Raw genomic sequence first — 217,270 nt, forward strand, 5'->3', positions numbered from 1 at the left:
CTAATTTTAACCATGGGTAAATCGTTCGAGCACCTAGCCCAAAACTTCGAGTCACCTCCGCGGCAGATTCACCATCAAATACCCGCTGCACCGCCAACCGTCGGAGGAGGTGCTGCTCTTCTGTGCTTAGTTTTCTTGCGTCAATTTCCATGCACGGTAGTCTAACACAGCGTATTGATTATTTCCGCCTTATTAGTAAATGAGCTGGTAGATTACTGGCGCAAGGACTACGACTGGCGTAAGCACGAAAAGGAAATGAATCAATTCGAACATTTTCGCGCTGAGATCGACGGCATGCCTATCCACTTTTTGCATAAGAAAGGTAAAGGCCCGTCACCCACACCACTGCTACTGAGTCACGGCTGGCCGTGGACCTTTTGGGACTATCAAAAACTTATTGGCCCGCTGACTGACCCCGCTGCTTATGGTGGTGATGAGGCCGACGCCTTTGATGTCGTCATTCCCTCACTTCCCGGCTACGGCTTTTCTACGCCCCTGACAACTACGGGCATTAACTTTGCCAGCACCGCCGATATTTTTGTAAAACTAATGGACGGTTTGGGATATAAAAAATTCGCCGCCCACGGCCATGACTGGGGCGCAATTATTACCGCTCAACTCGGCCATAAACATGCTGACAAATTAATCGGCGCCCACTTCACCACCATGCTGCCCTTAGATACATTTGGCGGCGGCACCGTAGATGAGTCATATTTTAGTGCCAACGAAATGGGTATCGCAGAGAAGAATATGAACTTCTTTGCTGATGGTGGCGGCTACTTTGCCCTGCAATCAACCCGACCACAAACCCTAGCCAATGCCTTGAGCGACTCCCCCGTCGGCCTATGCTCTTGGATTTTAGAAAAGCGGCGCGACTGGAGCGACTGCGGTGGCGATGTAGAAAGTCGGTTCTCAAAAGACGACTTAATCACTACCGTTATGCTGTATTGGCTTACTGATAGTTTTGGCACATCTGCCAGATTCTACTATGAGGCTGCGCATCAGCCTTGGGTGCCATCCCATGATCGCCATCCGGTTGTAGAAGCGCCCTGCGGCATTGCAATTTTTCCAGAAGAAATACTATGTCAACCTGATGCGTGGATTAACCACTACTACAATCTAAAGCATCTATCGCATATGAGCAGTGGCGGGCATTTCGCCGCAATGGAAGAACCTGAAGCGCTGCTTAAAGATATTCAGCAGTTCTTTGCTAGCTTGCGCTAAACCTGAAGCGTCGGGCGCCTTGCATATGAAAGGCGTCCGACCTCGTGTTTAGCTGGGGAAACGCGCCACCATCCACTCGCAAATATCGCTAACTACCTGCCGCCTGTCGGTTGGCAGCTCGTTCAATATCTCGTGATAGAAGCCCGGATAAATTTTTAATTCTTTATCCACTGAACTCACTCTCTCAAACAATATTTCGCTCGACGCAGCCGGAACCAGTTTGTCGTCACTGCCGTGCATGATAAACATAGGCAGGCTGAGTTTTGGGAATTGTGCCGGCAATTTAGTGACTTTATTGACCAACTCCGAAATTGTTTTCAGCGGCACACGAGTCGTAAGATTTAGTGGATCTTCTGAGTAATCTTTAACCACGCTTGAATCTCGACTCACCAATTCAGGCGCAACATTAAACGACGGCAGATTAGGCGCAAAGGTGCTCACTATGCCGCAGAATAATTGTATTGGGGTATTGATCGCATCTACCGACAGCGCTGCACCAGACAATAACAATGCAGATAATTTATCCTGCTGCTGCAAGGCAAACCCAACCGCGATAGCGCCGCCCATACTATGACCGAGCAGCGCCACCGGAAGCTGATGCTCCTCGCTCACTTTATCAATCAACTGATTCAGGTCATCTATACAATACTGGTAGCGATTGATCGCACCGCGATGGCCATAGGACTGACCGTGACCGCGGTGATCTATAGCGTACACCGTATAATTCTGTGCGACCAAGGCCGTTGCCAATTCCGCGTAACGACCGCCGTGTTCGCCTAAGCCATGAGATATCACCACCACAGCAACCGGATTCTCAGCCTGCCACGATTGCCAGAATATTTTTACACCATCACTACCAAGATATTTTCCGTTAGTTTGCGCCATTATTAATCCTGCTTTTTCGAAAATTTGGAAATAATTTCATTAAATTCAGCAGTGACGCTTTCTACCAACAAACGTGGCTCTACAATCGCTGCAGGGTCTATATTTAAGGCAATGCACGCTTTATCGTCGTGGGTAATCATCGCGTACATTACTGCACAACCGGGACGCGGTGGAATCGCGTAATGCGACAAAACTTTGCATCCGGCTAAATACACCGTTTCTCTCATACCGGGAATATTGCTAGCTTGCGCATCCATTCGGCTAGTGACCAATGACATCAATGCGGCGATTACAGAATTCGGCATGGCCAACATTCCCGGCATTAATTGATTGAAAAAATCGATTGCCGGCTCTTTACGAACCTTGCTCACAAAATCGCCAACCGCTTGCAATTGTTCGTTTAAGTCGGAATACACCGGCGCGCGATAACTCACACCACTAAAGCGATTTCCGCCTTCTGGATCACCAGGCTTGCGTACACTCACCGGAAATGACAGCGGCACTGCCTCAAGCGTCATATCATAGGCTTCGTGATAACGGCGAAAACCGCCGATAATTCCCGCCAGATAAACGTCGTTAAACGAAGCACCAGCGTTCTTTGACGCGGCCTTCAACGCAGGAAAAGGAAGTTCAAATATCTCTATACGCGTTGCTAAGCCGCGCTTTCTAAACAGCGGAGAACCACCNCCACTTTGCGCTTGATTAAGCGCCATAATTGAGCGAGTGTAGTCCAAGGCCATTTTTGAAAATTCAGTTTCCCGATCGCTAATCCATTTATAGGCATGTCGGCCCATACTAGATGCAGTTGACGAAAACTGTTTAAAGTCAGTTAAGAGTCGTCCACCAACCTGCCGACGCCACAACGACTTTTGGGGCTGCCATTTCGGTATGGGACTTAATGCCTCGTCTGCACTGCGTGCCAGCAAACCTTCAAACAATTGAATCAGTCCCGCACCATCTGTCAGGCTGTGATGGATTTTCAATGCAAAGGCGCTGCGATTTTTGTCCAAGCCCTCAATAAGCACAATCTCCCACGGTGGACGACTGCGATCACAGGGCGTGGTTGAAAATGATTCAAGAAAGGTCATGAGGTCCGACTGCATGCCCGGCGCCGGTAACGACACCCTGCGCACGTGATACTGCAGGCTAAAGCTCTCGTCATCTACCCAGCTAGGCAGCTGCCCAACACCACTTATAAATACCTTTTGGCGCAGGCGTGGCACCACGCCAACCATCCACTCTATCGTCGCCATAAACCGCGACCAATCGGGCGTGCCCTCTAAAATATGCAAAGACGTTCCGGTAGAGCGGGTTTTGGGCAGCACTTCCATGCGCCACATAATGGCTTCTGAGGCGGACATGACTTTATCGCCACCCCAGTTTTTTAGTTTCGCTAAACGTTCAGCACTTACGCTAGTCTTAATATTAGATTCCGGCAAGCTAGTAGCGTGCGGTGCAGCGGCTTTTTTAGACGCCGTCTTACGGGCCGCAGCCCGCTTAGTGGCAGTCTTTATTTGTGGCTTGGTATTAATAGGTTTCTCATCACTGACGGTAATGGACGCACTTGAAACAGAACCCGCCGATTCCGGGTTAGTATTCTGCGGCATGTATCACTCCTTGAGGAGGCGCACATAATGGCGCCCCACTAAACTTTAAATTAAAAACTTCGTATCTTGAAATATTATGACGACGCTTTAATACTTTTAGTTACCGCAGGTAAAGTTGGCCAATCATCAATAGTGTCGACAAACATTTGTCGAACTTCGGCGATTCTATCGTCGAGTTCATCAGCCGCCCAGGCAGAGACATCAATCGGGTCAAGCACACAAATATCCACTGTGCCGGCGCGCATCGCCGAATCCTCACGCCACATCAACTCACCCGCATTGCGAATAACAACAGGAATAACCGGCACCCCGGCTTGACGAGCGATATGAAACGCACCCTTCTTAAATCGGCCGACCTTAGGAGTATACGAACGGGTTCCCTCTGGCGCGATGGCAACAGACAATCCGCGATTCAATCTATCTACCGCTGGCTGTAAAGCTTCTATCGCTTTTTTGGAATTACTACGATCTAAAAATGACATTTCTGCCATGCGCAAGAATGGGCCAATAATCGGCACATTTTCCGCTTCTTTTTTAACAACGCCGGTTAATTCTCTGCGAATAATATTATAAAAAATGAAAAAATCGAGCTTACTCTGGTGATTCAAAATAAATACGGCAGGACGAACTTTCCACAAATTCTGTTCATTTAAAATATTGATTTTGACACCGGCCAAGGCCAAGCCTAACTCGCTGCCGATGGTGCCAATCATATCGGCGGCACGACGGGGTTCATTATAAAAGCGATTATAGGTCATACCCGCCAGCATCGTCGCCGTCATGGCCGAATAGGCGCCAATGGTACCGGCAACGGCTTTTAGCGGCGCGCGCTTACGCGGATCAAAATTCAAAACCGGCCAACCAATGATATCCGCCTTGGTCAGTAATTTAGCTTGGGGATTCACTGCGGTAGGAAGGCCGACTGCGGATAGAAAATCTATATCTTCATCGCCATTGGCGTAGCCATAACTTTTTGTGATGGCGACTTTGTGTTTTTTACAAAACTGACGCACCGCCTCAGCTTTGTTCTTACCCCACAAGGGTTCACCCACTAACTTACCGTTCACAATACCGCGCTTCACCTCTAGCTCTGTCGCTAAAATATGCTCAATATCATATTCTGCCGCCAGTGATTCTATTTGGTAGCGGGTAGCAGACGAGGCGATCGCCACGGTATGACCAGCACGAATATGGGCTTGCACCAAGCTGTAGCCCTCATGAAACATACGCTTGGCGATGCGTTCTATAAATAATCTAGCCCACAGCTCACGAACTTCTTCTTCGCTATTGCCAGCCCACTCTGAAATCAGTTCTTTGAATAATTGGGAAAATTCAGCTTCATCAACAATATCTTTGAAAGATGCGCTTACGCCGGTAATAATTTCCTTCAGACTTATTTTACGAGTACGAATACGCTCTTTAAAATATTCTGCCGCCGAATAACCGTCGATCAAGGTTCCATCAAAATCAAAGAATGCACCCACTGACGGCCCCTGTGGCCCAGCTTGAATACGCGAAATAGCTAACTCTAATCCATTCATTTAAAACTCCGCTGTACTTATTTGGGCTAAGCCACATCAACTCATACCATATAAAGAATTATTGCAGGCCAATATTAAGGAAGCTGCAAAACTGTGATCACTACCTGCTATTGAAACTGATATTAATTACAAACCACCCAAACTTTATATTGTGCCTAACGTACATGCAGCATAGGCAGCAAAAATGCTCGATCAACAAAGAGGTTGGGTATAGCTTGTCGCCGTACGATGTTTCTTGGCGCCTGGGAAAGTAATACTCGCGCTTCAAGTGCCATTAGAGGTATGACCAAACGGGGGCATTGCATCATCACAACAGTATTCAAGCTACAGAGACCTTGATACCAACTACTGACAAACAAGTCAATAAAGTAGCGAGTAAGATAGCCGCGTAGCCGCGCAAAAAAATCTAGCAACTATGGCTAGATTCAACCCATAAAAAATTGGCGAAGATATGAAGCCAGATTCACCATCAGTCTGGTGCTAGATAGCTCATTACTAAGGAGTGGACGGTGTGCTGCACTGTACGCTTAGAATTTCCAGAATAGCGCATGTGCGCAACGGTATGAGCCATACCCATGATGACCCGCGACGCGTCACTTGCGTTTATTTCTGATGAAATGGAGTTATCTTGCCGCCCTTGCAATAGCAATTTGCGCAAACCAGATACTGCCTCTTTATAGAAGTCGAGGTACATGTCCCAAATAAAGCCCCGTGTAAAACCGGACCACTCCAACCAAATTCGAACATAATGGCTGTTTTCATCAATTAGGGTCTGAAACGCAAGTAATATATCTTCAATGCGCTCGTAGGCTGGCGATGACTTCTCTAAGCGCGTAACAATCATTTGATCAATAAAATAACGGTGGATCTCCGTTAACACGGATTGCTGCAGCATATCGATGGTAGGAAAATAGTGGAATACGGTAGGAACAGACACCCCTAGTTCCGCAGAAATATCGGCGTGGTTGGCATTCGACAAACCCCGTTCAGCAAACATATGTATGCCACACTGAAGAATCTGTTGATGCCTAAGCTCTGGAGACATACGTCGCGCTCGCGTTTTAGGCTCCGTGCTCTTAATTGGCTTAACGCCTTGTTTTTTCAAACCTTTTCCCCAAACCGTAGACCCAATACACCAAGAACCAGCACTAATGTGCACATCTATGCCGCCCTTACCCACATCAAATTTGGATCGATATAAACGCACGCCCATTTTTGAAGCACATATTATACCGTTTTTTTAAACTACCGTTTGCCCTTATACGGTCTCGCTATATCAATAGCAAAAGACCAGAAACCTAACGAACTATTACCAAGTAAATCGATAGCCTACTTAACCGCAACTTCAGGATAATACACGAGACACCTAGATAGGAGAGGCGATTATGACAAATAGTAATGGTGACTCTATACCAAACAACACCTTAGCTACCCACATGGCAATTTTAATTGGTGCCATGCTGGTACTCACACTTTTTATTCCAAACATTAATTAAACTCAATATCGCGGCAAAATCACAATAATTAGCGCCGCCAAGTACCACACACCCCGATTTCCAAGCTATTCCCACCTCCACCAAGCAACACCATTGATCTAGAACTATCATCAACTCGTAGCAGTTAACAATACAACGCTCACCAACGGGTATACGTCAGCTTAGCCGTAATACCGGGAACGGGCCTGTACCTCCTACGCCGAGACAGTCTGATGAAGCACACCCTGCACGAAAAAATTGTCGTCAACCGTCCAATTGAAGAGTGCTTTGCGTATCTAAAAGATTTTTCTAGCATTGAGCAATGGGACCCCGGCGTATATCGCGCTCGCAAGTTAACGCCCTACGGCGTTGCAGTCGGTACGGAATACGAAATCCTGTTAAAACTCCCCGCCGGTAAACAGGTGTCCATGCGCTACCGGCAAGCCGTCATCAACGAGCCAAGAGAGCTAATTCTTCACGGTGAAGGCGACAATTTTAGCGCGATCGACACTCTCAATCTTCAAGCGATCAGCCCAACCCGTACCGAAATCGATTATCGAGCCGAACTCGATTTACGATGGTTACCCGCTCCGCTCAAACCGCTGATAAAACCGATGTTAAATCGTATTGGAAAAAAGGCAATTAGCGGTTTAAAGCGAGCACTTACCATCCCCGGCACCCCCAGTAACAGGCGATTATGGCACGACATTCTCGACAAACTGGTCGTACCCGCCACACTCTCCTTTGGCAAACGTGGCTATCTTTCACTGCCGCGCAAATCACACAGCAGTAGAATGGACGGTAAAATTGTAGCGATCACAGGCCCCACTGCAGGCCTTGGTTTAGATACTGCCTGTGAATTAGCAAGATTAGGTGCAACGCTAATCCTCATTGGTAGAAGCAAACAAAAGCTAAGTAATGCCGCCAAACAAATTCAACGCTTTAGTGCGTGTAGCGAGAATACACTACACCTTGTAGAAGCTGACCTCGCCTCATTGGAGGCAACCGCTGCCGCTGCACAGCAGATTACGACTTCACTACCACCCATCGACGTCCTTATTAACAATGCCGGCGCCCTATTCGCTACCCGAGAGGAAACAAATGAAGGGTTTGAGCGAGCCTTAGCCGTCAACTTTCTTGCCCCTGTGCTACTGAGCAAACTACTCAGCCCGCACCTTAACGACAATAGCCGAGTCATAAACGTCGTATCTGGCGGCTTATACTTTCAAGGTATTAAGCTTGATGACTTGCAGTTTCGCAGTGAACCCTACGATGGCAGCAAGGCTTACGCCCGTGCAAAACGCGCCCTGCTATATATGAGCAATGAAAGCACGACCAAGACTAGCTATTTCACCATGCACCCAGGATGGGCCGCCACCCCTGGGGTAGCCAAATCATTACCGGCTTTCAATAAAAGACTCCAACATTTTATGCGAGACAGCCGCATGGGCGCAGACACGATGATTTGGCTCGCTACAGCACCAGAGCTTCAGGCATATAAAGAGCCACAACTTTGGTTTGACCGCCATCCCCATACCTTCGACGTACTACCCAACACAAAATCTAATCCAAACGAGATTCAACAACTTAAAAATTGGACGACAGCGGCCCTAGCCCAGTTTCAATAAACCTACGCCGCATTTTAGTGCAGCAATAGCACATATTATAAGTTTGGGTTTTAACGGCGAATTATAAGAGATATCTTACAAGCAAACAGGACAAATGCTGATTCACCGCCGTAAGGAAAAACCTAAACTACGCGGGGTCAAGGATGACGACGGTGCAACACGGATGTACTGCACCACCACAATGCAGAATAAAAAAGGCCTCACTTGAGGCCTTTTTTATTCACGCTACGATACTACGTTTTGTCTTATTTCTTCTCGCCACCGGCAATACTGATTAACTCAACATCAAAAATTAGCGCCGCATTAGGGCCAATCATCTGACCTGCACCGCCAGGACCGTAAGCCAACTCAGGAGGAATAAATAACTTCCACTTAGATCCCACTGGCATCATCTGCAGAGCTTCAGTCCAGCCAGGAATAACACCACCAACAGGGAAGCTAACCGTCTCACCGCGCTGATAAGAGCTGTCAAACACAGTGCCGTCAAGCAGGGTGCCGTGATAATGCACTTCTACCGTGTCATCAGCGCTAGGCTTGGCACCGTCACCTTCTGCCAATACCTGATACTGCAGGCCACTTTCAGTCGTTTTCACGCCTTCAACACTGCCATTTTTTGCAAAAAATGCCGCCGCCTCTTCTTTATTCTTGCCACCGGCTTCCTGAGCTTCTTCCTGACGAACGGCTAACTGCTTTTGCTGATACTCCTGCAGCGTGCTCATAATATCTTCTTCGCTCATTTGCAGCTCACCACCAGCTAACGCATCACGCACACCGGCACTAAATGCATTAACATCGAGAGGAAGATCGTCGCCGAATCGGGCCCCAATATTTACGCCAATACCATAACTGACCTTAGAGATTTCTGTCTTCAAATCAGGCTTAGACGCAGTTTCACTATTACAAGCCGTAAGCAGACCACTCATTACCACCGCACAAACCAGTGTCTTATTCATGTAACTACCTTATTTATGGATAAAAATTACTGCCGCGTATTCGGCATGCATACTCAGACCATAGTCTGCCACAAGCGTTCCTGCAGACACAGTATCCCAAGGTATAAATCCTATTGATTGAGGAGATAGATTCTCTGTGGCAAGTTTGTATAATGCAGATTGATGTTTTTTTGAACATTCGTAGGGTTAAATCTCATGATTGGTAATAAAAACAAGAGTAAATCGACCAAAACCCCGCTTGCAGAGCTGCAAAACCTGCAATCTGAGCTACATTCACTTAGAGAAAAGCACATTGCGGCACTGGAAAGTGAGCTCTTAGTATTTGAAAAAGAAGAAGTTTCCCAAAAATCCCGAATTGACAAAACCCGCGACCAACTAAATCACGCCAAACAGCGCCTGAAAGAACAGCACGACGCCAAACCTAGTATTCAGGCTCGAACCCAAGCCAGCATAGACAATCATCAGGCCCATTTTGATAGCTATCAGGCAGAGTTGGCCCAGCTGCGCAGCAAAATGTTTGAGCAAAAGCTGGCTATTCGCAAAGAAAAGGCCGTATTAAAGGCCATTATCGACACTGAAAAAGCGCTGAAAAAGCCCGAAAAGGCAGCATCTCCTACAAAACCGAAACAAGCCGTCGCAGTAAGTGAAAAAACAACACCCAAAATTGCTGCGGCCAAAACGAAAAAGCCAAGCCCTAGCTCGCCACCCAGCAACGCGAAAAAGCCGCCAGCGCAGCCAACAAAAACAGCCACTAAAATCAGCAACATAGATACGGACGCCAACTCCAAGCCGGAAACGCCTGACGCTCCTGTTGTAAGCACACCAACAGAAACTGAGGCAGTAAAACCCGCAGCTCAAGTCGCCAAGGAGATATATTCAAAACCTAGACGGCGGGTTCGGCGCATGAGCGACATCCCTAGCCATCCCGACAAGGCCGGCGACAGACTTGCCAGCCTATTCGATGACTTTTAGGAGATTTCGGCAAAGTTAGCTGCCATCTCAACGCATTTACCAAGAACATCACCCTGCCGCACGTCTGCGTACAATGCGGCATAGCTGAGCACAGCATCCAAATAATTGACATCGCTCTCAGCTGTCGCCGTTATAGTTGCAATGCGCTTCGCCAAAACCTCAATCTCCATGCGCTCAGCCTCAAGCTCCGCCGCTTTTAACGCATCGTAAAGACCGCCTCCCCCCTCGGTCTGCCGGCGCATCGCCCTCAATGGAAGTATATATTCCTCGCGGATGGGTGCAGCCAAGGCAATCAATTCACGACATAACAAATCCGTCCAAACCCGGCCTTGATGACTGCAAAATCCCGCCGCCAACAACATATTTACGTCCATTTGGTAATGGTCCTGCAAATACAGGCAGTGGCGTTGTATTATGGGCTCCGCATACGCTGCTAGCGCAAATTCCCACAGGGTACTTTGCGTCTTTTTAGGTGAATTCCCACCGGCACTAAATTTTTCATCCATTACTTGGTACTCACGCTATAATCGCGCCCCATCATGATTGAACTCCAGAACCTCAGTTTACAACGCGGCGGCAAAGCATTGCTCGAATCGGCCGACCTGCGCGTTAATCCCGGCGAACATATTGCCCTCGTTGGCGCCAACGGCACCGGCAAGTCCAGCCTATTCCAACTTATGTGCGGCAAGCTAGTCCCAGACAGCGGCGAGCTTTACATTCCCGCGCAATGGCAAATAGCGCAAATGCGCCAAGAAGTAGACGCCAGCGACCGCTGCGCTATCGAATATGTTATCGACGGTCACCACCGCTTTCGCGACATTGAAGCGCAAATAGCGAGCTGCGACGACGATCATCGCTTGGCCGAACTGCATGGCGAACTAGATCTAATCAACGCCTATCAAATTCGTAGCGACGCTGAGCGCCTACTCACCGGCCTCGGTTTTAAACTGCAGGAGCTTGAACGCTCGGTTAATGATTTCTCAGGTGGCTGGCGGATTCGGCTGAATCTAGCACAAGCACTGATGTGCCCATCAGATTTGATGCTGCTCGATGAGCCAACAAACCATCTTGATTTAGATGCTAGCCTTTGGTTAGAACAATGGCTGCACCGCTACGAAGGCACTTTATTTTTAATCTCTCATGATCGCGACTTTATCGATGCCTGCTGCGACCATGTAGTGCATTTAGAACGCCAAACTATGACGCGCTATCGCGGCAACTATACCGCCTTCGAACGCCAGCGCGGCGAACGTCTTGCCCAGCAACAACTTGCCTTTGAAAAACAACAAGTAGTTCGCGCCCATATGGAAGACTTTGTACGCCGCTTCCGCGCCAAGGCGACCAAAGCTAAACAAGCCCAAAGCCGATTAAAAGCACTGGAACGGATGGCCGACATTGCACCAGCGCATATCGACTCACCGTTTAATTTCCGTTTTTATGAGCCCAAGCAGTTCTCAGACCCACTGCTGTCGCTCTCCCAAGCAACACTGGGTTACAACAGCCCGATTCTGAACAAGCTCAACATCAGCATTCACCCCGGTACACGCCTTGGACTTTTAGGTGCCAACGGCGCGGGTAAATCAACGCTGATGAAAACCCTAGCAGGCACCTTGCAGCCACTTATTGGCGAACGCCAGCAGGGCGAGCATTTGCACATGGGGTATTTCCATCAGCACCAGCTAGAGTCTTTGGATTTAAGCGCCAGCCCAATACTGCAATTACAGCGCCTGCGGCCCGACGCCCGCGAGCAAGAAATTCGCAACTTTATCGGTGGCTTTAACTTTCACGGCAAACACGCAGAACAAAGCTGCGAGAACTTCTCTGGCGGCGAAAAAGCGCGACTCGCCCTCGCCATCATCGTGTGGCAGCGCCCAAATATGCTGCTATTGGATGAGCCAACCAACCATCTTGATCTAGAAATGTGTCACGCCCTAACCACTGCGCTGCAAAACTTTGAAGGCGCGGTGATTCTAGTCAGCCATGATCGCCACTTGCTGCGAAACACTGTGGACGAGTTTTTACTTGTGGATGCAGGCCAAGCTCAGCCCTTTGATGGCAGCCTAGAAGATTACCGCCACTGGTTGCTTAACCGCGATAAAAGCGCACCAATTGATAATGACACCGCTGCCAACAATGACGCGCCACTAGTCGACAAAAAGCAAGCTCGTCAGCAAGCCGCTGCCCGTCGTGCGCAGTTAGCGCCACTGACATCAAAGCTCAAAAAATTAGAACAAAGTATGCAAAAGTTTAGCGAGCAATTAGCCCGTATTGAAGAACAGCTCTCTGATGCCAGTCTGTACGAAGAGAGCAACAAAGATAAACTAAAGAAGCTACTAAGCGAACAAGCAAGCCTACGTGAGCAAAACGACGATACCGAAGAGCAGTGGCTGGCAATTCAAGAAGAGCTTGAAGCCCTAGAAACGGAGCTTTAAAAAAGATCAAGCACGGGCGGCCAAGCATAACCGCCCGTGCTCGTAGTGATTAGGCCTTTGCCTTTATTGCCTCTAAAAACGCGGCCATACCTTCCTGCATCGCTTTGTCTAACTGCTTTGAAATATCCGCCGACGCCATCATCTCATCCCACGCCCGAAGGCCCGGCACCTCAGCCACGACATCCCACTGATAAATAGCCTGCGTCGCCAACTTACACGTCACCAAACAATAGCGAAGTGCCACATCTGCCATCGTCATTGCCTCGCCAAACATATACGGCGCCGGCTTAGCCAACAGACTCAACGCCACACCGCCCTTCTCAATAGTCTCACGCACCTCGGCTTTTATTTCTGCACTGACCGCTTTACCCGCAAGCACTTCAGGAAACAATCTACGGGCCGGCAGCTCAAAATACAGCTCGGCCACCTTCATTAGCTCGCACACCTTTGCCCGCTGCCATTCGTCAGCCGGTAGCAATGGCCGCGCAGGATATGCAGCCTCAATATAATTCAGAATAACGCTGCTCTCAGCCAAGTAACCATGCTCAGTCTCTATACACGGCACCTTGCCCATTGGGCTTTTACTATTGTAGGCGGGATCCATACCGGGAAAGGTCAACACCTCGTCAAACTCGACACCCTTATATAGCAATACATGCTTGACCATATTGAAGTAATTACTAACTGCAAAACCGTATAATTTGAGCATGGCTGTTTATCCTATTCACTTTATTGTAGATCGCCGCCCAGTATACGCAGCAATTAATTGATGATGCCAGTGTCAACATAGAGCAATCGCTCTACACATAAAACACCGCCAAATCAACAAAGCTAACAATTTAGTAAGTTGCCGCCACGAGCTAAGTTGGCTACTGTTCGTGCTTGATTTTTTACCGCCCGAGAAAGTTATGGATATTGCGCTACCCGCCCACATAAACGACGTAAAAGGCTTTTTAGCAGACGATGAGGCAAAGGCGCTTTATGAACACGCACTGTCCGTTGCAGAACGCGGCGCGGTATTAGAAGTGGGGAGTTACTGCGGTAAATCGACCATCTATTTAGGGCTCGCCTGCCAGCAAAAAAACAGCGTGGTATACGCAATAGATCACCACATTGGCTCCGAAGAACATCAACTCGGCGAAATGTTTCACGACCCTGATCTTTACGATGCGGGCGAAGGGCGCTTCGACACCTTTAAGGAATTTCGCCGCAATATTCGACTCGCCGGTTTAGACGACACCGTCGTCCCCATCGTCGCCACCTCTGAGGTTAGCGCGCGACACTGGAACACACCGCTCGCCATGGTCTTCATCGATGGCGGCCATAGCCTCGATGCCGCACTTTGCGATTACCGATGCTGGGCAGGCAAAATTATGACTGGCGGCGTACTTGCTATCCACGACCTATTCCCTGCGCCAGAAGAAGGCGGCCAAGCACCGTATGCTGTTTATAAAATGGCACTGGCTTCTGGGTTATTTGAACCTATTGCGAGGGTCAATACGCTGGGGCTTTTGCGTCGGCTTTAAGCTAAACCACACAATATTTGGAGTCAGTGTAAAAACTCTAGAATTTAAGATTGTGAGACCTTTAAGAACTTAAAATATGTAGTAAGTCATTTGTTTTTGGGCCAATACTTAAGAGTTTTTACACTGACCCCAAATATCTATTGCGGGGGATCAATATGTGGGCCAAGCGTGGTGTTGACGCGAAACCAACCCGCTATGCTGTAGCGCAGTCGGCTGGCGGTAGTAACTTCATGAGGAAATCGGTCGCTCAGGAACACCACCAAAGTGCCCATCAAGGGTGATATTTTTGCAATGGGTTCAACATCGTCTTCGTACATCACCAAATGCCCACCGTCGTCGACGGCCCAATTGGGATTTAAATAAAACACGGTGGATAAAACGCGATTCGTACGCCCCTTAAAGGCATCGACATGTTTTTTATAGAATGCGCCGGGCATATAGCGAGCAAAATGACATTCATAGTCGAATAGCCCCATGAATAAACGCCGATTGAGGCCCACCCGCAGTTTTTCCATCCACGCTAAATACTGTGCCTCGACCTCATCGCCGGAGCTAAACCAGCGAATTTCGTCGTTGCGTACGAAGGGATTTAGTTGGAATTCGGCTGCTCGGCCCACGCCAGCGGGGCGAAAAACATCATCTTCAAAACTGACCATACGCGCAAATAATGCGTCGCTGATACCAAGAGGCAGCGCTGCAGGTAGAGCTATGTAACCGGTTTCCGTCAAGGCGTCGGCGATACTATCGAAAATACGTTCGCTATCTAAGTCAGATATTAGTAATTCAGCTTCCACCTAACAGCCCCTGAAAAAACTGCATATTTACCTTTAACGGCGTCGCTGTCACTAATTAATTTTTCGTTAACTGCTGCCCGCTTATTTTAGGTGCCGAAGGGCGACCAAAAGATCGGGAATAAACTGCAAGTAACTGCCGTACTGCCATAGCTGAGTGGAAATTGAGGGACGCAATTCTCGCTCCACTTGGTCGATTAAGCCGTGCAATCGGCGCCGACCCCACACACGATTCACACCAAGTTCGATAACTGGTGCGACAAGCGGTGTTGCGACTACCATCACCGCAAAACCCGCTATAACCCCGCTCACCGCAACCCAACTGGGAACACCAAACCATCCCGTCCACAGCGCGGCCCACACACTTTGCTGACTAAGGTAAAGACTGCTTGCCGCTGACATGCCGATCATCGAGGCGCTGCCAAAGGCAATTTTATCGCTCACACCACGCCCAAGTAGCCCCACACCTAAAAATAGCAGCAGGTCACGACTGCTATCGTGCTGCAAACCCATTTGCGCCACAGCAGCTTGTAGCCGCTTGGCAGCGAGTTCACTATCGTAAGGTGCCAAAGCCAAGCGCAGTCGCTCAATGTCGCCCTGTTGATAATCAGGATGTGTACGTAATTGCTGAAACAAAAGTGCCTGTAAGGTGGGCAACTCTAAAATTTCCTCAGACAGAATAGTGGCTATCGCTTGCTCCTTGCCGGTCAACTGTCTAAATACCGGCGATCCACGCCGCCCTACACGACGCAGCAAGCGCCACAACGCCCGAGGGATATTCATTAAATCGGCGGGGATATCTGTCTTATTATGCCAATGCCTTGCGGCCACCGCTGAAAAGGTCTCGAAATAGCGCTGATGCACCTCATCAACCCGCGCATGCGCTGCAGTAAAATGGGCTGCTATTGCCGACTCCAAGCCCGCCTGCCAATGCAGCTCGGCGTCACTCATTGCAGTATCACTCATATTTCTAGTCACAGCTCGCTAGGTAATATAAAGCTTGCAAAAATGGCTTGTAAGCCTATGACATTACACACAAAATGAAGGCTTAAACTCATAACACATACCGCTGCCATGTCAGAACATACCGATTACGTAAAATGGTTTCGCAACTCTGCACCCTATATTAACGCTCACCGCGGAAAAACATTTGTGATTATGTTTGGCGGCGAGGCGGTTGCGCACCCCAACTTTGCCAATATTGTGCACGATATCGCCCTTCTCAACAGCCTTGGTGTGAAACTTGTGCTGATCCACGGCGCGCGGCCACAAATTGAAGATCGGGTTAGAAGCTCCGGCATCGAGAGTCGCTACCACAATGATTTACGTATCACTGATGACATTGAACTCCGTTGCGTCACTGATGCGGCAGGATCTTTGCGCGCCCATATTGAGGCGCTACTGTCGATGGGTGTGGCTAACTCACCCATGCACGGCGCATCCATTAGGGTGTGCTCAGGTAATTATGTTACCGCTAGGCCCATCGGCGTAGTCGACGGCGTCGACCTGCGCCATACAGGAATAGTTAGAAAAATTGACGCACAGGCATTGCAGCAACAACTTAGTCAACAACACATTGTGATGCTGTCACCACTCGGTTATTCGCCAACCGGTGAAATTTTCAACCTCACCGCCGAGGATGTCGCGGTACACACCGCCGTCGCCCTAAAAGCTGACAAATTAATTTTATTTACTGCCGATGCCGGCCTACTCGACAGCGATGGCGAGTTAATACGGCAATGCGAATACCGCGATGTTGATCGTGAAATAGAGCAACAAAAAGCACTGCACAGCGACAGCATTGTGCAAGCAGTGGTCGACGCCGGAGATTTAGGCATCAATCGCTGCCATATGATTTCTTTCCAACAAGACGGCGCTCTGCTACAAGAACTCTTTAGCCGCGACGGCGCCGGCACACTCATTACCCAAGAGCACTATGAGCAATTCAGGACGGCGAATATAGATGACGTCGGCGGCTTGCTCGCCATTATCGAACCCCTCGAAGCCAAGGGAGTTTTGTTAAAACGTTCGCGGGAATTATTAGAAAACGAGATTGAGCACTTTAAAATTCTAGTTCGAGACGGCATGGTCGTCGCCTGTGCAGCACTCTACCCCTACGCCGAACAAAACAGCGGCGAAATCGCCTGCGTAGCCACTCACCCAGATTATCGCGGCGCCGATCGCGCGGAACGCTTATTAGAACTTTTGGAGAAGGAAGCGCGCAGGATAGGCTTAAACTCTGTGTTTGTGCTAACCACGCAAACCGCCCACTGGTTCCAAGAACAGGGCTATGTGGAATGCCAAATTGACGACCTGCCGCCGGCTAAAAAGCAGCTCTATAACTTTCAACGCAAATCCAAAGCGTTTATTAAGACGCTAAATTAATATGCGCATACCACGGATTTATGTTGAACAGAGCCTAACCCTCGGCCAGCAACTGACGCTAGACGAACGCGCTGCTCACTATGTAGCGCAAGTTCTTCGCATGCGCGCTGGCCGCGAACTTATTTTATTTAATGGCGACGGTAGCGCCTACCCCGCCACCATTAGCGAAGCGGGCAAAAAAGTCGTCAGCTGCAAACTAGGCGACAAGATGCTTCCGGCATCACCACCCTCGCCACTAAATATTGAGCTCGCCATTGGTATTTCTAAAGGTGACCGTTTTGATTGGGTAATTCAAAAAGCGACCGAGTTAGGTGTACGCAAAATTACGCCGCTGTTTACCCAGCGTGTAGATGTAAAGCTCAGCGGAGAACGGCAGGAGAAAAAGCAACGCCACTGGCAGCAGATCATGATCAGCGCCTGCGAGCAAAGCGGTCGCAATGATTTAGTAGACATCGGCGAAGCCTGCAATATAGACGACTGGTATGCAAACTTGGGCGAGCACTTAAAACTCGTGCTATGCCCCAGCCTGAACGAACACAGTTTTATAGAAAATAACAAAGCAGAAAATATAACTTTGTTGGTTGGCCCAGAGGGTGGACTCAGTGATGAGGAAATTGCTTACAGTATTAAACAGGGTTTTCACCCACTGCAATTAGGCCCGCGGGTATTGCGCACCGAAACGGCTCCCATAGCGGCCATCAGTATTGTGCAGTATCGCTGGGGCGATATGGACTGGTAAAAAACGTGTTACAAGACGTCTAAAATTTCTTGCTCTAGCGCGTCCCAATCGGGAATCATTAATGTCAGATCAGCTGCTCTAACTTGGCTATGAATCAGACGATGCGCCTCGGTATCCAGAGGCGTAATATCGCTTTCCCGCAGTCTAAGCATGCGCGGCACACCACTTAGAACCAGCCCGAAGAAAGGCATTTTTTGCCGATCAGTAATGCCATGCAAAATCGCCATTTGCCGCAGCGGTAAATCCTCTGGCAAAGATCCTGTCAGTAAACCTTCAAAACTAATAAGTGGAATTTCCTGCTCGCGCCACCTCATATAACCCAATAGGAATGGCGACGATACCGCTGAGCTTAGCTGCCCAGCTAATACCACTTCAGCCACCGCCGAGTTTGGCAACAACAGGTTACCCTTCACCAATGGCAATATAATATTTGCCAGTACTGTTGACGATGCTTCTACCACTGTATTCATGCATCCACCAAGCCAGACGTTACTTCGTCAATCGCCTTTAATAGTTGAATTTCTTGGTAGGGCTTACCAAGGAAATTATGTACGCCCAAACCGAAAGCCCGCTGACGATGCTTTTGGCCAGTACGGGAGCTAATCATAATAATCGGAATATCTTTCATACGCGGATTGCTGCGCACACGGCTCGCGACCTCGAACCCGTCCATACGCGGCATTTCGATATCCAGCAAAATAACATCAGGCAAACGTGCGCTATCCTGCAATTGACTTACCGCATCTACGCCATCACGTGCCAATAACACTTCCATATGCTGACGAGCTAAAAGGCGCGAGGTGACTTTTCTTACCGTCACGGAGTCGTCGACAACCATCACCAAACGACTGTTCTTTCTCGAGATTGCAGTTTGGGCTGGGGCTTGGTTTCCTGCCAAGCGACGCGCCACATCGGCACGAATACTCGCCAACATATCTAAAATAACAACAACACTACCGTCACCCAATACTGTTGCCCCAGACAATCCAGGCACCGCGGCAAATTGTGGCCCCAAGGTTTTCACTACTACCTCCCGAGAACCCAATAGCGAATCAACCTGTATCGCCGTCGGCGGTTCGGCGTTGCNAATTAACAAAACCGGACGCGACTCAAGCTGCCCCTCTAAATGGGCAACGCGGCCTGCATCTAACAAATTACCCATATAGCGTAATTTATACTGCTGCCCGGCGTACTCAAAGTCTGGGCCACCCTCTTGATAATAAACATCAAGCTCATAGGGATTTACCCGCACAATGCCTTCAATATTATTCAAAGGCACCGCAAAAATTTCGCCACCGACACTGACCATCAAGGCGCGATTGACTGACACGGTGAAGGGCAGACGAATTTCGAAACGCGAGCCCCGGCCAGCTTCCGTTTGAATTTCGATAGCGCCGCCGAGCTGCTTTATCTCACTTCTAACAACGTCCATGCCCACACCACGACCAGAGATTTGGGTGATGTTTTTAGCAGTACTAAAGCCTGCGTGGAAAATATAATCAAGCAACTGGCGTTCACTGAGCTCAGCATCAGCGGCAATCAGTTCCATTTCTTCTGCGCGTCTACGCACAGCTTGCAGGTCGATTCCGCCGCCGTCGTCACTAATCACAATAACAACGTCGCCACCCTGACGATCGAAGCGCATACTAATTTCGCCAAGAGCGGGCTTGCCCGCTGCCTCGCGCACTTCCGGCGACTCAATACCGTGGTCGATTGCGTTACGAAGCATATGCTCCAGCGCCGGTACAATCCGCTCCAACACGCGACGGTCCATCTCACCTTCGGCGTTGTAAACATTAAACTCAACCGGCTTATTTAGTTCACTACCAATTTGGCGAACGCCGCGCCGCAGCCGTGGAACCATGCGCGAGAAGTGAACCAGCTGCGAACGCATTAAGCCCTCTTGCAACTCGGTATTTACCCGTGACTGCTGAATCAATAAGGTTTCCATGTCGCGACTTTTTTCTACCAAGGTGCCGCGTAAATCAGTAAGGTCTGACGCCGACTCAAGCAAAGATCGCGACAACTGTTGCAGCTGTGAATAGCGGTCAAATTCCAATGGATCAAAACCATCAGCACCTTCGCTTTCAACCTGCTCTTGGCGGAAAATAATTTGCGCTTCGGTTTCAATATCCAAGCGCCGTACTTGTTCTTGTAAACGCTCGACGGTAATTTCCATTTCCTCCAAGGAGAAATGAATTTCACTCACCTGCTCTTCAACACGGCCCCGGGCAATAGAGGTTTCACCGGCCAAATTAATTAAGCGTTCCAACAGCGCCGACGGCACTTTAATCATTTCTTGTGGCGTGACTTTCGCCATAGACGAGACCAAAGACGTCTCGTCACTGCCCGTGTTTACGTCAGTTTGAGTGGACTTTAATTCCTGCTTGGCCGCTAACGCAACAAGGGCATTCTCATCTTTGCTATCGCTCTGATCAGGGTCAACAATAATCTCTTCTGCTACGCCACTGGCTAAGGTCGGGTCATCTATCGCCGCAACGCAATTAACTAGCTGATCTTGGAATTGTTGAACGAGCTTAAAAAAGTCTTCGCTTTGAGTGTTTTTCTGCGCAACTGCCAACGCAATAGCCGTTTCAAAATTATGGCTAAGATCGCCAACAGTATTCAGCCCCGATAGCCTGGCTCCCCCTTTTACGGTGTGTAAATAACGCTGAATATTGTCGAGGTGAACCCACTCATCCCGCGCGCCTGACCAGTGGTGAATCGACTCGTCAATACTCTCTAATAAATCTGCGGCTTCTTCTAAAAATATTTCTAGTATTTCAAGATCAATACCGTCGCCCAAAGGGGCTGACTCGGACTGATCATTAGCAACAGAGGGCGCTACAAATTGAATTGCCTCACTCGCACTCAAATCAACATTGCGAACCCGATCAAGTAGGTCGCTATTTTCAACCACCGTCTGTTCAGCAGCTAACTGATTTAAATAATCCATCAGCTGCTCTAAAGCTTCATACACTAAACCGGTAAACTGACTTGGTAGCGGATCAGTGGCGTGGCTCAACAGCACCTGCAAGGCCTGGGCAAGTTCAGCTACTGCCTCACAATTGATGTCTTCTGCACGCTGGGCAAACACGCCCATCGTCGGCGCGTACTCAACTAAGGTAAGTGCCGTAACATCACTCTGCTCGCTAAGTACGTCAAGCAAACCCTGAACACTGTCACTGTGATTCGCTAAAAATGCATCTAAGGCACCTGCGGACAACTCCCCACGCGCACCGCGATCAACGGCGAACTCAGCTTCATGAATAAGCTGCACAGACAAGGCATTGATAGACGACAATAAGGTTTTAGGTGTGTGCAAGGCAGACACTGGTGTGTCGACCAATTGCTTGACCATCATGCGCACTTGACGCACCACATCAGAAATAAGCGCCAACAAACTTTCGCCGGCCGCTACCCGCATAGAGCGCAGTTCTTTTACCAAACCCTCTAGCGGCGTAATAATATTCGCTACCGGCCACACTTCAGCCATCTTAGACGAGCCTTTAAGTGTATGTAGGGCTCGCTGTACTTCATCAGTTAGTTGCGCCGGATAGCTCTCTACACTCTCGATGTAGGCCTCAAGCACACGTAAATGCGTATCTGCTTCGCCCATAAAAATAGCAGTTAAGCCATCTTCGTCGACACCGGAACCAAGATTGGATTGTGGAATTTGTTCCTGCGCCAGGGCCCCCGCAAAAGTCATTAATCCATCGACCGACGACGCGGGCAGTTCACGGCCATCGGTTAGGGCGGCAAGCATATCAGGCAGCAGTGCGGTAACGTTTTCGACCAGCTGCAGCCTCGCGTCATCCATCACAAAATGGCTATCAACCACCTTATTCAGCACAGCCTCAACCGACCAGGCTAGTTCGCCAAGTTGCGTTGCCCCCGCCATACGGCCACTGCCCTTCAAGGTATGAAAGGCGCGGCGAACTACAGCTAAATAATCGTCGGAATCTAAGCGTTCCTGCCAAATTGGTAACGTTTCATTTAGCAGCGTCAATACCTCGTACGCCTCTTCGAGAAAGACCTCTAGGATATCGGGATCCAACGCAAGCTCTGCACCAATATTAGCCCGTGCAGCCACGTCGTCGGCCGTATTTGGCCACTGCAATATATTCGCCGCCGCCGGCAACCCCAACACGGGATAGCCCAAGCGGGCCACGCAATCTTGCGCTCCCTTTAATAGGAATTCGTCATCATACTGCTGGCCATTGCTGCTGCGCTCAAGATAATAATCCACCGAAGTTAAGGCATCGGCCAAGGCATCTAAAGCCTGCCAGTCCGGCACCAACTGCTGGGAAATAATATTCGTCGAAATATAATTTGCGCAGCTCTCTAATATCGCCGCTGGCGCAGTAAGATCAGCCGGCCTCATCAGCTCAGCTAAGTCCTGTAACTGCTGGGGTGTATCTTGCAAGTGCTTGCTCTGCCACTGCTCAGACACATAAGCAATAATCGCCTCTTGAGCGTCGAACAAAACTGAACGACTCTGGGCGATAACACTGCGTACACTAATTTCTTCCTCTGGCGCTGCATCTAAAGAAACATCTGATGGCTCTGTGGAAGTTGTTTCGAGACGCTCGGCAATACGCTGTAAGGAGTTTGCGACCGCCTGCATTTGCTGGCCCGCCAAGCCCTGTTGTACTTGTTCGATAATCGCCTTTAGCGAATAAAGCGATTCAACCCAACCCAATACCGCTAAGGCATCGGCAATACCTTCGCACCGACGTTGCAGCAAGTCATTGTCGCCAACGGCACTCGCTGCCAGCTGTAATTCGGCAATTACCGAGGGCCGCGCCAACTCGGCAAAATGTTGGCCGGCTCCGTTCTTAGATGTAGACGTGTCAAATAAAGTAGCTAAACCGTGCTTGCCACGCTCTTCATTAATATAGCGCGACGATGCTGGACTACTTGCGATGTAAAACAGAATATCTTTTAGCAGAGACACTTCCACCGAGTTTTCTGCGGCAGACTGACCATCCTTAAACAGTTTTTGCAGTTCCATTCCCAAACGGCTGAGCAAATCACGAATGGCAAAATGATGGGCAATGGATTCGTTTAACAAGCCTTCTATCAACGCCAAGGCAGATGACCACAACACCTGCTGCGCCTGCCCGCTACAGAGTTTGGCGGCACGACCCGACACTTTGCCTAGGTACACCAAATTTTGCTTATCATCATCGCCGCGCAAATAAGCCTGCAAGGCTATTTGATACATTTTTAATAGCTTGCCGGCTAGCTCGCTGAATGTCTGCACCGACACACTCGCCCCATCTACCGAGGACGTAGGCATTACATTTAATGGTGGATTAAACAAGACTGACGACGACAATAGCGCTTGACGATTTGCCGCACGGAGGTCGTTAAAGATCATAATTAACGACGCAGGTAGTTCACTCTTACTCGTGCTAACTCGCTGTAAATACGCCGGCAGTTCATCTGCACTTGTCTGCACCGCGTTAAGGACATCGCGCTGACGATCCTCAGTATATGAGTCCGCCATAACCGCAAGAACACTGTGTTCCATTTCTTCTACTAGCAGTGCGGCACCGCTAAACTCTATCATCCGCAGACTGCCCTGCACTTGATGCAAAAGCGTCGTTACTCGATATAAAGATGCATCATGAGCATTGTGCAGAAAATCATCTATCAGCGGCACACACTGACCTAGTGCGTCGGAAATTTCTCCGGCGACCCACTCAAGCGCAATATAGTCTCGGCGATCAGTCATGTTGGTTAACTCTACATTCCCTTTCCATCGTCACAGTGCCGCCGAAACTAGCAGCAACTGGGCAAGCTGAATCTTCTTGGCTAGTCGGCAACAAAGGCAATCAGAGTTGCTGCTCTGGCAGCGTGAAACCGGCTACCGAGCTACGCAAATCGTTGGTCATTTCTGCCAGCGCACCAATCGATCTAGCAGTCTCTGTTGAGCCAGCAGATGTTTGTGAGGTGATTTGCTGAATGACCTGCATCGTTGACGATATTTGCCCTGCTGACACCGCCTGATCCGCCGCTGCACTAGAGATATTTTCAATAAGCTCTGCCAGCTCCTGCGATACCGTTTCGATTTCGGTCAAAGCCGTACCCGCATCCTGTGCGAGACGCGCCCCGCGCACAACCTCGGAGGTGGTTTGCTCCATCGAGATAACGGCCTCGTTGGTATCTGACTGAATGGTTTTTACCAAGGCTTCAATCTGTTTAGTTGCACCAGATGAACGCTCTGCAAGGCGTTGAACTTCGTCCGCAACAACCGCGAAGCCTCGACCAGCATCACCCGCCATCGACGCCTGAATCGCAGCGTTTAGTGCCAGAATATTAGTTTGGTCGGCAATATCATTAATCAGCGAGACGATATCGCCGATCTCCTGCGAGGACTCACCCAAACGCTTAATACGCTTAGAGGTTTCTTGAATCTGCTCGCGAATATTGTCCATGCCTTTGATGGTGTTCTGTACCACCTCGGCACCGGTATTTGCGATGGCAACCGAGCGCTGTGCAACCGTTGCTGACTCCCGTGCATTTGATGATACCCGGTCGATGGTTTGCGCCATTTCTGATATTGCCGCCGACGCACCCGCAATCTCTTTTGCCTGACTCTCCGAGGCTTGCGCCAAGGTTAAGGCGGTAGACTGGGAGCTCTGCGCCGCAGAAGACACCTCTACCGCAGTTTCGTTAATTTGCGATACCAGTACCCGTAATTGGTCGATGGTGTAGTTGATCGAGTCGGCAATGGCGCCGGTAAAATCTTCTGTTACTGTTGCCGAGGTGGTGAGGTCACCATCTGCAAGGTCGGCCAACTCATCCAGTAAGCGTAAAATTGCTGTTTGGTTTCTTTCATTTGCGTCCGCTGTCTCGCGCAGGCGCATCCCTGTATTACGCATTGACTGCAAAGCTAAAACAGTAAGACCAAACAATATTATTCCGACAAAAATCAATGCACTGACTACCGACAACGGTCGCTTGTCAGACAGCTTTGCAATTTCTGATGATAACTTACTCGTTACCTGAGTGATTTCTGGCACCGTCTCAGCGATTAACATTGCCGCTTCAGAGGATTTCAATAACTCCGGCGACACCTCAAAAATATTCCCCATCGAACCACTTAACTGCTGGAAGGACCCAGCAATAGCAGCCAAAATGGCTTGCGCCTTGGCATTGCTTATACGCTCAACGCCAATCGCACTGTTGCCTTGCAACAAGCCATTCAATACCGTGCCAAATTCGCTGGCATCGATAGTAAATTGCTCCGCTGCCTGGGTAGCCGCATCACCGCCGCCGATCATCTTATCAACGTGGCGGCCAATACGTTCAGCCAACCAAGACTGACGTTGGGCAATAGCGACTTGCTTAGCATCTGCGCCGCTTTTTAGTAAAATTTCTACCACTCTATTATTGTTTTGCTGCAAGTCTGGCAACTGCAGATTTAAATTTTCAGCAACTTGGTACAAAAAGACAATTTTCTCACTATTACCCGTAATGGTGTCCGAGGCACTGTCTACCTGCGCCCACAGCACATTTAGGCGATCTATGTCGCTACCCAGCATTGCCGCAGGCGATGGCAGTTTTTTCGTACCATCGACCAACTGGCTACGGGCTTGTTCAAAATTGCGCTGGGCGCGCGCCAAAGCATCAAAACTCCCCTTATCGCCCAGTGCCGCCTCCCGCGAGGTGTTCGCAATCTGCTGGGCGTATAACCGCATCTCACTGGTGAGCTCTAGGTAACGCTGATCGTAGTCGGCGTCTCGCAAAATAATATAGGTGTTTAATCCAGCACCCACAAAACCCGCCAAAATAACTATAACGAGAAGACTCACAACCCGGCTGGTCCGCAGTCGTGCGAGCGCGCCTTGATTACCTGCTTTCATTTACCGAACTCCCAGTGCTGATATTTGATATTAAAACCGCCACACGAATCATTGCTGCCATTCCGTGCCAAGGCTTCATATTGTGTTTAACTCCGAGCTTATGCTGCTACGGTATAAAAATTGTTATCTTCTATTAATTGTGCAGGCCTAAATACCGCCCACTGCCGCTGCCCTTGCTGATAACTTCCCTGCACATAATTAGCAAAAGAATCGCTTTGCAAACTGCACTCCAAACGATAGGTTTCAGCATCAAAATGCTGCATACCGAACACGTCATCAACAATGAGGCCTAAATAAATATCACCTTTTTCAATAACGAGTACCCGTCTCTGGCGCTGATCCAGCCCCGCACGCACGCCAAGAAACGCCGTTAAATCAACCAGCGGTAGCAAGCGTCCCCGCACATTAGCCACGCCGCGCACCCAAGACTTCACACCAGGTAAACGAGTGACGGCAGGCTCGGTTAGCACTTCGGCTATATCGTCCATTGCAGTGACACAATATTGCTCGCCAATACGAAAACCGACGCCACTCCACGTAATCACATGATTGTCGCGGGCACTCGGCAAGACGCTAAAGCCAGCTTGGAATCTAGCAGCGAGACTGTGCAAATAATCAAATGGCAGGGTATTAGACATAAGTCATCCAAAGTCGCCGCTTCTAGCCACGACTAATTAAGTACCGCATCAATGGCCTTTAAAAGACCTTTGCTATCGATTGGCTTAGTTAAATAGCCCTTAGCACCTTGACGCTGCCCCCACAAACGATCGGTCTCTTGATCTTTTGTGGTCACAATAATGACGGGGATACCGCTAGTGTCAGGGTCGCGACTTAGTTGTCGAGTCGCCTGAAAACCATTCAGGCCTGGCATGACAATATCCATCAGCACCACATCAGGCATCTGCGTCTTCGCAATATCTAGGCCTAACTCGCCACTTTCCGCCGTTAAAACTTCGTAGCCGTTTTTACTAAGAATCTCTGAGATCTTAAAAATTTCAGTTGGGGAGTCATCAACAATAAGAACCCGTGGCATCTTCCTTCCTCATCGGTAGTACTATAGCTGCAGCGCATAACATGGCCGTAAACCGATCACAAAGACCGATTCCACCATTTATTTAACTCGGCAAAACGCAAATTAAACGTGCGCAACGTGTACGTGATTCTGAATCGCCTCAAGCAATTCACCTTTGCTAAAAGGCTTAGTCAGGTATTGATCTGACCCGACGATACGGCCCTTCGCTTTATCGAACAAGCCGTCTTTGCTAGACAACATAATCACCGGCGTAGACTTGAATTCAGTATTATTTTTAATCAAGGCGCAGGTTTGATAGCCGTCTAAGCGCGGCATCATAATGTCGACAAAAATGATATCGGGTCTAGTATCAGCAATTTTTGCCAAGGCGTCAAAGTCATCCACGGCGGTAACTACTGTGCAACCCTCTTTGGCTAACAAGGTTTCAGTAGTACGACGAATTGTTTTGCTATCGTCGATAATCATAACTTTCAGGTCGGAAAAATTAACTTCCATAAGAATGAGTAACCTTATAAGGCTTGCGTATTAATGCGCTAACAATCCAGTGTCTTATCGCACGGTGTTGGTTTTTTTACCACGTAAAGCAGGCTGACACCATCATCCAGTGGTGTCAGTAAAGCAAAATTGTGCGAATAGGCAAACTTTCATTGTTTTTACGGTATTCTATGGTCGGTAATTATTAACTCAGTAAGGCAGCTAAACAAAGCCTATTTGCAAGGTTTTAGGACACAGGTATCAAAATGACTATTCGCCTTGGCGTAGTGATGGACCCCATCGAGAACATCGCCTACAAAAAAGACTCGACCCTCGCTATGCTCTGGGCCGCGTCCGCGCGGCACTGGGACATCAGCTATATGACCCCAGCCGACCTCTATGTTAGCGAAGGACTGGCGCGCGCCTCCGCCCAAGCTCTTCAGGTGTTTAAAGATCCAGAGCATTTCTACGAGCTAGGTGACAAACAAGATATCGGCCTTGGCGAACTAGACGTCATTTTGATGCGCAAAGACCCGCCCTTCGACAATGAGTTTCTCTACGCAACCCATATTCTTGAACTGGCAGAGACCCAAGGTGCGTGGGTAGTTAACAAACCCAGCAGCCTGCGCGACTGCAATGAAAAACTCTTTGCCCTGCAATTTCCTCAGTGCGGCCCAACCCACTTAGTTAGCCGCGACCAAGCTAGGCTGCGCGCCTTTCACGCCGAACACCGCGATGTCATTATGAAACCGCTAGACGGCATGGGTGGTAGCTCAATTTTTAGGCTAAAGCCTGATGACGCCAACGTTGGCGTTATCCTCGAAACCCTGACCAACCACGGCCAAACCACGATTATGGCCCAAGTATATTTGCCAGAGATTCGCGACGGCGACAAACGTATTCTGCTGATTGACGGCGAGCCCGTACCGTATTGCTTGGCCCGCATCCCCGCCAAAGGCGAAACCCGTGGCAATCTTGCCGCCGGTGGAACGGGCCGTGCCCAGCCGCTGAGTGACGCTGACCGCCGCATTGCCGCTGAAGTTGGCCCTGTTGCCCGGGCAAAAGGCCTATTATTTGTCGGCCTAGACGTTATTGGCGACTCACTCACCGAAATCAACGTCACCAGCCCAACCTGCATCCGCGAGATCGACACCCAATTTGGCACCGATATAGCTGGCCAATTAATGGACTGCATCGCCGCCAAACTCAACGATGCGAAGCAGCTTAATTCATGACCCCTGTGGCGGCACCGTTTATAGAGAATCAAACTCCACCCGATAGGCTGGGGTTTATTATTGCGGTCGCTACCGCCATGCACCTCGCCGTCATACTCGGTATCACTTTTGCTCCGCCCGAAGCCCGCGTTAAATTACCTAGCCTAGAAATCACCTTAGCCCAGTACCAGAGTAAAACGGCACCAGAAGATGCTGATTATCTAGCTCAATTCGATCAAGTGGGGAGCGGCAGCTTAAAAGAGAAGGCCGAACTCAGCACCACCGCCGAGAGCGCTTTTCACGACAATACCCTGCGCGATGAAGAGGCCCTAAAGCTAGCCAAGTCGGTGCCTGACAATGTTGGCAGCTCCCTCCTCAGCACCACGGCCGCGTCAGCTCGCAGCACCAAGCCACAACAAACCCGCATGCTCCACCAGAAGCAACCCTGGGACGGCAGCGACGATAGCAGCCAGCTCAGCGAAAATATTTCTGCACTGGAAGCTCAGCTTGAACAGCTCAATCAAAATTATGCCCGCATGCCGCGCCCCAAATTTATCACCTCGGTCGCCACCAAAGGCTCACCCGACGCGCTGTATCTAAACCGATGGGAGAAACGAGTAGAAACCGTGGGCAACGCCAATTACCCCGAAGAAGCGCGGAAACTAGGAATAGAAGGCGAACTGCGTCTCTTACTATTGCTCATGCCCGACGGCAGAATAGATGAGGTACGTATTTTAAGCAGCTCGGGCAACCCCATATTAGATCGCGCCGCCCACAGAATTGTGCGCTTAGCGGCCCCCTACGAGGCCATTCCTAGCGACGTGTTGGATGGCAAAAATCGTCTCGGTATCGTGCGCACATGGCGTTTTGAACGCCAATCCCTCAAAACCAATCAAAGCTAAATTTGCTGTTTATCTCGGCTAACAACTTGTGTTTGCAGTAATATCACCGATACTTAGAGCCATGACCAATTCCACTTTCCCATCACTCAAGAATCACTTTTTGATCGCCCTGCCTGCGCTCAAAGACGGGATTTTTACCCGTAGCATTACTTATCTGTGCGAACACGATGAACTCGGCGCGATGGGTATCATTATTAATCACCCACTCGATATGGACGTAGATGAAATACTTGAGCAACTGGAATTAGACGGTCACATTTATAATCACCAACAGCCTGTCTATGCTGGCGGCCCCGTGCATACTGACCGAGGATTTGTATTGCACCGTCGCGACGGCAAACCCTGGGAGGCCAGCGTTGACGTCTCCGACACCGTAAGCCTCACAACCTCCTTGGACATCCTCAATGCCATTGCTCGCGACTGCGGCCCAAGCCAAAGTCTTATTGCTCTCGGCTACGCCGGCTGGGATGCTGGCCAGCTTGAAGAAGAGCTGCAAGACAATGCTTGGCTTACCGTCGCCGCCAGCGACCATGTTTTGTTTGATGTCGCGGCCGAAGACAAAGTCGATGCGGCTCTCGCCATCCTCGGCATCAATTTCTCGCAAATCGCACCAGATAGCGGTCACGCTTAAGGAAACACTCTACCCAATGAGCGACAAACTCAAAACCCTACTCAGCTTTGACTTTGGTTTGCGATGGATTGGCTGTGCGGTGGGTCAAACCCTAACCGGCACCGCCAGCCCACAGGCCTCACTACAAGCCAAAGACGGCATTCCGCGCTGGGAAGATATCGACAAGCTCATGACCGAGTGGAAACCCGATGCCGTGGTAGTAGGACTACCGCTAAATATGGACGGTAGCGTATCTGAAATGTCGCAGCGGGCCAAAAAATTTGGCAACCGTATTCACGGCCGCTTTGGGATTGCCGTGCACTTTGCCGACGAGCGCCTGAGCAGCTTTGAAGCGCGTGGTGACATCATTGACGACACCGGCTCCCGCGATTTCAAAAACCAGTCTGTAGACAGCCGCAGTGCCGCGATTATTTTAGAAAGTTGGATGCGGCAAATCTAATCACTTACCGACGATAACCACCGCGCGCTGGCGGTTTGTTGTTCGGATGATCTTCCTGCATTGTTAAGCCACCCGCCATTTTCTGCATTTGTTCAGGGTTATTATCTGCACCCAACTTAATTAGCAGACGCAAATCGTTGGCAGAATCCGCATGTGCAATGGCGTCTTCATAGGTGATCTCGCCAGCAACGTACAAATTGTATAGAGCCTGATCAAAGGTCTGCATGCCCTGCTCGGTAGACTGCCGCATTAAGTCTTTTACCGCTGCCACATCACCTTTGCGAATTAGATCTGAGGCCAGCGGCGTATTCAGTAAAATCTCTACACAAGCTCGGCGGCCCTGACCGTCGCGGGTAGGAATAAGCTGCTGGGCCACCATCGCCTTAAGATTTAACGACAAGTCCATCCACAACTGCGGATGCCGCTCAGCGGGGAAAAAATGCAAGATACGATCGAGGGCTTGGTTGGCATTGTTCGCGTGCAAGGTACACAAACACAAGTGACCAGTTTCTGCGAAAGTGATCGCCTGCTCCATCGTTTCGCGGGTACGCACTTCGCCAATCATAATGACATCCGGCGCCTGACGAAGCATATTTTTTAAGGCCACCTCAAAGGACTCGGTGTCTATACCGACCTCGCGCTGGGTAACGATACAACCACGGTGTTGATGCACAAATTCGATGGGGTCTTCTACGGTAATAATATGACCACGCGAATTCTCATTGCGATGGCCTATCATCGCCGCCAGCGAGGTCGACTTACCAGTGCCCGTCGCGCCAACAAAAATAATTAGCCCACGCTTGGTCATCGCCAACTCTTTTACCTGCTCAGGTAAGCCCAGTTGATCGGTGCTCGGAATATTCGTCTCAATACGGCGCAGCACCATACCGACCAAGTTGCGCTGATAAAAAGCACTTACCCGAAAGCGCCCGATGCCCCGTGCACTAATGGCAAAATTACACTCTTTATCCCGTACAAACTCACGGCGCTGCTGGTCGTTCATTACCCCCATCACCACTTCGCGGGCTTGCTCAGGGCTGAGCGTATTACTGCTCACGGGTAGCAGCTGGCCATTCACTTTAATAGATGGCGCAACACCCGCAGAGATAAACAAATCCGAAGCGCCTTTCTCCTGCATGATTCTTAGCAGTTTTTCAATTTCCAATGGATGGCTCCTTACGGCATTGCGGCAACACAGACAAGATCAGAAATTCTCTGGGAAACGCGCTTTTAGGCGCGCGGCGTCGCGACTGATAAGGCGCTTCTGCAGCAGATTTTTCAAACACTGATCCATCGTTTGCATTCCCACTGCGGCGCCAGATTGAATAGAGGAATACATCTGCGCCACTTTATCTTCACGAATCAAGTTACGAATAGCTGGGGTGCCAATCATAATTTCGTGAGCGGCTATTCGGCCGCCCTCCGGTTTTTTCAGCAGGGTTTGCGAAATAACGCCCTGTAATGACTCGGATAACATCGAACGCACCATCGATTTTTCTTCACCGGGGAACACGTCCACTATCCGGTCAATCGTCTTCGCCGCCGAGGTTGTATGCAAGGTGCCAAACACCAAATGCCCCGTTTCAGCAGCGGTCAAGGCCAAACGAATTGTTTCTAAATCCCGTAACTCACCCACCAAGATAATATCGGGATCTTCACGCAGAGCAGAACGCAATGCCTCGTTAAAACCGTGGGTATCGCGGTGCACTTCACGCTGATTAAGCAGGCACTTTTTTGATTCGTGAACAAATTCTATCGGGTCTTCAATGGTCAAAATATGGTCAAATTTATTGTCATTAATATAATCAATCATTGCCGCCAGCGTGGTTGATTTACCCGAACCCGTCGGGCCAGTTACCAGCACAAGCCCGCGCGGAAACATCGATATATCTTTAAATACCTGTCCCATACCAAGGTCTTCTAGCGACAAAACCTTAGAGGGAATAGTACGAAATACCGCGCCCGCACCGCGATTTTGGTTAAAGGCATTCACCCTAAAACGGGCCACACCGGGCACTTCAAACGAGAAATCGGTTTCTAAAAACTCCTCGTAATCACGGCGCTGACGGTCATTCATAATCTCATAAATCAAGCCGTGCACTTCGCGATGTTCCAGCGGTGGCAAGTTTATGCGTCGCACATCGCCATCTACCCGAATCATCGGTGGCAAGCCCGCTGACAAATGTAAATCCGAGGCATTTTGCTTGGCGCTAAAGGCCAGTAATTCTGTGATATCCATGAAAGTCCTCAAGCGGCATTAAAGCGATTTACGGCAGATCGGCCCGCTGAAAATCTGCACCACGCCAAATTACGTTCGCATTATTCGCTGTGACGTAATTCCACGTCCTAAATATCGTCAATTCAAAACTGTATAACGCGATGTGATTATCGTACAGCACAAAGTTTTTATTTTAAGACTATGCGGCACGGCATTCCGGCATCAGGCATAATCTCAAGCATGATTACATCAGCAGACATAGTAGCCAATATAGCAGCAATTCAGAGCCGAATAGATGCCGCCTGCAAACTTTATCAGCGGCGCAGCCGTCCCACGCTTATCGCTGTCACAAAAACCCGCAGCGCAGCAGAAATCACCACGGCTATTAATGCGGGCATCAGCGACATCGGCGAAAATTACCTGCAGGAAGCCCTCGACAAGCAAGCCGAGCTAAGCGTACAGCCTAAGCAGTGGCACTTTATTGGCCCTATTCAGGCAAATAAAACCCGTGCTATTGCGAGCCATTTTGACTGGGTACACAGCGTGGATCGCGCCAAAATCATCACTCGTCTCAATGATCAACGCCCGCCAGAGCTAGCACCCTTAAATATTTGCCTACAGGTGAACATCAATGATGAGACTAGCAAAGCGGGAGCGGCCAAAGATGCTATTCCCCAGCTCGCTGCATTAGTGCTCCAACAACCTCAACTCCGCCTGCGCGGACTAATGGCGATTCCCGTCAACACCGACGATATTCAGCAGCAGCGACACAATTTTGCCGCGCTACGCAGTATTTTCACCGACCTGCAGGCAAAATTCCCCAGTGCAGTACTGGACACCTTGTCGATGGGCATGTCCGCCGACATGGAAGCCGCCATCGCCGAAGGGGCAACCTTGGTGCGGATCGGCAGCGACATTTTCGGGCCAAGACCAAGCCCGTCGCGCTGATCTAGCTCGCATTGACTGCCAGTATCAAAACGGGGCTGATATACTGCCCGCGTTAATTTCCAGCCAGTGCCTCAGTTTCGAGCGCAAGTGGCATAAGTAAACGGGGAAATAGAGTGGAAGAAATGCGAATTGGCTTCATTGGCGGCGGCAATATGGCCTCCAGCATCATCGGCGGACTGGTCGCCAGCGGCATGTCTGCCAGTAAGATCTGGGCCAGCGACCCCAATGCCGACAGCTTAGCTAAACTCAAAGACGTCGCCCCAGTGAATACCGGCAGCGACAACCATGCGCTAATCGCCGAAGTGAATGTACTCATTCTGGCGGTTAAACCGCAAATTATGAAACTGGTCGCCCAAGACATCGCCGATGCGGTGCAAGCCCATCAACCTTTGATTATTAGCATCGCCGCCGGCGTCACCAGCGGCAGCTTAGCTGGCTGGCTGGGTGGCAATCCCGCCATTGTGCGCTGCATGCCCAACACCCCCGCGTTAGTTCGCAGCGGCGCAACAGGCTTATATGCCAATGCACAGGTGGATAACGTGCAACAGCAACAGGCCACCACCATATTAGAAGCTGTCGGGCTCGCACTTTGGGTTAATCAAGAAAATCAGCTCGACGCCGTTACCGCGCTCTCTGGCAGTGGCCCCGCCTACTTCTTTTTGGTCATGGAAGCCATGCAGGCCGCCGGCCGCGAGATGGGTTTAAGTGACGAGGTCGCCAATCAACTTACTCTGCAAACCGCCTTAGGTGCAGCTCAAATGGCCATTACTAGCGACGTAGATGCCGCAGAATTGCGCCGCCGCGTTACCTCGCCAAAAGGCACCACCGAACGCGCCATTAATATGTTAGAAGACGGCGGTTTACGCCAATTATTTGCAACCGCACTCAACGGCGCTCGCATCCGCGCCGAAGAGCTTGCCATCGAACTGGAAGGAGAATAAGGCGCATGACAGCTGCTGCTGAAATCACCATTATGCTGCTAAACACCATTATCAGCTTAGCCATCACTGCGTTTTTACTGCGCATGATATTGCAATTAGTACGCGCGGATTTTTACAACCCTATCTGCCAGTTTTTGGTGAAGGCCACCAACCCGCTGGTTATTCCACTACGCAAAATTATTCCCAGCATGGGCAAGATCGACACCGCTTCCTTACTGCTAGCACTGATTGCGCAAGCGGTAGGTATTGCACTGCTATTCCAACTTTATGGCGGCGGCTTTCCAAATCCCGCACAGCTATTAATTTGGTCGGTTATTGGTGTGTGCAGCGCTATATTAAATCTGTATTTCTTTGCCATTATCGGCAATATTATTATGAGCTGGGTCGCCCAGGGCGGCGCCCACCCTGCAGCACAGCTTTTGTATCAAATCACCGAGCCAGTCATGGCGCCCTTCCGCAAATTACTGCCAGCAATGGGTGGGCTTGATCTGTCGCCGATATTCGTATTTTTATGCATCAAAGTGCTAGAAGTCGTTTTGCGTCACGGCGCGGCAGCAGCAGCTTTACCTAGAGGCCTAATAATGGGACTGTAAGCTGTGACGGAGCCCTCTGACTTTTACCGCTGGCAAAATGGTAATTTAATCTTGTTCTGTCATATTCAAGCGGGGGCCAGCAGCGACGAGTTCGCCGGCCAACATGGCAACAGATTAAAAATAAGAGTGCGTGCGGCGGCAACAGACGGTAAGGCCAACGCCAATTTAATCGCGTTTATCGCCAAAGAGTTTGGCGTTAGCAAGCAGCATGTTGAGCTGACTCGCGGCAGTCAAAATAGACAAAAAACGCTTATAATTTCATCGCCAGCAAGCATTCCCAAGGCCTTGAATTTAATTAAGCAGTAAATACAGACCCTAGCTAAGGATCGATACCAACGCGTTAAGCCGCTGGCAACACCGTTATCAGCTATTAAGGAAACTGCGCCACATGACACAAGCTCCGCCCAGCACAAATACTGCGGATCAAAATAGCGTCGGCATCGTTGTGCCGCAAAAACTGCACTTCGACCAACCCTTGCAGCTGGCCTGCGGCCGCGCCTTGCCCGCACACGACATTGTTTACGAAACCTACGGCGAGCTAAACACCGACAAGTCCAATGGCATTCTAATTTGTCACGCCCTGAGCGGACACCACCACGCGGCAGGTAAGCACAGCGAAGACGACCGTAAAACCGGCTGGTGGGACAGCTGCATCGGCCCTGGCAAACCCATCGACACCAATGTCTTCTTTGTACTGAGCATTAACAATATCGGCGGCTGTCACGGCTCTACCGGCCCCACCTCGATTAATCCCGACACTGGCAAGCCCTGGGGACCTGATTTTCCGTCATTGCGCTGCCGCGACTGGGTAGAAAGCCAGCACCTGATGATGCAGCACTTTGGCATCAGCCAGTGGGCAGCAGTGATCGGTGGCAGCTTAGGGGGCATGCAAGCCATGCGCTGGGCCCTGGAATACCCCGATGCATTACGCCACTGCATTGTCATTGCCTCAGCAATGAAGTTATCTGCGCAGAATATCGCCTTTAATGAAATTGCCAGACGCGCCATTACCTCCGACGCCAATTTTTATGAAGGCCGCTACCTTGAACACCAAACCCTGCCAAAACAGGGGCTCGCACTAGCGCGTATGGTCGGCCATATTACCTACCTGTCTGAAGACGGCATGAAGCAAAAATTTGGCCGCGAACTAAAAACAGGAAACCTGTCGCTGGGCTCTGGCTCAGACACCGCAGTGGAGTTTGAAGTAGAAAGCTATTTGCGCTATCAGGGTGAAGCCTTCTCTGGCAGTTTTGACGCCAACACCTATTTACTCATGACCAAAGCGCTGGATTACTACGACCTAGCAAGGGAGTACAACGACGATCCAGCAGAAGCATTTAAACACGCCAAATGCGCGTTTATGGTTGCCTCCTTCACCACCGACTGGCGATTTGCACCCGCCCGCTCACGGGAAATTGTCGATGCCCTTGTTGCCGCGAACAAATCCGTCAGCTACACAGAAATAGAAGCCGACCACGGTCACGACGCCTTCTTAATACCAATACCGCGCTATATGGATGTCTTCCACGCTTATATGAAACGACTCAAACAGGAGCTTGGCCATGCGCTTTGACCTCACCCTGATTCAGCCGTGGATTAATGCCAACAGCCGCGTACTCGACCTTGGTTGCGGCGACGGCATGCTGCTAGAGACCTTAAGCAAAGAAAAGAATGTCTCGGGCATTGGTCTAGAAATCGACCCCGACAATATCACCCTCGCCTTGGCGCGGGGCGTCAATGTTATCGAACACGACCTCAATGTCGGCTTGGGCAATTTCCGCGACGACAGCTTCGACATGGTAGTGATGACGCTGGCACTGCAAACCCTTCGCTACCCGCATTTGGTCATCGACGAAATGCTGCGCGTTGGTCGCGAATGCATCGTCACCTTCCCCAATTTTGGCCATTGGCGTAGCCGCTGGTATTTAGGACATCGCGGCAAAATGCCGGTATCAAAATTCCTTCCTTATACATGGTACGACACACCGAATATTCACTTCTGTACCGTCAAGGATTTTGAAGCACTCTGTGACGAAAAAAATATTCGTATTTTAAACAGCAGCGTCATCGGCGCTGACAACAGCCAATCGCCATTGGCGAATCGTTTCCCCAATCTATTAGGTGTGACGGCGGTTTATCACATCAGCAAATAACTCTGCATATACCGAGCAAAACTATGAAACTAAATATTACTTTTTTAAACATTTCCGCATTGTTTTTCAGCCTCTTACTTAGCTTTAGCGCACAAGCCCAAGAAGCACCACCGGTGACCGCAACCAGCTCAAACTTTGGCAAAGACACAGTGCACTACAGTGTTGTAAACACCACCTTCCTTACCCCGCAGGTCGCGAAAAGTTACGGCATTATTCGCGGCGAAGATAAGTTCATTATTAATGTATCGGTAAGACGCCAACTCAACACCAGCAATATTGCCGTGCGTGCCAAGGTCAAAGGTAACAGCTCTGACCTTATTCACCGCACGCCCTTAGAGTTTAAAGAAATTATTGAGCAAGATGCCATTTACTATATTGCTGAGTTTGAACTCAGCAACGACGAGCGCCAAGATTTCCGTTTATCAGTCAATGTAGACAATCGCCCCAGCTACGATATTCAATTCAATAAAATGCTATACATCGACGACGAATAGGCAGAAAACTCCGTGTCCAGCTCCTCTAACAATACCGTCGTCCTCGCCAGTGGCAATCGTGGCAAGCTAACTGAGCTTGGCAACTTATTAGCCGGCATGGGCATTACACTGCGCAGTCAGGCCGAATTTGATGTAATAGAGGCCGACGAAACTGGCCTAAGCTTCATCGAAAACGCCATTCTAAAAGCCCGCAATGCCGCCCGCCAAACCGGCTTTGCTGCGCTCGCCGACGACTCCGGACTCAGCGTAGATACACTCGGCGGTGCACCCGGCATTTACTCGGCGCGCTACGCGGGCGAACACGCCCAAGATGCCGACAATAACGCCAAACTATTAGACGCATTAACAGGCGAAACCAACCGCCGCGCTCACTTTCACTGCGCCTTGGCCTTTGTTCGTCACGCTGACGATCCCGCCCCCATCGTCAGCGAAGGGTTATGGTACGGCGATATTTTGTCTGCCCCGCGCGGCAGCAATGGTTTCGGCTACGACCCACTCTTTTACATAGCCGATCTAAATCTTTGCTCAGCAGAACTCAGCAAAGAACAAAAAAACCAGCTTAGTCATCGCGCGCTGGCCTTGAGTCAATTACTACCCAGACTCCGCGCTGAATATTTGCATTCCGCTAACTGCTAGGTATGAACAAGCTAAGGCTGTCGATCATTGATACCGCGCTTAGCCTGCCAATCCGCAGTGACCTAAATTTATTAGAACAATGCTTGAGTTCCAATTTGGTTGTGGCGCGCAGCTGCCGCAACGGCAACTGCGGCCGCTGCGACAGCACACTATTAAAAGGCTGCGTACAACTGCGCAATGGCCAGTGCATTAAAGGCCCCTCAACCATTGCCCTATGTGTTAGCTATGCCCAGAGCCATTTACAGATCAGCCATCTACCATTAATAAAATCACCCTCACACTGGCGCTGCCAATGGCAAAATCCAAGTCAATTATTACTACCCGCCGGCCGACAAATTCCGCCGCACAAAGGCGACATCTGCGCCATACTTTTTGAAAATTCCGTAGAGCTAAATGAAGTTGCCGACATCACCGGACGCAATATCCACTTACTCAATACCTGCACAAACACTAATCACAGCGTTAGCCTGATCACGATTGACCGTGACCACCAAGGTCAATATGCGCTTTGGCGAGAGCATCAACATCAGCGCCAGACACTTTGGGCACACATAAACCACGCTACCGCACTTATCGCCCAAGCCGCTTATCTACAAAACACTAACGGCGCTCGCTACCATATCGAAATGCTTCAACGTTAAAATGCACCACGCCGCACTAAATGCAAAATCTGTGGTCTAAACCGCCTTGCGGTTTAAGTCACTAAGGGAACACGCTATGCTTAAATCCATATAAATAGCGCGTAACACCGAGTCATAACAACTCATTCATACAATAAGTAATGCGGCATCAACGCAATTAGCGTGCAACTGCATCGAATCTGGAGAAACAATCTCATGGTCAAACGAATATTGCAGGGTATTGTTGTCCTGCTTGTTATTGCGGTGGTCGGCGTCGTTTTTGCCCTAGAACCCATTGCGAAATTTATGATTGAGCGCGAGGGCAGCAAACAAGTTGGCGCGCGGGTTGACGTCGACAGTGTAGACATCAGTTTTTACCCCACCCACGTCGCACTCAACGGCCTAACCGTCGCCAATCCACAAGAGCCAATGCGCAATCTAATAGAAAGTGAAACTGTATCTGCTGACGTAGATGCTAAAGCGCTATTTAAGATGCAAGTCATTGCTGATCAAGTCGTACTGTCTGGCCTGCAAATGTACACCGCACGCAGCACCCCTGGCACTTTAGATGGCAGCATGCCGCCACCAAAAGAAGAAAGCGAAGGTTCAATGCCAAGTATCGCTTTGCCCGATGCAAATGCACTACTAGCTGAAGAAAAAGCCACCATTCAGGCCGAAGTCACCGACATTCAAAATGGCTTCACCACAATCGAATCGCGCTGGAAAACCAAATCTGAAAAGCTGCCAGATCAATCACAATTTGATCAGTACAAAGTCCGCTGGAAAGAACTAAAAAATAAAAATGTTATTGAGCGTATTGCCGGCGCCAAAGAATTGCGTAACGACATTAAAGCCGAGCTTCGCCAGTTTGAAAACTTAAACGAAGACCTAAAAACAGACTCTGCTGCAATCAAATCCCTAAGCTTACGCGCAGCAAATCTACCCGCAGACCAGTCTAAGCGTATGCTGTCCAAATACGGCCTAGACCAAGGCACAGAAGGTATGCTGCGCTTCTTGTTAGGCGACGAAGTAAATACTGTGGTACAACGCGGCCTCAGCCTCTACCAAGAAACAATGGGAAATATGGCGAGCGAAGAAGAAGCGCCTGCTAATGACGAACCTGCAGCAGAACTGCCGGTTAATATCTTAATCCGTAAAATCCTCATCGACGGCTACCAAGTTATTGGCGGTGAAAAACTCGCCTACTCTGGTGAAATCAATGACGTCACCGACAAACAAGACTACTGGAACAAACCCATCACGATGGCGCTACGCGGTGGCATGGAACAGAAGTCACAACTAGTCATTGACGGTATTTTTGACCAACGCAACGACACCCTTAAAAGCGTCTTCAATATGGGCTTGAAGCAATTAGCCCTGTCCGGTGTATCGCTGTCGCAAAGCCCCGACTTACCGTTGCAACTCGAGAAAGGGATTGCCGATATCGCAGCCAACTTCTCTATAGACGGTAATAACCTCAAGGGCTCGGTGGAAGGCTTAGTTGACCAAGCCAAACTATTGGTTGCCAATGTCACTAGCGACAACAAAACCGCCACCCTTCTCGCTGCTGCCTTAGAAGACGTCACTAAATTAGTCATGGATATGAGCGTAAACGGCACCGTCGACCAACCCGCCATCAAACTCAAATCAAACCTAGACAGCATACTGGGTGACGTACTTGGCGCAGAGCTCAAATCACAACTCGGCGAAGTAGAAGACAAACTTAAGGCCAAACTCAGTACAGACTACGGCCCGCAAATTGCCAGTTTCCAAGAGAAACAAGGCATGCTTAGCCAATACAAAGACCTATTAGGCGACCGCGAAGCAGCGTTGCAGGCGCTGATGAAAGAATTGATGTAGCAATCAGTTAGCAAATACGCGTGTTAAAGGAGCGCATCTCTTATTGAGGTGCGCTATTGAAAGAAGAATTCAAATCGCAGTTCAACATGTTTGTCCTTCTTTAAATGCCACGTGGTTTCGTCGTAGATACTTGGAGCTGAGCGCGCAACACACGCGTCGGGCTAGAGTGCCGAAGTGCGCTCTGTGTAAGCGAATTATTAAAGCCTGCCCAGCCAATACTGTGGGCGTCGCCGGTCGTGAGCAACCGCCAGAACCTGAAAACCACCAAGACTTTCTCGGTAAACGATTGATAGGGGAAATCTGTGAAGGGGTACTCTACGAATATCGGGCAGTAACTCAACTTGCCAAGCTTTTGGTGACTCGCCAAGCAAATTAGCTAGGGCTTCAAATTCCTCTATGAAGGCTCCACCCAATCCAGGAACTTTGGATTCATAATAGCCAACTGATTCCAGAAACTCGGCTTCCGCTGCCGGGTGAAAATAATAGTTCATTTAATGAGAGCTCTAGCCTTCCTCATTACATCCTCACCAGGCACAGGCTGAACTGTGCCATCATCAAGCTCCTCTCCTCTACGTCGGGCCTCAAGCAACCAATCAGACCTAAGCTCCTCTTCTGACGGAGACTCCATACTCAATACTAATCGCTGTATCAATTGAGCTCGCTCCTCTTTAGAAAGGTGCAGCGCCTCGTCTTCAATTTTCTGGAGATTCATAGACAAAACCTCTTGCTCACATTTCACTCAATTTTGACACAGATAGGTACCAGGTGCCACGACTCGGCGTCTTGCTTTAGCGCCGCCAGCAGGGTAGGAACGCGAGGGCAACCATCTCTGAAAGCGTTTACATCTCGTTCTAGCACCAAATAATCAGGGTATGTATTCGGCAACTTGCCTCGATAGCCTGCTCACTTCGGCCCGTTATCAAGGAGTGTAGCTATGACGATGATTTATAAACTTTAGGGGATTTAATGTAATACTGAACCCACTACCGGCGAAACAAAACTGCCCCTTTCTTTCTACTGACTATTCCCTTCCCTTGAGCCTATTCCGCTTTTGATAAAGTTCAATAAGTTAAGCAGCCCGTGAATGCATTAATGGGAAGGGCTCTAGAGTTCAAGTGCGTTGGCAACGCGAATATTTATTTCTTCAATTTTTTCAAAAAGACGGTGATTTCTTTTTCCGTTTGCTTATCACCTTTGCGTAGCGCTGATTCCAAACCGGATTGCCACACGGTTTCCGCCGCGACTTTGTCGCCCATCTTAAGATGCGCTTTACCAAGTAAATTCCATGCCGCAGAGTAGCCTGGATCTAGCTGAACACAGTGTTGCAAATGCGCTATTGCGGCATCTGACTTACTGTCATCGAGGTAAGCTTTGCCCAATCCAAAACGCAGCATTGCGCTGTCATTGCCTTTGGCGAGCATTTTTTCTAGGGCGTCGACATTCACATTTATATCCTAGAGTTGATTCTCGGCGCACTGCCGCGCGAATTTAACTATTAAATCGGTAAAAAACTTTTGTTCATCGAGACGGTCACTGCAAGACTGAACAATTAGTGCCCAGTTAGGCGTGGCTGCGGCAGCTGCGGTAGAGCTTGCCCCTGCAATTGCAGGCCTTCGTGGGTATAGCGCTCTGCCTCGCTATGATCGTTCATATTGCTAAGCAGGCGACCGAGTTCAAAACAAACCTCAGTGCTAGGGTTACGACGATAACAACGTTCAAAATAATCTTTGGCCTTGCCCCACAGTTCATTTCTTAATGAGAGGCGGCCTAGGCTTAGCAACAAGGCTGTATCTTCTGGATGCTCTTTTAGCCAAGCCTCTGCGGTGGAGAGTTGCCGTGAAGTATCTGCTCCCGCGATAAGTCCGTAGAGCAGTACCAAATTTGCAGACCAATTTTGCTTTAATGCGAGGCGCAGCGCTTTTTCTGCTGCGGCCTGATCGCCTATGGCCACCAGCGTTCGGCAATAAATTAAACTTAAGTCTGTATCGCGCTGCCATGTACGCGACAAGTGCTTCCACCATTGCTGCACGCCACTGACATCTGACTGCTGTGCAGCCTGTTCTAATTGGCCCATCAAGGCCTGACGCTCTAAGCTATCTATTTTTTCAGAAGGTAGAATATTGTGCTTACGCAAGTCTGGCAGCAATTCTAACAACGAACTCCAGTCGCGCAAACCTGAATACACTTTTTCTAGCAAACTCAATACCGAGGGATGACGTTCCGCATTACGGCGCGCACGGGTGAGTGTTGCCAATGCTTCTTCAAGACGGCCCTTATCGACTTGCATTTCGGCTTGAGTTAATGCAACCGCAATGCTGGCCTTGGCGCTGGTTTGCTCTGCTAAACCCAAGTAGTGACGACTCGCTGCAGCGTCGCCCATCGCGTGACTAGCTCGGGCTGCTAATAGGTAATTTACTAATGGCGCTTCACTGCCTTTCAAAGCATCAGTTAATAAAGTGCGCGACTTTGCCCAATTACCTTCGATAAAGGCAATCATACCTAAGGTGGTGTGGCTGCGACCGCGACTCGCTTTGCGGTCATTCCAAAAGCTACCAATTTTATCGCTCACTTTAGCGCCGCGACGCAGTCCAACAAATACAAAAATAAGTATAAACATAAACACAGCAAGAACCGCTAAACCAACCCAAATGGTCATTTCAACCGTCGTCTGTGCGTAGGCAATAAGGATATAACCAGGATCATGCTGAATCGCCGCTGCCAAGCCTGCCGCCAGCACGAGGGTTAAAAGAACCGCAATGAATATTTTCATTGGCGAACCTCTTTCTGCCAGCGATTACTTTTAATGTACTCTTTTAAGCTGCGTAGCGAACCAGAAATATCCGCTATCTCATTCTGTATCGGAAGCTCTGCCAATACCGCTATTTGCTGTAGCAATGTGTCACGATGCTCATCGAGCTGATAATAACGATTTAACCATGCCGCAGATTTTTCTAATGCACGGCGATACAAATCGGACTGATCAGCCAATAAGGCTAGCTGTGCCTGCTCGAACATGAGCTGCAAGCTCGCCCGCAGAGCCGCTTCTTGCTCGGGGGCCAATTGCGCGCGGAAGTTTTCTTCGTGGTGACGAATACGAATATAACTGCGCAATTTATCCCACGCCGCCATTAAGCCACCTTGTAAACGCTGCTGCCAATCGCTTTGTTCCTCTGTGGCCGCTACCGGCTCATAGCTCGGTGCTTTATAAATTTTTAGCTTTTCTGCCTCGGTCGCCAGTGCCTGTAGGGCTAAATAACTTCCCTCTACATCCCGCTGCGCACTGCCTTGCAAGGCACCAATTTCTTTCGCTATCTCGGCGCGCACTGGGTGCAGGGCTGCGTCATCTAAATCTCTTAAAATTTCATCTGCACTGCTAAGCAATTGCGCGGCTGAGCGCGGGTCGTGGCTGAGCTGTACACGCTGGTTTGCAAGACGTAACAAATATTCCACTTCAGCCAACAACCAATCACGACGATCTACCGTCGCCAGTGACTGCACTTTTACTTCAAGATCTTGGCTACGACGGCTCAGGGCGTCTAAGCGTGCGCTGGCGTCGCTACGCAATTGCGCTAGCGCTTCGCGCTGGGTACTGATTAGAGATTTAAATTCTGCCTGTGAAGCACTTAGGGTACGCAGCTCTGATTTAAAGTTATCGCTGGTATTTTGTTCCTGCGCGGCAAGCAATTGCTCTTGCTGGTACATCCAGCCCGCCAGCGCCAAGGCGGCAATGGCAACTAGCAATGCAAGCAAGCCCAGCAAATTGCTACTTGATTTAGGTTTTTTTTCAGGCGTTTTTTTTGCGGATTTAGCAGGCGCTGGTTCAGAGGCGCTAATCACCGCTGGGTCCTGCGTCGTCACCGTGGTTTGCTCTTTATTTTCTTCCGGTTTGTCGCCGCTCATTATGTTCTCTCGAGATCCATTTAATGATTGTTTTCAGCATAGTTTGCGAGTGCTGCTAAGCTCGCTGTGGTGCCGGCATTATCTGCCTGAATAATCTGCCGATAGCCCTGCTCGCGGGCTATATCCGCTACCCGCGCGCTCGGTAACAACACGGGGTAATTAAGCGCCTCAGCGCCCATCAATTCAGTAAAGTGGTTTAAAGTTTCGCCACTATTTAATGCCACGACATTTATACGGTGTTGTAACAGCAATGCCCGCAATTGGCCACCGCCAATATCTGGCCTACTGCGTTGGTAGCATTCGACATAATCCACCTCGGCGCCCCGTGAAGCTAGCTCCGCAGCCAAATATTCACGACCACCCACGCCGCGAACAATCAGCACTTTGCTATTTTTTAAGCACTGCAGGTCATCGCTGGCCAACAGGCTTTCGCTATTCATCGCTGGCGCGCTTTGGTGAACACGAATATCCCGCTCTGCCAATGCCGCCGCCGTAGCCGCACCAATTGCATAAACTTGAATACCCAGCGGCCATTGAGGCCAGTACTGTTCGATTTGATCTAGACCGTATTGCACCGCATTCACACTAATAAATATGAGTTGCTGGTATCGATCTAAATCCATCAGCAAGCGACGGCTCTTTTGAATCGCGGCGTCATGCTCTGGCGAGGACAGCGGCGCAATATCTAACAGCGGCTGCAAAACCACCTCTGCGCCAGCGGAGCCTAAAGCAGCGGCAAACTCCCCACTGCGATCCGCTGGCCGCGTTACCATCACCCGCAAATTACTAAGCTTTGCTGTCGCCATATACCGCCTGCAAAATAGCGCCCGCGCCCTGCGCCAATAGCGATTCAGCCACGGCAATACCTAATGCCTCGGCTTGATCGCGGGGGCCGCGCTGCTCTGCGGTGAGGATGGTTTTGCCACTTGGCTCGCCAACCAAGGCCCGCAGCCAAAGTTGTTCGGGATTCTCTGGGTCGGCAATAGCATAGCCTGCTATAGGCACCTGACAACCACCTTCAAGGCGGCGGTTCATGGCCCGCTCAGCCATAACCTGCTCTGCAGTCACCTTGTGATGCAAGGGCTTTAGTAAATCAATCACCCGCTGGTCAGCTAAGCGTGTTTCAACCCCAACTGCGCCCTGACCACAGGCGGGCAAACTAGATTCAACCGGCATTAAAGCGGCAATTCGATCTTCTAGTTTCAGTCGAATCAAACCCGCGGCAGCAAGAATAATTGCATCAAACTCACCTTCATCGAGCTTGCGTAGCCGAGTTTGCACATTACCGCGCAGGCTAGAAATTTGCAGGTCTGGGCGTTGCGAACGCAGCTGACATTCGCGCCGCAAACTTGAGGTACCAACCCGCGCTCCCTTTGGTAACTCATCGACTGAGGAGAAGTGATTACTCACAAAGGCGTCGCGGGGGTCTTCGCGATCACAAATAATCGCCAAGCCCAAACCTTCCGGAAACTCCATTGGCACGTCTTTCATGGAATGCACAGCAATGTCGGCGCGACCATCAATAAGGGCTTGTTCAAGCTCCTTAACAAATAGCGCTTTGCCACCGATTTTAGACAGGGGGGAATCTAGCAACTGATCGCCGCGGGTGGTCATTCCCAGCAGCTCAACTTCTAAACCTGGATGAGCGGCCTGCAACTCGGCCTTAATGAATTCCGCCTGCCAAAGTGCCAGCAGGCTCTCGCGGGTGGCGATGCGGATTGTATTGTCGGACATGAATATTTCCGTTGAACACCGTGGGGCCACCATGATACGCCAGCAAGAGCGCTGACAAAACCGAAAACCGGCCCCAAAAACCAATGTATTACATGCCTTTTGCCAACAGCGCCCGCACCGCCGGCAGATAACGGCGGCTAATTTGTGGCCCATCGGCAAGCCCCTGCAGCTTAACCCTATAGCCGGCAACACCGTGGCGCTCAATGCCCTGCACATAGGCCAAGGCCACCAGCGCATTGCGATGAATGCGCACAAACTGCGCCGCAAACTCCTGTTCCAACTCCCGCAGGCTATCGTCAATCAGCAGCTCACCATCAGGATGTACCGCGCTCACGTATTTATGGTCGGCATAAAAATAGCGCACCGCAGACACCGGCAATAGACTAATTCCCTGTGGGCCAGATGAGGATAATTGGCGCCGCTGAGTCGGAGGCTCAAGCTCAGCCAATGCTGCGATTTGCGCTTTGTTAAGTCGCGACAGACGCCCAAACACAGCGGCCAATTTTTCCCGTTGAATGGGCTTTAGCAGATACCCCACCGCCTGTGCATCAAACGCCGCAATCGCGTATTCATCATAGGCCGTGCAAAACACAATGGCCGGCGATGATTCCCGCTCGGCTAAAATACGCGCCAGCTCAATGCCGCTCATACCCGGCATGGCGATATCTAATAGCAATGCGTCCGGCTGGTGTTGTTCAATTTCTGCTAGAGCCGCCTCGGCGTTTGCGGCCTCAGCAATTATTTCGATACCGTCTAATTCTTGCAGCAGTCGCGCCGCGCGCTGGCGCGCTAGGGGTTCGTCATCAACAATTAATACCTTCACGCCAAGCCGCCCTGCATTTTTTGCAATGGAAATACCGCCCGCACGCGGTAGCTATCGCCCTGCAATTGACCCTTAAAATCGGCGCGATCGCCAAACAGCGCCTGCAATCTGAGCCGAATATTTTCACTGGCCATGCCGTTGCCTATTTCGATACCCGCCGAGGTGGGCACAGGGTTTTGCACTTCTATTTCTACCATGTCGCCGCTTGCCCGCGCGCTAATGGCAATAACGCCCCCCGCCGGCAATTGCTGTATACCGTGCACAATGGCGTTTTCGATTAAGGGCTGCAGTAATAGCGAGGGTACCGAGACATCATCATCAAGCTCGGCATTCTGCCAATCAATTTTGAGCCGCTCTTCCAAACGAGCGCGCTCAATACGTAAATAGCGTTCGCACAAATCACGCTCATCTGCCCAGCGCACCACACTCATACCGCTTTGCAAATTTGCCCTAAATAAGGCGGCCAAATCCTCTACCGCTTGCTCCGCCTTATCCGGCGCCACACTAATGAGGCTGCTGATGCTATTGAGGGTATTAAACAAAAAATGCGGACGAATACGGGAGTGCAGTGCATCTATGCGCGCATGCAAGCTACTCTGCTCCCGCAAGCGATACTGCAAACTTAGGTAGGCGTAGCGCATACCAATACCAAGCAATACACTCACCACCACCAAGGTCTCAGCCAGAGCCCAATAGTCGAGCAGCCAGACTTTACCGCGCAATCCGCTAGTCATTAGCCACTGCCCAAGCACAGTAACGCAGGCAACCCAAAGCAAACAAACCACAAAACTAAGCCCCGCTGTTTGTGCGCTGCTAAACGAGTCCAATAATGGTTTGAGCAAATTCAAGATTGCCGCCGCCCCCAGCAAACACCAGAGGGTAAACATGCCAGACATACCCAGCAACACCCAGTCAAAATCCCGCAAACCCGATTTCAACAGCGTGAACATAATGGCGAGCAAGGACGCGAACAAGACGATTAGCAATAGTGATTGCGGACTAGACAGATTGCCAATAAACGACACCCGCTGAGCTAGCGGTGATGATGGAGGGTTTAGCTGCGTTTTGCTTTGCCAACGCGACACGGAATCTACCTTGCAAATGTTTCGTAAAGCATAGCAGGCTGGTGCCAGAGCGCATACGGCTAGTGCGAGCCATGTCGATTTACCCCCACAATGACCGTTTTAGGCTATATGGCATAGACCGAGCTTGGCGATCAATTTGTAAGCAGTTTTTCGAGCGCATAAGCGCAGGCAGGTATTAGCAATTAGCGTAGGGCCGAATATTCCAAACAAGATAGAGGTCTGTCGGTTTTCTTCAGTCTCAACGCCGTGTTAACTGGCCCAGCGTAGCTGGGTCCGGTTGAACACTTTGTTAGGCTAATTGTGAGCAAACAAGCTAGAAGACCAAAATTATTTGCCAGCTTCTGCAATAATCTCAAAATTATGAATGTTGTTTAGAACACCGTTATCCCAACCGCCAACGACAAGATCATCCGCTTGGGCTTTGAGGGCAGCAGCAACTTTCCCGGCAAAGTGAGCTTCTCTTCCACGCTCATCGGCAAAGGTATCAAAAATACCAAAAGTGTTGCTATCTAATTTAAGTGATGTCCATAACAACGTTTTTGGTTCAGTTTGGCCGACAACAGATGCGGCTCCGATTAATAGCTGCTGTAATTCTTGCTCTTTTCCTGGTTGGGCTTTTAACAATATATAAGTTGCGCTTGTTGCATTTTCTAAGTCTGTGCTAGGTTCTTTATAGGATAAAACGCTAAAGTTAGAAATATTAGCAACAACCCCCTTATCCCAACCATGCGCTACGAGCGTATCTGCATTGGTATTTAATGCGGCTGCTGCTTTCCCTGCAAAGTGCTCTGNCCGGCCCGCTTCATTTGGAAAAAAATCAAAAATTCCGAAACTGCCATCGTTTTTTTTAAGCGCATACCAATACAATGTATTGGGTTCAGTTTGCGCGACCAGTGTTGCGCCTTCCTTTAGAAAAGCAGTTAGCTCTTTGTCTTGTCCAGACTTGGCCTCAAATGGAATATAGCTTGCTTGTTTCATGATAGTCTCCTGTTTTGGTACATTCTGAGCGTAATATAGACACATTCATTCAAATGAATATAAATACAGTTAGATAAATATTTGCTTTACGCATAGGATTGAAAGTTTTCATAAATTCGCCTTATGTTGAAATCGAGGTGCCATTGTAGGGTTTGGCGCAGCTTGACCAGTAGTGGCAAAAAAGACAGCATGCATGCAATATCTGCCATTATTTGTTTGGAGTGTATGGATGACGACAATTGTGATTCTTTCAGTGAATAACGCCTTGCCATCAGGGCTAATGGGCATGGTTGATATCTTTGCATTAAGTGGTTTGCATTTTGTGCAGAAGTCTGGAGATGGAGCACTTTCGAAGGTGGAGTGGCACCCAAACGTGATTTTGGCGAATCATGATGGGCAGCCGATAACTGACGGGCATGGGCGTATTTTTGAGGTCGACTCTGATTTTGCTTCAATTAAGCATTGCGATGCAGTGTTGGTACCGGGGCTTATTCCAAATGGTCAAGGACACCCACCCAAAACCATTACAGATATGCTTACCTGCTCATGGTTGGCTACACAATATAAAAAAGGAGCGCTCATGTGTGGCTCTTGTAGCGGTGTATTTGCACTTGGAGAGGCGGGCTTACTTAATAACCGCAAATGCACTACCACGTGGTGGTTACATGATGAATTAAAGCAACGATTCCCAAAGGCGAATGCGGTATGGGCAAGTGAATTAATTGATGATAACGGTATCATCTCTGCTGGTGGCCCACTTTCCTGGGTCACCATTGCATTGCATATAGTGAAAAAGCTTGCTGGTATTGAAACGGCGAAGGTTGTGGCTGATTTTTCTGTCGTTGATGCGATACCAAAATCTCAAAACCTGTATGTGCCGGAGGGGTATCAGGCTTCAAACAATCCATTCCTAGCAAAAGCGGAATATACCATTCGTAAAGCACACTACCAAACCATGAGCGCTGGTGATTTGGCAAAAATAATGGCTGTTTCTGAACGTACGCTAAATCGTAAATTAAAAGAGTTAACCGGAGAAACCCCCAAAGCCTTTATTGACGGGGTTAGAATAAGCCATGCTTGCACATTGTTAGCAACCACCAATACGTCCGTAAAGGAAATCGCCCTTTCTCTGGGTTATACGGACGATAGCGTATTTCGTCGTCTCTTTAAGCAGAAAATAAAAATGACACCTTCCAACTATCAACAACAAAGACGCAATAATTAAAGTTAAGATTTTAGCCTAACCAAGCTGTAGAAAAATTAAACTTTTCACGTAAAAATTCCTCACCACCAAAAATAGGACTCTTCTGCATGGGAAAATATTAGCACCGCGCTTCTGACCTACAGAACCCTAATATATCACCCAAATGACGTCAGAATAGCCCTCGGCCACGTTACCAAGCCCATTCACCTCATTGCACTCTCAATATCACCGTAGCGCCATAGCTTTTCAATATTGTGGACAATACAGTGCATCATCCACTGACAGGTAACTTTGGCCTTTCCTCTTAAACTGAGTTTGTTGGTGCCTTTGTTACTGGTGATATTTCCAAACACGGGTTCTATTGTCCACATGCGCCGGGAATAATTTTTTCGGCCCTGTTCGCTATCAATTTTCCGTTTCATTAAATCCAGATAGCTCACGTTATCTTCGCCCTCAACCGCAAAAGATACTTGCCGACCGTGCTCTTTTAAGGGTCGCTTCATACAATCACTTTGCAACGGACAAGCACGGCAGTTTTTTAAGTAGGATTTAAAACGCATATAGCGCTTATTGTTAATTTCAAAGTGGTCGCCGTGGTACATCATTTCCTGCCCATTTGGGCAGATGCAGGCCTTGGCTTCTTTATTGACGATAAAATCAGAAGCGGGGAATTTCAACGTGCCCTTGCGTTGGTCTTTCCGTGTTTTCTAGCGATGCGCCTTATGCTTTGCAACGGTTTCAGAACCGGCAATTTTAGGGTCGCGTTGACGAAAGTGGGTATCAGGAACCACAGCATTAATCCCTTCGTCAAATAAGTACTTCATATTGTCTTCGCTGGAATAGCCCGTGTCTGCTGTCAGTAAGACATTGTCATTTAAGCAGTCGTCACCAAGACTTTCACGAATTCTTTCAATCATTGGCTTTAGTAATGATTGATCTTGGCCAACACCAAACGCTTCAGTAGCGACAACTATCTGGTGTAACTCGTCGGCGACTGTCTGGCAGTTATAGCCTTGTATAGTCCCTTTTGAGGTGGTCATTTTGGTGCTGTCATTATCTGTAATATTGCTCTGCACCTCTTTTTTTCGTTTGCCCACACCTTGCCGCTTGTCATTATTCTTAAGGAACTCATCAATTTTGGCGGCATTTTTTATCAGCGTATCGGCCGTTTTAAGTTCACGGCCTTTATCACCGGAATTTTTATCTGAATCATTCGAGAGGTGGCGCTCAATAATTTTTTGCGCTGAAGCTTTAAGCTTATCCGATTTCTTTTGCAGGTCTGTGTGGGTACCGCTCCATTCTTTAGAGGCGTCAGACGGTAGCTTGCAACCATCAATCGCAAAGTGTTCCTTACCCACAAGACCGCTCTTGCAACAGATCATAAGAACTTTATGAAAAACCGCTCTCATTTCATCTGTATAGCTACTGACAAAGTCCGCTATTGTAGTGAAGTGCGGAGTCTTTCCTGCTGCGAGCGCCATAAATTTTAAATCGGTTTTACAACAGCGCTCAATGGCACGACTGGAGGTTATACCTCGGTAATAAGCATAGAAAATAACACGTAATAAAATGGCTGGTGGATAGGCTTTGCGCCCCACATTTTTATTTTTGTAGCGCTTATGAAACGCGTCAAGGTCGAGGGTATGTGTCATCAACTGGTAAAGGCAAAACTCAAACGTATTGTCGCCAAGGACTTCCAAATAATTTATATCAAGAAAGACACTTTGATTGAGATTGTCATCAAGGTAATTGGCCATAAACGAACCGATATGCGGGTGAAGCGGTTATTTTACAACATGGACTCAGTGTTGGCGCGGGCTGGAGGTATTTTTCTACAGCCTGAACGCCGTGGTTTGGGGCAGCCGTAACAGAGCGAAGCGGCGTGTAGGCTGTCCCAGCCGCGCGCTTTTTGCGTGGCGAACAACACCACCTTGTTAGGTGTGTTACTTGGGCTGAATAAAATTACCATAACACTCTGTGCATACCCAATGATGGCCGCTTACATAACCCTGATTTTTGGTGGGGTCTTCGGACTCTGAGATTGACCACCAACAAATCTGACAATGCTCATGGTCATGGCCTTTTGGAACAATTTCGCCACCTTTAGGAATAACCTCGCCTGGTATGTATTTGCGCCAATGATTTTTTTGTTTAACTGCGTCAGATGCAGTGAATTTTTGCTTAATCCATGACTGCTCTCTACACCACGAAATTTCTTCTTGAATGTCTTCAAGCTTCCATTCATCTCCATGTATCAAAACCGTTTCCATATACACCTAACAGTTTTATTATGAAGACTGGGGCCTTATATCACTTTGGCTCCCTATCTCCAGAATTGGATTTGGATTGGCGTCAGAAACCCCATTTGTATCAAGGGTTGATAGAATGTTGTGAAATTGGTCACTGATGTTAGCAAGACTCGTTCCCTCTATCACTTGTGAATTCCCTTTCTCTTGATCATATACCTGCCTTATTAAAAATCAAACAGTTAGCGCCACGCATACCGTGATAGGGAGCCCGTGGCTCCTGAAAAAAGTAAATCCGTGATTATTCGACAGTGATTCAGCCAGCTAAGATGTTTGCGGGCGGCCTGAGATGAGAAGCAGCTTGCGGGCAAATCTACACCCGCAAGTTGATATTAAACATTATTTTACGGGGAAGTCAGTCCAGCCGTCGGTCCAACTGGCGGAGACGCCAGGACGCATAGCGCCGCGATAATTCGCCGCCTCATCCCAGAACTCGCCCTGCGGCACGGCAACGGCATTATCTTTTGCTGGCGATGACGCCGCCACCCGAAAATCTGGCTGGCTCTCGCTTTGCGTCACTTTTAAGAATTGCGGGTTCACGCCTAGGCTGGCGAAGCGTGAAATATAGCTCGCCTCATCAAAGCCGCCATCGTCATCCTGGTCGGCAAGCTCCGAGGCAAAGAAGCGATTACCGTCAGCACCAATATTGGCGATCATCAACCCGCCAAAACTCAGCTTGCCTTCGTCAATACGCGCGACAGTTTCCCTGTCTTTAATGTCAATTGATTCACCAGAAAACCCAGCAATGACTACATTATTAAAATGACCGCCGGTGCCACGGCGCAATGTCATGGCGCGCTGATATTTTTCTAAGCTATTCATACTTAACAAGGTGACGTTATAGAGCGTTGGCTCAGAGACCGGCTCTACTTGATACGCGCCTTCGCGGTTATCCGCCTCAAAGGCATTATCTCCAATGCCAGCGTATTGCTGGATTTGCAAAAACTGCACGCGCCCCGTCCACCCCATATCCCAATCCAGCGAATCGTCCGCCGCGCCGGTAATTAAGATATGGCGCAGATCCACATTGCCGCCGAAAATTTCGATGCCATCATCTAAGGCGCGATGCACCTGCACATTGCGAACAATGGTTTTGCTGCCACAGCCGCCCAAGGTTAATCCGTTAAGCTCGTTATTGGCGTAAACCTCAAATCCGGCAAACTCGATGCGGACATACTCCAGCACCCCGCAATTATCCCGTGGGTCGGCGCCACCAAACATGCCCCGCGTATCGCCCGCATCTAATCCTTCTATCTGCGCATCGGCGGTATTTACCGGCGCATTCCCCAGCAATACCACTCCGCCCCAGTCGCCGGCTTGACGTTTGCCTGCCGACACAGAGCTGGTAAACACGATGGGTGCCTGCGCGGTGCCCCGCGCCATAATGCTGGCATCACGGGTGACTAATAATGCACTGCCCGAGCGCCCCTGCACTGTGGTGCCCGCTTCAATCACCAATCGCGCACCCGCTTCTACATACACAATACCGTCTAGCACCCAGACTTTATCGTTGGTCCACAGCTGCTCCCCGCGCAGCGAGCCACTCACCAATTGAGTGCCGCTCATGGCTCTGCTGATGTCTTTGCTAAATATCGCCACGCCAATGACGCCTAGCAATATGAGCACAGCAATCGCCAAAACCACATTGCGCATTGAGCGCTGAAGCGGCTTTTCTGAAGTGGATTTATAGCCGACAGTTTCTGCAATATCGGGATTAATCACCGCTGGACGGTCATGACGGCCGTGGGTTAAAGCACCACCGGTATTGATACCCAATAGACCTATGCCCAACTGGCGAATATCGGGATTAGTGCTCACCGCAGCCTGTTCAATCAGCTCCTTGCGATAGGCGGGATCATTTAACAAGGTATTAAAATGAACGTAGCGCACGCCCTTGTCGCCCTGTTTGTCGTAGATTTTTTTAAGCTGCCAAAGCATCTCGACTAGCTTCGCGCGTGGTGAGGTGACGTCGCTCATTCGGCTTCCTCGGAATCACTGGGGCATTTTTAGGAACAGCAGTATGGCCATGAAATATGACAGTGGTATTACCCGCAACACGCACACCGAAGCGGGAATACGGCGGGGACGCCAAGGCCGCTAAAACTGCTATAATGGCGCCCTTTTCGGCGGTGGGTCGCAAACACATCCACGCTAGGCCAATTAGCAATACGGGAACACAGCGAAATGAGTGATAAAGAACCGAGCATCAAACCCTGGGGCGGCCGCTTCAGCGAACCCACCGATCAGTTTGTAGAGCGCTTTACCGCCTCGGTCAGCTTTGATCAGCGCCTTTATCACCACGACATTAATGGCTCATTAGCCCACGCTGCCATGCTAGAAAAAGTCGGTGTATTAACCGCTGCAGAGCTAGCTGATATTCAGCGCGGCCTTGAAGAAATTCGCGCAGAAATCCTCGCCGGCACTTTTGAATGGTCAGTCAGCCTTGAAGACGTGCATATGAATATTGAAGCGCGTCTAACCGACAAGATTGGCATTACCGGCAAAAAACTCCACACCGGTCGCTCGCGCAATGACCAAGTCGCCACTGACATTCGCCTGTACGTGCGCGACGAATTAGCGCTTATTTGTAAAGAATTGAGCCGCTTGCAGCTTGGACTTATCAGTCTAGCCAAGCGCGAAGCCAAGACCATCATGCCCGGCTTCACCCATTTGCAAACCGCGCAGCCAGTCACCTTTGGGCATCACATGCTGGCGTGGAATGAAATGCTGGAGCGCGACTTCAGCCGCTTTCAAGACTGCGGCACTCGCCTAAACCAATGCCCGCTAGGCGCCGCTGCATTAGCTGGCACCACCTACCCTATTGACCGCCATTACAGCGCAGAGCTTTTGGGCTTTGACCGCCCAACTGAAAACTCTTTAGATTCAGTAAGTGATCGTGATTTCGCCATTGAATTTGCGGCAGCGGCTAGCCTGTTAATGACTCACTTGTCGCGCTTTAGCGAAGAGTTAGTGTTATGGACATCTGCACAATTTAAATTTATCGAACTACCCGACCGTTTCTGCACCGGCTCATCCATCATGCCGCAAAAGAAAAACCCCGATGTACCAGAATTAGTTCGCGGCAAAGTTGGTCGCGTTAACGGCCATCTTGTTAGCTTACTCACGCTGATGAAGTCTCAGCCGCTGGCGTACAACAAAGATAACCAAGAAGACAAAGAACCGATATTCGATATTATCGACACCGTGAAAGACTGCTTAAAAGCCTACGCCGACATGGTACCGGCCATTACGGTGAATGACGCCATAACCCGTGAAGCCGCTATGCGTGGTTTCTCTACCGCGACCGACTTAGCGGACTATCTGGTACGTAAAGGCCTGCCTTTCCGCGACGCTCATGAAGTGGTCGGCAAGTCAGTTGCCTACGGTCTTGCTGAAAACAAAGACTTGTCTGAAATGACACTGGAAGAACTGCGCACATTTAGCAGCGACATTGAAGCGGACGTCTTCGATGTACTCACGCTAGAAGGTTCAGTAAATGCCCGCGACCACATTGGTGGCACCGCCCCCAAACAAGTTCTTGCCGCCGCAGAGCGAGCAGAAAATCGCCTGAACAAACGCAGCTAAATTTCCTGTTACACGATGGCGAATTACACTGATTCGCCGCCACACCACCAAGGCTTAAAGCCTTGGTGGTTTGTAAACTCCAACACTGTTTACAATTAAAATCGTAAAAAGATGATTAATCTCTGATCAGCCGTTACATTAGCCTGCGTATATAACTATTTTCAGCTAGCACCTCTATAGGTGTAAAACGGAGTGCCGTCTTGATAAGCGCAAAATATAAACTGCTACTCTGCAGCGGTATTGTTACCGCACTTGCAGCCTGCAGCCCCGCCGACAATGCCACCGTCGCCGCCCGCCCGCCCACCGCCGTAAAAGTTAGCCCATTAAAATCCGAGCTTGTACAAAACCGCGTGCAGGCCTTGGGCACCTTGCTGGCCAAGGAATCCATTAATATCACTAGCAACGTCACCGAAAAAATTACTGCGCTACATTTCGACGACGGCGACAAAGTAAAAGCGGAACAATTGCTCATCACTCTGCAACAAGATGAAGAAGCGGCTCAACTTAGTTCTGCCCGCGCCGACCTTGCGGAACAAGAACGCGAGCTAGCAAGACTTAAGGGCTTGATCGCAAAACAATCTGCGGCGCAAACCGAATACGATCAACGCCAAACCGCCAAGCTCCGCGCCGAAAGTAAAATTGCAGAAATACAAGCGCTATTGGCCGAGCGCAATATCCGCGCCCCCTTCAGCGGCGTCATGGGGCTGCGTCAGCTCAGCCCCGGCGCGCTTGTTAGCCCTGGCACCAGCATTAGTACTTTGGATGACATCAGCGTTATGCGCTTAGACTTCCAACTGCCCAGCCTTGGCATTGGCGCCATTGCCACCGGCCAATCCGTTGTTGCCCGCAGCGAAGCCTTGGGGGAAGATTTCGACGCCACTATTTCTGCCATCGCCACCCGCATCAACCCTGTTGATCGCAGCATTACCGCCAGAGCCCTGATTGATAATCCAGAGGGCAAATTAAAGCCCGGCATGTTAATGCTAGTGACGCTGATTACCGATGAGCACGAGGCGGTAATGATTCCCGAATCGGCCCTGCAAAGTATTCAGCTGCGCCATTATGTGTGGATTATGAGCGGCGAAAAATTAGCGGAGCGCCGCGAAGTGAAGTTAGGTATTCGCAAACCCGGCTTTGTTGAGATTCGCAGCGGTGCCAAGGCCGGCGAGCAACTTATTTATGAAGGCTTTAGCGCATTGCAAGATGGTGCCCCCGTTGCACCGCAGGGGAGCGATTAAGTTATGCTGCTTTCTGATACGGCGATAAAGCGGCCAGTCTTTGCGACAGTTATAAGCTTACTCCTCGTTGCCTTTGGTCTACTCGCCTTTGAGCGCCTACCGCTGCGCGAATACCCCGACATCGACCCGCCTATCGTTTCCATTCGAACGGTATACGTTGGCGCATCTGCCGAGGTCGTTGAATCCCGCGTCACCCAAATTATTGAAGACCGCATCGCCGGTATTGAGGGCATCAAAACTATAGATTCAAGTAGCCGTGACGGCTTCTCCTCTATCAATATCGAATTCAAATTGTCGCGAGATATTGATGCCGCCGCCAATGACGTGCGTGACAGAGTATCTGGCGCACTGGCCGACCTACCCGAAGAAGCTGACCCGCCAGAGGTGCAAAAGACCGACGCCGACGAACAGGTGATCATGTGGCTCAACTTAACCTCTGAAAACAGCAGCATATTGGCGCTTGCTGACTACGCCCAACGTTATATTGTTGATCGCTTTGCCGTTATCGACGGCGTCGCGCGGGTACGAATTAGCGGCGGGCCAGAATACGCCATGCGTATTTGGCTAAACCGCGAGTCACTGGCGGCCCGCCAACTCACCGTGGGCGATATTGAAAATGCCCTGCGCCGCGAAAACGTCGAGCTGCCCGCCGGCACATTAAAATCGCTGGACCGCGACTTTGTCGTCAAAATTAATCGCCACTATCTCAGCCCCACCGACTTTGAAGGCTTGGTGGTAAAACGCGATGAACAGGGCTACCTAACCAGACTAAGCGATGTTGCAAGAGTTGAATTAGGCGCAGCGGAATATCGCCAGTCGTTTCAAGGCAACGGCGTTCCCATGGTCGGTATCGGCATCGTAAAACAAAGCGTGTCCAATACCCTTGCGGTGGCGGAGGCAGTTCACGCCGAGGCTGAAAAGGTACGTAAATCATTACCCGATGGCATCCAACTTCACTCCAGCTTTGACAGCTCAGTATTTATCGACCGCGCCATATCCGAGGTGTACAGCACGCTCTTTATTGCCGCTGGGTTGGTGGTGCTGGTTATATTTTTATTCTTAGGCGACTTCCGTGCCATGCTGGTTCCCGCCATTACCGTGCCGGTATCGCTCATCGCCACCTTCACCGTACTTTACGCGCTTGGTTACACGGTCAATCTACTCACACTGCTCGCCCTCGTTCTCGCCATTGGGCTCGTGGTAGACGACAGTATTGTGGTATTAGAAAACGTTCACCGCCGTTTATTGAGTGGCGAACCGCCACTCGTGGCCGCCTATCGCGGCAGCCGCCAAGTCGGCTTTGCCGTCATCGCAACGACGGCGGTCTTGGTTGCTGTGTTTATACCCATTAGCTTTTTAGATGGCGATGTTGGCCGCCTATTCGGTGAGTTTGCCGTTGCAATGGCGGTGGCGGTAATGTTCTCTAGCATTGTCGCTCTCACCCTGTCGCCGGTTATATGTTCAAAGGTACTTAACCGCGACGCCATGCACGGCGGTCTCGCCAACTTTGTGGAAGGCCTGCTCCACCGCATGGAAACCCGCTACGGCAAATTGCTGGCCGGCAGCATGAAGCACCCAATCATCGCCGCTCTTGCGCTTGCGTTAACTATCGGTTCATGCGTATTTTTCTTACAAAAAGTGCCCGCTGAATTTGCCCCAAAAGAAGATCGGGGCGTGGTATTCATGATTATTCGCGGCCCCGAAGGCGCCTCTTATAATTACGTCACCCGCCAGCTCGCTGAAATAGAAAAACGGCTGATGCCAATGGTAGACGCCGGCATTATCCACCGCCTTTTGCTGCGCGCCCCAGGCGGCCGCGGCGGCGCTGATGTCTACAATGAAGCTGTGGGTATATTAGTTCTAAAGCCTTGGGGTGAACGCCAGCCAGTCGCAGGGGTCGTCGGCGAAATACGGCAGCGTTTAGCTGGCTTCACCGGCCTAAGTGTTTTTCCTATTACTCCGCAATCGCTGGGCGGTGGTTTCACCAAACCACTGGAGTTTGTACTTGGCGGCAGTAATTATGAAGAACTTGCCCAATGGTCTGAGCAGCTGATTAAAGAAGCCAAAACCAACCCAGGCTTATTAGGCATCGACAGCGACTTTCGCCAAACCAAGCCCCAACTTGCTGTGACTATTAATCGCGACCGTGCTGCCACCCTCGGGGTGGACGCCAGTGAAATTAACCGCAGCCTAGAAACACTGTTAGGCTCGCGACGGGTCACTACATTTATGATGGCTGGCGAAGAGTATGACGTTATCGTAGAGGGCGAACCCGACTCCCAACACAGCCCCGAAGATCTGAGCAATATATACGTGCGCTCAGCCACCACGGGGAATCTTATCCCCCTTGGAAACCTCGTTAGCTTGCAAGAGCGCGGCGATGCCGCGGTGCTCAACCGCTACAATCGTGTGCGCGCCATTACCATAGACGCCAACCTCGCCAATGGTTATTCATTAGGTGAAGCTCTTGCCTATATGGAGAATATCGCGACAGAGATGTTTCCTAACGCAACCATAGACTTCAAGGGCGAGTCGCTGGATTACCGCGAGGCAGGCTACTCGGTGTATTTCACTTTCGCACTAGCGCTACTGGTGGTTTACCTTGTGCTTGCCGCGCAATTTGAAAGCTTTATTCACCCCTTTATCATTTTACTTAGCGTTCCCTTGGCCATTTCCGGTGCACTAATTGGTCTTTACCTCGCTGGACAAAGCCTGAATATTTACAGTCAAATTGCGCTGATTATGCTGGTGGGGCTTGCCGCCAAAAATGGCATTTTACTGGTGGAGTTTGCCAACCAACTGCGCGATCAAGGCTTAGCGTTCGAGGAGGCCATTTTACAGTCGGCTCGCCAACGCCTGCGCCCCATTGCCATGACGGCCATCACCACCATCATGGGCGCTGTGCCGCTGCTGCTATCATCAGGCCCAGGCAGCGAGTCGCGCTATGTTATCGGGATTGTTGTTGTATTTGGTGTTAGCTCGGCAACAATACTGACGCTGTTTGTTATACCTATGGCCTATCGTCTGCTAGCCAAAGGTAGCAAATCCCCGCACACAGTATCTCGGCAATTAGAGGCTCAACTGGCGCTGCATGAGGACAAAGAGCAAAACTAGAGGGGAATGACAATACAGTGGATATAAATGGCGGCAAACTATTCAACTCATTCGATAGTTTTGCCGCTAGTGTTGATTAGCTAAAACGAGTCTTATAAAGGCACGACAACAAATGGAATTGGCAGCGCTCCGCCTAAGGACGGCGTTAATATTGTGCCCCCACCAAGAAGAAAATCTGGCAAGCCCGCAGGGTCACTACTAAGCACACCAAGAATAGGAACAACTTCCATCACCAAGGGCAAGCCGGTACCTGTGCCAATATTAATCAGCGTTTCTGGGTTACCCAATAAAGAGGTGCCTAGGGACGTTATCGATGCCAGCTGATCCCCCCCTGGTAAACCGCCGCCTAATATGTCACCCAAAACGGGGATGCCAGCGAGGCCTGGAACTTGGGCATGCGACACAGCAGAGAAACAAAGCAGTGCGCCAGCGAAAATACCGAGCGTTTTTATTTTCATAAATTCATCCTCATCAATCAAAGTCCGCCTTTAGCAGCAGCGGAAACTATCATTATGTGAAACAACTATAGAGTAATTTCAAAGGATGACAATAAAACAATCGGCATTAGGTATCCGTGATCTAATGCTCACCAAATAAAATAAAAACCAAACCTAAAACTCACTTTTCTAAAACTACCAAGACCGCATACGACCTGCTGCTGGTGCAATTTCGGCCCCATTCAGATCAAGAACACATACGTCTTTAAACAAACGGTGCGCAGCGGTGTGTTCAGTCAAGGCATCTGCGGCCAGTAAGATAGCCGCCGCAGTCCACGTTGGGCGCTCGTCTGGCCAGAGCACGTCGTCTACAAATTGGTAGCCAGTCCAATATTCACCGCTGGCTTCTCGCCACTGGTGCAACCAGCTATAAACCATCACCGCGCGGGCATGATCGCCCGCCGCCAGTAATGCCATCGTTAACTCGCAGGACTCCGCCACCGTCACCCACGGCTGGTCAGACACACAGCGACAACCCAAGCCCTGTTCAACAAAATCATCCCAGCGCTTTTGCAAGTGCGCGCTCGCTTTTGCCGTAGGAACCACACCCGTTAATACGGGATAAAACCAGTCCATAGAATAGCGGGATTTGCTTTCCCAGGTACGATCAAAACGCTCAGGCTTATTACGTAAGGCCTCACCCAATGCGGTACGGGCGTCCCGCCAATCAACGCGTGGATCGCCGAGCACAACGGAAATATTTACCGCACACTCAAGGCTTTTATAAATTGATGAGCAACCCGTAATCAAGGCATCCGTCATCGGCTGCCCCTGTGCATTCACTGCCCAGTTTATGTCGCCGTGGCGAGACTGCTGCGCCAACACAAAACTGATTGCACGCCGAACGCAGGACCACATCTCTTGCAGGAAGACTTTGTTCTGGGTAATTAAGTAGTGATGCCAAACACCCGTCGCAATGTAAGCAACGAAATTAGTTTCACGACGTTCTCGGTTGTCCACTTCACCGGCTCGATACGCTGCCCACCAACTTCCATCTTCGAGCTGGGCGTTTTTAAGCCAGCGGTAGGCATTTTCTGCCGCGCGGTATTCGCCGCCAATACTCAAGCCCATTGCCGATTCAACATGATCCCAAGGGTCGCAGTGACCGCCGTCAAACCAAGGAATACTGCCATCAGCCTGCTGGGCCCGTAATAAAAACTCCACTGTCGGCCGAAAAAACTCTTGCGGAAATAGGCCCTTACTTAAAAATAGCCCGCTCATGCCGCCTCCGCCTTTTCAAAATACATAACAACAGACTTACCCAGCACCGGATTTAGACCTGCTTCTAAGGTTCTGGTAAACAGTGGCTTATCCATCAAATCCCATACTAAAAAGCGGTGGTACTGCTTAATTATGGGATTAGAGTCCTGATTTTTCCAAAACGCGCATTTCAACCACCAATAGGGAGAATGCAAGGCATGTGCCCAGTGACGCCGATAAAAGCGGAAGCCCAAGCCCTGAATTTGTTTCCGTAATTCGCTGGCTTTAAATATACGCAGATGCCCACCCTCGACCTTGTGATAAGCCTCACTTAAGGCCCAGCATATTTTTTCTGGCCATGCTCTAGGTACACTGGCGCAGAATAAGCCGCCAGGTTTTAACACCCGCTCTATTTCTTTTAATACCGCATGGTAGTCAGGGATATGCTCTAAGACTTCTGAACAGATGATTTTGTCGAAGGTATTGTCTGCAAAGGGCAGCTGCATGGCGTCGCCATTGGCAAGGCCAAAAGCTTTATCGTCGTGCGTATCAACACAAAAATCAGCGAATCGACTTTGCGCGGTTTGCAAATCACGCAAACACAGATCAACACCAATCGCCGTTACATCTGCCTCAACATAGGCAGAAATCACATGGCGACCTTCACCGCAGCCTAAATCTAGAATTTTATCGCCAGCATTCAGTTGGAAATGACGAAAATCAACTGTTTTCACGTTGTATCACCTGCCAGTAGTAATTCGTCATTTGTTGCGCTGCGCGTGTCCAACAGAACAATTCTTCAATACGTTTGCGCCCCGCCGTCGCCAGTTCATCACGCCATGCGGGTGATGCCAACAAGGTTTCTAACACCTCTGCAATGGCCTGACTATTACGAACCGGCACTTGAATCGCCGCGTCACCAACCACTTCCGGCAAGGCGCCACCGTCGGTGGAAATTAATGCGGTGCCGCAGGCCATAGCCTCACCCGCAGGCAAACCAAAACCTTCGTAAATAGAAGGCACCACCACCACCGAGGCTTCGTTGTAGTACTTCACCAAGTCTTCTGTACTGATGCCACTAACGGCGCGGATATGTTTGCTAAGACCTAGGTCGCGAATTAGCTGCCCACTTTCGCCATCTTCTTTGGGCGTACCGACAAGTAATAATTCAAGGTCTGGATAATTAGGCACCACTGCTGCCACAGCTTCTAATAAATAACGCATACCTTTCAGTGGCTGATCCGACGACACGGTAGCCATAATACGGTTTGGATTTTTTACGACATTGTCCAAAGGCTTAAATTCTTCGGTGTCGATACCGCAATGCACCAAGCTAATACCCGCTGGCTGAATATCAAACGCAGCGGCGATATCCATTCTGGATCGCTCAGACACTGTCACCACATGATGCAGCTCACGGGCAACCTTGCGCTGCATGATTAAAAAACTGTGCCAGCGACGAATAAATAGTCGTTCAGTCCAGCTTTTAGCCGCATTCAAGGCAATGCTCAAATCACTAGTTATCGGGTGATGAATAGTTGTGACCAGTGGAAAGCCCTGCTTTTGCAGCTTGAGCATGCCGTAACTCAGGCATTGATTGTCGTGGATAATATCGTAATGACGGCCGTTCTTTTTCAGGTATTTGAGCACTCGCCGCCCAAAACAATAGGGCTCAGAAAATGCCCCAGTTAATTTACCTGTCCACTCATAAATGTTGGTTAGGGAAGTAAGATGATGCGGGCGAATCGAACTTAAGCCCGTCTCAAATAAATTCATCCCCGGCATTTTGATCAAGTTAACCCGCGAATCAAGGTGCGGATAGGGCTGCCCTGAAATCACATCTACTTGATGACCGGCCTCTACCAAGGCCTTGCTTAAATACTTGAGGTAAATTCCCTGACCGCCGCCATAGGGCGCACTACGGTAACCTAATAAACACACTTTTAGTGCACGCCTAGGTTCTGCGTTACGCAATGGAGTAACACTAGCCTTAATTGGCTGAAGGGGGGACGGGCTCGCAATAGCTGCTGGATCTGAGGACATAAAACGGAGTCACTATTATTCGGATTACTGTTATTCGGATAACTATTATTTAAATATAGCACCGAGGGATTCTCCTCTGCTTGGAAACCCGCTGAGGTTACCAAGGTCATACCACACGCACTTTTTACAGCCGCGAAGCACAAAAAAGATGAATACCGTCTTACTAAGTAACAGGATTCTAACCACGAGGTGAGCATAAATCCACCAACGATGTCTGACCAAGCCCTGATCTAGCATTAAGACTTTGTCATGTTAAACTCGCCAAGGCCCGCAACCAGCCCAAGAGAATAAGACCCACATGCGTACACACGCCATTTTTTGCACGTTATTCAGTCTAACAATAGCGCTTACCGCCAGCTGTGCCAGCCGACCAAGCCAGCAAAAACCCGTCGGCAAATTTGAAACAACTATAAAAGCCGGAGATATTCGCCTTTTCAGCTACAGCCAACCCCTATTCCGCGAAAAAGCCCGCCCGATTACCGCTAGAAACAGACAAGAGGATGGCACTGGCAAACCACGGGAAGACAGCGAGTCGCAACTAAAACGAACCCTGCACGACCTAGAGCTAGATCCACGACTGCAAGAATACTGTCCTGCAGGACATATAGTGATAGACCAATATGCAGTATTAAATGATGTGGTGATTCGTGGAGAATGCAAATACGGCAAGGAACAAGCCATTAAATAAACGCCGCAGCAAGAACTGCTACGGCGTTTTAAAGAGGATCTTAGCTAACAGGCGTTAGCCATTCAGGAAACTCTTCACGGCGACCTTTAACTTGGTCGAAATACATATTTTGCAGCAAGTTAGTTACTGGGCCACGCGAACCTGAGCCAATTTTCCGGCCATCTAGTTCACGAATCGGCAGTACTTCAGCCGCCGTACCAGTAAAGAAGGCCTCGTCAGCCACATAAACTTCATCGCGGGTAATACGCTTCTCTTCCACTTTCAAGCCAAGCTCGTTGGCAAATTCGAAAATGGTGTTACGTGTAATACCGTCTAAGCAGCTTGTTAGCTCTGGGGTGTACAGCTTGCCATTGCGAACAATAAAGACGTTCTCGCCACTACCTTCCGCAACATAGCCTTCGTTATCTAACAGCAGGGCTTCTTCGCAGCCGCTATCCAGCGCCTCACGTAATGCCAACATCGAGTTGATGTAGTGGCCGTTAGCCTTGGCTTTACACATAGAGATATTAACGTGATGGCGCGTATAGGACGAGCAACGCACTTTAATGCCGTTGTCGCGGGCGTCAGGGCTCATATAGCTCGGCCAATCCCACGCGGCAACAATCACATGCATTTTAAGGTTGTCGGCACGCAGGCCCATACCTTCTGAGCCGTAAAAGCACATGGGGCGCAAATAGGCTTCTTCTAAGCCATTTTCGCGTACTACCGCGCGCTGTGCTTCGTTAACCTGCTCTTTGGTCACGCTCATTTCCATACGCATAATATGCGCAGACCGGAATAAACGGTCTGTATGCTCTTGCATACGGAAAATACAGGTGCCACGGTCGTTTGTTTTGTATGCGCGAACGCCTTCAAACACACCCATACCGTAGTGCAGTGTATGAGTTAAAACGTGAACCCGCGCGTCGCGCCAAGGCACCATTTCACCATCAAACCAAATCAGGCCGTCACGATCAGCCATAGACATCGTGTGTTACTCCTCAACAAATTCAGGCAAATACCATTATGGAGACAACATCAGTTGCTGCCAGAAACGGCTGACAATTTCCCGCTCTGTACCCAATGCCGTTTCGGCTATCAGCCCTTTTTGCTCTTGTAAGCTGAGGCGATGCGCCTGACTGCGGAACGCCTTGTAAGCGTCAATCAGTGTCCGGGTATCCGCTGCCGAAATCAGGCCCTGTTCGGACAGTGATTCCAGTATGCGAATATTATCAGTGTAGTAGGTAAGCGGTGGGTGCTGTTGCGACCATGCTAAAACCGCATATTGCACCATAAATTCAATATCAACGATACCTCCAGTACCTTGTTTAATATCAAATTCCGCATTTTTATTGCTGGCAGACAGCAGATGGTCACGCATTTTCTGGCGCATCGCCACGACTTCGGCCTTAAGCACCAAAATGTCGCGTGATTTACTGAGAATGCCGGCTCTTAAATCGACAAATTTTTGCGCCAAATTATCATCGCCGGCCACGGCTCGCACACGAACCAAAGCTTGATGCTCCCATGTCCACGCTTGAGTATGTTGATAGTCACTAAACGCGGTAAATGACGACACCAGCAAACCAGAATTACCCGACGGCCGCAGTCGCATATCCACTTCGTAAAGGTCGCCCAATCGGGTTGTCGCGGTGAGGATATGAATAATGCGCTGCCCAAGGCGGGTAAAAAATGTTCCCGCGTCTAGCGGCCGCTCACCGTCACTGACATTTGTTGAGGGCAGGTCATGCAAAAATACGAGGTCGAGGTCTGAGCCATATCCCAGCTCAAGCCCTCCCAGCTTGCCGTAACCCAATATAACAAAATGCCGCTGATCATCCCCCGCGGGCACTGGGCTGCCATGCTTGTCTATTAAGTTTTGCCAGGCGATATCGAGTACCGCATCTAATACCACTTCGGCAATATAGGTCAGGTAATCGCTGACCTTCATCAGCGGCAAGCTTCCGGTGACCTCAGACGCCGCAATCTTTAACACATGCGCCAGGCGAAAATAGCGCAGCGCCTCCATTTGCGCCTCAAGATCATTATTCTCGATACGCAATAAGCGTTGTCGCAACTCGCTGGCTAAACCGGCCTTTTCTGGCACAGAAAACAGGCTGTTGGCATCTAACAACTCATCTAACAGCACGGGCTGAGCGGCCAGCTGACGGGCGATCCACGGGCTGGCATCACACAGTTCAACAAGGCGCTTGCGAGCACCCGGGTTTTCAATCAGCAGTACTAAATAGGCGGTTCGGCGCAGTACCGCCTCAATCAGCGGAATTAATCTCAGTAAGGTTGCCGCCGGCGACTCGGCATCGCACAAGTCTTCTAAAATCAGCGGTAAAAAATCGTATAGCCGATCGCGACCACTGCCCTGCATACGCAACACACTGGCGCCGCTAAGCAGGGCAACCAATAATCGCGCCGCTTCGTCGGCATCGTCGAAACCGGCCTCTTCCAATGTTTGGCGCACCGAGTCTTTATCCAGCTCATCTAACATCGTTCGCCAGCGATTATTGCTGAGATGCTGGCCGTCGGGTTCCGTTTCTGGCGGCGCAATGACATTGGCAAAGTGAGTCGCAACCCCTTGCCGATGCTGCTCAAGCGCAGATAAGAAGGCAGCGACATCGTCGCCAAAGCCCATCGTAAAACTCAGCGCCACCCTCGCTGGATCGGCATCTGGCAACTGCTGGGTCTGCTCATCTCGCCATGCCTGAATCGCGTGTTCGGTATTTCGCAAAAATCGATAGGCCTCTTGTAAGTCGTCAACTACGGACTCTGGCAGATAGGCCATTTGGGCTAGCTCAGGCAAAATCGTCTGTAGCTGCAAGGCCTGCAAAGCTGGCTCTTGGCCGCCACGGATTAATTGGAAGCACTGAGCAATAAACTCAATTTCACGGATACCACCGGAACCGAGTTTAATATTGTCTTGTAGATGCCGGCGCGCCACCTCGCGCTGAATCATGGATTTCATATCTCGCAGTGATTCAATTGCTGAAAAGTCCAAATAGCGGCGATATACAAAGGGCCGCAGCTGAGTCAGCAAGCGCTCACCCTCACGGCGATCACCCGCAATACAGCGCGCCTTAATTAGCGCATAGCGCTCCCAGTCCCGCCCCTGATCTTGGTAATACTCTTCCAAGGCGTCAAAGCTAATCACCAGCGGGCCGCTTTGCCCATAAGGCCGCAGGCGCATATCTACGCGGAATACAAAGCCGTCAGCAGTGCGAGCATCTAGCGCCTTGATTAAACGCTGACCAAGACGAATAAAAAACGCCTGATTGTCGTCGCTGCGGGCTGCGCCAACGGTGTTACCGGCCTCTGGATAGGCAAAAATAAGGTCGATATCAGAGGACAGGTTTAACTCGCCGGCCCCCAATTTACCCATCGCAATCACCACCAATTGCTGGGGAGTACCATCGGCTGAGCGAGGTTCGCCGCGTTCGACAACTAGCTGCTTATGCAAAAATGCCAGCGCCACTTCGACACAAGCATCGGCAAGCGCCGACAAATCTCGCACCGTTTCCTCCATCGCAGCTAAGCGATTGAGGTCGCGCCACACAATGCGCAGCCAGTGGCGATTTCTAAAATCTCTCAGCGCCTTAGCCAAGTCGTCGGCATTGACGCACTCAGCGCAAGAAACACCCAGCTCTTCAATCCACGCCTTATCTGGTAAGCATGCACTCAAGGCATTATTTGCAAATAAGTCGGGAAGCCATGTAGGGTGTCGCTCACACAAATCTGCCAATGCGGGGCTGCCAGCAAAGGCCGTCAGTAAATACTGACGCTGATCAGACTCCGCAAACGCCGAGTACCAAGCGCGCTGATCAGCGTCACAGCGATCCAATAGTCGCTGCCAATACCGCTCTACCTCACTGGCCAGTATTGCCGGCAGTTCTGCCTCCAAAATATCTAAACTACGATGTCGGCTTGGCGCCATCATTGTCACATCCTTACTCGGTATTATTTTCGTTACAGCGTAAAACTGGGCTCAACCCGCCTGCACCGGAGGTGCCACCCTTAGCACTTCGGCAATGGTGGTTTCGCCCCGCGCCACTTTTTGCGCACCGCTTAATCTGAGGGTTCGCATACCATTTTTCATGGCCATCCGCCGCAAATTATCGAGCTCAACATCATCACCTATCGCAGCTTGAATCTGGCCCTCTACGGGTAAAATTTCATAAATACCCTGACGACCATAGAAGCCGGTATTGCGGCACTCTAAACAACCCGGTGCGTGATGAATTTGGGCCGGGGGGCTAATTTTCCACGGCGCAGTTAGCGTCGTCCATTCGGTTTCATCTAAAGCAACCGGCTCCTTGCAATGCGGACACAGGCTTCGGACTAGGCGTTGTGCCATCACGCCAAGCACCGTCGCCCGAATTAAATACGCGGGAACGCCCAGCTCTAACAGCCGAGTCACCGCTGACGGCGCGTCGTTGGTATGCAAGGTTGAAATTACCAAGTGACCGGTCAAGGCCGCTTGAATCGCCATTTCGGCGGTTTCTAAATCGCGGATCTCACCAATCATAATGATGTCGGGGTCTTGCCTTAATAAAGCGCGAACACCGCCGGCAAAATCGAGATTGATATTGTGCTGCACTTGCATTTGGTTGAAGGCATCTTCAACCATCTCAATTGGATCTTCGATGGTGCAAACATTTACTTCGCTGGTCGCGATCTGCTTCAAGCTGGAATATAAGGTGGTGGTTTTACCCGACCCCGTCGGCCCCGTTACCAGCACAATACCGTGGGGAGAACGAATCAAACCGTCCCAGCGCTGACGGTCGTCACCGCGCAAACCCAGCTCGTCAAAGCTTCGCAGCAAAACCTCAGGGTCAAATATGCGCATGACCATTTTTTCGCCAAACGCCGTAGGCAATGTCGAGAGCCGCAGTTCAATTTCGTCGCCATGGGAGTTTTTGGTCTTTAATCGGCCATCTTGAGGTCGGCGCTTTTCCGCCACATCCATCCGCCCCAGTATTTTCAACCGACTCACCACCGCCGTCAGTACCGTCGCCGGCAATTCATACACGTTATACAGCACACCGTCTATGCGAAAGCGCACATTGCCCTGCTCGCGGCGCGGTTCGATATGAATATCGCTGGCGCGTTGGTCGTAGGCATATTGCAATAACCAGTCAACGATATTAACGACGTGGCCATCATTGGCATCTAAGTCCTTGAGATTGCTGATTTCCAGCAATTGCTCCAGATTGGTATTGGCCTGCCCTCCACGCCGGCTATCGCCCGTGGCACCGCGCACCGATTTTGCCAAACTGTAAAATTCGACCGTAAATCGGTCTATCGCCTCAGGGTCAGCGAGTACACGCCGAATAGGGCGGTGCACAACCTGCTGTAAATCTTTTTCCCACGCGTCAATAAACGGCTCGCTACCAGCAATAACCACTTCTTGCTTTGACACCGCCACCGCCAAAATACGATGACGCTGGGCAAAGGCAAAGGACATCACCTCGGTAATCGCCGGTACGTCTATTTTTAATGGATCTATGCGCTGCGGAAGTTGCTCGCAACTCCCCGACAGCCATTCAAGTAAACGATCCATGGTAAGCACGCGCCCCACACGGCTGGCATCTGGCAGTTGTTCGGCGGCAAGATAATTAAGAACATGCTGGGTTTTATCACCAATACGCGGTGGATTAGGCCGCACACGCTTTGCCACAGGAGCGTCCAACAGTCCGTCTTCTACGAGTTGCCTAATAATGGATGCAGCCTCTAGCGGTCCGGTTTTATTGATATTGCTGTGCATATAAGCGTAAACCCTATGATCGATATCGCTATCATTATGGCAAGTCATCAGATCTTAACAACTGTGCGAAAGGATACTAGTGACGTTTATTCACTGGTGACCCTTGGTCGAGGCCCGTATAATTCCGGCCACTTAACGTTCGACTACAACAGGAGTTGCACCGTGCCCCTAAACTCGCTTGGTAATTTATTTGGTAAATCACCGTTTGCGCCGATTCAGGAACACATGAAGCAAGCAAAAAATTGTGCTGAAGCTTTAAAGCCTTTTATAAACGCCGCATTGGAAGGTGACTGGGATAAAGCCAGTAAAGCACATGGTGTTATTGTCGATCTTGAAAATGAGGCCGACAAACTCAAAAAGCAAGTACGCTTGCAGCTGCCAAGCAATCTATTTCTACCAGTTCCTCGCGCAGACCTCCTCGATTTAGTTAGCATGCAAGATCGCATTGCCAACTGCAGCAAAGACATTGCCGGACTGATGCTCGGGCGGCAAATGAAGATCCCCGAACAACTCACCAAAACGATGGGCGAGTACGTAGATTTGGCCATCGCCACGTCTGCCCAAGCCATGAAGGCCATTGAAGAGCTTGATGAGCTACTTGAAACCGGCTTTCGCGGTCGCGAGGTCAAACTCGTTGAAACACTAATCGAAGAGCTTGATCGCCTAGAGCACTCGGCTGACAAAGTACAAATAACTATCCGCGCTGAGCTCTATTTAATCGAAAAAGAATTACCGCCTGTTGACGTCATGTTCCTATATCAAACCATTAACTTGATTGGTGAACTGTCTGACAAATCACAAAAAGTAGGCTCACGTCTGCAAATCATCATCGCGCGTTAAAACGCGGATATTTTGCCTAGATAAGGAACTCACATGTCAATTATTGCTGAACACGGGCAACTATTGCTGATTTTAGCTTGTTTATTCGGCTTCTTCATGGCCTGGGGTGTTGGCGCAAACGACGTCGCCAATGCAATGGGAACGTCTGTTGGCGCTAAGGCGCTCACTATTAAACAGGCGATTCTGATCGCAATGCTCTTTGAATTCTGTGGTGCCTACCTCGCAGGCGGCGAAGTCACTGAAACCATTCGAAAAGGTATTATCGATCCCGCCTTTGTATCTGGAAATCCCGACCTTTTAGTGTTTGGCATGCTGTCATCCCTGCTCGCTGCTGCGGTTTGGTTGTTTGTCGCTAGCCTCATGGGCTGGCCGGTATCGACTACCCACTCTATTGTTGGCGCGCTGGTGGGCTTTGCCGCCGTTGGCATTAGCCCCGACGCCGTTGAATGGGGCAAGGTGGGCCAGATTGTGGCTAGCTGGGTAGTGTCACCGGTGCTCGCCGGCACTTTATCCTTTGGCTTATTTTTAAGTGCTCAGCGCTTAATTCTCAACGCCGCCGACCCATTTGCCTCGGCAAAAAAATACATCCCCTATTACTTGTTTTTAGTGGGCTTCATGATCTCCATGGTCACCATGACCAAAGGTTTAAAGCACGTTGGCCTCGGACTCGACTTCAATGAGTGCATCATGTACTCCTTTGTAGTCGGCATTATAGTGTCATTGATCGGCCAGCTATTTATGCGTGGCATCAAAGACACCCCGGCAGATGCGAGCACGTCTCGCTTTGCCGGTGTTGAACGCATGTTTGCCGTATTGATGGTATTCACGGCCTGCGCAATGGCCTTCGCCCACGGCTCAAACGACGTCGCCAATGCCATCGGCCCCGTCGCCGCCATCGTTAGTGTGATTCAATCTGGCGGTGAAATTGGCGCCAAATCTTCTCTACCACCATGGATTCTATTAGTGGGTGCGGGCGGTATTGTCTTTGGTTTAGCTACCTACGGTTTTAAAGTAATTGCGACCGTTGGCACCAAGATTACAGAGCTAACACCTAGCCGTGGTTTTGCAGCGGAACTGGGTGCGGCATCTACTGTTGTTATTGCATCGGCAACGGGCCTCCCCATTTCTACGACCCATACGCTGGTCGGCGCGGTATTAGGTGTCGGCTTAGCCCGCGGTATTGCGGCGCTAAATTTGAGCGTTATCCGCAATATCTTTATGTCGTGGATTATTACGCTGCCAGCCGGCGCGGGACTGGCAATATTATTCTTCTTTATTTTAAAAGCACTGTTTTAGTTCATTCGCGTTAAGCCTCTCGCAGCGCAAACAAAGCCACTGGCTTTGTTTGCGCGACTCGCTACAATGGCCCGTTACCTAACAATTAGCGCGGACTCATCGTGGCAAAATCAGCAAACACCCCCAGCATTCTGTCGATGATGACAGCACTTGTTAAACTCCCCTCCGTCAGCTCAACACTCCCCAGCTGCGATATGGGCAATATCCGCGTTATCGAGCAACTGGCCACATGGCTAGAACCGCTGGGCTTTGCTATTCACATTCAGCCCATTGCCGGCCATAAAGACAAAGCCAATTTAATCGCCACCCTCGGCAGCGGCAGTGGCGGCCTCGTACTTGCCGGCCACACAGACACGGTGCCGTTTAACGAATCCCTGTGGAATAGCGATCCCTTTACCCTCACCGAACGCGACAACAAGCTATACGGACTTGGCAGCACCGATATGAAAGGCTTCTTCGCCATTGCCATCGAAGCCTTAAAACCGTTTCTAGACCAAACTCTAAAAGCGCCCCTTATCATTCTGGCCACCGCCGACGAAGAAAGCAGCATGGACGGCGCGCGCTCATTAGTGCAATCCGATCTGTCTGGCGCTCGCTACGCCGTGGTGGGCGAGCCAACCGGCCTAAAACCCATGCGCGCCCACAAGGGCATAGTGATGAAAGGCATCACCATCAAAGGGCGCTCCGGCCATTCGTCCAACCCCCTGCTAGGCAATAATGCACTGGACGCCATGCACGAAGTCATGACCGGACTCATGCAATTACGCCAAGAGCTGGCGCAAAAATACCAACATCCCGGATTCTCAGTGCCCACTCCGACCATGAATTTTGGCTGTATTCATGGTGGCGACAATCCCAACCGTATTTGCGGCCAATGTGAGTTGCACTTTGATATTCGCACCACACCCGGCATGAACAACGACGAACTCGATGCCATGATTCAAAAAATCCTCACCCCGGTGGCCGAGCGCAGGGCTATCAACATCGGCTTACGCGCCTTAATGCCCGGCTTAGCCGCCTATGAAGAACCCGCGAATTCAGAAATTGTCACCCTCGTAGAACAACTCACCGGACAAGCAGCAGGCACCGTCGCCTTTGCAACAGAGGCCCCCTTCTTTCAACAGTTAGGCATGCAAACCATTGTGATGGGGCCGGGCTCCATAGACCAAGCACACCAACCAGACGAGTTTATGGCGCTAGATCAGATCCAGCCGACTATCGATGTTTTACAGCAGATGATTAAGCGCTTTTGTGTAAACTAAGTGTCTAGATGGTATTTATCATTGCCTAGCCAACTCAGCCATGGGCCGCTATCCGCAGCCTATAATCCGTTGGCGAACACTCGAACCAGCGCTTAAATACTCGGCAAAATCCTGCGGTATTAGCGAATCCTAATAAAAACGAAATCTCGGTAATACTGTAGGCTGTACTGCTCAGGTATTTGCTAGCTAATTCTTTGCGCGCCTTATCAAGCAATTGTTGGTAGCTGGTGTTTTGCTGCTGCAGCTTGCCCTGCAATTTACGGGAGCTCATATTTAGGCGCGAGGCCAGCCTATCAACGCTCAATTCACCATTGGGCAATTCATTTAGAATTTGACGGTAAAGTTCGTCCTCAAAAGCCGGCGACATATTTTTGATAAATGACTCGGTGATTTGATCGTGCTGCTTGGCCAGCGACTCATTCGCATACCTAACGGGGCGTTCCAAATCCGCAATGCGATACATAAGTGCCTCACGCGGCTTGCCAAACGCTATTGGACAGCGGAAGGCATTCTCATATGGCTTGCTATCTTTGGGCTGGGGCTCGCATAGCTCAACACTGATAGGGTTGAGGTCCGCATCCTCAGTGATTTCCCGCATCATACTTACCACGCCAAAGGTAAAGGCATTGATGGCGGCAAAAGGCAGCAACCTAATATCGTGAATATCGCGATCAACATTCACTTCAAAACGGCAGTTATCCCCGACAAAACTCATTTCGATGTAACCCGAGTCCGAAATAATCGCGCTGTGTCGCTGAAAGCGCTGCAAGGCATCACCGACGGTTTTGCTTACCAAAATAGCCATGCCCAAGGCATGAAAGCTGTGTGCCTTCACATAGCCACCGAGCTGAATACTGAAACTCTCGGTGCCGGTTGCCGCTATCGCCAAGGGGTATAAATGCCGGAGTTTAATATCGGGAATACGGGTATCCGGGGCTATAGCTTCTTCGTAGTCTAAATCCACCTGCTCAAATAGCGGACGCGGATCAATATTCGCATCTTTTAAACATTCGCTAAGAATACGACCCCAAGTACCGGTAGTCGTTTGTGTCCCAGGCAACCATGGCTTGCTCATTGACGGCATTGGCTCTTTATAATTTTGCGTAAAAGGATAACAAGTCTGCGCTGAATGAAAAACGTCGACATGATTTAAACTCTATTATTCTCACTCAAAAAGCTGGTTAGCGTCTTCATTTCGCACAAATACCCGCCAGCACATAATAATTTGGGGAGAGATTCAACATGCCGTTCGAAACCTTCGACTACATTATAGTCGGTGCTGGCAGTGCTGGCTGCACCTTGGCTAATCGCCTAAGCGAAAGCGGCAAATACAGTGTGTGCCTGATAGAGGCCGGCGGCAATGGCAATAGCCCCGTAGTCAAAGCACCTGCGGCCTTGGTGTTGATGATGCGTTCAAAAATCAATAACTGGGCGCTCCAAACCACCCCTCAAGCGGGTTTAAATGGCCGCCGCGGCTACCAACCCCGCGGCAAATGCCTCGGCGGTTCCAGCGCCATCAATGCCATGCTGTATGTGCGCGGCCACCGCAACGACTACGACACTTGGGCGGCGCTAGGCAATAAAGGCTGGAGCTACGACGACGTACTACCCTACTTTATTCGCTCTGAATGCAATGAAACCTTTGGTCATGATCAAGAGTTTCACGGTAATGCCGGCCCGCTAAATGTAGCCGACTTGGCCTGTCCTAGCCCGCTTAACGAGGCCTTTATTCGCTCAGCTCAAGAACAGGGTCTTCCCCATAACCCCGACTACAATGGCAAAGAGCAACACGGTTGCTTTCAATATCAGGTCACCCAAAAGAATGGCGAACGCTGGGGCGCCGCCGCTGCTTACTTGCGCCCAGCTATGAGCCGATCCAATGTTAAGGTCGTCACCAATGCGCCATTCAACAAAATCATATTCGAAGGTCAGCGTGCCGTCGGCCTGAGCTACTTTCAAGGCGAGCAAATTCAAGAAGTTCGCGCTCGGCGAGAAGTCATAATCAGTGCCGGCACCTTTGGCTCTCCACAGCTTTTGATGCTATCTGGCATTGGCCCAGCAGAAACCCTGCAAAAACACGGCATTAAAATACAAAAGCACCTCGTCGGCGTAGGCCAAAATCTGCAGGACCACATCGATTACACCACTGCCTATAAAACCAACTACAACCGTGACACCTTTGGTATTTCTATGCGCGGTTCCGCTCGTGTCGCTGTTGGTGCAGCACAGTGGGCCACTAAGCGCGAAGGCATTATCACCACACCCTACGCTGAAGCCGGTGCGTTTGTTCGCTCAGAAGAAAATCTAAGCGAGCCGGATTTACAAATGGTCTTTGTCGTCGCCGTAGTAGATGACCACGGCCGCAAAATGCATTTAGGTCATGGCTATAGCTGCCACATCGAAGTACTACGCCCCAAAAGCCGAGGCGAAGTCAGCCTAAACTCCCAACATGCCTTAGACGCACCGCGCATTGATCCACAATTTTTAAGTGACCGCGACGATCTCGAACGCCTTATAAAAGGCGCCAAATTTCAATCGAAAATATTGGAGTCTGCACACTTTGCAAAATACCAACCGAAGCTAATTTACCCCGTGGATTGGCAGGACGACGCCGCCATCGAAGCCGACATCCGCAACCGCGCCGACACCCAATATCACCCCACCAGCACCTGCAAGATGGGGCCAGACAGCGATCCAATGGCGGTAGTCGATAACACCCTAAAAGTGCGTGGTGTTGAAGGCCTGCGCGTAGTAGACGCCTCTATTATGCCCAACATCATCGGCGGCAATACCAACGCCCCCACAATAATGATTGCAGAAAAAGCAGCCGACATGATTTTGCAGTCTGCCCAATAAAATTTTAAAAAAACTATATTTCCCATACAGCCTGGAGCAAAAAAAATGAACCATCTAATAACAACAAAGCCATTCAAAAAATTAGGTCTGCTGCTAGCAATAGGCAGTGCTTACGCACCCACTAGCTACTCCCAAGTATTAGAAGAAGTGCTGGTTACCGCTCAACGCCGAGCGGAAAGCGTCCAAGATACACCGGTGGCCATTACCGGCTTAGCAGATAGCGCTTTAGATAAGCTAGGCTTTGAAAACGCCAACGATATTTCTGCACAAGTCCCCAATATGCAGGTGAGCGGGCCTTATGGTGAGGTGCAGCCGATATTTGCAATACGCGGTGTAAGCATGTCTGACTACAGCTCTAACCAAGCCAGCCCCATTGGTGTCTATGTAGACGAAGCCTATTTAGGCGCGGTGTTTACCCACGGCACCAGCTTTTTCGACGTAGAACGTCTAGAGGTATTGCGCGGCCCGCAAGGCACTTTATACGGAAAAAACACCACAGGCGGTGCTATAAATATCATTACAAAAACCCCAATTATTGGCGACCCGCTGGAAGGAAAAATTAAAGCTGGCGTTGGCAATTTCGGTATGAGTAATCTTGAGGGCGCAATTGCGAACACCTTGATTGACGAAAAGCTAGCGGGGCGATTCGCATTTAAAATTAAGGAAAATGACGGTGTTCAAGAAAACTTAGGTGCCGGCGAAGATCGCGGCATGCTCGGCTTTAGCGCTGCACGTATGTCCTTAAACTGGCAAATCACCGACGCCTTAAACGGAGTTTTCAAATTTACCCACGCCAAAAACAGAGGCAATATGAAAGTGCCTCGCGCCGAAGCTCGTACCGATATCCGAGGATTAGAGGCCGTAAAATTACCCACCAACCCCTACGACTCTAACGGTTATATCGATTACACCGGCTATGACCGCAGCGCACGTAATCTTGACTGGAATCAAGTAGAAGACAATACCGGTCATAGAAACCGCAATGACTTCGACATGGATCTATTTATCGGCACATTAAATTACGAGGCAGAAAAATACTCGCTCATATCGGTCACCTCGTTTTACGACACCCAATTAGATAAATTCACGAATGACGATGGCGGCCCGACCCGACTATTAGAAATTGATTGGTATACCGCCAGCCGCTCCTTCTCACAGGATTTCCGATTTGTATCGAACTTCGATGACAATTTCCAAATTATCGGCGGCCTATATTACGGTCTCGAAGAATTAGAAATGCATAATATTTATGAGTTATTTGGTGATCTTTTAGACCCCCGCGCAGCGATCGCCAAACCCGACTTAGCAGGACAGGCACCCTTCGTTCTTGATTTTGGCGCCGTCGATCAACGGCAAGATACCGAAAAGGAAACGCTTGCGGCCTACACCCAAATTCGCTTCGATATTTCGCCTAAATTCGGCATTGATGTTGGTCTTCGCTACACCCAAGATACCAACCGGCTGACCTACATCAACGTTTCCCGCGTTGGCCTAGATGGCACGCCACGAGGTACGTTCTTGCCCGGCAACACCACTGGCTATGACCAAGCCTTTGTGCCGGTTTTTCTCCCGCCCATTGTTAGCGGTGACCCGAGCGCAATTATCAGCTTCCTCACCAACCCGACGAGCTACCTAACCCAATTAACAGCCTACGGCTTACCCGGCTATACCGAGGGGCCATACACACTGGAAAGCGGGCCTAAGCAGAAATCTACCGAACAAGAGTGGACGGGAAAAATTGGCGCGGATTACCGCTTCAGTGATGAGTGGATGGTTTACGCCAACTACAGCAAAGGCTATCGCGCCGGCGCCTTTAACAGCGGCATTTACTATGAGGCTCGCCCCTTAGATTCGTCCTACGCGGCACCTGAGTACATCGACGCTTACGAGATCGGCTTCAAAGCAGACTTACTCGACAATAGCCTCCGCATTAATGCCGCGGCCTTTATGTATGAATACACCGACCAACAATTTATTAATGTGGTGGGAATATCTAACTTCCTAGAAAACGCAGGCGCCTCAGAAATTATTGGTGCCGAAGCTGAAATTTGGTGGCGCGCCTCTGAACGCCTCACCATCCAACTTGGTGTTGGTATATTAGAAACCGAGTACACCGACATAGAGCTACGCGATACCAGCACCTTGGCAGACCTTGATGACACGATAAAACTAGATGGCAACGAGTTGATCTCGGCACCGCCGCTTAATGTGAGCATTTCTGCAGACTATGACATTTACACTGGCGACAGCGGCTACCTCTCGCTCAACCTAAATGCCAACTATCAAGATGAGCAGTGGTTTAGCGCTTACAACGATGCAGCCGGTTACGAGCAGGGTCGTGAAGACGCCTACACCATCTACAACGCAAGACTGGGATGGTACGACAACGACGGGCGCTACCAAATCGCCCTCTGGGGTAAAAATATTACAGACGAGGAATACAAAACCTATAGCATTAATTTACAAGCTAGTTTTGGTATCGATTACTACATGATCGGCGACCCAATGATGTATGGACTCGAAGCGACATATAATTTCTAAATTTACTCGCATCCAGGCTTTGGGGCGTATTCGCCCCCTTTTTGCGTCTTTGTAGATTGAATCTATTCCGAGAACAGCAATATTTTTACACCTGAAATTAGAGCCCTCCCGCCAGCGTGCCCAAGTATTCTTTGCTTTGGCACGCCTTCCTCAAGTTACCTTTTACCCCGCAGTCATGGCAAGCCACGCTTGCTTCACTTACTATAAAGGAATTATTCACCGCACAACGATATTCGTGCTGCCTTATAATTAAAATGGTTTGTGTAAAAATGACGCAAGGAAAAATTTACTTTGTTCGCCACGGACAAACTTACGCCAATATCGACAAAGTATGGCACGGCCAAACCGACACTGAATTAACACCAGAAGGTTATGAGCAAACGCGCAAGCTAGGCGCCTATTTTAGTCACTACATCACGCCGACCATCATATACAGCAGCCCCTTACAGCGCGCCCGGATTACTGCTGAAGCAATCGGCCAAAGTTTTAATCTTGAAGTAATACAAGATCCGCGATTAATGGAGCTGGACCTTGGTGACTGGGAGGGTGAAACCTTTGAAACATTAAGCAGCACTGGAAATAACACTTTACACGAATTAGTGCACAACCCCGATTTCTGCAGCCCAAATGGCGAATCTCAGAATGTGGTAAAAGCACGTATGCTTGCGGCTATTAAGGACATAAACGAGAAACATCAAAATGAGAGCGTCGTCATTGTTTCTCACGGCGTCGCGATCAGTATTGCGCTTGCCCACTATCTCGACGACGATACAACTCAGTGGCCAAAATACAGTAAAAGTAATACTGCTTTTTCAGAACTTTGTTTAAGTAGTAAAAAATTATTACGCTTTAATCAAAGCAATCATCTTACCGTATAAACATGGCACGGTTATAACGGCGTCTTTTTAGGCGCGCTCTCATAACGGCGACGAATCGCAATCAGAAATCGACTCACCTGTCGGTCTAAAACATCGACAACAATCTGCCGCCAAATTGGAGTTTTACTACTAACTTCATTCTTGCATTGGCTATTACCACTATCTCTATTCGTTTTTTCGCGACGAGAAAAGAAAATACCAAGGCAAAGACCACCAACAAGATACTCAGGCTTAGCGATTTTATTAACTAACTCAGCGCGATATAGCTCACTTCGGCGACTGAGCATTTCCTTGTCATGAATTTGCTGCGCCTTCTTCTGCTTAATGGCATCTAATAACTGTGACTCAGCACTCGCCATGATTAATCTCCTCCCTTTGTCGCAGATCTCACACCGCCAGTATTTTTGGTCAATGCCGATGGCGTAAACTCGCCAATACATCGACGCAAAGCACGCCAACAACACCAACCCAAGGTTAAACTCGCCAAGCTAGCGAGCAACATTCCAGCGGCAAGTGATAAACCTGCCTGCATCATCACGCCGACAAGCGCAGCTAAAATGCCAAACCATCCAGCGAGTAATAACATGAACACGGCCAAACTCAGCACCAGCAATTTGCAAAACAGCAACAGCCAGCGCTGCCCATGTAACTCCGCCAGCGTTAAATACCCAGCCAAATAATCACGGTAAGAATCCAACAACGTCGCCATCGACTCGTCGCTTGGTATTGAAGACGGCTCTTTGTGACTTTCCGCCTCTTTTAACAAAGCATCAGCCAAGGCCTGCCCTTCATCACGTACTACGCTCATCGATATTCCAATTATTTACGAAATAGAAATGCGAGTACGGCGCCCAATAAAAAAGCGATGCCGATACTTTTTGTCGGATTCTCTCGCGTGTAATCCCCCACCGCAGATGTCACCGCTTCAGATCGTGACTTAGCCGATTGCGCAAGCTTGTCCGCATGCTCACGCAACTCATCGGCAAGCTGAGTTAAACGCTCTTCACTACTACCCGCAACGGCTGCAGCACGGTCAACCGCCTCATGAACCTTCTCTGCAGCTCCATCTATTTTTACATGCGCTTTATCACTCGTTGCTGTTGCATTAGCCATATTGATTCTCCATTTATTAACAGAACACTAAATAAGTGTGGTCATTGTGTGGACAATACAATCCGACCAAAGTTTTCATTCACAATAAAAACGAAATTTGAACTTATTTTTTAATCGATGTCGGAATTAACACTGCAACAAAAAAGGAAATTATTATGCTGGGATGGTCACTTGTATTTTTTCTTGTTGCCATAGCCTCTGCAGCACTTGGCTTTGGTGGCATAGCAGGCACAGCGGCGGGTATTGCTAAAATTTTATTCTTTATATTTTTAGCGCTGCTTGTTATTTCTTTATTAATGCAAATTTTGCGAGGAAGGCCTCCACGGCTGTAATCGCATTTTACGTTGCCACTAACGGCAAAACACACCTTATCACGAGGAATATTTTATGAATCAGGATATCGCAGAAGGTAAATGGAAACAGCTAAAGGGTCAAATCAAAGAGAAATGGGCTGACTTAACTGATGACGACATTGATTGTGCACAAGCTAACAACGAGCGTTTTATTGGCGTAATACAAGAGCGCTACGGCTTGGCAAAAGACGAAGCCAAAAAACAATTTGAAGAGCTTAAAAAGAAAGTTTCTTGAAATTATTTTTAAATAGATAACATTTTCATCTATCAGATTCATGGAGAAGAATATGACTATCAAAAGAACATTAGCAAGCGCTATTGTGCTTTCATCGATTAGCATCACCCCGGTCTTGGCTAATGATTGGCAAGGCAAAACAAATGATGCATGGCTCGACGGGAAAGTTGAAACAGCCTTAATGCTAAACAGCGAGCTTAATAACTTCACAATCGACACCGACGTCAAACAGTCAAAAGTGACCCTGAAGGGCACGGTAAACAGCGAGATTGAAAAAGACCTCGCTGGCCAAATTGCCGAGAATGTCGACGGCGTGAAATCTGTAGACAATAAACTTATGGTGGACAAAAACTACACCAGCAAAGCAGAAGAGACCGGCAAGAAATTTAGCCGTACGTGGTATGACTTAACTACTACTGCGGGTATTAATATGAAATACGCATCCAATGACGACATTGAAGCCACCAGTATCGATGTCGACACTAAAAATGGCATGGTGGTATTAACTGGCACGGTTAAAAGTGACACCGCCCACGACTTAGCCATAGAAATTGCCAAAGGCTTTGACCACGTAAATGACGTTGAAGATAACCTCACCGTCACTAACTAAAACTCACACCACTTAAGCCCTGCAGGCTTTAGTTTCCCCCTAAATTCTGCAGGCATAAAAAAACCGCGCAATGCGCGGTTTTTTTATGCACGCCTTAAAACCAAGAGTTACTTGATTTTAGCTTCTTTGTACATCACGTGCTTACGCACCACTGGATCGTATTTTGAGAATTCAAATTTATCCGGAGTGTTACGCTTGTTTTTAGTGGTCGTGTAGAAGTGACCAGTACCCGCACTAGAAACCAAACGGATTTTATCGCTTGCGCCTTTCTTAGCCATGACCAGTCTCCTTAGAATTTTTCGCCACGGGCAGTAAGTTCTGCTAGCACAGACTCAATACCTTTTTTGTCAATGATACGCATGCCTTTGCTAGAAACACGCAAAGTGACAAAACGCTTGTCTGCTTCAACCCAAAAACGATGGCTGTGCAGGTTTGGCAAAAAACGACGACGAGTGCGGTTTTTTGCGTGTGATACATTGTTTCCGGTTACCGGACGCTTGCCAGTAACTTGACATACTCTAGACATGATAGTCGCCTCTTCAACCTTTATCCGTAGTGACGGTGCAAAAGGTTTTATAAAATCAGGTTCAAACCGGGCCGCCGCGTGTTTCTGACAATACTCGGGTGCCCTGAGAAATTGTAGCATCCCGGACACGGCCCAAATGGAGCGCGACTTTATACCAGAACAAAGATCAGCAAGCAAGTTTTATGCAGAAATTTTCCTTATATTAATCCGCGCTCGGCCAGCGAAATCACCTCTGGACCCGCTACCACACAGTGATCTAACAAGCGCATATCCAGCAGGGCCAAGGCATCGCGGATTCGACGGGTAATCCGAATATCGGCATCACTAGGCTCAGCCACACCCGATGGGTGATTATGCGCCACAATCAGTGCCGCAGCATGTAATTCCAGTGCCCGTCGCGCTATCTCACGGGGGTAAACTGCTGCGCCATCAATCGTGCCGTAAAACAATGGCTCGTAACAGAGTAGCTGATGCTGATTGTCGAGGTACATCACCGCGAACACCTCCCGCACCTCATTCCGCAGCTGCGCCAATAAGAATTGTCGTGTCGATGCCGCACGGCTAAACACCGGACGCTGCTGAAGCGCCTCCGCCAAATAGCGACGAGACATTTCGACCACAGCCTGCAATTGCACAAACTTGGCATCTCCAAGGCCGTGAGAGGCACAAAAGCGCTCACGACTAGCCGACACCAAGGCACTGAGCCCGCCGTGCTCCTGCAGCAGCTCTCGAGCCAAATCCACCGCCGACTTCCCCCTAACGCCAGTGCGCAGAAAAATCGCCAACAATTCTGCATCTGCCAACGCCTCGGCACCGCGCTGCAATAATTTCTCTCGCGGCCGCTCGTCCTCCGGCCAATCGGTAATCGCCATAACACCCTCCTTGGTGAGCATGGATTATCAACACCGCCCGACCTCGTGGTAGTCGGCAGCGTCGATAAGCTTCATAATAACGCCATACTGATCAATAGTGACACGGTGATATGAAACAACTCGGCAACCGGCATATTCTTCTCGGCGTTACCGGCGGCATTGCGGCGTATAAAAGCGCAGAGCTGATAAGACGTTTAAAAGATCACGGCGCAGATGTAAGAGTCGTCATGACTGCTGCAGCGATGGAGTTTATTACACCACTGACACTACAAGCTCTGTCGGGCAACCCGGTTCATACCACATTGCTAGACCCTGAAGCCGAAGCCGGCATGGGCCATATTGAACTGGCGCGCTGGGCAGACCTTATTTTAGTCGCCCCCGCCAGCGCTGATTTTATGGCTAGACTTACCAACGGCCGAGGCGACGATTTACTCACCACCCTATGCCTAGCCACCGCAGCACCGATTGCCCTCGCCCCAGCGATGAACCAAGGCATGTGGCGCGACCCCGCAACCCAAGCCAATGTCGCTACCCTTACCGCTCGCAACATCGCGTTATATGGCCCAGCGGCGGGCGAACAAGCCTGTGGCGATATTGGCCCCGGCAGAATGCTAGAAGCAGAAGAACTCGCCGCACATGCGGCCAGTATTTTTAACTCCCGCGCCCTAGATGGCGTGCACCTCACCATTACCGCCGGCCCCACTCGTGAAGCCATTGATCCCGTTCGCTACATTAGCAATCATAGTTCCGGAAAAATGGGTTACGCACTTGCCGCTGCAGCCGCAGATGCCGGTGCGATAGTGACGTTAATCAGCGGACCAACCAATCTTGCCTGCCCAGAACGAGTGACTCGACTCGATGTCATTAGCGCCCAAGATATGTTCGACACCACCATGACCACCCTCGACAATTGCCAGCTTTTTATTGGTTGTGCTGCGGTAGCAGACTATCGCCCTAGCGATGTTGCGAGCCAAAAAATCAAAAAAGACAATGACAGCATGCATATTGAGTTAGTGCGTAACCCCGACATTGTCAGCACCGTGGCCAAGCACAAGCAGCGGCCAATCACCGTTGGCTTTGCCGCAGAAACCCAAGATCTTGTTCACTATGCTCGCGGCAAGTTAGAGCGTAAAAACCTCGACCTGATTATCGCCAATGACGTTTCCAATACCGCCATCGGATTTAACGCCAATGACAACGCCGTTACCGCCATATGGAAGGACGGCGACTGCCAAATTCCGCAAATGGGTAAGAGCCAGCTCGCCACCCAATTGATTAGCCTGATCGCCGAAAAATTCTTTGCCGCGAAAAACTAGACAGACCGCGCCAGCACTACCATTATGACGCTACTAGGATCGCCAAAATCAGAATAAAACCATCGCCTGCAAGGATCAGATAACTGCTGCAATGAAAAAAAAAGCGCCCACCGCCAAGACTCCCCCCCGTAACCGCGCCCCTCGATTTTCCGCTAATCAGCGCGACATCGTCATTTCAGCGCTGCTCTGTATTGGCATGGTATTCGGCGCATTTTATTGGATACAACACGTTGAAGAGCCCCGCGCACTACACCAACGAATAGACACCGTCACCTCTAATATCGCCGACCATCAACGCGGTATTGTTCGCGATGTTATCGACCAACTAGGCGACAGAGTAAGCAAACAAACCGCCAATCCAGAACTGCTCGCCGCGCTTGAGCAGGGTAATATCAGTGACGAAAGCCTATTTACACAAAGCCTGCAGCGCGCATTCCCAGAAGCACTCGACACTAAAATCATCTATATCGGCAAGCAAGGTATTGCCGATGAACGCAGCGAAACCCAGCGCCTACGCAACAACATCGAAATCGATATGCTGCGCAAAAGCATTGAGAAAAAAAGCCTTATTATTGAAGCCTATAAACACGAGAAGCAATGGCTGATCTCCTTTGTTAAAACCGTTAGCAAACACGGCGCGGTTTACGTTACCTTCAATGCTCAATACTTTGAAAAAATGCTTAAGAGCCTAGCAGGCAATGCGGTCAGCATAGAACTAATCCAAACCTACAAAGCCCGTCGTGACAGCGTTATTAAACCCTCTGCGATCAGCTATCCAGACGCCATGCAAAGCCGCCCCCTATCTGTGCCAGGCTGGACGCTACAGGTATATCCACAAGAAATTACCGTGCAAAGCCTCAGTTCAGACAGCACCCTGCTATGGCTAATCTGCGTACTTTGCGTTGCCCTCATTGCGGGTAGTCACGCCATTTTCTTTGTGCGTAGCTACCAAATCCCAGCCGCACCCAAACCAACACCCAACGTGCCAACGGCAAAAACGGCACCAACACCGAGCCTTGAACAAGCACTCGCCAAAAAGCTCGCGACGAGCCGCCAAGGCAATTTGCCAAAACGCGACAATTTCCCAGCACCAGACGGCGCGCCGCCACTACCCGAATTGCATAGCGCTGAATCCAAGCCACCTGCCAAGGCGGCAAGCCTCGCCGTGAACTGCTTTCGCGCCTACGATATTCGCGGCATTGCCGACACCGAGCTAAACGACAATACTTGCTTTGCTATCGGCCGCGCCGTGGGCAGCGAAGCGCTCAACCGCGGCCAAACAAAACTACTCCTAGGGCGAGACGGCCGCCTGAGTAGCCCGCGTATTCACGACGCTTTAATAAAAGGCCTGCTCAGCACCGGCATTGATGTCACCGATCTCGGCCTACTCGCTACGCCAATGCTTCACTATGCCTGCCAAGACCTGAACATTGGCAATGCCATCATGATCACCGGCAGCCACAATCCCGGCCACTACAACGGCATGAAAATTAGCTTGGAATTTAAATCGTTGAGCTCACGGGACATCCAAGCACTGCGCCACCGTATCGACGCCCAAGAATTTGAAACTGGAAACGGTCGCTTAGACAGCGACAGCATAGAGCAGCGCTATATCGACCGCGTCATCAGCGACGTCGTCATAGCCCAAACCCTAAAAATCGTCATTGATGCCGGCAATGGCGCAACATCAAATATTGCCCCCACGCTATTTGAAGAATTGGGCTGCGAGGTTATTCCCTTATTTTGCGAAATCGATGGCGACTTTCCTAACCACGCCCCTGACCCCACCGTCGAGAGTAATTTAAGCGCACTCAAAGCCGCCGTGGCAGAACACAGCGCAGATATTGGCATTGCCTTCGACGGCGACGGCGATCGTGTCGCCATCGTCACCGCACAGGGCCGTAGCCCCGCCGCAGACCAATTGCTAATGGTGCTCGCCACCGACATGGTCGCACGCAATCCCGGTGCAGAAATTCTCTTCGACATAAAATGCTCCCGTCTACTCTCTGAGCTAATCGTAGATGCCGGCGGCCGCCCCACTATGTGGAAATGCGGCCACTCCTTTATGAAACAAAAAATGGCCGACACCGGCGCACTCTTGGGCGGCGAGTTCTCTGGACATATTTTTTACAAGGAGCGCTGGTATGGCTTTGACGACGGCATGTATACCGCTGCCCGTCTGCTAGAAATTCTCACCCTGTCAGGCCTCACTATGGATGAAGCGCTAGATAGCCAGCGTACGCTAATTAGCAGCCCAGAAATTTTGATTCCCGTTGCCGATGAGCGTAAATTCGCCCTTGTTGAAACCTTTGCAGAAAACCAAAATTTCGCCGACGCCGCGCTGATAAATATCGACGGCCTGCGGGTTGAGTTTCGCCAAGGCTGGGGGCTAATTCGCGCCTCAAATACCGGCCCCGCAATTACCATGCGTTTTGAAGCCGAAAGTGAGGCCTCACTCGCAAGGATTCAAAATGACTTTAAGGATTTGCTGCTAAGGATTGATCCAACGCTGGCAGATAGTCTTTAATAGGCGTCCTTTTTTCAGCCACCGACTTTACGAGAATTCATCATGTCTATGAGTCGCTCCGCCGCAGGCGATGTCGCCCGCGTACTTACCGAAGCTCTTCCTTACATTCAGCGCTTCACCAATAAGACCATTGTGGTCAAATTTGGCGGCAACGCCATGATCGACGACAAGTTAAAGGAGCAATTCGCCCGCGATATCGTACTGATGAAACTGGTTGGCATGAACCCCATTGTGGTTCACGGCGGCGGCCCGCAAATTGGTGACCTACTGAAACGCTTGGCCATCGAATCCCACTTTGTAGACGGTATGCGCGTCACCGACACCGCCACCATGGACGTGGTAGAAATGGTGCTCGGCGGCTCGGTTAACAAAGAAATTGTGTCTCTACTAAACCGTAACGGCGGCAAGGCGATTGGCTTAACGGGCAAAGATGGGCAGCTAATCCGCGCTAAAAAACTCAAAGTTACCCAGCGCACACCCGACCTAGCCAAAACCGAAATTATTGATATCGGCCACGTCGGCGAAGTCGAAAAGATCAATACCGAAGTCCTAGACATGCTGGTGAACAGTGACTTCATCCCCGTTATCGCACCAATAGGCGTGGGCGCAGATGGCGCGTCATACAATATCAACGCCGACTTAGTCGCAGGTAAAGTGGCCGAAGTCTTGAAAGCTGAAAAGCTGATGCTATTAACAAATATCGAAGGCTTAATGGATAAGTCTGGCAAAGTACTAACCGGTCTTAGCACTGAGCAAGTGAACGACTTAATTGCTGACGGCACTATTTACGGCGGCATGCTACCCAAAATAGGCTGCGCGCTCGACGCTGTTAACGCTGGCGTTACCAGCGCCCATATTATTGACGGTCGCGTTCCTCATGCAGTACTGCTAGAAATTTTTACCGACACTGGCGTGGGTACACTTATTACCAATAGCCAAAAATTACTCGGTTAAATTAGCCGACAATACTTTACACAGCGAGGGCTCTGCGCCCACTAAGGTCAGCTACACCCTATGAACAAACGTCCTTCACGGCGCGAAGAAATCTTGCAAGCCCTCGCCACCATGCTGGAAACCCAACCGGGCGCGCGCATTACCACCGCCAAACTGGCCGCCGAAGTCGGCGTGTCAGAGGCGGCGCTGTACCGGCATTTTCCGAGCAAGGCAAAAATGTTCGAAGGCCTCATTGAATTTGTAGAAGACGCCATCTTCAGCCGCGTCAGCCTGATTTTAAAAGAAGAAAGCCAAAGCATCGCGCAAATTGGCCATATCTTGCAGCTATTACTTGGCTTTACCGAACGCAACCCCGGTATTACTCGTATTTTCAACGGCGACGCACTTGCCGGCGAAAATGAACGCCTGCGCAACCGCGTAGTGCAATTTTACGACCGCCTAGAAACCCAGTTAAAAACCATATTACGTGAAGCTGAATTACGGGAAGGTTTGCGTACCGTCATTACGGTGAATAGCACTGCAAATTTACTGCTATCTGCCGCCGAAGGCCGCATTGGCCAATTTGTACGAAGTGATTTTAAACGCCAACCCACTGAACACTGGGACGAACAATGGCAGCAGCTCAGCGCGGCGATTTTCCGCTAGAGCTACTTACGGGGGGCGTAATACTGCATACGCTTTTCGACCTGTTCCTGCAGATGGGCAAAGCGCGCTTTATCGCGCTCGTAATTATTCGCCACACTATCCAGCTCCAGCGTTCTGCTGTTTATGTGCTGTTCAGTGGTTGTCACTTCTCGCCGCAGAGAAGCCAAGGTCTCCATCAGTGTCTCCGGCACATCTTGGCCACGGCGCTCTAGCTCCGCGGCCTCACTCTGGTTCTTTAGTATTTGTTGCTTAATCGTCGACAAATTGCTTTTTAGAATAGAAATTCTAACTTTGATGTCATTCAACGCCCGCACCTTAGCAACCTCAATATCTTGAACACTGCTGTAACGGAGCAATAGGGATTCGTCCCATTTACGGGTCTTAGCATCTGCCTCGGCTCTGGCGGCGGCAACTTCCTGCTCTAAGGCGCGAGCCTTAAGATCTGCCTCACTCAGCCTTGGGGGAACGGTCTTCACCACAGAACCATCAATACGAATGACATCGTAGCCACGAGGCACCGCGTCTGGCGGCACACTGCTGTCTATAACCACCGTGCCATTGGTACTTGGGTAACGATAATAGAGGGTTTCCGCCGACAAGGGCACCCCTACTAACATCAACATTACTGACAAAACCCAAGGACTCGCAGCCACAATATTTCCTATTCTCAAACGCACAAATGCTTTATACGGTCTTATACCTCAACACCATAGCGATCTCGATACGCATTAATACGCGCCACCAATGCCTCATCACTCGCCGCTGTAGACAAGTAATCGACGATATCATTCAAACCAACAATGCTAATAACCTCAAGCGAAGCGTCTTGTTCCAGCTCCTGAATTGCCGAGCGCTCACCTTGCCCGCGCTCTTGACGATCTAGGCCAATTGCAACGCCAGCAACGCTCGCTCCCGCAAGCTCTATCAGCGAAATAGCTTCACGAATTGCCGTGCCGGCCGTAATTACGTCATCAATAATGAGCACTTTACCCTGTAATGCAGCACCAACAATGCTGCCGCCTTCACCGTGGTCTTTCTTCTCTTTGCGGTTGTATGCAAAGGGAATATCGCGCTGGTGATGATCCGCTAAAGCACACGCCGTTGCCGCAGCCAGTGGAATACCCTTGTATGCTGGGCCAAATAAAACATCAAACTCCACCCCAGACGCCACAATCGCATCAGCGTAGCAACGGGCCAGCGCCGCCAGCGCCCCACCACTGCTAAACCGACCTGCGTTAAAGAAATAGGGGCTAACGCGGCCCGACTTCAGAGTATATTCGCCAAAACACAATGCCTCGCTGGCGATAGCTTGCTGAATAAATTGCTGCTGGTATTCCTGAATGCTCATCCGCACCCTCTAAAATTAGGTAAGTGTTAATCGCGCCATTTTACGCGGCGGCATCGGCTGGCTACTAGCGAAAACCATAGAATTGGCGACAAATGCACGTAAATGTAATGATCTACGGTGGGCATCGACGGTAATTACCGTGTTTTTTAGTAGATATTAACCGCTGTGATTGTTGTCGTTAGGGTTTCATTGTAGTCTAAGCCCTTGTTTATATCTAAAATCTAGAACAGCCCAACTTTATAGTATTTAAGCATCTTAGTCTGGCGCGCCCAGCCACTGAGACTGCATATCCTTTAGCCATACCACTGGCTATGATCGACGCGATAGGAAACACATGAGAATCATCAGCTTTTGCGCTGACAGCATAGTAGATGCCGCCAAAAAAGGCTTTTTTGACTGGGTCACTAAACAAGACGCAGACATAATCTGCATTCAAAATCTTGGTATCGCCGAATACAAACTTCGCGACGACGTGTACTTCCCCCGCGATTACAACCCTTACTTTTTCGATGCCGCCGACGGTAAACACAATGGCGTCGCCATTTATTGCCGCCAGCTCCCCAAAGCCATCATGACGGGTTTGGGCTTTTTAGACTTTGACATGGACGGTCTATATATTCAGGCCGACTTCGACAATATCAGTATTGGTAGCTTGCTCGCGCCCACCGCAGATGAAGGCGACACCGCTGGCCTAATCCGCAAAAACCAATTTTTTGAACAGTATTTAAACCACTTAACCAAAGTCCGCAACAAACGCCGTGACTTCATTATTTGTGGAAACTGGAATATTGCTCATCGCGCCATCGACATTCAAGACGTACGCGGCAATCACGGCAAACCAGGTAGCTTGGCAGAAGAACAACAGTGGCTGGATCGTTTATTTCGCGAACAACACTACGCAGATGCCTTCCGTCTAGTGAACAACGACGCCGACGAATTCAGCTGGTGGCCCGACGGCGAACCCGGCACCAACGGCTGGCGTGTAGACATGCAGGTTACCTCAGAGCACATGACCCCGCGGGTAGAATACGGTGCGATTTATAAAGTACAGGAATTTGGTAAACACGCACCGCTGATTATGGACTACGACTTTGAACTACCAGAGAGCCCGTTTTAAGCTAGCTTGATGCTGAACGGGAGACGGGAGAGGCAAGGCCACGATCCTCGATGGCTCCCTAACTTACCTCTCCCGCGTTAGCGTTACACCTCTGGACTCCGGAATCTTTAGCGTCTCCCCTCTCCCGTCAAGCCTTCAGCGCCTCCTTCTGCGCGGCGACCAGCTCAGCAATTCCCTTTTCAGCCAAATCCATCATCGCATTCATTTCTGCTCGGCTAAACGTCGCACCTTCGGCAGTGCCCTGAACTTCGATAACACCCTGACTACCATCCATCACTACATTCATATCGGTTTCGGCAGTCGAATCTTCGGCATAATCCAAATCTAAAACTGGCACGCCCTGATACACCCCGACCGAAATCGCCGCAACCTGTTGCAGCAAAGGATTGCCTTCAATTAAACCCTTAGCCTGCAAGCTCGCCACCGCATCCGCCAATGCAACATAGGCTCCGGTGATAGACGCGGTACGGGTGCCGCCATCAGCCTGAATTACATCGCAATCCAAATAAATGGTGTTCTCGCCTAGCATATTTAAATCGATTGCTGCTCGCAATGAACGACCAATTAAGCGCTGAATTTCTTGAGTACGGCCACTCTGCTTGCCCCGTGCCGCTTCGCGATCCATGCGGCTACCCGTCGAGCGCGGCAACATACCGTACTCCGCAGTCACCCAACCCTGCCCCTTGCCACGCAAAAAACCAGGCACACTGTTCTGCACCGAGGCAGTACAAATCACCTTAGTATTACCCATCTCGATCAAAACAGAACCTTCGGCGTGACAGGTGAAATTGCGGGTTATGCGCACAGCACGCTTCTCATCGTAAGCGCGTTCGCTCGGACGGACTACAGTCATATTGCTCTCCTTTGTGTAAGCCCATAGTATACCTCTCTCAAGCAAGCGCGGGCGATGAATAGCAAAGCAAGTAACATCTGCCCCACGCAATGTTTACCTTCAGCGAGGGTTTACGCTTACACTGACCATCTACACATTAGCACCACAGGGGAATCCTTTGACCACCAGCAGCATGACCGCCTTTGCCCATCAACGTTTTGAATATCCTTGGGGCAGTGTCACTTGGGAACTACGTTCTGTTAACCACCGCTACCTAGAACTGTCATTCAAACTACCCGAAAGCTGGCGCCAACTAGAACCCAGCCTACGCGACGCCCTGCGCAGCAAACTCCAGCGCGGCAAAGTGGAATGCGCACTCCGCGTGCAACAACAAAACCAACAACAAGCGCTGCAACTCAACGACGCACTCGCCAATCAAATACTAGACGCCGCCAATGGCCTAAAAGCGCACATCGCCCATACCGCCCCCGTCAATATACTTGAACTACTGCGCTGGCCCGGCGTGCTCGAACCGCAAACCTTAGACAACGACGCCCTAAGCAAACAGCTTTTAGAAGGATTCCATACCGCGCTAGACGAACACATCGCCACCCGCCAGCGTGAAGGCGAAGCACTCGCCCAACTCATTGAACAACGCCTAGCGAGTATCAGCGACATCGTCACCGACATTCGCAGCAAAATGCCCACCATCGTCACCGCACAGCGCGACAAACTTCAACAGCGCTTAGCTGAACTTAAAGTCGAACTCGACCCCAACCGACTAGAAGCCGAAATCGCTTTAATCGCCCAAAAAGCCGACGTAGACGAAGAGCTAGACCGCCTCGACACCCACGTCAAAGAGGTGCGACGCGTCCTTAAAAAAGGTGGCGCCAGCGGCCGGCGCCTAGACTTCTTCATGCAAGAGCTCAACCGCGAAGCCAACACCCTGTCATCAAAGGCAGTGGTTGCAGAAAGCACGCAGGCGGCAGTGGAATTGAAGGTGTTGATAGAACAGATGCGGGAACAGATCCAGAATATTGAGTAGTTTTTTACAGCCAAGGATGGCGGGTATTTTTTACTGAAGTCGTTTTAAAACGTCTATTTATCCTTTTTTAGTATCGCCTTAAGTGCTGCTATGTTTGCCTTCTCGCCTTCGGCTTCTTTTAAACGGCGACGCTGCTCTGCAAAGTTCTCAAATTCCAATTTTGCCTTTTCATCTGCCGCTTTTTTGGAGATTTTTCCGGCTCCACTCAGAACATCCCGGTCGTTAAAACTCAAGAATTGATCCAGCTTATCAGCCCAGTCTTGTAAAAATACCTGCTTACGGCGCAGTGCTTGGTCTTCGGCAAAATCGAGCCACATATTCACAATACGGTTTAGCTCTTTAATTTCATCTTCCCGCAGATAGTTTTTTGCAACGGTGACATCGGTCTTGCGTACCTCATCGCCTTTGTAGCTGGTAAGGCCAACATCTGGCTTGCTGGCATCTACACGACTGGCAATAAGCTCCGCGGCCGTCATATGCGTGCAGGCATAATGCAGCTTGTTCTGGACTGTTTGAAAGAAGCGGTTTGTATCTTCGTTAGATGGTTCGTAGTCAGCGGCCATAGTAAAGATTTCTTTAACCCGCAGATAAACACGTCGTTCGCTGGCTCGAATATCGCGAATGCGTTCCAGCATTTCATCAAAGTAATCTGGAACAGCAGACTGACCCACTGGCGGGTTTTTCAGGCGTTCGTCATCCATGGCAAAACCTTTGATAAGATATTCTTTTAATATCCCAGTTGCCCATTGCCTAAACTGTGTACCGCGCTGTGAACGAACCCTATAGCCCACCGCCAAAATGGCATCAAGATTGTAGTGATCAATCTCGCGAGAGACTTGCCGAGTACCTTCTAATCGAACTATCCGGAATTTCCGGATGGTTGAATTTTGTACAAGTTCTCCTTCATTGAAGACGTTAATTAAGTGCTCATTAATCGTACGAACATCTTTATCATAAAGCTCTGCCATCACAGCCTGAGATAGCCACAATGTATCGAATTCAAAGCGACACTCAACGCGAGCTGCACCATCCGCGCTGGTGAAAAGAACAAACTCCCCGCGTGGAGCCTGAGGAATGTTATCTGCCATTCAGTTAACCTTCTGCATATTTGATTGTTGCACGCACTCGCTTCACCACCTCTTCGATAGTGGTATAACACACCAAAAATACGTCGACAGCTATAAAACCCAATACGGAATCTACCCAACCGCCAACTTAGCGGCTTGCTGCCACATAAAATGAGGCATCGGCTTCTTTAACTGCCAAGTAATGCTCATCGGCTGTGAACCAGTGTGTGATACATATTCCACTTCACCATAATTAACAAAACCCATAGTGCGCCCGAATTCATCTTTGCTTTGCTCTCGCACAAATAAAAACAAACGCTTACCCATTTTTTGATGCTGAATGTACTCCAAACCACGCCCTTTGTCGGGCCGAGCGCTATTTTGTGACTGCCAATGGAAAAGATGTTCGTTAATCGCGTAATCGTGGTACATAGTGGTTGGCGAAAATTGCTTTTCATTTTTGTCTAAGGTGACAAACATCAGTTCAATATTCTGATCTTTCAGTACAAATACACCTTCTCGCGCTGACGGTTGGCGTTCAAACGTGATCGCACCAAACGCAACCAATATTTGTTCACGCGCATAGCGCGCATGCAGCCTTAATGAAACCTCAGGCAAAGCCTGCATTATTGGTTGCTCATGCTTAGTTTGTGCTAGCTGCCAGTTAACGACGTCCAATAGTTCTGCTTTTAACTCGCAAGAATTTAGTTTCGCTAAGCTCTGTTCAATGGAATCGAATTCACATTCGGGGCCCGTTTTCTGCCAGAAATCATAATGGCACATCAAAGCATGACGATGATTCGAGTCCTCTATTGCAAAGTTGTTATGGCAAAGCTGCTTTAAGAAGCGTAAATAGACATGATCATCACAGGTCAAAATTCGATTATGAATGACCTTTCTGACCATTTTTGCGAACTTTTCATCTGCGGTATTTTCGTGGATTTCATCATTGGCTTGCTGAACGAGCTGCGACCAACTGCCGCGTTTATAAAGTTCATTCAAGTCGACATGAGGATTTAGGGTTAAGAAGTTAGTGAGTGTTAATGGTAGCGTGGAATACTGAGGATACTGGCGGATCATCGCGACTAGGCGCGTCAAAGTTAATGAAGCATGGCGAATATTACTGAGTACCATTTCTTGCGTACGCTTACTCAACTCAATGCGGCAACCTAATGGCGCGTGAGGAAATCCTTGCTTTATCTCTTCACTGATCGCTCGGTGACTTTTCCCCACTAAAGCTCTAAATTTATTGGCAAAATCATATTCAGGACGTGAGTTGCCAACAAAATCTAATACGGTGCAACACTCTTTGCCGTCAGCTAAACGCAAACCGCGACCAAGTTGCTGCAAGAAAATGGTTAAGCTTTCTGTTGGCCGCAAAAACAGTAAGGTATCGACTTCGGGAATATCGACACCCTCGTTGAAGATATCAACCACACAAAGCACGTTAATGCTGCCAGAGCGAATAGCTTGCTGCTTTTGTTGCCGCTCATGGCTATTATCGCTGATCAACACATCCGCTTTAATGCCTTTCAATAGCAGTTGTTGTGTCATGTATTGAGCATGTTCTTTGCTCACGCAGAAAGCTAACGCTTTCATTTTGCTAATGTCAGTTATGATCTCCTGCATACTCAGTAATATCTTGTTAAAACGTGCTTGATTGTGAGTATAAAGATTAGTCAACTGAGTAATATCATAGCGCCCCCGATTCCACGCAATGGTGCGAAGGTCGGTATCATCATCAATCCCAAAATACTGAAAAGGGCAAAGATGGCGCCGATTAATGGCTTCTGGTAAACGAATTTCAGCGGCTATCACACCACCAAAACCCGCTATAATATCTCCACCATCATGGCGCTCGGGTGTGGCAGTGAGCCCTAGCAATACTGAGGGTGAAAAATATTCCAATACCGCGCGATAACTACTTGCAGCAATATGATGGACTTCATCTATCACTATGTAGTCATAAAAATCGGATGTTAAGTTAAGCTGAGCAAGCTGATTGTTGAGCGTTTGGATAGAAACAAACAGTTGCCTATAGTGCTCTGGCGTATACCCGCTCACCCAAAGTTCACCAAACGTGCCATTACGCAATACACCACGATAAGCTGCTCTTGCTTGTTTTAGTATCTCTTCTCGGTGCGCAATAAATAAGAAATTTTCCTGCGGTTTCATTTTGATAAAACGCGCAAAATCAAAGGCTGAAATTAGAGTTTTTCCAGTACCGGTTGCCGCAACGACTAAATTGCGAAATCGTTGGTGAACACTGCGCTCAACAGCCAGCTGTTCCAATATGTCACTTTGGTGCGGAAACGGCGAAATATCAAAGAAATGCGTTGGGCTAGCCTCAAAATCTCCGCGCTGCTGGCTCAACGCTTTTTTGAGTTTTTCACTGCTTTTCGCATCACCATTGAAATATTCAAAATCGTTAGAAGCCCAATAGGTTTCAAAGGTACTCAATGATTTATTAATGATGTGCGGGATCTCTTGCGAAGTAATTTTTAAATTCCATTCTAAACCGTTGGTTAATGCTGAATGTGAGAGGTTAGAAGAGCCTATATAGCCGGTGTGAAAGCCAGTGTTGCGCAAAAATAGATAGCTTTTGGCGTGCAAACGTTCCCGCTCAGTGTTGTAACTCAGCTTCACTTCGGTATTGGGTAGACTGGCCAAGTACTCAACCGCTTTAGCGTCAGTCGCCCCCATATATGAGGTAGTGATAATTTTTAGTGCGCGGCCGCTAGACGTAAATTCTTCTAACTCTTTACGGAAAATTCGTATCCCTGCCCACTTAATAAATGACACTAACCAGTAGATTTTATCCNCAGACAAGATCTCTCGCTTCAATTCAGATTCAAGCGACAATCCAGCATTGCTGCCACAAAACAGCTCACTTTGACTAACTCCGGTTAAAGGAAAAATGTCGTTAATATAATTTTTTAAATCGGCTGAAACAGGATTTTCTAATTCATATAGCGCGATCAGAATTTTGCCTTGACTAACAAGTAAATTATCTTCGATAAAATCGTTATCTTGAATTTGTGTTTTTAACCATAGTAATAATTGATTGGATAAAGCAATTTGCTGTTGCAGGCGATCATCGCTGACGGGTACTGACTCTATGGCATATTCAAGAATGTGTGATAGGAAACGAGACAACCACGTTGATGCTTCACTGCTATTAAGCTCACGTTCGCCCACATAGAATCGCTCTCGGTCAATGCGACTCTCGATAAGCTGAGTTATAAGCTGCTCATAAATTCCAACTTGTTGCATATTGTCCCTTTTATTCCAATGGCTGAATTAACAGCAACATTGATTGATATTGCAGTTTTACCGCCAATCCATTTGGTGATCTTGCCATTTCAACTAAGTTGTACTTGCCCAAAGTTTTCAGTGTTCTCGACACATTACTTACCGCTCTCCCCGTAAGCGCAGCCAATTCAGTAACCGATTGTGGCTGTTGCTCGGCTATTACTTTTAACATTTGCTGATTTTCTTTCGACAGCACATTGGCCACCGATTTAAGCGAATCGAACCAAATATCGACAGGGTAATCGGGGGCCGGCGTTTGACCTTTAATGCCTATCACACAGCGCGTTTGTTTAACGTTTTTCATTCTTGACCCGAATCGTTTGCTCGCTAGATTGTCAGCGAAGTGCATAAGAGCAGCACTTGGCCAATCGAAAGGCCGTACGCTTATACATAAGCCGCATATATTATCAGCTACTGATAATGGGGCAAGGGTATTTTCCGTTTTGGACGATAGCAATATCGGCGTGCAGGTAGTACAGCAGCTTGGAGCAAGTGAAGTGAGAAACGGAGAATGAAAGTGAATCTATAACTTCTTTATCCATTGGAAAATAAAAGATAGTTTCACTTGCTCATTAAACATTAAACGCCGATTCCTTCATGGTTTGCTCTGCTCGGCTGATTCCTAAGCGCTTAGCGACTTGTTGCCAATGCTTCACCGCGTTTAACACCTCATCGTAAATTTGTGTTGCGCCTTCCTGCGACAGGCGGAAGAAGTCTTTTACTTCAAAGGCAAGCTGATAATCGAGTGCGTTGTCGGTATCGCTAATATTGAGATGAAGGCCATGCTTGCCAACAATCGGGTTTAAATCATAAGCCGGTGACAGCTTCCAGCCTTTCTTGGTGAGTAAAAAACCGTGGTTACGCAGGTGATCGTCAGTATTAGACACGGCAATATTAAACACAATCCGACGCCATAACTGGGCTAAATCGGCTTCTGTTTGTGCGCCTTGAGTGGAAAGAAACTCAGCAATCTCTAAGTAGCTGGCACCTTGAGATTGTTCGCCATCATAGTATTGGAGCTGTGTCATGGCCGATGTGAAGTGCAGTCGCTTGTCACCCTCACGGTCAAAGCGCTTGGTTAAAAAGGTATGATGCTGAGATGAAAACTGCCTGATCTCACTTGGAAACATATCAACGCCAGCCGCTAAAGCCAATTCATAACAGACCATCTCCCACGCACCCACATCGTAGGTGTCGTTTAAATTGGGAAACTTGGCAATCCACAAATGGCCTTGTTCATCTGTCACACAAGCCTTGGGCCTTGCTCCACCTAAAGATGAGCCAGGTGCAATCAACATTTTTAACCAGCGGTAATATTCATCGCTGTCAATATTGTCGTCTTTTTCTATTTGTATGGCGGCGTGCTCTAACTCTCGCAGAGACGCCATTGGCGGCGCAGCAAATTCGGCATTGTCATCTAAGAAAGCATCCGAGCCTGCTCGCTTAAATCGAATACCGCCCATTCGGTAAGAGTCATGTACGCCCAGCAGGTAATCCAGCTCGTTTAATCGACTTGTTGCTCGAATGCCTTTGCGCGCTTCAATGGCCGCACGCCGTTGCATCAAAATGCGACCCCAACGATCCGGTGATGAGTCTAAGAACGCACGGAAATTTTTATCTGCTTCGTCATTGTAGAGTTCACCTGTGTGCAGTGTCAGCATAGGATCAATTTGCAGGCGGTAGGGCGATGTTAAAAATGTTTTGTCGTAGGAAAAACTGAAGACACCGCCACGACTTGAGTCGCTATACGCGAGATGGCCAAGTAATAATGGTTCGTCAATAGGATGCCAGCCTGCATACACTTCGACTACGTCACGGCTCATTTTGAACCTTCCAGCAGTTTGATATTTTGCAGCTTAATACCGACCTCATCGTGAGCAGCCATTTCAGCAAAGTTGTTATCCATCCCCAGCACTGCCATGATTTTTAAATACGTGCCTATGGCGACACCGGGATCGCCCGCGAATACCTTGTTTACCGTTTTATGATCAAACCCTGTTCGCTCGCACAGTAACTTTTTAGTAAAACCGCGACGCTTCATGGCTAACAATAAATCCTCGCCAAAATGCGTGAGGATTTTGCGCTGCTTGGGAAACAACACATTGTGTAAATCTCGCTTTGCCATACTACCGCCTATGGGACTATATCCCCATTTTTAAACCATTAATGGGAATATAGTCCCGTCTTGGCTATTTTGCAAATCGTAACCAAGGACATAATAGGACTAAGTTCCTATTTTTTATCTACAAACGGGAATATAGTCCTATATTTGTACTTAACTCATTAACCAACAAACTTTTAGCGATAACAAGCAGGATTAGAGCAGAATGCTAAGGCTAGCCTTTCTGCCACTACCCAACTTAATGAGCAAACTGCATAGCTTTGCTGCAAAAGTCTACAAAACCTAAGCTAACTTATTTAGTCATGTTTTGTAGACCTACCTCGATTGAGACGACTTTACCAGCCGCTATCATTCTCTTAACAGCCCGTGACGCCCCTCCAATCAGGTCGTATAATCCCTAATCTTCATCGCGCCCACCGTCGCGAACACGATACAAAGGACGCCCCTTTCGCTATGCACAGTCAAGGTACGCTCTATACCATTTCCGCGCCGTCTGGCGCAGGGAAGACCAGTTTGGTTGCTAAGCTGTTGGCGCACACGCCTCGGCTGGGGGTGTCGGTATCGCATACCACTCGACCCATGCGCCCCGGCGAGGAAGATGGTGTGAATTATCATTTCGTTAGCCACGCCGAGTTTGAGCAGATGCTAAACGCGTCGGCGTTTCTTGAGCACGCGCAGGTATTTGATAATTTTTACGGCACGTCACAGCTGTGGGTTGAGTCTCAACTTGCTGCTGGCGAGGATGTCATTCTGGAAATTGATTGGCAGGGCGCGCAACAGGTTCGCCGCCTAATGCCTAACACGGTGGCTATTTTTATTATGCCGCCATCGAAAGAGGCCTTGAATGAACGCTTAACAGGTCGCGGCCAAGACGATAGCGCGGTAATTCAACGGCGCATGGATGCCGCCGTCGCGGAAATGTCTCATTATGTTGAAAGCGATTACGTGGTCATCAACGATGATTTCAATACTGCGCTAGCAGACTTAGAAGCCATTGTTCGCAGCCATCGCCTAACTCTCGCCAGCCAACAATTACGGCATCAAGCTTTACTTTCTGCACTACTGTCATAAGCGCTGGCTATTTGTTAAACTAACACGTAATTGACAGCGCACAATTTGTGCGCTGATTTTATTTAGTACGCAGGATATAGATCATGGCCCGAATTACTGTTGAAGACTGCCTAGAAGCTGTCGATAACCGCTTTGAATTAGTAATGGTTGCGAGCAAACGCGCCCGCGCTCTTGCCACTGGCGGGAAAGACGCTCTTGTTCCTGAAGAAGGCGACAAGCCTACAGTAATCGCTTTGCGCGAACTTGCCGAAGGCAAAATTACCCGTGAAGAAGTCATGGCTGCAAACACTACTGCAGAAGAACCAGAGCTGGATCTAAGCGCTGAACTAGGCGCTGCTGCACTGTAATTCTGCGTCTGACAGGGGCGCCAATGCATCAATACAGTTTTTTCAATCCTAAGCCTGGCAAAGTTGAGCCGGCGGGATCGATTGACGCCCTTGCAAAATCTCTTTCTGACTACCTTTCTGCCGATCAAGTTAATCAGGTTCGGCGAGCCTACTATTACGCCGAACAAGCCCACGAAGGTCAGAACCGCCGCAGCGGTGAACCTTACGTCACCCACCCCTTAGCTGTTGCCACCATTCTTTCTGAAATGCATATGGACGCCCAAAGCTTGATGGCTGCCATGCTGCATGATGTGATCGAAGACACAAGTGTAAGCAAAGAAGGACTAAGTAATCAGTTTGGCGACGTGGTAGCTGAGCTGGTTGACGGCGTGTCTAAACTGACCCGCATTGAGTTTCAGTCTAAAGCTGAGCAACAGGCTGAGAACTTTCAGAAAATGGCCCTCGCAATGGCCAAAGACATTCGCGTCATATTGGTGAAGCTGGCCGACCGCCTCCACAATATGCGCACCCTTGGCGCCATGCCGCCGGAAAAGCGCCGACGCATCGCTCGCGAAACCCTAGAAATTTACGCACCCATTGCCCAACGGCTAGGCATGCACAATATTCGGGTTGAATTTGAAGACTTGGGCTTTATGTCCATGCACCCCATGCGCGCGCGACGTATTAAAAAGTCGATTACCACCCGCTTTGGCGACCGCAAAAAAACCATTTCGAGCATTCGTGAAAATATAGAAAACTGCCTCACTGAAGAAGGCCACACCGCCAACGTGATTGGTCGTGAAAAACACCTGTTCAGCGTTTATACCAAAATGCGCAACAAGCGAAAGTCACTAAAAGAGATTATGGATCTCTATGCGTTTCGCATCGTGGTTGACTCGGTCGACTCCTGCTACCGTGTTTTAGGTTGCGTACACAGCTTGTACAAACCTGTTCCGGGGCAATTTAAAGACTATATCGCCATTCCCAAAGCCAACGGCTACCAGTCTTTGCACACCGTGTTATTTGGCCTAGAGGGCGTGCCGATAGAAATTCAAATCCGCACCCACGAAATGGAAGAAATGGCCAACAACGGCATTGCCGCACACTGGCTGTATAAGTCCAACGAACAAGAGCCTAAGCGCAACTCCAGTCACGCCCGCGCCCGTCAATGGGTGCAGGGTTTATTAGAGATGCAGGAACGCGCGGGTGATTCGCTAGAGTTTATCGAGAACGTCAAAATCGATTTATTCCCCGACGAGGTGTATGTCTTCACGCCACGCGGTGACATTATGGAATTACCCGCCGGCGCCACCGCCGTCGATTTTGCCTACTCTGTGCACAGCGACATCGGCAATAGCTGCGTCGCCTGCCGAATTAACCGTCGCTTAGCCCCCTTATCAGAAACACTACAAAGTGGCCAAACAGTCGAAGTTATCACCACCCCCGGCGCGCAACCCAATCCGGCGTGGCTGCACTTTGTAGTCACGGCAAAAGCTCGCACGGGCATTCGCCACCACCTTAAACATCAGCGTAAAACCGAAGCTCTTACCTTAGGCCGCCGTATGTTGGAGCGCGCCCTTGCCAGTATGGACGAGAATCTGGCTGATATAGACGACAAGTATTTGCTTCAACTCGTCGACTCCACCCACGCCAAATCGACAGACAATATTTACGAGCAAATCGGCATGGGTAACCGCGTAGCGTATTTAACTGCGCGCCAGCTAATAAACCTTCGCGATGAAATCCGTGACGGTGACGACAAACTCCGCGCGCCACTTACCCGACAGTCTATGGTCATTCACGGCACAGAAGGCTTTTTGGTCAACTTTGCACGCTGTTGCTACCCCATTCCCGGCGACCACATTGTCGGCATCGTCAGCTCTGAGAAAGGCGTGGTGGTGCATTGCGAAAACTGCCATAACAGCATTGAACTCAGCAGCCAACCCGAACGCGTCGTGCCACTGAGCTGGGCGGAAAATATCGACCGCGACTTCTCGGTTGAAATGAAAATAGAAATTACCAAGCAACGCGGCATTATCGCTGTACTGGCAACCCGCGTTAACGGCGCCGATGGCAGCATCGAAAAAATCAGCGTAGAAGACGAAAATCCCAAAATCAGCACCATCCACCTTGTGGTTGGCGTGCGCTCGCGGGTGCATTTAGCAAATGTGATGCGTCGAATTCGTAATATTCCTGCGGTTATTAAGGTCACGCGGGAAAGACATTAATTACACGTCGGATGTCAGGCGTCTGACGCAGGACGCCATCCACCCAACAGCTTTTCCGTCAGACGTCCGACTCCCGACGCCTGACTTAGTCATCAGGAGCCACCATGAACAACAAAGAAATCATCAGCACCAACAACGCCCCCCAAGCCATTGGCACTTATTCCCAAGCGGTTAAGGTTGGCAGCACGGTGTATTTGTCTGGCCAAATTCCCTTGATTCCAGAGACGATGGAAATGATCGAGGGCGGTATTAAAGAACAAGCTACCCAGGTATTTAAAAACCTGTCAGCAGTTGCCGAAGCCGCTGGTGGAAGCTTGAACGACGCCGCCAAGGTAAATATTTCGCTAATCGATCTCGGTGTATTTGCGCAGGTAAATGAGGTAATGGCACAGTTTTTTGCTGAACCTTACCCCGCCCGCGCCTGCGTACAAGTCGCTGCGCTACCACGGGGCGCCATGATTGAAGTGGAAGTTATTTTAGCGCTGTAATAAATCATATTGGGCCGAGTTAATCGGCCCAATATCTTTCTAGTTACCCTCTGTTTTACGCCACTCATCTAGTACCGGCACAAACCCTTGCCTAAATGTTGGGTATTTCAATTGATAGCCGCTTTCTCGCAATAGTTTATTCGCACAGCGCTTGCTGCCAGTTCGAGCGATTGACTGACCCTTCGTTGCGTAAACCACATTCAACTCTGCAGCCAACCACGACTGCACATCTTGAATACTTGCCGGCTCATCATCAACGCCGAGATAACAAGGTTCTATCGCCTCGTTCGCCTCGGCCTTGTCGATTAAATGACTTAAAAAACCGACACAATCGTCGCGATGAATTCTATTAGTGTAATGCACCGGCTCCGCCGGCGCGCAATCGCCATCCAGCACCTTACTCAGCATTTGCAAACGTCCGCTGCCGTAAATACCACCAAAGCGAATATTCGCATAGGGCCATTTAGTAGCCGCTACAATCTGCTCTGCCTTCAATAAACTTTTACCGGAAAAACGATCTGGCTCAGTTGCACTACGCTCGTCTATCCATTCATGACGCGCTTGGGCATAAACCCCAGTACTCGACACAAACAACACAAACCTCGGCGGCGTCGCCATCGCCGCCAAGACTGTATTTAGCCCGTCTTCAAACACAGCGCTATAGCCTTCTGCACCGTAGCCCGCAGGCGTCAGTGTGATTACCAAATAATCTGCCTGTAATGGACCCAACTTGGCCACACTTTGCGGATCACATACATCTGCTGCTAGCGCGGCAACACCCTCCGAAAGCTTATCGATTTTGCGACGCATACCCTGAACCCGCCAACCCCTAGCCAAATAAATATCGGCCAAGCCATTGCCAATATCACCGCAACCAATAATTAAAAGTGATTTTTGCTCAGCCATCCTAAAGTGCTCTCCGCTGTGAATGCCCGCCTGAGTCGGTCATAATCTTTGTTAATATGCAGATCTAAACCGCAGCTAAAATTCCGCGCTGATCTTACCACCTTAACAATCAGGAGGACGACTATGAGCATTCCCACTACCCGCCGCATTGTTAGCGTAAACAAGGACGACCACAGTCTTAGCATTAGCAGCGAAGCAATGCCGAGTCCCGGCGCCAATGAAGTGCTGATTAAAGTTGCCGCCGCAGGAATCAACCGCCCCGACCTAATGCAACGCTACGGCTTATATCCGGCACCTGCCGACGCAAGCCCCGTATTAGGTCTAGAGGTTTCTGGTGAAGTCGTCGCGATCGGCAGCGAGGTAAGCCGCTGGAAAGTCGGCGATATGATTTGCGCACTATGCAACGGTGGTGGCTATGCCGACTATACCGTCGCGCCCGCAAGCCAGTGCCTGCCCATTCCCCAAGGTATTAGCCTTCGAGACGCCGCCGCCTTACCAGAGACTTTCTTTACCGTTTGGCACAATGTATTTCAGCGCTGCAATTTAAAAGCGGGCGAAAACTTTTTAGTTCACGGCGGCAGCAGCGGCATTGGCACTACCGCCATTCAACTCGCCAAGGCCTTTGGTGCAAATGTATATACCACCACTGGTAACGCCGAGAAGTGTGCGGCATGCGAAAAACTCGGCGCAATTAAGGCTGTAAATTACAAAACGGATGATTTCCTCACCTCGCTAGCCGACACGCCCACCGGCAAGGGCATGGATGTTATTTTAGATATGGTCGGCGGCGACTACGTGCAAAAAGATCTAAAACTCGCGGCTAACGATGGTCGTATCGTATTCATTGCCTTTCAAGCCGGCTTTAATACAGAGGTCAATTTTGTACCGGTGTTGATGAAACGCCTCACCATCACCGCGTCTACGCTGCGCGCCCAAAGTGGCGAGCAAAAAGCAAAAATAGCCGCAGAGATTGAAGAGCAGGTTTACCCACTAATCGCAGAGGGTAAATTTATCCCCCTTATCGACAAAGTATTTAGTTTCGACGAAGTAAGCGCCGCACATAGACGAATGGAGGGTGGTGAACACATCGGCAAAATTTTGCTTAGCTTCTAAAAAGACCTATCGATTGGCGACATTAGATTGCCTTTCCCTATCGAGAATGTAGTATTAAGCGCCATAGAGTTTAACTATAACGCCGGATAATTTATGACGCTGACTGAATTGCGCTACATTCTCGCTTTAAAAGAAACGGGCCACTTCGGCAAAGCCGCCGAGAATTGCTTTGTCAGCCAGCCCACCCTGAGCGTCGCTATTAAAAAACTAGAAGACGAGTTAGGTATCTCATTATTTGAGCGCAGCCGCGGCCAAATACAAACCACCCCCGTCGGCGAGCAGGTTATTCGGCAGGCAAAGATTGTGCTGGAACAGGCTGACCACATTCGCGAATTAGCCAATCAAGGCCGCGACCCCCTAGGCACGCCGCTGGCCATTGGCGCCATTCATACGGTTGGGCCGTATTTATATCCTCGCTGTATTCCCGTGATAAGAGAACTCGCGCCAGAAATGCCGCTTTATATCGAAGAGAATCTCACCGGCACGCTGAGGGAAAGATTACGCTCCTCCAAACTAGACGCTATTATTGTCGCCCTTCCTTTTAATGAAAGCGACGTGGTTACCCAAGCCTTATACGAAGAACCCTTTGTGGTCTTACTACCCAATGATCACCCACTAACTAAAAAGGCAGAGCTACAACACGAAGACCTTCTCAACGAAAACGTCCTCCTTCTCGGCGAAGGGCACTGCTTTCGAGATCAAGTCATGGCCGCCTGCCCAGGCCTACGCCAAACCTTTGCCAACGGCGACCGCCTATTACAATCTGTTGTAGAGGGCAGCTCCTTAGAAACCCTAAAGCACATGGTGGTCTCTAAACTCGGCATCACCATACTGCCACTTTCCGCTGCGCAGGTAGCCCCGTATGGCGACGGCGTATTGTGCACTCGACCGTTTGCCAAACCACCCACACGCACAGTCGCCCTGGCATGGCGCACTAGCTTTCCCCGTCACCAAGCCATCGACGTTATTAGTAAAGCCATTAAAGCCGCCGCGCCGGCATTCGCCGCTAACTCAAACACCAGCGCGGCCTAATGACAAAACCACTAGATCAGATCAGCGTGAATGCCTTAAAAGGTGTAGGCCCACGCCTGCAGGAAAAGCTGGCGGTGTTGGGCATAGTCAGCATCCAAGATTTATTATTCCATCTGCCGCTGCGCTACCAAGATCGCACTCGCATTACGCCGCTGGGTGCACTGCAACTCAATACCGACGTGGTGTTTGAAGGCACCGTTCTGGTTTCCGATATTGTCTTTGGCCGCCGCCGCAGTTTGGTTTGCCGAATACAAGATAATACCGGCACTACTACCCTACGCTTCTTTCATTTTAACGCCGCGCAAAAGGCTCAGCTCACCCCCGGCACCAAATTACGGTGCTATGGCGAAGCCCGGCGTGGCAGCGGTGGATTAGAATTTTATCATCCTGAATACAGCGTAATTAGCGAAACCACCCCTATTGCGATAGAAGAACGGCTCACCCCAATCTACCCAAGCACCGAAGGCTTTGCCCAGACGAGCTGGCGCAAATTATGCGACCAAGCGCTGCAGCACCTAGATCGCTACCCTATTACCGAATGGCTGCCCGCCGACGCACTACCGCCGCAAATAAACCGCAATCGCTGGACCTTAGCTGAGGCGCTGCGCTATTTACACCACCCACCTACTGACGCCTCTATCAGCCAATTACAAGACGGACGCCACCCCAGCCAGCAGCGCCTCGCCTTTGAGGAACTACTTGCTCACAATCTCGCCTTGCAAGAGCTGCGGCGTGAAACCCAGCGCTTTGGTGCGCCACCATTAAACGGCCCCAAGAAACTGCAAAAGGCATTTTTAGAACAATTGGGATTCACCTTAACCGGCGCCCAAAAGCGTGTCGCCGCAGAAATCGCCAAAGACTTACACGGCCAAACCCCCATGCTGCGTTTAGTGCAGGGCGATGTCGGCAGCGGTAAAACCGCCGTCGCCGCCCTAGCTGCGTTGCGCGCAGTAAGCAGCGGTTACCAAGTGGCGATTATGGCGCCGACTGAAATTCTCGCCGAACAGCATTATCAAAATTTCAGCCAATGGCTTGAGCCACTCGGCTTACACGTTGCTTGGCTGACCGGCAAGCTCAAAGGCAAAGCACGGCAGGTGCAAAGCGAGGCCATTGCCAATCACGGCGCCCATGTCGCTGTGGGAACCCACGCCCTGTTCCAGAACGACGTCGAATTTGCCAAACTCGGCTTGGTCATTATTGATGAGCAACATCGCTTTGGTGTTCATCAGCGCCTAGCCCTAAAGCAAAAAGCCGCCGCCAATGTGGGGCAGCCCCATCAATTAATCATGACCGCCACGCCGATTCCCCGCACCTTAGCGATGACGGCGTATGCCGATCTCGATACCTCCGTCATCGACGAGTTGCCGCCGGGACGCACACCGGTGAACACCGTGGTACTCGCCAATGATCGCCGCGACGACGTAATGGAGCGCCTGCGCGCTGTGTGCGCTAGTGGCCAACAGGCTTATTGGGTGTGTACGCTTATAGAAGAGTCCGACAAATTGCAGGCCCAAGCCGCAGAAGCAAGTTGGGAGTTGTTAAAAGAAACTCTGCCAGAATTGCGCGTGGGACTGGTTCACGGGCGCATGAAGCCAAAAGAAAAAGCCGAGGTAATGGCTCAATTCAAAGCCGCAGAACTTAATTTATTAGTTGCCACTACGGTCATCGAAGTCGGTGTTGATGTACCCAATGCCTCGCTTATGGTTATCGAAAATGCCGAGCGTCTCGGCCTAGCTCAATTACATCAGTTACGTGGTCGAGTTGGCCGCGGCAGCCGCCAAAGTTTTTGCGTTTTGCTGTATCAGTCTCCGCTGTCTCGCAACGGCAAACAACGTTTAGCTGCGCTCCGTGACAGCACCGACGGTTTTGTCATTGCCGAACAAGATTTGCAACTTCGCGGCCCAGGAGAAGTGTTAGGTACACGGCAAACTGGTTTAATGACCTTTAAAATTGCCGACCTACAAAGAGACGCAGATTTACTCGATGACGTGCGCGCCCAAGCCCAATACATTATGCAATCTCACCCATCCCACGTGAAACCACTCATACAGCGCTGGCTATCAAACCGCACTATTTACGCCTCGGTTTAATTACAAATACGGGCACTAAAATAGCGCACATTTTGAGGTCGTTTGCACCGTCGTTCACTCGCTATACAAGCTTAAATTGCGCGACTATACTAAATTTTCATATCCATAAATCCACGGCGCAAACACATGATAAATGGAATTATTGTCGACCTAATTACCCCCACTCACGCCAACGGCGCACCTGATTACGAAACAGTGGAAATCTTGGTGGACTGGCATGTGGACAACGGCAGCTCTGCTCTGCTCATAGGAGGTTCAACTGGCCAGTCCTCAACAATGGATTCTGACGAACGCACAGAGCTTCTTCGCCGAGCAATTTGGCAGGCAGACGGGCGAATTCCGATTATTGCCGACCTCGGTAGCGACAGCATTGACCACGCTTTTGAGTTCGCCAGCGTTGCCAATGAATATGGGGCAAGCGCTGTATTACTCAGCGCGCCAACCACCGACGCATTCTCGAAAAATGAACTGCTGGAGCACTTCGCGGCCCTTGCCAAGGCTGCTCAGTTACCCGCCATTGTGCGCGCCGAATTCAATCACTCAAATATTTTATCGCCCACCGGCATCGCAGAACTTGCACTGATTTCAGGTATAGATGGTTTTATCGATGGCTCTAGTAATCCAGCAAGCGCGCAAGAATTACTCAAGCTAAAACTACCCAAAGACTTCGCCCTGTACGCTGGCCATGACACCAGCGCTTGTCAGCAGATTTTGGCGGGCTACAATGGCTGCATATCTATTTCGGCCAACGTCAATCCAGCCTTACTTCTTAAGCTATATACCCTAGCAAAATCCGCTGACTCGGCGGGCGCCAAGGCACTGGACACCCATCTACAGGCCCTATACTTAGCACTATTAGAAGACCCGAATTCCATTCCGGTAAAGTGGGCACTGGTAGAAATGGGCTGTATTCCGGAAGGTGAGCACCCGCCAACACTGCCGCAAGCAAGCGATTATTCACATCTACGCCGCGCTTTGCGCGCAGCAGAAATTCCAGTGTAAGCTGCCATTTTTTTAGTCGACCTTTTTAGCATAATCGGGTACAACAGATAGATGGCACCTAAAATAAATAATCTGCGGCGCTTCTTTCGGCTACCCTACCCCAGAGCAGCCCAACCACCGCTAACAGTGGATAAAGACACCGCATACCGAGTTTTAGAAATTTCGGAGCAGGGTATTTTGCTGGCCCAACAAGCAAAATCACCGCTACAAATAGGTGAGTATCTGCGCGGTAACATATTGTTTCATAATCAAGACAGCGAGGAAATTGAGGGCGAGGTATATCGACTAGATCCACGCGGCGTAATCGTTAGGCTAAGCCGCGGAATTAGTGCGCGCCATATGATGAAAGAGCAGGTTTATATTAAAAACACCTTCCCCATGTTTTTCCGCCACACCATACAAGAGAATTTTAAGGCGACCAAGTAAGGCTGCAACACTAATAAAATTCATATTCCAGCATTAAACGAAACGTATAATCTGCGCTGTCTTCATCTAGACCAAACACCGTACCCACTTCCCAGCGCAAACTGTTTGCCGCCGCTAAACGAATAGCACCAACTAGCACAGGACCCATTCCGCGATAATCCTCTGCCGCATAAAACTCTAAAGCAGGTTCAAGCATTGGTCGATAACGATATCGGGCTTGCAATGACAAAGCGGTTTCGAATTCCTCACCCGTAGATTCACTAGACTCATAAATAAGACTGGCGTTCGCCGTCGTCACCATTGCCCCCCATTCTTTTAATACGACTAGCTTTCCTGCTAGCTCCTCAATCTTGCTATCGCGACTGTGCTCATACTCAAATACTGCGCCCCAATCGACGGCGTATTCGCCTTGCTCGCTAAGTTGCCAGCGTAGCTCTAACTCATAACCACTTAAGCGGTTGGCGTCGCCTTCTCCCTCGGCACTTACATAGGCTTCTAGGGCAATACTGTCATTTACGGCTGCGCCAAAACCAAATCGCTGGACAATATAATCATTTGACGCCCCTGATCCGACCTCAGCACTGCTAATGCGATACTCCAATTCCTTCTCCAAACTATTTACATATGGCGCATAAATTCGATCTACTGCCAAGCCATCAGCCTTAACTAAACTTACTAGACTGATGTAAATAGCAAATCCAATAACGAGCCGATGAATATTAATTTCCATACTGATTTGCTTCTTCAGGTAATTGCCGGTGCCGCCAGTATTGATGGCGGGCGATTATCACGCCCGCCATCGTTAAACCACTAACCATATATATCATCAACTGCGCGGGTGCTGGAGTAGCCTCATAGCCGACTAGGGCATAGAGCAGTTGCCCAGCAAGACTTTGTTCGGCCAACAGGCCGTTGCTGTCCCACAACTGACCATCGGGAAGTAAATCCGCTTGAATAAGCATTTTAGCGGCTTGCAGCATCATTCCACTTGCCATGGTGGTCAGCAACACACAGCCAAGTAGCAATGAGCGGGATACTGAGAAGCTCAATATCCAATAGTAAAATAAAGCACAACAACTAAACCCTATACCAAAACCGATAATTGAACCGCCATACAAGCTAAGGCCACCTTCTGGTAGGTCTTGAAACGCGAGCAAATAAATATAAATTTCCGACCCTTCGCGGGTCATTGCGCATGCAATCACAGCTGTCAGAATTGCACGAAACGTAGCGTTCGATCCCGATGGCTTAAAATAGTGATCAATGAATTTAAAGCAAATGTATAAAAGACAAAGATATATAAATACTTGCAAGCCAGCATCTACAAGCTCTTGACCAATACCACCAAACAAATTTGACACCCAACCAAACTGGCTACCTAAAGCAATAGAACCGGCAACACCGCCGGCAAGGCTCCACTTAAACCAATGCCTCGTCAAATTTAGCTGAACGCATAAAGACAGGATAATACTTATTAGAAAGGCCGCTTCAAGAACCTCTCGTATGATAATAATTACGCTGGTTAATAACATGGCACATCACTTTTCATTGTCACACCGTTCACTCCACCAATTCACTTGGCAATAATTTTCCCTTGCGCGGTTTTGGGATTGAACTCGCCAAAAAAGGGATACTCCCCCGGTGCCAATGGACCAATAAAGATTAGCGCTCGCTGGCCACCAAGCACCACTTTCTCTCTATTTAGCTCATAGCTCTCAAATTCTTCAGGTGTCGAATCTTTATTGCTCACCCAAAGTTTCACCTTGGTATTTGCAGGTATAACGAGGACCGAAGGCTCAAACAAATGTTGCTCAATTGCCAGCTCAAATTCTGGCTTATCCGCATAGGCATTGGCGCCACTGAGTAACGCCAATGTAAAAACAACAAGGCCGTTTTTAGAAAATAATATTCGCAATTTCGTCACCCATTCGCTCCACACGAACAATCATGTAATTTCATGGCAGCTCACCGAATATAAGTGAAGGTGGGAACGCCACCTTGAACGCTAAACCAATACCACCCTCGCCTTCAGACATTGAAATAGTAGCTCGATGTAGTTCTGCAATATGCTCGACAATCGACAAACCAAGACCGCAACCTGATGAGCCTGAGGCATGGCGATCTCCACCAACCCGATAGAAACGTTCAAACACTCTAGACTTCACCTCGGCACTTATTCCAGGCCCGTTATCGCTAACAGTTAATCGAACCGAGTCCGGCCCTGTGTCGATAATTACCTTTATAAAGCCGCCACGCTGGGTGTATTTGTATGCATTGTTTAGAAGATTCTGCAGCATTATGCGCAAAGCAAAGCGATCGCCGTTTATCCTACCCTCATCACCGCGCACCTCTATAGTTTGTTCCTTCTCGGAAAAATCAGCGTAATTAGCCGCGATAATTTCACCCGCAAGTGCAGCGAGTGAAAGGCTCTCAAATTTAGCGGGATAATGATCCGGCGTGGTTCTATGCAGTAGCAACATTTGTTCTACCAAATGCGCCAAACGATCCACGTCTCGCTCCAAACTATTTAGCGAGGAATTATGCTCTGGATACTCTTCATGCAAATTATGCAAATGCATTTTTATCGCACTTATTGGCGTGCGAAGCTCGTGGGCCGCATCGGCAGAAAATCGCCGTTCCCGCTCAAATGAATCATCAAGTCTGCGCAACAATGAATTCATCGACGTAATAACCGGCATCAATTCAATAGGGGTATTATCTATATTAACTGCACTTAAATCGTCGGCCGCCTTCCGTCGCAGTATCCCCGCTAACAGCGCCAAACTTTTTAAACCATGACCAACAATCAACCAAATCAATAACGCAGCCACCGGAAGCACAACAACAACCGGCACAATGGATTCAAGAATCACCCGCTCAGCAAGGCGGTAGCGAAGATCCATTCGCTCGGCGATCATTATTCGGTGACCATTCACAAAGTTAAAATAACTTAGCGTTCGCCAACGATAGTCATTAAAATTATTTTCACTTAAACCCTCATTAGCCGCGATATACTGATCCGGCGCATGCACCGAGCGCCACACTAGCTTTCCGTCGGCATTAAACAACTGAAACACCATATGCTCATCATCTGGCGCAGGCGAATTACTCTGGCTTCGTAAAGGCACGGATGATAATTGCAGCGCCATTGCCGTGAGCTTTTGATCAAATAAATTTTCGGCCTCGGCCATGCTTGATTTATAGCCGTGTAAAGCGGCAATGAAATTGACTAACATCAATACAGATAAAATACTGACTAATAGAAATCGGCGTAGTGAGCTCACCCACTACCCCCAAGAATAAACCCAACACCTCGGATATTTTTGATCAAATTGTGGCCTAATTTTTTTCGTAAATTATGCACGTGCACATCAACAGTATTACTACTAACCTCGTCGCCCCAACTGTACAACTTCTCTTCTAACTGCTCCCGTGAAAACACTTGACCTGGACGATCTGCCAGCGCACGTAAAATAGCAAACTCGCGACGAGATAGTTTCTGTAACTCTCCATCCAGTCGTACTTCATTACTCGCTATATTGATAACAATATTGCCAATATGAAGTTCGGGCTCTCGTATCGGCGTATTTCGTCGCGACAATACACGGATACGGGCAAGTAATTCCTCAAACGCAAACGGCTTAGTGAGATAGTCGTCGGCACCGGCGTCCAAACCAGAAACTTTATCAGTCAAAGCGTCCCGCGCTGTTAAAATAAGTACTGGCACGCCGGTCTGTAATTGACGGAGCTGACGCAACAATACTAGTCCATCAATATCGGGCAAACCCAAATCTAAAATTAAGAGATCTAATTGAGCCGCTTCAAAATAACGAAGCCCCTCGGCACCGTTTGCCGCATGATCTACGGCATAACCGGCGCGATGCAAGGCTTTAACCATGCCTTCGGCTAGCGATATATCATCCTCAATAAGCAGAACTCGCATGAATTGTTTACACCTTGCTCACGGCATTATTTGTTATTCTTTTGCTCACGCATGAGAATGAGCATCTCTTTACGACGCGTCTCATCTGCATAATGTCTGCCTATTCTATTTGCTGCCACATAGGCGAGATTAAGATATTCTGGCGTCTTGTTATCCTCACCGTGCCCAAACAAATACAGCGCATAAACGTCATTACTATCAATATCCTCAGGCGCTAAGGTCAAACCTTTTAGCAAATACTCTTCTGCCTTTTTATCACTACCATAGCCAATTGGCCATGCTGGGACTCGAAAATATAATGAGCCGTGCTTGGTGCGTATACATTGTCGTCACCGATCCCTAGTTCCTAGCGTAACGCAATATAATTGCGAGCTGCTTTTTTAACGCGGCAGACACCACCGAGGGGAATAAAGCATTTAGGCTGACGAAAAATCGTTCTGGCCATCCCAAGTATCGATTACTACTCTTTTTGCATCTAAGTAGTTCAAGCGCAGCGCGAGCTACCAATTCCGGCTCATCAGCCTTATTGCCTAGCTCGGCATTCATGGCAACAATGTTGGCAGAATTCATAGCCGTATTGACTGCCCTTGGCGCCAGATAGTGTATCGCCATATTTTCATTGGCAAATTCACGTTGCAAAGCTTCGGTAAAACCTCGCAAGCCAAATTTACTGGCGCAGTAAGCAGTAAACCCGGCGAAGCCAATACTGCCAAAACCGGACCCAATATTAATAACCATGGCATGCTGGCTTTTGCGCATCAAGGGCATCAGCCCCTTACATAAGCGCATGGGCGCCAATACATTTAATTGGAGCATTTGCTCTATTACCGCATCATCAGTCTCTGTAAAAAGACCAAATGAAGACGTACCCGCGTTATTCACCAAAACATCTACCGCAGAACCATCAGCAATATCTGTACACAACTCAATTATTGACGCGGCCGACGACAAATCCGCCACTAGATAACGATGGCTTCGCGGCCTTTCCAAACCATCTCGCAGTGCTGCCAGAGCCTCGGCATTTCTACCCACTAATACAAGCTTATGACCGGCACTAGCGAATGCAATCGCCAAAGCACGACCAATGCCACCACAGGCACCCGTTAACACAATTGTTAGTGTAGTCATGCTTTAGCAACTCCTCATTCTTATTTGTTTACGCAGCATGTCTACTGCCTTCGCGCAGACCAAGTTCTCGGAAAATATTGCCGTATAGAACGTAAAACATTTTTGCACTGTGAACGATCTGTTGCCGATCACGCGGATCCTCGATCCGATTCATCAAACCCTTAAAAAATTCAACATGCTCAATATCTAAAGCACCATGAGAACTTAAATAGCTAAACGCCTTTTTCGGCAGACTTAAGCTAGCTTGAATTGCACCGGCTGCGCTGTCGGCTATCGCGATACTGGTACCTTCTAACACCTGAACCATACCGAAAAAACCTATAGGATTAACTCGATTGATCGTGTCGTAAGCATAAGCCACCATCAATTCTGTTGCCGGCTCGGGATGACTGTTGCGGACAGCCTCTGCATCCCCACCACAGGCGTTTATGTCATTAAGTATCCATTCCTGATGACCTAGCTCCTCTTCGATGTATTCCGCAACAGCAACACGTAGCCATTCGTAGCTTTCAGGTAAGCGACTACCGCAAGCCATGAGAAGTGGAACCGTATGCTTTACATGGTGATAGGCCTGCGTTAAGAATGCGATGTAATCATCAAGACTTAGCTGACCACCGACGCCACGTTGAATAAATTCAATCGCATAAAGCGACTCACGCGCACCTTGTGTTTCAAATTGAAGCTGCTCATAAAAATTCATTTTTTACTCCTTTGCCACCGTCACATCAGCGGAGTTTGTACTACGTATTAGTTCTGGATAATCGCAATAACATGTATCGGCTAAACCGCTGTAATGCATTAAAATTTCATGCCTACGTAATCGCCCATTAGCGGTTAACAAATCATTTTCAGCACTAAGCGGCACCGGCAGTTGTACCCAGCGCTTAATTTGCGCGTAATCGGGTAGCACACTGTTGCACATACTAATTTCGTGATCGATTTGCTCGTGGCTGGCATGTGGCGAGGGGTAGATCAATGCGCTGCAATACGCTTGATCGTCGCCAATAACCATACATTGCAGAATACTTGGTTGAGCTAATAACTCGCTCTCTGGCCATTCCGGTGAAATATTTCTACCGTAGCTATTTACTAGTACGTTCTTACTGCGGCCATGCAGCCACAAAAACCCGTCATCATCTATTTCGCCAAGATCGCCGGTTGCAACTTCAGTAGGGACAGGCACACAGTGTTCTTTTTGAAGATAACCTTGGTAAACATTGCCGCCAACTACCAACTCAGACCGAGCAGTATGGACTACACAGTGCGTCAACACTTTGCCCGCAGAACCTAGCTTATCTGCACCCGGCCTATTAACACTAACCACCGATCCGCATTCAGATAAGCCATAACCTTCATAAACCGGTAGACCGAGTTGTCTGCCGCGCTTAATTAAATCAGGCGCTACTCTCGCGCCGCCAACAGCGAGGAATTTCAGGCTTGCTGGCGCAGGCCATTTTCCAGATTCCCGTGCGCTAATCAGGCCTTTTAATATTTGCGGCAGCAATACCGCGCTATCTGGTTTTGCTGCGGTCAAGGTAGACTCGAGTGCTTGAATATCTAGGCCTGAGCTTCCCGCCCAACCTAAGGTCGCTAAGCTGGGCAGCATCACTTCGGCACCGCGCAAAAGCGCGCTATACACGCCAGCTACATTTTCCAGAAGCGTCGCCAGTGGTAAAACCGCGAGATGCCGATGCAGCGGTGTATCTTTGAGCGCATCATTCAGTGCGCTGGCAGTTGCGTACTGGGCTGCTACAGATAAACACACACCTTTAGGGTGACCAGTTGATCCCGATGTATAGGTGATTTTTGCGGTGTTGTCTGGCAATAAAAAGCTATCGAGTAGCGGACATAAACGAAACGCACTGATGCTTGTTAGGCTAGCAAAAGTCACTGCCCCGCCCGAAAGCCGCGCACCAAATAAGGTGGCGCAGGTGGAAGCGAAGCCGTCTCGGTCGCTCAGCAATGCATCTACACCACTACTTTCAACGGCGTGACGCATTTGCTGTGGTGTAAAAAAGCCAGGTAGCGGAATGAGGGGGACACCCGCTAACTGGCAAGCTAAATCTACAATAATCCATTCTGGTCCGTTGTCTGCCGCAAGACCTACGCGCTCAATACCCAAGGTAGTAAGTTCGTCCGCGAGCATGTGCACCGCAGCCAGCATGCCACTATAGCTAAACGCGCTATTATCTCCGCGAAGTGCCGGTAGATCGCCAGAGTTTGAAGCAAACCCCTGCAGCGCATGAATGATCTTACTCATACAGAGCTCGCAAGCCGTGGTCGTCCACATTGCTCAATTGTGCATCACAGCCGCCGAGTAGCATGGCGGTCATGGGCTGTTTGGCAAAGATGTCGATAGCACTGCGGGCATTCACCGCAATGACGGTGGGTTTGGTGTCGTAATAGGTGCCCCAGTCGGCTAGCTGCACACCTAAACGGCGGCCATCGGCTTCGCACAGGGTGTATTGTTCTACACGCAGGCGGCGAAGTAATTTTTGCACCTCTGGCGTTGCGGTAAATACGGCCCACTCGGCGCCTGAGCGGCAAATTAGCGATGCCAAGGCAATAAACAGCATTTGGCTGCTACCGCGCCATGTTGAGACGAGGTTACCAATTTCAACCAAGCTTGTGCGCTGAACTTCGTTACCTAATAAGTTAGCCAGCAACACTTCGGCAGGTTGATCCATATATTGCTCTACAAACAGCGCGTGCCCGTGAATACCGCGACGCATTCCAAGCACCCCCGCTATACCACTACGCGAGCGCATGAGTAAGAAAACAGGCAAAAACTCTCTAAGCTTTGCGCCGTAGGCAGCCGAGAACTTGTTTGCAATATAGGCCTCTATCTCTGCCCGCTCCGGCGCATCACGGCCAATAATATTAAGCTGTGGGGTTGCCTCTAGAGCTTCACCGGTCTGAGGGCTCGTATAAGCGGTACTACCTAAATCGTTGTTTACCACATCTATTTGAGTTGAATACACCTTTGCGCCCTCACATTAGATTTCCATGCTCGTAGCGTACAGCGCCATCTTTAAGGAAAACTTAAGAAAAACCAGGCACCCCCAAAAGAACGAGAATCCACCGCGAATAAGAGGCGAAAAAGAAATAGTGTATTTTTGACACAATTTGTTAGAGTATTAAACTGAGAATTAATAATGTCGGTTAAATGATCCCGCCAGCCAATAACAATAACGTCGTCGAGGGAATAAAATGAAAACCAGCTACACAGTGTGCGGCATTTGCGAACAGGGCTGCGGGCTAAAAGTCACAGCGGAAAACAATACGGTTATCAAAATAGAGCCCGACAAGGACAATGCCTTCAGCTGGCGGGACTACTGTATAAAAGGGGCGAAATCTCATCTCGCCTTAAATCACGAAAAGCGCATTACCAAACCCATGAAGCGCGTTGGTGACCGCTACATAGAGACCAGTTACGAAGAAGCGATAGCCGATATTGGCTCGCGTTTAAACAGCATTATCGATAACCACGGTGCAAACGCTGTTGGCAGCTATACCGGAAACCCCAATGGCTTCAACTTCGGTGGCGCGCTATTCTTCTCAATGTTCCTCGACGCCATCGGCACCGAAAACCGGTTTTGGGTCGCCTCTGTTGATCAAAATGCGTTGCATGTTGTGTCAGAAAATCTTTACGGCAATCCCTGGGTAAGCTTACAACCAGATATAGACCACTGTGATTACTACCTGCCAATCGGCACCAACCCGCAAATTAGCGGAATGTGTTGGATAGGTTATTCACCCGACGGCTGGAAACGCATACTTGCCCGTAAAGACACCGGTGCAGAACTTGTCGTTGTAGACCCTCGCAAGACCGAATGCGCATCCAAAGCCAGCCAACATATTGCGCCTCTGCCAGAGTCTGACTGGGCGCTATTATTAGCCATCATCAAAATCATCTTCGACAATGAATGGGACAATGCCCCCAAACAATATCTAGATGGTTTAGCGACGCTTAAAAGCCACGCACAAAGCGCCGATTTACAGGCTCTTAGCCAGCTCTGCGACATACCAAAAGACACCATTTTTTCACTTGCCGAGCAATTCGCTAAGGCTCCACGAGCAATGGCAATCGGCCGAACCGGCGTTAGCCAAGGTCGCAACGGCGTCCTAGCGCTGTGGCTAGTGCAGGCATTAAATTTAATTACTAATCGGGTAGAGCAAGAGGGCGGCATTTATTACGCCGCCGGTATTCTAGACTTTTTAAAAGCGGGCGATGCCCTGTTTCCACCCTCAGACGCAATTAGCCGCCTACGGGGCAACAAAAATATCGCCGGCTCCCACAGTATTGCAGAACTCCCCGACGAAATTACCACCCCCGGCGAAGGCCAAATACGCGCCTTAATTATGAATAGCGGCAACCCCGTTGTTTCCGGGCCCGAAGGCGACAAACTCGATGCCGCGCTTTCACAATTAGAATGCTTTGTTGTGATCGATCATTTTCAGCGTGAAAGTCACCGCCACGCAGATTGGCTCATTCCAGGCGATCACTTTCTCGAGCGCACCGACATCAATCCCTTGTTGCAAGCACTCAGCCCCTCGCCGCGCGCGCAAATGAGCCGCGCCGCTGTAGAAATTCCAGATGGCATGCGCTACGAGTGGGAATTTTTACGCGACCTCGCCATTGCAATGAATAAGCCTTTTGTAATGGGTAAGCAATGGTTAAACCCAGTCGTCAAAGCCAGCATAAAACTAGCCACGTGGACAGGCAAAAAGAATTACGGCTTTTCCCCGATATGGCTATCACGAGTCCTCATTCGATCCGGTGGCAGGTTTAAATGGAAAGATATACAAAATGCCCAACATGGACTTGGCGACGTCAACACTCGACCAGAATTTGGTGCACTATTCAAAAAACTCACTACCGCCAGCGGCAAAGTAAATATCGCACCACCGCCATTTATTGAGCTGCTAGACAAACGCGTCAATGAAACCCCAGAAGATACCTCGACATACCCTTTGCAGTTGATCGGCAGACGGCGAATGAAAATGATGAATTCTTGGTCAGTAGAAACTAGCATGACCGGCATGAAAGAACAGGAAATGAGCGGTGACACCATCGAAATTAATACTGAGGACGCTAAAAGATTTGGCATTAACGACGGCCAACTTGTTACTGTCAGCTCAGCGAGCAATCAATTACAAGCCAAGGCAAAACTATCTACCGACATTCGCCGCGGCGTCGCGGTAATGGAGCATGGCTGGGGCTATCGCACCTTCGATCCTAAAACAGGGGAAGGCACATACAATGGCGGCGTGAACAGAAATATTTTGGTATCTAACACTGACGTAGATCCGCTGTCGCGGGTGCCGAGATTAAATGGAACGCGGGTTAATGTGTTTAGCGCCATTTCCTAGCAAAACGAATAACTGTATATAAAACAAAAACGCCGCTTATTAGCGGCAAAAATGCTTGCTTACTAAATACCAAAACTTACTATTGAAAATACATCTTGGCACCTAAGCCAATAACATCAACATCGACATCGTCTAACTGGTAACGATCAAAAGTAGCAGTAATTTGAAAAGCAGAGCTGGCATTGAAAGCGGCACCAAAACCAAAATAAACATCTCTTCCATCATCATTGCCGGACCCACCATCGACAGAATCACTTATCGAGAATTCAGAGTCCCAGCTCAAAAAACCCAATCTAGCGGTCAAGGAAAAACCCGGAGAAAGGGCCTGAGAAAATAGAAATCCTGCAAATATACCGTCGGTTTCAATTGAAGATTCTACTTTACCCGGAGCGTAAAAAACGGTTCCATCAGAGTTGCCATCGCCACTCACTTCACCCAGATCGATATACCCCCCTTCGACAGCAAAGTTATTACTGAAACGATAGCCTAAACCAAAGGCAAAGCCTTCACCTTCGTTATCATAAGCAAATGATGACAAGCTGCCATCATCTAGGATGCTTCGCATCTCGTTTTCAGAAACGTCGTAGTCCGCTAGCAATACTTGTGCGATTAAATAACCGGCACCCTGCTCCGCATAAGACGCAGTGGAATATGCCGCAAGAACGCCGGCTGCTATCATTACTTTTACTTTCTTCATACTATTTACCTATCGACTAATCAAAAGGAAGGGCAACACCCGATACGGGTTGTTTAGGCTGAACAGGAGCTTTAGATTTTGCTATTGGCGTAGATGTCGGGCGAATGATCATTCCCGGCTCAAATCCCCCGCCAGACACTTTAGTAGCGTGAGACATTTTCGGTAGCACTTTGCTTACGGCAATCGCCCCCACAAACGTTTCCTCCGAACCTAAGGATTCGCCAGTGTAAGGGTCAAATAATACCTCTCCAGGCAGAAATACATTATATCGCTGGCCTACAGATACCGACCGGCCGCCGGCATTAATAATGACGCCTGACGATGAAACTTTAATTATTTGCTTTGGATATATTTTTTCAACGATATCAGTCACTGCCTTCTTAGCAACATTCGCAACAAGGCCGCGACTATTCTCAGAGCTTGTTGACGAACTGTATTGCTCTGCGTATTTCACTTCGCCAGTCGCTACGGCGATAACTTTTACGCTGACGACAATAGAACCAGCGGACCACGTTTCGGTTTGGCCGGTAATTTTAATAGTTTTACTCTGTGTTGAACCCGTGGCGCTGACTATCTCTGGCAGCAATAAGAAATCAGCACCCAGCATGCGGCCCAGTTTCGCCTTTTCTTCCCGAGACGTTGCATCGGAAGAGATGAGATTCAGTTCGGCGCCTATCTCAGCGAGATTATCTCGACTCAAAACTGCAAACTTACGAGTTTGCACCAGCTCCTGCTCCATCGCTGTTGTCATTAGCCCAGCAAGTTCAGACCCAGAGTAATTCCGGAAAACAAAGTACTTACTGTTCTTCGCTTTAGTCTGCAGCAGTGCCATGCGCTTTCGCGCAGACGAGGCCGATGTATCATAACGATAAACACGAACCATAAGCTTTGCTTCGTAACCAGATTCAATCTTTGTCAACGAAAGCACATCGTAGCTATGAATGTTACCGCTCGTCTGGGTACGGGCAGATATTGACGCCGACAAGGTGACATCAACGTCTTCAGTTACTCCGTCTTTATTACTTACTGCGCCGACAACATTGCTACTTGCCGTAACCTGATCTGCCTGCAACGACGTGCCGTTGACCTGAGAAACCGCCGACGCCAATCCAGCACGTATCGCTTCATCCTGTGTTCCACCAAAGCCGCTCGCTTCCACCTCTACTTGCCGAGTTCCCGTCGGTTGGGCATGTAATGACACCGGCAACAACAAACACACCGCGAAAATAACACCTAATAACTTCATTGCCATGAATATACGTTTCATTGTTTTTACCAATCTTCGCTAATAACAGGCGCCGACTGCGTATTGCCTGTAGATTTACCTTGCCCCGATACGCTAACGCTTGTACTTCCAGATTTACCTTTATCAAACGCCGAACTGGTCTCTGATCGAAATTGCTCCGCGGCAGACAGCATACTCGGACTCCACGCATAGGCCGTAAGATAGAAATCTACGCCCGAACCGTCATCGCTGTACTTTTTAGCAACCACTTTTGACGCGCCTTTTAAACGTAAAGTCGTTTGCGTTTTGTACGCTTGTTCCAATTGGCTTAAAATAACGTTTTTCTGCAATTGGCTAACAGTAGAACTCCCATCTTCAATATGCTTTTGCACATAAGCGTGAGTGTCATCTTTAGTTGACTGATCTAATTTATGGGCCACGGCCATGTTAGAAAATCGTGCCAATTCCCGAATGGCATTTGTTTCAGATATTTTTCTCTCAGATTGGATTCGGCTACTGTTCATTACATTTGACGCAGAAGGCTCACTTGCCGGCGCAATGCCAAATCCAACAACAGCCCATTCGCCATTCGACAATTTGGTCATTCGAGAACCGACCAGCCCCAATACGGAGCCAGTTTGAGCATCGAGCTGATTACGCACCCATTGTTGAATTTCTGCTTTAGCGCCAAGATTTGTTTTCGCGCTAGATTGTTGCGAACTTAGCACTCCAGCGACCTCTGCTGTCTCTGAAGAAAGCCCAATGATAACGCCAAGCTGACCTTGGTGAATAACTGATTGGACAATCCGAGCGCCTGAAAAAGAATCATTCACTGATCGAGAAACCACATCTGTAATTAAGCGTCGATCTGTTGTGGAAGTGCAGTCAATGATCGATTCTAACTTAGATTTTTCCGCTTTTTCTTCATCACTACTCGTTAATGATCGTATAGCGCCTTTCACAACATCTAAAAACGACTCGTTAGTCTGAGTATCTTGTTTAGCGACCTTATGCTGCTCTTCACAATCAGCAACTAGTGCTTCCGCTGGGCCACCCGTACTTGTCACATTGACACTTGTCTCAGCTGAAATCATCTCAGCACCGAGCTCGCCAGCTAATTGAGCGTACGCCTGTGCCAGCGCAAACTGATAAGCGGTATTCACACTGGTTACGTATGCCGTCGATCCCTTCGCACCAGCTATACCAGCAATACCGTACGCCATGTGGTAATTTTTACCTTGAGCTAAAAGCTCCGACTCCATTTGAAACTGATAATCTTCAATAGCATCAAAAAGCGATGTATTTTCGTCAATGTTTAGCTGTGCACCCAAGGTTGCAGAGGTGTATATCAATACACTAAATGCGGTTACAGCACGCACGAGAATCGCCTTATTCATAAATAATCCTTACCAACTAACCGTGCTTGCTGAGCCACGTTTAATAATTGGTGTTTCACCTTCCCAAATTGCTAATCCACTATTTATATCTGTTAGCGTTAACTGGAAAAAGTATTCAACCTGCTGCTTTCCGCGCGACATATTGTGATTGCGCTGAAGAATTTTACCGGACAAAGAAAGATCAGGTGCTTGCAGCTGTCCTTTAGCGGCCACACGGCTTTGGTTGAATTCACCATTACCACGCAGCTCACGTGCCGCCATTGTCATTTCATCTTCAGGGCCGTTTAAACCAACAGCGGTAGTCACTACAACCTTGCCAGAATTGAGCAGTTCGATACGAATTTTTTTCACTAATTGGTCGGTATCAATGCGCTGCATGGTGTCATTTATCATCCGGCTTATCGCAAGCACATAGCGACCGCCATTGGGGTTATTTACCGCACCCGTAGCCAGCATAGACTGAACCGATTCACCAGCTGCTTTTTCAAAATCTCGATACTCCAAACCCATTACGCTTTCAGCGGTATCATTATTTGTGTCGACAATTTGAACACCGCTGGCACAGCCGGTTAATGCAATAGCCAACACGAACATTGAAATAAATTTGTTCATTTTAATTCCTCAACTTACTTTTCAATAATCTCAAAGTGGTAATCTGCCGCACGCGGCCCTGGCGACACCTGAACTAGCTCTATTGTTTGGCCTGGCGACACAACCCGCTCCTGCCACTTCCCTAGCACCGTCTGAATTGGCTGGCCATCTTCGGTATACCAATTAACACGGAATGAAATTCTAAGATCTGTCATTGCACTTGACTCTGCTCGCAGCATTACCTTCATGCCTTTTTGATCATTAGACCAATCACGCACATCTAAAATATTTAAATAGCGCCCGTCGTAAGACACATGCGCTGCCCAAGATGGTAGTGAGGCGTCTTGTGGTTTTAATAATCCGCAGGCTTGCAATCCCAGCGCAAAAGATATTACTAACAAAATCCTAGTTATTTTATTCACCTATTACTCCCTCTTATAAATAGAACAATTCGACAAGCGGCGCCGCGTACGGTGTTGGCTGCTTTATATAAATCAAGGTATTCTGATTGGCAGGTAACATCACTTCTTTATATTCACCGTTGCCGTAAGGCACTCTTAACGAGGATTCTTGAAGCGCAGGAACTTTTGCCAATGACCACTGCTCAGGCATGGCATGCCAGGCGCGAGTATCTGCGGAAGCACTAGCATTGGCATACACAGTACCGGCTAAATTCCCCAGTGCACCAAATTTCCGTCCCATCTGGTCTTGCAGTATGGCTTTTGTCGCAGCAGATACTACCGCACGTGAAACTGTGGCTGGCCAGCGCTTCTTAAATTCGGTCCGCATAACCATATCCATTCTTGCGAACGGTATTAACTGTACAGCGTTGTCATCAATAGCCAAGCCATTGACACCCATTCCACTAGGACGATCAATAAGTTCAGGAAGAGCGACGGTTACTTGAATTAATGCATTAGAGGTTATCCACGGAATGGAGAATTTCTTCTCTCCATACACCGGACTTAAGCCACTTTCAAAAATAATCCAACGCTGCGGGCTGCCAATTGTTAAGCGCCCGTATTGCCGAAGGTTTAGTAAATCTTCATTGATTTGTGCGTTATCGCCTACCATACCGCTAACCCGCTGCAATAAAGTTTCGGCTTTTTCAATATCAGCACCGGGGCCTTGCGCCAAGAATATTGAATTAATATACGCTACTGCGGGATTCACAAAACTGTCGAAAACCTCCCAGTATTCAATATTTGGGAAATTTTGCGATAGCGCGTTTTGAACACCATCTGAATGGAGATTCTGTTTAGAGTTACTATCTTCTTCATTTTTTGCCTGTTCTTTTTCTATCATTTTTTGATAGCGTTCAACCGCAATTCGCGCACGCTCATTAGCACGGTTAAATTCAACGCGCGCATTATCAAGCTCGCCAGAAGACCAGAAAGACAGCGCCTTATAAAAATTTGTCAGTATACGTTCAGCTGGCGGCGGCTCATACGAACGAACGCTATCATTGACAAATGCTGCACCAATACCTTCTGCTATTTTCTTGCCAAACCCTTCTGTATCTTCATCTTTAAATAGGGTTTCAATAACGTCGTAATGCTCTATAGAGCGCGCTTTATTTCCGACTAAGCGCCAGCTTTCCGCCGCTTCTAAATGCAGCAATACATCACCAGTGGGTGTTACTGTGGCAAGTTCACCGGATTCAGAATCGAAAAGATCAAGTTGCTGTTCAATGGATTCTGCAAGTAAGGCATAGTCTCCCGCCTGATAACGGAGATCTATATTTTGAACAGCGTCTGAAGATTGATATGTTGCGCAGCCAGTAGCTAACAGACTAAAAGCGGCCATAATGACGGGCCGGCGTGCAAGCCTTTGTACATTTGATAAAAGCGGCCGAAATCCCTTCACCTATTCTCACTCCTTGAGATTCATATTCCTACGCAGCAACTCACTGCGACATCCGTCCTAGACGCCGCTAAGTTAAACAGCTTTTTAAAACAATTCCACCTTTTTTAAAATAAAAATGAACTAATTTAAAATAACGGTATCGCGCACTTTCGTATACTCGCCTGCTCATCGTTAGCAAACACTCACTCTTTAATATCTGTACGCAGTACCTGCAGGCCTTTTTCTATGGCGATTAAATGCTCGCGCACTCCGGCCTTACTGCGGGAAATTCCGACGGCGAGAATATCCAACACAGCCATATGAGCTAAGCGCGACGGCAACGGCGTGTAGTCGCCCTCGTCCATATCTACGTCAACATAAATGGCGAGGTCCGCCGCTGCGGTGACGGGTGATCCGCTGGGCGCTAGTGCAATCACCGGCGCACCATTTTGCTTGGCTAAGTTTATGGCATCCAATAAAGCCTTGGTTCGGCCGGATTGGGAAATGACCACCACCACATCTTGCTGATTTAAGGACATTGCCGACATCGCTTGCACGTGTGGATCGGAATAAACACTTGCAGAGATTTGTAGGCGAAACAAATTGTGCTGGGCATCGGTAGCGACGGCGGCAGAGGCACCAAAGCCGTAAAATTCAACGCGGCGGGCATTGCTGAGTAATTCCACGGCCTTTTCGATGGCCGTGACTTCTATGCTGTCGCGAACTTTTTTCAAGGCCTCCATCGTCGAGTCAAACACCTTGAAGGTGTATTGGCGGGCAGAGTCTTCGTCGCCAAAGCTAAATTCTTCGTACTCTGGACTGTGGGCAATGTGTTGAGCTAGGGCTACTTTAAAGTTTTGAAAACCGTCGCAGCCGACTGCGCGACAAAAACGGACCACGGTGGGCTCGCTGACATGCGCTTCTTGCGCAAGGTCAACTATCCGCATATGAATCACTTCTTTGCGGTTGGCCAGAATATAGTCGGCCACTTTGCGCTCAGATCGGCGCATTTGCTCACGGCAAGTTTCCATGGCACGGATGATATTTCTCGGTCGCAAATTGCTGCCCACCAGTTCAAATTATTTGATTTATGCCCTGTTATTGTAACTCAGCCTAGGCGTATTGGTGCCTTTTCACCACTAAGCCATATCAGTAGTAACAACAATATAGCGCCTCCCCCCAATATTGGGGAGGCCATCTCGAGCAATAGTCCTTAGTCTCATACTAGACACAAATTATGCGTGTTCATTTAGTTCTGATCTAAAAACATAAGGCTATGGGGTAGCTACAATGAAATTAAAATTGCTTGGTTTAAACTGTATATTTCTTGTCACCGCGTGTGGTGGTGGCAGCGGTGGCTCTAGCGGAGGTGGCTCCGGCACGCCCAGCGACAGCCTTAAAGGCATTTTTACAGATAGCCCGGTATACGGTGTTAAATACCAAACTGATAGCTTGCAGGGCCTGACCAACGCCCTAGGTGAATTCGACTACCGCGAGGGCGAGTCAATTGTATTCTCCATTGGCGACCTGCAGTTCCCCAGCATCAGCGCGTCACAACAAATCACCCCAACTGACCTAGCCCAAGGTAGTAGTGAAGTTCGGACCAATATTTTACAGCTACTGCAATCGCTAGACGACGACAACAATCCCGACAATGGCATTTCAATCTCAGCAGAAGCGGAAAACGCGTTCAAAGACAGCACCTTAGATTTAGAAAGCGCCGACTTCGACAGCGAAGCCCAGGCAATACTGGATACCATAGGAGATGGCATTCAACTCGTCAGCGAAGAGCAGGCTGAAGCACACTTCCAAAGTGCACAAGAAGCACAAATTCTCGGCAGCTGGCTGTACAGTGAAGGCAACGGTAAACGCAATGTACTGACATTCGTCGAAGGAAACGAATACGTCATTATTCATGAGCATACTGACGACGGTGACCAAGTCGCAGGGTCAGTCGAATATGGTACTTACTCTTGGGATATTGAGAGCGGTGCATTCAGCACAAGTCTGATTGAGCAGTCCGATAATTCAGGCGGCCTTTACGATGAGGGAAGCTCGGTATCATCTGCAAGCTTAGTCGGCGACGAGCTAACACTCGGCTTTACTGACGATGCCGGTGAGACCGTTACCTTTTCCCGTATTAAAAACCTCCCTGGTGCATTACAGGGTGCTTGGAAGCTCTATGAGGCGGAAAGCGACAATCTCAATATTCTGACGTTCTTATCTGACACCGAATACGTCCTTGCACACACCAATAATCTTGAAGACTACGATAACGCCAACGAACCGGCGCAGGCCTTATCCGGTGAATTCGGCACGCTTGCAATCAGCGGTGACAACTATACTGCCACTGCAAGCATTGAAACCGATGGCGATGGCGGTTTATACAATAAAGACCACCTTGATGAAAATACAAATACTTTCACTGTGGAACGATGGGGCGACCTGAGCTCGGAAGATATAGGCGAGGGCGACGAATACTCATTTACCCGCATCGGCCAGTTCACAACTACGCTCGTTGGTGATGGCGAAAACTTAGACGATATCCTAGCCCATCGCGAAACCCGCTTTGACGAGGCAGGTTTAGTCGGTGATTGGCAGGTCACCACGACCTCGCCGTCTTATCACGACAAAGTGGGTTTCGTTGAAAGTTTCAGCGTCCAGCTCAAGGCAGATGGCACCGGCACCGTGACCTTTGAAGAAAATGACGTTACCACCCTGGTTTGGGAGCTCAACTCAGCGGGCACTTTGACTTACACCGAGACCGATGAATTTGACGACACCTGGTTTCTCAACATCGCACCCGTTAAAGGAGCGGCAAATAGTGTGTTAATTGATAGCAAAAGCCCCGCCGGCCAAGAAGATTTCGCCGATGTCCTCGTTGAAGCTCGCTTTACGCGTATTGCAGATGAAGGACCAATTAGTGAGGAAATAGCCGTTCAAAAATGACCGCGTAGGGCCGAGCCCACAATAAGCTCATAACGATATCTGTACCACTTAGCCGCTAGATATTATGTCCCAGCAGACATGATGCCTAGCGGCTTCTTATTTCTCAGCGACAATATCGCTCGCCACTACACCATCATTTAATCCCGGCAAAGTAGCGCTCATTACTAATATTGCTGCTCACTCGCCGCTAATCACATTTTAGCGGTGTCAGCGCCGGCGAATCCCAGTAGAATATGCCGCCATGGACGTATCTTATATTCTTGATGATCTCAATGACGCACAGCGCGACGCAGTTACCGCTGACAGCACCGGCACGCTAGTACTGGCGGGGGCCGGCAGTGGCAAAACCCGAGTTTTAGTACACCGCATAGCATGGAAGATAAAGGTCGAAGGCCTGTCTACCTACAGCATTCTGGCGGTGACCTTTACCAATAAGGCCGCCCGCGAAATGCGCGGCCGGATTGAAGCCTTGCTAGATGGCAACCTAAACCACGGTATGTGGGTGGGCACCTTTCACGGCTTAGCCCACCGCTTGCTAAAAGCCCACGCTCGCGAAGCCGGTCTGCCCGACAATTTTCAAATTCTGGACAGCGACGATCAACTGCGCCAGCTCAAGCGTATTCATCGCGAATTAGAATTGGACGACAGCCGCTGGCCACCGCGCCAATCCCAGTATTTTATTAACGGCCACAAAGATGAGGGCCGGCGCTCAGCACATATCGACGACTTTGGCGGCGATCACCATCTAACCACCATGCTTAAAGTTTACCGTCGTTACGAAGAAGTCTGTCGCCAGCAAGGGGTTATTGATTTCGCTGAGCTCTTACTGCGCGCTCTAGAGCTGTGGCGCGACAATGCCGCCATTCTTGATCACTACCAACAGCGCTTTAAACATGTACTGGTCGACGAGTTTCAAGATACCAATGCGGTCCAATACGCGTGGCTACGTTTGCTGACCAACAAAGGCATGGCGATGACCGCCGTCGGCGACGATGACCAGTCCATCTACGGCTGGCGCGGTGCGCGCATTGAGAACATTCAGCAGTTCTCCAAAGACATTCCAAATACCCAAGTCGTACGCCTAGAGCAAAATTACCGCTCCACCGGCACTATTCTTAAAGCTGCTAATGCGCTGATTGCCAATAACAGCCAACGAATGGGCAAAGAACTTTGGACAAAGGGCGAAGACGGCGACAAGATCGCGCTGTTTGCCGCTTTTAACGAACAAGACGAAGCGCGCTTTGTTACTGATCGAATTGATGAGCTGCTCCGTGACGATTATCGCCGCAGCGACATCGGCGTGCTGTATCGCAGCAATGCCCAGTCTCGTGTACTTGAAGAATATTTAATTCGCGCCGGCGTGCCCTACCGTATTTATGGCGGCCAACGCTTTTATGATCGCTTAGAAATCAAGAATGCCTTAGCCTATTTGCGCATTATTGCGCTGCGCGACGACGACACTGCCATCGAACGTGTCATCAATACCCCTACCCGCGGTATTGGCAATCGCACGGTAGAAATACTGCGGGAATATGCTCGCGAACATCAAACATCTTTGTGGCGCGCTGCCGTCGCCATTATTGAAAATGGCTTGCTACCGGCTAGAGCGGGCAATGCTTTGCGCGGGTTTTTGTCACTCATCGAAGATCTTGCGACGCAGTGCCAAGATGTACCTCTAGATGAGCAGGTAAGTATCGCCATTGATAAGTCTGGCTTAATCGCCTTTCACGAAAAAGAAAAGGGTGAAAAGGCCCAAGCCCGAGTCGAGAACTTACAAGAATTAATCACCGCTGCGCGTGGTTATAGTTCAGAAGATGAAGAAGCCGAGCCCTTACGCGCATTCTTAGACCAAGCGGCGCTAGACGCCGGTGATCAACAAGCTGATGAACATGAAGACAGCGTGCAGCTTATGACATTGCACTCGGCCAAGGGTTTAGAGTTTCCAGCAGTATTTATTGTCGGCGTTGAAGAAAACCTCTTCCCCCATAAAATGTCGATGGAAGACCCTGAGCGCTTAGAAGAAGAACGCCGCTTGGCTTACGTTGGCATTACCCGCGCCGAACAAAAATTATATTTAAGCTACGCAGAGTCTCGCCGCCTGCACGGGCAGGAAAGCTTTAATAGCTTGTCACGCTTTGTTAGAGAAATTCCAAACGAGCTGATTGATGAAGTGCGAATTAACAATACCGTCACTCGGCCCAGCAGCTACGCACCAAGCACCACTAGCGCTCAGCAAGCTGCGGCGGCATCTATCGGCTTTGGTTTGGGGCAAAGAGTTTTGCACAGTATTTTTGGCGCCGGCGTAGTGCTTAGCTTCGAAGGCCAAGGTGCTAGTGCGCGAGTACAGGTCAATTTCGAAGACGAAGGCAGCAAGTGGCTAGTGCTGCAATACGCGAATTTGCAGCTATTGTAAGACAGGAATAATAACAATGAATCAGGCTACCAAAGCCAATTATTCGCCGCTAATTATCTTGGCTTTACTGGCAGCATTAGTTGCCATGAGCTGGCTATACGTGGGCGAACGCAGCAAAGATCACAGCGCCCAACGCCAAGAAAGTAGCACCAGCGGGCAACAAGTTTTTCACTGGAAGTTAGTGACTACGTGGCCCAAAAACTTTCCAGGGCTCGGCACCGCCCCAGAAAAATTTGCCGCCATGGTGAATAAAATGAGCCAAGGCCGCTTACTCATAAAAGTATACGGTGCCGGCGAATTAGTGCCCGCGATGGGCGTTTTTGATGCCGTCTCTACCGGCAGCGCCGAAGCTGGCCATGGCGCCGCGTACTACTGGAAAGGGAAATTATCGTCTTCCATCTTTTTCACTGCGGTTCCTTTTGGCATGACCGCACAGGAAATGAACGGCTGGCTATATCATGGCGGCGGCTTAGAGTTATGGCGCGAAGCCTACGCACCCTTCAATTTAATTCCCATGGCGGGCGGCAATACCGGCGTGCAAATGGCCGGCTGGTTTAATAAAGAAATTAATTCCGTGGCAGATGTAAAAGGCTTAAAAATGCGCATCCCCGGTTCCGGCGGCGAAGTCTGGAATCGCCTTGGCGGCACATCGGTAACGCTGCCCGGCGGTGAGCTTTACACCTCACTCCAAACCGGCGTTATTGACGCAACTGAATGGGTTGCTCCCTATAACGACCTCGCTTTTGGTTTTCATGAAGTCGCAAAATATTACTACTATCCGGGCTGGCATGAGCCGGGCTCTACGCTAGAACTCATCATTAATAAATCAGCGTTTGAAGCGTTGCCAGAAGATCTTAAAGCGATTGTAGAAACCGCCGCACGCTACGCCAATGCAGATATGCTCGACGAATACACCGCACGCAATAATGCTGCACTACGTGAATTGGTTGACGTTCATCATGTAGATCTGCGCAAGCTACCCGACGACGTTATTCGCGAGCTTCACAAAGCATCTGACGATTATTTGAAAGAACTCGCCAATAGTGACCCATTTACAAACAAGGTGTATACCAGCTGGAAAAACTTTATGGATGGCGCCAAGGAATACCATCATATTTCTGAGCAGTCATATATCAATGCGCGGGATTTGTAAGGATAGATTTATTTATTAAAAACACTCTGCTATTTAAGAGATTCGTTTATGACAAGACTCTTAAATAGCAAAGCCTAATTCCTAGACTCACGCCAGTTTTAAATATTCTTCACTGATTTTCCACAGTCTTGCCGCAGCGTCATCATCTTTCGCCCAGGGCTTCACTCGTTTGATCTTGCTGTCTGAAAAATACTCGCCCGTAATATTTTCGACACTTGGCGATGTAGCAACATAGATAGAGGTTTTTGCCCCCTTCGCAGGGCTGCGGAAAAACGGCTTCAGTAGCAAGCCAACAATTTTCCCAATCACGGCATGATCTTGGTGGCCTAATCCCGTACTGACCGCGCCGGGGTGGACACAGTTAACGGTGACACCCGTGCCTTGTAACTGTTTTGCCAGCTGCCGTGTCCACAAAATATTGCACAACTTTGAATGCCCGTAAACTTGGAAGGTTTTATAGGGCGTTGACTCATATTCAAGGTCGTCAAACTGCACGCCTTTCACAAAACTATAAGCCGCCGATGCAACACTCACAATGCGAGCCGGTGCGCTTTGCACTAGACGCTCGCGCAGTAATTCGGTCATCAAAAAATACGCAAGATGATTTACTGCAAAGGTTTCTTCAATACCGTCGCGGCTGAGCTTGCGATGGGTATTCACCACCCCCGCATTATTCATGAGTAAATGTAGCGGCTTGCCCGTTTCTAGAAATTGCTGAGCTATACGGTGAATATCTGCCTGACAGCCCAAGTCACCAAGTAAGAGGGTGATCTTGCAGTCAGGAGATTGGCTAGTGATTTCCGCCAACACAGCCTCACCTTTTTGGGCATTGCGGCACACAATAAAAAGTTCTGCGCCTTGCTCGGCAAGGGCCAAAGCAGTTTCTCTGCCGATTCCGCTGGTGGCCCCAGTGATGAGACAGACTTTGTTAAGCATCGACATTGTTATTCTCCATTATTGTCGTTAGCTATTAGAACCTGTTCACGCTAATTTGATGTGACTAAAAGAGCGCCAATCAAGGCGCGAGGAATGTAGTTTGATCATTCCAAATGAGAGAAGAGCAACGACGAGTAGTGCTTTTTAATCACAACCCGGAGGGCTGGAGACAAAAATGTCTCCAGCAGTCGCAATCCAATTAGTGTGAACAAGGCCCCTAGTCTGGGCTGTTTCTCGGTGCTTTTACATCGTCTTTCTGTAGCAGGCTTAACTCAATCAACAATGCGAGTACGGCCATTGCCGTCAATCGCCACAAAGACAAACTCACCTTCAGTCACTTTGGCAGGTTCATCTTGATGTATGCTGGTTATCCACACTTCGACACGAACGCGAATAGAGCTGCGGCCCACGTCTAATATTTCAGTATAACAACTCACCACCGCGCCAACGCGAACCGGCGTCATAAATGCCATTGCATCAACAGCAACCGTTGCAACTCGACCACCTGCTCGGCGCGATGCGGTAACACTGCCGGCCAAATCCATTTGCGACATTAACCAGCCGCCGAAAATATCACCACTGGGGTTGGTGTCGGCTGGCATTGCAACCGTTTGTAAGGCGAGCGTGCCTGTCGGTTTGGGCGTGTCGTCTATGTCACGCATAATTAGTATTCTCTTGGTAGAAAGTGGTAAAGACGCACAGTAAACGTGTGCCCACAGGAATTGTCAATGTAGGACTTATCATTATTGACCTCGGACAAAAGATGGTAACCACGTCGCTAATGACGGCCATATTGCTAGCAAGGTTAGCATGAGCAATTGCAGTGCAATATACGGCGCAACGCCGCGATAAATATCGGCGGTAGTGACCGATGGCGGTGCAACACCACGCAAATAAAACAGCGCAAAGCCAAAAGGCGGTGTTAAGAATGAGGTCTGTAAATTAAGCGCAATCATAATTCCCAGCCAAATGGGATCTACGCCCATCGCCAATAATATTGGACCGACAATCGGTACCACCACAAAAGTGATTTCAATAAAATCGAGAATAAAACCAAGAAAAAATATCACCAGCATGACTATCAAGGTTGCGGTAATCACACCACCTGGAAGTTGCGCAAAAAAGTGCTGAATTAAATCGTCACCGCCAAATCCGCGAAACACCAAAGAAAATACCGCGGCGCCAATTAAAATCATAAAGACCATGCTGGTCACTTTTAGGGTTTCTCTCGCCACCTCACCCATTCGCGCAACGCCGAGCTGCCCCTTGGCCAAGGCCATAAGTGCGGCGCCAAGTGCGCCGACGCCAGCGGCTTCAGTTGGTGTGGCGGCCCCCAGTAAAATAGAACCCAATACAGTAAGAATTAATACAACCGGCGGAAGTAAACCTTTTAACAAAGCACTTATCGGCGGCGGATCGAGGTCTGTTGCGGCTGGCGCTCGTTCGGGCTGTCTCATTGCAACAAAGCCCATATAAAGTAAGTAAAGACCAACTAGCATCAGACCAGGCACCAGCGCGCCAATAAACAAATCGCCCACCGACAAGGTTTTAGGGCTAAACACACCTAAATCTAATTGCGCCTGTTGATAAGCACTAGACAGGGTATCACCCAATAAAACCAATGCGATGGAGGGGGGAATGATTTGTCCCAAGGTGCCGGTAGCACAGATGGTGCCGGTCGCTAAACTCGGGTCATATCCGCGCTTTAACATGGTTGGCAGCGACATCAAGCCCATAGTGACGACCGTCGCGCCAACAATACCAGTGCTTGCCGCTAGCAACATACCAACCAAGATCACTGAAAATCCTAAGCCACCGCGACGACGGCCAAATAGCGCAGCCATATTGCTGAGTAAGTCTTCCGCTAGGCGGCTCTTTTCCAGTAACACCCCCATTAGCACAAACAGCGGGACGGCTATCAGCGTGACATTAGTGATGGTGCCGTATAAGCGTCCCGCCAGAGAAGATAAAAACGAGGCATCAAAATGGCCGATACTAATGCCAATACCCGCAAACAACATGGCGGTGCCCGCAAGGCTAAAGGCCACGGGATAACCTAGCATTAACACTAGGCAAATCACCAAAAACATAAGCAGAGGTAAAAGCTCAATCAGCACGCGTTTCAGCCTCCGTACCGACCAAGATCATAGTATTTCGCAGTAATTCAGCCACGCCCTGTAAAGCGAGATTTATCGCCATCAGCGGCAGCAACGATTTAAGAAGATAAACAAAAGGCAAACCGCCGGGCTCAACCGAAGCCTCACGTATCAGCCATGCGTTTGCAGTAAAATCCCAGCTCGTAATCAGAATCAAACCACAGAGAGGTAACAAAAAGACGATGCTGCCAATACTGTCGACCCAGGCCTTTATCCGTGGCGAAAAGCGATGATAGAAGATATCCACCCGTACATGGCCACCGTGCTTTAAGGTGTACGCTGCCCCAAGCATAAAGACTGTGCCGTGCAAATACGTGACCGACTCTTGTAAAGCAGTCATTCCCTGCCCAAAACCGTAACGCATAATGACAACCGCTGCGGTACCGAGCATCATTAAGGGAATTAACCACGCAAGCAGACGTCCAAGTCGCTCAGTAAACTCATCTATTAAATAAACACACTGCTTCACTATTCGGGTATCCCTAAATTAGCTGCATATTGAGACCTTTGCACGAGCCGGAATTTTGTTCTCTGGCAAGGAAAAAGCACACGAAATGAGGGAATTTATAATCATAAATGACCGATTGAGTACGATTTTGTCGCCGGCAGAGGATAAAATAACCATTGTGCAAAGGTCTCATATTATAGCTATTCTGCGGGCTCAGATGCCAAGGAGACACCATGCGTACTATTATTATTCTTACTCTGCTCGGCTTTGCCTGTAGCTTACATGCCGGCAGCACACAGACAGATCTTGTTGCGCGGTATGCAATGGGCAAAGAAACCATTGTACTCAGCTATCGCGACGATCAACACATCCGCGTAGATCGCGGCCAGCTTGGCTATTCTATTATCAACGGCGAGCAAGCCATTGCCGTGCTCCAGCAAGGCGGCGCCCGCGTCGTCATGAACGTTGACGAAATGGGCGGCATTCTCAACAACGCCCAAAACGGACAGCAGCTGACTATACCCGACTCCAGCGCGGTAAGCCTAACGCCTACCGGCCAGTTCAGTGACGTTGCCGGTATAAAGGGCCGAGTTTACACCGCTAGCGATGGCCGCGCGAAATACCTAACCGTGCTCACCGACCGAGCCGATGTGGTCAAAGCCAGTGACGGCCTGCGCCAATTCTTCCGTCGTTTTGCCAGCTCAATGAAAAACGAGCGCGGCAACAAGCTGCTGGCGCTGGAAAATGCCTTCAATGAGCAAAAAGACAGCGGTGTATTACAGGTCGAAGGCGGGTTTAAATTAATTAGCATTGGCCAGCAAGCACGGCCCGACAACTTTTACATACCGCCACCAATCGGCATTCAATTTCCCAATCAGTAAGCACTCCACCTACTTGTTACCCACGGCAGATCCTTGCCGTGCGGTAGCCGAGTAAAATCGGTATCATTGCCCACCAATACATCTAATCTCCGTAACAACGCAAATACCTATGACAGATGAAGCGCTCTTTCCCGACCAGGAAACCCTGCTGGAATTATATGCCGGCACCCACCCTGTAAATAATCAGCCCATTTTTGAGAAGGTGCTTGCCACACCGCTGCAAAACGAAGGCGATTATCGCCTGCTGAAGTCGCCGCTATTTGTGCGCGGCGTGGCAGCCCTAGACAGCATAAATCTCAATCCGGACTCCCGCGGCCGCTTTATCGTCGTAGAGCGCGGCGGCAATCTATGTATTCGGGTGTTTTTCCGCGAGCCCAATGAGGCCTTAGAAATGCAGCTCACCGCAGAAATTGAAAAGCTGTCTGGCCACTTAGATATTAAAACCGAGCGCGCCTTGGTCTACAGCATTCATTTTGGCGTAGGATTCAGCGCCATCGAACAACTGATGGGCAAATGGATAAACGGCGACAAGGCCAGTTGGATTTACGGCAATGTCTACGATGCCGATAGCGGCGAGCCTCTTAATTGGTGGCAAGCATTGCTGCAAGCCTGATAGGAAACCACATGTTACTTGTTATATCTCCAGCCAAAACGCTGGATTTTGAAACCCCATCCCACACCGAGCAATTCACCCAAGGCGACTTTTTGCCACGTTCGCAAAAGCTGATCTCGCAATTGCAAAAGCTCAACCCCGACGATATTTCTGCGCTGATGAAAATCAGCCCTAAACTCGGCGAATTAAATCACCAACGGTTTATGAATTGGTCGCGGCCATTTACGCCAGACAATGCCAAGGTGGCGGCGCTAGCCTTTCGCGGCGACGTATATACTGGCTTAGATGCCGACAGCTTCAGCGAGGATGATTTTGAATTCGCACAGCAACATTTGCGTATTCTTTCTGGGCTTTATGGCCTGCTTAGGCCCTTAGATTTAATTCAGCCCTACCGACTGGAAATGGGCACCCGTTTTGAAAACAAAGACGGCAAGAATTTATATGAGTTTTGGGACAACAAAATAAGCCAGGCCCTGAATAAGCAGCTCACAGCAATCAACTCTCAAGTGCTAGTAAATCTCGCTTCCAATGAATACTTTAGCGCGGTTAAACCCAAAACCCTCAAGGCTGAAATTATTACGCCAGTATTCAAAGATTTAAAAAACGGCAAATATAAAATCATCAGTTTCTATGCGAAAAAAGCGAGAGGCTTAATGGCGGCTTATATTATCAAGCAGCGTCTAACAGATGTTGAGCAACTTAAATCCTTCAATAGTGAGGGTTATTACTTTAGCGCCGAACAATCAACTGCGCGGGAATGGGTGTTTTTAAGAGACGCGCCGGTATAGACCTGCGCGATAATTGCTAGCACTTACACCATCGACAGTATCTGCTGCCACTCATCTTCACTCACCGGCATAATTGACAGGCGATTACCTTTTTTAAGCAAGGCCATCTCGGCCAATGCCGGTTCTGCTTTCAATTCTGACAAGGGCAATAAGCGCTTAAATTTACGCTCAAACTTTACATCCACCATAAACCAGCGCGGATTGTCGGCGCTCGCCTTAGGGTCGTAATAGCGTGACTCAGGATTTTGTGCGCTGCCGTCCGGAGACGCTTCCCGAACCACCTTGGCAATTCCAGCAATACCCGGAACAGGGCAGGACGAGTGATAAAAGAAAATCTTATCCCCGCGCTTCATTTGGTCCCGCATCATATTTCTAGCTTGGTAATTACGAACGCCATCCCAGTGCTCGGTGCTATCGGGTCGGCTCCGCAAATCGTCTAAGCTAAACGTATCAGGCTCAGATTTCATCAACCAATAGGCCATTGTTGTACTCCCCTTATAAACGCTAAACTGAATTTTTACATTCGCCACCACTTGGCGCCACACACCTTCGGCGGTCGTACCATGAGCAACGCTAAACCCTTCTCCCAAGCCTGCGAGAACAATAAACAGCCCATACTGAATCACTTAAAAACTGCACTACAAGCATGCCAGCATGTGCTGGAAATCGGTAGTGGCACGGGACAGCACGCGGTCTACTTTGCGGCCAATATGCCTCAGCTAATTTGGCAGTGCAGTGATCGCGCTGAAAATATAGACGGCATACGCAGCTGGCTAACAGGCACTAATCTACCGGCGCCACTCACTTTGGATGTTCGTGATAGCAACTGGCCTGTAGAACAATACGATGCCATTTTTTCTGCAAACACCCTGCATATTATGAGCTGGCCAGAGGTTGAGTTGTTTTTCCATAAGGTGAACGTACAGTTAAAAGCCAATGCACTGCTCTGCATTTACGGCCCATTTAAGTACGGCGGAGACTTCACCTCCCCCAGCAACGCTGACTTCGACCTTTGGTTAAAACGAAACAACCCCGTGAGCGGCATCCGCGATTTTGAAGCAATACGCGAATTGGCTAAGCATGCTGGATTTCAACTTGTGGCAGACCACAATATGCCCGCCAACAATCAATTACTTATTTGGCAACGCCTCGCAAACCCCAAGTAGCTCACGGCAACATTTCAATTAGTAAAAACAACAGCCATAAAAAAACCCGGCCNNGGCCGGGTTTTTTCTGAGCTAAACTAACTGCCTAATGGCGAATTAGTAATCTAACTCATCCTCAGACATTTCGTATGGCTGATACTCTTCTTCTGCAGCAGGCTCGTCCATCATAATTTCGTCTGCTGACTCTTCTTCTACCATTGGCTCGTCGTCTACAGCAGGGTCTTCAAGCATTAGTTCGTCTTCAACCATTGGTTCATCTTCAACCATTGGCTCGTCGTAAGACATTGGCTCAGCCACTGTATCGCTACCCAATACTTTCAGTTCAACGCGACGGTTTTCTGCGCGGCCGTCCTTAGTATCGTTGCTCGCGATTGGTTGTTCTTCGCCGTAGCCAGTTGCAGTCAAACGATCACTGCCAACACCACTGCCAACCAAGTAGTTTTTCACTGACTTAGCACGGTTTTGCGACAGGTTCATGTTGTAGCTATCGCTACCAGTGCTGTCAGTGTGGCCTTGCAATTCAACATTGAAGCCAGGCGAGCTAGTCAGTGTTGCCGCTACGTCATTCAGAATAGTTTCTGCATTTACAGTCAACTTAGCGCTATTCAGCTCAAAGTTAACACCGCGCAGAATCACCGCCTGATCTTTTGCACAGCCGTTAGACATAACCGCTTCGCCAGCAGGCGTGTTCGGACAGGCATCATCTGCATCAACAACACCGTCGTTATCGCCGTCTAATGGGCAACCAACAGCATTTACTTCAGCACCAGCTGGTGTATTAGGACACTGATCAAGGTAGTCAGCGACACCGTCGTTGTCGCCATCAAGTGGGCAGCCAACGCTGTCTACTTGTACGCCACGTGGTGTGCCTGGGCACTCGTCCATTTCATCAGAAACGCCGTCACCATCAGCATCTTGTACGCCATATTGCGCGTCAAAGAAGTTATAACGCAGGCCAACCAACAGGCTTTGTGCGCTGTATTCAATTTCAGTTTCGGTTCCGCCAGATTTAAAGCTTGCATCGTCAGCAACGCTATAACGGTAACCTGCATCAATCGCCAAACGAGGGGTCATGTAGTATGTGATACCCGCACCCAACTGACCGATAGTAACGTCGTCGTCACCATTACCAAAATCTAGGTTTGCTTGACCCAAACCAAAACCGATGTAAGGACGTAGACGCTCACCTGCAGAGAAGTCATACCACAAGTTACCCATCATCGAGGTCACTTCTAACGAGCTGCTGCTAGATAAAGACACACCGCCGCCGCTCACTTTATCTACATCGTTTTCGCCTTGACGATATTCAAATTCAAGACGATATGGGCTTTCAAATTTATAACCAAAGGTGAAACCGTAGCTAATGTCTGTGTCGTAGCTAGTTTCAAAGTTGGCGTTTGCACCGCCACCGCCACCCAAACCACCTAGCAATCCGTTAAGCAGATCGCCAACAACTGGAATAGCGCTAAGTCCGGGAATACCGCCGGCATCAGACGTTGTTACTGTGCCGTCTGCGTCAAATACTTCATTGTAAAAAGCATTACCACCAATGTAGTAACCCTTTTCCTTTTCGGCCTGGGCCGTCGCCGCACCTGCCGCTGATGCTAAAATCACACCGGCAGCAAGAGCATTTCTCCATTGCTTGCTCATAAACATCCCCTGATTCATTAAAGTTATACCTTATAAAGCGCAAATTACCACGTCAGCACGAGGCTTAATACACACTTTAGGGCATAGTGGCGCATAATAACGTAAAATTTTATTTAAAATGTGTGCGAACTAACGTTTAAAAACCAAGAAATCCTAAACCCTCTTATAGAAACAGTAAAGTAGCATTTGATAATGACCGTGCAAATGCACCCCCAAATGCCTGAATTGCCGTCCTATTTAAACGAATTCGCCCGAATCACTCGTAGAGCAACTCGTCGATTACGGGCTCGACCTTCGGGTGTGTCATTGTCAGCAACCGGCATTGCATCACCATAGGCTTGGACGGTAATACGGCTGGCAGGTACACCCAGCTCAAGCAGCACTACCTTTACTTTATTTGCCCGCATTCGCGACAAGCGATAATTCGCATCAGCTGATCCACTGCTATCACTGTGGCCCTGCAACGCCACACGAAACTGCGGCGTTGAACGGAGCAACCCTGCCAAACGAGATAAGCGTTCATGGGCCTGAGCGTCAAGAGTGATACTGCCATGATCAAATCGCAGGCTTTCGAGCTCGACAGTTTGCCGCGCTGAACAGCCATTGTGCATGACTCGCTCGCCCGCAGCGGTGCGAGGACAGTGGTCCTCACCGTTTTTTACACCGTCATTATCACTGTCCATGCAACCAAACTGGTCAACAACGTTACCTGTTGGCGTGCGAGGGCAGAGATCAACGGTATCGATAATGCCGTCGCCATCGCTGTCTGCACAGCCATATATATCCACCTCCGCAGCCGCTTTCGTAGCCGGACAGCGATCATCTGCATCAGCTATTCCGTCACCATCACCGTCCAATGGCCGCACCAAAGCTGGTGCGCAGGCGACCAACACCAAGGGTATGAGCAACAGCTTTATGACGAATATATTCAATATACGTATTCCCACGACAAACGTAATTCTCGAGTCACATCGAGTGTAACCAAGCCTAGCTCGACCACCAATAGCGCATAATACATAGGGTCTTGGATTATCACTGCTGTGACTAAAAAGGCGTCAATCGAGGCGCGGGGAAGGTAGTCTGGTCATTCTAAGTGAGAGGCAAGCAGTAGCAATCCAATTAGTGTGAACAGGCTTGGGGTTTACGCTACCATAGGCGCCCTGACATCAAATGCAATTCCAAGGCCTTAGTCCCATGATTCCTGAACTCCTTTCACCCGCAGGCAGCCTCCGCAATATGCGCTATGCCTTTGCCTATGGCGCAGACGCGGTCTACGCCGGCCAGCCACGATACAGTTTGCGGGTGCGAAATAACGAGTTCAAAGACCTAGAAACTTTGGGCAGTGGTATTGAAGAAGCCCATCGGCAAAACAAGAAATTCTACTTAGCGTCTAATATCTCGCCCCACAATGACAAAATTCGCAGTTATTTACGCGACCTCGCCCCCGTCATAGAAATGAAGCCCGACGCCCTGATTATGGCCGACCCCGGCCTAATGATGCTGGTGCGCGAAAACTGGCCAGATATGCCGATACACTTATCTGTTCAAGCCAATGCGGTGAACTGGGCCTCGGTTAAGTTCTGGCACCAAAACGGTATCCAGCGCGTGATTCTCTCCCGTGAGTTGGCGCTCGATGAAATCGAAGAAATTCGTCAGCGCGTGCCAGAGATGGAGATTGAAGTCTTTGTGCACGGCGCATTGTGCATCGCGTATTCCGGTCGCTGTCTGTTATCTGGTTACATGAATCACCGCGACCCCAATCAAGGGGCTTGCACCAATGCCTGCCGTTGGAAATATCAGGCTCACGAAGCCAAAGAAGACGAAAACGGCGATTTGGTGCCAGTGCAAACTTATATACCTGAACCTCAGCCCGAACCCCAACCCGTGACTGAACCGGTGCTATTGCAGCAGGCCCAGCGCCCCGGCGAATTTATGCCCGCCTACGAAGATGAGCACGGCACTTACATTATGAACTCCAAAGACCTGCGCGCCGTGCAGCATATAGAGCGATTGGCCGCCATGGGCGTGCATTCTCTAAAAATTGAAGGCCGCACCAAGTCGCATTACTACGTTGCCCGCACTGCGCAGGTGTATCGCCAAGCGATAGACGATGCCGCCCACGGCAAACCCTTCGATATGCAGTTGATGGATAAACTAGAAACCCTCGCTAATCGGGGTTATACCGAGGGCTTTTATCGTCGCCATCCGCCCAAGGAGTATCAAAACTACGAAATGGGTTTAAACAATGCCCAGCAACAACAGTTTGTGGGTGAAATAGTCGATGCGCGGGATTCAGTGATTACCGTCGATGTTAAAAATCGTTTTGAAACCGGCGATACCCTAGAATTAATGATGCCCGGCGGCAACACTCGCTTTACCTTAAAGACTCTTAGTGACAAACACGGCAAGGCGATCAGTGCGGCGCCCGGTTCAGGCCACCGCGTGAAGATCCCGCTGGATCAACCGCTGGCAGAATCGGCACTAAAATATGGTCTACTGGTCAAAGACATTCACGCCTAAATCGTCAAATAATATCAGGAGCCAACATGGAACGACGCAAATTACGCATACTTCGCGGACTCGTTAATATCAGTTTGATTAGTTTAGTATTCGGCGCAATTTTGAATTTACTTGCTGGCATTCTTGGCAGCTACTACGTGCTGATCATCGGCTTTTTAGTAGCATTGATCACCTTCTATTGCTACCGAAGAGCAGATAGCGAAGCCGCCTCTAGCATGAGCTATTACCTGTGGCGCTACCTACCCACTTTGATTTTTATCGCGATGCCAATCGTCGCCTATTGGTCTAGCCGTGATACGCAGTGGACACTGGCCGATATTATTCACGCAGTGCAAATAGGCTGTAGCTTTATTCTGCCCATCATCTGTCTGCTATACGTTGAGCGCACTTTAAAAAACGCCCAGCAATAAATACACCCGTGGCCGACCGCGTGCTAGTCGGCCTTTTTAAACGGCAGCATCTCGCTAGCTTCGCGCAAGTAATTACCTACATGAAGCTGCTCGTCGTCTAAAAATCGCTGCACCGCTGTTGAAAAATCCGCATCCGCCAACCAGTGATTTGAGTAGGTCAAAATAGGGGTAAAGCCGCGCTGAATCTTATGCTCGCCCTGCGCGCCGGGATCAAAATGCCGCAGACCTTCCCGAAGACAATACTCAATACCTTGGTAGTAGCAGGCTTCAAAGTGCAGAAATTCGTACTCGCGAATACAGCCCCAGTAGCGACCGTACAGCGTGTGTTTGTCGCGGAAGTTCAACGCCACCGCCACCGGTTCATCACCGTGACTGGCAAGCACCATCACCAAATGCTCTGGCATGGTCGCCGCTAACTGGGTGAAAAATGCCTCTGGCAAATAGCCGCCATGACCGCTGCGCTTGGCATAAGTAAGCTGATAGCAGTGAAAAAAGAATCGCCATTGCTGGGCGCTTACCTCCGCCCCCGCCAACACCTGTAAGCTCAAACCTTGTTCGACAACAACGCGGCGCTCTTTGCGTAAACCCTTGCGCTTGCGAGAACTGAACTCAGCTAAAAATCCGTCAAAGTCGCCGTAATTGCGGTCATACCAATGATATTGCGGCCCAATTCGCTGCATTAAGCCTTCTTGCGACCAGATATTCGCCATTTCTGCCCGCGAAAATAGAATATGTACTGACGAAGCCCCGATTTCTGCCGCGTGTATCGGCAGGGCCTTTGCTAAAGTTGCCATCACGTCGCTACGATCATTCTCATCGACCAAACACAAACGTGGCCCCGTCGCAGGAGTAAACGGAATAGCGGACAATAATTTGGGATAATAAGGGCGGCCGTGGCGCTGGTAGGCGTCGGCCCAAGACCAGTCAAACACATACTCACCGTAGCTGTGGGTCTTAAGGTAAAAAGGCATGACGCCAACTAGCTGAGTATTGCGACGTATAATCAGGTGATGCGGCTGCCAGCCCTTGTCTTCAGCCACTGCGCCACTCTCCTCAAGCGCGTGTAAAAACTCATAGCGAGTAAAGGGGTAGTCGAAACCCGCCGCGCTATTCCACGCCTCGGCACCAATCTCATCAATCGCGCCGACAAACGCTAGCTCAAGTTTAGTAATGCTCATGCCCCTATTAGAAAGTGCAGCACAATACCTGCAAAAATAACGGCGCCCACCCAGTTATTATTTAAAAATGCCTTAAAGCATTTATCGGTTTGACGATAACGAATGAGCTGCTGCTGGTATATAAACAGCCCGCTGGCAGCAATGACACCCGCATAATAAATAAAGCTCATCTCAAAACGCGGCCCCGCCATCAGCAACACAACTACCACGCAAACCTGCAGCATGGCGGTGATGACTTTGTCGTCGTCGCCGAACAAAATTGCCGTCGACTTCACGCCAATTTTTAAATCATCTTCGCGGTCTACCATCGCGTAAAAGGTGTCGTAGGCCACCGTCCAAATCAACACGCCGATATACAACAGCCATGCCGCCGGTGGCGGTAGCTCTCCCGTTTGCGCGGTAAACGCCATTGGAATTCCCCACGCAAAGGCCGCGCCCAACACTAACTGGGGCAAGTGGGTATAGCGCTTCATAAAGGGATAAGTTGCCGCCAAGGCTACTGCGCCAAAGGCAAATAATACGGTGAGTAAATTAGTGAACAAGACGAGCGCGAAGGCTAGTAAACAAAGCAGCGCAAACAGCAGTAGTGCTTCTTTTTCCGTCACCGCCCCTGTCGCAAAGGGACGCTGCTTGGTTCGACTGACGTGAGCATCAATTTTGCGATCCGCAAAGTCGTTAATCACGCAGCCTGCAGAGCGCATTAAAAACGTACCGGCCACAAAAACAATCAATATATGCCAAGCCGGAAAACCACCTGCAGCAAACCACAGCGCCCACAATGTTGGCCACAACACCAAATACGTGCCAATTGGACGATCTACTCGCATCAGCGCTAAATACTGAGGGGTTTGGTTTTTTATGTGTTGGAGTAATGCGTTCATAACATGGCCGTCGAAGTCTTGTGACAAAAGTATATCAGCACGTCCAAGGTCGGAGGAAAACTACCAGGACCGAAAGGCGGGTAAAAATATCTCGCTCACCATAATAGGATGACCGCTGAGGACAAACCGCGAACGCCGCCCCCATAGTCCGTCATCGTCTTGCTCTGTGACCGGCTCGCCCAAAGCGGCTGCCGGCACCCGACATATTTCATAGCGGTCGCGGGACATATGAGGGTCAGTGAATAGCAAATGGCCGAGCGGCCTATTATCTAGAGTACGTAAACGGTCTAAGCGGCCAACCAGCGATGTAGCCGGCAGCACGCTGCGGGCGTAAACCCAAGGCTGATTGTGGCAGTGCAAACGAACTTCTCTGATCAAGCCCCAGTCGCGATCACCCATACCTAGCAAGCGGCGTTCAGACAAACGCGGAATTTGCCAACGCTGAAATAGCACCTCAACGTGAAAGTGCCCTTGGGACACACGGCGCAAATGGGCGGTCAAGGAACCGGTATCTAATAGCCAGCGCGCATCCTTTGCGGGCAGTGCAGAGCGCGGGAATTTCTGGCAATCAAGCCAGTTTGGCTCTTGCGAGTGGAATCGTGATGTTTGAAAAGCGTACAATACTCGTCTTCCAGTGTTGAAGGTCACTGAACATAAGCGTTGCCACACAATAAACGCGCAGCAATCAAAACTAAAGTGTGGCGGCAGAATGCGCGAATCACCTGCGACTTGCAAGCGACGATATCGGCCATATAGGCGATGATATCTGTATAAATATTACTTTAAGCTTCGCCGACAGAAGCATATGGCTTATGAGGAATTTGGTAAATGAGTAAGTGGGAATGTATTGTTTGTGGCTGGGTTTACGACGAGAAAGTCGGCGACCCTGATTCTGGTATCGCGGCAGGAACACGTTGGGAAGATATCCCCGACGACTGGCTGTGCCCCGACTGTGGTGTGGGCAAAGAAGATTTCGAGATGATTGAGAAGTCTGAGGAAAGCGACCTTCCCCATCATGATGAGCCCGCGTCCGCCGGCAGCGAAGCCGCCATTGTGGTGATCGGCACCGGCTTGGCCGGCTATGGCTTGGTTCGTGAATTGCGTAAGCACGACAAAGACAGCCCAGTCATTATGATTACCTCTGATGACGGCCGCGCTTATTCTAAGCCGATGCTCTCTACCGGCTTCACCAAAAACACCGACGCTGATGCACTGGCACAGAAAGACGCCGGCGGCATGGGTGAAGATTTGAATGCCAGCGTGTGGACCTCTACCAAAGTCACGGCCATCGACACCGCCGCGCAAATCATCACAATTGGTGACAAAGAAACCCAAGTTCACTACAAGAAATTGGTATTGGCTTTGGGCGCCGATGTAATTCGCCCGCCCATTCAAGGCAATGCGCTGGAATACGTGTACTCAGTAAACGACCTGCTGGACTACCATGATTTCCGCACTGCGGTAGCAAAAAACAATGTTAAGAAAGTCTGCATTATTGGCGGCGGTCTTATCGGTTGCGAGTTCACCAATGACTTACTCAACGGTGGCATCGAGACTGAAACTGTTGACCCACTAGCATACTGCCTACCTACTCTGCTGCCAGAAGCAGCAGGTAAAGCGGTTCAAGCGGGACTCGAAGCCAAGGGCGCGAAATTCCATTTCGGCCCACTGGTCACCGAGGTGAACAAGTCAGGCAACGGTTTAGTCGTCAGCCTTAATAATGGCGAAACCATCAGCTGCGACTTGGTTCTGTCTGCCGTTGGCGTGCGCCCACAAATCAAACTAGCGCAAGAAGCTGGCTTGACGGTAAATCGCGGTATTGCCACTAACCGCTTGCTAGAAACCAGTGCACCTAACGTTTACGCCATGGGTGACTGCGCTGAAGTCGCTGGCCACGTTTTGGTTTACGTTGCGCCACTAATGGCACAAGCTCGCGCCCTAGCAAAAACCCTCAGCGGTGATGCGACCGAAGTGAGCTACCCTGCCATGCCGGTCACCATCAAAACCCCAGCATGCCCCGTTACGGTCAGCCCTGCGCCCCGCGACGCCAAAGGCAGCTGGGAAATTGAACAAGACGGCATCAATGTGGTTGCACGCTTTGTCGGCACCGACGGCGAATTGCTAGGCTTTGCCCTAACCGGCGAAGGCACCAAGCAAAAGATGGCCCTGCAAAAACTACTACCCGCCATTATGCCATAGGCTTAATAACGGCTTGTAAAATAGATGAAGGGCGGAGCTAAAAACTCCGCCCTTTTTTTGTCTGATGTTTAGCGCTCCCGTCATTTATCTCCCTTATTCCGCCAAGTACCTTCACACAAACAAATTAGCTCAATGCCTGAATGTTGGCCGTGAGTATACAAATCCGCCGCAGATTGCTAATATTCGCGCGCCCCGATAGCGCCTATGCCTATTGAGGGTTCTCAGGGCGGGGTGGAAGTCCCCACCGGCGGTAATCATGCCTAAGCATGTAGCCCGCGGGCGCTTATTGAGCTTCGCAGCTCGTAAGGACAGCAGATCTGGTGGGATTCCAGAGCCGACGGTTAGAGTCCGGTTATGAGAAAAGATCGTTACACACCACCACGCTTAGCTTCCATCGCTATGCCAACACTGGTCTGTCAGCTCATCTTTGCCCTGCCGTATTCACTTGGGACAAAAACATGACATCGACAGATACCACATCACCAAAGCAAACCGTCGCCTTTATTCAAGCCTGCTGGCACCGTGACATTGTCGACCGCTGCAAAGAATCGTTTCAAAAAGAAATGTCGTCGCGTAGCGATATAAACGTCGAGTGCTTTGAAGTAGCCGGCGCCTTTGAGATCCCGCTCCACGCCAAGCTCCTCGCCCAAACCGGTAAATACGCCGCCATCGTCGGCGCAGGCCTAGTGACCAATAGCGGCATATACAAGCACGAATACGTCGCCCAAGCGGTCGTGTCGGGCCTTATGCAGGTACAACTAGAAACCAGCACTCCGGTATTCTCTGTAGTACTGACTCCCCACAACTTTCATAACAGCGACGAGCACATTAGCTTCTTCCGCGAACACTTTGTGGTGAAAGGCGCAGAAGCGGCATCGGCCTGTATTAGCACCCTCAGCAGCCTCGCCAAACTTAAAGGCTAAATGGCTGCTAGGCCGCCAAGCCTGTGCTAATCTGCATTTTTAGCCGGTAAATTTACCGGCCAAGTGAAACCTGCAGGAATACGCTATGGGCTTTTATGATAATAAAGTACTACCCGTGATCATCGACAAAGCCTGTTCGATGGCATCTATTATGGACTTGCGCAAAAAGGTCGTCCCCCTCGCCAAGGGCGTAGTCTTAGAAGTCGGCATGGGCAGCGGCATTAATTTAGCGCTATACAATCCAGACAATATTGATTTCGTCTGGGGACTGGAGCCGTCCATCGGCATGCGCAAAAAAGCCCAGCGCAATCTCGACAAATCAACCATTGAAGTACGGTGGCTGGATCTTCCCGGTGAAGATATTCCGCTTGACGACAACAGCGTCGATACCGTTTTACTGACTTACACCCTCTGCACCATCCCCGACTGGCAACGCGCACTAGAGCAAATGCACCGCGTACTAAAACCCGACGGAAAATTATTATTCTGTGAACACGGCCTAGCCGAAACGAGTGCCGTACAAAACTGGCAGAACAGAGTAACGCCGGTCTGGAAAAAGCTGGTAGGCGGCTGTCATCTTAATCGCCCCATTGCAGAATCTATCACCAGCTGCGGATTTACCATAAACAAGCTAGAAACTTGCTACGCCGAGGGCGTACCCAAAATTGCCGGCTTTATGTACTACGGCGAGGCGGTAAAAAGCTAGCGACTATGCGCTCTAAATCCTCCCCGCACTGCAGCCACGGCCAGCTCGCGTTACGCTGAGTAATTGCCGTGGCTGCAAAATCCCACGTACCCCCACAAACTCCGTGATCTTTTTCGTCACCCTTAAAGGGTGGTATTTGAGCGGAGATGTCATCTAGCTCCACCTATTCGCGCCGTATAATCTTTATCGCCTTAGCGGAATAATAAAGAGGAGTTAGCATGAAACTCGGACTACATCTCGGATACTGGCAAAAGCACCCCACCGACCGTTTTCTAGAATTGGCCCAAGCAGCCGAGACGATGGGATTCGATTCCGTGTTTACCGCAGAGGCGTACGGCTCAGACTGTTTTACCCCCCTCGCCGCTATTGCCGCCACAACCAGCAAAATTCGCCTGTGCACAGGGGTGATGCAATTATCTGCTCGTACCCCAGTATGCGCGGCAATGACCGCCATGACCTTAGACCACTTGTCCAATGGCCGCCTGTGCTTGGGGGTTGGCGTATCTGGGCCGCAGGTAGTAGAAGGTTGGTACGGCCAACAATTTAAGCGCCCTCTTGAGCGCACCCGCGAATGGCTAGATATTTTTCAGCAAGCGGTGTCCCGCGAGGCACCGGTAGAATTTAGTGGTGAACAATACAATCTGCCATATAAGGGCCCTAATAGCCTAAATCTCGGCAAACCCTTAAAAAGCATTACCCACCCTTTGCGTAAAAAAATTCCGGTATTCCTTGGCGCCGAAGGCCCCAAGAATATCGCGCTAGCGGCGGAGAAATTCGACGGCTGGATGCCCATATTTGTGTCGCCCTACCGCATGAATATTTTCGATGACAGCTTGGCTAATAAATCTGACGATTTTGAAATTAACGCCATGGTGAATTGCATTGTTAACGACAACCTCGAAGAGGCTATGTATCCCGGCAAAATGACCATGGCCCTCTACCTAGGCGGCATGGGTGCGCGGCAAGACAACTTTCACAAAAACCTAATGGGGCGAATGGGATTTGGTGACGAGGCCGAAAAAGTGCAGGACCTCTGGTACGAAGGCAAACATGACGAGGCAATCAAAGCCGTGCCAGATGCATTGGTAGATGAAATCTCGCTAGTCGGCCCCAAAGAGCGTATTAAAGAGCGCCTACAAGACTGGAAGAAGTCCGATGTCAGCACCCTCATCATTGGCCACCGCGATCACTTTGAAACCTCTATAGACACAATGGAGTTTATCGCCAACGAAGTAGTGTGAGCCTTAAATCCGACACCTAAAAAGCTCGTCAGCAATCGACGGGCTTTTTTTTGCCAAAATTTTAGGCGATCACCGCATCGAGAACAAAAGGCTTGCTCTCGACGTTCGCTAATAGGGTTTGCAACACTGGCATCACCTCTTGCAACTGCACATTCAGTTGCCACGGCGGATTAATGACAAACATCGCACTGCCATACATACCGTGACTACCCTGCTCAGCCTGCACACACAGTTGCGCATGAAGATAATTATTGGGTGACAAGGCTTTTAGACGACGGCCTAAGTCTTTGGATTCGTCTCTGGGTATCAGCGGATACCACAACGCATATACCCCATTTGGAAAGCGACGCTGACTATCCTTCAGTGCGCTAATCACATTGCGGTAGTCATTTTTATCTTCATAGGGCGGGTCAATCAACACCAAGGCGCGCTTACTCGGCGGTGGTAATAAACCTTTCAAACCTGCAAAACCATCGGCCTCATTAATACGCGCGCGGTCTTTAAAACGCTTACTTAAATTTTGATGATCGTTAGGGTGCAACTCAAACAAATGCGCCTTGTCTTGCTCGCGCAACATAGCCAATGCGATAGCGGGTGAACCAGGGTAGCCTTCAGCCTCGCCAGTACAGCACGCCGTTACAATCTCCAAATACCGTGCTAAAGGCTCCGGCAAAGCAAGGTCGCTAGAACGCAGCTTAGCAATACCTGTATCAAATTCGCGATTCTGAGCACTGAAGGTACTGGCAAAGTGATAAAACCCCGCTCCCGCATGGGTATCAATATAAGAAAGCGCTGTCGGCTTTTGCATGAGGTAGTCGAGAATAAGCACTTCGACCACATGCTTGAGCACATCAGCGTGATTACCGGCGTGAAAGCCGTGGCGATAACTGAGCATTAGCTAATATTCCGGTACTGGGGCTGGGTGATCTCAGCGCTGATGATAGTCAACGCAAAGCGCGACCTCATTGGCCGCGCCCAAAATAACGGGAACGCGCTGATGAATATGATCGGGCTGAATATCGAGAATCTTACCGTCGGGGGTCCAAATTTCGCCACCGGCCTGCTCGACCAAAAAGCCCATGGGATTGGCCTCGTACATCAAGCGCAGTTTACCCGCCTGATCTGGTTTACGGCTGTCCCAAGGGTAGGTAAACAAACCGCCACGACACAAAATACGGTGCACGTCCGCCACCATTGCCGCAACCCAGCGCATATTAAAATCTTTGCTACGTGGGCCATCTTTGCCGCTGATTAAATCTGCAATATAAGACTGCATCGGTGCAGCCCAGTGGCGTTGATTAGACATATTAATCGAAAATTCTTTCGCCTCAACTGGAATTACAACCTCAGCCTCAGTAAGCAAGTAACTGCCGGTGTCTTGATCTAGCGTAAACATCACCACACCGTTGCCGGTGCTTAACACCAACATGACCGACGGCCCGTACAAAACATAGCCCGCTGCCTGTTGATGGCGACCAGGCTGTAAAAAATCTTGCTCCGTTACCGGTGCCTCGCCAGCGTGTGGCAGCACCGAAAAAATAGTGCCAACCATACTATTAATATCAATATTCGAAGAGCCGTCCAGCGGATCAAAGGTCACCAAATAGCGACCATCCGTATGGCAAGGCACTACCTCTGCCTCTTCTTCAGAAGCAAGACCGCGCACTGCAGGAAGGGCCGCGAGCGCGTCTTTAATCATGTCGTTAGCAATAACATCTAACTTCTTTTGATCTTCGCCCTGCACATTTTCCGCACCGGCGGCGCCGAGGATATCGGCAAGTGCACCTTTGGCTAAAGCTTTACTAATATCAGCGCTGACCGTTGCTAGGCCGAGGAGTACGGTTTGTAACTCTGGTGTGACAGCGGCGCTCTCTAAATACTGGGGCAGGGCAACTCTGCTCATGTAAAAAATTCCAATTTGCGATAATTACAGCTGGCCATTATGCCATTCGAGGTACTGAGAAGACAGGAGAGCTAGAGCCTGTTACACCCTATTGAATTGAATTCTGCTTTACTCAGGCATGTTGGCTCGGCGCGCCACCGCTCCCAAAACACATTTTCCGGCGAGCCTTCACTACATATCGAGGCTTTCGCTCAAGCACTTTCCCAAGTCAGACAACAAGAAATTACACAGCCAATTTTACAAATTAGCAGTAAGTGGCTTATTGTTATCAAACAACTTTCAGCAATGACACGGAGGTCATTATGAAGTCTCGCCTAGCAATACTCCTCTTTTTAAGCTTTAGCGCCGGCAGTGAATTACATGCCGCCGACTGGGACGCCTGCCGAGCCCGAAAAATAGAAGCCGTGCGGCTCGAACAAGCCCTCGGAGACGGCAAAAAACTCAAGGGCTACGCCAGCGGCGCTGCAATGAAAAAAGCCCGTCGCGCAAAAGAAGATTGGATATGGAAAAACTGTCGCTATTATTCTCGGCGCCTGCGAGATATAGAACGAGACATGATGTAGCACGATAGATTGCGCAGCAGCGCGAAAACACTCACTTTTCTTGACGCTGCTGCGCCATTCGGATGAGGCGGTAAATTTTGCTTTGTATTATTGTCAACCAACCATAGTTTGCGCGCGTATACCCCGTACAAACACCAAAACAATAATGACGGCCAAGGAATCTCTGCAATGAAATTCGCCTATCACCACAGCATGTGTCCCACCGAGCAATACCTCCCACTAACCCTCGAGGCAGAAAAGCTCGGCTTCGACACGATCACCATGCCAGACAGTATTTGCTACCCCAAAGAAGGTAGCTCTAAATACCCTTACAACAGTGACGGCAGTCGTGAATTTTTAGACGGCGTGCCGTTTATCGAACCCTTTTTGCTCACTGCACATTTAGCGGCGTTAACCACTAAAATCCGTTTCACCACATCGGTACATAAACTAGCGGTACACGAGCCCGCCTTAATCGCTAAATCATTATCTAGCCTCGCCATTCTTACCGGCAATCGCTTTGGCTACGGCGTTGGTATCAGCCCCTGGGCAGAAGACTTTGAAGTAACAAATGTCGCTTGGGACAAACGCGGCAAACGTATGGACGAAATGATAGAAATCATTAACGGCTTAATGAGCGGCGAATACTTCGGCTACAAAGGCGATATATTCGACATGCCAGAAATTAAAATTTGTCCCGTGCCAACAGTGCGCCCACCCATTTTAGTCGGCGGCCATTCAATGCCCGCACTGCGCCGCGCCGCGCGCTTAGGTGATGGCTGGATAGCCGCCGGCGGCGAGCTGGACTCGATTAAAACAATGGTCGATAAAATCAATGAGTTCCGCAAGGAGTACGGCCGCGACCACCTGCCATTTGAATTTCACGCAATGACAGCCGAAGCCTATTCAGCTGACGGAATAAAGCGTTTGGAAGATATTGGCATCGATGAGGTGCTCGTCGCATTCCGTGATGTTTATGCATCAGAAGCAGATGATAAAACAGTTGAAGAAAAAATTGGCATGATGAGCTGGTACGCAAATGAAGTCATTGCAAAGTCTCAGCAATAACATCACAAACTCACTGCATTTTTAAAACTCAGAAAAAAGCCATATCCCACAGGGATATGGCTTAGGAATAAAAACACTTAAATAATCGACTTGTTCGATGAAATGAAAAGCTTACTCACTTCATAGCAACGCGGGCTTCATCTTAGCCAGACAAAACCCAAGTCACTCGCGCCCTCAGTTAGCCTTTAGCAATACGCTTTACGACTATCGGCAAATCATCTACTGGCTTAGGCAGCGGAACCGTCTGCATTTTACTACTGAAGTTATCCGCCAAACTAAATTCATATTCACGCAAAAACTGATGCATAAAGTTTTTGACCTGCATCAACGCGAAGTGCATACCGATACATTTATGCGCACCACCACCAAAACCAACAAAGCTGAAGGTATGGCGCTTGTGCTCATTGCGCGGCTCTAACCAGCGGTCTATGTCGAATTTTTCTGGCTCATCCCAGTATTCCGCCATACGGTGATTATGCTGCGGCGCCAAGAATAAAATGGTATTCGGTGGCAAGGTGTAACCACCCAATTCACATTCATTAATTGTACGGCGCTGCATCATCATGACCGAGGGATGCAAACGCAGCCCCTCTTTCACCGCCACTTCCATCAACGGCATTTTTTCTAAATCTTCATACTCTAAATAGGGTTTATCAATAGCCATTGCCTCATCGCGCAAACGCTGCTGTAATTCTGGGTTTTGACCCAAGTGATACAGCATATGGCTCAGGGCGCTAGTCGTTGTATCATGCGCGGCAAACAGCAAAAAACTCATATGCGCGATAATATCTTCGTCAGAAAAATACTCACCGTCTTCGGTTTTTTCACGGGTAAAATAACTAAAGGTATCAACCCCGTCACCGGCACGACGCTCAGCAATTAAGCCGCCAAAAAACTCTTTAAGATAACGCTCACCAATCTTGCCTTTACGGTATTTTGTGCCCGGCAACTCCTTGGTGATAATCCCCATCAAACCATTAGCGATATCTAAAAATGCTTTATTCAACTTAGCAGCGCGCTCATCACTCTCATGCAAACCAACAAAAATCTGTGCAGCGACGTCTAATAAAATTTGTTTAATGGCGGGGAAAAATAATAACTCTCCCTTATCACCCCAATCAGCAATAGCGTCGCCAATCATCGGCCCCATCGTACCGATGTAACCTTTCATCGCGTCGTTCTTAAATGCAGATTGCATCATGCGACGCTGGAACTTATGTTCTTCGTGGTCACGCAGCAAAAGAGCCCCTTTATAAAAGCGCCCCAACGACCCCATATAACCCATTTCAGCAGAAAAGTTTTTATATTTGTCTAAATAAACCTCTTTATACAAATCAGGGCCGACCAACAAAGCACCGCGAAACCCAGCCAAACCGAACCGACTCACGTTTCCATATTTTTTATATTGATTGTCAATGGTGCCGTAAAGGTCATTCACCAATTGAAAGGTCTGACCAATAATGGGTAGGCCAAATGAACCGGGAATGTGATCTAGGTTTTCATTATTTTTGGCTAACTTATAATCGGGGTTTGCTACGGTACTCATAATCGGCCCTCCAGACGGGGTGCGATAGCATTGTTATTTGAGCCAATCATAGGCTTGCACAAAATACATATCAAGCGTCCGATATGAAATATTGGTCATCTTCGGTATATTATTCGCCTACAATGGCAAAGAAGCGCCGAACACCATAAGCACAAGGTAAGAAAATTGAGGAAAGTAGATCACGACAGCCGCCGTGAAGAAGTGGCCGCCGCAGCCGCCCGCTTGATCGCGAACAAAGGTTTAGAAGCACTTACTACCCGCGCACTAGCCAAGGAGCTTGGCTGCTCCATAGGCGTACTGTCTCACTACTTCAGCAGCAAAGAAGAAATCGTCATCGCCGCATTCCGCTGGGCAGACCAACGCATAGACCTGCGCATGCAAGAAGCCGTTGCCGACGAAAGCCCCAACATCCAATCGTTTTTCCCCGTCATTAAGGCTGGCCTACCCCTAGACGTAGAATCGGACCTTGAATGGCGAGTGCGCCTCAACCTACACACCTTTGCCCTCACCCACGACGCCAGCCTCCTCGCAGAGCGAGAAAAAAATCAACAATTCAGAGACTTAATGACCATCATGATTGCAGGGATGCAAGCCAAAGGGCACGTAATCAATGAACTAAGCGCAGAAGACATCACCAGCCTCGCCTTCGATCTAGTCAACGGCATGGCCAAAAACCTACTCATGTGCCCCTTCGAAGAACGCGAAGCAAAAGCCGAATACCTATTCCGACTAATCGGATATTTGGGGTCAGTGTAAAAACTCTAGTTTGAGTTGACACCAAGAAGCCAGACAGCATGTTCTGGTTGAATGAACCGGACACGGCTTGGAATAACAAAAGAAGCAAGAATCGCAGCCTATCGAGCCCTCTTCGCAACCCAATTAGACCCCAGCACACAAAAAGCAATAAGATCAGCCCCCAACAAAGGCATGGCCTTGGGAAATGACAAATTCAAACGAGAAATCGAAGCCTTAACAGGCCGGCGGGTAACACCAGGTAAACGAGGACCAAAGCTTAGGAATAACAAAGAATAGGGCGTTTTTACACTGACCCCAAATAAACTAAAGTAGCAGGAAGGCAGCCGCCTTCTTGGCAATGCCCTACCATCCCTTGCAAGTTCTCGTCCTGAGAATGCCTTCCATGCTATGAGCTCGTCCTGAGCCTACGGAAACTATAGATGCATTATTCAATTTTGAAAAGCATAAATTTGGCATTTAAGGCCAGAACAATAAACATTTTCGGCCAAGGCAAGAACCCTAGCCTCGATTTAAGTAAAACCCCTCAACTGAAACACATATGGCGTTTTTACACTGACCCCAAATTGTAACCGTCAGGATTGCCACGCTGCCAACGCCATGTATCAGCCATCATCTTCTCTAAACTGCTGCCAGCCTCCCAAGCAAGTTCACGCTTTGCTTTTTCGGCATTCGCCCAAAATGCGGGTAAATCGCCTTGGCGGCGCGGCGCAATTTTGTAGGGCACAGGTTTACCCGTCACCGCCTCAAAGGCCTTTACCATCTCTAGCACCGACACGCCTTTCCCTGCACCCAAATTAAACGCGTGTAAGCCGGGTTTATCCAAGGCCATTAATGAACGACAGTGCCCAGCCGCTAAATCCACAACATGCAAATAATCGCGTATGCAAGTTCCGTCTGGGGTGTCGTAATCGCCGCCAAATACCGACAGTTCCTCTAACTTACCCACCGCAACACGGCTAATAAACGGCATTAAATTATTCGGAATACCCTGCGGATCTTCCCCTATCAAACCAGACTCATGCGCACCAATCGGATTAAAATAACGCAAGGCCGCCACCGCCCACCTAGTGTCAGATGCGCATAAATCTGCCAGCATACGCTCCGTCATCGCCTTAGACGCACCATACGGACTAGAAGGCTGCCCCAAGGGCATAGACTCCTCATACGGAACAGGCGCACCAGGCCCATACACCGTAGCAGAAGAACTAAACACCAGCTTAAACACCCCAGCGTTTGCCATCGCCTGACACAAGACCATCGTGCCACCCACATTATTTTCGTAATAGCGCAAGGGCTGTTCAACACTCTCGCCCACCGCCTTCAAACCAGCAAAATGAATAACTGCATCAACCTTGTGAGATGAAAACACCTCTGCCAGCGCATCCGCATTGCGCACATCAGCCTCAATAAACGCTGGCGCAACACCCGTAATTTTTTCAATTCGTTTTAAAACAACAGAACTGCTATTCACTAAGTTATCGACAATAACCACATCATGGCCAGCTGTTTGAAGCTCAACAACCGTGTGGCTACCAATGTAACCCGCACCGCCTGTGACAAGAATTGTAGCCATATCGATTTAACCCAAACAAAAAACACCCATTCTAACAGCCTTGCCAAAGTATTTGGGGAAGTGAACCTGTAGGAGGCCGCGCCCGAGGCCGATTGAATTACGCTCCAATCCAACCCAAAACCATCGCGGTCGGCGCCCGCTCCTACCAAACCGAGTGAACTTGTAGGAGGCCGCGCCCGAGGCCGATTGAATTACGCTCCAATCCAACCCAAAACCATCGCGGTCGGCGCCCGCTCCTACCAAACCGAGTGAACCTGTAGGAGGCCGCTCTGAGGCCGATGAATTACGCTCCAATCCACCCCAAACCCATCGCGGTCGGCGCCCCCTACACACACTGCCTAAAAAGTTTTAATTGAATTCTCCCCCGCTTCAAATACTCCAATATTTGCCGAATGGTATCATCAGCTGATACCATTCGGCATGGAGAACGATGGCGGAATAGAAAATCTATTGTTACTGGATGGATCGATCCTAGATCAAGGTGATGGCTACTGGGTAAAAATTGAAGCTCGGCAGCTTGCGCCAAATCAGGACATTCCGCATGGCATTCGGTATTCACTGACGCTCCATAACCGTTATGGAACTAGGTTGATTGGTTACGACAATGCCCATGCGGTGAAACCACCAAAAAAATTTAAGTACGCAGGCCAGAAACTACCGTACGACCACAGGCACCGTAGCGCAGTTGATAAAGGGGTGCCCTATTTATTTGAAACCGCCCACCAGATGCTGAAAGATTTTTTCAAAGACGTTGATGACGCCATGAAAAGAGAAAAGAAATGAAGACACTCAAAATTGGGATTATGCCCAAAGACAAAATTCGCGAGCGCACGCTGGCTATCGCCAAAGGCGAACTCACACCAAAACCCGGCGACCCAAAAGTGTGGTTTACCTCCATGAAATCAATTGCCGAGGTGTTAAGTGACGAAAACAGAGCCCTACTGCATGTTATCGCACAGACCGAGCCGAATACGATCGCAGATCTTGCGCGGTCAACAGGGCGCAAACCAAACAACCTATCTCGCACCCTAAAGACAATGGCTAACTACGGGATTGTGGAACTGAAAAAGAAACATAACCGAGTTACTCCTCGCGCGAAGGCGACAGAATTTACCGTGTTAGCCAACTAGCCTTTAACGTCTGGCGCTGAACCTGTAGGAGGCCGCTGGCCCAGGCCACCTTCTCTTGCGATGAACCCGCAATTCACCTTGGCCGAGGCCGATGAATTACGCATCGATCCAACCCAAAACCCATCGCAGTCGGCCAAGGTGAATTGCGTAGCAAGAGAGGGCAGCCTGGGCTGGCCCGCTCCTACCAAACAGGTACGCTGTTTCACATCACGAAACGATTACGTGGTCTTGTAGGAGGCCGCGCCGAGGCCGATGAATTACGCACCAATCCAACCCATACTCATCGCGGTCGGCGCCGCTTCTACACGCTCGGAATTGAAGGCTCTGCCTTACCTTCCAAGGCAGCTTGAACAAGTAACCCCAAAAATTTCGTGAAAGGCTCTATGTTTTGGTTTGTGCTGGCCTCTTCAAGTGCAGCCATGTAATCGTTGCGCTTTTCTAGCGGCACAATCGTCCAAGGGTAACCGCCACTGGCAAGCATTGCGTTCATTAAAAAACGCCCCGTGCGGCCATTGCCGTCCATATAGGGATGAATATAAACAAATATAAAATGCCCTAGCACAACACGCACAGCGGCATTTTCTTCGGCTTGTAGCAATTCAAAAAACGCTGGCATTGTATCGCGCACAACCTCTCGGCTTGGAGGCGTGTGCATGGAACGACGGATAAAAACGGGAGCATTCCGATAACCAGCCAGATCAGCGGGCTTGTGAATGCCGGCGGCTACTCCGGGTGCAAACATTTCGCGATACCATACGCGATGATCGTTATCCACGACCTCTCCCGCATTACGCCCATCGAGTATTTGCTCTATGCTTTTACGCACGGCTTGATAAGCTTGCCAATAGCCTCGGGCGGCCAAAGCATTTAGCCGCTCTTTATCGTCGGCATTTTGTGTTGGGTTCCAGTCTCCAGCGCGAACGCGGTTGATCAACTCTGGCGTGACGCGATAGCCCTCAATAGAGAGCGAGTGATAGGCGTCTGTTACATACACATCTTCAACGTGCTTCATGTATGCGGTTTTATCAACGGTTAGTGAGGGAGATGCAGGAAAGTGCGCTATCACGGTTTCTCTCATATCCTGCCACATAAGCCGAATACGATTCACAGATGGAGATTGCTCGCGCCGCGAGAAGCGTAGGCTAGATTGAGATTCAAACGGATCTGATTCTCGCAAGTCATACCCAGCCGCACGCATTGTGCCCAAAATATCGTCGGCAATTTGAGTACGACCAATATTTCTAAAGGCACCCGCTAAACGACCTGCAATCGAACTATGTCCTCCCTCTAGCAATTGCCCCAAAACTTCAGATGCATCACTGATCATGGATAATGCTGCGCGCATATCGGTTGAGTTCTGAGTAAAGCTTTGCTTACTACAGGCAATCAAAGCAGCGGGAAGGCTATACATGCGCAGACCGTTTTTGGTCGTCACCTGAGCGAGCTCAGGGAGCGCAGCGCGAATATCTAGTAATGACGTGCCGTGAGGTAATTCGGTTACATTATTCCGTGCCTTAGTGGCTCGAACTAATAACTGCTTGGGTACAACCATATTCTCGGTATGAAGCGCGATAGATTGCTCAGGTGACAAGCACCAATCGTCGCCTTTTAAATAATTAAGATAAGCTGCACAAAATTGCCAAAAGGACGCATACCAAGCCGTGCTCTCCCCGCGCGTTTCATCAGGGCGTGCAGGCACATACCAGCCCTTAATAACCTCCTCAAGAAAGCCATTTTGAACGAGGCGCTCGCGGTGAGTACGCGAGAGATCGGCAGAACGTATGGCAACTGAACCATTTGCCTGAAGGCCGTAAAGGGCATCTAATGCATCAGCCAGCTTTTCGGAAGGGGTTGCCATAGTGGCTCTTCTCGCTTATCGCGCGCACCTATTGCTCGCTTATTGTGTTGTACCATTATTCGCTTATTATGTCGAACGATAATTCGCTTAATGACCGATATGCTTTGTAGGAGGCCGCTGGCCCAGGCCACCTTCTCTTGCGATGAACCCGCAATTCACCTTGGCCGAGGCCGATGAATTACACACCAATCCAACCCAAAACCATCGCGGTCGGCCAAGGTGAATTGCGTAGCAAGAGAGGGCAGCCTGGGCTGGCCCGCTCCAATTCGGTGGTTTTGTATCACATCACAACACAATGGGGTGATCCTGTAGGAGGCCGCTCTGAGGCCGATGGAATTACGCACCAATCCACCACAAAACCCATCGCGGTCGGCGCCCGCTCCTACACGTGGTGGTACGATGATTTCTGTAGGAGGCCGCTCTGAGGCCGATGGAATTACGCTCCAATCCACCCTAAACCCCATCGCGGTCGGCGCCCGCTCCACACGTGGTGGTACGATGATTTCTGTAGGAGGCCGCTCTGAGGCCGATCGAATTACGCTCCAATCCAACCCAAACCCCATCGCGGTCAGCCAAGGTGAATTGCGTAGTAAGAAAGGGCAAGCTGGGCCTGCCCGCTCCTTGCCTGCTTGAGGGGGCATTGCATTACTTTCAAACCAGATCTACAATGTTATAACAATGTTGTCACAAAAATGGGGCGAAAAGATGCTAACCACGCTGAGAAAAATTGGTAATTCGAGAGGGCTCATCATTCCATCCGCTTTTTTGGAGCAGCTTCAAATCGAAAACGAGGTGGAGCTGATTTTAGAAGACGGAGTATTACTTTTAAAACCCGTTACCCCGCTAAGACAAGGTTGGTTTGAGGGTTATGCTCCCGCTAAAGACGTTGAACCTTTGTCTGATTTGCAAGAACTGGATTCTGAGCAGAAAGACTGGGAATGGTGAAGCGTGGTGAAGTTTATTGGGTGGAATTAGATCCGACAGTCGGCAGTGAAATTCGAAAGACACGACCTTGCCTGATTATCTCCCCTGATGATATGAACGCCGTTTTACCCCGCGTCATCATCGCCCCCATTACCACTAAGGGTCAGCCTTTAGGATGTAGACCCGAACTTGTCTTCAATGGAAAGCAAAGCCGTATTTTACTAGACCAGGTTCGTACGGTAGACGCCAGGAGGCTTAAAAATAAAATGGGCAAAATCGAGCTGGAGCACTGGCACAGCATATTAATTCAGATGCTTTCATGAGTATCATCGCGGGCGGCCAAGGTGAATTTTGTAGGAGGCCGCTGGCCCAGGCCACCTTCTCTTGCGATGAAGCCGCAATTCACCTTGGCCGAGGCCGATGAATTACGCTCCAATCCACCCCAAACCCCATCGCGGTCGGCGCCCGCTCCCACACCTGGTGATACGATGATTTTTGTAGGAGGCCGCGCCTGAGGCCGATTGAATTACGCTCCAATCCACCCAAAACCCATCGCGGTCGGCGCCCGCTCCTACACGTGGGGTGATACGATGATTTCTGTAGGAGGCCGCGCCGAGGCCGATGGAATTACGCACCATCCAACCCAAAACCCATCGCGGTCGGCCAAGGTGAATTGCGTAGCAAGAGAAGGCAGCCTGGGCTGGCCCGCTCCTACCAATTCGGTGAACCTGTAGGAGGCCGCGCCTGAGGCCGATCGAATTCGACCCTCACCCCTTGGGAACCCGCCCATACCGATCTTCAAAACGCACTATGTCGTCTTCGCCTAGGTATGAGCCTGACTGAACCTCAATCAATTCCAAAGGTATTTTACCGGGGTTTTCTAAGGCGTGAACGACGCCAACGGGAATATAGGTGGACTGGTTTTCCGTCAGCATTAATTCTTTATCGCCATTCGTGACTTTGGCAATACCCGACACCACTATCCAATGTTCAGCGCGGTGATGATGCATTTGCACCGACAATTTAGCACCCGGCTTTACGGTAATACGCTTAACCTGATACCGCTCGCCATTATCAATAGAATCATAAACACCCCAAGGCCGATAAACGTGACGGTGCTGACTCACCTCGCTACGGTCTTGCGCTTTTAATGACTCAACAATTTTTTTAACATCTTGAACCTGATCTTTTGCCGCCACCAACACCGCATCATTGGTTTCAACAACCACAACATTATCTAAACCCACCGTCGCCACCAAACGGTGTTCAGCGCGGATATAAGAGTTAGACGTATTATGACTCAGCACATCACCGCTGCTGACATTGCCAGATGCATCTTGATCGCCAATCTCCCACAAAGAAGACCACGCACCCACATCACTCCAACCTGCAGACAACGGCACCACCACGGCCTTATCGGTTTTTTCCATTACCGCGTAATCAATAGATTCATCTGGGCAAGCCTTAAACGCCTCGGCGTCAATCCGTAAAAAATCGACATCGCGGCTTTTACCCAAATAGGCTTTCTCACAAGCGTCATAAATATCAGGGCGAAAGGCTTTTAGCTCTGCCAAATACACATCAGCCGCCACTAAAAACATACCGCTATTCCAATAATAGCCCCCGTCATTTAAATAAGATTGCGCCGTGTCTGCGCCGGGCTTTTCTACAAACCGAGACACCGCATAAGCGCCATTACCACTCTCAGCGCCGCGCTGAATATAACCATAACCGGTGTGGGCAGACTCGGGTACAATCCCAAAGGTGACCACCTTACCCGCTTCAGCTTGCGCCTTTGCGACCTCGACCGCAGTATGAAATGCCGCCACATCGTCAATCACATGATCCGCCGCCATCACCAACAGCAATGGCGCAGCACCATCAGAAGAATCCAGCGCATCAAAAGCAGCAAGGGCAATAGCCGGCGCGGTATTACGGCCAACGGGTTCTAAAATAATAGACGTTAATGCTGCACCGAACTCCTGAGCCTGCTGCGCCACCACAAAACGATGCTCTTCATTGCAAATAACCGACGTGCTAGTGCTTAAACCCTCAACCCGAGCGAGAGTGGCTTGCAACATGGTGCTGTCGCCAGCAATAGATAAAAACTGCTTGGGGAATAAACCGCGGCTAGACGGCCATAAACGGCTGCCACTGCCGCCAGCCATAATTACTGCACGCATACTGCGATTCCTTTGCAAAAATAATTAAAACAGCCTGAGGTCGTAAGCAAAAGCAGCCCACTTAAAGCGCAGCGAATGCCTTGCGTCCGACTTCCGACACCCTGCGTCAGACCTTCTTTTACTCTATCGCCAAACTGCCAAAGTATTAATACCCAAGCGCTTTCTAACAAAATATGCTGTCAGTAAACTTTGCACAGCGAATGCTACAGCCGTACCCGTTGCAGCGCCAACGATACTAAATTGCATGGTTAAATACTAAGTTAAAATGATCGCTAGGATTCCTGTTATCAACACTACCGCATGCGATCCCTTACCAAGCGTCACAAACGTAGAAATCAGGTTTTGGTAATACACAACATTAATTCCAATCTTCTAGGCAATCGCGCTTCCAATCTTGCATAGCGGTTTCTAGTGTAAACAAATACTCATATCCGCTATTTACCAAAACACTAGGCAAGATATTATTTGAACGAACTAATTTACGTATGCGTACAGGGCTGAATGGATGACTAATCCCCAGCGGCCTAGCGACTAGATCAATGCAATAGGCCGCTGCCAGCAACAAGAAAAACGGCATACTCGGCACGAATCGCTTAACTTTTGCAACCTTACACACCGCAACAACATACTCGGAAATAGAAGGTCCGGGATTCATGGACCCATTAAACAATACAACCCCTTTTCCCTGTTCCATCTGTAACTTATGCATCCACCAAATCGCATTACAAAGCTCTTTTACATAAATACCTGCTTTGCGTGTGCCACGATTAGCCATATAGAAAAAGTAACCTTTACATACCGCACTCACCAAACGAGTGACGTTTCCCCCTTCGCCAGGGCCAAACACTACTCCAGGCCTAGCAATCACTAGGGTACGGATCTCAGCATCCCGCGCCTGCCAAGATTCATGTATCTTTTCAGCAACTAGCTTCGATGAGCCGTATGAAGTTACGGGCACAGGTAAAGTAGCCTCATCCTTAACGCTTTCACTTATACCATAGGGCGAAATCGATGAAGTGAAAGCAATTCGATTACACTCAACCTTCTCCGCCCAAGCAGTTACATTCTCTGCTCCAAGTAAGTTCGTTTTAAAGTATTCCCAGTCTTCGTGGCCAGGCTCACGATGAACCGCCGCAAAATTAGCTATAAAACTCACAGGTTCAACAGGCTTCCATACAATAGCTTCGCACACGTCGCCACGCACAAATTCGATAAGTTCTCCGTGTTCTTCAAGTAGTTGACAGCGAAAGGAAAAGGACTTCTCCTCGCAAGAGTCCACGTCGTACAAATAAACTTTAGTAAACAATTTTTTGCTCAAGACGTAATCAGCGAAGAAGCATCCAATAAAGCCGGACCCGCCAAAAATAACTGCACAAGACATAAAAAACCCCAGACTAGTTTATAGCCATCCTAATATCGAAGAAATTGCCAGTACCACCCGGTCAGTTCGACGGCGGCGCCCACGCTTAAGTAAAATCATAGCCAAATGGAATCGCCGGAAGATACCATCAGGCAAATTCCACACTAATAAAAAGTCTTCAGGAAAGACTTTTTTGCTTTCTTTAAGTACGGAAACGACAGCTATGACCTGCTGAACTTGGTCAGCGTACCAGCCATTTCTTATCAAATTCATACGCTTTCGAATACCTACTAGTGCGGCGCGCGCACCAGTATCATTTCCACTATGTTGTCGATAACGCATTGTAGGCGTGGGATCAAATAGCCATTTTTTACCCATTACTCTTGATAAAGCGTAAACTAGCCAATCATGGTAATGAATTCCAGCGAGCCCAGCAGAGTGCTCTCTAATGAAAAACTGTATCTCTCTGGCAAAATCGCCTCGCAATACAAAAGTACACCCTTGTCCCGCGCCTTCAAAAAGAAAGTCAATATCCGTTTCACTCATGCTCTGGCTAAGTAACTGCTCTTTACCATCAGGCCAAAAGGCAGTCACTGCCGAAGAATAGCCATCGCCGTTGAGAGATTTAAGCCTGCCAATTGCCCTCGAAAGTTTATCCGGGCTCCAGTAATCGTCCTGATCAGAAAAAGCTACGTAATCAAAAAGATCTAAATCGGCATAACTGAGAATACGTATGAAATTTTGTCCTGCACCGCCTGAGGACGAGTCAAATTTTTTAATCTGTACTCGATCATCCTTTACCATAGCTTTCAAATCAATTATTGACCCATCCGTAGAGCAATCATCACCAATCAACAATCGAAGGGTAACGCCTTGCTGAGCAAGAACACTGTTTACTTGCTCCTCCAGCCACGGCCTTCCGTTGTATGTAGCCAGCAGTACCAGTATATCGTTCACGTCCGCTCCAATCCTTTTTCTACAGCCAACAAACTAGCTTCGAGCGCCTTAAGTGAATTTTTCTGCGTATAATGTGCAAGCCGTTTCTTACCATTAGACACGGTTTTATTAAGAGTAGATTCGTCTTCTATTGCGCTAAAAACCTCGCGCCAACTAGATTCATCATTCAACTTAACAAACAACGCAGCATCACCAAGTACTTCGCGGTGAATTTCAATATCTGAAGCAATAACAGGCCGACTGCAAGCCAATGCCTCAAGGGGCGGAATGCCGAAGCCCTCCCATTTCGACGGGTACACCAATGCTTTACACCCCTGGTAAAGTTGCAACAACTGCGCATCAGAAACGTAGTTACGAAATTCAACACGATCGCTAATACCAAGTTGACCGATAATTTTTTCTAGCGCCTGACGATATTTACCACTGCAGGAAGTAACCACCAAACGATACTTATCCTTCCACAAGGCGGCCATTTGCAATACCTCATCGACATTTTTATGGCTGTAACGAGCGCCCACCATCAACAGATACGGCGATTGCGTATCTACACGCCCAGGCACAAACCGGCTAACATCTACCGCATTCGGCACGACATAAACTTTTTCAGGAGGAAAGCGATAGACACGAAGAATATCCCTGCGAGAGGTTTCTGAAACGGTGAAAACCGCCCGACACTTCTTAAGCAGGCGAGGCATTAAATACCTGAAAAAAATATACTGGGGCAGATGCTGCATAGGAAACCGCAAGCAGATCATATCGTGAATGGTAATAATTTGGTTTTCCTGGCCTGGCAAGCCGTGGTGAGTTGGAGAATAGACCAAAGCCTCACGATCAAACGTTAATTTTCTCATCCAGAGCTGACGCTTGATCGCCGCCAACTTACCACCGCCAATCCCAATAGATTCCGGGGACTGAATAACGGCATCAACTTCAACATTCGCGGGTGCCCTGCCAATAACGCTGACTTTAAACCTATTGGCAATCTCTGCACAATTTAATGAATAAACGCCAAGACCAGTTGGCTTATCACCAAGCATGGAAAGGTTGAGAATTACTTTCATCAACACTGCTCGCCATCTAGTTTGAGGTGGTGCTTCTTAGGAAAAAAAGCAGATAACAATGCTAAGGAATAAGGGATCAAAAATGCATTTATCAGCAAAGACTTTTGATGAATCAAAGAAGTATCTCGAAAAAACATGAATGACAATAACGCACAATGCATAGCAAAAAACGGTATATAAACCCTTCGACGGGCACCGATCTTTGCCAACAATCCAGAGAAAAAACCAAGAACGACAACAGAAAGCATCGATCCAACTACACCAAAATTCGACAATAAACTTATCAAAACATGAGTGCCACCAGCTGGACTCTCAATAATAAAATCACTACCAATTGAACTAAGGTACTCAGCTTTACCAGGCCAAATTATTGTCGGCACAAAACCAACCAAAGAAGACAGCATCCTGCTCGGAGCTTCAAACGCATGAATAGCATTTGTCACAAGAAAATTTGCACCACCAATCCAATTCAAAACCGGCTCCCCGATAAATATATAAACTATTTTCTCAGTAGAAACAGTCGCTCCCGACCTTAAAACCCCAACTATTAGCATCAAAAAAACCGCAGAGAAGCCAGCAAGAAAAATCTTTCTTAAACTTATGTGATTAAAAATTCTAAAATAGATTAGTAGCGCCAAAAAACCACACAAAACATACATTCTTCCCCCTAATCCCAACAACACTACGGAATTAACGACCATAGGGATCCACTCAACAAGCAACAACTTCCGGCCACCGTTGTGATTAAATATCAACATAGTTGCCAGAGTAATGTTCAACCCCGACAAAAAAGCCTTTACCGAATATTGTTCATTCCAATTACTCAGCATATATCCCGTAAACAGCTGCCCCCTTATTAAGAAATAACAATACAACTGAATCAAAAATAGCAATACGAAAAATAACGGGTGAATATTTTGCCAAGAATTATATTTTTCTCGACGCGCAAGCAGGGGAAATTTTATAGACAATAAAACACCAACAAGAAAAGCAAAAAAAAACCCTATTACTAATTGCCAGTATAATACCCAGTCGACCGAAAGAAGAAGCGACTGTACGTCCGAGTAGAGTGGGTACCCACTGCTTATATAAAACCTTGCCGCCGCCACAGGGATAACTAAATAATAAAGCCCACCACCAACAAAGCAAAAAATAACAAGCCAAAAGCAGCCCGCAACTGAACAATCTGAGCTTACTGATTTTTTTCTTTTTAAAGATAGCATGACATGACCATTAATTTTTTAGTGTTATCTTCCTAGAAAGAACGCTATTAACATCCCGCTCAGCCAAATCGCTGACCGAATCAAAAAACTCGACATGCGAGAGGAAGCCGTGAATATAACAATTAAGCTCCTCATCATTCATGCCTGCAAAGACAGCCCTTCCAAGACACTCAACCGGTTTACCCATTAACTTGGCTTGCAATCCCGCCGTTGAGTTGATGGTGTACACTTTTTCTGCCGCCAACATTAGCTCAAAGGTGTTATTGCTGATCTCAAGCGCATCAAATTTAGCGATCACTTCACTGTAGCGCCGTTGCGCCCGCTTGTTCGGCTCAGCGGGGTGCTGCTTCACCACCAGAACCTGCCCCGGCTCCAAGCTCCCAGCGATATGCGCAATCGCCTCTTCGTTACCAATTTCGCTATTAAAGATTAACTGGCTATCGCTCTGCACCTGCAAAGGGAGGAAGACAAAACGTTCAGGCAGAGATTCGAGAACATGATTCTGAGGACGATAAAGTAAAGCATCAAGCTTGCGGACAGCTTTCGTCAGCAACGGATACATTTCATACTTTGGCACGCCATTGACGACTTGCATAAAAGCGTCATAAAGAAAGGACCAATTAATTTGTCGAACACCTTTGGCTTGATGCACTTTATGGGACTGTCGCTGACTGACAATATACCCCTGCTTCCATTGCTCAAACTCATCTGAAGTAAGCGGCGAAGGGTAATTTCGTAATGCACTGGGGTTACGCGCAATAGAACACTGCGCGTTTACCCCTTCCCCATCAATAATCATTCGTCCGGGAAAATTGGAATTTTCAAAATAGACCGTGCCTATATCCTGCTGTCTCGCAAACCGAGTCATGACTCGCTCGGGAAGAGCGCTGCCGTTCCAGATAAATACGGCTTGGCAAGAATACTCACGCCGCAACCCGTCAAGACAGTCATCCAGAGCACACACCAAGCGGCGAGCGGAACGAATATCACGATTTCCGACGCGATACTCCAAGCTATCTTTAATTAAGAGGTCGTCACCGAGCGCAAACGCCCGCACTGGGCGAGATAAACAGCGCAACAAAGGGTACTGCCGCGCAAGAGCTGGGCGATTACTGATAAGAACGAGCTCAAGGCCACACGCCGCCAATGCATCTCGGAAGCGCTCAAAGAATTGAACGCGGTCCAGATCAAATGCGTAGGCGAAAATTGCAGCTTTCATCGACATTTCCTTAAGTATCAAACTCTTTCACAGCTCAAATGGCGCATGAAACAGCACTATGCTTCTCACGACATTGATCATCTACCGCCAAAAATAGCTGACCGAACGACCTCGACCTCTAAACAAACCCCAAAACAACGAATCTAAAAACAATCTTTTTTGATAAAAAATAGTTTTTCATCGCCATCTTTTGGATGTCAAATCTACCCTTAATTTTGACGAAAATTAATCCGTTGGCGTAGCTCACCTACAGCACTTTTCAAAAGGGGCGCGTTCGCCCAAAAAGCTAGAATTAGCGCCACACTCGATACGAGAATGCCTGTCAAAATATTATTTACTAACAAAAGCAAACTTAATATTGCAAAAGAAGCCACTGCTGGCCCAATAGATCTTAAATTAATCTTCACTCGAAAGTATTTTCGTGTATGCAAACTTCGTATAAGCCATAAACTAAGTAAGCCTAAAAAAAATCCTATAGGCGCCGCCCATATCCCACAGTAAGGAACAGTCAACCATGTAGACATAACACTGATAAAAGTACCAATTACTGCAGTGAATGATGCGCCCGTCGTTGTAAAGTTACCAGTATACCCAACAGAAAGAAATGTCGATAAATTGTTAAAAATAGCCCCCCAGAAAAACAGGTAACTAAGCCGCCAGGAGTTAAAGTACTCATGCGAGTAAAAAAACTGGTATAAAACAGCTGAAGCACAGAAACAAATTACGCAAAGCAGCAGCTGAAAATTAATATAATTATTGTACACTTTAGAAAAATATTGATCCCGATCCGAGACATTCATATTTAAAAATGAGGACTCCTGCCAAGCAAGAAAGAAAACTTGCCCAAGCACTACCACTATCGTAGGGAAGGTCATTGCGATCGCAACAATAGCACTCTGATCCAACCCTAATTCGGCAGAGACAAACACTCTACTCGCCAAAAGAATAGCCCACCAATTCATAGCTGAAGGAACAAGTGGGGCTGAAAAAATGAGTAGAGGCCTTAGCAACCCGACTTGGAATACAGGCTTCGTAGCCAAACATCCTGAACTCCGGAGAAAATAAGCACCAACGCAAAAATGAGCCGCCGCCGTAGCCAACAACAATCCCGAAACTTTTTCAGGAGCTGAATATAACGAAACCAAACTAAATGACAACACTAACAGGGCCAAAGCCACCCCCCCCACAGCATACTGGCCATTCTTACGATAGCCCCGAACAACCTCCGAAAAATAAGTATGAAAAACTTTTGAAATTAAGAATATCGAAGCTTCCAGCTTGTATGAAAATAGCTCGGTGGGGAAAAATACTAAAAAAAGCACAACCACAACAAACACAGAGAGCAGTGAAAATAGCGCACCAGTCCACACCACCTCTCCGCCTTTATAAGCAATCAAATTCCGATATATTGCGTCTACAATTTTTAGCGTAACTAATGGCTCCAACAACAAAACAAGCGTAAAAACAAGGTCGTATATACCTAAATCCTGCGGAGACAAAAATATTGCATATAAAGGGAGTAAGAAAAATTTTATAATTCGTGATCCAACGTTACCTACCGCTAATATTAAGCTGTTTTTAATCAGACTCTTCTCGCGACTGCTCATATACTCATTCCCTAAAGCTCACTTTATCAATCAACAAGCTACCTCCACCCATATCAACGCAAGCAAAACCAATTTGCCTCGCGGAGAAAGCAATTCAAAAAGCCTCCTCACCACGAAATCATGAAATAGCAAATCTTTCTAAACAATTTAAAAACGATGACCTACAGATGCTATGCGCAAAGTGGAGTGTTATAAACCCTAAAAAGGTTCAAACTATCATGAATAGAAGCTAGAATTTAAAGTATACCGAATTCAGGGAATGGCTCCGTTCAAACTCGCGCCAAGCACACCTTCAAGAAATAGAAAACCTTAACCCCCAAAGCGGCAGCACCATGGCGCGCGAAAGACGTAGACATCTAATGACTAAAACGACTTCCACTAGAAAATAGCAGGGCCAAAAACGCACAATAAAGAAAGAAGCCTAGCCCAACCTAGCAGGAACACTAATAAGCAGCTGAACCAAGAAACCCCTTCAAAACAGTTATAAAGACAATTTTTAAATCCATCCAAACAGACCAATTCCGAATATAAAACAAATCAAACTCAACACGCTTTTCCATTTTTTCTAAGGTATCGGTCTCTCCCCGCCAACCATTCACTTGGGCCCAGCCAGTAATGCCCGGCTTAACTACGTGGCGCTGCATGTAACCGTCTATTTTGTCACGATAAAGTTCGTTATGTGCTACTGCATGGGGGCGCGGGCCAACAATGCTCATTGTGCCATGCAGTACATTGATAAACTGGGGAAGCTCATCAAGGGAGGTTTTACGAAGAAGCACACCTAGCTTGGTTACACGTATATCGTTCTTTGTTGCCTGCACAATGACGTCGCCGTTGTCGCAGGTGGTCATGGAGCGGAATTTCCAGACCATGATTTCTTCGCCGTTAATGCCGTAGCGACGCTGCTTAAAAATAACGGGGCCTTTAGATGTTAACTTAACCGCTGCCGCTATGAATAACATAGGCACTGCGACGACGCATAGAATAAGAGCACTCAGCACTATATCTTCTGTACGTTTAACGATGGCGTCGAAGGAGCCGAATGGCGATGTAGATATGCTAACTACTGGCAAGCCGTCAATTTGATGGCTACGCACATTCATCATCTTATAGGTGAATAGATCGGGCACTATGTGCACACTGCAGGTACTACTGGCGAGATACTCTACAAGCTCTTTGATGGTGTCTTCTTCTTGCATTGGCAGGGCAATGTAGACGTCATCTATATCGCCTTTTCGTGCTTGTGCTTTTAAGAGTTCTATATTGCCTAGGACTTGCAGGTTTTCGCCGTTTAGCGGTTTGCTGCCAGGGGTGATTCGATCATCATAAAAGCCGGCGATATCCATGCCCATCCATCGGCTTTGTAAAATGCTTGCCGCTAGGGTAATACCTGGCTCTTTTGCACCAACAATGACAATTTTACGGGTATTTATGCCGGTTCTTCGTATTTCTCTGAGGATGATTCTTGCCGATATACGGTAAAAACTGATGGTCGTGGGTACTGCTATTGACCACGCTACCATAACGCCGCCACCGTAAGATTCGTTTAGTTCAAATAAAAATACGACGGTTAGTAACGCTCCCAGCACAAGTAGCCATGTGAGGAATACGGTTTTTACTTCTTGGAATAGCGACTGGCCGCGCCAGGAAAAATACAGGCCATTTTTATAAGCAAGTACGTGGTAGCTCAGTGAGCTGAGGAAGGCAGCAATTTGATAACACACTTCCCAGCCGCTGCCCGCTAAGTGGACTGATAGTGCTAATAGACCCCAGATAAGAATTATATCTGTAAGTTGATGCATACCCGCAAGTATGGAGTGGTGTTGCTTGATAAAGCCGCTGGGCTGTATGGTCTTATTCAGATTGAACCGCTCGGCGCTCACCGCAGCTCCCTCGCATTAGTCATTATACGTTGAATGTTCTGGTAACAGGCTATCCCTTTGAGCCTGCCCCTATTTACGTTGCTACCTATACATACTGCGGCAACCACCGTAAAAACCGCCTAATCTCAATCCTTGGAGCAGCCCTTTACGGCTTAATGGCTAATGTTAGTGTTACGCTGTCGTCGAGCCCGTTGGCACTGGGGCGATTTTGCGCCAATTATGTGCAGATTCCAAGGTCGGGGTCATGTGAAAATGTGCTATTCGCGCTAAATCCAGCCATTCAACAGGCCAAGCCTTTTACCGTCTCGTAACTGTATGTATTTCTATTTTTCTGATGACCGACTTTATGTCTACCTTGAGCTTATTAGTCCGTCGATGTGTGGCTTTGTTCCTGTGTGTCTTAGATTGGAGTGTTATTAATAGCGCACAACTTATGAGTCGACCAGCGTCGAGTAACTATTAAGTGGTTCTGCTTGTGCGGCATTAGGCATATATGCTGAGTGCCGAACTTAAATTACCACACCTACGTCATTGTGACGCATCGTCCTTGCGCCACACTCCGCTGTGACCAAATATCTGGTGAGTAACGCCCACATCTACTTAAGGCACTATTTTTACCTTAAGGTCGATGCTTATTGTTTGTAGAAGGCACTGGCAGACTTTCTGTCATTTACGCTGTCTACGTTTTGTGCTTTTCAAGCTGGCGATATTTTATGGTGTACTTGGCGATGCTGGCGCTTATGTTGCCCACAAAAAGAGCTCTGGTGTAGAGCAAGCAAGGTCGATATGATTGCGTCTTTGTGTCTATTGGGCTAACGCTAGTCATTCTAAATACCCTAAAGGATAGGGGAGTATGCAATAGCAAGGATATCAAGTTTGCATAGCCGGCCTTATTCGCCTTACGTGTATTTAGCCCTTCATAGCACTATTGATTAACACCTTAGGATTACACATACAATATAAGGTACCCAAACACCGCAGCAATGGACTTTTCTGCATGAATATTTTTAAAGTAATGGCTTTCGCCGTTCTGATTGCGGGCATTTCGGCCTGTACAGTGGTGCCCGGTAGTCATATGAGCTCTTTGAAGTCGCGCTGGATTGACGACACCCCAGAAGCCTATGCATCCGCCATTATCGACGCTAGCTATATCCCTATTAATGCGACTGTATTGAGCCACTTAAATACGCCTGTACCGCAAAGTGCGTCCCCTAATTTAGAATTGCAACAGGCGCTTAGCAGTTACGAGTATCGGGTTGGCCCTGGCGATGTGTTAACAATTACGGTTTGGGAGCACCCAGAGCTGACTATTCCCGCCGGCTCATTTAGAACAGCCGCAGAAGGCGGTAATGAGGTAAAAGCTGACGGCACGGTGTTCTACCCATACGCCGGAAATTTTGCTGTGGCTGGGCTAACAACCTCTGAAATTAAAGAGTTGCTAGAAAATCGCTTGAGTGCTGTTATTAAAAAGCCACAGATCGATGTGCGGATTGCGTCTTTTAATAGCCAGAAGGTATACGTAACCGGCTCTATTTCTCAACCGGGTATTGTGCCTATCTCTTCTACTCCGTTAACGCTCGTTGATGCAATTGAACGTCTTGGCGGTCTCACTGGCTCTGCGTCTTGGGATACGATAACGCTTACGCGTAATGGCGTAGCGAGCCGCATTTCTTTACGCGCCCTGTATGAAGATGGCCGCTGGGCGGAGAACATGTTGCTACAAGACGGCGATTTAATTCATGTACCGCGCAATGACGCCAGTAAAATTTTTGTGCTTGGCGAGGTTAATCGCCCACAAAGTCTGAGCATGTCTAGAAACGGTACAAGCTTGGCTGAGGCCTTGGCAGAAGCTAACGGTATTGACGAGAACCGCGCTGACGGGCGTGGTGTTTATGTGTTGCGCAACACCGGCATAAGCAAAGATGAAAGCGGGCAATTGGTTTACCGAGCGACTATTTATAATTTAAACGTGACATCTGCCGTGGGCTTTATGTTGGCAGACAAGTTCCCTCTTGAAGCCCGCGACGTGGTTTATGTGTCTCCGGCACCTATAACGCGATGGAATCGTTTTTTAAGCCAGCTACTGCCATCTATTATTGCCACAGATACAATTGGGGATGTTGAAAACAATTAAAGAGCGTAGTTTATAAATACGCATGCATGTTTAACAATTAATCAGAGTTGCCTTAAGGGCTTTGCTTACAACGCACCCCAAAGTGCGCCTATTTTGTAACGACTTTAGATATTTACCTGACTTTCGGTACTCGACCTTATGACAAGCCAAACCCCATTAACTCCGCAAGACAATACTTATAGCGGCCCGTCTAAGAATAACTCAAGCCATCATTTTGACGACGAAATTGATTTACTCAACTTACTTGCTACCTTGTGGGATTCAAAGTCTATTATTGCCGCCAGCACCATACTGTTTATGGTGCTGGGTGTTAGTTATGCAATCCTAGCAACACCAATATATCGCGCAAATGCGGTTGTTCAAGTTGAGGAAAAGTCACCCGGCTTACCAGGCATGAGCGACGTTACGGAAATGTTTGGCGGTGAGTCTGCAGCAGTTACTGAAATTGAGTTACTTAAAAGTCGTACGGTAATTGGTACGGCCGTCGATGAGCTGCACTTAGATATTATTATTGAGCCAAATTACTTTCCGATTATTGGCAGCGCAATTGCCCGCCACTTTAGCTATGCCAACGGCGGATTAAATACGCCATTACTAGGCTTTAATGCCAATGCATGGGGCGGCGAGCTTATCTCGATACCTAAGTTTAATGTACCCTCAACACTATTTAATGAGATGCATACGCTTATTGTCGGCGAAAGCAATAGCTATACCTTACTGTCTCCCAACGATGAAACCATTTTTACTGGAACTGTAGGCCAAACTGTTACAGTACCCGGTTATGAATTATTTGTTAGCAAACTACACGCGCGGCCAGGCACAGAAATATTTTTAACTAAACTCCGTCGGCTAAATGCGATTATTGATTTACAAGCGACCCTCGGCGCGTCTGAACGCGGTAAAGACTCAGGCATTATTGCTTTGTCTGTAGACGATAGCGACCCAAGCCGTGCCGAAGATATTTTAAATGTTGTGGCTCGCACTTACTTGCGTCAGAACGTTGAGCGCCAATCTGCCGAGGCAGCAAAAAGTTTATCTTTTTTGAAAAATCAATTACCCACCATTAAGAAAGACTTAGAAAACGCGGAGCGCAGATTTAATGAATATCAAGTCAAAGCTGGCTCGGTAAATATTAGTGCCGAGGCCGAGGGCTTACTTGAGCAAGTTGTTGATATTGAATCTGGCATTGCAGAGTTGCAGCTTAAAAAAGCTGAGCTAGATCGCCTATATACTCACGACCACCCAGCCTACCAAGCATGGCGTGAACAGATGGCTGAGCAACGGGCTCGGAAAGTCGAATTTAACGAGCGCATACGGGGTCTACCCGAAACACAGCAAGAACTGCTAGGTTTGAAACGAGATTTAGAAGTCGGTACAGAAATTTACACGCAGATGTTAAATAATATTCAAGAGCTGGATATTGTTCGCGCTGGCACCATAGGGAATGTGCGCATTGTTGATGATGCCGCGGTGAATATTGAAGAACCCGTTAAGCCAAAGCGATTACTTATTGCTATAATAGCGACCTTATTAGGTTGTTTTATAGGGATAGCGATTGCTTTGGTGCGTGCAGCCTTGAATCGCGGGGTAGAGAACCCAGACGAAATTGAAGCTATTGGTATACCGGTGTACGCATCCATTCCGCTATCTAAAGAACAAAGCAAGCTAGACCGAACCCTGCTAGGTAACCGCAAGCTTAGACGGCACCCACACAACCAACACCCAACAGTGCTGCTCGCTCATCATAATCCAACCGACATCACCATAGAGGCGTTACGTAGCCTAAGAACCAGCCTGCACTTTGCTATGTTGGAAGCAAGCAATAACATTATGATGATTTCTGGCCCCAGCCCCAACGTGGGCAAGTCTTTTGTGTCTGGCAATTTGGCAGCCGTTATTGCCCAAGCAGGCCAACGGGTATTGCTCATTGATATGGACTTGCGCAAAGGCTATATGCATAAGATGTTTGATATGGAACCTGAAGACGGTGTCTCTGAGCTGCTAAGTAAACGAATTAGCGTAAAAGATGCCATTAAGCCAACGCAAATTCCCAATCTTTTCATTATTCCCCGGGGCGCTATTCCACCAAATCCATCTGAGCTGTTAATGAGCAAAGGCTTAACAAATCTGCTGGAAGATGTGAGTAACGATTACGATATTGTTCTTGTAGATACTCCCCCAATTATGGCAGTAACTGATGCGGCTATTGTGGGCCGTCAATGCGGGGTAACAATGCTTGTTGCACGCTTTGGACTGAACCCAATTAAAGAACTAGAAGTCACTAAACGCCGCTTTGAGCAAAATGGCATTACAGTAAAAGGCGTTGTGTTAAACGCGGTAGAACGTCGCGCGGCAGGCTACGGCTACGGCAATTACCATTATGAGTATAAGTCTGAGAAGTAAATGAACGTCGGATGTCTGGCATCCGACGTGCTACCGCGAAAATACCGAACCCTTGCGCGATACGCGCTGGATAAATCATGCCCGTATCACGCAAACTGCGCATTCTGATTTTCAGAAATTAATTCTTGGGGATTATAAACTTGAAAGTATGGCAGGGAGTCGGTAATCCTGTCCGAAGACACACATCCTGTGTGAATCACCAACCTTGGTCAGCATCCCTGCCAAGTACCCAAACTAGGGTAGGTTTTAGTGTACTCGTGGTTAGCACGAAAGCAAATCATAAAAACCACTATGTCACACCTTTATATATCATGCAGTATAACGAGATATCGTATCTATCGATTAATACACGCCTAAACACCCGCTAAGAAAACGACAATACGCGCTATTACTCAGAGTGAAGAACGGATTCTCGCCATGACGCACCATTAGTCACGCGCGCCTTATCGCAGAACCCATATAACGGCGAGGTGATTTTGTAGGAGGCCGCGCCTGAGGCCGATGATTTACGCGCCGATCCAGCCCGAGGCCCATCGCGGTCAGCGCCCGCTCCTTGTATGTTTAACTTCGATGAATTGGTAGGCTATTTCAACGGTTACCGGGGAGGCCGTCCGCTCCTAGAGGCAGCATTATCTGACCTCGTCTGTAGAGAGGCCCCCCGCCTCATTGCCTACCTCGAAGAGTATCCGGAAGCCGGTCAGACCGGACTTCGCATCACAAGGTTGAGGCGGCATCAAGTGCGAGGTCGGGGAACCGGTGACTATTGTGCCGTATTGATGCAAGGGAGGAAAAGCGGATGAGCGTATTTGTCGGGATAGATATTGCCGCCAACTCGTTTGAGATGGTGAGCCGCAAGAATGGCAAGGTGTCTAAGGTGGAGTCGTATCGCCAAACTAGTCAGGGGCATGCTCAGGCGCTTAAGCGCCTCACAGAGCTCAAGCCAGCGCTAATTGTCATGGAGGCCACTGGGATCTACTACTTCGACCTAGCGGTAGCCCTAGCACAGGCTGACTTGCCAGTGGCGGTCATCAACCCGAAGAGCTTCCACCACTTCGCCTCTCTAAAGCTTGCCAACAGTAAGACTGACGGCGTGGATGCGGCCTTGCTGGCGGAATACGGCGAACGTATGCAGCCCCGGCGCTGGATGCCGCCCGATGAGACTCGGCTTGCCCTGCGTGATATCGGGCGGCAGATCAATCGCTTAACCGGTACACGGAGCCAAGCCAAGAACCGGCTACATGCATTGCAGTCCAAGCGCAGCACTCTGCCCTTGCTGATTGAGGACGAGCAGGCCGGTATTGCCTTGTTGGATCAGCGCATAGAACGGTTAAGCGAGGCCGCGCTGTCACTCATTGCTGAGTCGCCCGCACTGTCTAGAGACTTCTCGAACCTATGTGCCGCGAAAGGCGTTGGTAAGGCTACTGCCTTAAGCGTTTTGGGAGAGTTGTGTGTATTGCCTTGCGAGCTAAAAGCCCCGCAGGTGAGTCGTTTCGCGGGGCTGGATGTGCGCCTGACGCAATCAGGCAGTAGCGTTAACCGACCGGCTCGACTCAGCAAAGCGGGCAATGCCTACCTGCGTTCGACACTGTACATGCCTGCAATGAGCGCTGTACGGTACGACCCTAGGGCGAAGGCCTTTTACGAGAACCTGGTGGCCCGAGGTAAAAAGAAAATTCAGGCTCTGTGCGCCGTAATGAGGAAATACCTCACCGGATTGTGGGCCTGCCTGAAGACCAAAACCGCCTTTGATTCAACGCTGCTCTTCAGTGAGCAGCACTTACAAACTTGACGGCAAACAGAGTATCTACACAATTAGGTAATTTTGTAGGAGGCCGCGCCTGAGGCCGATAGATTTACGCGCTGAGCCAGCCCGAGGCCTATCGCGGTCGGCGCCCGCTCTACACAATTAGGTGATTTTGTAGGAGGTCGCGCCGAGGCCGATAGATTTACGATTTAGTCAGCAATAGACTAAGCTTAATCCGAATCGTAATCCAAGGATGGATGCCAATGAATAACCCGCCAAAGGGTGGTGATCTTCGTTTGGGGCGCCGCTCTTTATCTGGGCAAGCTTATCTAATTACCACCTGTACTGCGCATCGCCAGCCTTATTTCAATAATTTTTGGATAGGCCGCGGTGTCGTTACGGCTTTACGGGAGGTAGAGGCCGCCACGACCCTCGCGTTTGTGGTGATGCCAGATCACTTGCATTGGTTAATGGTATTGCATGGAAATTCATCGCTTTCGCGCACAGTTCAGTTCCTGAAAACACGGTCTGCCCATAATGTGAATCGTCTTAATGTTTGCGATGGGAGAGTTTGGCAGCGTGGGTTTCATGATCGCGCGCTGAGACAAGATGACGATGTTGTTGCTGCGGCGCGGTATATCGTTGCAAATCCATTGCGAGCTGGGCTTGTTGAGAATGTTGGAGAGTATCCGCTTTGGGATGCCATTTATTTTTAATAATGTTATCTCGGTGTTTGTAGGAGGCCGCTGGCCCAGGCCACACGATCAACGTCCGTGATGATTTTTGTAGGAGGCCGCGCCTGAGACCGAAAGAATTACGCACCGATCCAGCCCGAGCTATCGCGGTCGGCGCCCGCTCCTACGCGAAGGGATGTACCCCAACGGCGTAGTCCCCTGTAGGAGGCCGCGCCTGAGGCCGATGAATTACGCGCAGGTTTAGCCCGAGGTTCATCGCGGTCGGCGCCCGCTCCTACCAAACAGGTACGTTGTATCACATCACGACACGATTGCGTGGTTTTGTAGGAGGTCGCGCCGAGGCCGAAAGAATTACGCACCGTTCCAGCCCGAGCTATCGCGGTCGGCGCCCGCTCCTACCATCCCAGCGGTTTTGTATCACATCACGACACATTTGGGTGGTCTTGTAGGAGGCCGCGCCTGAGGCCGATGATTTACTCTACGCTGCGTCCTCGACCTATGCCGTAGTAGGCGATGCCTTGTGGCTCTAGTATGGCGGGGTCGTATAAGTTGCGGCCATCGAATATCACGGCGTGGCTTAGGGTTTCTTTTATTAGATCGAAATCTGGGGCTTTAAAGGCGTTCCATTCAGTGCAAACTACGAGGGCGTCTGCGCCGTTGAGTGCCGATTCTTTGGTGCCCATTAGGTTGAGGTCTGCTCGGGTGCCGTATATGCGCTGGGTTTCGTTCATGGCTTCGGGGTCGTATGCCTGCACTATCGCACCGGCGGCCCAGAGGTTTTCCATGAGCACTCGGCTAGATGCGTCGCGCATATCGTCGGTATTCGGTTTAAAAGACAATCCCCACAGTGCAATGCGCTTGCCAGCTAGGTCGCCATTAAAATAGGACTGAACATGGCTAAACAATTTCTCTTTTTGGCGACCGTTTACCGCCTCTACTGAGCGCAGCAACTCTGGTGTATAGCCGACTTTTTCTGCCGTTCTCACCAGGGCCTGAACGTCTTTGGGAAAGCAGGAGCCGCCGTAGCCACAGCCAGGATAGATAAAGTGGTAGCCAATGCGCGGATCTGAACCTATGCCCAGCCTTACTTTTTCGATGTCGGCACCGAGTTTTTCGGCCAGATTGGCCATTTCGTTCATAAAGCTAATTTTGGTTGCCAACATGCAGTTGGCGGCGTATTTGGTCAGCTCGGCCGAGCGCACGTCCATCACAATCAATTTTTCATGGTTGCGGTTAAAGGGCGCGTAGAGCTCGCGCATTTTACTTTCGGCAATGGCGCTGTCGGTGCCGATCACTATACGGTCTGGGCGTTGGCAGTCTGCCACCGCTGCGCCTTCTTTCAAGAATTCGGGGTTAGACACCACGTCAAAATCTAAACTCACGCCCCGCGCTTTTAATACTGCGGCAATGCACTCGGCGACTTTGTCTGCGGTACCCACTGGCACGGTAGACTTATCAACAATAATCTTGGGGGATTCCATATACGTTGCAATCGTTTTTGCCACGGCCAACACATATTGCAAATCAGCAGAGCCATCTTCATCTGGCGGGGTGCCCACCGCAATAAACTGAATTTTGCCGTGCTTTACGCCAAGCTCGGCATCGGTAGTGAATTGCAGGCGGCCGGCTTCGTAATTGCGCTCTACGAGGGGAGTCAAACCCGGCTCGTATATTGGGATAATGCCTTTTTTTAAATTCTCGACCCGCTCAGCATTCACATCGACACAGACAACCTCGTGCCCCACTTCTGCCAATACCGCCGCCTGCACTAAGCCAACATAACCAATACCGAATACCGCAACTTTCATTCAATTATCCTGCACATCAAATCGTTAACTGGGGGCGATTCTAGCACGCTAAAAAGTCAGTTCGCGGAAATTCAACGACATTCAGCGCATGTCGATACATTCTACTTTTGGCAAACCTTACAAAATACCGTGGTGCGCTGCGCTATACGGATCTCCTGCAGTACTCGCTGGCAAGCCGAACACGACTCGCCGCCGCGACCATAAACCTGCAGCTCTTGTTTAAAATATCCCGGCTTGCCGTCGCCGCCGACAAAGTCCTTTAGGGTTGTGCCGCCCTGTGCAATCGCATATTCCAACACCTGTTTTACCGCCACCACCAAGCGGGTATAACGGGCAAGACTGATGCTGCCCGCTTCGCGCAGTGGCGAGATACCGGCCATAAAAAGCGCTTCATTGGCGTAGATATTGCCAACCCCAACGACCACATGGGCATCCATTAAAAAACTTTTTATGGGCACTTTGCGCTTTCTGGAGCGCTTAAACAGATAGGCCGCGTCGAACTCTGCGGTGAGTGGCTCCGGCCCCAATGAGGCAAATAATTTGTGGGTGGAGACATCGTCACCGGCGATCCATATCACCGCGCCGAAACGTCTTGGATCGGTGTAGCGCAGCACTTGGCCGTCGCTGAGTAAAAAATCTAGATGATCATGCTTGGCGACGGGGGTATTGGCGCTCACAAGGTAAAGCCGTCCCGACATGCCAAGGTGAATCACCAAATACCCGGTATCTAGGCGCAGCAAAACGTATTTCGCTCGGCGCTCAACACTCCGTACTTCTTTACCGCGCAGCAGCGCATCGAGGTTTGGGTCAACCGGCCAGCGCAGGCGAAGATCTCTAACGATGGTTTTTTCAAACCGCCTTGCAAGCAGATGCGGAGCAATGCCACGCTTTACAGTTTCGACTTCGGGTAATTCTGGCACGACACGCTCGGCTTTATAAATAGACGCTGGATTGTATCTCAGCTTCTGCCTTATCGTCATGAATACCGCCGCAAGCGATGACAAATGAATGGCGACTGGCGACAATGGCCCAAGATTTTTATTTGAGTGAACTATGCTAGATCAGGCTTACCTTGGTGTTGATACCGGCGGCACCTTTACCGATTTTGTGTTGCTGCAAGATCAAACCATACGCAGCTATAAATGCCCGTCTACGCCCGAGCATCCCGAGTTAGCCATTTTGCATGGCATCCGCGAACTTGGCCTGCAGGATTTGGTAGACCAAGGCAGGCTGCTGGTCGTACACGGCTCAACGGTGGCAACCAATGCTGCACTGGAAGGCAAAGGCGCGAGAACCGTCTTTATTACCAACCGTGGCTTTGCCGATATGTTAACGATTGGCCGCCAAACCCGCGACGCTCTTTACGAACTCAGACCCGCGCCTAAAGCCGCGCCGGTGCCCCGCGAACTTTGCTTAGAAACCGGCGGCCGAATAGGGGCTGACGGCAATATAATCGACGGCCTTAGCCAGGCAGAGCTAGACGCCTTGATGGCAGAACTTGATCGCCTGAAACCCGAGGCGGTGGCGATTAATTTATTGTTCTCGTTTATCAACGCCGACTTTGAAAAAGCCATTGCCGAGCAGATTCCCGCCAATATTTTTGTGTCTTGCTCCTCTGAGGTATTACCCGAATACAAGGAATACGAGCGCGGCATGGCCACCTGGCTAAACGCCTGGCTGGGGCCAAAGGTGGCGAGCTATTTACGCAATTTACAGAGCGCCTTAAAGACCACCCCTATAGCGGTGATGCAATCTTCTGGCGGCACCACCGACGCCAGCAATGCCTCACAACGCGCTGTTAATTTATTGCTGTCTGGCCCCGCTGGCGGTTTGGCCGCTGCAAAACATATTAGTCAGATTTTACATCACCCCCAATTAATGACCTTTGATATGGGCGGCACCTCTAGTGATGTCGCTCTGATTAACGGCAATATCAAGTTAACTAATGAAGGCAAAATTGGCCCCTACCCCGTTGCGGTGCCCATGGTTGATATGCACACGATAGGTGCTGGCGGCGGCTCAATCGCCTATTTAGACGAAGGCAGTATGCTGCGTGTTGGGCCGGAATCTGCTGGTGCAGAGCCGGGGCCCGCCTGTTACAACAAGGGCGGAACAAGGCCAACCGTTACCGACGCTAATGTCGTACTCGGACGCCTGCCCGCCGCCGCCCGTCTAGGCGGTGCTATGCCCTTAAATGTCGATGCAGCCCACCGCGCAGTAGGCGAACTCGCCAGCGCACTAGGTATCAGCATAGAGGCCACCGCCACCGGTATTATCGACATTGCCAATGAACACATGGTGCGCGCGCTGCGAGTCATATCCGTACAGCGTGGCCACGATCCTGCAGATTTCAGCCTGTGTTGTTTTGGCGGAGCTGGTGGTTTGCATATTTGCGCATTAGCAGAAGCCTTGGGCTGTTCCGATATTATTGTGCCTAATTACGCCGGCGTGTTTTCTGCACTGGGCATGTTGCTGGCGCCCCGCGAGCGCCAGCTTTCCCGCACGATTAATATTGGCCTTACAGAGCTAGACCTAGACATTTTGCGGCTTAATTTGCAGGACTTAGCCGCTAGCGGTCGCCAACAGTTACTTGCCGAAGGTATTTCTGCATCTCAAATTACGGCGCAGGCGAGTGTCGACCTTTGCTATGTGGGGCAGTCTTACACTCTTAACTTAGATTGGCAGGACGATATACGCGCCCTTGAGCAAGCATTTCACCGCGCCCACCGCGAACTCTACGGCCACGAACTGGCGCTGCCGATTCAGCTCATTAATATTCGCCAAGCCTTGCGGGCCGACACCCTCGCCCTGACATTGCCAACTATTAGCGGCGGCTTGGCGGCCTCTGCCGTAGATACCCAAAACGTCATCGCCAGTAATAACAAAGGCGCAATTGAGGTGCCGCGCTATGAGCGCAAGGACTTACGCTGCGGACAAACCCTTGATGGGCCAGCACTTATTAGCGACGCCACCGCCACCTTGTGGCTAGAGCAAGAGTGGCAGGCCACCATTGATCGCCAAGGGCATTTACTGCTTACGCAAACACACTAAGCCAGCCACAGACCGCACATGACAAGTGCCCGTGATTGCCGGTACAGTGGGCGCAGAATGACATCGGATCGCAAAGTATGGCGGATACGCCCACCCACAGCCAGCCCAGCAACCCCCTGTTCGACCGCGGTATCAGCCACGACGGATTAGCGGTGATTCGCGAGCGATTTTTGACACTAAACCGCGAACGACTATTGCGCACCCGCACCGCGCTGCTACCTCGGCAACAAATATTTTTAGATTTACTGCCGCTGCTCATTCATATTAATCACCCCATTTTGCCCGGCTATAACAGCCTACGTGCGCCCTGTGGTATTGATGGCTACCAGCCCGACGCACTCACTTTGGATCGGGTGCGTAACAATATCGCCCGCAGTGTCGACTACCGTCCTGAGGATCAAGCTCCGCCGCAAATTCACAGCATATTTTTAATGGGTTCCTGCGGCACTGTCGCCCAAGCCGAAAGTTCTGACCTCGATATTTGGCTGTGCCACCATGCTGGTATTGATGAATCCGGCTTAGAAAAGCTCTACCACAAGGCGGGGGCGATTTCTGAGTGGGCAAAAACCTTAGGCTTAGAAATTCACTTTTTCTTAATGAACAACGATCAGTTCCGGCGCGGTCATCGCGACCGCATCAGTGCAGAATCTGCGGGCACCAGCCAACACTTTTTGTTGCTGGATGAGTTTTATCGCAGCGCGCTATTAATTGCTGGTCGCTATCCCATTTGGTGGCTAGTGCCTCCAGACGAGGAAGTGAATTATCAGGAGTACACCGCCCTACTTCACGCCCAAGGTTTCGTCGGCCCAAATGAGTCTATCGACTTTGGCGGGGTATCGAATATTCCTGCTGGGGAGTTTATTGGTGCGGGGGTTTGGCAGCTTTATAAGGCCATTAGCTCACCGTATAAAGCGGTACTAAAACTGTTGCTGACCGAGGCCTACGCGCGGGATTTCCCCAAGGTTTACCCCTTGGCTGTCAGCCTGAAGCAAGCCATTTATGATGGCAATTCCGACGCCGACGCACTAGACCCTTACATTATGGTCTACCAACGACTGGCGAGTTATCTCAACGAACGCAATGAATTTGACCGTTTAGAGCTGGTTCGTCGGGCCTTTTATTTTAAAGCCGGTATACGCCTGTCACAGCTCGGCGCAGTCAACACCACATGGCGACGTCAGTTGCTAGAAAAATTAATTCAGGAATGGCAGTGGCCGCCAGAGCAACTCCTCAATCTCGACACCCGCAGCCGTTGGAAGCTCAGGCGCGTGCGAGAAGAACATCGCTTTTTGGTTGCCGAACTCACCAATAGCTACCGTTTTTTGCAAGACTTTGCCAAGCGCAGCAAACGTCCGGCGCTAATCAAGTCTCAAGAAATGACGCTGCTGGGGCGCAAGTTATACGCCGCGTTTGAACGCAAGCGCTACAAAGTTGAGTGGCTGAACCCCGGTATCGCGCCTGACTTGTCTGAAGAACAATTATTCTTCCATTCGTCTGGCTACGGCAGCGAGCGTCGCTGGGCAGTGAGTACCAGCGCCCGTCATGATTTTGAAGCCGACGCCATTTTGCAGGAGCACGACCACTTGAGCGGCCTGCTGTGTTGGTGTTATTGCAATGGCCTTATTAACGACTATAGCCGTCTACGGCTAAACGGACGGCAGGATGGTGTAACCGAAGCTGATTTACGACGCTTGGCTGCGCACTTACAAAAACACCTACCACGCCACGCTTACGCGGCAGATCCGGCTAAACACGAGGCCTTTAATCGGCCTAAAGTGCCTGAAACCCTTCTGATGTATATCAATCTCGGCCAGCATGCCCTGAATGCGCTTGGGGCCGCAGGGCTGGCAAACCGCAACAATAACTACCCCGTCAATCACATAGAAATTGTAGTGATTAATAGTTGGGGCGAGGTCTCGTCGATTGCCTTCAACGGTGACGAAACGGTGCTGGATACCTTTAAAATTTATCAGCAATTGATGGTGGCTGCCTCAAGGGGAAGCCACCCACCCCTTATACGTGCGCTGTGTTTTAATGATCCAGACGATAAATTGCTGAAGCGAACGCGGCATCTACCCGCGCTGCTCTACCGTGCGTTTTACACCAAGCCCGTCAACAAGCGGCTACTCATTCGTTTAAACAACGGCTTTTATATTTTGCAGTCTCACAACGACGAGTTGCACAGTATTCAAGCCAACAACTACTCCACACTTATTCAATGCTTGGGGCGCGGTCAAGCGGAATACAGCCCCCTTCTTATTGACCGTTACTGCGCACCAGACTCCGCGCTAACCTCTATTATTCATGCTGCAAACACTGCCGATTGCTATGTATTTTTTCATCGCAGAGAAGCGGGGGCAGACTTGTTTTTGCGGGACGAGCGCGGCTCGCTGCACCACAGCAGCAGCGCCTTTACCACGGAAGAAAACCTCATGCAGCCGCTGTTAGCCTTTTTATTTGAATGCCAAAAAGAACAGCAGAGCAAGCACAAATTTTACGTGTATGAGCTACACCAAGACGGTGAGACTTGGACAAGCGAAAGAAAAGGTGTATTTACGGAAGCACCGGCCAGTGAGCGACTCCCGCATACCACCATTGATTTAGAGGCTATCGCCCAAACGCAAGAATCTGGACGACTCGTGTTTGACATGCGCTGTAATGACCAATTATTTAGCTATGCGCAATCTGGACAGCTTTTATTCGACGAGCTTGCCGAGCAACTCCAATTGCTGGACGAACGCCCCCAGCACTATCAGCTAAGCCGCATTAATCTAAGTGTCATGCCGCCACAACAGCAAACCTGTGTGTATATGCGCTACAAACAGCATATTGAAGAAATATTGAATACCTCAATATTGGCACGTTAAGCCTTAATTTAACTGCAAAGTTTCGCCTATTTGCTCACGGCTAATTTCGATCAGCATGTCTGCCAGCGTTTGTTCAGTGCGGGCGCAATACCATTCATTGTTTTGCCACACGTAGTGGAATCCACCTGAACGCGCAGCCAGCCACAATTCTCTTGTCGCGGTTTGGCGGCTGAAGATTAATGCGCTGCCGTCTGGGCATTGCAGTGTTAATACGCCGCCGCTAATTTCGCAATCTACATCTGCATCAAGCTCATCTATGGCATCTTCAATAGTGGCGAACAGGTCATCGATATTGTCGTTGAATTCAACGTCGTTCATAGTAGCATCCGTAAGAGAGCGTGGTGGGCGGCAGTATACTAAGCTTAGGGAATCGCTGCATAACTCGGTTTTAATCTGGGCTTTGCCTTCGCGCCACCCCTTGCTAGTGCGCCCCAAAAACTCTAAAGGTCATGACCACGTTTGCAGAGCTTTCCTCTAAAATCTCTGCAGCTCGTCGACAGCCATTGGGCTTGTTGCGGGAGCTAGGTATAATGCGCGCCTTAGTTAAATTTGGGACATTGTTATGGTCGGCATTCGCATTGTGGCATTTTGCGCCGTGGTTTTACTCGGTGCCTGCGGGCAAACCGGCCCACTCGTGCTCTCTGATGAGCAAAGCGCGTCAATAGAGTCGTCGGCAACATCCACCAACGCCCCAAAAACCACCAACAACGCGACCACACCGTCTGCAGAGTAAGCTTATATGTCTCCTTTTCATTACCTAAACGGCGAACTTCACGCCGAGTCTGTGCCACTTAGCAAAATTGCTGCGGAATTTGGCAGCCCCTGCTACGTCTACTCGCGGGCTTACCTTGAACAGCGTTTTACTGAATACACTGAAGCATTAGCAGGGCAGGATCATCTGGTTTGCTACGCCGTAAAAGCAAATTCCAATATTGCGGTTTTAAATGTATTGGCGCGACTCGGTGCCGGCTTTGACATTGTGTCTGTTGGCGAGTTGGAGCGTGTATTGGCCGCAGGTGGCAAACCTGAGCGCATCGTGTTTTCTGGTGTGGGTAAAACTGCTGCCGAAATGCAGCGCGCTTTAGAGGCGGGCATTCACTGTTTTAATGTTGAATCAGAGGCTGAGTTAGAACGACTCAATAGCGTTGCGGCGGCCATGAATGTTACTGCGCCCATTTCGGTGCGGGTAAACCCCGACGTCGATGCCAAAACCCACCCCTATATTTCTACCGGACTGCGCGACAATAAGTTTGGTATCGACATTGAACGCGCACCCGAGGTATATCGCCGTGCGGCTTCGCTACCCAATATTGAAATTAAAGGCGTCGATTGTCATATCGGTTCGCAGCTCATCGACACTAGCCCGTTTTTAGATGCACTAGCGCGGGTGTTATCGCTCGTTGATGTATTAGCCGACATGGGCATTACTATCTCGCACCTCGACCTTGGCGGCGGCTTAGGTGTGCGCTATCGCGATGAAACTGCGCCAGTGACCGGCGACTATATTCGAGCAATTAGAGAGAAGCTGGGCGACCGCAAAGTGACCCTTATGTTTGAACCCGGCCGATCTATTACCGCCAATGCCGGTGTTTTATTAACCCGCGTAGAATATTTAAAGCTCAACGATCACAAAAATTTTGCGATCATCGACGCCGCGATGAACGACATGATTCGGCCATCACTGTATTCGGCGTGGATGGACTTATTGGCCGTACAGCCCCGCCAAGACGGCCTTATCCGCAGCTACGACTTTGTTGGTCCCGTGTGCGAAACCGGTGACTTTTTAGCCAAAGATCGTGAGCTGTGCATAGAAGAAGGTGATTTACTGGCCTTGGCATCGAGCGGTGCCTATGGATTTACCATGAGTTCCAATTACAATAGCCGAGGACGTGCGGCGGAAGTCATGGTGGATGGCGACAAATACCACCTCATTCGCGCCCGCGAAACTGTCACCGACTTGATGCGTGGCGAAACTGTGTTGCCCTGAGGCGAACGATACCGCTAAGTACTTTACTTAGCGCTTACATCTACGTACTCATTCACGGCATCGCGCCTGCATCGATTACCAGCGCCATCGGTGAGGCGCACCACAGGGTTTTACGATGCAGTTACGCTTTACCAAAATGCATGGCCTGGGGAATGATTTTGTCGTTATCGACCTAATCACCCAGCGCTTCAAGCTCAAGCCGCACCATATTCGCAAAATTGCCGATCGGCATTTTGGCATTGGCTGCGACCAAGTTCTTACTGTTGAGCTGCCCAGCCAGCCCGACGTCGATTTTTGCTATCGCATCTACAATGCCGAAGGTAGCGAAGTGGAGCAATGTGGCAACGGCGCACGCTGCTTTGCGCGCTTTGTTCGCGACAAACGCTTAACCGGCAAACAAAAGATCAAAGTCGAAACACTAGCGGGAATCATTGAGTTAGAACTCACTGAAAACCACCACGTTCGCGTCGACATGGGCGAGCCCGTTCTCGACCCAAAACGTATACCGTTCACGGCAGATCAACAAGCTGGCGAATACCTGCTCGATGTAAACGGCAGTGTATGGCAAGTTGGCGCGGTGTCTATGGGGAACCCCCATGTAGTTTTACCCGTTAATGATGTCGATACAGCACCGGTAGGCACAGTTGGTCCGACGACTGAATCCCACCCTCGCTTCCCACAGCGTGTGAATGTTGGCTTTATGCAAGTTGTTGATCGCGACACCATTAAGTTGCGGGTATTTGAACGAGGCGTAGGTGAAACCCTAGCCTGCGGTACCGGCGCCTGCGCGGCAGTCGTCAGCGGGATCGTGCAAGGCAAGCTAAACTCTAGTGTGACCGTACACTTGCCCGGCGGCAGCCTAAGTATTGACTGGCAAGGCCCTGGGCAGCCCGTTATTATGACCGGTCCCGCCACCACGGTTTTTGAAGGCCAGATACAAATATAGGATTCTCTGTGGACAGTGCAAGCCCGAAAAAAGACGGACTCCCGAGTGAAACTGAAGTTGCGCGCTATCTTCGCAACCACCCTGGCTTCTTTCTTAATAACGAAGATCTGCTGACCGAACTTAAAATCACCCACAAAACCGGCAAAGCGGTCAGCTTGCTTGAGCGGCAAGTAGAGGTCTTGCGTGAGCGCAATATGGACATGCGCAACCGCATCAGCAGTATGCTAGACAATGCCCAGCGCAACGACATGCTCTTCGAACGCAGCAAAACTCTGATTTTATCGCTGATCGAAGCGCGACGTGCGGAAGAACTGAGCAACACCCTCTGCCGTCATTTGGTGAACGATTTTGAGGATATCGATTACGCCAGCCTAATTCTGTTCGCCGACCCCAAGCGCGTTGGCGGCAATTCACTAAAAGTAGTGAGCCCTGAGCAAGCACAGCACCAAATTGGCAATTTACTGCGCGGTAAAAAATCGGTATGTGGTGTACTGCGCGGCGAAGAATTGAGCTTTCTATTTGGCAAGCACGCCGATCATATTGGCTCTGCGGCACTCATGCCCATCCAACCGGGTAACATCGACGGTGTTATCGCCATTGCCAGCAAAAACCCGCAGCACTTTAAATCGAGCATGGGCACTATGTTCTTGGAATATATTGCTGACGTCGTAAATCGAACGCTACCAAGATTGATGAAAGGACCGTTTTTATAACGAGTCAGACGTCTGAGGTCGGACACGGGTTATGCCCGACGTCCAACCTGTTTTTAGCTTTTGACTTGTCGTCAGACATCAGACTTCCGACTTCCGACCTGTTTAAGCCCCCTGACAATGGCTATCCATAAACCGCCGCATTAATTTCAGGTACTCACGCTGCCCTAGGTGAACAAGGTGATTGCCAGGAAACCAGTGCAGGTGTGACTCTGGCCAATGGGCGTGCAGTAAGCGAACAAAACGTGGTGGGGTGAAGCGATCACCGGCGCCACCGATGATCATGACGCGGTCTGGATCTAGTTTTGGCTGATAACTTAATGGGCTGTGTATCGCGAGCCCCCGTCGTAAGTCCAAGGGCGTCAGTCCGGTACGCTTACCAATCAAGTCCATTACCCCGCCCGTTGGCACCCAACTCCGCATCGTATCTACCGGCGCCACCAGCGGCGAATTGGGTATGCAAAACGCTAAGCGCGGCTCTACTACTGCCATCACCGAGCTTATGTACCCTCCTAAACTCAATCCGCTAATGCCCACATGGCGCGCACCGCGCTCCAGTAGGTAATTGACAAGTACCCGCGTGTCAGACACTGCTTGCAGCATGCCTTCGTTGAGCTGCGAAAAGCCGCCAGCGAATAAGCCGTAGCCACTAAATGGATGACAACGCTCTGCACGATCACCGTGAAAAGGCTGGGTCATCAGTACAATGTCGTAGCCATTGTCGTAAAACCATTTGAGCGAAAAAAAGAGGCTATTAAATCCATACGAACTCTCTACCACACCATGCACAAATATCAGCGTGGCCCGCGGGCCGTCGGGATGCCTCCAATACTGGGCTCTAGCGGTACGATTACGGGTGTAACTCAAATAGCTGTCGGTAAGTTCAGGGTTCAAGGGTGTAAATGGGCTTTCAAAACGCAGTTCTACGGCGGGGATGTCCTTCGGTTTATAAGCAAATTTGCTGATTTTATGTTCGGTAATATCAACTGCCGGCGGGGCTATAAATACTTGATCGACATCGCGCTGCTCCGCCAGATTAGCGTAGAAGTCCATCCAGTCGCGTTCGCGGGCTAAACCGTCGCCCTTTAGCAACTGTGGTAGCAATGTGCCAGAAATCATCAGCGACAAACCTGTGCGCATGATTCTGTCCATCACCGCCGTGCCGTAGACTTTCAATGGGTATTCGCTATCTAGCTCGGTGCCATCAGATTGACAATAAAAGTCATCCGGCAGGGTTCGCCACCACGGCGGTGATGCCTTTACCGGCTGCAATGCAGTTTGTGCCATAACTTAAGTCTCTACCGTATATGTCAATATTGTTATTGGTGAACACATACTGTTGTACCACATTTCATAAACTAACATCATTAACTAGCGGTGATTTTATCTACCCCTTTTGCCTTACACGCGGGTAAAAACCTATACTGCGTCGACCAAACAATATCCGCAACGCCACCGTCCGCGCCACGTCGCCCCTTGCGAAGCTAATTCATGAAGAAAATTAAACTGCTGAGTTTTGATTTAGACGACACCCTGTGGCTTAGCAAGCCGGTAATCCAGCGCGCTGAGCAGGTTTTTTATTCGTATTTAACAACTATCGCACCGGCACTGGTCGAGCGCTTTAGTCCAGAGTCATTGCGTGCACACCGATTAGACTTTCTTAAACGTCACCCTAAATTTGCGCACCAAATATCCCAGTGGCGCATCGCAAGTCTTACCGAGGCATTGGAGCTCTGCGGGTATAAGGAGAAAAGCGCCAATATCGCCCGTGAGGCATTTGCGCATTTTATTGCGGCACGGCAGCAAGTCACGCTTTTTCCGTACTGCGAAAACGTTATTCGCGAGCTCAGCCAAAACTATATGCTAATTAGCCTAACCAATGGCAATGCTGACCTTAACCAACAACCCGTCGGTCAATATTTCCACGCGAATTTTCAAGCGGAGCATGTAAATGCCGCTAAACCTGAGCCCGCGCTCTTTTTAAAGGCATTAGATATTGCTGGCTGCAAACCAGAAGAGGCGATTCATATTGGAGATCATATAGTTGACGATATTAGCGGTGCCAAGGCGCTTGGCTTTTTTACTATTCAAGCCTGCCTAAAACCAGACTCACCAGAACCCCATGCCCTCTCTGATGAACAATTTAATGATTGGCGGGAGTTACCATCTAAAATTGAGCAGCTAGAGCAGATATTGCCCTAGCTGCTATGCCATATCGAGACTCTGATCAGTAGCTATCTGATTCGGTGTCTATGTCATTAAGATTACTGCGCAAATGTGGGTCTAAATGCTTGATCTCACCGCCAAGGGCGAGAAAAGCCTCCACATCTTTTGCAAGTTGCTCTCGCATACGGTCATGCACCGTCGGTGCCGACACATACCTTTGAGCGTTTGATATTTGAGTTTCTGTACTACGATTACGCGACCCCATACGACGTCCTCCCGGAAATAAGAATCCCGCGTTTACGAGGCGATTTATACTTGTATACAAGGCTTTCTGACAAGAGGTGCGTTAGGTTTTTTTGTTATTACGGACAAATATCTTCATTACTTTTTGAGCTAAAGATCAAAAATATTGCAAACAAAAAGGGCGGCCAAAGCCGCCCCGTTCATATCACTTTTGCAGTGTTAAATAGCATCTTCGCCAGTTTCGCCAGTGCGAATTCGAATAACCTGCTCTAGCGAGGTAACGAAAATTTTGCCGTCACCAATCTTTCCGGTATTCGCAGCTTTAGTAACAGTATCGATCACTTTTTCTAATAAGCTGTCTGCAACAGCAATCTCTAATTTCACCTTCGGTAAAAAATCTACTACGTATTCTGCTCCACGGTATAGCTCGGTATGTCCCTTCTGGCGACCAAAGCCTTTTACCTCGGTTACGGTCACGCCCTGCACCCCAATCTCTGACAATGCGGCACGGACATCATCTAATTTAAACGGTTTGATCACCGCACTGACTAATTTCATCGCCGACGTTTCCTCTTACTTTTATGATAAGAATTATTACCTGCCGTTAAGTTAGCTCAGGCGATAAGGACTTGGCAAGGTGATCCCAGCTTTTGCCGTAAAAAAGCCCAGAAAAGCGGGATAGAGGCCTTAAATCTTTGCTAGTGCGGTTTTGGCTTGATGCTAGGTGGGAGGCGCTTTTGCGCTTTACGCTAGATGGGAGACGGAAAACGCTAATATAAAAGCGCGCTTGACGTCGAAGGTCAGACGTCGGAAGTTAAAGCCGACTTCCGTTTCCCGTCAAGCATCCAGCAAAAAAAAGGGCGCTCTATGAGCGCCCTGAAATCACCAAACGGGGGAGATTACTTGTTGGTGAATTCTGGATAAGCTTCCATACCACATTCTGAGAGGTCGACACCTTCGTACTCTTCCTCATCAGATACGCGTATACCCATGACTGCTTTCAAGATCGCCCAAACCACGAGGCTTGCTACGAAGGTCCAAGCAAAGATCACGAAGGCACCGTAGATCTGATTACCGAAAGTTGCGTCGCTGTTGTTGAATGGCACTGCCATTACACCCCAAAGACCAACTACACCGTGAACAGAGATCGCACCGACTGGATCGTCAATTTTCAGCTTGTCTAGGCCTAGGATGGCGAATACAACCAGTACACCACCAACCGCACCGATCAGAGTAGAAACAACTGGATCTGGTGACAGTGGGTCTGCAGTGATCGCTACCAAACCAGCCAAAGCGCCGTTAAGTACCATGGTTAAGTCAGCTTTGCCGAACAACAAGCGGGCAACAATCAGCGCGGCAATCAAGCCACCACTTGCAGCAGCATTGGTGTTAACAAATACTTGAGCAGTCGCATTCGCTTCTTCGATGTTAGACACCATCAGCTCTGAACCGCCGTTGAAGCCGAACCAACCCATCCACAGGATGAAGGTACCCAATGTTGCCATTGGTAGGTTTGCACCAGGGATCGCATTAACGTGACCGTTCTCGCCGTACTTGCCTTTACGAGCGCCCAGCATCAATACACCAGCCAGTGCCGCAGAAGCACCACACATATGCACAATACCTGAGCCAGCGAAGTCAGAGAAACCTGCTTCTGACAAGAAACCACCGCCCCAGCTCCAAGAACCTTGTAGCGGGTAGATAACGCCTGTCATCACAACCGCGAAAGCTAGGAAAGCCCACAGCTTCATACGCTCTGCAACCGCACCCGACACGATAGACATAGCCGTTGCTACGAATACCACTTGGAAGAAGAAGTCAGATGAACCTGAGTAGTAGGTGTCGCCGTTTGACGCTAGCACTTCTTCAACAGATGCGTCAGCAATTGAGTTGCCGAACCATGCATCTGGCAGAATGCCACCTTCTGAACCGCCGTACATGATTGTGTAACCACACAATAAGTACATGGTACAAGCCACCGCAAACAGCGCGATGTTTTTAGTTAAGATTTCTGTGGTGTTTTTTGCACGAACCAAACCGGCTTCGAGCATGGCAAAACCTGCTGCCATCCACATTACGAACGCGCCCATAACTAGGAAGTAAAATGTGTCCAGGGCGTACTTGACCTGTATGATGTCTTCCATCACATGCCCTCCAAAGGGAAAGAGATAAGTCTTTTAATTTAATTAATAAATATAAACCGCTGCAGTATGACTAGATGGCTTCTTCGCCGGTCTCACCAGTACGGATTCGAATAACCTGTTCAAGAGCAGTAACAAAAATTTTGCCATCACCGATTTTGCCGGTGTTTGCAGATTTGCTAATTGCCTCAATGGTCGGCTCAACCGAGTCATCTGCGACAGCGACTTCAATCTTCACCTTAGGCAAAAAGTCGACAACATACTCGGCACCACGATAAAGCTCGGTGTGACCTTTCTGACGACCAAAACCTTTTACTTCGGTGACAGTTATGCCCTGTACGCCGATGTCTGACAGCGCTTCGCGCACATCATCAAGTTTGAATGGCTTAATAACAGCCGTAATCAATTTCATCGGATATCTCCTGTCAATGTACGCTTAGCGCACATTAGGACTAAGTTAAAAAAATAGCCGGTGGCAACGCTGCCACCGGCCGAGGGTTTTACATTGAAATTGGCAAGCTATAAGAAACGATAAACTTAGGATCAGTATCGACGCCTAATACCTCATCGCCATCTTGCTGGCTGACGATAAACGACAAGTTGTCGTTATAAGCGTATGCCAAGTCAACGTGATAGGTGTTGTCGCCATTAATATCCTCTGAACCCCACGTCATAGAAAACGCACCAAGCGAACCACTTACAGTGTAGTAGTTGTACTCGGTGTAACCAGAAGGACCAGCAACTGGCTCATAATATGAAACGCTGATTGGACCATAACCGACGGTCAGTACAACATCTGTGTGCTCAAAGAAATCTGTTTCTTCAGTACCTAGGTAACCAGCACCTGATGGGTAGTTGTAGTTGTAAGCGGTAATGTCAAAGCTGAAGTCGCCTGCAGACACACCGTAACCAACATATAAGTCATACTCGGTGCCGGCAGAGGTATCACCAGATGAGCCCCAAATACCAGCGGTAAAACCACCAGCACTGTAGTTAATGTCACCAGATACTGCTGGAGTGCCACTACCTAAATCGTAACCGCGCCACAAGTAAGTGCTCGCAATTCCGACACTTGCAGATACATCTGCAGAAGCTGGAGCAGCAATCATGGTCATTGAAGCAGCTGCAACGCTTGCAGCTAATAAAGTTTTCATTGTTTTCATGTCTTTAGTCTCCACTAAGGTATAAGAAAGTGATTAAGCACTGTCCTGACCTAGCTTTAGCATTTTCGATGCCAACTTGGTTTTTATTCTTTTAAAACAATATCTTAGAGACAAAAAACGACAACAATACAACAGCGATAGTTAAGGCTACGTTACAGCCCCCTCGCCAAACCAATAGATATGCTCAAAAGTAGAGCGTTTTTAATTAAGTTCGAATTTAAATGCTTCAATAACATGCACAACTTGAGTGCCAAATAATTTAAGACCGTCAATATATTCTGCTAAAAACACGCTAAATAATTAAAAAATATAGGATTTTATTAATATTAATGTCACAAAAAAAGACAGCGTGCATTACCCTTACACACGGCGCACCATTTCGGTGCCAGCGCACTATATTTCAGCGAACGTGTACTTTAAGGCGCCAAAAAATAAAAAAGGGATGCCCTTTGGCATCCCTTAAAACAAAATATTCATTCAGTAATTTCTGCAAGCCTTGGGCTGCTTAGCTGTTAAATGATCCGCGATTATTCGCCACAAATTACGACACCATTACCTCAAGATCGCCCGATTCAATTAACGATTCTATCGTCGTCTCATCTAGCTGAAGAATATCTCGCATCAGCTCTCGAGTGTGTTCGGCAACAAATGGTGCTGGACGGATTTCCGGTTCCGGCAAGTAGCTTCTCCCAGCGGGACCATTCTCTGTTAGTAAGGGCGCATCTAAACCCGGCTGCATATTGATTCTGAAGAAGTCCCGCGCTTTTAAATGCGGGTTATCGGGCAGCTCATTAATTCGCGCCATGGCTGCTGCGGCAATACCCGCTGCCTGTAGAGTTTCCACTATTTGCTGGGGCGTCCGCTCTAGCGTCCAATTAGACAACTCTTGCTCCACGTAATCACGCATGGCGAGTCTGCCGCTGGCAACTTTAAGACGCTGATCCTCTGCAAGATCTTGACGCCCCATTGCGCTACAGAGCTGCAGCCATTGTTCGTCACCCTCGATATCAATCACGCACCACTCATCGTCACCTTCGCAGCTAAACAAGTTTGAGGGCGCGTCAAATCGACCGCGATTCCCGCTGGGCGCCAACCATCCCTCCTGCAGAGACTCACTCAGTAGCTCGGTGGACAAGGTCATTAATATGGTTTCCGCCTGAGACAAGCTGACGGTGCCGCCTACGCCGGTTTTTTCACGCTCTATTAGCAATGCAAGAATCGCCACCGCCGACACCCTCGCCGCCAAATGGTCGGGGAATATGGTTAATGCATCGCCAAAACCGCACTCGTCTTCTGGATAACGCCACAAGCCGGTAAGGCCACTGCTAGCCCGCACCAGTGGGCCGTAACCCATGCTGTTGCTCATTGGTCCGCTGCCTCCGAGGGCACTGCTTTCAGAAACGATAATACGCGGGTTGATGGCTTTGAGTTCGGTATAACCAAAGCCAAGCGAGTCCATCGTTCCTGGTTTGAAATTTGAGAGAACCACGTCCGACTTCGCCACCAGTTCTTTAAAGATCTGTTTGCCCTTTTCACTGCGTAAATTAAGGCCTAGCGATTTTTTGCCTCGGGAACCCTGTGCAAATGATTCTGTAATAGGGCTATTTTGCAAGGACTGGCGCAAGCCATCAGGATAGGCTTTATTCTCTACCTTAATCACCTCCGCACCTTGATCTGCAAACAATCTTCCCAATTCTGCGCCAGCTACAATCACGCCGAGATCGAGTACACGAATGCCCTCAAGCGGGCGGCGAGTTGACTGAGCTGGACTAGCGCTGCGTAGCGCTAATCGATCAGTACTAAAATTCGGCTGATGTTCGTTTAATACTGGTGCTGGCTGACGAATACCCGCCCGCTGGCCGTTAATTTTTAAATAGCCAGAGGGTGCCTTGCCTTGTAGTCCGGCGGCGAGATCTATTTCTGTAAATGCCCCTCTTGCCGTGAAGTGATGATCTTGTAATACCTGCTGTGGTGTAGCGACAGCAGCAATGGGAACACCACGGCGCTGTCCTTCCGCCACCAAATCTGTGCTATTTTCTTTGGCAAACAATGCTTCGATTAATAGATTGATCTCGCGCATATGTTTAAATCGCTTGGCCATATTTGCGTATGCAGGGTCGGTATAAGGATGATCATCGCCAAGCCAAGCACTCATCGCCTGCCACTGGCGCGGGTTTAAAACGCAGATCCGTACAAAACCGTCTGCACAGGGAAAGAAAGGGTACATTTTGCCCTCTGGCGGCCGGCCTCTAGGTGCCAATTTGGTCGCACTCTGACCGCCGGCGGCGCTGCCGGTCACCCCCAATGCGGGGTCTAAAATCTGGCAGCTCGCCTCAAATACCGAAAAATCGATATTACCGCTCCGATGGGTATGAGCACTTTGCCAATACGCGACTAACGCAACCCACGCCGCCTGTATTGCCGCGGCTTCATAGCATAATTGACCCGGCGGCAGCAGCGGTTCCCGATCTTTAAGACCAGAACGCGCCGTAATGCCTGCCATCGCCATATGCACCGCATTACTGCCGGCATAGCCCGCATACGGGCCGCTGTCGCCAAAATCTGATATTGCGAGGGTAATTAAATGACTCTCTTCCGACTCAACTAACGGCGTAATTTCATTTAGCCACTGCAGCGCGGTCTCTGAACAAGAGTGAATCAAAATATCGGTCTGCTGCGCTAGCGCATAAAAAGTTGTCCGGTCACCTTCTTGCGCAATATCTAACACCACGCTCTTTTTATTTGCCGCGTGGGTCGCAAAATATAAGCTATGCCCCTTCACCAAGGGCGCCGCCCGCCGCGCGGGACTGCCTTGACCCGGCTCAATCAACATCACCTCAGCGCCTAAGTCCGCTAAGTAGCGGCCACAACTATCACCCTTACCTTCGCAAAGGTCGAGAATACGTAAGCCCTTTAAGGGTTGATTGCTTTTATTGCTATTCATCAAATAACTGCCTCGTAGATGACATGTTCAATAGAATGGCCATGCCGGAGATCGCGGATATAAACATCAGCACGCGATCTGTTGTCGCTGTTGATCATTATTGCGGGTATATGCGTGAATTAGACTCAGTCTTGAAAACGCTGTAAAGCAGGCTCACGACCAATTATTGTTTGCACGCGACATAAATACGCTCACTAAATCTAATCACAATAGTTTAATGGCCGTCAATTTTCTAGCAAAAACCGCCGCCCAGAAAGAATAGATATTTAGGCGGGAGGGCCGACTATTTCAAATGGGCAATAGCCAAAAACAAGAAACCCCAGAAAACTGGGGCTCTTGTACCAAATTGACGCTAATTAGACGGCGGCGCTAAAACTACTCTGCGCCCTTTTCATCTAATTTTTCCACTCGCGCACGAAGATGCTCAATTTGGCGCTGTAGCTCTGAAATCATTGCTGCGGAAGACTTGGCTTCAACCGGCTGCTCTGAGGACAAAATTAACTGATCAAGCAATTTACGCCCAGGGTTTCCAGCAGAACCAGCCAAACCAGGGCTGCCAGCTAAACCACCGTCACTGCCAGCTACCCAAGCGCGATTACCCGTCAAACTTCTCTTATGCACAAAACGGCCACTCGTTCCTGCGCCGCCAGATCCAGCGTCACCGCCGTTGCCACCAGCACCACCTTCATTACTAATAAGAATACGCTGAATCAGATCATCACCAGAAACACCTTTGGCAAGCACTTTATACAAAACAGTAACGTCACCGCCTCGGCCACCTTCACCGCCTTCGCCACCGTCACCGCCGTTACCAGTAAAGTCTCCGTCACACGCTGCGCCGGCGTCTGCACCGTCACCACCTGCACCGCCATCTCCGCCGTCACCACCATTAGCCAATATCTGCATATCGCCTAGTGATTCAATACCGAGTTGTAGGCGAATCTCTACGCCGTCGCTGCCACCACCACCGTGTTCACCTGCCATACCGTCTGAACATGTAGAGGCATTCTCACCCGCTTCACCCGCCGCTCCTGCACTGCCACTACCCTCGATGACAACGCCATTGCCAATATAGGTATGCCTAGCCTGTACGCGCCAACCGGCTACAGCAGAAGAGAAGGTAATGCGGGCGCCATCGCCAATACGGAGGTTTTCGAGCACAAGCTCTTGTTGATCAATACCGACAATATAGGTTTTACCGGCGGGAATGCTGAGACTGGCTGCCAGCCCCGCTAGCGGGGTCAACGCTAGCGCTAATATGGCAAGGTACTTCATGAACATTTTTTTCCTTATACTAGTGCGTAAGAAAGACAAAACTCGCGCTAGTATAAACCCTGAGCTTACACCGTCATATGGCGACGTACGTCTTCTTCGATCATTTCATCACCGCGACCCGATAAGATAACTTCACCACGATCCATAACCGCATAGTTATCGGCAAGCGCCCGCGCAAAATCAAAATATTGCTCAACCAACACAATCGCCATTTCACCCTGCTGGCGCAGAATGGTAATCACATTTTGAATGTCTTTAATAATCGACGGCTGGATACCTTCAGTAGGTTCGTCGAGCACGAGTAAGCGTGGCCGGGTAATTAAGGCCCGTGCAATCGCTAGCTGCTGCTGCTGGCCACCGGATAAATCACCACCCCGTCGCCGCAACATACTTTTTAAAACCGGGAATAAATCAAAAATTTCCGGACTAATACTGCGCTGGCTGCGCTTAAGCGGCGCGTAGCCGGTATACAGATTTTCTTGCACCGTAAGCTGAGAAAATACTTCGCGGCCCTGTGGCACATAGGCGATTCCCGCCCGCGCTCGATCCGCTGGCCCCATCGCGCTAATGTCTTTATCTTCCCACATAATACTGCCACCACGAATGGGATGACGACCGGCGATTGCCCGTGCCAAGCTCGACTTACCGACACCATTGCGACCGAGAATACAGGTGACTTTACCTTTCTCTCCAACAATATCTACTTTTCTCAAGGCCTGACTAGCACCGTAGTAAAGATCAATTTCATTTACGACCAACATATCAACGCCCCAAATACACTTCGATAACACGCGGATTAGCAGACACCACCTCAAGCCGCCCTTCGGCCAGCACGCCGCCTTCGTGGAGTACCGTCACTTTGCTATCCAGTGCTTTAATAAAATCCATATCGTGCTCGACCACCACCACGGTATGGTCTTTATTTATTTCTTTTAACAAGGCAGCCGTTTCCATGGTTTCATGGTCGGTCATACCCGCCGCGGGCTCATCTACCAGCAATAACTCTGGCCCCTGCACAATCAACATACCAATTTCTAACCATTGCTTTTGGCCGTGAGAAAGGCTGCCAGCTAAATCATTTGTTTTGGCTTTTAAGCCAACTAACTTAATCACCTCGTCGATTTTGTCTGCCTGCTCGCTGCTCAATTTATGCAGCAGCGCGCGCAGCACACTACGAGTACCCGCCAAGGCAAGCTCGACGTTTTCCCACACCGTTAGCGTTTCAATTACCGTCGGCTTTTGAAATTTGCGACCGATGCCAAGATTGGCGATATCCGCTTCGTCATATTGAGTGAGATCAATACTGTCTCTAAATCTAACCTCACCGGAGTCAGGCCGTGTTTTGCCGGTAATAATATCCATCATCGTACTTTTACCCGCACCATTGGGGCCGATAATCGCACGCAGCTCACCCGGATAAATATCCAAAGATAAATTATTTATCGCCTTAAAACCGTCAAAGCTTTTCGTTACACCATTGAGGTACAACATGCTTTGCATTTCCGCACTGTGAAAACCCGGGCTTTTTACCACTGCACTCATGACTGCGCTCCCTGTTCTGGGGTCGATGTAGCATTGCGCTCCGCACGTCGCTCACGCAGTTGATTAACCACGCCAACAATGCCTTTCGGTAAATACAAAGTACTGATCACAAACAAGGCGCCGAGCATAAACAACCACACCTCAGGGAAGGCACCCGTGAAATAAGTTTTTGCATAGTTCACCGCTACCGCGCCAATAACAGCACCAAATAAAGTGCCACGACCACCAATAGCAACCCAAATAACAATTTCTATTGAGTTAATCGGGCCAAATTCACCGGGATTAATAATGCCAACCTGCGGCACATATAAAGCGCCCGCAATACCCGCAAGCATCGCCGACACCACAAACACAAATAATTTAAAATGTTCGACGCGATAGCCCATAAAACGCGTTCGACTTTCTGCATCGCGAATAGCGACCAAGACCCGACCATATTTGCTGCTGACGATTGCCCGACACAAAATATAAGCTAAGGCAACGCTTAGGGCAGACAAGGCAAACAAGACACAGCGGGTGACATCAGACTGTAAACTAAAACCTAGAATATCTTTGAAATCCGTTAGGCCATTATTGCCGCCAAAGCCCATATCGTTTCGGAAGAAAGCGAGCAACAAAGCGTAAGTCATAGCTTGAGTGATAATCGACAAATACACGCCCGTTACTCGCGAGCGGAAAGCTAACCAACCAAACACAAACGCTAACGCTGCCGGCACCAAGGCAACCATAAACATGGCAAAGAAAAAGCTATCAAAGCCATACCAATACCAGGGCAACTCAGTCCAGTTTAAAAACACCATAAAATCGGGAAGTTCAGCATTGCCGTAAACGCCTCGCTCACCGATCTGCCGCATTAAGTGCATGCCCATGGCGTAACCGCCCAAGGCAAAAAATGCACCGTGGCCCAAACTTAATATTCCGCAGTAACCCCACACTAAGTCTAAGGCAAGCGCCAACAAGGCATAGCACAGGTATTTACCCAGCAGCACAACAACATACGTGGGAATATGAAAAAAGCTGCCCGCAGGCATAAGTAAATTACACAGCGGCACCAGTATCATCGCCGCAAGTAAAACACCAATTAAGTAACGGCCAGCTTTATCTGCTAACAATAGCCTACCAATTGCGCTGCGCTCAAATATCGTTTTATTTATCATCGCTGATTAATCCTCTACCGAACGGCCCTTCAGAGCAAACAAGCCCCTTGGTCGCCACTGAATAAATAGAATGATGAAAACCAGCACGAATATTTTTGCCAGTACTGCACCCGCAAAAGGTTCTAAGAATTTATTGGCCACTCCCAGGCTCATCGCCGCAAAGAAAGTGCCGAATAAATTACCCACACCGCCGAATACCACCACCATAAACGAGTCAATAATGTATGACTGGCCAAGGTTGGGGCCGACGTTTGTTAACTGGCTCAGCGCCACCCCGGCAATACCGGCAATGCCCGAACCAAGACCAAAGGTGAGTGCATCTACCCAGCCAGTGCGAATACCCATCGAGTTTGCCATTGCGCGGTTTTGCGTTACTGCTCGCATCTGTAAACCGACAAAGGTTTTCTTTAATAAGAACACCAATAACAACAAGACAATGAGACTAAAAATAATGATGTATAGACGGTTGTAAGTAAGGGACAAAGCGCCGTTGATTTCCCAAGAACCACTCAGCCAACTTGGCGCGCTTACTGATTTATTTAGGGGAGAGAAAATACTGCGCACAGCCTGCTGCAGAATCAAACTCACGCCGAAGGTCGCGAGCAAGGTTTCTAAGGGACGGCCATATAAATGGCGAATAATACCGCGCTCAATGACAATACCCACTAAGCCCGACACAATGAATGCTGCGGGAATCGCGACGATAATTGAGTAGTCAATATAATTCGGCATGATTAATTGAATGACGTAGGTGGTGTATGCACCCAGCATCATCATTTCACCGTGGGCCATATTGATGACCCCCATTACCCCAAAGGTAATGGCCAAACCTACTGCGGTGAGCAGCAAGACCGATCCCAAGCTCAAGCCGAAAAATGCATTTTCTAATAATTTATAAATCTTCGCCTGACCGCGCATTTCACTCAATACTGCCGCGGAGGACTCTCTTACCAATTCATCTTTTTCTAAATAATTGCCATCACTGTCTTTTAATTGCATGGCCGCGAGTATCGACATCGCGTCGCTGTCTAAGGTGCCACGAAAGGCTTCAATGGCCTCAAGGCGCAACACCTGCTGATCTGACTTTAAATTGATCATCGCCATTGCGATGTTCAAAGATTCTAAAACCTTGTCATTGCTTTCTATAGCTTTAGCGCGCTCGATAGCCGCGAGAAATTCCGGTGCCGGACTGCGAATTAAATCCTTGGCCGCCGCTAGGCGTTCTGCAGCATCTTCACTGCGTATTGCTAATTCTGCCAATACCCCGCGCAAGACTGTGCGCAGCTCATTATTAATACTAATTTTCCTTACTTTTCGGCTTCCTACCACACCCAAATCTTCACCATTAACAACGGCGCTAATTTCGTAGCCATCGGGATGAGTCTTAGCATATACCAACTGCTCATCTGCCTTGGTGTAATACAAATCACCGTCTTGCATGGCCGTTAATACCCGCGTTCGCTGGGGTAAATTTGAGCCGGCAATAAGGTTAATGAGGTCTTTCTTATCTGATGTTGATTTTACCGACACCAGCTGATTCAACAGCAATGCGCTGTCAGCCTCGCTTTCTAAAGGCGTAATTTGCTCAGCTTGTACAATCTGTAATTGAAACAAAACAAGAAAGGAAAAAAGCGCCGAAAAAATATGATTGAGCTTCATTTAAACATCCATTTACGATCATTACTCCGTCACCTTGCGATGACGGAGTAGCGTTGATAAAAGCTTTTCGGCTGAAAAGCTTTTTATTGGACTAGTAGTTTTGACCTGAACACTTTTTAGTTTCAGTGTTGTAGTTACCACACATGATTTTCGGGTCTTGCCAGTCTGCTGTTAGCTTGGCACTTTCTGGTAAGAAGTCTGTCCACGCATCACCAGGAACAGCTGCTTCTGTCTGCCACACAATGTCAAACTGGCCATTCTCTTGAATCTCACCAATTAGCACTGGCTTGGTCAGGTGATGGTTAGGTAGCATCGTTGCAACGCCACCTGTTAAGTTCGGCACGCTAACGCCAATCAAAGCCGAAGAAACTTTATCAACATCGGTAGTTTTCGCTTTTTCTACCGCTTTCACCCACATATTAAAGCCAATGTAAGTTGCTTCCATTGGGTCGTTGGTAACGCGCTTTTCATCGCCAATGTAGGTAATCCACTTGTCGATAAACTCGTCGTTAACTTCAGCATCAGCGCTCATGAAGTAGTTCCATGCCGCAAGATGTCCGACCAGTGGGCCGGTATCAAAGCCACTTAGCTCTTCTTCACCTACCGAAAAAGCCACAACCGGAATATCTTCAGCAGACATACCTTGGTTAGCTAACTCTTTATAGAAAGGGACGTTAGCGTCGCCATTGATGGTCGATACCACCGCGGTTTTCTTACCTTGTGATCCGAATTTTTTAATGTCAGACACAATGGTTTGCCAATCGGAATGGCCGAAGGGCGTGTAGTTAATCATGATGTCTTTTTCTGGAACGCCTTTGCTTTTCAAATACGCTTCAAGAATTTTGTTGGTAGTACGGGGATAAACATAATCTGTGCCCGCCAATACCCAGCGTTTTACCGAGCCACCCGCTTCACTCATTAGGTAATCAACTGCTGGAATAGCTTGCTGATTGGGCGCGGCGCCGGTGTAGAAAACATTTTTAGAAGACTCTTCACCCTCATACTGAACGGGGTAAAACATTAAACCGTTTAGTTCTTCGATTACGGGTAATACCGATTTACGAGACACCGACGTCCAGCAACCAAAAATGACATCGACTTTATCTTTGTCTAATAACTCTTTGGCTTTCTCGGCAAACAGCGGCCAGTTAGACGCAGGGTCGACCACAACTGCTTCTAACTTCTTACCTAAAATTCCACCTTTTTTGTTTTGATCTTCAATCAGCATCAACACAGTGTCTTTCAATGTTGTTTCGCTAATTGCCATCGTGCCAGAAAGGGAATGTAGTACGCCGACTTTGATCGTGTCTGCGGCTTGTGCAATTGAGGCGCTTAATGACAGCGTCGCAGCCGCCAGCACAATGCTGCCCTGTTTGGCCAAAGTCTTAATAGATTTACGACTTTTCATGCTTAGCTCCATACTCATTTTTTTAATTATCGGCAATCAACATCACTGCGATTAACGAACCTTGGTAAATCTCCAAGCGGTATTAGCAGAATTGGTGCCAATCAATGTTTTAAGTGCCGGAAAGCAGGCGCTAGATGACGATCAGAAGGATATAGAGCGAAGATGGGGAAATTAATGCCTGTTCTATTCTTATATAAGTGCAACGCGGCGCACAACTATTGTGCGCCCGCACCAAAATAAACTTATTCGTAATTAATGTGAAAACAATAAAAATACACCGAGACCCGTGGCGAAGACACCCAAAGCAGATTGCAAGGACAACTGTAGCGCGCGATGGTAACGGCCCGCAGCATACAAACCGCGACGTAGCAGCGCGCCGACCCCCGCCATCGCCAGAATGAGCCCGGCGTTAAATAACAGGACGTGCAGCATTCCTAGTGCCGGACTCGCCATACCAGCAGCTGGAATGACCGCCAGCAAAGGCGCCGACCCTGCACTACCGTGGACCAAACCAACCAGTGTTGCGTTATAGCTATGCGGTCTACTACTGTGCACATTGTGCTGGTGCTGCCGCCATAAATGTATAAATGTCATCACCCCAATCGCGATTAGCATCCACGCGACAGCCGCCTCAGCGTAAGCACTAAAACCTGTTGGGATCGCGGTGCCAGCAACTAACACCATCGTGGCTACGGCAATTACCGCCAAGCCGTGCCCGAACCCCCAGTGCAAAGCAAAGCGAAGACTATGACGCCCGCCATCTTGACCACCAATGCCGCTAACAGCGGCAATATGATCTGCATCGAAAGCGTGTATTACACCCGCAGAAAAGCCCAGCACTAAAAAACTTAATAGCGGCAACATGTCGATCATCAGTCCTTACTCCTCTGTGAATCGCCTTAACGACCCAGCATTCCCTGCTCAACAATAAAGTTCACAATGTCAGCTACGCCGCTACCGTCTTTTAAATTACTAAAAATAAACGGTTTGTTGCCGCGCATTTTTTTGGCGTCTCTGTCCATCACCCCAAGATCTGCACCCACCAAGGGCGCCAAGTCGGTTTTGTTGATGATTAATAAATCTGAACGGGTAATGCCTGGGCCGCCTTTGCGGGGAATCTTGTCCCCCGCTGATACATCAATCACGTAGATAGTGAGGTCAGACAACTCAGGGCTAAAGGTCGCGGCCAGATTATCACCGCCGCTTTCAATCATAATGAGATCAAGGTCTGGGAAGCGGCCACTTAGCTCGGCCACTGCAGAAAGATTCATCGAGGCGTCTTCCCTAATCGCGGTATGTGGGCAACCGCCTGTTTCTACGCCGAGTATACGGTCTTGCGACAACACCTCGTGCCGCAAAAGAAATTCCGCATCTTCGCGGGTGTAAATATCATTGGTGATAACTGCAATATCAAAACGCTCGCGCAATTCTGCACATAAGGTTTTTACCAAGGCTGTTTTACCAGAACCAACAGGGCCACCAATACCTAGACGCAAGGCAGGCTTTTTCATAACTTAAACTCCAATTCTTTTTTAAAAATTTATTTTTACTCTCGCGCCTATTAAGAGCGGAATAATCTTGAATACTGGGTTTCGTGCTGCATAGATGCCATTGCTAAACCTGGCAAGCCCGCACCAATTTCATCGTCGCTACGTAAATAGGCATTCGCAACCGTCTGCTCTACACAGGGCATTAAGGCCATCAGCAAGCGCTGGCCATCGGTTTGCCCAAGAGGCACTAATTTAATCGCCGCCGCCGCTTGGTTCTCTAACCAGCTCCATGCAAAACCACTTAATGCGTCGTCATCACTTATTTCAAAATGCTGTGCAGCCAATGCAAAAACCGTGGCAAAACTCACTTCTTCATCCTGTGGCCATTGCAGCGCGTTCGGAAGCTCAAGTGACACTAATAATCGCAATAAGGCTTGCCCCATTTGCACGTCTTCTAATAACAACTCACGGGACTCCCGCGCTGCCTGCAGGGTCTGATTCCAATGTTTAATCTCGCCCCAATCGCTCTGCTGCCACGCCTTCAATAAACGCAGCAATACCGGCAAATCTAAACCGCCGACGCTATGGCTCAACACCTCGCCAATCCAATCCTCGGCGCCCGCTCTACCATTAACCCAGCCCTTTTCTACAGCGTATTCCAAGCCCTGCGAGTAAGCGTAAGCACCCACCGGCAACGCCGGACTCACCATTTGCATTAAATGCAATAAGGGCCTAGCCATGATGATGGTCGTGCTCGGCATGACTGTGGGAATGGGAGTGACCGTGATGCCCGCCGCTATTATGGTAAGCGCCATTTTCTGGATGAAAGCTTTTGTCGGTGATCAGAACCGTAAGACCAAGACCGCGCAGCATATCGTCTAGAACGTGGTCGTGTTGGTAGCGCAATTCACCGGCGTCGATTTGCAATGGCACGTGGCGATTACCCAAATGATAGGCTGCCTTTGCCAGTAGCAGAGGATCGTCGCTGCGCACTTCTGATACGGTTTCTTCTGCTGCAATAATTACTATTTTTTCGCCGCTATTGGCGACTAAAATTTCGCCATCAGCTAGTACTTTGCCGCGCTCGACAAACCACGCAACTTCTAATCCGCAGAGGGTTTTTGCGCGGTAGCGACTGCGCTGGCGTTCCTGATAATTTAATACTAAGCGAATTTCACTCGCGCCCTCGCCCAGCTCATAACATTCCAACATATTAAATCCTTATTATTCCTGCACCGCTAAAACAAGCAATACAATTGCGCCAAGGGCAATTCGCTGGCGGGCTCACAAATCAATAATTGGCCGTCCGCCCGCACTTCATAGGTGTCGGGATCCACTTCCATCACGGGCTGATAATTATTTAAAACCATGTCGGCTTTAGTGACGTTCCGGCAATTTTTTACTGCGACTAGAGGCCGCCCTAAACCCAATCCCGATGCGATATCGGCATCTATCGCCGCCTGACTGACAAAGCTCACAGAGGTCTGCACGCAGGCTTTACCGAAGGCACCAAACATCATGCGGTAATGCACTGGCTGCGGTGTGGGAATTGATGCATTGGGGTCGCCCATTGGCGCCGCGGCAATCGCACCGCCCTTAATAATCATGGACGGTTTAATGCCGAAAAACGCCGGTTTCCACAGCACTAAATCCGCCAGCTTGCCCACTTCTATCGAGCCCACTTCATGAGAAATACCGTGGGTGATAGCGGGATTAATGGTGTATTTTGAAATATAACGACGGGCACGAAAGTTATCATTGCCGCTGCTGTCTTCTATGAGCGGGCCGCGCTGCACTTTCATTTTATGCGCGGTCTGCCATGTTCTACACACCACTTCACCGACGCGCCCCATGGCTTGGGAGTCTGACGAGATCATCGAAAACGCGCCTAAGTCGTGAAGAATATCTTCCGCCGCAATCGTCTCTTTTCGAATCCGCGAATCCGCAAACGCCACGTCTTCCGGAATATTTGGATCTAGATGATGACAGACCATCAACATATCCAAATGCTCATCCACCGTATTCACGGTGTAGGGCCGTGTTGGATTAGTCGACGACGGTAATACATTAGCCGAGCCACAGGCTTTAATAATATCCGGCGCGTGACCACCACCCGCACCCTCGGTGTGGTAGGTGTGAATGGTACGGCCTTTAAATGCGGCTATGGTGTCTTCGACAAAACCAGATTCGTTCAAGGTGTCGGTGTGGATCGCCACCTGCACATCGTATTTTTCAGCGACGCTCAAACAGCAATCGATTGAGGCGGGCGTGGTGCCCCAATCTTCGTGAAGTTTTAAGCCCATCGCACCGGCTTGTATTTGCTCTTCCAAGGCCCCCGGCAAACTCGCATTACCTTTGCCAAGAAAGCCCAAATTCATCGGGAAGCTTTCTGCAGCTTGTAGCATTTTGCCAATATGCCACGCGCCCGGTGTGCAGGTGGTGGCATTGGTTCCTGTTGCCGGGCCGGTGCCGCCGCCTAACATGGTCGTCACGCCGCTCATCAGTGCTTCTTCAATTTGCTGGGGGCAAATAAAGTGGATGTGGGCATCAATCGCACCCGCCGTTAGAATCTGGCCTTCGCCAGCGATGACTTCGGTACATGGTCCAATAATAATATCGATATTAGGCTGAATGTCGGGGTTACCGGCCTTGCCAATTGCCACAATGCGACCCGCTTTAATTGCTACATCTGCTTTCACCACCCCCCAGTGATCTAAAATCAGGGCATTGGTAATCACCGTATCTGGGGTAAATTCGCGGCCTAATTGGCTTTGGCCCATGCCGTCGCGAATCACTTTACCGCCGCCAAATTTTACTTCCTCACCATAGGTGGTGAAGTCTTTTTCTACTTCTATCCATAACTCGGTGTCGGCTAAACGAACCCGATCACCCACTGTGGGGCCGTACATGTCCGCATAGGCGCGGCGGTCAATTGTGGTCATGAGGTTGCTCCTGCCGCTGCCGCATCTAAGGCGCCCATCACATCGCCACGAAAACCATACACTTCACGTTTGCCCGCCAAAGCAACTAATTCAACTTCGCGGCTCTGCCCCGGCTCAAAGCGCACCGCCGTACCCGCTGCAATGTTTAATCGAAATCCACGGCTTGCTTGACGGTCAAATATTAGGGCCAGATTAGTCTCAAAAAAATGATAGTGAGAGCCAACTTGAATTGGCCGGTCGCCGCTATTAGCAACATCAATCGTTAATGTTTCGCGACCCTCATTCAGCACGATATCGCCCTGTGCAATTTGCATTTCACCTGGAATCATAAAGCCTCCATTCTTGCAGCCAAGCTGCTAAATTCGTCAAACGATTGGATTGTGCACGGTTACCAGCTTGGTGCCGTCGGGGAATGTAGCCTCTACCTGCACCTCGTGAATCATCTCGGCAACGCCATCCATCACATCATCTCGTCCTAGTATTTCACGGCCAGCACTCATCATTTCCGCCACCGTGCGCCCCTCACGTGCACCTTCCATTACCTCGGCAGAAATAAGCGCAATTGCCTCCGGATAATTCAGTTTTAGGCCCTTAGCCTTGCGGCGCTCTGCAAGTAGTGCAGCGGTAAAAATCAGTAATTTATCTTTGTCTCTCGGACTCAGTTCCATCGCCTTAACTTCCCGTATTTATTAATCTGGCAATTATTAATCAGGTATTCCAAATTCGTGGCGGACACGCGGCCCGTCCATTCAATAAAGGCCGCAATTGCGACCACAACCAAATAAATCCCTTGCGACACTGCTCGGGCGAATTACCTACATATCGTGCTAAGAAAATATCGCGTTTTTGTGACAGGCCCCACTCCGCTGGCAACCACCCTCGACTGGCAACCAGCTCGGCCAAACCTTCTCGCAAACTATCCATCCGATCTTGATCGCATTGCAGCGTAGCAAATAGGGTGCCGCTCACCGACATGCCATGCATTCCCCAGGGAGCATCCAGCATCTTACTTCCGCCCAGCCATTCCGTGCGCTCATGTAAAAGCGGGATGCCGTCGCGGCTAATCTCAATTTTTTGCAGGCAGCGGCCCTTGCTAAAGCCTTCACCACTGGCGCGACGCCCTAAGACCACAATGTCCCAAGCACACAGCGACGCATCCCCGTGCAAGTCAAAGCTGTTGCTTAATTCAGCCTCGGCGCCTTCATACACAATGGTTTCCTGCGGCAACCATTCAAGACAAGTACCAGCAAGAAGCGTTGCCGATATGCCCTGCGACTGCGTCGTCTTCGCCAAATCACTGCGATACACCTTGCCCGCCGATGGCGTGGTTAACAGCGCCTGCGCGCCATGACTTAAGCCTAATGCCACTCGCAAATCATCCCCTGGCACCATGCCGCCGGGGGGGTGTAATAAATAGAGATGACAGCAATCCCCTTCAGGATAAAAAGCGCGCTGCACCCGCAACGGCCCTTTATGCCTTGAGCGCACCAAATCTGTGCGACCAGCCCGCGCTTCAAACGTCAACTCAATCGACGCCCGCCACGACTTGCTAGACACCTCGTCTGGCGCCGGTATCACTGCTATATCCTTGCTTGAAAGCTGAGCCGTCAACGGCAAATCCTTATCTTTATGACATATTGAACACACACTAGACGGCGCATAAGCCGAGCTTAGACAGATGCAAAAGCAATATCTGGGCCATCGTTGTGCACAGAAAAAGCACACTGCGCCAAATCAGTTCTGGAATATGCGGAGCTCGCACCATTTGTAAGCAATATGCTAGATGGGAGACGGGAGATGCAAAAGCGGGCGACCCCGCGTCTCCCGTCTCCCATCAAGCATTCCGCCTGTGAAACCTCCCACGCGGCTTCAATAAACGCTACACTTAGCGCAATAGCGAGGTAACGACACATGGCAAAACCCGATTTTATTTCTCAGCTGGCGCAACAGGCCGGCAAGCTGATCAACAGCGGCCCAGAAATTCAGAGCGACATTGAAGAAAAAGTACAGGTTCTATTACAGGGTGGCTTTAGCCGCTTAAACATGGTTTCTCGAGATGAATTTGATGCCCAAGTGGCGGTACTAAACCGTACTCGCAGCAAACTCGAGGCGCTAGAAAAGCAACTTGCGGAACTCACCGCGCAGCTAGAAGGCCAAGGCGCCGACAAAAACTAAGCTAAAACTTCAGACATTTACGCAGCCTTCAAGGACGAAGACATGCCACTTGCTACTGTTTATAGCCGCGCCAAGCTCGGCGTGAATGCCCCACTGGTCAGCTAAATCTGAAATAATGCGTTTGTAGTAGGGGCTATTCCCAAGATTGCAAGACGTTGTTAAAGGATCATTTCTCAACTAGATTAGAAGTAATAAGACCTTCTGGATAATCGAATCCATCAAATTTGCAATTATTGCTATAGCTTACACGGAAGACTACTCAATTTAACGCAGGGATGCATGTATGTTAAAAAAATCATTGTTTATTATATTTACAATAATATTAACGGCTTGCGAAAGATCAGAACCAAATTTCGATACCCTCGGAGTGTATATACCCACCAACTCTGACTTCACACGGCTCGACCCCATATCTGGGGATGATGATTATTCTAAGATCATAACTATAGGCGATATCGAAAACAATAATATTACCTTCTATGCCTATGATCCTGATATCAAGTTAGACAGCCTAGTAGTTATACAGTCCACCTTGGATCTACGCAAAACCCAACCACTAAATCATCAGATAAAACCTCTCAGTAAAGACAGTACTTTTGCAATTGAAGCTCAGATTGTTGATCCAAACCTTCCACTGATTATCCTAAAAACAATTAGCACTGTTCTGGTTGAATGAACCGGACGCTTTAATAAGAGACAATAGCCGTCAATTATTGGAGTGTCATCATGGGAC

203 protein-coding genes and 1 riboswitch are annotated in these 217,270 nt (G+C 49.3%); of the genes, 85 read left to right on the forward strand and 118 right to left on the reverse strand.

Annotated features, from left to right (window positions below):
- The coding region (locus GVJ32_RS18500; RefSeq protein WP_435808066.1) for a helix-turn-helix domain-containing protein at positions 1-151 on the reverse strand (151 nt) is incomplete at its 3' end.
- Positions 152-174: 23 nt separating this feature from the next.
- Between GVJ32_RS18500 and GVJ32_RS15760 the strand changes: the two genes are divergently transcribed.
- A complete protein-coding gene (locus GVJ32_RS15760) occupies positions 175-1,224 on the forward strand; it encodes an epoxide hydrolase family protein (protein ID WP_159241040.1) in 1,050 nt (349 codons plus the stop codon).
- A 48-nt stretch (positions 1,225-1,272) separates the two neighbouring features.
- Here the strand turns inward: GVJ32_RS15760 and GVJ32_RS15765 are convergent, their stop codons facing one another.
- From GVJ32_RS15765 to GVJ32_RS15780, 4 genes are all read right to left on the reverse strand, one after another.
- Complete coding sequence (locus GVJ32_RS15765) at positions 1,273-2,109, reverse strand: alpha/beta hydrolase (protein WP_159241041.1); 837 nt, start codon at positions 2,107-2,109, stop codon at positions 1,273-1,275.
- Positions 2,110-2,111: 2 nt separating this feature from the next.
- On the reverse strand, positions 2,112-3,716 hold the full coding sequence (locus GVJ32_RS15770; protein WP_159241042.1) for a wax ester/triacylglycerol synthase domain-containing protein: 1,605 nt from the start codon (positions 3,714-3,716) through the stop codon (positions 2,112-2,114).
- Positions 3,717-3,790: 74 nt separating this feature from the next.
- Positions 3,791-5,257, reverse strand: coding sequence for an HAD-IB family hydrolase (locus tag GVJ32_RS15775; RefSeq protein WP_159241043.1), 1,467 nt, complete (start codon positions 5,255-5,257; stop codon positions 3,791-3,793).
- 469 nt (positions 5,258-5,726) lie between these two features.
- Positions 5,727-6,470, reverse strand: coding sequence for a TetR/AcrR family transcriptional regulator (locus GVJ32_RS15780; RefSeq protein WP_159241044.1), 744 nt, complete (start codon positions 6,468-6,470; stop codon positions 5,727-5,729).
- Between the two features lie 495 nt (positions 6,471-6,965).
- Between GVJ32_RS15780 and GVJ32_RS15785 the strand changes: the two genes are divergently transcribed.
- Entirely contained in the window at positions 6,966-8,360 is a 1,395-nt protein-coding gene (locus GVJ32_RS15785; protein ID WP_159241045.1) for an SDR family NAD(P)-dependent oxidoreductase, read from the forward strand.
- A gap of 245 nt (positions 8,361-8,605) precedes the next feature.
- On the opposite strand, the gene GVJ32_RS15790 is transcribed toward GVJ32_RS15785, so the two are convergent.
- Positions 8,606-9,313, reverse strand: coding sequence for an FKBP-type peptidyl-prolyl cis-trans isomerase (locus GVJ32_RS15790; protein WP_159241046.1), 708 nt, complete (start codon positions 9,311-9,313; stop codon positions 8,606-8,608).
- A gap of 195 nt (positions 9,314-9,508) precedes the next feature.
- Between GVJ32_RS15790 and GVJ32_RS15795 the strand changes: the two genes are divergently transcribed.
- Complete coding sequence (locus tag GVJ32_RS15795; protein WP_159241047.1) at positions 9,509-10,285, forward strand: hypothetical protein; 777 nt, start codon at positions 9,509-9,511, stop codon at positions 10,283-10,285.
- Here GVJ32_RS15795 and GVJ32_RS15800 read toward each other — a convergent pair.
- Complete coding sequence (locus tag GVJ32_RS15800) at positions 10,282-10,791, reverse strand: TIGR02444 family protein (RefSeq protein ID WP_159241048.1); 510 nt, start codon at positions 10,789-10,791, stop codon at positions 10,282-10,284. The genes GVJ32_RS15795 and GVJ32_RS15800 overlap by 4 nt on opposite strands.
- A 33-nt stretch (positions 10,792-10,824) precedes the next feature.
- Between GVJ32_RS15800 and GVJ32_RS15805 the strand changes: the two genes are divergently transcribed.
- Positions 10,825-12,717: an ATP-binding cassette domain-containing protein gene (locus GVJ32_RS15805; protein ID WP_159241049.1), complete on the forward strand. Its 1,893-nt coding sequence runs from the start codon at positions 10,825-10,827 to the stop codon at positions 12,715-12,717.
- A 49-nt stretch (positions 12,718-12,766) separates the two neighbouring features.
- On the opposite strand, the gene GVJ32_RS15810 is transcribed toward GVJ32_RS15805, so the two are convergent.
- Entirely contained in the window at positions 12,767-13,426 is a 660-nt protein-coding gene (locus tag GVJ32_RS15810; RefSeq protein ID WP_159241050.1) for a glutathione S-transferase family protein, read from the reverse strand.
- A 199-nt stretch (positions 13,427-13,625) separates the two neighbouring features.
- Between GVJ32_RS15810 and GVJ32_RS15815 the strand changes: the two genes are divergently transcribed.
- Complete coding sequence (locus tag GVJ32_RS15815; protein ID WP_159241051.1) at positions 13,626-14,243, forward strand: class I SAM-dependent methyltransferase; 618 nt, start codon at positions 13,626-13,628, stop codon at positions 14,241-14,243.
- A gap of 137 nt (positions 14,244-14,380) precedes the next feature.
- On the opposite strand, the gene GVJ32_RS15820 is transcribed toward GVJ32_RS15815, so the two are convergent.
- A complete protein-coding gene (locus tag GVJ32_RS15820; RefSeq protein WP_200841455.1) occupies positions 14,381-15,037 on the reverse strand; it encodes a 2OG-Fe(II) oxygenase in 657 nt (218 codons plus the stop codon).
- A gap of 81 nt (positions 15,038-15,118) precedes the next feature.
- Positions 15,119-16,000 carry a hypothetical protein gene (locus GVJ32_RS15825; RefSeq protein ID WP_159241052.1) on the reverse strand — a complete coding sequence of 294 codons (882 nt, stop codon included), beginning with the start codon at positions 15,998-16,000 and terminating at the stop codon, positions 15,119-15,121.
- Between the two features lie 108 nt (positions 16,001-16,108).
- Here GVJ32_RS15825 and argA point away from each other — a divergent pair, with 108 nt between their 5' ends.
- Together argA and GVJ32_RS15835 are read left to right on the forward strand one after the other, a co-directional pair.
- Positions 16,109-17,419 carry an amino-acid N-acetyltransferase gene (gene argA / locus GVJ32_RS15830; RefSeq protein ID WP_159241053.1) on the forward strand — a complete coding sequence of 437 codons (1,311 nt, stop codon included), beginning with the start codon at positions 16,109-16,111 and terminating at the stop codon, positions 17,417-17,419.
- A 1-nt stretch (position 17,420) separates the two neighbouring features.
- Complete coding sequence (locus GVJ32_RS15835; RefSeq protein WP_159241054.1) at positions 17,421-18,158, forward strand: 16S rRNA (uracil(1498)-N(3))-methyltransferase; 738 nt, start codon at positions 17,421-17,423, stop codon at positions 18,156-18,158.
- Positions 18,159-18,166: 8 nt separating this feature from the next.
- Here the strand turns inward: GVJ32_RS15835 and GVJ32_RS15840 are convergent, their stop codons facing one another.
- The 6 genes from GVJ32_RS15840 to pilG form a co-directional block, all read right to left on the reverse strand.
- Complete coding sequence (locus GVJ32_RS15840; RefSeq protein ID WP_159241055.1) at positions 18,167-18,628, reverse strand: chemotaxis protein CheW; 462 nt, start codon at positions 18,626-18,628, stop codon at positions 18,167-18,169.
- Positions 18,625-23,898 carry an Hpt domain-containing protein gene (locus GVJ32_RS15845; protein ID WP_159241056.1) on the reverse strand — a complete coding sequence of 1,758 codons (5,274 nt, stop codon included), beginning with the start codon at positions 23,896-23,898 and terminating at the stop codon, positions 18,625-18,627. The genes GVJ32_RS15840 and GVJ32_RS15845 overlap by 4 nt, the downstream gene beginning before the upstream one ends.
- 100 nt (positions 23,899-23,998) lie before the next feature.
- Positions 23,999-26,032: a methyl-accepting chemotaxis protein gene (locus GVJ32_RS15850; RefSeq protein WP_159241057.1), complete on the reverse strand. Its 2,034-nt coding sequence runs from the start codon at positions 26,030-26,032 to the stop codon at positions 23,999-24,001.
- Positions 26,033-26,130: 98 nt separating this feature from the next.
- Entirely contained in the window at positions 26,131-26,670 is a 540-nt protein-coding gene (locus GVJ32_RS15855) for a chemotaxis protein CheW (RefSeq protein WP_159241058.1), read from the reverse strand.
- Between the two features lie 32 nt (positions 26,671-26,702).
- Positions 26,703-27,065 (reverse strand): response regulator, encoded by a 363-nt coding sequence (locus GVJ32_RS15860; RefSeq protein ID WP_159241059.1) that lies wholly within the window; start codon positions 27,063-27,065, stop codon positions 26,703-26,705.
- 102 nt (positions 27,066-27,167) lie between these two features.
- Positions 27,168-27,560: a twitching motility response regulator PilG gene (pilG, locus tag GVJ32_RS15865; RefSeq protein WP_159241060.1), complete on the reverse strand. Its 393-nt coding sequence runs from the start codon at positions 27,558-27,560 to the stop codon at positions 27,168-27,170.
- A 245-nt stretch (positions 27,561-27,805) separates the two neighbouring features.
- Between pilG and gshB the strand changes: the two genes are divergently transcribed.
- The 4 genes from gshB (at position 27,806) to ruvX (ending at position 30,725) form a co-directional block, all read left to right on the forward strand.
- On the forward strand, positions 27,806-28,774 hold the full coding sequence (gshB, locus tag GVJ32_RS15870) for a glutathione synthase (RefSeq protein WP_159241061.1): 969 nt from the start codon (positions 27,806-27,808) through the stop codon (positions 28,772-28,774).
- Complete coding sequence (locus GVJ32_RS15875) at positions 28,771-29,655, forward strand: energy transducer TonB (RefSeq protein ID WP_159241062.1); 885 nt, start codon at positions 28,771-28,773, stop codon at positions 29,653-29,655. Before gshB ends, GVJ32_RS15875 begins: the two co-directional genes overlap by 4 nt.
- Before the next feature lie 61 nt (positions 29,656-29,716).
- Positions 29,717-30,286 (forward strand): YqgE/AlgH family protein, encoded by a 570-nt coding sequence (locus GVJ32_RS15880; protein ID WP_159241063.1) that lies wholly within the window; start codon positions 29,717-29,719, stop codon positions 30,284-30,286.
- A 16-nt stretch (positions 30,287-30,302) separates the two neighbouring features.
- Positions 30,303-30,725, forward strand: coding sequence for a Holliday junction resolvase RuvX (gene ruvX / locus GVJ32_RS15885; protein WP_159241064.1), 423 nt, complete (start codon positions 30,303-30,305; stop codon positions 30,723-30,725).
- A 4-nt stretch (positions 30,726-30,729) separates the two neighbouring features.
- Here ruvX and GVJ32_RS15890 read toward each other — a convergent pair whose 3' ends face one another.
- Both GVJ32_RS15890 and GVJ32_RS15895 read right to left on the reverse strand, forming a co-directional pair.
- Positions 30,730-31,890 carry a PilT/PilU family type 4a pilus ATPase gene (locus tag GVJ32_RS15890; protein ID WP_159241065.1) on the reverse strand — a complete coding sequence of 387 codons (1,161 nt, stop codon included), beginning with the start codon at positions 31,888-31,890 and terminating at the stop codon, positions 30,730-30,732.
- Positions 31,891-31,929: 39 nt separating this feature from the next.
- Positions 31,930-32,964, reverse strand: a complete 1,035-nt coding sequence (locus GVJ32_RS15895; protein WP_159241066.1) for a type IV pilus twitching motility protein PilT — start codon at positions 32,962-32,964, stop codon at positions 31,930-31,932.
- Between the two features lie 219 nt (positions 32,965-33,183).
- On the opposite strand from GVJ32_RS15895, the gene GVJ32_RS15900 reads away from it, so the two are divergent.
- From GVJ32_RS15900 to GVJ32_RS15945, 10 genes are all read left to right on the forward strand, one after another.
- Positions 33,184-33,891: a YggS family pyridoxal phosphate-dependent enzyme gene (locus GVJ32_RS15900; protein ID WP_159241067.1), complete on the forward strand. Its 708-nt coding sequence runs from the start codon at positions 33,184-33,186 to the stop codon at positions 33,889-33,891.
- Positions 33,892-34,013: 122 nt separating this feature from the next.
- Positions 34,014-34,832 carry a pyrroline-5-carboxylate reductase gene (proC, locus tag GVJ32_RS15905; RefSeq protein ID WP_200841460.1) on the forward strand — a complete coding sequence of 273 codons (819 nt, stop codon included), beginning with the start codon at positions 34,014-34,016 and terminating at the stop codon, positions 34,830-34,832.
- Positions 34,833-34,837: 5 nt separating this feature from the next.
- Complete coding sequence (locus GVJ32_RS15910; protein WP_159241069.1) at positions 34,838-35,425, forward strand: YggT family protein; 588 nt, start codon at positions 34,838-34,840, stop codon at positions 35,423-35,425.
- A gap of 3 nt (positions 35,426-35,428) precedes the next feature.
- Positions 35,429-35,731 (forward strand): DUF167 family protein, encoded by a 303-nt coding sequence (locus GVJ32_RS15915; protein ID WP_159241070.1) that lies wholly within the window; start codon positions 35,429-35,431, stop codon positions 35,729-35,731.
- 82 nt (positions 35,732-35,813) lie between these two features.
- Positions 35,814-36,998, forward strand: coding sequence for a homoserine O-succinyltransferase MetX (metX, locus tag GVJ32_RS15920; protein WP_159241071.1), 1,185 nt, complete (start codon positions 35,814-35,816; stop codon positions 36,996-36,998).
- A complete protein-coding gene (metW, locus tag GVJ32_RS15925; protein WP_159241072.1) occupies positions 36,988-37,578 on the forward strand; it encodes a methionine biosynthesis protein MetW in 591 nt (196 codons plus the stop codon). Before metX ends, metW begins: the two co-directional genes overlap by 11 nt.
- A 23-nt stretch (positions 37,579-37,601) precedes the next feature.
- Positions 37,602-38,072: a DUF4426 domain-containing protein gene (locus GVJ32_RS15930; RefSeq protein ID WP_159241073.1), complete on the forward strand. Its 471-nt coding sequence runs from the start codon at positions 37,602-37,604 to the stop codon at positions 38,070-38,072.
- 12 nt (positions 38,073-38,084) lie between these two features.
- On the forward strand, positions 38,085-38,708 hold the full coding sequence (gene rdgB / locus GVJ32_RS15935; RefSeq protein ID WP_159241074.1) for an RdgB/HAM1 family non-canonical purine NTP pyrophosphatase: 624 nt from the start codon (positions 38,085-38,087) through the stop codon (positions 38,706-38,708).
- Between the two features lie 2 nt (positions 38,709-38,710).
- Positions 38,711-39,349 (forward strand): 2Fe-2S iron-sulfur cluster-binding protein, encoded by a 639-nt coding sequence (locus tag GVJ32_RS15940; protein WP_159241075.1) that lies wholly within the window; start codon positions 38,711-38,713, stop codon positions 39,347-39,349.
- Positions 39,350-39,544: 195 nt separating this feature from the next.
- A complete protein-coding gene (locus tag GVJ32_RS15945; protein WP_159241076.1) occupies positions 39,545-41,188 on the forward strand; it encodes a TIGR03545 family protein in 1,644 nt (547 codons plus the stop codon).
- Positions 41,189-41,385: 197 nt separating this feature from the next.
- Here the strand turns inward: GVJ32_RS15945 and GVJ32_RS15950 are convergent, their stop codons facing one another.
- The 9 genes from GVJ32_RS15950 to GVJ32_RS15990 all read right to left on the reverse strand — a co-directional run bounded on the left by GVJ32_RS15950 (position 41,386) and on the right by GVJ32_RS15990 (position 48,730).
- Positions 41,386-41,679, reverse strand: a complete 294-nt coding sequence (locus tag GVJ32_RS15950) for a type II toxin-antitoxin system RelE/ParE family toxin (RefSeq protein ID WP_103683734.1) — start codon at positions 41,677-41,679, stop codon at positions 41,386-41,388.
- Positions 41,676-41,900: an addiction module protein gene (locus GVJ32_RS18505; RefSeq protein WP_159241077.1), complete on the reverse strand. Its 225-nt coding sequence runs from the start codon at positions 41,898-41,900 to the stop codon at positions 41,676-41,678. The genes GVJ32_RS15950 and GVJ32_RS18505 overlap by 4 nt, the downstream gene beginning before the upstream one ends.
- Positions 41,901-42,324: 424 nt before the next feature.
- Positions 42,325-42,633, reverse strand: a complete 309-nt coding sequence (locus GVJ32_RS15960) for a tetratricopeptide repeat protein (protein ID WP_200841456.1) — start codon at positions 42,631-42,633, stop codon at positions 42,325-42,327.
- A 104-nt stretch (positions 42,634-42,737) separates the two neighbouring features.
- Positions 42,738-43,958, reverse strand: a complete 1,221-nt coding sequence (locus tag GVJ32_RS15965) for a heme biosynthesis HemY N-terminal domain-containing protein (protein ID WP_159241078.1) — start codon at positions 43,956-43,958, stop codon at positions 42,738-42,740.
- Complete coding sequence (locus GVJ32_RS15970) at positions 43,955-45,088, reverse strand: uroporphyrinogen-III C-methyltransferase (protein WP_159241079.1); 1,134 nt, start codon at positions 45,086-45,088, stop codon at positions 43,955-43,957. The genes GVJ32_RS15965 and GVJ32_RS15970 overlap by 4 nt, the downstream gene beginning before the upstream one ends.
- Positions 45,089-45,108: 20 nt before the next feature.
- On the reverse strand, positions 45,109-45,894 hold the full coding sequence (locus GVJ32_RS15975) for a uroporphyrinogen-III synthase (RefSeq protein WP_159241080.1): 786 nt from the start codon (positions 45,892-45,894) through the stop codon (positions 45,109-45,111).
- Positions 45,875-46,822 carry a hydroxymethylbilane synthase gene (gene hemC, locus GVJ32_RS15980; protein WP_159241081.1) on the reverse strand — a complete coding sequence of 316 codons (948 nt, stop codon included), beginning with the start codon at positions 46,820-46,822 and terminating at the stop codon, positions 45,875-45,877. Before hemC ends, GVJ32_RS15975 begins: the two co-directional genes overlap by 20 nt.
- 88 nt (positions 46,823-46,910) lie before the next feature.
- Positions 46,911-47,645 carry a LytR/AlgR family response regulator transcription factor gene (locus tag GVJ32_RS15985; protein ID WP_123183631.1) on the reverse strand — a complete coding sequence of 245 codons (735 nt, stop codon included), beginning with the start codon at positions 47,643-47,645 and terminating at the stop codon, positions 46,911-46,913.
- The gene (locus tag GVJ32_RS15990) at positions 47,642-48,730 is read right to left on the reverse strand and encodes a sensor histidine kinase (protein WP_159241082.1); all 1,089 of its coding nucleotides are present in this window, start codon (positions 48,728-48,730) and stop codon (positions 47,642-47,644) included. Before GVJ32_RS15990 ends, GVJ32_RS15985 begins: the two co-directional genes overlap by 4 nt.
- A 1,207-nt stretch (positions 48,731-49,937) precedes the next feature.
- On the opposite strand from GVJ32_RS15990, the gene GVJ32_RS16000 reads away from it, so the two are divergent.
- Positions 49,938-50,933, forward strand: a complete 996-nt coding sequence (locus GVJ32_RS16000) for a GlxA family transcriptional regulator (RefSeq protein WP_159241084.1) — start codon at positions 49,938-49,940, stop codon at positions 50,931-50,933.
- 182 nt (positions 50,934-51,115) lie between these two features.
- Here the strand turns inward: GVJ32_RS16000 and GVJ32_RS16005 are convergent, their stop codons facing one another.
- The 4 genes from GVJ32_RS16005 to GVJ32_RS16020 all read right to left on the reverse strand — a co-directional run bounded on the left by GVJ32_RS16005 (position 51,116) and on the right by GVJ32_RS16020 (position 55,195).
- A complete protein-coding gene (locus tag GVJ32_RS16005; RefSeq protein ID WP_159241085.1) occupies positions 51,116-51,589 on the reverse strand; it encodes a transposase in 474 nt (157 codons plus the stop codon).
- Between the two features lie 30 nt (positions 51,590-51,619).
- A complete protein-coding gene (locus GVJ32_RS16010; RefSeq protein WP_159241086.1) occupies positions 51,620-52,669 on the reverse strand; it encodes a transposase in 1,050 nt (349 codons plus the stop codon).
- A 186-nt stretch (positions 52,670-52,855) separates the two neighbouring features.
- Entirely contained in the window at positions 52,856-53,182 is a 327-nt protein-coding gene (locus GVJ32_RS16015) for a hypothetical protein (protein ID WP_159241087.1), read from the reverse strand.
- A gap of 375 nt (positions 53,183-53,557) precedes the next feature.
- Positions 53,558-55,195: a hypothetical protein gene (locus tag GVJ32_RS16020; RefSeq protein ID WP_159241088.1), complete on the reverse strand. Its 1,638-nt coding sequence runs from the start codon at positions 55,193-55,195 to the stop codon at positions 53,558-53,560.
- 207 nt (positions 55,196-55,402) lie between these two features.
- On the opposite strand from GVJ32_RS16020, the gene argH reads away from it, so the two are divergent.
- The 3 genes from argH (at position 55,403) to GVJ32_RS16035 (ending at position 61,155) form a co-directional block, all read left to right on the forward strand.
- Positions 55,403-56,803 (forward strand): argininosuccinate lyase, encoded by a 1,401-nt coding sequence (gene argH, locus GVJ32_RS16025; RefSeq protein WP_159241089.1) that lies wholly within the window; start codon positions 55,403-55,405, stop codon positions 56,801-56,803.
- A 200-nt stretch (positions 56,804-57,003) separates the two neighbouring features.
- Positions 57,004-58,041, forward strand: a complete 1,038-nt coding sequence (locus GVJ32_RS16030; protein WP_159241090.1) for an efflux RND transporter periplasmic adaptor subunit — start codon at positions 57,004-57,006, stop codon at positions 58,039-58,041.
- Between the two features lie 3 nt (positions 58,042-58,044).
- Entirely contained in the window at positions 58,045-61,155 is a 3,111-nt protein-coding gene (locus GVJ32_RS16035) for an efflux RND transporter permease subunit (protein WP_159241091.1), read from the forward strand.
- A 92-nt stretch (positions 61,156-61,247) separates the two neighbouring features.
- Here the strand turns inward: GVJ32_RS16035 and GVJ32_RS16040 are convergent, their stop codons facing one another.
- From GVJ32_RS16040 to GVJ32_RS16055, 4 genes are all read right to left on the reverse strand, one after another.
- Positions 61,248-61,613, reverse strand: a complete 366-nt coding sequence (locus GVJ32_RS16040) for a hypothetical protein (protein ID WP_159241092.1) — start codon at positions 61,611-61,613, stop codon at positions 61,248-61,250.
- A gap of 174 nt (positions 61,614-61,787) precedes the next feature.
- Positions 61,788-62,873, reverse strand: a complete 1,086-nt coding sequence (locus GVJ32_RS16045; protein WP_159241093.1) for a prenyltransferase — start codon at positions 62,871-62,873, stop codon at positions 61,788-61,790.
- Positions 62,870-63,586 carry a class I SAM-dependent methyltransferase gene (locus tag GVJ32_RS16050; RefSeq protein ID WP_159241094.1) on the reverse strand — a complete coding sequence of 239 codons (717 nt, stop codon included), beginning with the start codon at positions 63,584-63,586 and terminating at the stop codon, positions 62,870-62,872. Before GVJ32_RS16050 ends, GVJ32_RS16045 begins: the two co-directional genes overlap by 4 nt.
- On the reverse strand, positions 63,573-64,895 hold the full coding sequence (locus tag GVJ32_RS16055; protein ID WP_159241095.1) for a glycosyltransferase family 4 protein: 1,323 nt from the start codon (positions 64,893-64,895) through the stop codon (positions 63,573-63,575). The genes GVJ32_RS16050 and GVJ32_RS16055 overlap by 14 nt, the downstream gene beginning before the upstream one ends.
- 298 nt (positions 64,896-65,193) lie before the next feature.
- Between GVJ32_RS16055 and GVJ32_RS16060 the strand changes: the two genes are divergently transcribed.
- Positions 65,194-65,583: a hypothetical protein gene (locus GVJ32_RS16060; RefSeq protein ID WP_159241096.1), complete on the forward strand. Its 390-nt coding sequence runs from the start codon at positions 65,194-65,196 to the stop codon at positions 65,581-65,583.
- A gap of 40 nt (positions 65,584-65,623) precedes the next feature.
- Here the strand turns inward: GVJ32_RS16060 and GVJ32_RS16065 are convergent, their stop codons facing one another.
- The 3 genes from GVJ32_RS16065 to GVJ32_RS16075 are packed head-to-tail and all read right to left on the reverse strand — an operon-like array spanning position 65,624 to position 71,335.
- On the reverse strand, positions 65,624-66,550 hold the full coding sequence (locus tag GVJ32_RS16065; protein WP_159241097.1) for a branched-chain amino acid transaminase: 927 nt from the start codon (positions 66,548-66,550) through the stop codon (positions 65,624-65,626).
- A gap of 36 nt (positions 66,551-66,586) precedes the next feature.
- Positions 66,587-69,508, reverse strand: coding sequence for a bifunctional [glutamate--ammonia ligase]-adenylyl-L-tyrosine phosphorylase/[glutamate--ammonia-ligase] adenylyltransferase (gene glnE, locus GVJ32_RS16070; protein WP_235035178.1), 2,922 nt, complete (start codon positions 69,506-69,508; stop codon positions 66,587-66,589).
- 48 nt (positions 69,509-69,556) lie between these two features.
- On the reverse strand, positions 69,557-71,335 hold the full coding sequence (locus GVJ32_RS16075) for a GspE/PulE family protein (protein ID WP_159241098.1): 1,779 nt from the start codon (positions 71,333-71,335) through the stop codon (positions 69,557-69,559).
- 162 nt (positions 71,336-71,497) lie between these two features.
- Here GVJ32_RS16075 and GVJ32_RS16080 point away from each other — a divergent pair, with 162 nt between their 5' ends.
- From GVJ32_RS16080 to argE, 3 genes are all read left to right on the forward strand, one after another.
- Positions 71,498-72,175, forward strand: coding sequence for a TIGR00153 family protein (locus tag GVJ32_RS16080; RefSeq protein WP_159241099.1), 678 nt, complete (start codon positions 71,498-71,500; stop codon positions 72,173-72,175).
- A 33-nt stretch (positions 72,176-72,208) separates the two neighbouring features.
- A complete protein-coding gene (locus tag GVJ32_RS16085) occupies positions 72,209-73,471 on the forward strand; it encodes an inorganic phosphate transporter (protein ID WP_159241100.1) in 1,263 nt (420 codons plus the stop codon).
- A 101-nt stretch (positions 73,472-73,572) separates the two neighbouring features.
- Entirely contained in the window at positions 73,573-74,733 is a 1,161-nt protein-coding gene (gene argE, locus GVJ32_RS16090; RefSeq protein ID WP_159241101.1) for an acetylornithine deacetylase, read from the forward strand.
- 34 nt (positions 74,734-74,767) lie between these two features.
- Here the strand turns inward: argE and GVJ32_RS16095 are convergent, their stop codons facing one another.
- The gene (locus GVJ32_RS16095; protein ID WP_159241102.1) at positions 74,768-75,808 is read right to left on the reverse strand and encodes an AraC family transcriptional regulator; all 1,041 of its coding nucleotides are present in this window, start codon (positions 75,806-75,808) and stop codon (positions 74,768-74,770) included.
- Between the two features lie 167 nt (positions 75,809-75,975).
- Here GVJ32_RS16095 and GVJ32_RS16100 point away from each other — a divergent pair, with 167 nt between their 5' ends.
- The 3 genes from GVJ32_RS16100 (at position 75,976) to GVJ32_RS16110 (ending at position 81,008) form a co-directional block, all read left to right on the forward strand.
- Positions 75,976-77,589 (forward strand): GMC family oxidoreductase, encoded by a 1,614-nt coding sequence (locus GVJ32_RS16100; RefSeq protein WP_159241103.1) that lies wholly within the window; start codon positions 75,976-75,978, stop codon positions 77,587-77,589.
- Between the two features lie 45 nt (positions 77,590-77,634).
- Complete coding sequence (locus GVJ32_RS16105) at positions 77,635-80,130, forward strand: TonB-dependent receptor (RefSeq protein ID WP_159241104.1); 2,496 nt, start codon at positions 77,635-77,637, stop codon at positions 80,128-80,130.
- A 269-nt stretch (positions 80,131-80,399) separates the two neighbouring features.
- Entirely contained in the window at positions 80,400-81,008 is a 609-nt protein-coding gene (locus tag GVJ32_RS16110) for a histidine phosphatase family protein (RefSeq protein WP_159241105.1), read from the forward strand.
- 11 nt (positions 81,009-81,019) lie between these two features.
- Here the strand turns inward: GVJ32_RS16110 and GVJ32_RS16115 are convergent, their stop codons facing one another.
- From GVJ32_RS16115 to GVJ32_RS16125, 3 genes are read right to left on the reverse strand one after another with little or no spacing between them, the layout of a single operon-like run.
- Complete coding sequence (locus GVJ32_RS16115) at positions 81,020-81,367, reverse strand: hypothetical protein (protein ID WP_159241106.1); 348 nt, start codon at positions 81,365-81,367, stop codon at positions 81,020-81,022.
- Between the two features lie 2 nt (positions 81,368-81,369).
- Entirely contained in the window at positions 81,370-81,816 is a 447-nt protein-coding gene (locus tag GVJ32_RS16120) for a hypothetical protein (RefSeq protein ID WP_159241107.1), read from the reverse strand.
- Between the two features lie 11 nt (positions 81,817-81,827).
- The gene (locus GVJ32_RS16125) at positions 81,828-82,121 is read right to left on the reverse strand and encodes a DUF883 family protein (RefSeq protein ID WP_159241108.1); all 294 of its coding nucleotides are present in this window, start codon (positions 82,119-82,121) and stop codon (positions 81,828-81,830) included.
- Between the two features lie 155 nt (positions 82,122-82,276).
- Between GVJ32_RS16125 and GVJ32_RS16130 the strand changes: the two genes are divergently transcribed.
- The 3 genes from GVJ32_RS16130 to GVJ32_RS16140 are packed head-to-tail and all read left to right on the forward strand — an operon-like array spanning position 82,277 to position 83,319.
- The gene (locus GVJ32_RS16130) at positions 82,277-82,453 is read left to right on the forward strand and encodes a DUF1328 domain-containing protein (protein ID WP_159241109.1); all 177 of its coding nucleotides are present in this window, start codon (positions 82,277-82,279) and stop codon (positions 82,451-82,453) included.
- 55 nt (positions 82,454-82,508) lie between these two features.
- Positions 82,509-82,709: a CsbD family protein gene (locus tag GVJ32_RS16135; RefSeq protein WP_159241110.1), complete on the forward strand. Its 201-nt coding sequence runs from the start codon at positions 82,509-82,511 to the stop codon at positions 82,707-82,709.
- A 52-nt stretch (positions 82,710-82,761) separates the two neighbouring features.
- Entirely contained in the window at positions 82,762-83,319 is a 558-nt protein-coding gene (locus GVJ32_RS16140; protein ID WP_159241111.1) for a BON domain-containing protein, read from the forward strand.
- Between the two features lie 107 nt (positions 83,320-83,426).
- Here GVJ32_RS16140 and rpmG read toward each other — a convergent pair whose 3' ends face one another.
- The 3 genes from rpmG to radC form a co-directional block, all read right to left on the reverse strand.
- Entirely contained in the window at positions 83,427-83,597 is a 171-nt protein-coding gene (rpmG, locus tag GVJ32_RS16145) for a 50S ribosomal protein L33 (protein WP_008252729.1), read from the reverse strand.
- An 11-nt stretch (positions 83,598-83,608) separates the two neighbouring features.
- Positions 83,609-83,845, reverse strand: a complete 237-nt coding sequence (rpmB, locus tag GVJ32_RS16150) for a 50S ribosomal protein L28 (RefSeq protein WP_159241112.1) — start codon at positions 83,843-83,845, stop codon at positions 83,609-83,611.
- Positions 83,846-84,042: 197 nt separating this feature from the next.
- Positions 84,043-84,717 carry a RadC family protein gene (gene radC, locus GVJ32_RS16155; protein WP_159241113.1) on the reverse strand — a complete coding sequence of 225 codons (675 nt, stop codon included), beginning with the start codon at positions 84,715-84,717 and terminating at the stop codon, positions 84,043-84,045.
- A gap of 110 nt (positions 84,718-84,827) precedes the next feature.
- Between radC and coaBC the strand changes: the two genes are divergently transcribed.
- The 4 genes from coaBC (at position 84,828) to slmA (ending at position 90,159) form a co-directional block, all read left to right on the forward strand.
- Complete coding sequence (gene coaBC, locus GVJ32_RS16160; protein ID WP_159241114.1) at positions 84,828-86,033, forward strand: bifunctional phosphopantothenoylcysteine decarboxylase/phosphopantothenate--cysteine ligase CoaBC; 1,206 nt, start codon at positions 84,828-84,830, stop codon at positions 86,031-86,033.
- Between the two features lie 91 nt (positions 86,034-86,124).
- Complete coding sequence (locus GVJ32_RS16165; RefSeq protein ID WP_159241115.1) at positions 86,125-88,560, forward strand: phosphomannomutase/phosphoglucomutase; 2,436 nt, start codon at positions 86,125-86,127, stop codon at positions 88,558-88,560.
- Positions 88,561-88,602: 42 nt separating this feature from the next.
- Positions 88,603-89,514, forward strand: a complete 912-nt coding sequence (argB, locus tag GVJ32_RS16170; RefSeq protein WP_159241116.1) for an acetylglutamate kinase — start codon at positions 88,603-88,605, stop codon at positions 89,512-89,514.
- Between the two features lie 60 nt (positions 89,515-89,574).
- A complete protein-coding gene (gene slmA, locus GVJ32_RS16175) occupies positions 89,575-90,159 on the forward strand; it encodes a nucleoid occlusion factor SlmA (protein WP_159241117.1) in 585 nt (194 codons plus the stop codon).
- A gap of 2 nt (positions 90,160-90,161) precedes the next feature.
- Here the strand turns inward: slmA and GVJ32_RS16180 are convergent, their stop codons facing one another.
- Positions 90,162-90,812, reverse strand: coding sequence for a hypothetical protein (locus GVJ32_RS16180; protein WP_159241118.1), 651 nt, complete (start codon positions 90,810-90,812; stop codon positions 90,162-90,164).
- Between the two features lie 41 nt (positions 90,813-90,853).
- Positions 90,854-91,507, reverse strand: coding sequence for an orotate phosphoribosyltransferase (pyrE, locus tag GVJ32_RS16185; RefSeq protein ID WP_159241119.1), 654 nt, complete (start codon positions 91,505-91,507; stop codon positions 90,854-90,856).
- Between the two features lie 334 nt (positions 91,508-91,841).
- Here pyrE and GVJ32_RS16190 point away from each other — a divergent pair, with 334 nt between their 5' ends.
- The gene (locus GVJ32_RS16190; protein ID WP_159241120.1) at positions 91,842-92,624 is read left to right on the forward strand and encodes an exodeoxyribonuclease III; all 783 of its coding nucleotides are present in this window, start codon (positions 91,842-91,844) and stop codon (positions 92,622-92,624) included.
- Positions 92,625-92,751: 127 nt separating this feature from the next.
- Here GVJ32_RS16190 and rph read toward each other — a convergent pair whose 3' ends face one another.
- Positions 92,752-93,477 carry a ribonuclease PH gene (gene rph / locus GVJ32_RS16195; protein WP_159241121.1) on the reverse strand — a complete coding sequence of 242 codons (726 nt, stop codon included), beginning with the start codon at positions 93,475-93,477 and terminating at the stop codon, positions 92,752-92,754.
- Between the two features lie 172 nt (positions 93,478-93,649).
- Here rph and GVJ32_RS16200 point away from each other — a divergent pair, with 172 nt between their 5' ends.
- A complete protein-coding gene (locus GVJ32_RS16200) occupies positions 93,650-94,501 on the forward strand; it encodes a YicC/YloC family endoribonuclease (protein WP_159241229.1) in 852 nt (283 codons plus the stop codon).
- 53 nt (positions 94,502-94,554) lie between these two features.
- Here the strand turns inward: GVJ32_RS16200 and GVJ32_RS16205 are convergent, their stop codons facing one another.
- From GVJ32_RS16205 to GVJ32_RS16225, 5 genes are all read right to left on the reverse strand, one after another.
- Positions 94,555-95,589, reverse strand: a complete 1,035-nt coding sequence (locus GVJ32_RS16205; protein WP_159241122.1) for a virulence RhuM family protein — start codon at positions 95,587-95,589, stop codon at positions 94,555-94,557.
- Between the two features lie 111 nt (positions 95,590-95,700).
- Positions 95,701-98,841 (reverse strand): DUF3427 domain-containing protein, encoded by a 3,141-nt coding sequence (locus GVJ32_RS16210; RefSeq protein WP_159241123.1) that lies wholly within the window; start codon positions 98,839-98,841, stop codon positions 95,701-95,703.
- A gap of 10 nt (positions 98,842-98,851) precedes the next feature.
- Positions 98,852-99,184: a MarR family transcriptional regulator gene (locus tag GVJ32_RS16215; RefSeq protein WP_159241124.1), complete on the reverse strand. Its 333-nt coding sequence runs from the start codon at positions 99,182-99,184 to the stop codon at positions 98,852-98,854.
- A gap of 268 nt (positions 99,185-99,452) precedes the next feature.
- Complete coding sequence (locus GVJ32_RS16220) at positions 99,453-100,703, reverse strand: type II toxin-antitoxin system HipA family toxin (RefSeq protein WP_159241125.1); 1,251 nt, start codon at positions 100,701-100,703, stop codon at positions 99,453-99,455.
- Positions 100,700-101,005, reverse strand: a complete 306-nt coding sequence (locus tag GVJ32_RS16225; protein ID WP_159241126.1) for a helix-turn-helix domain-containing protein — start codon at positions 101,003-101,005, stop codon at positions 100,700-100,702. The genes GVJ32_RS16220 and GVJ32_RS16225 overlap by 4 nt, the downstream gene beginning before the upstream one ends.
- Positions 101,006-101,455: 450 nt before the next feature.
- Between GVJ32_RS16225 and gmk the strand changes: the two genes are divergently transcribed.
- The 4 genes from gmk to GVJ32_RS16245 all read left to right on the forward strand — a co-directional run bounded on the left by gmk (position 101,456) and on the right by GVJ32_RS16245 (position 105,115).
- Entirely contained in the window at positions 101,456-102,073 is a 618-nt protein-coding gene (gene gmk / locus GVJ32_RS16230; protein ID WP_159241127.1) for a guanylate kinase, read from the forward strand.
- An 83-nt stretch (positions 102,074-102,156) separates the two neighbouring features.
- Positions 102,157-102,420 carry a DNA-directed RNA polymerase subunit omega gene (rpoZ, locus tag GVJ32_RS16235; RefSeq protein WP_159241128.1) on the forward strand — a complete coding sequence of 88 codons (264 nt, stop codon included), beginning with the start codon at positions 102,157-102,159 and terminating at the stop codon, positions 102,418-102,420.
- 23 nt (positions 102,421-102,443) lie between these two features.
- Positions 102,444-104,627 carry a RelA/SpoT family protein gene (locus GVJ32_RS16240; RefSeq protein WP_159241129.1) on the forward strand — a complete coding sequence of 728 codons (2,184 nt, stop codon included), beginning with the start codon at positions 102,444-102,446 and terminating at the stop codon, positions 104,625-104,627.
- 104 nt (positions 104,628-104,731) lie between these two features.
- Positions 104,732-105,115 (forward strand): RidA family protein, encoded by a 384-nt coding sequence (locus GVJ32_RS16245; protein ID WP_159241130.1) that lies wholly within the window; start codon positions 104,732-104,734, stop codon positions 105,113-105,115.
- Between the two features lie 39 nt (positions 105,116-105,154).
- Here the strand turns inward: GVJ32_RS16245 and GVJ32_RS16250 are convergent, their stop codons facing one another.
- Positions 105,155-106,021, reverse strand: coding sequence for an SDR family NAD(P)-dependent oxidoreductase (locus GVJ32_RS16250; protein ID WP_159241131.1), 867 nt, complete (start codon positions 106,019-106,021; stop codon positions 105,155-105,157).
- Between the two features lie 123 nt (positions 106,022-106,144).
- On the opposite strand from GVJ32_RS16250, the gene GVJ32_RS16255 reads away from it, so the two are divergent.
- From GVJ32_RS16255 to GVJ32_RS16275, 5 genes are all read left to right on the forward strand, one after another.
- Complete coding sequence (locus GVJ32_RS16255) at positions 106,145-107,134, forward strand: NAD(P)H-quinone oxidoreductase (protein WP_159241132.1); 990 nt, start codon at positions 106,145-106,147, stop codon at positions 107,132-107,134.
- A 93-nt stretch (positions 107,135-107,227) separates the two neighbouring features.
- Positions 107,228-108,166: a hydrogen peroxide-inducible genes activator gene (locus GVJ32_RS16260; RefSeq protein ID WP_159241133.1), complete on the forward strand. Its 939-nt coding sequence runs from the start codon at positions 107,228-107,230 to the stop codon at positions 108,164-108,166.
- Positions 108,166-110,256 (forward strand): ATP-dependent DNA helicase RecG, encoded by a 2,091-nt coding sequence (gene recG, locus GVJ32_RS16265; RefSeq protein WP_159241134.1) that lies wholly within the window; start codon positions 108,166-108,168, stop codon positions 110,254-110,256. Before GVJ32_RS16260 ends, recG begins: the two co-directional genes overlap by 1 nt.
- A gap of 126 nt (positions 110,257-110,382) precedes the next feature.
- Positions 110,383-111,258, forward strand: coding sequence for a dihydrodipicolinate synthase family protein (locus GVJ32_RS16270; protein WP_159241135.1), 876 nt, complete (start codon positions 110,383-110,385; stop codon positions 111,256-111,258).
- Positions 111,259-111,309: 51 nt separating this feature from the next.
- Positions 111,310-111,684, forward strand: a complete 375-nt coding sequence (locus tag GVJ32_RS16275; protein WP_159241136.1) for a hypothetical protein — start codon at positions 111,310-111,312, stop codon at positions 111,682-111,684.
- Positions 111,685-111,694: 10 nt separating this feature from the next.
- Here GVJ32_RS16275 and GVJ32_RS16280 read toward each other — a convergent pair whose 3' ends face one another.
- From GVJ32_RS16280 to GVJ32_RS16325, 10 genes are all read right to left on the reverse strand, one after another.
- Positions 111,695-112,414: a hypothetical protein gene (locus tag GVJ32_RS16280; protein WP_159241137.1), complete on the reverse strand. Its 720-nt coding sequence runs from the start codon at positions 112,412-112,414 to the stop codon at positions 111,695-111,697.
- Entirely contained in the window at positions 112,404-113,216 is an 813-nt protein-coding gene (locus GVJ32_RS16285) for an FTR1 family protein (RefSeq protein ID WP_159241138.1), read from the reverse strand. Before GVJ32_RS16285 ends, GVJ32_RS16280 begins: the two co-directional genes overlap by 11 nt.
- Before the next feature lie 41 nt (positions 113,217-113,257).
- Positions 113,258-113,608 carry a cupredoxin domain-containing protein gene (locus GVJ32_RS16290; protein ID WP_435808092.1) on the reverse strand — a complete coding sequence of 117 codons (351 nt, stop codon included), beginning with the start codon at positions 113,606-113,608 and terminating at the stop codon, positions 113,258-113,260.
- Between the two features lie 31 nt (positions 113,609-113,639).
- Positions 113,640-114,968 (reverse strand): sensor histidine kinase, encoded by a 1,329-nt coding sequence (locus tag GVJ32_RS16295; protein ID WP_159241139.1) that lies wholly within the window; start codon positions 114,966-114,968, stop codon positions 113,640-113,642.
- Positions 114,965-115,627, reverse strand: coding sequence for a response regulator (locus tag GVJ32_RS16300; protein ID WP_159241140.1), 663 nt, complete (start codon positions 115,625-115,627; stop codon positions 114,965-114,967). Before GVJ32_RS16300 ends, GVJ32_RS16295 begins: the two co-directional genes overlap by 4 nt.
- A gap of 26 nt (positions 115,628-115,653) precedes the next feature.
- Positions 115,654-115,863, reverse strand: a complete 210-nt coding sequence (locus tag GVJ32_RS16305; protein WP_159241141.1) for a hypothetical protein — start codon at positions 115,861-115,863, stop codon at positions 115,654-115,656.
- A 103-nt stretch (positions 115,864-115,966) separates the two neighbouring features.
- Positions 115,967-116,755 (reverse strand): SDR family oxidoreductase, encoded by a 789-nt coding sequence (locus GVJ32_RS16310; RefSeq protein WP_159241142.1) that lies wholly within the window; start codon positions 116,753-116,755, stop codon positions 115,967-115,969.
- A gap of 28 nt (positions 116,756-116,783) precedes the next feature.
- Positions 116,784-117,455 carry a TenA family transcriptional regulator gene (locus GVJ32_RS16315; protein ID WP_159241143.1) on the reverse strand — a complete coding sequence of 224 codons (672 nt, stop codon included), beginning with the start codon at positions 117,453-117,455 and terminating at the stop codon, positions 116,784-116,786.
- 3 nt (positions 117,456-117,458) lie between these two features.
- Positions 117,459-119,015: an AMP-binding protein gene (locus tag GVJ32_RS16320; protein ID WP_159241144.1), complete on the reverse strand. Its 1,557-nt coding sequence runs from the start codon at positions 119,013-119,015 to the stop codon at positions 117,459-117,461.
- Positions 119,008-119,736 carry a thermostable hemolysin gene (locus GVJ32_RS16325; protein ID WP_159241145.1) on the reverse strand — a complete coding sequence of 243 codons (729 nt, stop codon included), beginning with the start codon at positions 119,734-119,736 and terminating at the stop codon, positions 119,008-119,010. The genes GVJ32_RS16320 and GVJ32_RS16325 overlap by 8 nt, the downstream gene beginning before the upstream one ends.
- A 229-nt stretch (positions 119,737-119,965) precedes the next feature.
- On the opposite strand from GVJ32_RS16325, the gene GVJ32_RS16330 reads away from it, so the two are divergent.
- Positions 119,966-122,128 (forward strand): molybdopterin-containing oxidoreductase family protein, encoded by a 2,163-nt coding sequence (locus GVJ32_RS16330; protein WP_159241146.1) that lies wholly within the window; start codon positions 119,966-119,968, stop codon positions 122,126-122,128.
- Between the two features lie 79 nt (positions 122,129-122,207).
- Here the strand turns inward: GVJ32_RS16330 and GVJ32_RS16335 are convergent, their stop codons facing one another.
- From GVJ32_RS16335 to GVJ32_RS16365, 7 genes are all read right to left on the reverse strand, one after another.
- Positions 122,208-122,825 carry an outer membrane beta-barrel protein gene (locus GVJ32_RS16335; RefSeq protein ID WP_159241147.1) on the reverse strand — a complete coding sequence of 206 codons (618 nt, stop codon included), beginning with the start codon at positions 122,823-122,825 and terminating at the stop codon, positions 122,208-122,210.
- Between the two features lie 16 nt (positions 122,826-122,841).
- Positions 122,842-124,092 carry a CsgG/HfaB family protein gene (locus tag GVJ32_RS16340; protein WP_159241148.1) on the reverse strand — a complete coding sequence of 417 codons (1,251 nt, stop codon included), beginning with the start codon at positions 124,090-124,092 and terminating at the stop codon, positions 122,842-122,844.
- A gap of 5 nt (positions 124,093-124,097) precedes the next feature.
- A complete protein-coding gene (locus GVJ32_RS16345) occupies positions 124,098-125,447 on the reverse strand; it encodes a hypothetical protein (protein WP_159241149.1) in 1,350 nt (449 codons plus the stop codon).
- Between the two features lie 9 nt (positions 125,448-125,456).
- On the reverse strand, positions 125,457-126,059 hold the full coding sequence (lpoB, locus tag GVJ32_RS16350) for a penicillin-binding protein activator LpoB (RefSeq protein WP_159241150.1): 603 nt from the start codon (positions 126,057-126,059) through the stop codon (positions 125,457-125,459).
- Between the two features lie 14 nt (positions 126,060-126,073).
- A complete protein-coding gene (locus GVJ32_RS16355) occupies positions 126,074-126,460 on the reverse strand; it encodes a DUF1425 domain-containing protein (RefSeq protein ID WP_159241151.1) in 387 nt (128 codons plus the stop codon).
- A 13-nt stretch (positions 126,461-126,473) separates the two neighbouring features.
- A complete protein-coding gene (locus GVJ32_RS16360) occupies positions 126,474-127,844 on the reverse strand; it encodes a hypothetical protein (RefSeq protein ID WP_159241152.1) in 1,371 nt (456 codons plus the stop codon).
- Between the two features lie 242 nt (positions 127,845-128,086).
- A complete protein-coding gene (locus GVJ32_RS16365) occupies positions 128,087-128,914 on the reverse strand; it encodes an SIS domain-containing protein (protein WP_159241153.1) in 828 nt (275 codons plus the stop codon).
- Between the two features lie 259 nt (positions 128,915-129,173).
- Between GVJ32_RS16365 and GVJ32_RS16370 the strand changes: the two genes are divergently transcribed.
- The 3 genes from GVJ32_RS16370 to GVJ32_RS16380 all read left to right on the forward strand — a co-directional run bounded on the left by GVJ32_RS16370 (position 129,174) and on the right by GVJ32_RS16380 (position 134,398).
- Positions 129,174-130,832: a hypothetical protein gene (locus GVJ32_RS16370; RefSeq protein ID WP_159241154.1), complete on the forward strand. Its 1,659-nt coding sequence runs from the start codon at positions 129,174-129,176 to the stop codon at positions 130,830-130,832.
- Positions 130,833-131,073: 241 nt separating this feature from the next.
- A complete protein-coding gene (gene uvrD, locus GVJ32_RS16375; RefSeq protein ID WP_159241155.1) occupies positions 131,074-133,245 on the forward strand; it encodes a DNA helicase II in 2,172 nt (723 codons plus the stop codon).
- A gap of 16 nt (positions 133,246-133,261) precedes the next feature.
- Positions 133,262-134,398 carry a TRAP transporter substrate-binding protein gene (locus GVJ32_RS16380; RefSeq protein ID WP_159241156.1) on the forward strand — a complete coding sequence of 379 codons (1,137 nt, stop codon included), beginning with the start codon at positions 133,262-133,264 and terminating at the stop codon, positions 134,396-134,398.
- Between the two features lie 87 nt (positions 134,399-134,485).
- Here the strand turns inward: GVJ32_RS16380 and GVJ32_RS16385 are convergent, their stop codons facing one another.
- The 4 genes from GVJ32_RS16385 to GVJ32_RS16400 all read right to left on the reverse strand — a co-directional run bounded on the left by GVJ32_RS16385 (position 134,486) and on the right by GVJ32_RS16400 (position 137,959).
- On the reverse strand, positions 134,486-135,340 hold the full coding sequence (locus GVJ32_RS16385) for an SDR family oxidoreductase (RefSeq protein WP_159241157.1): 855 nt from the start codon (positions 135,338-135,340) through the stop codon (positions 134,486-134,488).
- Positions 135,341-135,606: 266 nt separating this feature from the next.
- Positions 135,607-135,996 (reverse strand): acyl-CoA thioesterase, encoded by a 390-nt coding sequence (locus GVJ32_RS16390; RefSeq protein ID WP_159241158.1) that lies wholly within the window; start codon positions 135,994-135,996, stop codon positions 135,607-135,609.
- 81 nt (positions 135,997-136,077) lie between these two features.
- Positions 136,078-137,448: a TRAP transporter large permease gene (locus GVJ32_RS16395; RefSeq protein ID WP_159241231.1), complete on the reverse strand. Its 1,371-nt coding sequence runs from the start codon at positions 137,446-137,448 to the stop codon at positions 136,078-136,080.
- A complete protein-coding gene (locus tag GVJ32_RS16400; protein WP_159241159.1) occupies positions 137,441-137,959 on the reverse strand; it encodes a TRAP transporter small permease subunit in 519 nt (172 codons plus the stop codon). The genes GVJ32_RS16395 and GVJ32_RS16400 overlap by 8 nt, the downstream gene beginning before the upstream one ends.
- A 212-nt stretch (positions 137,960-138,171) precedes the next feature.
- Between GVJ32_RS16400 and GVJ32_RS16405 the strand changes: the two genes are divergently transcribed.
- The 3 genes from GVJ32_RS16405 (at position 138,172) to yaaA (ending at position 140,220) form a co-directional block, all read left to right on the forward strand.
- Positions 138,172-138,819: a hypothetical protein gene (locus GVJ32_RS16405; RefSeq protein WP_159241160.1), complete on the forward strand. Its 648-nt coding sequence runs from the start codon at positions 138,172-138,174 to the stop codon at positions 138,817-138,819.
- Positions 138,820-138,928: 109 nt separating this feature from the next.
- Positions 138,929-139,432, forward strand: coding sequence for a DUF4265 domain-containing protein (locus GVJ32_RS16410; protein ID WP_159241161.1), 504 nt, complete (start codon positions 138,929-138,931; stop codon positions 139,430-139,432).
- Between the two features lie 11 nt (positions 139,433-139,443).
- Complete coding sequence (gene yaaA, locus GVJ32_RS16415) at positions 139,444-140,220, forward strand: peroxide stress protein YaaA (RefSeq protein WP_159241162.1); 777 nt, start codon at positions 139,444-139,446, stop codon at positions 140,218-140,220.
- A gap of 23 nt (positions 140,221-140,243) precedes the next feature.
- On the opposite strand, the gene GVJ32_RS16420 is transcribed toward yaaA, so the two are convergent.
- A complete protein-coding gene (locus GVJ32_RS16420) occupies positions 140,244-140,702 on the reverse strand; it encodes an EVE domain-containing protein (RefSeq protein ID WP_159241163.1) in 459 nt (152 codons plus the stop codon).
- 81 nt (positions 140,703-140,783) lie between these two features.
- On the opposite strand from GVJ32_RS16420, the gene GVJ32_RS16425 reads away from it, so the two are divergent.
- On the forward strand, positions 140,784-141,386 hold the full coding sequence (locus GVJ32_RS16425) for a DUF938 domain-containing protein (RefSeq protein ID WP_159241165.1): 603 nt from the start codon (positions 140,784-140,786) through the stop codon (positions 141,384-141,386).
- A gap of 96 nt (positions 141,387-141,482) precedes the next feature.
- On the opposite strand, the gene GVJ32_RS16430 is transcribed toward GVJ32_RS16425, so the two are convergent.
- Both GVJ32_RS16430 and GVJ32_RS16435 read right to left on the reverse strand, forming a co-directional pair.
- Positions 141,483-143,036, reverse strand: a complete 1,554-nt coding sequence (locus tag GVJ32_RS16430; protein ID WP_159241166.1) for an OmpA family protein — start codon at positions 143,034-143,036, stop codon at positions 141,483-141,485.
- Between the two features lie 233 nt (positions 143,037-143,269).
- On the reverse strand, positions 143,270-143,968 hold the full coding sequence (locus GVJ32_RS16435) for an OmpA family protein (RefSeq protein ID WP_159241167.1): 699 nt from the start codon (positions 143,966-143,968) through the stop codon (positions 143,270-143,272).
- Between the two features lie 262 nt (positions 143,969-144,230).
- Here GVJ32_RS16435 and yegQ point away from each other — a divergent pair, with 262 nt between their 5' ends.
- Positions 144,231-145,556, forward strand: coding sequence for a tRNA 5-hydroxyuridine modification protein YegQ (yegQ, locus tag GVJ32_RS16440; RefSeq protein ID WP_159241168.1), 1,326 nt, complete (start codon positions 144,231-144,233; stop codon positions 145,554-145,556).
- A gap of 26 nt (positions 145,557-145,582) precedes the next feature.
- Complete coding sequence (locus GVJ32_RS16445) at positions 145,583-145,966, forward strand: hypothetical protein (protein WP_159241169.1); 384 nt, start codon at positions 145,583-145,585, stop codon at positions 145,964-145,966.
- Positions 145,967-145,989: 23 nt separating this feature from the next.
- Here GVJ32_RS16445 and GVJ32_RS16450 read toward each other — a convergent pair whose 3' ends face one another.
- From GVJ32_RS16450 to GVJ32_RS16460, 3 genes are read right to left on the reverse strand one after another with little or no spacing between them, the layout of a single operon-like run.
- Positions 145,990-147,144 (reverse strand): GNAT family N-acetyltransferase, encoded by a 1,155-nt coding sequence (locus GVJ32_RS16450; RefSeq protein ID WP_159241170.1) that lies wholly within the window; start codon positions 147,142-147,144, stop codon positions 145,990-145,992.
- Complete coding sequence (gene ubiA / locus GVJ32_RS16455; protein ID WP_159241171.1) at positions 147,141-148,025, reverse strand: 4-hydroxybenzoate octaprenyltransferase; 885 nt, start codon at positions 148,023-148,025, stop codon at positions 147,141-147,143. The genes GVJ32_RS16450 and ubiA overlap by 4 nt, the downstream gene beginning before the upstream one ends.
- Before the next feature lie 60 nt (positions 148,026-148,085).
- Positions 148,086-148,646, reverse strand: a complete 561-nt coding sequence (locus GVJ32_RS16460) for a chorismate--pyruvate lyase family protein (protein ID WP_159241172.1) — start codon at positions 148,644-148,646, stop codon at positions 148,086-148,088.
- A 207-nt stretch (positions 148,647-148,853) separates the two neighbouring features.
- Between GVJ32_RS16460 and GVJ32_RS16465 the strand changes: the two genes are divergently transcribed.
- The 4 genes from GVJ32_RS16465 to GVJ32_RS16480 all read left to right on the forward strand — a co-directional run bounded on the left by GVJ32_RS16465 (position 148,854) and on the right by GVJ32_RS16480 (position 153,094).
- Positions 148,854-150,224 carry an FAD-dependent oxidoreductase gene (locus tag GVJ32_RS16465; protein ID WP_159241173.1) on the forward strand — a complete coding sequence of 457 codons (1,371 nt, stop codon included), beginning with the start codon at positions 148,854-148,856 and terminating at the stop codon, positions 150,222-150,224.
- Between the two features lie 213 nt (positions 150,225-150,437).
- Positions 150,438-150,592: riboswitch (FMN riboswitch) on the forward strand.
- 90 nt (positions 150,593-150,682) lie between these two features.
- Positions 150,683-151,147 (forward strand): 6,7-dimethyl-8-ribityllumazine synthase, encoded by a 465-nt coding sequence (locus GVJ32_RS16470; RefSeq protein WP_159241174.1) that lies wholly within the window; start codon positions 150,683-150,685, stop codon positions 151,145-151,147.
- Positions 151,148-151,232: 85 nt separating this feature from the next.
- Positions 151,233-151,853 carry a class I SAM-dependent methyltransferase gene (locus tag GVJ32_RS16475; RefSeq protein ID WP_159241175.1) on the forward strand — a complete coding sequence of 207 codons (621 nt, stop codon included), beginning with the start codon at positions 151,233-151,235 and terminating at the stop codon, positions 151,851-151,853.
- Positions 151,854-152,071: 218 nt separating this feature from the next.
- Positions 152,072-153,094, forward strand: coding sequence for an LLM class F420-dependent oxidoreductase (locus GVJ32_RS16480; protein WP_159241177.1), 1,023 nt, complete (start codon positions 152,072-152,074; stop codon positions 153,092-153,094).
- A 61-nt stretch (positions 153,095-153,155) separates the two neighbouring features.
- On the opposite strand, the gene GVJ32_RS16485 is transcribed toward GVJ32_RS16480, so the two are convergent.
- Together GVJ32_RS16485 and GVJ32_RS16490 are read right to left on the reverse strand one after the other, a co-directional pair.
- Positions 153,156-153,989: a 23S rRNA (adenine(2030)-N(6))-methyltransferase RlmJ gene (locus GVJ32_RS16485; protein ID WP_159241178.1), complete on the reverse strand. Its 834-nt coding sequence runs from the start codon at positions 153,987-153,989 to the stop codon at positions 153,156-153,158.
- 33 nt (positions 153,990-154,022) lie between these two features.
- Complete coding sequence (locus GVJ32_RS16490) at positions 154,023-154,997, reverse strand: class 1 fructose-bisphosphatase (RefSeq protein WP_159241179.1); 975 nt, start codon at positions 154,995-154,997, stop codon at positions 154,023-154,025.
- A gap of 302 nt (positions 154,998-155,299) precedes the next feature.
- Between GVJ32_RS16490 and GVJ32_RS16495 the strand changes: the two genes are divergently transcribed.
- On the forward strand, positions 155,300-155,560 hold the full coding sequence (locus GVJ32_RS16495; RefSeq protein WP_159241180.1) for a hypothetical protein: 261 nt from the start codon (positions 155,300-155,302) through the stop codon (positions 155,558-155,560).
- A 168-nt stretch (positions 155,561-155,728) separates the two neighbouring features.
- Positions 155,729-156,607, forward strand: coding sequence for a TIGR03619 family F420-dependent LLM class oxidoreductase (locus tag GVJ32_RS16500; RefSeq protein ID WP_159241181.1), 879 nt, complete (start codon positions 155,729-155,731; stop codon positions 156,605-156,607).
- Between the two features lie 178 nt (positions 156,608-156,785).
- Here GVJ32_RS16500 and GVJ32_RS16505 read toward each other — a convergent pair whose 3' ends face one another.
- Positions 156,786-158,153 (reverse strand): cytochrome P450, encoded by a 1,368-nt coding sequence (locus GVJ32_RS16505; RefSeq protein ID WP_159241182.1) that lies wholly within the window; start codon positions 158,151-158,153, stop codon positions 156,786-156,788.
- A 165-nt stretch (positions 158,154-158,318) separates the two neighbouring features.
- Here GVJ32_RS16505 and GVJ32_RS16510 point away from each other — a divergent pair, with 165 nt between their 5' ends.
- A complete protein-coding gene (locus GVJ32_RS16510; protein ID WP_159241183.1) occupies positions 158,319-158,909 on the forward strand; it encodes a TetR/AcrR family transcriptional regulator in 591 nt (196 codons plus the stop codon).
- Positions 158,910-159,456: 547 nt separating this feature from the next.
- Here the strand turns inward: GVJ32_RS16510 and galE are convergent.
- A complete protein-coding gene (gene galE / locus GVJ32_RS16515; protein WP_159241184.1) occupies positions 159,457-160,482 on the reverse strand; it encodes a UDP-glucose 4-epimerase GalE in 1,026 nt (341 codons plus the stop codon).
- A gap of 420 nt (positions 160,483-160,902) precedes the next feature.
- Between galE and GVJ32_RS16520 the strand changes: the two genes are divergently transcribed.
- The gene (locus GVJ32_RS16520; RefSeq protein ID WP_047010550.1) at positions 160,903-161,265 is read left to right on the forward strand and encodes a toxin-antitoxin system TumE family protein; all 363 of its coding nucleotides are present in this window, start codon (positions 160,903-160,905) and stop codon (positions 161,263-161,265) included.
- Positions 161,262-161,612, forward strand: a complete 351-nt coding sequence (locus GVJ32_RS16525) for a winged helix DNA-binding protein (protein WP_047010551.1) — start codon at positions 161,262-161,264, stop codon at positions 161,610-161,612. The genes GVJ32_RS16520 and GVJ32_RS16525 overlap by 4 nt, the downstream gene beginning before the upstream one ends.
- Before the next feature lie 301 nt (positions 161,613-161,913).
- Here the strand turns inward: GVJ32_RS16525 and GVJ32_RS16530 are convergent, their stop codons facing one another.
- Entirely contained in the window at positions 161,914-163,470 is a 1,557-nt protein-coding gene (locus GVJ32_RS16530) for a Fic family protein (RefSeq protein ID WP_159241185.1), read from the reverse strand.
- 399 nt (positions 163,471-163,869) lie between these two features.
- Between GVJ32_RS16530 and GVJ32_RS16535 the strand changes: the two genes are divergently transcribed.
- The 3 genes from GVJ32_RS16535 to GVJ32_RS16545 are packed head-to-tail and all read left to right on the forward strand — an operon-like array spanning position 163,870 to position 164,717.
- On the forward strand, positions 163,870-164,103 hold the full coding sequence (locus GVJ32_RS16535; RefSeq protein ID WP_159241186.1) for a hypothetical protein: 234 nt from the start codon (positions 163,870-163,872) through the stop codon (positions 164,101-164,103).
- A gap of 45 nt (positions 164,104-164,148) precedes the next feature.
- The gene (locus GVJ32_RS16540) at positions 164,149-164,415 is read left to right on the forward strand and encodes an AbrB/MazE/SpoVT family DNA-binding domain-containing protein (protein ID WP_200841457.1); all 267 of its coding nucleotides are present in this window, start codon (positions 164,149-164,151) and stop codon (positions 164,413-164,415) included.
- Positions 164,409-164,717, forward strand: coding sequence for a type II toxin-antitoxin system PemK/MazF family toxin (locus tag GVJ32_RS16545; RefSeq protein WP_159241187.1), 309 nt, complete (start codon positions 164,409-164,411; stop codon positions 164,715-164,717). The genes GVJ32_RS16540 and GVJ32_RS16545 overlap by 7 nt, the downstream gene beginning before the upstream one ends.
- Positions 164,718-165,161: 444 nt before the next feature.
- Here GVJ32_RS16545 and GVJ32_RS16550 read toward each other — a convergent pair whose 3' ends face one another.
- The 8 genes from GVJ32_RS16550 to GVJ32_RS16585 form a co-directional block, all read right to left on the reverse strand.
- A complete protein-coding gene (locus GVJ32_RS16550) occupies positions 165,162-166,577 on the reverse strand; it encodes a mannose-1-phosphate guanylyltransferase/mannose-6-phosphate isomerase (RefSeq protein WP_159241188.1) in 1,416 nt (471 codons plus the stop codon).
- A 358-nt stretch (positions 166,578-166,935) separates the two neighbouring features.
- Positions 166,936-167,958, reverse strand: coding sequence for an NAD-dependent epimerase/dehydratase family protein (locus tag GVJ32_RS16555; protein ID WP_159241189.1), 1,023 nt, complete (start codon positions 167,956-167,958; stop codon positions 166,936-166,938).
- An 18-nt stretch (positions 167,959-167,976) separates the two neighbouring features.
- Positions 167,977-168,894 (reverse strand): glycosyltransferase, encoded by a 918-nt coding sequence (locus GVJ32_RS16560; protein WP_159241190.1) that lies wholly within the window; start codon positions 168,892-168,894, stop codon positions 167,977-167,979.
- The gene (locus GVJ32_RS16565) at positions 168,891-169,955 is read right to left on the reverse strand and encodes a glycosyltransferase family 4 protein (protein WP_159241191.1); all 1,065 of its coding nucleotides are present in this window, start codon (positions 169,953-169,955) and stop codon (positions 168,891-168,893) included. The genes GVJ32_RS16560 and GVJ32_RS16565 overlap by 4 nt, the downstream gene beginning before the upstream one ends.
- Positions 169,955-171,178, reverse strand: coding sequence for a hypothetical protein (locus tag GVJ32_RS16570; RefSeq protein WP_159241192.1), 1,224 nt, complete (start codon positions 171,176-171,178; stop codon positions 169,955-169,957). The genes GVJ32_RS16565 and GVJ32_RS16570 overlap by 1 nt, the downstream gene beginning before the upstream one ends.
- A 10-nt stretch (positions 171,179-171,188) precedes the next feature.
- Complete coding sequence (locus tag GVJ32_RS16575) at positions 171,189-172,397, reverse strand: capsular polysaccharide export protein, LipB/KpsS family (protein ID WP_159241193.1); 1,209 nt, start codon at positions 172,395-172,397, stop codon at positions 171,189-171,191.
- 209 nt (positions 172,398-172,606) lie between these two features.
- On the reverse strand, positions 172,607-174,004 hold the full coding sequence (locus GVJ32_RS16580) for a lipopolysaccharide biosynthesis protein (protein ID WP_159241194.1): 1,398 nt from the start codon (positions 174,002-174,004) through the stop codon (positions 172,607-172,609).
- Between the two features lie 443 nt (positions 174,005-174,447).
- Positions 174,448-175,887: an undecaprenyl-phosphate glucose phosphotransferase gene (locus tag GVJ32_RS16585; protein WP_159241195.1), complete on the reverse strand. Its 1,440-nt coding sequence runs from the start codon at positions 175,885-175,887 to the stop codon at positions 174,448-174,450.
- A 997-nt stretch (positions 175,888-176,884) separates the two neighbouring features.
- Here GVJ32_RS16585 and GVJ32_RS16590 point away from each other — a divergent pair.
- The 4 genes from GVJ32_RS16590 to GVJ32_RS16605 all read left to right on the forward strand — a co-directional run bounded on the left by GVJ32_RS16590 (position 176,885) and on the right by GVJ32_RS16605 (position 182,884).
- Positions 176,885-178,021 (forward strand): polysaccharide export protein, encoded by a 1,137-nt coding sequence (locus GVJ32_RS16590; protein WP_159241196.1) that lies wholly within the window; start codon positions 176,885-176,887, stop codon positions 178,019-178,021.
- Positions 178,022-178,159: 138 nt separating this feature from the next.
- A complete protein-coding gene (locus tag GVJ32_RS16595) occupies positions 178,160-180,424 on the forward strand; it encodes a polysaccharide biosynthesis tyrosine autokinase (protein WP_159241197.1) in 2,265 nt (754 codons plus the stop codon).
- A gap of 796 nt (positions 180,425-181,220) precedes the next feature.
- A complete protein-coding gene (locus tag GVJ32_RS16600; RefSeq protein WP_159241198.1) occupies positions 181,221-182,213 on the forward strand; it encodes an IS110 family transposase in 993 nt (330 codons plus the stop codon).
- Between the two features lie 218 nt (positions 182,214-182,431).
- Positions 182,432-182,884 (forward strand): REP-associated tyrosine transposase, encoded by a 453-nt coding sequence (locus GVJ32_RS16605; protein ID WP_159241199.1) that lies wholly within the window; start codon positions 182,432-182,434, stop codon positions 182,882-182,884.
- Positions 182,885-183,336: 452 nt separating this feature from the next.
- On the opposite strand, the gene GVJ32_RS16610 is transcribed toward GVJ32_RS16605, so the two are convergent.
- Positions 183,337-184,671, reverse strand: a complete 1,335-nt coding sequence (locus GVJ32_RS16610) for a UDP-glucose dehydrogenase family protein (protein WP_159241200.1) — start codon at positions 184,669-184,671, stop codon at positions 183,337-183,339.
- 101 nt (positions 184,672-184,772) lie between these two features.
- Positions 184,773-185,591 (reverse strand): bifunctional DNA-formamidopyrimidine glycosylase/DNA-(apurinic or apyrimidinic site) lyase, encoded by an 819-nt coding sequence (gene mutM / locus GVJ32_RS16615; RefSeq protein ID WP_159241233.1) that lies wholly within the window; start codon positions 185,589-185,591, stop codon positions 184,773-184,775.
- 133 nt (positions 185,592-185,724) lie between these two features.
- Between mutM and GVJ32_RS16620 the strand changes: the two genes are divergently transcribed.
- Both GVJ32_RS16620 and GVJ32_RS16625 read left to right on the forward strand, forming a co-directional pair.
- Positions 185,725-187,722 (forward strand): hydantoinase/oxoprolinase family protein, encoded by a 1,998-nt coding sequence (locus GVJ32_RS16620; protein WP_159241201.1) that lies wholly within the window; start codon positions 185,725-185,727, stop codon positions 187,720-187,722.
- A gap of 77 nt (positions 187,723-187,799) precedes the next feature.
- Positions 187,800-190,589 (forward strand): class I adenylate cyclase, encoded by a 2,790-nt coding sequence (locus GVJ32_RS16625; RefSeq protein WP_159241202.1) that lies wholly within the window; start codon positions 187,800-187,802, stop codon positions 190,587-190,589.
- A gap of 3 nt (positions 190,590-190,592) precedes the next feature.
- Here the strand turns inward: GVJ32_RS16625 and cyaY are convergent, their stop codons facing one another.
- Complete coding sequence (gene cyaY / locus GVJ32_RS16630; protein ID WP_159241203.1) at positions 190,593-190,907, reverse strand: iron donor protein CyaY; 315 nt, start codon at positions 190,905-190,907, stop codon at positions 190,593-190,595.
- 244 nt (positions 190,908-191,151) lie between these two features.
- Between cyaY and lptM the strand changes: the two genes are divergently transcribed.
- The 4 genes from lptM to GVJ32_RS16650 all read left to right on the forward strand — a co-directional run bounded on the left by lptM (position 191,152) and on the right by GVJ32_RS16650 (position 194,235).
- Positions 191,152-191,322: an LPS translocon maturation chaperone LptM gene (gene lptM, locus GVJ32_RS16635; protein WP_159241204.1), complete on the forward strand. Its 171-nt coding sequence runs from the start codon at positions 191,152-191,154 to the stop codon at positions 191,320-191,322.
- A 6-nt stretch (positions 191,323-191,328) separates the two neighbouring features.
- Positions 191,329-192,576 (forward strand): diaminopimelate decarboxylase, encoded by a 1,248-nt coding sequence (gene lysA / locus GVJ32_RS16640; protein ID WP_159241205.1) that lies wholly within the window; start codon positions 191,329-191,331, stop codon positions 192,574-192,576.
- A 115-nt stretch (positions 192,577-192,691) separates the two neighbouring features.
- Complete coding sequence (gene dapF, locus GVJ32_RS16645) at positions 192,692-193,522, forward strand: diaminopimelate epimerase (protein WP_159241206.1); 831 nt, start codon at positions 192,692-192,694, stop codon at positions 193,520-193,522.
- Positions 193,523-193,530: 8 nt separating this feature from the next.
- Positions 193,531-194,235, forward strand: coding sequence for a DUF484 family protein (locus GVJ32_RS16650; protein ID WP_159241207.1), 705 nt, complete (start codon positions 193,531-193,533; stop codon positions 194,233-194,235).
- Between the two features lie 102 nt (positions 194,236-194,337).
- On the opposite strand, the gene GVJ32_RS16655 is transcribed toward GVJ32_RS16650, so the two are convergent.
- Positions 194,338-195,519 carry an alpha/beta hydrolase family protein gene (locus GVJ32_RS16655; protein WP_159241208.1) on the reverse strand — a complete coding sequence of 394 codons (1,182 nt, stop codon included), beginning with the start codon at positions 195,517-195,519 and terminating at the stop codon, positions 194,338-194,340.
- 204 nt (positions 195,520-195,723) lie between these two features.
- Between GVJ32_RS16655 and GVJ32_RS16660 the strand changes: the two genes are divergently transcribed.
- On the forward strand, positions 195,724-196,434 hold the full coding sequence (locus tag GVJ32_RS16660) for an HAD family hydrolase (protein ID WP_159241209.1): 711 nt from the start codon (positions 195,724-195,726) through the stop codon (positions 196,432-196,434).
- A 25-nt stretch (positions 196,435-196,459) separates the two neighbouring features.
- On the opposite strand, the gene GVJ32_RS16665 is transcribed toward GVJ32_RS16660, so the two are convergent.
- The 20 genes from GVJ32_RS16665 to GVJ32_RS16760 form a co-directional block, all read right to left on the reverse strand.
- On the reverse strand, positions 196,460-196,663 hold the full coding sequence (locus GVJ32_RS16665; RefSeq protein WP_159241210.1) for a hypothetical protein: 204 nt from the start codon (positions 196,661-196,663) through the stop codon (positions 196,460-196,462).
- 197 nt (positions 196,664-196,860) lie between these two features.
- The gene (gene glnK, locus GVJ32_RS16670) at positions 196,861-197,199 is read right to left on the reverse strand and encodes a P-II family nitrogen regulator (protein ID WP_103685172.1); all 339 of its coding nucleotides are present in this window, start codon (positions 197,197-197,199) and stop codon (positions 196,861-196,863) included.
- A gap of 341 nt (positions 197,200-197,540) precedes the next feature.
- A complete protein-coding gene (locus tag GVJ32_RS16675; protein WP_159241211.1) occupies positions 197,541-198,785 on the reverse strand; it encodes an ammonium transporter in 1,245 nt (414 codons plus the stop codon).
- 70 nt (positions 198,786-198,855) lie between these two features.
- A complete protein-coding gene (gene glnK, locus GVJ32_RS16680; RefSeq protein ID WP_103685170.1) occupies positions 198,856-199,194 on the reverse strand; it encodes a P-II family nitrogen regulator in 339 nt (112 codons plus the stop codon).
- Positions 199,195-199,282: 88 nt separating this feature from the next.
- On the reverse strand, positions 199,283-199,945 hold the full coding sequence (locus GVJ32_RS16685) for a TorF family putative porin (RefSeq protein ID WP_103685169.1): 663 nt from the start codon (positions 199,943-199,945) through the stop codon (positions 199,283-199,285).
- Positions 199,946-200,486: 541 nt separating this feature from the next.
- Entirely contained in the window at positions 200,487-202,889 is a 2,403-nt protein-coding gene (locus tag GVJ32_RS16690) for a CaiB/BaiF CoA-transferase family protein (protein WP_159241212.1), read from the reverse strand.
- 375 nt (positions 202,890-203,264) lie between these two features.
- Positions 203,265-204,170 (reverse strand): hypothetical protein, encoded by a 906-nt coding sequence (locus GVJ32_RS16695; protein WP_235035182.1) that lies wholly within the window; start codon positions 204,168-204,170, stop codon positions 203,265-203,267.
- Positions 204,171-204,229: 59 nt separating this feature from the next.
- A complete protein-coding gene (gene urtE, locus GVJ32_RS16700; RefSeq protein WP_159241214.1) occupies positions 204,230-204,925 on the reverse strand; it encodes an urea ABC transporter ATP-binding subunit UrtE in 696 nt (231 codons plus the stop codon).
- A 1-nt stretch (position 204,926) separates the two neighbouring features.
- Complete coding sequence (urtD, locus tag GVJ32_RS16705; RefSeq protein WP_200841458.1) at positions 204,927-205,706, reverse strand: urea ABC transporter ATP-binding protein UrtD; 780 nt, start codon at positions 205,704-205,706, stop codon at positions 204,927-204,929.
- On the reverse strand, positions 205,703-206,863 hold the full coding sequence (gene urtC, locus GVJ32_RS16710) for an urea ABC transporter permease subunit UrtC (protein ID WP_159241215.1): 1,161 nt from the start codon (positions 206,861-206,863) through the stop codon (positions 205,703-205,705). Before urtC ends, urtD begins: the two co-directional genes overlap by 4 nt.
- A gap of 6 nt (positions 206,864-206,869) precedes the next feature.
- Positions 206,870-208,522, reverse strand: coding sequence for an urea ABC transporter permease subunit UrtB (gene urtB / locus GVJ32_RS16715; RefSeq protein WP_159241216.1), 1,653 nt, complete (start codon positions 208,520-208,522; stop codon positions 206,870-206,872).
- Positions 208,523-208,613: 91 nt separating this feature from the next.
- The gene (gene urtA, locus GVJ32_RS16720) at positions 208,614-209,930 is read right to left on the reverse strand and encodes an urea ABC transporter substrate-binding protein (RefSeq protein WP_200841459.1); all 1,317 of its coding nucleotides are present in this window, start codon (positions 209,928-209,930) and stop codon (positions 208,614-208,616) included.
- A gap of 252 nt (positions 209,931-210,182) precedes the next feature.
- Positions 210,183-210,803, reverse strand: coding sequence for an urease accessory protein UreH (locus GVJ32_RS16725; RefSeq protein ID WP_159241217.1), 621 nt, complete (start codon positions 210,801-210,803; stop codon positions 210,183-210,185).
- 26 nt (positions 210,804-210,829) lie between these two features.
- Positions 210,830-211,441, reverse strand: coding sequence for an urease accessory protein UreG (gene ureG / locus GVJ32_RS16730; RefSeq protein WP_159241218.1), 612 nt, complete (start codon positions 211,439-211,441; stop codon positions 210,830-210,832).
- 50 nt (positions 211,442-211,491) lie between these two features.
- Positions 211,492-212,160 (reverse strand): urease accessory protein UreF, encoded by a 669-nt coding sequence (locus GVJ32_RS16735; RefSeq protein ID WP_159241219.1) that lies wholly within the window; start codon positions 212,158-212,160, stop codon positions 211,492-211,494.
- Positions 212,153-212,632 (reverse strand): urease accessory protein UreE, encoded by a 480-nt coding sequence (gene ureE / locus GVJ32_RS16740; protein WP_159241220.1) that lies wholly within the window; start codon positions 212,630-212,632, stop codon positions 212,153-212,155. Before ureE ends, GVJ32_RS16735 begins: the two co-directional genes overlap by 8 nt.
- A gap of 26 nt (positions 212,633-212,658) precedes the next feature.
- A complete protein-coding gene (gene ureC, locus GVJ32_RS16745; protein WP_159241221.1) occupies positions 212,659-214,362 on the reverse strand; it encodes an urease subunit alpha in 1,704 nt (567 codons plus the stop codon).
- Positions 214,359-214,691 carry an urease subunit beta gene (locus GVJ32_RS16750; protein ID WP_159241222.1) on the reverse strand — a complete coding sequence of 111 codons (333 nt, stop codon included), beginning with the start codon at positions 214,689-214,691 and terminating at the stop codon, positions 214,359-214,361. The genes ureC and GVJ32_RS16750 overlap by 4 nt, the downstream gene beginning before the upstream one ends.
- A 36-nt stretch (positions 214,692-214,727) precedes the next feature.
- Positions 214,728-215,030, reverse strand: a complete 303-nt coding sequence (gene ureA / locus GVJ32_RS16755) for an urease subunit gamma (protein WP_123181467.1) — start codon at positions 215,028-215,030, stop codon at positions 214,728-214,730.
- Positions 215,031-215,070: 40 nt separating this feature from the next.
- On the reverse strand, positions 215,071-215,940 hold the full coding sequence (locus GVJ32_RS16760; protein ID WP_159241223.1) for an urease accessory protein UreD: 870 nt from the start codon (positions 215,938-215,940) through the stop codon (positions 215,071-215,073).
- A gap of 333 nt (positions 215,941-216,273) precedes the next feature.
- On the opposite strand from GVJ32_RS16760, the gene GVJ32_RS16765 reads away from it, so the two are divergent.
- Positions 216,274-216,537 (forward strand): accessory factor UbiK family protein, encoded by a 264-nt coding sequence (locus GVJ32_RS16765; RefSeq protein ID WP_159241224.1) that lies wholly within the window; start codon positions 216,274-216,276, stop codon positions 216,535-216,537.
- A 283-nt stretch (positions 216,538-216,820) separates the two neighbouring features.
- Positions 216,821-217,213: a hypothetical protein gene (locus tag GVJ32_RS16770; protein WP_159241225.1), complete on the forward strand. Its 393-nt coding sequence runs from the start codon at positions 216,821-216,823 to the stop codon at positions 217,211-217,213.
- Positions 217,214-217,270 lie beyond the last annotated feature (57 nt).

Source organism: Zhongshania aliphaticivorans (assembly GCF_902705855.1).
Classification (GTDB): domain Bacteria; phylum Pseudomonadota; class Gammaproteobacteria; order Pseudomonadales; family Spongiibacteraceae; genus Spongiibacter; species Spongiibacter aliphaticivorans_B.

Coding starts and splice junctions, on each gene's coding strand:
- GVJ32_RS15765 (WP_159241041.1), bottom strand. CDS start 2,109: ATGGCGCAAACTAACGGAAAATATCTTGGTAGTGATGGTGTAAAAATA.
- GVJ32_RS15775 (WP_159241043.1), bottom strand. CDS start 5,257: ATGAATGGATTAGAGTTAGCTATTTCGCGTATTCAAGCTGGGCCACAG.
- GVJ32_RS15780 (WP_159241044.1), bottom strand. CDS start 6,470: ATGGGCGTGCGTTTATATCGATCCAAATTTGATGTGGGTAAGGGCGGC.
- GVJ32_RS15785 (WP_159241045.1), top strand. CDS start 6,966: ATGAAGCACACCCTGCACGAAAAAATTGTCGTCAACCGTCCAATTGAA.
- GVJ32_RS15790 (WP_159241046.1), bottom strand. CDS start 9,313: ATGAATAAGACACTGGTTTGTGCGGTGGTAATGAGTGGTCTGCTTACG.
- GVJ32_RS15795 (WP_159241047.1), top strand. CDS start 9,509: ATGATTGGTAATAAAAACAAGAGTAAATCGACCAAAACCCCGCTTGCA.
- GVJ32_RS15800 (WP_159241048.1), bottom strand. CDS start 10,791: ATGGATGAAAAATTTAGTGCCGGTGGGAATTCACCTAAAAAGACGCAA.
- GVJ32_RS15805 (WP_159241049.1), top strand. CDS start 10,825: ATGATTGAACTCCAGAACCTCAGTTTACAACGCGGCGGCAAAGCATTG.
- GVJ32_RS15810 (WP_159241050.1), bottom strand. CDS start 13,426: ATGCTCAAATTATACGGTTTTGCAGTTAGTAATTACTTCAATATGGTC.
- GVJ32_RS15815 (WP_159241051.1), top strand. CDS start 13,626: ATGGATATTGCGCTACCCGCCCACATAAACGACGTAAAAGGCTTTTTA.
- GVJ32_RS15825 (WP_159241052.1), bottom strand. CDS start 16,000: ATGAGTGATACTGCAATGAGTGACGCCGAGCTGCATTGGCAGGCGGGC.
- argA (WP_159241053.1), top strand. CDS start 16,109: ATGTCAGAACATACCGATTACGTAAAATGGTTTCGCAACTCTGCACCC.
- GVJ32_RS15835 (WP_159241054.1), top strand. CDS start 17,421: ATGCGCATACCACGGATTTATGTTGAACAGAGCCTAACCCTCGGCCAG.
- GVJ32_RS15840 (WP_159241055.1), bottom strand. CDS start 18,628: ATGAATACAGTGGTAGAAGCATCGTCAACAGTACTGGCAAATATTATA.
- GVJ32_RS15850 (WP_159241057.1), bottom strand. CDS start 26,032: ATGAAAGCAGGTAATCAAGGCGCGCTCGCACGACTGCGGACCAGCCGG.
- GVJ32_RS15855 (WP_159241058.1), bottom strand. CDS start 26,670: ATGTCTAATACCCTGCCATTTGATTATTTGCACAGTCTCGCTGCTAGA.
- GVJ32_RS15860 (WP_159241059.1), bottom strand. CDS start 27,065: ATGCCACGGGTTCTTATTGTTGATGACTCCCCAACTGAAATTTTTAAG.
- pilG (WP_159241060.1), bottom strand. CDS start 27,560: ATGGAAGTTAATTTTTCCGACCTGAAAGTTATGATTATCGACGATAGC.
- gshB (WP_159241061.1), top strand. CDS start 27,806: ATGACTATTCGCCTTGGCGTAGTGATGGACCCCATCGAGAACATCGCC.
- GVJ32_RS15875 (WP_159241062.1), top strand. CDS start 28,771: ATGACCCCTGTGGCGGCACCGTTTATAGAGAATCAAACTCCACCCGAT.
- GVJ32_RS15880 (WP_159241063.1), top strand. CDS start 29,717: ATGACCAATTCCACTTTCCCATCACTCAAGAATCACTTTTTGATCGCC.
- ruvX (WP_159241064.1), top strand. CDS start 30,303: ATGAGCGACAAACTCAAAACCCTACTCAGCTTTGACTTTGGTTTGCGA.
- GVJ32_RS15895 (WP_159241066.1), bottom strand. CDS start 32,964: ATGGATATCACAGAATTACTGGCCTTTAGCGCCAAGCAAAATGCCTCG.
- GVJ32_RS15900 (WP_159241067.1), top strand. CDS start 33,184: ATGATTACATCAGCAGACATAGTAGCCAATATAGCAGCAATTCAGAGC.
- proC (WP_200841460.1), top strand. CDS start 34,014: ATGCGAATTGGCTTCATTGGCGGCGGCAATATGGCCTCCAGCATCATC.
- GVJ32_RS15910 (WP_159241069.1), top strand. CDS start 34,838: ATGACAGCTGCTGCTGAAATCACCATTATGCTGCTAAACACCATTATC.
- metX (WP_159241071.1), top strand. CDS start 35,814: ATGACACAAGCTCCGCCCAGCACAAATACTGCGGATCAAAATAGCGTC.
- metW (WP_159241072.1), top strand. CDS start 36,988: ATGCGCTTTGACCTCACCCTGATTCAGCCGTGGATTAATGCCAACAGC.
- GVJ32_RS15930 (WP_159241073.1), top strand. CDS start 37,602: ATGAAACTAAATATTACTTTTTTAAACATTTCCGCATTGTTTTTCAGC.
- GVJ32_RS15940 (WP_159241075.1), top strand. CDS start 38,711: ATGAACAAGCTAAGGCTGTCGATCATTGATACCGCGCTTAGCCTGCCA.
- GVJ32_RS15945 (WP_159241076.1), top strand. CDS start 39,545: ATGGTCAAACGAATATTGCAGGGTATTGTTGTCCTGCTTGTTATTGCG.
- GVJ32_RS15950 (WP_103683734.1), bottom strand. CDS start 41,679: ATGAACTATTATTTTCACCCGGCAGCGGAAGCCGAGTTTCTGGAATCA.
- GVJ32_RS18505 (WP_159241077.1), bottom strand. CDS start 41,900: ATGAATCTCCAGAAAATTGAAGACGAGGCGCTGCACCTTTCTAAAGAG.
- GVJ32_RS15965 (WP_159241078.1), bottom strand. CDS start 43,958: ATGAAAATATTCATTGCGGTTCTTTTAACCCTCGTGCTGGCGGCAGGC.
- GVJ32_RS15970 (WP_159241079.1), bottom strand. CDS start 45,088: ATGAGCGGCGACAAACCGGAAGAAAATAAAGAGCAAACCACGGTGACG.
- GVJ32_RS15975 (WP_159241080.1), bottom strand. CDS start 45,894: ATGGCGACAGCAAAGCTTAGTAATTTGCGGGTGATGGTAACGCGGCCA.
- hemC (WP_159241081.1), bottom strand. CDS start 46,822: ATGTCCGACAATACAATCCGCATCGCCACCCGCGAGAGCCTGCTGGCA.
- GVJ32_RS16000 (WP_159241084.1), top strand. CDS start 49,938: ATGACGACAATTGTGATTCTTTCAGTGAATAACGCCTTGCCATCAGGG.
- GVJ32_RS16010 (WP_159241086.1), bottom strand. CDS start 52,669: ATGGCCAATTACCTTGATGACAATCTCAATCAAAGTGTCTTTCTTGAT.
- GVJ32_RS16015 (WP_159241087.1), bottom strand. CDS start 53,182: ATGGAAACGGTTTTGATACATGGAGATGAATGGAAGCTTGAAGACATT.
- GVJ32_RS16020 (WP_159241088.1), bottom strand. CDS start 55,195: ATGAGCGACGTCACCTCACCACGCGCGAAGCTAGTCGAGATGCTTTGG.
- argH (WP_159241089.1), top strand. CDS start 55,403: ATGAGTGATAAAGAACCGAGCATCAAACCCTGGGGCGGCCGCTTCAGC.
- GVJ32_RS16035 (WP_159241091.1), top strand. CDS start 58,045: ATGCTGCTTTCTGATACGGCGATAAAGCGGCCAGTCTTTGCGACAGTT.
- GVJ32_RS16040 (WP_159241092.1), bottom strand. CDS start 61,613: ATGAAAATAAAAACGCTCGGTATTTTCGCTGGCGCACTGCTTTGTTTC.
- GVJ32_RS16045 (WP_159241093.1), bottom strand. CDS start 62,873: ATGAGCGGGCTATTTTTAAGTAAGGGCCTATTTCCGCAAGAGTTTTTT.
- GVJ32_RS16055 (WP_159241095.1), bottom strand. CDS start 64,895: ATGTCCTCAGATCCAGCAGCTATTGCGAGCCCGTCCCCCCTTCAGCCA.
- GVJ32_RS16060 (WP_159241096.1), top strand. CDS start 65,194: ATGCGTACACACGCCATTTTTTGCACGTTATTCAGTCTAACAATAGCG.
- GVJ32_RS16065 (WP_159241097.1), bottom strand. CDS start 66,550: ATGTCTATGGCTGATCGTGACGGCCTGATTTGGTTTGATGGTGAAATG.
- glnE (WP_235035178.1), bottom strand. CDS start 69,508: ATGATGGCGCCAAGCCGACATCGTAGTTTAGATATTTTGGAGGCAGAA.
- GVJ32_RS16075 (WP_159241098.1), bottom strand. CDS start 71,335: ATGCACAGCAATATCAATAAAACCGGACCGCTAGAGGCTGCATCCATT.
- GVJ32_RS16085 (WP_159241100.1), top strand. CDS start 72,209: ATGTCAATTATTGCTGAACACGGGCAACTATTGCTGATTTTAGCTTGT.
- GVJ32_RS16095 (WP_159241102.1), bottom strand. CDS start 75,808: ATGAGCAAGCCATGGTTGCCTGGGACACAAACGACTACCGGTACTTGG.
- GVJ32_RS16100 (WP_159241103.1), top strand. CDS start 75,976: ATGCCGTTCGAAACCTTCGACTACATTATAGTCGGTGCTGGCAGTGCT.
- GVJ32_RS16105 (WP_159241104.1), top strand. CDS start 77,635: ATGAACCATCTAATAACAACAAAGCCATTCAAAAAATTAGGTCTGCTG.
- GVJ32_RS16110 (WP_159241105.1), top strand. CDS start 80,400: ATGACGCAAGGAAAAATTTACTTTGTTCGCCACGGACAAACTTACGCC.
- GVJ32_RS16115 (WP_159241106.1), bottom strand. CDS start 81,367: ATGGCGAGTGCTGAGTCACAGTTATTAGATGCCATTAAGCAGAAGAAG.
- GVJ32_RS16120 (WP_159241107.1), bottom strand. CDS start 81,816: ATGAGCGTAGTACGTGATGAAGGGCAGGCCTTGGCTGATGCTTTGTTA.
- GVJ32_RS16125 (WP_159241108.1), bottom strand. CDS start 82,121: ATGGCTAATGCAACAGCAACGAGTGATAAAGCGCATGTAAAAATAGAT.
- GVJ32_RS16130 (WP_159241109.1), top strand. CDS start 82,277: ATGCTGGGATGGTCACTTGTATTTTTTCTTGTTGCCATAGCCTCTGCA.
- GVJ32_RS16135 (WP_159241110.1), top strand. CDS start 82,509: ATGAATCAGGATATCGCAGAAGGTAAATGGAAACAGCTAAAGGGTCAA.
- GVJ32_RS16140 (WP_159241111.1), top strand. CDS start 82,762: ATGACTATCAAAAGAACATTAGCAAGCGCTATTGTGCTTTCATCGATT.
- rpmG (WP_008252729.1), bottom strand. CDS start 83,597: ATGGCTAAGAAAGGCGCAAGCGATAAAATCCGTTTGGTTTCTAGTGCG.
- rpmB (WP_159241112.1), bottom strand. CDS start 83,845: ATGTCTAGAGTATGTCAAGTTACTGGCAAGCGTCCGGTAACCGGAAAC.
- radC (WP_159241113.1), bottom strand. CDS start 84,717: ATGGCGATTACCGATTGGCCGGAGGACGAGCGGCCGCGAGAGAAATTA.
- coaBC (WP_159241114.1), top strand. CDS start 84,828: ATGAAACAACTCGGCAACCGGCATATTCTTCTCGGCGTTACCGGCGGC.
- GVJ32_RS16165 (WP_159241115.1), top strand. CDS start 86,125: ATGAAAAAAAAAGCGCCCACCGCCAAGACTCCCCCCCGTAACCGCGCC.
- argB (WP_159241116.1), top strand. CDS start 88,603: ATGTCTATGAGTCGCTCCGCCGCAGGCGATGTCGCCCGCGTACTTACC.
- slmA (WP_159241117.1), top strand. CDS start 89,575: ATGAACAAACGTCCTTCACGGCGCGAAGAAATCTTGCAAGCCCTCGCC.
- pyrE (WP_159241119.1), bottom strand. CDS start 91,507: ATGAGCATTCAGGAATACCAGCAGCAATTTATTCAGCAAGCTATCGCC.
- GVJ32_RS16190 (WP_159241120.1), top strand. CDS start 91,842: ATGAGAATCATCAGCTTTTGCGCTGACAGCATAGTAGATGCCGCCAAA.
- rph (WP_159241121.1), bottom strand. CDS start 93,477: ATGACTGTAGTCCGTCCGAGCGAACGCGCTTACGATGAGAAGCGTGCT.
- GVJ32_RS16200 (WP_159241229.1), top strand. CDS start 93,650: ATGACCGCCTTTGCCCATCAACGTTTTGAATATCCTTGGGGCAGTGTC.
- GVJ32_RS16205 (WP_159241122.1), bottom strand. CDS start 95,589: ATGGCAGATAACATTCCTCAGGCTCCACGCGGGGAGTTTGTTCTTTTC.
- GVJ32_RS16215 (WP_159241124.1), bottom strand. CDS start 99,184: ATGAAAAACGTTAAACAAACGCGCTGTGTGATAGGCATTAAAGGTCAA.
- GVJ32_RS16220 (WP_159241125.1), bottom strand. CDS start 100,703: ATGAGCCGTGACGTAGTCGAAGTGTATGCAGGCTGGCATCCTATTGAC.
- GVJ32_RS16225 (WP_159241126.1), bottom strand. CDS start 101,005: ATGGCAAAGCGAGATTTACACAATGTGTTGTTTCCCAAGCAGCGCAAA.
- gmk (WP_159241127.1), top strand. CDS start 101,456: ATGCACAGTCAAGGTACGCTCTATACCATTTCCGCGCCGTCTGGCGCA.
- rpoZ (WP_159241128.1), top strand. CDS start 102,157: ATGGCCCGAATTACTGTTGAAGACTGCCTAGAAGCTGTCGATAACCGC.
- GVJ32_RS16240 (WP_159241129.1), top strand. CDS start 102,444: ATGCATCAATACAGTTTTTTCAATCCTAAGCCTGGCAAAGTTGAGCCG.
- GVJ32_RS16245 (WP_159241130.1), top strand. CDS start 104,732: ATGAACAACAAAGAAATCATCAGCACCAACAACGCCCCCCAAGCCATT.
- GVJ32_RS16250 (WP_159241131.1), bottom strand. CDS start 106,021: ATGGCTGAGCAAAAATCACTTTTAATTATTGGTTGCGGTGATATTGGC.
- GVJ32_RS16255 (WP_159241132.1), top strand. CDS start 106,145: ATGAGCATTCCCACTACCCGCCGCATTGTTAGCGTAAACAAGGACGAC.
- GVJ32_RS16260 (WP_159241133.1), top strand. CDS start 107,228: ATGACGCTGACTGAATTGCGCTACATTCTCGCTTTAAAAGAAACGGGC.
- recG (WP_159241134.1), top strand. CDS start 108,166: ATGACAAAACCACTAGATCAGATCAGCGTGAATGCCTTAAAAGGTGTA.
- GVJ32_RS16270 (WP_159241135.1), top strand. CDS start 110,383: ATGATAAATGGAATTATTGTCGACCTAATTACCCCCACTCACGCCAAC.
- GVJ32_RS16275 (WP_159241136.1), top strand. CDS start 111,310: ATGGCACCTAAAATAAATAATCTGCGGCGCTTCTTTCGGCTACCCTAC.
- GVJ32_RS16280 (WP_159241137.1), bottom strand. CDS start 112,414: ATGGAAATTAATATTCATCGGCTCGTTATTGGATTTGCTATTTACATC.
- GVJ32_RS16285 (WP_159241138.1), bottom strand. CDS start 113,216: ATGTTATTAACCAGCGTAATTATTATCATACGAGAGGTTCTTGAAGCG.
- GVJ32_RS16300 (WP_159241140.1), bottom strand. CDS start 115,627: ATGCGAGTTCTGCTTATTGAGGATGATATATCGCTAGCCGAAGGCATG.
- GVJ32_RS16310 (WP_159241142.1), bottom strand. CDS start 116,755: ATGACTACACTAACAATTGTGTTAACGGGTGCCTGTGGTGGCATTGGT.
- GVJ32_RS16315 (WP_159241143.1), bottom strand. CDS start 117,455: ATGAATTTTTATGAGCAGCTTCAATTTGAAACACAAGGTGCGCGTGAG.
- GVJ32_RS16320 (WP_159241144.1), bottom strand. CDS start 119,015: ATGAGTAAGATCATTCATGCGCTGCAGGGGTTTGCTTCAAACTCTGGC.
- GVJ32_RS16330 (WP_159241146.1), top strand. CDS start 119,966: ATGAAAACCAGCTACACAGTGTGCGGCATTTGCGAACAGGGCTGCGGG.
- GVJ32_RS16335 (WP_159241147.1), bottom strand. CDS start 122,825: ATGAAGAAAGTAAAAGTAATGATAGCAGCCGGCGTTCTTGCGGCATAT.
- GVJ32_RS16340 (WP_159241148.1), bottom strand. CDS start 124,092: ATGAAACGTATATTCATGGCAATGAAGTTATTAGGTGTTATTTTCGCG.
- GVJ32_RS16345 (WP_159241149.1), bottom strand. CDS start 125,447: ATGAATAAGGCGATTCTCGTGCGTGCTGTAACCGCATTTAGTGTATTG.
- lpoB (WP_159241150.1), bottom strand. CDS start 126,059: ATGAACAAATTTATTTCAATGTTCGTGTTGGCTATTGCATTAACCGGC.
- GVJ32_RS16360 (WP_159241152.1), bottom strand. CDS start 127,844: ATGGCCGCTTTTAGTCTGTTAGCTACTGGCTGCGCAACATATCAATCT.
- GVJ32_RS16365 (WP_159241153.1), bottom strand. CDS start 128,914: ATGGAAACTTGCCGTGAGCAAATGCGCCGATCTGAGCGCAAAGTGGCC.
- GVJ32_RS16370 (WP_159241154.1), top strand. CDS start 129,174: ATGAAATTAAAATTGCTTGGTTTAAACTGTATATTTCTTGTCACCGCG.
- uvrD (WP_159241155.1), top strand. CDS start 131,074: ATGGACGTATCTTATATTCTTGATGATCTCAATGACGCACAGCGCGAC.
- GVJ32_RS16380 (WP_159241156.1), top strand. CDS start 133,262: ATGAATCAGGCTACCAAAGCCAATTATTCGCCGCTAATTATCTTGGCT.
- GVJ32_RS16385 (WP_159241157.1), bottom strand. CDS start 135,340: ATGTCGATGCTTAACAAAGTCTGTCTCATCACTGGGGCCACCAGCGGA.
- GVJ32_RS16390 (WP_159241158.1), bottom strand. CDS start 135,996: ATGCGTGACATAGACGACACGCCCAAACCGACAGGCACGCTCGCCTTA.
- GVJ32_RS16405 (WP_159241160.1), top strand. CDS start 138,172: ATGCGTACTATTATTATTCTTACTCTGCTCGGCTTTGCCTGTAGCTTA.
- GVJ32_RS16410 (WP_159241161.1), top strand. CDS start 138,929: ATGACAGATGAAGCGCTCTTTCCCGACCAGGAAACCCTGCTGGAATTA.
- yaaA (WP_159241162.1), top strand. CDS start 139,444: ATGTTACTTGTTATATCTCCAGCCAAAACGCTGGATTTTGAAACCCCA.
- GVJ32_RS16420 (WP_159241163.1), bottom strand. CDS start 140,702: ATGGCCTATTGGTTGATGAAATCTGAGCCTGATACGTTTAGCTTAGAC.
- GVJ32_RS16425 (WP_159241165.1), top strand. CDS start 140,784: ATGAGCAACGCTAAACCCTTCTCCCAAGCCTGCGAGAACAATAAACAG.
- GVJ32_RS16430 (WP_159241166.1), bottom strand. CDS start 143,036: ATGAGCAAGCAATGGAGAAATGCTCTTGCTGCCGGTGTGATTTTAGCA.
- yegQ (WP_159241168.1), top strand. CDS start 144,231: ATGATTCCTGAACTCCTTTCACCCGCAGGCAGCCTCCGCAATATGCGC.
- GVJ32_RS16445 (WP_159241169.1), top strand. CDS start 145,583: ATGGAACGACGCAAATTACGCATACTTCGCGGACTCGTTAATATCAGT.
- GVJ32_RS16450 (WP_159241170.1), bottom strand. CDS start 147,144: ATGAGCATTACTAAACTTGAGCTAGCGTTTGTCGGCGCGATTGATGAG.
- ubiA (WP_159241171.1), bottom strand. CDS start 148,025: ATGAACGCATTACTCCAACACATAAAAAACCAAACCCCTCAGTATTTA.
- GVJ32_RS16465 (WP_159241173.1), top strand. CDS start 148,854: ATGAGTAAGTGGGAATGTATTGTTTGTGGCTGGGTTTACGACGAGAAA.
- GVJ32_RS16470 (WP_159241174.1), top strand. CDS start 150,683: ATGACATCGACAGATACCACATCACCAAAGCAAACCGTCGCCTTTATT.
- GVJ32_RS16475 (WP_159241175.1), top strand. CDS start 151,233: ATGGGCTTTTATGATAATAAAGTACTACCCGTGATCATCGACAAAGCC.
- GVJ32_RS16480 (WP_159241177.1), top strand. CDS start 152,072: ATGAAACTCGGACTACATCTCGGATACTGGCAAAAGCACCCCACCGAC.
- GVJ32_RS16485 (WP_159241178.1), bottom strand. CDS start 153,989: ATGCTCAGTTATCGCCACGGCTTTCACGCCGGTAATCACGCTGATGTG.
- GVJ32_RS16490 (WP_159241179.1), bottom strand. CDS start 154,997: ATGAGCAGAGTTGCCCTGCCCCAGTATTTAGAGAGCGCCGCTGTCACA.
- GVJ32_RS16495 (WP_159241180.1), top strand. CDS start 155,300: ATGAAGTCTCGCCTAGCAATACTCCTCTTTTTAAGCTTTAGCGCCGGC.
- GVJ32_RS16500 (WP_159241181.1), top strand. CDS start 155,729: ATGAAATTCGCCTATCACCACAGCATGTGTCCCACCGAGCAATACCTC.
- GVJ32_RS16505 (WP_159241182.1), bottom strand. CDS start 158,153: ATGAGTACCGTAGCAAACCCCGATTATAAGTTAGCCAAAAATAATGAA.
- galE (WP_159241184.1), bottom strand. CDS start 160,482: ATGGCTACAATTCTTGTCACAGGCGGTGCGGGTTACATTGGTAGCCAC.
- GVJ32_RS16520 (WP_047010550.1), top strand. CDS start 160,903: ATGGAGAACGATGGCGGAATAGAAAATCTATTGTTACTGGATGGATCG.
- GVJ32_RS16525 (WP_047010551.1), top strand. CDS start 161,262: ATGAAGACACTCAAAATTGGGATTATGCCCAAAGACAAAATTCGCGAG.
- GVJ32_RS16530 (WP_159241185.1), bottom strand. CDS start 163,470: ATGGCAACCCCTTCCGAAAAGCTGGCTGATGCATTAGATGCCCTTTAC.
- GVJ32_RS16535 (WP_159241186.1), top strand. CDS start 163,870: ATGATTTCTGTAGGAGGCCGCTCTGAGGCCGATGGAATTACGCTCCAA.
- GVJ32_RS16540 (WP_200841457.1), top strand. CDS start 164,149: ATGTTGTCACAAAAATGGGGCGAAAAGATGCTAACCACGCTGAGAAAA.
- GVJ32_RS16545 (WP_159241187.1), top strand. CDS start 164,409: ATGGTGAAGCGTGGTGAAGTTTATTGGGTGGAATTAGATCCGACAGTC.
- GVJ32_RS16550 (WP_159241188.1), bottom strand. CDS start 166,577: ATGCGTGCAGTAATTATGGCTGGCGGCAGTGGCAGCCGTTTATGGCCG.
- GVJ32_RS16555 (WP_159241189.1), bottom strand. CDS start 167,958: ATGTCTTGTGCAGTTATTTTTGGCGGGTCCGGCTTTATTGGATGCTTC.
- GVJ32_RS16565 (WP_159241191.1), bottom strand. CDS start 169,955: ATGAAAGTAATTCTCAACCTTTCCATGCTTGGTGATAAGCCAACTGGT.
- GVJ32_RS16570 (WP_159241192.1), bottom strand. CDS start 171,178: ATGCTATCTTTAAAAAGAAAAAAATCAGTAAGCTCAGATTGTTCAGTT.
- GVJ32_RS16575 (WP_159241193.1), bottom strand. CDS start 172,397: ATGAAAGCTGCAATTTTCGCCTACGCATTTGATCTGGACCGCGTTCAA.
- GVJ32_RS16580 (WP_159241194.1), bottom strand. CDS start 174,004: ATGAGCAGTCGCGAGAAGAGTCTGATTAAAAACAGCTTAATATTAGCG.
- GVJ32_RS16590 (WP_159241196.1), top strand. CDS start 176,885: ATGAATATTTTTAAAGTAATGGCTTTCGCCGTTCTGATTGCGGGCATT.
- GVJ32_RS16595 (WP_159241197.1), top strand. CDS start 178,160: ATGACAAGCCAAACCCCATTAACTCCGCAAGACAATACTTATAGCGGC.
- GVJ32_RS16600 (WP_159241198.1), top strand. CDS start 181,221: ATGAGCGTATTTGTCGGGATAGATATTGCCGCCAACTCGTTTGAGATG.
- GVJ32_RS16605 (WP_159241199.1), top strand. CDS start 182,432: ATGAATAACCCGCCAAAGGGTGGTGATCTTCGTTTGGGGCGCCGCTCT.
- GVJ32_RS16610 (WP_159241200.1), bottom strand. CDS start 184,671: ATGAAAGTTGCGGTATTCGGTATTGGTTATGTTGGCTTAGTGCAGGCG.
- GVJ32_RS16620 (WP_159241201.1), top strand. CDS start 185,725: ATGCTAGATCAGGCTTACCTTGGTGTTGATACCGGCGGCACCTTTACC.
- GVJ32_RS16625 (WP_159241202.1), top strand. CDS start 187,800: ATGGCGGATACGCCCACCCACAGCCAGCCCAGCAACCCCCTGTTCGAC.
- cyaY (WP_159241203.1), bottom strand. CDS start 190,907: ATGAACGACGTTGAATTCAACGACAATATCGATGACCTGTTCGCCACT.
- lptM (WP_159241204.1), top strand. CDS start 191,152: ATGGTCGGCATTCGCATTGTGGCATTTTGCGCCGTGGTTTTACTCGGT.
- lysA (WP_159241205.1), top strand. CDS start 191,329: ATGTCTCCTTTTCATTACCTAAACGGCGAACTTCACGCCGAGTCTGTG.
- dapF (WP_159241206.1), top strand. CDS start 192,692: ATGCAGTTACGCTTTACCAAAATGCATGGCCTGGGGAATGATTTTGTC.
- GVJ32_RS16655 (WP_159241208.1), bottom strand. CDS start 195,519: ATGGCACAAACTGCATTGCAGCCGGTAAAGGCATCACCGCCGTGGTGG.
- GVJ32_RS16660 (WP_159241209.1), top strand. CDS start 195,724: ATGAAGAAAATTAAACTGCTGAGTTTTGATTTAGACGACACCCTGTGG.
- GVJ32_RS16665 (WP_159241210.1), bottom strand. CDS start 196,663: ATGGGGTCGCGTAATCGTAGTACAGAAACTCAAATATCAAACGCTCAA.
- glnK (WP_103685172.1), bottom strand. CDS start 197,199: ATGAAATTAGTCAGTGCGGTGATCAAACCGTTTAAATTAGATGATGTC.
- GVJ32_RS16675 (WP_159241211.1), bottom strand. CDS start 198,785: ATGGAAGACATCATACAGGTCAAGTACGCCCTGGACACATTTTACTTC.
- glnK (WP_103685170.1), bottom strand. CDS start 199,194: ATGAAATTGATTACGGCTGTTATTAAGCCATTCAAACTTGATGATGTG.
- GVJ32_RS16685 (WP_103685169.1), bottom strand. CDS start 199,945: ATGAAAACAATGAAAACTTTATTAGCTGCAAGCGTTGCAGCTGCTTCA.
- GVJ32_RS16690 (WP_159241212.1), bottom strand. CDS start 202,889: ATGAATAGCAATAAAAGCAATCAACCCTTAAAGGGCTTACGTATTCTC.
- GVJ32_RS16695 (WP_235035182.1), bottom strand. CDS start 204,170: ATGTTCATGAAGTACCTTGCCATATTAGCGCTAGCGTTGACCCCGCTA.
- urtE (WP_159241214.1), bottom strand. CDS start 204,925: ATGTTGGTCGTAAATGAAATTGATCTTTACTACGGTGCTAGTCAGGCC.
- urtD (WP_200841458.1), bottom strand. CDS start 205,706: ATGAGTGCAGTGGTAAAAAGCCCGGGTTTTCACAGTGCGGAAATGCAA.
- urtC (WP_159241215.1), bottom strand. CDS start 206,863: ATGATAAATAAAACGATATTTGAGCGCAGCGCAATTGGTAGGCTATTG.
- urtB (WP_159241216.1), bottom strand. CDS start 208,522: ATGAAGCTCAATCATATTTTTTCGGCGCTTTTTTCCTTTCTTGTTTTG.
- urtA (WP_200841459.1), bottom strand. CDS start 209,930: ATGAAAAGTCGTAAATCTATTAAGACTTTGGCCAAACAGGGCAGCATT.
- GVJ32_RS16725 (WP_159241217.1), bottom strand. CDS start 210,803: ATGATCGACATGTTGCCGCTATTAAGTTTTTTAGTGCTGGGCTTTTCT.
- ureG (WP_159241218.1), bottom strand. CDS start 211,441: ATGAAAAAGCCTGCCTTGCGTCTAGGTATTGGTGGCCCTGTTGGTTCT.
- GVJ32_RS16735 (WP_159241219.1), bottom strand. CDS start 212,160: ATGGCTAGGCCCTTATTGCATTTAATGCAAATGGTGAGTCCGGCGTTG.
- ureE (WP_159241220.1), bottom strand. CDS start 212,632: ATGTTGGAATGTTATGAGCTGGGCGAGGGCGCGAGTGAAATTCGCTTA.
- ureC (WP_159241221.1), bottom strand. CDS start 214,362: ATGACCACAATTGACCGCCGCGCCTATGCGGACATGTACGGCCCCACA.
- GVJ32_RS16750 (WP_159241222.1), bottom strand. CDS start 214,691: ATGATTCCAGGTGAAATGCAAATTGCACAGGGCGATATCGTGCTGAAT.
- ureA (WP_123181467.1), bottom strand. CDS start 215,030: ATGGAACTGAGTCCGAGAGACAAAGATAAATTACTGATTTTTACCGCT.
- GVJ32_RS16765 (WP_159241224.1), top strand. CDS start 216,274: ATGGCAAAACCCGATTTTATTTCTCAGCTGGCGCAACAGGCCGGCAAG.
- GVJ32_RS16770 (WP_159241225.1), top strand. CDS start 216,821: ATGTTAAAAAAATCATTGTTTATTATATTTACAATAATATTAACGGCT.